The 230,686-nt window shown below is 44.4% G+C and carries 218 protein-coding genes and 3 riboswitches (2 of these 221 only partly in view); of the genes, 80 read left to right on the forward strand and 138 right to left on the reverse strand.

What is annotated here, in order from left to right; genetic code table 11:
• The 10 genes from cobD to H7968_RS01660 all read right to left on the reverse strand — a co-directional run.
• On the reverse strand, positions 1–849 hold the 5' portion of the coding sequence (gene cobD, locus H7968_RS01615; protein WP_227394507.1) for a threonine-phosphate decarboxylase CobD. Its footprint begins 243 nt before the window's first position; 849 of the gene's 1,092 nt are visible here — the first part of the coding sequence; its start codon is at positions 847–849; its stop codon lies off the left edge, out of view.
• Positions 824–1,780 (reverse strand): adenosylcobinamide-phosphate synthase CbiB, encoded by a 957-nt coding sequence (cbiB, locus tag H7968_RS01620; protein WP_227394508.1) that lies wholly within the window; start codon positions 1,778–1,780, stop codon positions 824–826. The genes cobD and cbiB overlap by 26 nt, the downstream gene beginning before the upstream one ends.
• A 1-nt stretch (position 1,781) precedes the next feature.
• Positions 1,782–3,245 carry an adenosylcobinamide amidohydrolase gene (locus H7968_RS01625; RefSeq protein WP_227394509.1) on the reverse strand — a complete coding sequence of 488 codons (1,464 nt, stop codon included), beginning with the start codon at positions 3,243–3,245 and terminating at the stop codon, positions 1,782–1,784.
• 2 nt (positions 3,246–3,247) lie between these two features.
• Positions 3,248–4,276, reverse strand: a complete 1,029-nt coding sequence (locus H7968_RS01630) for a FecCD family ABC transporter permease (protein WP_227395064.1) — start codon at positions 4,274–4,276, stop codon at positions 3,248–3,250.
• Positions 4,260–5,228 (reverse strand): ABC transporter substrate-binding protein, encoded by a 969-nt coding sequence (locus tag H7968_RS01635; RefSeq protein WP_227394510.1) that lies wholly within the window; start codon positions 5,226–5,228, stop codon positions 4,260–4,262. The genes H7968_RS01630 and H7968_RS01635 overlap by 17 nt, the downstream gene beginning before the upstream one ends.
• A 383-nt stretch (positions 5,229–5,611) precedes the next feature.
• A riboswitch (cobalamin riboswitch) is annotated at positions 5,612–5,798 on the reverse strand.
• A 271-nt stretch (positions 5,799–6,069) separates the two neighbouring features.
• Positions 6,070–7,044, reverse strand: a complete 975-nt coding sequence (locus H7968_RS01640) for a ring-cleaving dioxygenase (RefSeq protein WP_227394511.1) — start codon at positions 7,042–7,044, stop codon at positions 6,070–6,072.
• A gap of 494 nt (positions 7,045–7,538) precedes the next feature.
• Positions 7,539–8,678, reverse strand: coding sequence for a bifunctional cystathionine gamma-lyase/homocysteine desulfhydrase (locus H7968_RS01645; RefSeq protein WP_227394512.1), 1,140 nt, complete (start codon positions 8,676–8,678; stop codon positions 7,539–7,541).
• Between the two features lie 3 nt (positions 8,679–8,681).
• Positions 8,682–9,602 carry a PLP-dependent cysteine synthase family protein gene (locus H7968_RS01650; RefSeq protein WP_227394513.1) on the reverse strand — a complete coding sequence of 307 codons (921 nt, stop codon included), beginning with the start codon at positions 9,600–9,602 and terminating at the stop codon, positions 8,682–8,684.
• Entirely contained in the window at positions 9,603–10,076 is a 474-nt protein-coding gene (locus H7968_RS01655; protein ID WP_227394514.1) for an S-ribosylhomocysteine lyase, read from the reverse strand.
• 75 nt (positions 10,077–10,151) lie between these two features.
• Positions 10,152–10,790, reverse strand: a complete 639-nt coding sequence (locus H7968_RS01660; RefSeq protein ID WP_227394515.1) for a class I SAM-dependent methyltransferase — start codon at positions 10,788–10,790, stop codon at positions 10,152–10,154.
• 193 nt (positions 10,791–10,983) lie between these two features.
• On the opposite strand from H7968_RS01660, the gene H7968_RS01665 reads away from it, so the two are divergent.
• Positions 10,984–11,628: a peroxiredoxin-like family protein gene (locus H7968_RS01665; RefSeq protein WP_227394516.1), complete on the forward strand. Its 645-nt coding sequence runs from the start codon at positions 10,984–10,986 to the stop codon at positions 11,626–11,628.
• A 48-nt stretch (positions 11,629–11,676) separates the two neighbouring features.
• Here the strand turns inward: H7968_RS01665 and H7968_RS01670 are convergent, their stop codons facing one another.
• Together H7968_RS01670 and H7968_RS01675 are read right to left on the reverse strand one after the other, a co-directional pair.
• A complete protein-coding gene (locus tag H7968_RS01670; RefSeq protein ID WP_227394517.1) occupies positions 11,677–12,456 on the reverse strand; it encodes an AAA family ATPase in 780 nt (259 codons plus the stop codon).
• Between the two features lies 1 nt (position 12,457).
• Positions 12,458–13,384 carry a hypothetical protein gene (locus H7968_RS01675; protein ID WP_227394518.1) on the reverse strand — a complete coding sequence of 309 codons (927 nt, stop codon included), beginning with the start codon at positions 13,382–13,384 and terminating at the stop codon, positions 12,458–12,460.
• 164 nt (positions 13,385–13,548) lie between these two features.
• Here H7968_RS01675 and H7968_RS01680 point away from each other — a divergent pair, with 164 nt between their 5' ends.
• Positions 13,549–15,282, forward strand: a complete 1,734-nt coding sequence (locus H7968_RS01680; RefSeq protein ID WP_227394519.1) for a methyl-accepting chemotaxis protein — start codon at positions 13,549–13,551, stop codon at positions 15,280–15,282.
• A gap of 214 nt (positions 15,283–15,496) precedes the next feature.
• Here H7968_RS01680 and argS read toward each other — a convergent pair whose 3' ends face one another.
• The 4 genes from argS to speE all read right to left on the reverse strand — a co-directional run bounded on the left by argS (position 15,497) and on the right by speE (position 19,776).
• Positions 15,497–17,167, reverse strand: coding sequence for an arginine--tRNA ligase (gene argS, locus H7968_RS01685; protein ID WP_227394520.1), 1,671 nt, complete (start codon positions 17,165–17,167; stop codon positions 15,497–15,499).
• Complete coding sequence (locus H7968_RS01690) at positions 17,164–17,598, reverse strand: DUF1934 domain-containing protein (protein WP_227394521.1); 435 nt, start codon at positions 17,596–17,598, stop codon at positions 17,164–17,166. The genes argS and H7968_RS01690 overlap by 4 nt, the downstream gene beginning before the upstream one ends.
• Before the next feature lie 461 nt (positions 17,599–18,059).
• Positions 18,060–18,932, reverse strand: coding sequence for an agmatinase (speB, locus tag H7968_RS01695; protein ID WP_227394522.1), 873 nt, complete (start codon positions 18,930–18,932; stop codon positions 18,060–18,062).
• Positions 18,933–18,945: 13 nt separating this feature from the next.
• Positions 18,946–19,776 carry a spermidine synthase gene (gene speE / locus H7968_RS01700; protein ID WP_134376483.1) on the reverse strand — a complete coding sequence of 277 codons (831 nt, stop codon included), beginning with the start codon at positions 19,774–19,776 and terminating at the stop codon, positions 18,946–18,948.
• A gap of 756 nt (positions 19,777–20,532) precedes the next feature.
• On the opposite strand from speE, the gene H7968_RS01705 reads away from it, so the two are divergent.
• A complete protein-coding gene (locus tag H7968_RS01705) occupies positions 20,533–22,593 on the forward strand; it encodes a transglycosylase domain-containing protein (protein WP_227394523.1) in 2,061 nt (686 codons plus the stop codon).
• Between the two features lie 159 nt (positions 22,594–22,752).
• On the opposite strand, the gene H7968_RS01710 is transcribed toward H7968_RS01705, so the two are convergent.
• A complete protein-coding gene (locus H7968_RS01710; RefSeq protein ID WP_134376481.1) occupies positions 22,753–23,268 on the reverse strand; it encodes a YwhD family protein in 516 nt (171 codons plus the stop codon).
• Between the two features lie 159 nt (positions 23,269–23,427).
• On the opposite strand from H7968_RS01710, the gene H7968_RS01715 reads away from it, so the two are divergent.
• On the forward strand, positions 23,428–23,616 hold the full coding sequence (locus tag H7968_RS01715; RefSeq protein WP_134376480.1) for a 2-hydroxymuconate tautomerase: 189 nt from the start codon (positions 23,428–23,430) through the stop codon (positions 23,614–23,616).
• A 348-nt stretch (positions 23,617–23,964) separates the two neighbouring features.
• On the opposite strand, the gene H7968_RS01720 is transcribed toward H7968_RS01715, so the two are convergent.
• The 3 genes from H7968_RS01720 to H7968_RS01730 are packed head-to-tail and all read right to left on the reverse strand — an operon-like array spanning position 23,965 to position 27,490.
• Positions 23,965–25,827, reverse strand: a complete 1,863-nt coding sequence (locus H7968_RS01720) for a PTS fructose transporter subunit IIABC (protein WP_227394524.1) — start codon at positions 25,825–25,827, stop codon at positions 23,965–23,967.
• Entirely contained in the window at positions 25,824–26,744 is a 921-nt protein-coding gene (gene pfkB / locus H7968_RS01725; RefSeq protein ID WP_227394525.1) for a 1-phosphofructokinase, read from the reverse strand. The genes H7968_RS01720 and pfkB overlap by 4 nt, the downstream gene beginning before the upstream one ends.
• Positions 26,741–27,490 (reverse strand): DeoR/GlpR family DNA-binding transcription regulator, encoded by a 750-nt coding sequence (locus tag H7968_RS01730; protein WP_227394526.1) that lies wholly within the window; start codon positions 27,488–27,490, stop codon positions 26,741–26,743. The genes pfkB and H7968_RS01730 overlap by 4 nt, the downstream gene beginning before the upstream one ends.
• Positions 27,491–27,736: 246 nt before the next feature.
• Here H7968_RS01730 and H7968_RS01735 point away from each other — a divergent pair, with 246 nt between their 5' ends.
• The 3 genes from H7968_RS01735 to H7968_RS01745 all read left to right on the forward strand — a co-directional run bounded on the left by H7968_RS01735 (position 27,737) and on the right by H7968_RS01745 (position 31,455).
• Entirely contained in the window at positions 27,737–28,816 is a 1,080-nt protein-coding gene (locus H7968_RS01735; RefSeq protein ID WP_227394527.1) for a Fe(3+) ABC transporter substrate-binding protein, read from the forward strand.
• A gap of 334 nt (positions 28,817–29,150) precedes the next feature.
• Entirely contained in the window at positions 29,151–30,737 is a 1,587-nt protein-coding gene (locus H7968_RS01740; RefSeq protein WP_227395065.1) for an ABC transporter permease, read from the forward strand.
• A gap of 1 nt (position 30,738) precedes the next feature.
• Positions 30,739–31,455, forward strand: a complete 717-nt coding sequence (locus H7968_RS01745) for an ABC transporter ATP-binding protein (protein WP_227394528.1) — start codon at positions 30,739–30,741, stop codon at positions 31,453–31,455.
• Between the two features lie 250 nt (positions 31,456–31,705).
• Here H7968_RS01745 and H7968_RS01750 read toward each other — a convergent pair whose 3' ends face one another.
• The 3 genes from H7968_RS01750 to H7968_RS01760 all read right to left on the reverse strand — a co-directional run bounded on the left by H7968_RS01750 (position 31,706) and on the right by H7968_RS01760 (position 33,990).
• Positions 31,706–32,209, reverse strand: a complete 504-nt coding sequence (locus H7968_RS01750; protein ID WP_227394529.1) for a YwgA family protein — start codon at positions 32,207–32,209, stop codon at positions 31,706–31,708.
• A gap of 17 nt (positions 32,210–32,226) precedes the next feature.
• Positions 32,227–33,534 (reverse strand): HD domain-containing protein, encoded by a 1,308-nt coding sequence (locus H7968_RS01755; RefSeq protein WP_227394530.1) that lies wholly within the window; start codon positions 33,532–33,534, stop codon positions 32,227–32,229.
• 231 nt (positions 33,535–33,765) lie between these two features.
• A complete protein-coding gene (locus tag H7968_RS01760) occupies positions 33,766–33,990 on the reverse strand; it encodes a DUF1450 domain-containing protein (RefSeq protein WP_227394531.1) in 225 nt (74 codons plus the stop codon).
• A 94-nt stretch (positions 33,991–34,084) separates the two neighbouring features.
• Here H7968_RS01760 and H7968_RS01765 point away from each other — a divergent pair, with 94 nt between their 5' ends.
• Both H7968_RS01765 and H7968_RS01770 read left to right on the forward strand, forming a co-directional pair.
• The gene (locus H7968_RS01765) at positions 34,085–34,240 is read left to right on the forward strand and encodes a hypothetical protein (RefSeq protein WP_227394532.1); all 156 of its coding nucleotides are present in this window, start codon (positions 34,085–34,087) and stop codon (positions 34,238–34,240) included.
• Positions 34,241–34,445: 205 nt separating this feature from the next.
• Positions 34,446–35,156, forward strand: coding sequence for an RsfA family transcriptional regulator (locus H7968_RS01770; RefSeq protein ID WP_227394533.1), 711 nt, complete (start codon positions 34,446–34,448; stop codon positions 35,154–35,156).
• Positions 35,157–35,192: 36 nt separating this feature from the next.
• Here H7968_RS01770 and H7968_RS01775 read toward each other — a convergent pair whose 3' ends face one another.
• Positions 35,193–36,038: a lipoate--protein ligase family protein gene (locus H7968_RS01775; RefSeq protein WP_227394534.1), complete on the reverse strand. Its 846-nt coding sequence runs from the start codon at positions 36,036–36,038 to the stop codon at positions 35,193–35,195.
• A gap of 170 nt (positions 36,039–36,208) precedes the next feature.
• Positions 36,209–37,180, reverse strand: a complete 972-nt coding sequence (pta, locus tag H7968_RS01780) for a phosphate acetyltransferase (RefSeq protein WP_227394535.1) — start codon at positions 37,178–37,180, stop codon at positions 36,209–36,211.
• A gap of 220 nt (positions 37,181–37,400) precedes the next feature.
• Here pta and hemQ point away from each other — a divergent pair, with 220 nt between their 5' ends.
• Together hemQ and gerQ are read left to right on the forward strand one after the other, a co-directional pair.
• Positions 37,401–38,150, forward strand: a complete 750-nt coding sequence (gene hemQ, locus H7968_RS01785) for a hydrogen peroxide-dependent heme synthase (protein ID WP_227394536.1) — start codon at positions 37,401–37,403, stop codon at positions 38,148–38,150.
• Positions 38,151–38,464: 314 nt separating this feature from the next.
• Positions 38,465–38,818, forward strand: a complete 354-nt coding sequence (gene gerQ, locus H7968_RS01790; protein WP_371414492.1) for a spore coat protein GerQ — start codon at positions 38,465–38,467, stop codon at positions 38,816–38,818.
• A 293-nt stretch (positions 38,819–39,111) separates the two neighbouring features.
• Here the strand turns inward: gerQ and H7968_RS01795 are convergent, their stop codons facing one another.
• From H7968_RS01795 to H7968_RS01815, 5 genes are read right to left on the reverse strand one after another with little or no spacing between them, the layout of a single operon-like run.
• A complete protein-coding gene (locus H7968_RS01795; RefSeq protein WP_227394538.1) occupies positions 39,112–39,483 on the reverse strand; it encodes a DUF423 domain-containing protein in 372 nt (123 codons plus the stop codon).
• Between the two features lie 20 nt (positions 39,484–39,503).
• Positions 39,504–39,773, reverse strand: a complete 270-nt coding sequence (locus H7968_RS01800) for a YwdI family protein (RefSeq protein ID WP_227394539.1) — start codon at positions 39,771–39,773, stop codon at positions 39,504–39,506.
• Between the two features lies 1 nt (position 39,774).
• Positions 39,775–39,966 carry a uracil-DNA glycosylase gene (locus tag H7968_RS01805; RefSeq protein WP_227394540.1) on the reverse strand — a complete coding sequence of 64 codons (192 nt, stop codon included), beginning with the start codon at positions 39,964–39,966 and terminating at the stop codon, positions 39,775–39,777.
• Positions 39,967–39,981: 15 nt separating this feature from the next.
• The gene (locus H7968_RS01810; protein WP_227394541.1) at positions 39,982–40,653 is read right to left on the reverse strand and encodes a uracil-DNA glycosylase; all 672 of its coding nucleotides are present in this window, start codon (positions 40,651–40,653) and stop codon (positions 39,982–39,984) included.
• Positions 40,654–40,665: 12 nt separating this feature from the next.
• Entirely contained in the window at positions 40,666–41,295 is a 630-nt protein-coding gene (locus H7968_RS01815) for a DUF4230 domain-containing protein (protein WP_227394542.1), read from the reverse strand.
• Between the two features lie 213 nt (positions 41,296–41,508).
• On the opposite strand from H7968_RS01815, the gene pdxK reads away from it, so the two are divergent.
• The 4 genes from pdxK (at position 41,509) to bshB2 (ending at position 44,155) form a co-directional block, all read left to right on the forward strand.
• On the forward strand, positions 41,509–42,342 hold the full coding sequence (gene pdxK / locus H7968_RS01820) for a pyridoxine/pyridoxal/pyridoxamine kinase (RefSeq protein WP_227394543.1): 834 nt from the start codon (positions 41,509–41,511) through the stop codon (positions 42,340–42,342).
• An 83-nt stretch (positions 42,343–42,425) separates the two neighbouring features.
• Positions 42,426–42,701, forward strand: a complete 276-nt coding sequence (locus tag H7968_RS01825) for a hypothetical protein (protein ID WP_227394544.1) — start codon at positions 42,426–42,428, stop codon at positions 42,699–42,701.
• A gap of 401 nt (positions 42,702–43,102) precedes the next feature.
• Positions 43,103–43,453 (forward strand): YojF family protein, encoded by a 351-nt coding sequence (locus H7968_RS01830; RefSeq protein WP_227394545.1) that lies wholly within the window; start codon positions 43,103–43,105, stop codon positions 43,451–43,453.
• 18 nt (positions 43,454–43,471) lie between these two features.
• The gene (bshB2, locus tag H7968_RS01835; RefSeq protein ID WP_227394546.1) at positions 43,472–44,155 is read left to right on the forward strand and encodes a bacillithiol biosynthesis deacetylase BshB2; all 684 of its coding nucleotides are present in this window, start codon (positions 43,472–43,474) and stop codon (positions 44,153–44,155) included.
• Positions 44,156–44,203: 48 nt separating this feature from the next.
• Here the strand turns inward: bshB2 and H7968_RS01840 are convergent, their stop codons facing one another.
• From H7968_RS01840 to sda, 3 genes are all read right to left on the reverse strand, one after another.
• Positions 44,204–45,142: an aminoimidazole riboside kinase gene (locus H7968_RS01840; protein ID WP_227394547.1), complete on the reverse strand. Its 939-nt coding sequence runs from the start codon at positions 45,140–45,142 to the stop codon at positions 44,204–44,206.
• 343 nt (positions 45,143–45,485) lie between these two features.
• Positions 45,486–46,352, reverse strand: a complete 867-nt coding sequence (locus H7968_RS01845) for a Cof-type HAD-IIB family hydrolase (protein WP_227394548.1) — start codon at positions 46,350–46,352, stop codon at positions 45,486–45,488.
• A 157-nt stretch (positions 46,353–46,509) separates the two neighbouring features.
• A complete protein-coding gene (sda, locus tag H7968_RS01850) occupies positions 46,510–46,653 on the reverse strand; it encodes a sporulation histidine kinase inhibitor Sda (RefSeq protein WP_227394549.1) in 144 nt (47 codons plus the stop codon).
• A 272-nt stretch (positions 46,654–46,925) separates the two neighbouring features.
• On the opposite strand from sda, the gene H7968_RS01855 reads away from it, so the two are divergent.
• On the forward strand, positions 46,926–48,287 hold the full coding sequence (locus H7968_RS01855; protein WP_227394550.1) for a YjiH family protein: 1,362 nt from the start codon (positions 46,926–46,928) through the stop codon (positions 48,285–48,287).
• A 364-nt stretch (positions 48,288–48,651) separates the two neighbouring features.
• Here H7968_RS01855 and H7968_RS01860 read toward each other — a convergent pair whose 3' ends face one another.
• The 6 genes from H7968_RS01860 to H7968_RS01885 all read right to left on the reverse strand — a co-directional run bounded on the left by H7968_RS01860 (position 48,652) and on the right by H7968_RS01885 (position 55,369).
• Entirely contained in the window at positions 48,652–49,956 is a 1,305-nt protein-coding gene (locus tag H7968_RS01860; RefSeq protein WP_227394551.1) for an ATP-binding protein, read from the reverse strand.
• Positions 49,957–50,133: 177 nt separating this feature from the next.
• Positions 50,134–51,084 (reverse strand): L-threonine 3-dehydrogenase, encoded by a 951-nt coding sequence (locus tag H7968_RS01865; RefSeq protein ID WP_227394552.1) that lies wholly within the window; start codon positions 51,082–51,084, stop codon positions 50,134–50,136.
• 339 nt (positions 51,085–51,423) lie between these two features.
• Positions 51,424–52,476, reverse strand: a complete 1,053-nt coding sequence (locus tag H7968_RS01870) for an ABC transporter ATP-binding protein (protein ID WP_264476591.1) — start codon at positions 52,474–52,476, stop codon at positions 51,424–51,426.
• Complete coding sequence (locus H7968_RS01875; protein WP_227394553.1) at positions 52,448–53,479, reverse strand: ABC transporter ATP-binding protein; 1,032 nt, start codon at positions 53,477–53,479, stop codon at positions 52,448–52,450. Before H7968_RS01875 ends, H7968_RS01870 begins: the two co-directional genes overlap by 29 nt.
• 29 nt (positions 53,480–53,508) lie before the next feature.
• Entirely contained in the window at positions 53,509–54,459 is a 951-nt protein-coding gene (locus H7968_RS01880; RefSeq protein ID WP_134376447.1) for an ABC transporter permease, read from the reverse strand.
• 16 nt (positions 54,460–54,475) lie between these two features.
• Complete coding sequence (locus H7968_RS01885) at positions 54,476–55,369, reverse strand: ABC transporter permease (protein ID WP_227394554.1); 894 nt, start codon at positions 55,367–55,369, stop codon at positions 54,476–54,478.
• A gap of 468 nt (positions 55,370–55,837) precedes the next feature.
• Between H7968_RS01885 and H7968_RS01890 the strand changes: the two genes are divergently transcribed.
• Positions 55,838–57,457 carry a glutathione ABC transporter substrate-binding protein gene (locus H7968_RS01890; protein WP_319799474.1) on the forward strand — a complete coding sequence of 540 codons (1,620 nt, stop codon included), beginning with the start codon at positions 55,838–55,840 and terminating at the stop codon, positions 57,455–57,457.
• A gap of 309 nt (positions 57,458–57,766) precedes the next feature.
• On the opposite strand, the gene H7968_RS01895 is transcribed toward H7968_RS01890, so the two are convergent.
• Together H7968_RS01895 and H7968_RS01900 are read right to left on the reverse strand one after the other, a co-directional pair.
• Positions 57,767–58,957 (reverse strand): glycine C-acetyltransferase, encoded by a 1,191-nt coding sequence (locus H7968_RS01895; RefSeq protein ID WP_227394555.1) that lies wholly within the window; start codon positions 58,955–58,957, stop codon positions 57,767–57,769.
• 571 nt (positions 58,958–59,528) lie between these two features.
• The gene (locus H7968_RS01900) at positions 59,529–61,658 is read right to left on the reverse strand and encodes a choice-of-anchor J domain-containing protein (RefSeq protein WP_227394556.1); all 2,130 of its coding nucleotides are present in this window, start codon (positions 61,656–61,658) and stop codon (positions 59,529–59,531) included.
• A gap of 441 nt (positions 61,659–62,099) precedes the next feature.
• Between H7968_RS01900 and H7968_RS01905 the strand changes: the two genes are divergently transcribed.
• The 4 genes from H7968_RS01905 to H7968_RS01920 all read left to right on the forward strand — a co-directional run bounded on the left by H7968_RS01905 (position 62,100) and on the right by H7968_RS01920 (position 66,848).
• Positions 62,100–63,386 (forward strand): hypothetical protein, encoded by a 1,287-nt coding sequence (locus H7968_RS01905; RefSeq protein ID WP_227394557.1) that lies wholly within the window; start codon positions 62,100–62,102, stop codon positions 63,384–63,386.
• 23 nt (positions 63,387–63,409) lie between these two features.
• Positions 63,410–65,167: an ABC transporter ATP-binding protein gene (locus H7968_RS01910; protein ID WP_227394558.1), complete on the forward strand. Its 1,758-nt coding sequence runs from the start codon at positions 63,410–63,412 to the stop codon at positions 65,165–65,167.
• Positions 65,168–65,241: 74 nt separating this feature from the next.
• Positions 65,242–65,796 (forward strand): copper resistance CopC family protein, encoded by a 555-nt coding sequence (locus H7968_RS01915; protein WP_227394559.1) that lies wholly within the window; start codon positions 65,242–65,244, stop codon positions 65,794–65,796.
• Positions 65,793–66,848 carry a copper resistance D family protein gene (locus H7968_RS01920; RefSeq protein ID WP_227394560.1) on the forward strand — a complete coding sequence of 352 codons (1,056 nt, stop codon included), beginning with the start codon at positions 65,793–65,795 and terminating at the stop codon, positions 66,846–66,848. Before H7968_RS01915 ends, H7968_RS01920 begins: the two co-directional genes overlap by 4 nt.
• Here H7968_RS01920 and H7968_RS01925 read toward each other — a convergent pair.
• Positions 66,843–68,123, reverse strand: coding sequence for a DUF2254 domain-containing protein (locus H7968_RS01925; protein ID WP_227394561.1), 1,281 nt, complete (start codon positions 68,121–68,123; stop codon positions 66,843–66,845). The two genes, H7968_RS01920 and H7968_RS01925, sit on opposite strands and share 6 nt — an antisense overlap.
• Before the next feature lie 239 nt (positions 68,124–68,362).
• Between H7968_RS01925 and H7968_RS01930 the strand changes: the two genes are divergently transcribed.
• The 4 genes from H7968_RS01930 to H7968_RS01945 all read left to right on the forward strand — a co-directional run bounded on the left by H7968_RS01930 (position 68,363) and on the right by H7968_RS01945 (position 75,391).
• Positions 68,363–70,015, forward strand: coding sequence for a PTS transporter subunit IIBC (locus H7968_RS01930; protein WP_227394562.1), 1,653 nt, complete (start codon positions 68,363–68,365; stop codon positions 70,013–70,015).
• A 4-nt stretch (positions 70,016–70,019) separates the two neighbouring features.
• On the forward strand, positions 70,020–70,808 hold the full coding sequence (locus H7968_RS01935; RefSeq protein WP_227394563.1) for an endonuclease/exonuclease/phosphatase family protein: 789 nt from the start codon (positions 70,020–70,022) through the stop codon (positions 70,806–70,808).
• Between the two features lie 494 nt (positions 70,809–71,302).
• Positions 71,303–72,319 (forward strand): LacI family DNA-binding transcriptional regulator, encoded by a 1,017-nt coding sequence (locus H7968_RS01940; RefSeq protein ID WP_227394564.1) that lies wholly within the window; start codon positions 71,303–71,305, stop codon positions 72,317–72,319.
• 111 nt (positions 72,320–72,430) lie between these two features.
• Positions 72,431–75,391 carry a carbohydrate binding domain-containing protein gene (locus H7968_RS01945; protein ID WP_227394565.1) on the forward strand — a complete coding sequence of 987 codons (2,961 nt, stop codon included), beginning with the start codon at positions 72,431–72,433 and terminating at the stop codon, positions 75,389–75,391.
• Positions 75,392–75,702: 311 nt separating this feature from the next.
• Here the strand turns inward: H7968_RS01945 and H7968_RS01950 are convergent, their stop codons facing one another.
• The 4 genes from H7968_RS01950 to ybaK form a co-directional block, all read right to left on the reverse strand.
• Positions 75,703–76,854 carry an acyl-CoA dehydrogenase family protein gene (locus tag H7968_RS01950; protein WP_227394566.1) on the reverse strand — a complete coding sequence of 384 codons (1,152 nt, stop codon included), beginning with the start codon at positions 76,852–76,854 and terminating at the stop codon, positions 75,703–75,705.
• 81 nt (positions 76,855–76,935) lie between these two features.
• Entirely contained in the window at positions 76,936–77,571 is a 636-nt protein-coding gene (locus H7968_RS01955; RefSeq protein WP_227394567.1) for a YczE/YyaS/YitT family protein, read from the reverse strand.
• Between the two features lie 152 nt (positions 77,572–77,723).
• Positions 77,724–78,068 carry a general stress protein gene (locus tag H7968_RS01960; protein ID WP_134376432.1) on the reverse strand — a complete coding sequence of 115 codons (345 nt, stop codon included), beginning with the start codon at positions 78,066–78,068 and terminating at the stop codon, positions 77,724–77,726.
• 75 nt (positions 78,069–78,143) lie between these two features.
• A complete protein-coding gene (ybaK, locus tag H7968_RS01965; protein ID WP_227394568.1) occupies positions 78,144–78,617 on the reverse strand; it encodes a Cys-tRNA(Pro) deacylase in 474 nt (157 codons plus the stop codon).
• A 126-nt stretch (positions 78,618–78,743) separates the two neighbouring features.
• Between ybaK and H7968_RS01970 the strand changes: the two genes are divergently transcribed.
• Positions 78,744–80,120, forward strand: a complete 1,377-nt coding sequence (locus tag H7968_RS01970; RefSeq protein WP_227394569.1) for an MFS transporter — start codon at positions 78,744–78,746, stop codon at positions 80,118–80,120.
• A gap of 456 nt (positions 80,121–80,576) precedes the next feature.
• Here H7968_RS01970 and H7968_RS01975 read toward each other — a convergent pair whose 3' ends face one another.
• The 6 genes from H7968_RS01975 to H7968_RS02000 form a co-directional block, all read right to left on the reverse strand.
• Positions 80,577–82,739: a DNA topoisomerase III gene (locus H7968_RS01975; RefSeq protein ID WP_227394570.1), complete on the reverse strand. Its 2,163-nt coding sequence runs from the start codon at positions 82,737–82,739 to the stop codon at positions 80,577–80,579.
• A 142-nt stretch (positions 82,740–82,881) separates the two neighbouring features.
• A complete protein-coding gene (locus H7968_RS01980) occupies positions 82,882–84,717 on the reverse strand; it encodes a cation:proton antiporter (protein ID WP_227394571.1) in 1,836 nt (611 codons plus the stop codon).
• Positions 84,718–84,789: 72 nt separating this feature from the next.
• Entirely contained in the window at positions 84,790–85,440 is a 651-nt protein-coding gene (locus tag H7968_RS01985; protein WP_227394572.1) for a Rossmann-fold NAD(P)-binding domain-containing protein, read from the reverse strand.
• Between the two features lie 127 nt (positions 85,441–85,567).
• Positions 85,568–86,419, reverse strand: coding sequence for a transglutaminase family protein (locus tag H7968_RS01990; protein WP_227394573.1), 852 nt, complete (start codon positions 86,417–86,419; stop codon positions 85,568–85,570).
• 48 nt (positions 86,420–86,467) lie between these two features.
• Complete coding sequence (locus H7968_RS01995; RefSeq protein ID WP_227394574.1) at positions 86,468–87,436, reverse strand: alpha-E domain-containing protein; 969 nt, start codon at positions 87,434–87,436, stop codon at positions 86,468–86,470.
• Positions 87,417–88,883 carry a circularly permuted type 2 ATP-grasp protein gene (locus tag H7968_RS02000; protein ID WP_227394575.1) on the reverse strand — a complete coding sequence of 489 codons (1,467 nt, stop codon included), beginning with the start codon at positions 88,881–88,883 and terminating at the stop codon, positions 87,417–87,419. Before H7968_RS02000 ends, H7968_RS01995 begins: the two co-directional genes overlap by 20 nt.
• 199 nt (positions 88,884–89,082) lie before the next feature.
• On the opposite strand from H7968_RS02000, the gene H7968_RS02005 reads away from it, so the two are divergent.
• Both H7968_RS02005 and H7968_RS02010 read left to right on the forward strand, forming a co-directional pair.
• Positions 89,083–89,253 (forward strand): SE1832 family protein, encoded by a 171-nt coding sequence (locus H7968_RS02005; protein WP_227394576.1) that lies wholly within the window; start codon positions 89,083–89,085, stop codon positions 89,251–89,253.
• Positions 89,254–89,359: 106 nt separating this feature from the next.
• Entirely contained in the window at positions 89,360–91,426 is a 2,067-nt protein-coding gene (locus H7968_RS02010; RefSeq protein WP_227394577.1) for a cation:proton antiporter, read from the forward strand.
• Between the two features lie 165 nt (positions 91,427–91,591).
• Here the strand turns inward: H7968_RS02010 and H7968_RS02015 are convergent, their stop codons facing one another.
• Both H7968_RS02015 and H7968_RS02020 read right to left on the reverse strand, forming a co-directional pair.
• The gene (locus H7968_RS02015) at positions 91,592–92,974 is read right to left on the reverse strand and encodes an MATE family efflux transporter (protein WP_227394578.1); all 1,383 of its coding nucleotides are present in this window, start codon (positions 92,972–92,974) and stop codon (positions 91,592–91,594) included.
• Positions 92,943–93,431, reverse strand: coding sequence for a MarR family winged helix-turn-helix transcriptional regulator (locus tag H7968_RS02020; protein ID WP_227394579.1), 489 nt, complete (start codon positions 93,429–93,431; stop codon positions 92,943–92,945). Before H7968_RS02020 ends, H7968_RS02015 begins: the two co-directional genes overlap by 32 nt.
• 156 nt (positions 93,432–93,587) lie before the next feature.
• On the opposite strand from H7968_RS02020, the gene H7968_RS02025 reads away from it, so the two are divergent.
• Positions 93,588–95,144 (forward strand): ABC-F family ATP-binding cassette domain-containing protein, encoded by a 1,557-nt coding sequence (locus H7968_RS02025; RefSeq protein ID WP_227394580.1) that lies wholly within the window; start codon positions 93,588–93,590, stop codon positions 95,142–95,144.
• A 104-nt stretch (positions 95,145–95,248) separates the two neighbouring features.
• On the opposite strand, the gene H7968_RS02030 is transcribed toward H7968_RS02025, so the two are convergent.
• A complete protein-coding gene (locus tag H7968_RS02030; RefSeq protein ID WP_227394581.1) occupies positions 95,249–96,814 on the reverse strand; it encodes a GGDEF domain-containing protein in 1,566 nt (521 codons plus the stop codon).
• Between the two features lie 173 nt (positions 96,815–96,987).
• Positions 96,988–97,800, reverse strand: a complete 813-nt coding sequence (gene proC / locus H7968_RS02035; RefSeq protein WP_227394582.1) for a pyrroline-5-carboxylate reductase — start codon at positions 97,798–97,800, stop codon at positions 96,988–96,990.
• A 342-nt stretch (positions 97,801–98,142) separates the two neighbouring features.
• On the opposite strand from proC, the gene H7968_RS02040 reads away from it, so the two are divergent.
• The 4 genes from H7968_RS02040 to H7968_RS02055 all read left to right on the forward strand — a co-directional run bounded on the left by H7968_RS02040 (position 98,143) and on the right by H7968_RS02055 (position 100,635).
• Complete coding sequence (locus H7968_RS02040; protein WP_227394583.1) at positions 98,143–98,490, forward strand: ArsR/SmtB family transcription factor; 348 nt, start codon at positions 98,143–98,145, stop codon at positions 98,488–98,490.
• A gap of 18 nt (positions 98,491–98,508) precedes the next feature.
• Positions 98,509–99,804, forward strand: a complete 1,296-nt coding sequence (locus H7968_RS02045; RefSeq protein ID WP_264476593.1) for an arsenic transporter — start codon at positions 98,509–98,511, stop codon at positions 99,802–99,804.
• A 27-nt stretch (positions 99,805–99,831) separates the two neighbouring features.
• On the forward strand, positions 99,832–100,251 hold the full coding sequence (gene arsC / locus H7968_RS02050) for an arsenate reductase (thioredoxin) (RefSeq protein WP_227394584.1): 420 nt from the start codon (positions 99,832–99,834) through the stop codon (positions 100,249–100,251).
• Positions 100,252–100,359: 108 nt separating this feature from the next.
• Positions 100,360–100,635 (forward strand): iron-sulfur cluster assembly accessory protein, encoded by a 276-nt coding sequence (locus H7968_RS02055; protein WP_227394585.1) that lies wholly within the window; start codon positions 100,360–100,362, stop codon positions 100,633–100,635.
• A gap of 398 nt (positions 100,636–101,033) precedes the next feature.
• Here H7968_RS02055 and H7968_RS02060 read toward each other — a convergent pair whose 3' ends face one another.
• The 6 genes from H7968_RS02060 to H7968_RS02085 form a co-directional block, all read right to left on the reverse strand.
• Positions 101,034–101,897: a permease gene (locus tag H7968_RS02060; RefSeq protein WP_227394586.1), complete on the reverse strand. Its 864-nt coding sequence runs from the start codon at positions 101,895–101,897 to the stop codon at positions 101,034–101,036.
• Between the two features lie 63 nt (positions 101,898–101,960).
• Positions 101,961–102,278, reverse strand: coding sequence for an ArsR/SmtB family transcription factor (locus H7968_RS02065; protein ID WP_227395069.1), 318 nt, complete (start codon positions 102,276–102,278; stop codon positions 101,961–101,963).
• Between the two features lie 363 nt (positions 102,279–102,641).
• Positions 102,642–103,595, reverse strand: a complete 954-nt coding sequence (locus H7968_RS02070) for an ATP-grasp domain-containing protein (protein WP_227394587.1) — start codon at positions 103,593–103,595, stop codon at positions 102,642–102,644.
• A 20-nt stretch (positions 103,596–103,615) separates the two neighbouring features.
• On the reverse strand, positions 103,616–104,674 hold the full coding sequence (locus H7968_RS02075; RefSeq protein ID WP_134376411.1) for an LLM class flavin-dependent oxidoreductase: 1,059 nt from the start codon (positions 104,672–104,674) through the stop codon (positions 103,616–103,618).
• A gap of 90 nt (positions 104,675–104,764) precedes the next feature.
• Positions 104,765–104,872: riboswitch (SAM riboswitch) on the reverse strand.
• 111 nt (positions 104,873–104,983) lie between these two features.
• Complete coding sequence (locus H7968_RS02080; RefSeq protein WP_227394588.1) at positions 104,984–105,595, reverse strand: hypothetical protein; 612 nt, start codon at positions 105,593–105,595, stop codon at positions 104,984–104,986.
• Positions 105,596–105,749: 154 nt separating this feature from the next.
• Positions 105,750–107,012 carry a hemolysin family protein gene (locus tag H7968_RS02085; RefSeq protein ID WP_227394589.1) on the reverse strand — a complete coding sequence of 421 codons (1,263 nt, stop codon included), beginning with the start codon at positions 107,010–107,012 and terminating at the stop codon, positions 105,750–105,752.
• Between the two features lie 610 nt (positions 107,013–107,622).
• Here H7968_RS02085 and H7968_RS02090 point away from each other — a divergent pair.
• Positions 107,623–108,996 carry a dipeptidase gene (locus H7968_RS02090; RefSeq protein WP_227394590.1) on the forward strand — a complete coding sequence of 458 codons (1,374 nt, stop codon included), beginning with the start codon at positions 107,623–107,625 and terminating at the stop codon, positions 108,994–108,996.
• A gap of 1,067 nt (positions 108,997–110,063) precedes the next feature.
• Here H7968_RS02090 and H7968_RS02095 read toward each other — a convergent pair.
• The 6 genes from H7968_RS02095 to H7968_RS02120 all read right to left on the reverse strand — a co-directional run bounded on the left by H7968_RS02095 (position 110,064) and on the right by H7968_RS02120 (position 115,135).
• Positions 110,064–110,324, reverse strand: a complete 261-nt coding sequence (locus H7968_RS02095; protein ID WP_227394591.1) for a hypothetical protein — start codon at positions 110,322–110,324, stop codon at positions 110,064–110,066.
• A gap of 72 nt (positions 110,325–110,396) precedes the next feature.
• Positions 110,397–111,047, reverse strand: a complete 651-nt coding sequence (locus tag H7968_RS02100; protein WP_227394592.1) for a 3'-5' exonuclease — start codon at positions 111,045–111,047, stop codon at positions 110,397–110,399.
• 14 nt (positions 111,048–111,061) lie between these two features.
• Entirely contained in the window at positions 111,062–112,939 is a 1,878-nt protein-coding gene (locus tag H7968_RS02105; RefSeq protein WP_227394593.1) for a DUF294 nucleotidyltransferase-like domain-containing protein, read from the reverse strand.
• The gene (locus H7968_RS02110) at positions 112,908–114,584 is read right to left on the reverse strand and encodes a sodium:solute symporter family protein (RefSeq protein WP_227394594.1); all 1,677 of its coding nucleotides are present in this window, start codon (positions 114,582–114,584) and stop codon (positions 112,908–112,910) included. The genes H7968_RS02105 and H7968_RS02110 overlap by 32 nt, the downstream gene beginning before the upstream one ends.
• Before the next feature lie 36 nt (positions 114,585–114,620).
• The gene (locus tag H7968_RS02115) at positions 114,621–114,923 is read right to left on the reverse strand and encodes a DUF4212 domain-containing protein (protein ID WP_227394595.1); all 303 of its coding nucleotides are present in this window, start codon (positions 114,921–114,923) and stop codon (positions 114,621–114,623) included.
• Positions 114,924–114,949: 26 nt separating this feature from the next.
• Complete coding sequence (locus H7968_RS02120) at positions 114,950–115,135, reverse strand: hypothetical protein (RefSeq protein ID WP_227394596.1); 186 nt, start codon at positions 115,133–115,135, stop codon at positions 114,950–114,952.
• 398 nt (positions 115,136–115,533) lie between these two features.
• Between H7968_RS02120 and H7968_RS02125 the strand changes: the two genes are divergently transcribed.
• Positions 115,534–117,699 (forward strand): putative bifunctional diguanylate cyclase/phosphodiesterase, encoded by a 2,166-nt coding sequence (locus H7968_RS02125; RefSeq protein WP_227394597.1) that lies wholly within the window; start codon positions 115,534–115,536, stop codon positions 117,697–117,699.
• Between the two features lie 48 nt (positions 117,700–117,747).
• On the opposite strand, the gene H7968_RS02130 is transcribed toward H7968_RS02125, so the two are convergent.
• Both H7968_RS02130 and H7968_RS18090 read right to left on the reverse strand, forming a co-directional pair.
• On the reverse strand, positions 117,748–119,013 hold the full coding sequence (locus H7968_RS02130; protein ID WP_227394598.1) for an MFS transporter: 1,266 nt from the start codon (positions 119,011–119,013) through the stop codon (positions 117,748–117,750).
• Positions 119,014–119,086: 73 nt separating this feature from the next.
• Positions 119,087–120,178, reverse strand: coding sequence for an ArsR/SmtB family transcription factor (locus H7968_RS18090; RefSeq protein ID WP_227394599.1), 1,092 nt, complete (start codon positions 120,176–120,178; stop codon positions 119,087–119,089).
• Positions 120,179–120,325: 147 nt separating this feature from the next.
• On the opposite strand from H7968_RS18090, the gene H7968_RS02140 reads away from it, so the two are divergent.
• The 3 genes from H7968_RS02140 to H7968_RS02150 all read left to right on the forward strand — a co-directional run bounded on the left by H7968_RS02140 (position 120,326) and on the right by H7968_RS02150 (position 121,763).
• Positions 120,326–120,541, forward strand: a complete 216-nt coding sequence (locus tag H7968_RS02140; protein ID WP_227394600.1) for a YuzF family protein — start codon at positions 120,326–120,328, stop codon at positions 120,539–120,541.
• A gap of 60 nt (positions 120,542–120,601) precedes the next feature.
• Positions 120,602–121,492: a manganese catalase family protein gene (locus H7968_RS02145; RefSeq protein WP_134373689.1), complete on the forward strand. Its 891-nt coding sequence runs from the start codon at positions 120,602–120,604 to the stop codon at positions 121,490–121,492.
• A 76-nt stretch (positions 121,493–121,568) separates the two neighbouring features.
• Positions 121,569–121,763 (forward strand): YwbE family protein, encoded by a 195-nt coding sequence (locus H7968_RS02150; RefSeq protein ID WP_227394601.1) that lies wholly within the window; start codon positions 121,569–121,571, stop codon positions 121,761–121,763.
• Positions 121,764–122,333: 570 nt separating this feature from the next.
• Here H7968_RS02150 and H7968_RS02155 read toward each other — a convergent pair.
• Genes H7968_RS02155 through H7968_RS02165 form a run of 3 tightly spaced genes read right to left on the reverse strand, consistent with a single transcriptional unit; the run spans position 122,334 to position 126,237 of the window.
• Entirely contained in the window at positions 122,334–124,589 is a 2,256-nt protein-coding gene (locus tag H7968_RS02155; protein WP_227394602.1) for a helicase C-terminal domain-containing protein, read from the reverse strand.
• Positions 124,590–124,604: 15 nt separating this feature from the next.
• On the reverse strand, positions 124,605–125,789 hold the full coding sequence (locus tag H7968_RS02160; protein ID WP_227395070.1) for a class I SAM-dependent rRNA methyltransferase: 1,185 nt from the start codon (positions 125,787–125,789) through the stop codon (positions 124,605–124,607).
• Positions 125,764–126,237 carry an SRPBCC family protein gene (locus H7968_RS02165; RefSeq protein WP_227394603.1) on the reverse strand — a complete coding sequence of 158 codons (474 nt, stop codon included), beginning with the start codon at positions 126,235–126,237 and terminating at the stop codon, positions 125,764–125,766. The genes H7968_RS02160 and H7968_RS02165 overlap by 26 nt, the downstream gene beginning before the upstream one ends.
• A gap of 186 nt (positions 126,238–126,423) precedes the next feature.
• Here H7968_RS02165 and H7968_RS02170 point away from each other — a divergent pair, with 186 nt between their 5' ends.
• Positions 126,424–127,242, forward strand: coding sequence for an SGNH/GDSL hydrolase family protein (locus H7968_RS02170; RefSeq protein WP_227394604.1), 819 nt, complete (start codon positions 126,424–126,426; stop codon positions 127,240–127,242).
• A 93-nt stretch (positions 127,243–127,335) separates the two neighbouring features.
• Here H7968_RS02170 and H7968_RS02175 read toward each other — a convergent pair whose 3' ends face one another.
• The 7 genes from H7968_RS02175 to H7968_RS02205 all read right to left on the reverse strand — a co-directional run bounded on the left by H7968_RS02175 (position 127,336) and on the right by H7968_RS02205 (position 131,587).
• Positions 127,336–127,644, reverse strand: coding sequence for a hypothetical protein (locus H7968_RS02175; RefSeq protein WP_227394605.1), 309 nt, complete (start codon positions 127,642–127,644; stop codon positions 127,336–127,338).
• Positions 127,641–128,606 carry a peptide-methionine (R)-S-oxide reductase MsrB gene (gene msrB / locus H7968_RS02180; RefSeq protein WP_227394606.1) on the reverse strand — a complete coding sequence of 322 codons (966 nt, stop codon included), beginning with the start codon at positions 128,604–128,606 and terminating at the stop codon, positions 127,641–127,643. Before msrB ends, H7968_RS02175 begins: the two co-directional genes overlap by 4 nt.
• Before the next feature lie 66 nt (positions 128,607–128,672).
• Positions 128,673–129,464: a hypothetical protein gene (locus H7968_RS02185; RefSeq protein ID WP_227394607.1), complete on the reverse strand. Its 792-nt coding sequence runs from the start codon at positions 129,462–129,464 to the stop codon at positions 128,673–128,675.
• Positions 129,465–129,580: 116 nt separating this feature from the next.
• Positions 129,581–129,952, reverse strand: a complete 372-nt coding sequence (locus H7968_RS02190) for a response regulator (protein WP_134373707.1) — start codon at positions 129,950–129,952, stop codon at positions 129,581–129,583.
• A 200-nt stretch (positions 129,953–130,152) separates the two neighbouring features.
• Positions 130,153–130,524, reverse strand: a complete 372-nt coding sequence (locus tag H7968_RS02195; RefSeq protein ID WP_227394608.1) for a VOC family protein — start codon at positions 130,522–130,524, stop codon at positions 130,153–130,155.
• A complete protein-coding gene (locus H7968_RS02200; protein ID WP_227394609.1) occupies positions 130,521–130,784 on the reverse strand; it encodes a hypothetical protein in 264 nt (87 codons plus the stop codon). Before H7968_RS02200 ends, H7968_RS02195 begins: the two co-directional genes overlap by 4 nt.
• Before the next feature lie 44 nt (positions 130,785–130,828).
• A complete protein-coding gene (locus H7968_RS02205; protein ID WP_227394610.1) occupies positions 130,829–131,587 on the reverse strand; it encodes a helix-turn-helix domain-containing protein in 759 nt (252 codons plus the stop codon).
• Between the two features lie 734 nt (positions 131,588–132,321).
• Here H7968_RS02205 and argC point away from each other — a divergent pair.
• The 8 genes from argC (at position 132,322) to H7968_RS02245 (ending at position 142,757) form a co-directional block, all read left to right on the forward strand.
• Complete coding sequence (argC, locus tag H7968_RS02210; protein ID WP_227394611.1) at positions 132,322–133,353, forward strand: N-acetyl-gamma-glutamyl-phosphate reductase; 1,032 nt, start codon at positions 132,322–132,324, stop codon at positions 133,351–133,353.
• A gap of 12 nt (positions 133,354–133,365) precedes the next feature.
• Positions 133,366–134,592, forward strand: a complete 1,227-nt coding sequence (argJ, locus tag H7968_RS02215) for a bifunctional glutamate N-acetyltransferase/amino-acid acetyltransferase ArgJ (RefSeq protein ID WP_227394612.1) — start codon at positions 133,366–133,368, stop codon at positions 134,590–134,592.
• On the forward strand, positions 134,555–135,331 hold the full coding sequence (gene argB / locus H7968_RS02220; RefSeq protein ID WP_227394613.1) for an acetylglutamate kinase: 777 nt from the start codon (positions 134,555–134,557) through the stop codon (positions 135,329–135,331). Before argJ ends, argB begins: the two co-directional genes overlap by 38 nt.
• Positions 135,328–136,482 carry an acetylornithine transaminase gene (locus H7968_RS02225; protein WP_227394614.1) on the forward strand — a complete coding sequence of 385 codons (1,155 nt, stop codon included), beginning with the start codon at positions 135,328–135,330 and terminating at the stop codon, positions 136,480–136,482. The genes argB and H7968_RS02225 overlap by 4 nt, the downstream gene beginning before the upstream one ends.
• A gap of 124 nt (positions 136,483–136,606) precedes the next feature.
• Positions 136,607–137,668, forward strand: a complete 1,062-nt coding sequence (locus H7968_RS02230; protein WP_227394615.1) for a carbamoyl phosphate synthase small subunit — start codon at positions 136,607–136,609, stop codon at positions 137,666–137,668.
• Positions 137,661–140,738: a carbamoyl phosphate synthase large subunit gene (locus H7968_RS02235; RefSeq protein ID WP_227394616.1), complete on the forward strand. Its 3,078-nt coding sequence runs from the start codon at positions 137,661–137,663 to the stop codon at positions 140,736–140,738. The genes H7968_RS02230 and H7968_RS02235 overlap by 8 nt, the downstream gene beginning before the upstream one ends.
• Positions 140,735–141,676 (forward strand): ornithine carbamoyltransferase, encoded by a 942-nt coding sequence (gene argF, locus H7968_RS02240; protein WP_227394617.1) that lies wholly within the window; start codon positions 140,735–140,737, stop codon positions 141,674–141,676. The genes H7968_RS02235 and argF overlap by 4 nt, the downstream gene beginning before the upstream one ends.
• Positions 141,677–142,286: 610 nt before the next feature.
• Complete coding sequence (locus H7968_RS02245; RefSeq protein ID WP_134373727.1) at positions 142,287–142,757, forward strand: hypothetical protein; 471 nt, start codon at positions 142,287–142,289, stop codon at positions 142,755–142,757.
• A gap of 492 nt (positions 142,758–143,249) precedes the next feature.
• Here H7968_RS02245 and H7968_RS02250 read toward each other — a convergent pair whose 3' ends face one another.
• The 4 genes from H7968_RS02250 to H7968_RS02265 form a co-directional block, all read right to left on the reverse strand.
• Complete coding sequence (locus tag H7968_RS02250) at positions 143,250–144,242, reverse strand: general stress protein (RefSeq protein ID WP_227394618.1); 993 nt, start codon at positions 144,240–144,242, stop codon at positions 143,250–143,252.
• Between the two features lie 119 nt (positions 144,243–144,361).
• The gene (locus H7968_RS02255) at positions 144,362–144,826 is read right to left on the reverse strand and encodes a nucleoside deaminase (RefSeq protein ID WP_227394619.1); all 465 of its coding nucleotides are present in this window, start codon (positions 144,824–144,826) and stop codon (positions 144,362–144,364) included.
• 133 nt (positions 144,827–144,959) lie between these two features.
• Positions 144,960–145,787: an aldo/keto reductase gene (locus H7968_RS02260; RefSeq protein WP_227394620.1), complete on the reverse strand. Its 828-nt coding sequence runs from the start codon at positions 145,785–145,787 to the stop codon at positions 144,960–144,962.
• Positions 145,788–145,918: 131 nt separating this feature from the next.
• Positions 145,919–146,665, reverse strand: a complete 747-nt coding sequence (locus H7968_RS02265) for a Cof-type HAD-IIB family hydrolase (RefSeq protein ID WP_227394621.1) — start codon at positions 146,663–146,665, stop codon at positions 145,919–145,921.
• Positions 146,666–146,795: 130 nt separating this feature from the next.
• Here H7968_RS02265 and H7968_RS02270 point away from each other — a divergent pair, with 130 nt between their 5' ends.
• The 9 genes from H7968_RS02270 to H7968_RS02310 all read left to right on the forward strand — a co-directional run bounded on the left by H7968_RS02270 (position 146,796) and on the right by H7968_RS02310 (position 156,604).
• Complete coding sequence (locus H7968_RS02270) at positions 146,796–147,281, forward strand: hypothetical protein (protein WP_227394622.1); 486 nt, start codon at positions 146,796–146,798, stop codon at positions 147,279–147,281.
• A gap of 298 nt (positions 147,282–147,579) precedes the next feature.
• Positions 147,580–148,566 (forward strand): LacI family DNA-binding transcriptional regulator, encoded by a 987-nt coding sequence (locus H7968_RS02275; protein WP_227394623.1) that lies wholly within the window; start codon positions 147,580–147,582, stop codon positions 148,564–148,566.
• A gap of 22 nt (positions 148,567–148,588) precedes the next feature.
• Entirely contained in the window at positions 148,589–149,917 is a 1,329-nt protein-coding gene (locus tag H7968_RS02280; RefSeq protein WP_227394624.1) for an ABC transporter substrate-binding protein, read from the forward strand.
• Positions 149,918–150,524: 607 nt separating this feature from the next.
• Positions 150,525–151,802 carry a carbohydrate ABC transporter permease gene (locus H7968_RS02285; protein WP_406566355.1) on the forward strand — a complete coding sequence of 426 codons (1,278 nt, stop codon included), beginning with the start codon at positions 150,525–150,527 and terminating at the stop codon, positions 151,800–151,802.
• Between the two features lie 12 nt (positions 151,803–151,814).
• Complete coding sequence (locus tag H7968_RS02290) at positions 151,815–152,636, forward strand: carbohydrate ABC transporter permease (protein ID WP_227394626.1); 822 nt, start codon at positions 151,815–151,817, stop codon at positions 152,634–152,636.
• Between the two features lie 181 nt (positions 152,637–152,817).
• Complete coding sequence (locus tag H7968_RS02295; protein WP_134374345.1) at positions 152,818–153,546, forward strand: ThuA domain-containing protein; 729 nt, start codon at positions 152,818–152,820, stop codon at positions 153,544–153,546.
• Positions 153,547–153,549: 3 nt separating this feature from the next.
• The gene (locus H7968_RS02300; RefSeq protein ID WP_134373743.1) at positions 153,550–154,572 is read left to right on the forward strand and encodes a Gfo/Idh/MocA family protein; all 1,023 of its coding nucleotides are present in this window, start codon (positions 153,550–153,552) and stop codon (positions 154,570–154,572) included.
• Between the two features lie 9 nt (positions 154,573–154,581).
• Entirely contained in the window at positions 154,582–155,622 is a 1,041-nt protein-coding gene (locus H7968_RS02305) for a Gfo/Idh/MocA family protein (RefSeq protein ID WP_227394627.1), read from the forward strand.
• A gap of 13 nt (positions 155,623–155,635) precedes the next feature.
• A complete protein-coding gene (locus tag H7968_RS02310; protein ID WP_227394628.1) occupies positions 155,636–156,604 on the forward strand; it encodes a sugar phosphate isomerase/epimerase family protein in 969 nt (322 codons plus the stop codon).
• A gap of 122 nt (positions 156,605–156,726) precedes the next feature.
• Here the strand turns inward: H7968_RS02310 and H7968_RS02315 are convergent, their stop codons facing one another.
• A complete protein-coding gene (locus H7968_RS02315) occupies positions 156,727–157,515 on the reverse strand; it encodes a protein phosphatase 2C domain-containing protein (protein ID WP_227394629.1) in 789 nt (262 codons plus the stop codon).
• Entirely contained in the window at positions 157,508–157,867 is a 360-nt protein-coding gene (locus tag H7968_RS02320; protein WP_227394630.1) for a cupin domain-containing protein, read from the reverse strand. The genes H7968_RS02315 and H7968_RS02320 overlap by 8 nt, the downstream gene beginning before the upstream one ends.
• A gap of 265 nt (positions 157,868–158,132) precedes the next feature.
• Here H7968_RS02320 and amyS point away from each other — a divergent pair, with 265 nt between their 5' ends.
• Positions 158,133–159,665, forward strand: a complete 1,533-nt coding sequence (gene amyS / locus H7968_RS02325) for an alpha-amylase (protein WP_227394631.1) — start codon at positions 158,133–158,135, stop codon at positions 159,663–159,665.
• Between the two features lie 125 nt (positions 159,666–159,790).
• Positions 159,791–160,222, forward strand: a complete 432-nt coding sequence (locus tag H7968_RS02330) for a hypothetical protein (protein WP_227394632.1) — start codon at positions 159,791–159,793, stop codon at positions 160,220–160,222.
• A gap of 310 nt (positions 160,223–160,532) precedes the next feature.
• Here H7968_RS02330 and H7968_RS02335 read toward each other — a convergent pair whose 3' ends face one another.
• From H7968_RS02335 to H7968_RS02380, 10 genes are all read right to left on the reverse strand, one after another.
• Positions 160,533–161,054, reverse strand: a complete 522-nt coding sequence (locus H7968_RS02335) for an AAA family ATPase (RefSeq protein ID WP_227394633.1) — start codon at positions 161,052–161,054, stop codon at positions 160,533–160,535.
• Complete coding sequence (locus H7968_RS02340; protein ID WP_227394634.1) at positions 161,055–161,549, reverse strand: GNAT family N-acetyltransferase; 495 nt, start codon at positions 161,547–161,549, stop codon at positions 161,055–161,057. It abuts the gene before it with no gap.
• The gene (locus H7968_RS02345) at positions 161,546–162,583 is read right to left on the reverse strand and encodes a bifunctional transcriptional activator/DNA repair enzyme AdaA (protein WP_227394635.1); all 1,038 of its coding nucleotides are present in this window, start codon (positions 162,581–162,583) and stop codon (positions 161,546–161,548) included. Before H7968_RS02345 ends, H7968_RS02340 begins: the two co-directional genes overlap by 4 nt.
• Positions 162,584–162,829: 246 nt before the next feature.
• Complete coding sequence (locus H7968_RS02350) at positions 162,830–163,879, reverse strand: DNA alkylation repair protein (protein ID WP_227394636.1); 1,050 nt, start codon at positions 163,877–163,879, stop codon at positions 162,830–162,832.
• Positions 163,880–163,958: 79 nt separating this feature from the next.
• On the reverse strand, positions 163,959–164,456 hold the full coding sequence (locus tag H7968_RS02355) for a GNAT family N-acetyltransferase (RefSeq protein WP_227394637.1): 498 nt from the start codon (positions 164,454–164,456) through the stop codon (positions 163,959–163,961).
• A gap of 101 nt (positions 164,457–164,557) precedes the next feature.
• Positions 164,558–165,211, reverse strand: a complete 654-nt coding sequence (locus H7968_RS02360; protein ID WP_227394638.1) for a Pr6Pr family membrane protein — start codon at positions 165,209–165,211, stop codon at positions 164,558–164,560.
• Between the two features lie 98 nt (positions 165,212–165,309).
• Positions 165,310–165,630 (reverse strand): hypothetical protein, encoded by a 321-nt coding sequence (locus H7968_RS02365; protein WP_227394639.1) that lies wholly within the window; start codon positions 165,628–165,630, stop codon positions 165,310–165,312.
• The gene (locus H7968_RS02370; RefSeq protein ID WP_227394640.1) at positions 165,627–165,929 is read right to left on the reverse strand and encodes a TIGR04104 family putative zinc finger protein; all 303 of its coding nucleotides are present in this window, start codon (positions 165,927–165,929) and stop codon (positions 165,627–165,629) included. The genes H7968_RS02365 and H7968_RS02370 overlap by 4 nt, the downstream gene beginning before the upstream one ends.
• 3 nt (positions 165,930–165,932) lie before the next feature.
• Entirely contained in the window at positions 165,933–167,738 is a 1,806-nt protein-coding gene (locus tag H7968_RS02375; protein WP_227394641.1) for an ATP-binding protein, read from the reverse strand.
• Between the two features lie 4 nt (positions 167,739–167,742).
• Positions 167,743–168,897, reverse strand: coding sequence for a beta-ketoacyl-[acyl-carrier-protein] synthase family protein (locus tag H7968_RS02380; RefSeq protein WP_227394642.1), 1,155 nt, complete (start codon positions 168,895–168,897; stop codon positions 167,743–167,745).
• A 298-nt stretch (positions 168,898–169,195) separates the two neighbouring features.
• Between H7968_RS02380 and H7968_RS02385 the strand changes: the two genes are divergently transcribed.
• Positions 169,196–169,294 carry a YjcZ family sporulation protein gene (locus tag H7968_RS02385; RefSeq protein ID WP_134373773.1) on the forward strand — a complete coding sequence of 33 codons (99 nt, stop codon included), beginning with the start codon at positions 169,196–169,198 and terminating at the stop codon, positions 169,292–169,294.
• A 49-nt stretch (positions 169,295–169,343) separates the two neighbouring features.
• Here H7968_RS02385 and H7968_RS02390 read toward each other — a convergent pair whose 3' ends face one another.
• On the reverse strand, positions 169,344–170,036 hold the full coding sequence (locus H7968_RS02390) for a nucleotidyltransferase domain-containing protein (protein ID WP_227394643.1): 693 nt from the start codon (positions 170,034–170,036) through the stop codon (positions 169,344–169,346).
• Between the two features lie 226 nt (positions 170,037–170,262).
• On the opposite strand from H7968_RS02390, the gene H7968_RS02395 reads away from it, so the two are divergent.
• On the forward strand, positions 170,263–171,372 hold the full coding sequence (locus tag H7968_RS02395; RefSeq protein WP_227394644.1) for an endonuclease: 1,110 nt from the start codon (positions 170,263–170,265) through the stop codon (positions 171,370–171,372).
• Between the two features lie 63 nt (positions 171,373–171,435).
• Here H7968_RS02395 and H7968_RS02400 read toward each other — a convergent pair whose 3' ends face one another.
• On the reverse strand, positions 171,436–171,942 hold the full coding sequence (locus tag H7968_RS02400) for a hypothetical protein (RefSeq protein ID WP_227394645.1): 507 nt from the start codon (positions 171,940–171,942) through the stop codon (positions 171,436–171,438).
• Positions 171,943–172,129: 187 nt separating this feature from the next.
• Here H7968_RS02400 and H7968_RS02405 point away from each other — a divergent pair, with 187 nt between their 5' ends.
• Positions 172,130–172,636, forward strand: a complete 507-nt coding sequence (locus H7968_RS02405) for a GNAT family N-acetyltransferase (RefSeq protein WP_227394646.1) — start codon at positions 172,130–172,132, stop codon at positions 172,634–172,636.
• 31 nt (positions 172,637–172,667) lie between these two features.
• Here H7968_RS02405 and H7968_RS02410 read toward each other — a convergent pair whose 3' ends face one another.
• The 5 genes from H7968_RS02410 to H7968_RS02430 form a co-directional block, all read right to left on the reverse strand.
• Entirely contained in the window at positions 172,668–173,708 is a 1,041-nt protein-coding gene (locus tag H7968_RS02410; RefSeq protein ID WP_227394647.1) for an SDR family NAD(P)-dependent oxidoreductase, read from the reverse strand.
• Positions 173,709–173,820: 112 nt separating this feature from the next.
• Positions 173,821–174,456, reverse strand: coding sequence for a DUF1349 domain-containing protein (locus H7968_RS02415; RefSeq protein ID WP_227394648.1), 636 nt, complete (start codon positions 174,454–174,456; stop codon positions 173,821–173,823).
• 126 nt (positions 174,457–174,582) lie between these two features.
• Positions 174,583–174,897: a DMT family transporter gene (locus H7968_RS02420; protein ID WP_264476596.1), complete on the reverse strand. Its 315-nt coding sequence runs from the start codon at positions 174,895–174,897 to the stop codon at positions 174,583–174,585.
• Positions 174,897–175,232, reverse strand: coding sequence for a DMT family transporter (locus H7968_RS02425; protein ID WP_227394649.1), 336 nt, complete (start codon positions 175,230–175,232; stop codon positions 174,897–174,899). Before H7968_RS02425 ends, H7968_RS02420 begins: the two co-directional genes overlap by 1 nt.
• Before the next feature lie 61 nt (positions 175,233–175,293).
• Positions 175,294–175,399: riboswitch (guanidine-I (ykkC/yxkD leader) on the reverse strand.
• 32 nt (positions 175,400–175,431) lie between these two features.
• Positions 175,432–175,842, reverse strand: a complete 411-nt coding sequence (locus H7968_RS02430) for a hypothetical protein (protein WP_227394650.1) — start codon at positions 175,840–175,842, stop codon at positions 175,432–175,434.
• 253 nt (positions 175,843–176,095) lie between these two features.
• Between H7968_RS02430 and zupT the strand changes: the two genes are divergently transcribed.
• Positions 176,096–176,959 (forward strand): zinc transporter ZupT, encoded by an 864-nt coding sequence (gene zupT, locus H7968_RS02435; protein WP_227394651.1) that lies wholly within the window; start codon positions 176,096–176,098, stop codon positions 176,957–176,959.
• Positions 176,960–176,994: 35 nt separating this feature from the next.
• On the opposite strand, the gene H7968_RS02440 is transcribed toward zupT, so the two are convergent.
• The gene (locus H7968_RS02440; protein ID WP_227394652.1) at positions 176,995–177,741 is read right to left on the reverse strand and encodes a cupin domain-containing protein; all 747 of its coding nucleotides are present in this window, start codon (positions 177,739–177,741) and stop codon (positions 176,995–176,997) included.
• A gap of 158 nt (positions 177,742–177,899) precedes the next feature.
• On the opposite strand from H7968_RS02440, the gene nagA reads away from it, so the two are divergent.
• From nagA to H7968_RS02455, 3 genes are all read left to right on the forward strand, one after another.
• Positions 177,900–179,054, forward strand: a complete 1,155-nt coding sequence (nagA, locus tag H7968_RS02445) for an N-acetylglucosamine-6-phosphate deacetylase (protein WP_227394653.1) — start codon at positions 177,900–177,902, stop codon at positions 179,052–179,054.
• Between the two features lie 155 nt (positions 179,055–179,209).
• A complete protein-coding gene (locus H7968_RS02450; RefSeq protein ID WP_227394654.1) occupies positions 179,210–180,361 on the forward strand; it encodes a GGDEF domain-containing protein in 1,152 nt (383 codons plus the stop codon).
• 119 nt (positions 180,362–180,480) lie between these two features.
• Positions 180,481–180,768, forward strand: a complete 288-nt coding sequence (locus tag H7968_RS02455) for a putative quinol monooxygenase (RefSeq protein WP_227394655.1) — start codon at positions 180,481–180,483, stop codon at positions 180,766–180,768.
• Between the two features lie 253 nt (positions 180,769–181,021).
• Here H7968_RS02455 and H7968_RS02460 read toward each other — a convergent pair whose 3' ends face one another.
• Positions 181,022–182,290: a S8 family serine peptidase gene (locus H7968_RS02460; RefSeq protein WP_227394656.1), complete on the reverse strand. Its 1,269-nt coding sequence runs from the start codon at positions 182,288–182,290 to the stop codon at positions 181,022–181,024.
• Positions 182,291–182,610: 320 nt separating this feature from the next.
• Between H7968_RS02460 and H7968_RS02465 the strand changes: the two genes are divergently transcribed.
• Entirely contained in the window at positions 182,611–182,904 is a 294-nt protein-coding gene (locus tag H7968_RS02465) for a putative quinol monooxygenase (RefSeq protein ID WP_227394657.1), read from the forward strand.
• Between the two features lie 189 nt (positions 182,905–183,093).
• On the opposite strand, the gene H7968_RS02470 is transcribed toward H7968_RS02465, so the two are convergent.
• The 8 genes from H7968_RS02470 to H7968_RS02505 form a co-directional block, all read right to left on the reverse strand.
• Positions 183,094–183,507 carry a VOC family protein gene (locus H7968_RS02470; RefSeq protein ID WP_227394658.1) on the reverse strand — a complete coding sequence of 138 codons (414 nt, stop codon included), beginning with the start codon at positions 183,505–183,507 and terminating at the stop codon, positions 183,094–183,096.
• A 75-nt stretch (positions 183,508–183,582) separates the two neighbouring features.
• Complete coding sequence (locus H7968_RS02475) at positions 183,583–184,089, reverse strand: hypothetical protein (RefSeq protein WP_227394659.1); 507 nt, start codon at positions 184,087–184,089, stop codon at positions 183,583–183,585.
• A 75-nt stretch (positions 184,090–184,164) separates the two neighbouring features.
• Complete coding sequence (locus H7968_RS02480; protein WP_227394660.1) at positions 184,165–184,608, reverse strand: hypothetical protein; 444 nt, start codon at positions 184,606–184,608, stop codon at positions 184,165–184,167.
• Positions 184,601–184,879: a hypothetical protein gene (locus H7968_RS02485; protein ID WP_227394661.1), complete on the reverse strand. Its 279-nt coding sequence runs from the start codon at positions 184,877–184,879 to the stop codon at positions 184,601–184,603. Before H7968_RS02485 ends, H7968_RS02480 begins: the two co-directional genes overlap by 8 nt.
• A gap of 94 nt (positions 184,880–184,973) precedes the next feature.
• Positions 184,974–185,429, reverse strand: a complete 456-nt coding sequence (locus H7968_RS02490; protein WP_227394662.1) for a DinB family protein — start codon at positions 185,427–185,429, stop codon at positions 184,974–184,976.
• Positions 185,426–185,800 (reverse strand): hypothetical protein, encoded by a 375-nt coding sequence (locus H7968_RS02495; RefSeq protein WP_227394663.1) that lies wholly within the window; start codon positions 185,798–185,800, stop codon positions 185,426–185,428. The genes H7968_RS02490 and H7968_RS02495 overlap by 4 nt, the downstream gene beginning before the upstream one ends.
• A gap of 84 nt (positions 185,801–185,884) precedes the next feature.
• Complete coding sequence (locus tag H7968_RS02500; protein ID WP_227394664.1) at positions 185,885–186,286, reverse strand: NUDIX domain-containing protein; 402 nt, start codon at positions 186,284–186,286, stop codon at positions 185,885–185,887.
• 45 nt (positions 186,287–186,331) lie between these two features.
• The gene (locus tag H7968_RS02505) at positions 186,332–187,681 is read right to left on the reverse strand and encodes a dihydrolipoyl dehydrogenase family protein (protein WP_227395072.1); all 1,350 of its coding nucleotides are present in this window, start codon (positions 187,679–187,681) and stop codon (positions 186,332–186,334) included.
• 158 nt (positions 187,682–187,839) lie between these two features.
• Here H7968_RS02505 and H7968_RS02510 point away from each other — a divergent pair, with 158 nt between their 5' ends.
• A complete protein-coding gene (locus H7968_RS02510) occupies positions 187,840–188,280 on the forward strand; it encodes an OsmC family protein (protein ID WP_227394665.1) in 441 nt (146 codons plus the stop codon).
• Positions 188,281–188,330: 50 nt separating this feature from the next.
• On the opposite strand, the gene H7968_RS02515 is transcribed toward H7968_RS02510, so the two are convergent.
• Together H7968_RS02515 and H7968_RS02520 are read right to left on the reverse strand one after the other, a co-directional pair.
• A complete protein-coding gene (locus tag H7968_RS02515; protein WP_227394666.1) occupies positions 188,331–189,014 on the reverse strand; it encodes a Crp/Fnr family transcriptional regulator in 684 nt (227 codons plus the stop codon).
• 279 nt (positions 189,015–189,293) lie between these two features.
• Positions 189,294–189,956, reverse strand: coding sequence for a TVP38/TMEM64 family protein (locus H7968_RS02520; protein ID WP_227394667.1), 663 nt, complete (start codon positions 189,954–189,956; stop codon positions 189,294–189,296).
• Between the two features lie 146 nt (positions 189,957–190,102).
• Between H7968_RS02520 and H7968_RS02525 the strand changes: the two genes are divergently transcribed.
• From H7968_RS02525 to mntA, 3 genes are all read left to right on the forward strand, one after another.
• Positions 190,103–190,534, forward strand: a complete 432-nt coding sequence (locus H7968_RS02525; RefSeq protein ID WP_227394668.1) for a hypothetical protein — start codon at positions 190,103–190,105, stop codon at positions 190,532–190,534.
• A 207-nt stretch (positions 190,535–190,741) separates the two neighbouring features.
• Complete coding sequence (locus H7968_RS02530; protein ID WP_227394669.1) at positions 190,742–192,580, forward strand: methyl-accepting chemotaxis protein; 1,839 nt, start codon at positions 190,742–190,744, stop codon at positions 192,578–192,580.
• A 136-nt stretch (positions 192,581–192,716) separates the two neighbouring features.
• Positions 192,717–193,124, forward strand: coding sequence for a type VII toxin-antitoxin system MntA family adenylyltransferase antitoxin (gene mntA / locus H7968_RS02535; protein ID WP_227394670.1), 408 nt, complete (start codon positions 192,717–192,719; stop codon positions 193,122–193,124).
• Here mntA and H7968_RS18145 read toward each other — a convergent pair.
• From H7968_RS18145 to H7968_RS02560, 4 genes are all read right to left on the reverse strand, one after another.
• On the reverse strand, positions 193,121–194,137 hold the full coding sequence (locus tag H7968_RS18145; protein ID WP_406566341.1) for a GrpB family protein: 1,017 nt from the start codon (positions 194,135–194,137) through the stop codon (positions 193,121–193,123). The genes mntA and H7968_RS18145 overlap by 4 nt on opposite strands.
• A 394-nt stretch (positions 194,138–194,531) precedes the next feature.
• Positions 194,532–194,762: a hypothetical protein gene (locus tag H7968_RS02550; RefSeq protein WP_227394671.1), complete on the reverse strand. Its 231-nt coding sequence runs from the start codon at positions 194,760–194,762 to the stop codon at positions 194,532–194,534.
• A 138-nt stretch (positions 194,763–194,900) separates the two neighbouring features.
• Complete coding sequence (locus H7968_RS02555) at positions 194,901–195,344, reverse strand: threonine/serine exporter family protein (protein ID WP_134373832.1); 444 nt, start codon at positions 195,342–195,344, stop codon at positions 194,901–194,903.
• Positions 195,345–195,359: 15 nt separating this feature from the next.
• Positions 195,360–196,121 (reverse strand): threonine/serine exporter family protein, encoded by a 762-nt coding sequence (locus tag H7968_RS02560; protein WP_406566356.1) that lies wholly within the window; start codon positions 196,119–196,121, stop codon positions 195,360–195,362.
• Between the two features lie 304 nt (positions 196,122–196,425).
• Here H7968_RS02560 and H7968_RS02565 point away from each other — a divergent pair, with 304 nt between their 5' ends.
• The 3 genes from H7968_RS02565 (at position 196,426) to H7968_RS02575 (ending at position 200,987) form a co-directional block, all read left to right on the forward strand.
• Entirely contained in the window at positions 196,426–196,875 is a 450-nt protein-coding gene (locus H7968_RS02565; protein ID WP_227394673.1) for a helix-turn-helix domain-containing protein, read from the forward strand.
• A gap of 12 nt (positions 196,876–196,887) precedes the next feature.
• Positions 196,888–198,042, forward strand: a complete 1,155-nt coding sequence (locus tag H7968_RS02570) for a PstS family phosphate ABC transporter substrate-binding protein (protein ID WP_227394674.1) — start codon at positions 196,888–196,890, stop codon at positions 198,040–198,042.
• A gap of 551 nt (positions 198,043–198,593) precedes the next feature.
• Positions 198,594–200,987, forward strand: a complete 2,394-nt coding sequence (locus tag H7968_RS02575) for a bifunctional diguanylate cyclase/phosphodiesterase (RefSeq protein ID WP_227394675.1) — start codon at positions 198,594–198,596, stop codon at positions 200,985–200,987.
• Positions 200,988–201,057: 70 nt separating this feature from the next.
• On the opposite strand, the gene H7968_RS02580 is transcribed toward H7968_RS02575, so the two are convergent.
• The 17 genes from H7968_RS02580 to H7968_RS02665 form a co-directional block, all read right to left on the reverse strand.
• Complete coding sequence (locus H7968_RS02580; protein WP_227394676.1) at positions 201,058–202,059, reverse strand: acrylyl-CoA reductase family protein; 1,002 nt, start codon at positions 202,057–202,059, stop codon at positions 201,058–201,060.
• Between the two features lie 16 nt (positions 202,060–202,075).
• Positions 202,076–202,672, reverse strand: coding sequence for a DNA-3-methyladenine glycosylase (locus H7968_RS02585; RefSeq protein WP_227394677.1), 597 nt, complete (start codon positions 202,670–202,672; stop codon positions 202,076–202,078).
• An 800-nt stretch (positions 202,673–203,472) separates the two neighbouring features.
• Positions 203,473–203,673 (reverse strand): cold-shock protein, encoded by a 201-nt coding sequence (locus H7968_RS02590; RefSeq protein WP_134373846.1) that lies wholly within the window; start codon positions 203,671–203,673, stop codon positions 203,473–203,475.
• A 502-nt stretch (positions 203,674–204,175) separates the two neighbouring features.
• Complete coding sequence (locus tag H7968_RS02600; protein ID WP_227394679.1) at positions 204,176–205,135, reverse strand: ABC transporter ATP-binding protein; 960 nt, start codon at positions 205,133–205,135, stop codon at positions 204,176–204,178.
• A 10-nt stretch (positions 205,136–205,145) separates the two neighbouring features.
• The gene (locus tag H7968_RS02605) at positions 205,146–206,057 is read right to left on the reverse strand and encodes a C40 family peptidase (protein WP_227394680.1); all 912 of its coding nucleotides are present in this window, start codon (positions 206,055–206,057) and stop codon (positions 205,146–205,148) included.
• Positions 206,058–206,069: 12 nt separating this feature from the next.
• Positions 206,070–207,158: a dipeptide epimerase gene (locus H7968_RS02610; RefSeq protein WP_227394681.1), complete on the reverse strand. Its 1,089-nt coding sequence runs from the start codon at positions 207,156–207,158 to the stop codon at positions 206,070–206,072.
• A complete protein-coding gene (locus H7968_RS02615; protein WP_227394682.1) occupies positions 207,155–208,075 on the reverse strand; it encodes a S66 peptidase family protein in 921 nt (306 codons plus the stop codon). Before H7968_RS02615 ends, H7968_RS02610 begins: the two co-directional genes overlap by 4 nt.
• Before the next feature lie 280 nt (positions 208,076–208,355).
• Entirely contained in the window at positions 208,356–209,993 is a 1,638-nt protein-coding gene (locus H7968_RS02620) for a peptide ABC transporter substrate-binding protein (RefSeq protein ID WP_227394683.1), read from the reverse strand.
• 76 nt (positions 209,994–210,069) lie between these two features.
• Positions 210,070–211,101, reverse strand: a complete 1,032-nt coding sequence (locus H7968_RS02625) for an ABC transporter ATP-binding protein (RefSeq protein WP_227394684.1) — start codon at positions 211,099–211,101, stop codon at positions 210,070–210,072.
• A gap of 15 nt (positions 211,102–211,116) precedes the next feature.
• Positions 211,117–212,067, reverse strand: coding sequence for an ABC transporter permease (locus tag H7968_RS02630; protein ID WP_227394685.1), 951 nt, complete (start codon positions 212,065–212,067; stop codon positions 211,117–211,119).
• Between the two features lie 2 nt (positions 212,068–212,069).
• Positions 212,070–213,002: an ABC transporter permease gene (locus H7968_RS02635; protein WP_227394686.1), complete on the reverse strand. Its 933-nt coding sequence runs from the start codon at positions 213,000–213,002 to the stop codon at positions 212,070–212,072.
• A 12-nt stretch (positions 213,003–213,014) separates the two neighbouring features.
• Positions 213,015–213,839: a M55 family metallopeptidase gene (locus H7968_RS02640; RefSeq protein ID WP_227394687.1), complete on the reverse strand. Its 825-nt coding sequence runs from the start codon at positions 213,837–213,839 to the stop codon at positions 213,015–213,017.
• 310 nt (positions 213,840–214,149) lie between these two features.
• Positions 214,150–215,151 (reverse strand): sodium:calcium antiporter, encoded by a 1,002-nt coding sequence (locus tag H7968_RS02645; protein ID WP_227394688.1) that lies wholly within the window; start codon positions 215,149–215,151, stop codon positions 214,150–214,152.
• Between the two features lie 112 nt (positions 215,152–215,263).
• Positions 215,264–216,595: a hemolysin family protein gene (locus tag H7968_RS02650; protein WP_227394689.1), complete on the reverse strand. Its 1,332-nt coding sequence runs from the start codon at positions 216,593–216,595 to the stop codon at positions 215,264–215,266.
• A 40-nt stretch (positions 216,596–216,635) separates the two neighbouring features.
• A complete protein-coding gene (locus H7968_RS02655; protein ID WP_227394690.1) occupies positions 216,636–217,946 on the reverse strand; it encodes a hemolysin family protein in 1,311 nt (436 codons plus the stop codon).
• Positions 217,947–217,985: 39 nt separating this feature from the next.
• Positions 217,986–218,378, reverse strand: a complete 393-nt coding sequence (locus H7968_RS02660; RefSeq protein ID WP_227395074.1) for a MerR family transcriptional regulator — start codon at positions 218,376–218,378, stop codon at positions 217,986–217,988.
• Positions 218,379–218,516: 138 nt separating this feature from the next.
• On the reverse strand, positions 218,517–219,263 hold the full coding sequence (locus H7968_RS02665; protein ID WP_227394691.1) for a sugar phosphate isomerase/epimerase family protein: 747 nt from the start codon (positions 219,261–219,263) through the stop codon (positions 218,517–218,519).
• A gap of 121 nt (positions 219,264–219,384) precedes the next feature.
• On the opposite strand from H7968_RS02665, the gene H7968_RS02670 reads away from it, so the two are divergent.
• From H7968_RS02670 to H7968_RS02700, 7 genes are all read left to right on the forward strand, one after another.
• On the forward strand, positions 219,385–221,556 hold the full coding sequence (locus tag H7968_RS02670; protein WP_227394692.1) for a beta-propeller domain-containing protein: 2,172 nt from the start codon (positions 219,385–219,387) through the stop codon (positions 221,554–221,556).
• A gap of 976 nt (positions 221,557–222,532) precedes the next feature.
• A complete protein-coding gene (locus H7968_RS02675) occupies positions 222,533–223,336 on the forward strand; it encodes a Cof-type HAD-IIB family hydrolase (protein WP_227394693.1) in 804 nt (267 codons plus the stop codon).
• Positions 223,337–223,349: 13 nt separating this feature from the next.
• A complete protein-coding gene (locus H7968_RS02680) occupies positions 223,350–224,030 on the forward strand; it encodes a pseudouridine synthase (protein ID WP_227394694.1) in 681 nt (226 codons plus the stop codon).
• Positions 224,031–224,318: 288 nt separating this feature from the next.
• Positions 224,319–226,181: a mechanosensitive ion channel gene (locus H7968_RS02685; RefSeq protein WP_227394695.1), complete on the forward strand. Its 1,863-nt coding sequence runs from the start codon at positions 224,319–224,321 to the stop codon at positions 226,179–226,181.
• Between the two features lie 132 nt (positions 226,182–226,313).
• Positions 226,314–226,688 (forward strand): GntR family transcriptional regulator, encoded by a 375-nt coding sequence (locus H7968_RS02690; RefSeq protein WP_134373888.1) that lies wholly within the window; start codon positions 226,314–226,316, stop codon positions 226,686–226,688.
• The gene (locus H7968_RS02695) at positions 226,651–227,550 is read left to right on the forward strand and encodes an ABC transporter ATP-binding protein (RefSeq protein ID WP_227394696.1); all 900 of its coding nucleotides are present in this window, start codon (positions 226,651–226,653) and stop codon (positions 227,548–227,550) included. The genes H7968_RS02690 and H7968_RS02695 overlap by 38 nt, the downstream gene beginning before the upstream one ends.
• The gene (locus H7968_RS02700) at positions 227,543–228,259 is read left to right on the forward strand and encodes a hypothetical protein (protein WP_227394697.1); all 717 of its coding nucleotides are present in this window, start codon (positions 227,543–227,545) and stop codon (positions 228,257–228,259) included. The genes H7968_RS02695 and H7968_RS02700 overlap by 8 nt, the downstream gene beginning before the upstream one ends.
• A 37-nt stretch (positions 228,260–228,296) precedes the next feature.
• Here H7968_RS02700 and H7968_RS02705 read toward each other — a convergent pair whose 3' ends face one another.
• Both H7968_RS02705 and H7968_RS02710 read right to left on the reverse strand, forming a co-directional pair.
• Complete coding sequence (locus H7968_RS02705) at positions 228,297–229,325, reverse strand: ABC transporter permease (protein WP_134373892.1); 1,029 nt, start codon at positions 229,323–229,325, stop codon at positions 228,297–228,299.
• Positions 229,276–230,686 carry the 3' portion of a sugar ABC transporter ATP-binding protein gene (locus H7968_RS02710; RefSeq protein ID WP_227394698.1) on the reverse strand. The gene runs 131 nt beyond the window's last position, so the window shows 1,411 of its 1,542 coding nt (coding positions 132–1,542); the start codon falls outside the window, past its right edge — the gene reads right to left on this strand; its stop codon occupies positions 229,276–229,278. Before H7968_RS02710 ends, H7968_RS02705 begins: the two co-directional genes overlap by 50 nt.

The raw sequence follows: 230,686 nt of genomic DNA on the forward strand, positions 1-230,686 counted from the left end.
CCTCAATGCCTGTTGCAATCTATGCCGCTCAGCCCTGGTCTCTTCTCTTACTTTTCCTGTATACTCTTCGTCCTTCAGCACCTCTTCCCCTGCTAAAAGCGCGATCGCATTGACATTCCAATGAGGCACCCAGTCACTGACTTTCTGAATAACCGCTTCTTCCGCTAAAAGATAACCAAGTCTGAGCCCCGCCAGACTATACATCTTTGTCATAGAGCGAAAGATGATCAGCGCAGCATTGCCTGTCTGATCCGAAAGGGAAAATTCCTCACCTGCCATATCAATAAACGCTTCATCAAGCAGAATGGTGCTGCCAGATTTTTCAGCCGTTTCAAGCCAGTCCAGCAGCAGTCTCTCCGGAATTCTGACGCCGGTAGGGTTATTCGGATTACAAATGAATATCGCACGGTCCGGCTTTGATAAAAACGCATGAATATCAGTTGAATCAGGCAGCCAGCCATTTTCCTGACTTGTGTAGAATGGAACAGCCTCGGCTCCATTCGCCATAATTACCCGTTCATACTCACTGAAAGCAGGATGAATCACACCCACTTCCCGGTTTCTGAACAGACGAAGCACGGTCATCATCAGCTCTGCCGCGCCATTTCCGAGCAGAATCTGATTCTCCCGGACGTGATGTTTTTCAACAATCAGTTTCTTAAGACGAACCCCATTCGGATCCGGATAATGAGAGGCAGCGGTCAGCCAGGAAAGCCAGTTTTCTTTCACGCCATCCGGTGGTCCTCCTGCATAGCTGTTTTCACTGAAATCAATTACCTGCTCAGGCATGCTGATTCCGAGCTTCTCATATAAAATATGCGGGTTAGCGCCATGTGAAGGTAAGGTCAAAAAGAACGCCTCCTATCCAGCAGACGGCTAAAAAGAGCCAGGCCGTCCGTATCATGATCGTGATGGATTGTCCAATATCCCTGACGTTCAGCGGCGTTGACCCCTGACCAATCACCGGTCTCTCGGAAATCACGCCCTGATACGTATTCGTTCCGCCAAGCTTAATATGTAAAAGTAATGCCGTAGCTGCTTCTCCCCAGCCGCTATTCGGACTCGGGTGTTTTTTCGCTTCTACAGGCAGCTGCTTCAATAAATCAATGGTTGTTCCCGCTACAGGTCTTTTCACTAACATCATCATTACTCCTGTGACCCTCGCCGGAATCCAGTTCGCCAGATCATCCAGCCGCGCACTCGCCCAGCCGTATTCCCGGTAGCGCTCGTTTTTGTACCCCACGATTGAATCACCCGTATTAATCGCTTTATACATCCAGATCCCGGGTGCACCGAACAATAGTCCCCAAAATATTGGCGCCGTTACACCATCACTCGTATTTTCAGCTACCGTTTCGATCGCGCCTCTGGCGATTTCACCTTCATCTAAATTCGCAGTGTCGCGCCCGACAATCCAGGAAAGTTTTGTTCGGGCTTCAGTCAGATCACCATTTAAAAGAGGCTCCTCCACCTCTTTGGCTGCATCACCTAAGCTTTTAGAGGCCAGAGCTGAGGTCATGAGGATCACTTCGACGAGAAACCCCGTACTCCAGTGAATCTTCCAGGCCATCACAACGAGACTGAAGGTGATCAGCAAAGTGACTGCCAGTACAATCAATAGCGCAATGACGCCACCTGATTTTTTATTTTTATTGAACCGTTTTTCGAGCCATATAATGAAAGATCCGATCCACCTGACCGGATGTGGCCAGGCGGGCGGATCTCCCACTAGACGATCGAGAAACAGCGCAACGGTTAAGGCTGCTGCATGTACGATCATATTATCGACTCTTTCGTTCACGGTAAATGTGGATCGCTTCTGACGTGCATTCCACGATACCTTTACCGATCATTTTTCCAAGCGTTGTAATGGAACCTGCATACTGAACAAAAGGTCCCGTCTGCGTTGCCGCTACTAGCGCGCTGTCAGTGGAGGTTCCGGTCGCAAGTGTCCCAGTCAGCGGATCCGTCACATCGGCATTTTGCAGCGCTTTTACCTTCGCTTCGGTGGCGGTCATCATCGCCTGGATAAACGCTTCATCAGACAGCTTGCCATTAATGAAAATCCAGCTGTTAATCGTTCCAATCGTTGCCTGGCGCTCCCGCTCATACGATAGAGACACGTCGACCGCATTGCCGACTCCAGCTGTGACAGCAATCACAACAGACAGCCCGTTGTCTTCATATTCCCGAATGACGACATCCTCCACTTTCACTGCGGTCATCATGCCGACTGTATCAGCAGGGTTCCAGCCATGTCGTCCGGCATAGCGAACCATATCCTCATAGCTGTCATCACATTCATAATCCATCGGCACATGCCGGTTTACAAAATGGTGATACCAGCCAAGTCCTGCTCCGATCACTGCTGAAGACAGTGTTTTCAGTGACTGTGGTGCTTTTACATAGACATGATCCTGCGTAATGTGAAACAAGTCCTTCGTGATCAGGCCTGCGTTGTCAAAACCATGATTCGGCAGCAGTGTCACCTGAGGCTTTGGCAGCTCAGGATGAGACTGCGTATGAACGCGCGCATGATACACACGCTCGACCGTTTCCTTGTTCATCACATCCCCCGGCTCCGCCAGCTGCACCGTTTCTCCGTGATGCAACAGCAGCAGACGGTCGCAGTAAAGGGAGGCAATATTCAGATCATGAAAGATGGAGATCACAGTTAATTCATGCGTTTCCGTCCATTCTTTTAATAGATCCAATAGCTGCTTTTGATACGACAGATCCAGATGATTTGTCGGCTCATCAAGCAATAGCAGCTTAGGTTCCTGTGCCAGTGCCTGCGCTAAAAATACGCGCTGACGCTCGCCACCTGAGAGATCCTGAATGGACTGATGCTCGAAACCTTCCACACCGGTCTGCTTCATCGCATCCATGACTGCTTTTTCATCATGCTCGGTCCAAGGAGCAAACATCCCTTTTTGATGCGGATAGCGCCCCATCGCGACCGTTTCTCTCACAGTATAATCAAAAGCATGCTGATGCAGCTGCGGAAGAACCGCCACTTCCCGAGCCAGCTGCTTGGCAGAATAAGCGCTCAGCGGTTTTTCCTTATAGTGTACGGACCCTTCTCTGCAAGGGAGAAGACCGCTGATCATTTTCATCAGGGTTGTTTTCCCGCTTCCATTTGGACCGAGAATACCGAGTATCTCCTGTTTTTGCAGCTCAAAAGAAACGTTTTTCACCACGTCGTGCTCTCCGTATCCTCCGCTTACTCCTGTTGCCTTCAGCATGGCTATCCTCTTCTTTCTTTGCGTTTTTGCAGTAAAATCAGTCCAAATACCGGAGCACCAAGCAGTGCTGTAATCACGCCGATCGGCAGCTCTGTCGGTGCCACAACCGTTCTCGCGATCAAATCACATAAGATCAAAAGACTGGCCCCATTTAAAATGGATAACGGCAGCACATGACGGTGATCCGAGCCGGCTGCCATCCGCACCATATGCGGGACCACGAGTCCGACAAAGCCGATCGTTCCGGATACCGCAACGGCTGCCCCGGTTAAAATCGACCCTGACGCCAGCACTACATACTTTCTAACCTGTACATTGACGCCTAAATGATGGGCCCGGTCCTCACCAAACGCCATCGCATTTAACTCACGGGCATTCCACATAAGTAAAAGGGAGCCGATGATAAAAAATGGCGCAATCAATTGGATATAGTCCCAGCCCCTCATCGATACGCTGCCAAGGAGCCACGTAATAATCTGCCGCAGTTCGTCACCTGTCAATGCGATCATGAGTGATAAAATCGAGCCGAGAAACGAGCTGAAAATAATGCCGGTCAGAATGATCGTCTCCATTTTCATCGATTTCTCGACAAACCGGGCAAATCCGAGCACTGCAATAAGGGTTAAAAGTGCTGCGGCAACACTGACAACCGGCAGGGTAAAGCCGCCTAAACCCGGAATCGTGATCCCGAGGAAAATGACGGCTACCGCTCCGACTGATGCGCCTGAGGAAACCCCAAGCGTATAAGGATCAGCCAATGGATTTTTGAGCAGTCCCTGAAATGATGCCCCCGCAATCGCAAGGGACGCGCCAACAAGTCCCGCCAGCACCACACGTGGAAATCGGATATCCAGCACAATCGAGCTGAACATCGGATCCAGGCTCCCCCGATCGCCAGCACCTGCAAAAATCCTGAACATTTCATTAAAAGGGACCTGGACAGACCCGACTGTAATCGCAAGGGTAAAGGCGACTATCAGAAGAACGATTGACAGGATGTAGCCGAGCGCGATCTTACTCTGCGAAAACATCAGGGTAAATCGCTTCTGCAAGCGCCTGCGTTCCTTCAACTAATCTTGGGCCTGAACGGTTCACCGGATCAGATGGCACAACATGAAGATCCTCATTTTGCACAGCAGCTACTTCACTGAAACCTCCGTGACCCATCCATTGACCAATCGGATCCTCAACAAATTCACCATATGTTAACACAACTGTTTCAGGATTTCGGCTGACAATTTCCTCTTCAGACAGCATCACAAACCCTTCCTGATCAGCTGCCACATTATCCGCATTAATCAGATCGAGCATTTCCTGCATAAACGTGTTGTTACCTGCTACATAAACCTCAGGCAGACCTGATACATCAACCAGCACCTGCTTGCGGTCTTCTTCAGAAATCGCTGATGCCTTTTCAGCAATTTCGTCAAAACCTGCCTGCATATCAGCCACAATCTGCTCAGCTTCGTCCGTCGTTCCAGTAACCTGACCAATCATTTCAATCGTGTCATACACCTGCTCAAAATCCGTTGCGTTTTCAATCACCACAACCGGAATGCCTGCATCCTTAATCTGCTGGAGTCCTTCTGCCGCTCCTGCATTTGAATCGTGCGCTAACACTACGTCCGGCTGCAGTGAAATGATCTTCTCTACATTAAATTCAAGACCGCCGATTTTCTCCACTTCAAGCGCTGCTTCCGGATAATTATCGTAATCGGACACGCCGACAATTTCTTCATCTAAACCAAGTGCAAAGGCGATTTCTGTGTTACTTGGGATCATGGATACGATCGCGTCCGGCTGTTCTTCAATGGTGATGTCTTCACCGGTTGCGTCTGTCACCGTGACAGGGAATGCTGATTCCTCTCCTGCCGTTTCTTCCTGAGGTTCTTCATTTGTCTCAGGCTGTGTTTCGTCTTGTGTTTCCTGTGAGCAGGCGGCTAAAAGTCCTGCTGCGAGTAAAATACTGAACCATTTCTTCATTGCTTTTTCCCCCGAATCTTTTTATGTACGGACAACTCAGCAGTTTATCTAAGAACCGTGCCGGAAATCCACTCGCTTTCCGCGGGGGAGGCGGTGAGCCTCTTCAAGCCTCCGGCTTTTCAGAGTCTCACCAGCCTGCCCACTCCCGCAGGAGTCTCGCAGATTTCCGGCACTAATGATTTGAGTCACTGCTACAATTATCCAGAAGTATTTCTCTGTTTACCGCAGAAGCTGATTCTTGACTAAGCACAAATCAAACAGGAGCGGATTTCAAAGAAAATAAAAAAACATCTCACCAGGAGATGCAGGGTTGCAGGAAATGCCGTTTGCTGCAAAGGAGTCAAACGGGAGCCGCAACACCAACCTATCCTCGTAGGTATACATGGTGTAATGGAATCAAGGCAGGTCTCCTGGCTCATGACTATTGCACTTTGCCCCTTCCCATAGCGTCTAGGCTACAGTGGTATTGGCAAATCGCAGTCATTTACAGTGGCGGGACCGCGCTGGAGTTGCACCAGCTTCCCTTTTAACTGATCATTGATGATCAGCACCTTTATCCGTCCATATCGAAATGTTTTTCCAAGACCTATTATAGCATTGAAGGATTGTGAGATTGCAAGAAGTTTTTGGGAGAGGAAGGGCGGGCGGGGGGATTTGACCACTTTTTAGGGTTATTCGACCACTCTTTTAGGTTATTTGACCACTCTTTCGGATGATTTAACCACTTTTTTCAATGATTCAACCACTTTCTCCACTTATTTAACCACTCTCTCCGCAAAAGCTGTCACTTTTGCGGAAAGAAAAAACGCTAAACGGAGTCAGGCTCCATTTAGCGTATAAATTATTGTTTAATTTCAAGCGGGCGAAGACGGGCTTCGATTTGTTCGCGGCGTGGCTCAAGGAATGGTGGCAGTGCAAGTCCTTCACCAAGATGCTCCATATCCTCGTCTGTTGCAAAGCCCGGCTCGTCGGTTGCAAGCTCAAACAGAATACCGTTTGGTTCACGGAAGTAAATGCTGCGGAAGTAATAGCGATCCACTTCGCCTGACGTTACAAGGTTGAAGCTGCGGATGCGCTCATCCCACTTCTCATATTCTTCATAAGTCGGAATGCGGAATGCCACGTGGTGCACACTGCCGCGACCCGGGCGCTCTGGCGGAAGATCCGGACGCTCTTCAATGTGGACCTCTGCCCCCGTACCACCTTCAGCAACAGACATGACCTGAATAGCCGGAAGCTCTGCACCTGTGCGGTTTGGATATTCCCCTACCTTTTTAAAGCCGAGCACTTTCTCTAACACATCAATCGTTTTCTGCGATTTGCGGACTGTCAGCGTAACCGGCCCAAGCCCGACAATGGCGTGCTCTTCCGGAATGCCAGCACCTGTCCATGGTACTCCCGCTGCCACACCTTGTTCCCCGTTATCAGCGACAAGCATCAGGCGGGAGCCTTCCTCATCTTCAAAATAAAGCGTATCGCGCCCTGCACGCTTTTCAATCTCATCATGCTTAACGTGAAGCTCCTCAAAACGATTTTTCCAGTAATGAAGAGAGTCCGTTGTCGGTACGCGGAAGGCGGTGTTTGAAATGCTTGAAACACCTGGATACGTGCGGCTCGCCATTGGGATATCAAAATACGTCATATCCGTCCCAGGACTGCCTACTGCATCCGCATAAAATAAGTGGTAAGAAGATGTATCATCCTGATTAACAGTGCGCTTTACAAGGCGCATACCTAATACATTTGTGAAAAAGTGATGGTTCTTTTCAGCAGATCCGGTGATCGCTGAAACGTGATGAATTCCTGTTACATTCATGTCGTCCACTCCTTTTATCTCGAAACTGAGATATTTCTTATTTTCATTGTAAATCATCTGGATCGGATTAGCAATGATAATATCTCGAATTCGAGATATTTTACGTTGAGCATTGCTATAGTAAGGTTTATGGGCTTTTTTAATGCAGCATCAGGATGACGCGGAGACGTACGAATTGGTTGTGACAGGACAGAATTCGCGGCAAACAGGGGTTTAATGGAGTGACGGAAATATATACTGGAGTGATTGAATTAAAGTCTGGAGTGAGGGAATCTGCATGCCCTATTGAAGGAATCTTTGGCGATTAAGAGGTGATTGATGGAGTGATTTTTTCAAAAGAAGGAATTCCAAAATGGAACCATTGAATTAATTTTTGAAACGAATGAATAACCAACGGAAGTGATGGAATCAATCCCACCGCTCCTACCATTCTCCCAAGCTCCACCTAAACTCAACACACAAAAAGCCGGAGCACCAGGCCCCGACTCTCTTTATTAATCTTCCAATGCCTGCTCCAGGTCAGCCAGAAGGTCTTCTATATCTTCAATTCCTACTGAAATACGTACGAGCCCATCTGTAATGCCAAGCTCTGCGCGGCGTTCTGCGGGGATGGATGCATGTGTCATGCGTGCAGGTACAGAGATGAGACTCTCTACTGCCCCAAGACTTTCAGCAAGCGTGAAGTATTTTACTTTTTCAAGCACACGCGCTGCTTTTTCACCACTGCCTACGTCAAATGAGATCATCCCACCGAAGCCGCGTGACTGTTTTGCTGCTGTCTCATGGCCCGGATGTGATTTGATTCCCGGATAATGAATCGTTGATACACCTTCGTGACGTTCAAGGAACGAAACGATTTCTTTCGCATTCACTTCATGCTCTTCCATACGAAGTCCAAGTGTCTTAATTCCGCGGATCAATAGCCATGAATCCTGTGGTCCGAGGATCGCACCAACTGAGTTTTGTACAAAGTGCACGCGCTCAGCAAGCTCAAGCGAATTTACCACAACTAATCCTGCTACCACATCACTGTGTCCGCCAAGATATTTTGTTGCGCTGTGAAGCACAATATCTGCACCGTGGTCAATCGGCGTCTGCCAGTATGGTGTTGTAAAAGTATTATCTACAATGGTCAGCAGACCGTGCTCTTTTGCCACTGCTGAAACAGCTGCGATATCCGTTACCTTTAACAGCGGGTTTGTAGGTGTTTCGATAAATACTGCTTTTGTATTTTCCTGAATTGCATTTTTTACATTCTCAGGGTTGCTCGTATCAACAAACGTCGAGTCAATGCCCATTCGGTTCAGCACTTTGGTCATAACGCGGTATGTTCCGCCGTAAACGTCGTCTGTTAACACAACGTGTGAGCCTGAATCAAATAGCATCATGACAGAGCTGATCGCAGCCATTCCTGAGCCGAATGCAAATCCTGCATAGCCGTTTTCAAGATCCTTGATTAGTTCTTCAAGTGCGTGACGGGTCGGGTTGCCTGTACGGGAATATTCGTACCCTTGACGAAGTCCGCCAATACCGTCCTGCTTATACGTACTTACCTGATAAATCGGTGTTGATACTGCGCCAGTTGCCTGGTCTCCGACGATACCGCCGTGAATTAATTTCGTTTTTGGTTTCATGTTTTAATCACCCTTATAAATATTCTGGCTGAGATAACGCTCACTGCTGTCTGCAAAAATTGTGACGATATGACTTCCCTCTTTAGCGGTTTCAGCTTCTTTCAGGGCAGCATAAAACGCGGCGCCTGCTGAGCTTCCGACTAAAAGACCTTCTTTGGCAGCAAGCTCCTTCACCCAGTAAAATGCATTTGTATCATAAACCGTATGTACCGCATCAAAATAGGCACGGTCCATGTAATCCGGTAAAAATTCCATTCCAATTCCTTCTGTCCGGTGAGGTCCGGCTTCCCCACCGTTGATCGTAGAGCCCTCAGGTTCAACAATCACCGTTTTCACATCAGGGTTCTGATCCTTTAAATAGCGCGCGTTCCCCATAAAAGTTCCGCCTGTTCCTGCGCCGGCGACAAAAATATCGACCTGACCATCCAGATCGCGCCAGATTTCAGGTCCCATCGTTTTGTAATACGTGTCAGGGTTTGCAGGATTGCCAAATTGGGCCGGTGAAAATGCACCATCGATTTCACGAACGAGCTCCTCCGCTTTGGCAATAGCGCCTTTCATGCCTTCTGCTGTCGGGGTATTGACGACTTCTGCGCCAAGTGCACGCATCAGCGTCTGCTTTTCCACACTGAACTTTTCAGGCACAACAAACATTACCCGGTACCCACGGCCAACTGCTGCGAGCGCAAGGCCGATTCCGGTGTTGCCGGCTGTCGGTTCAATAATCGTTCCGCCCGGCTTGAGCTCGCCGCGCGCAATGGCGTCAGCGAGCAGCTCCATGCCAAGACGGTCCTTTACACTGCCACCTGGATTAAAATATTCCAGCTTGGCAAAGATCCGGCATTGGTTTGGAATCGGAATGCCGGATATTTCAACGATTGGCGTGTTGCCAATCAGTTCCTGAACATTTTTCGCGACCTTCATTTACTGATCCTCGCCAAATACATCTTTCCACTCATCGCGTTTTGCCAGCATGTCAGTTGCGATTTCCTTCGCTCCTTCAAGGCTGTGGTTTGCAGCCCATCCGCACTGAACTTCGTTGCAGGCTGGTACTTCGTCTGCTTTCAGCACATCGTTAAGTGTTGCTTCAAGCACCGTTAAGATCTCATCGTAGTTATCATGGTTAATGACAGACAGATAGAATCCAGTCTGGCAGCCCATTGGTCCAATGTCGATGACGTTTGACATATGGTTGCGGATATTTTCAGCCATTAAGTGCTCAAGTGAATGAAGGCCATCCATCACCATATGTTCTTTATTCGGCTGCTTAAAACGGATATCATACTTGTGGATTTCATCGCCATTGTGACCTGTTGTAATTCCTACAAGTCTTACATATGGAGCCTTTACCTTTGTATGGTCCAGATTAAAGCTTTCTACGTTCATTTTCTTAGACATTTAGAATCTCTCCTTTGGATGCGTTATTTCCTCTATCTTACATGGTTTCAACCGCTCCTGTACAGGAATACCGGCTCACGCTTTAATCGCGTGGATCAGCCATGCGTATTCGTTCAGCTGTTTAAATGTAACGGCAAACCCTGCATCTGTGAAGAGTTTTTCCATCACAGGGACGGTTGTATAATACTCACGCTTTAAATCCTCAAGCAGATTATGATAGCCCTGCTCTTCAACCTTTTTCCACTGGGCAAACTTTGCTTCTTCATCTTTAAAGATTGTATCTGCAAATACGACCTGCCCGCCTTGCTGTAAAAGAGAGCCGTAAAGTGCAGCCGCTTTCGCTTTTTCGTCATCGGTTAAATGATGAAAAGCATATGTGCTCACAAAGGTGTCAACCGGCTTACCGTCCAGCGGAAATTCCATAAAGTCTCCATCTGCCAGATCAAGCTGCGGAAAGCGCTCCTGCGTTCTTGCACGCATCGCACCATTCGGCTCAATCCCCAGCACATCAAGTCCTCTGACTAACAGTTTCTCCGTCAGATTTCCGGTACCCGTTCCAAATTCTACCGTCCGGCCTTTTGCAAGAGAGGCCACCTCATCTAAAATTGTATCGTAACCGGCAAAGACTGCCTGGTATTCTTCGTCTTTACCACTCACGGAATCATCGTATGTCTCGACCCACTCATCAAAAATTTCAACAAATTCACGTCCCATTTAAGCACGCTCCATTCAAATATTATTATTCTTATCAATATACTCGGAATTAAACGGGTCGGTGATTATCTTATCAAAAAATCGGTTGATTGTCACGCAGTTGAAATTCTTTGCATGAGCAAAATTCATGATTTATTCCGACAAGGCTGATAAGATTTAAATTGTTCAGATTTTTTACAGGGAGGGCTTTAACATGGCAACGTTACTCGAGGAAATTAAATCGTATAAGGAAACGTTTAAACAAAAAGCACCTGAAGAAAAACAGAGAATCATGGCACAGGCGACAAAAGAGCTTGAGGAATCCGGGATCGCTAAAGGACTGAAAACAGGAGATCAAGTTCCGGATTTCACGCTGTCGGACGCAACCGGTCAGTCTGTATCTTTAAAAGAGGAGCTTTCTAAAGGCCCTGTCATCATCACTTTTTACCGTGGTGGCTGGTGCCCATACTGTAATCTTGAGTTAAAAGCTTATCAGGCAAAGCTGCCGGACATTCAGGATGCCGGAGCACAGCTGATTGCCATCAGCCCTGAAACGCCGGACTCTTCTCTATCAACCAAGGAGAAAAACAACCTTCAATACAAAGTATTAAGCGATGAGAAAAACCGTGTTGCTGAGCAGTTTGACCTTGTGTTCAAAATGCCGGATTACCTGATTGACGTTTATAAGGATTCCGGGCTTGACGTACCGGGACATAACGGAAATGAGGATTGGGAATTGCCTAAGCCCGCAACATTTATAGTTGCTCAATCAGGCGAAATCATTTTTGCAGACGTTGATTCAGACTATACAAAACGCACTGCACCTGAAAAAGTAATTGACATTCTGAAAAACCATTAATAACAAAAACAGGACACTCGGGCTCGGGTGTCCTGTTTTTACATTGTTCTATAAATGCCTCAAGTACTGCTCCGGATTTTGAAGAAATGATCTGGTCAGATTCACATGTTCCAAGTCGTTATAATCCACACTGACCAGCTTTCCATCCTGGATTTCCAATAGCTCTGCTTCCGGACAGGCCATCAGGATGGGAGAATGCGTTGCAATAATAAACTGCGCATCCTTTTTAATCATCTCTTTGATCATTGAAATGAGTGTGAGCTGTTTGAGTGGAGAAAGCGGTGCTTCAGGCTCATCCATCAGATAAAGTCCTCCGGGACGAAGCCTCGACTGGAACAAATCCAGAAACCCCTCTCCGTGTGACCTTACATCAAGACCATCCCCGTAAAGCTGTTTTAATTCATAGAGTGTTCTTGCATAAGGTAATGCTTCAAGGCTGTTTGGATTCCGCTGCTTAATTTCTTTTAACGATGCAGTGTATTCATCTCTGATTTGTGCCTGCTTTTTCGTGAAATTGATGAAGTCATCCGCTCTGAGGAAAAACCCTTCCCGTGTTCTGACTTTCCAGATCAGCTTCAGCTGTTCTCCGAGTCTTCTGGCATCAGCGAGAGACGGATCATCATCAATCGACAGCTCTCCAAGAAGACGGCTTCCAATATTAGCGGCAATCCCTTCAAGCAATGTTGACTTTCCTGTCCCATTCTCACCCACGAGAATTGTTACAGGTTTTGAAAAGGTCAATTCATTAAAATGCCTGATAACGGGAAGCGAAAACGGAAATTCTTGTTGATTATGTTCTTTAAGGCTGATACTGAGTAAATGTGGCATATTATTCTCCTAACAAATAATGTGGCGGGTGACACGCATTCACCGTCAGATAGCTTCTCCAGTCCTTTTTTGCCCGCTCCCACTCAACCGGATATTGTCCCCATTCCCATGACGGGTTCCAGTAGCCTTCTTTTGTCAGCCGGTCTGCATACCAGCGGGCGTTTTCCTCCACGAGATCTTCCATGACGGAATATAGAGGCGACTGCGTTCTCTGGACGATTTTTAAAGGCTGCAGTCCATACCCTTCCCACTCTTCAGACGTTTTAGTAAGAGCTGTATGCGCCTGATCAGCGATCTTTTGTATGATCTGATCCCGCAGCTCCCCTTTATGCGTGAGCTCAGCCAAACGGTAATAGCACTGAATTTCATGCATATCCCACTGGTCGATTTCATGAAGCCGCTTTGTCATGGCCACTTCAAGATCCGCAGTTATTTCATCTGACATGTGACTTCTGCAACGATGAAGGTAGCCTAGAATTTCAGCCCCCGGATTACCAGGGATCTTCTCAAATCCGGTCTCACCGGTTTCCTCATTGACATTCCACCATGGCGCCCTAGGAACGTGATTTACTGTTGCAGGCACAATTGGAAACAGCTTTTTACCCCGGTCATATTGAGCAATTAAATAATGCATGGCTTTTACAACCATTGGATGATCTGCTTCAATCGGCAGCTGCATTAAATATTGAAGGGCGACGGTCGTATCCAGAACAGTCGAGTCAATCAGCCGGCTGTCTGCCTCAAGCGCGTGGCCAAATCCACCATCCTCGTTCTGATAGGATTCAAGTGCATGAATCACGGCTTCGTGTGACCCTTCCCCCTGCCTGAACTGATGAAACGCACGCTCCACAGGTCTTGCATAACGCTGTATGTATAAGTTTATCGCGATTTTCTGATCTTTTGATAAATGCTTCGTTAAAATATTCATGAGCTCACCTCCTATGTTTTAATTCTTCTTCCTCTATGATCAAAAAACCTTTCCATCCCAAAAAATATTTATTAGAGGAACTAAATAATTTTACATTTTAGTAGTTAAAAAGTCACGATTTCAACCGATATTAGAATCAGATTATATAAAAGGAGCGTTATTGCATGAGGAGTGTCAGGGGCAAGTTATTAAGTATTTCATTTATCTTATTGGTGATTCCAGGACTCGTGATCGGTTCCATCAGCTATTTTTCAGCAAAAAACAGTCTGGATGCTTCGGGTCAGACGATGATTAAAAACGCTGTAACGATGGCGATTCAAATGATTGACGGCTATCAGCAGCAGGTTGATGCAGGAGAAATCACATTAGAAGAAGCTCAGGAACAGGTCAAAACATATTTACTTGGGGAAATGCAGACAGACGGAACTAGACCAAATACGAACCCGGTTGACCTTGGTGAAAACGGATATTTTGTCGTTCTCGATGAACAGGGAAATGAGATTGCCCACCCTTCACTTGAAGGTGAAAACGTATTAGATGTTCAGGATGTTGACGGCAGCTACTTCGTTCAAGAGCAAATTGAAACAGCTCAAAATGGTGGCGGCTTTGTTACTTATTCATGGGCATTCCCTGATTCAGACCGCATCGGCGAAAAAATTATGTACAATGAGCTTGATCCGAACTGGGGATGGGTTGTGACTGCCGGTTCTTATATGGAGGATTTCAATGCAGAATCCAACAGCATCCTGTGGATGATCGGCTGGACGATTGGAGCCTCACTGATCATTGGTGCAGTATTAATCATTTTGTTATCTAATCATTTATCTAAACCGATTGTTGCTGTTAAAAATCAACTGAACCGTTTAAGTGAAAATGATCTGACCGGATCCTTTGCAGCATTTAACCGCAAGGATGAAATCGGAGAACTTGGTGCAAGCCTTGTTAAAATGAAGGATAACCTGAACGCAATGATTCAGCGGATCCAGCAGGTTTCCCATACACTTGCTGCTTCATCTGAGGAATTGTCTGCAAGTGCAGAAGAAACAAACCGGGCAACCGAGCAGATCGCCGGATCAATTCAGCTGATTTCCGAAAACGCTGAAACACAAACAGAACAGGCGGCATCCTCTCAGGAAACGGTATATGGCATTTCTGAAGGAATCAGCACCATTAAAAATCACCTCGTGTCAGCAGGAGAATCGACTGAAACCACTGCAGCGAAGGTCGCAGAAGGTAAAGAACGTGTGTTAAATACAGAAGAAAAAATGAACGATATTCAGGAAACATCAAAGAGAGCATCAGGCGCTATTCAGCAACTCGGCGGAAAGTCCGAACAAATCGGAAATATTGTATCACTCATTACAGCAGTCGCCGAGCAGACGAACCTGCTTGCGCTGAATGCAGCCATTGAAGCAGCACGGGCCGGAGAACACGGAAAAGGCTTTGCCGTTGTAGCAGATGAAATCAGAAAGCTTGCCGAACAATCCAGCCGTTCCGCTTCTCAAATTCAAGATCTGATCTTTGAAATCCAAACCGGCATTCAGGAATCCGTGAAATACATGAACGAAGGAGAATTCTCCGTTTCAGCGGGTATGGACGCCATGAATTTAACTGGCGAAAGCTTCAACGAAATCGAAAAAGCATCTGCGGTGATTTCAGAAGCAGCAAGAAATGTACTGAAATCCGTAACTGAGCTGGACCAACGCACAGCTCTAATGGTTGAAACAGCAGCGAAAACAACTGAAATGATTGAACACTCTTCGGCTGAATCTCAATCCATTGCAGCAGCATCAGAAGAACAAAGCGCCTCCATGGAAGAAGTTGCAGCGAGTTCAGCAGCACTCTCTCACATGGCAGAAGAACTGAGCGAAATCGTAGCAGAGTTTAAAATTGCTTAAAGAAAACGGCGTCGCGTAAGCCAGTCTCAGTTGCAAAAATGAGCTGAGAAGTAAATCGAGCCACGTACAATCTTTTGTGAAATGAAAGACTAGTTATATTAAAGCCGAAGTACTAGCCTTAACCCCTTGTAACGAAAGAGAATACGGCCCGGTATTAACAGGGCAAAAAAGACTGGATAAACGCATATGCGTTTATCCAGTCTTTTTGGATTGATTACATTTTCTCAGGAGCCGCTACCCCAATCAGCTTTAATGCATTGCTGATCGTCTGACGCACTGACTGAATGAGGTTCAGACGCGCTTTTGTCAGCTCAGGTGCTTCAGGATCAAGCACTTTATTCGCATTGTAGAAGCTGTGGAACGCAGAAGCAAGTTCGTTAATATACGTTGCCACACGGTGCGGTGTACGCATTTCGGCAGCTGAACCGACAACCTGCGGGAATTCCCCAAGCTTTTTCAGAAGATCGATTTCTTTTTCCGTGCCAATCAGTGATACGTCTGCCTCATCTGCAAAGCTGAAGCCATTCTCCTCTGCCTGACGCAGAATGCTGCAAATACGGGCATGCGCATATTGAGCATAGTAAACCGGATTTTCGTTTGACTGGGAAACAGCAAGATCAAGGTCAAAGTCCATGTGTGAATCGCCGCTTCTCATCGCAAAGAAATAGCGCACTGCATCAAGACCAACCTCGTCAACCAGCTCACGCATCGTCACGGCTTTACCCGTACGCTTACTCATCTTCATCTTTTCGCCGTCTTTGTAAAGCTGAACCATCTGGATGACTTCCACTTCTAGGTCATCGCGGTTGTAGCCAAGCGCCTCAACAGCCGCCTTCATACGCGGAATGTATCCGTGGTGATCCGCTCCCCAGATGTTGATGACTTTCTTAAAACCACGCTCAAACTTATCACGGTGATAAGCAAGGTCAGGTGTCAGATATGTGTAAGATCCGTCATTTTTAATCAGCACGCGATCCTTATCGTCACCAAGCTCAGTAGAACGGAACCACGTTGCACCGTCCTCTTCATAAACGTGTCCATTCGCCTTTAACACTTTAAGCGCGTCATCGATTTTACCGCTCGTATAAAGAGACGTTTCTGAGTACCATACATCAAAAGGAACGCGGAATGCTTCAAGATCATCCTGCAGTTTTTTGAGCTCGTATTTTAAACCGTATTCACGGAAAAATTCGTAGCGCTCTTCTTCTGATGCCTGAACGTATTTGTCACCGAACTCTTCAGCCAGCGTATTGGCAATACCGATAATATCAGCACCGTGATAGCCGTCCTCAGGCATTTCCATATCCTTGCCGAGCGCCTGGAAATAGCGGGCTTCCACTGATTTTGCCAGGTTGTGAATCTGATTGCCGGCGTCATTAATATAATATTCACGCGTAACATCGTAGCCTGCTTTTGAAAGCACGTTACATAATGAATCGCCAACAGATGCCCCACGTGCGTGTCCAAGATGAAGATCGCCTGTCGGGTTCGCTGATACAAACTCAACCTGAACCTTTTCACCTTTTCCTGTATTTGTTTCACCGTAAGCGTCCCCTGCTGTCAGGATTGCTGGAATCAAGTCAGTCAGGTACGAATTATCCATGTAAAAGTTGATAAAACCAGGTCCGGCAATATCGACCTTTTGAATCGACGCCTTAGACTGGTCAAAGTTTTCAACGAGTTCTGAAGCAATCTGACGGGGTGCTTTTTTCGCAACACGCGCAAGCTGCATCGCCATATTTGTAGAGAAATCTCCGTTCGCTTTATCCTTAGGCGTTTCTAAAATCACCTCGGGAAGCTGATCCTCTGTTGCCAATCCCGCTTTTAAAACGGCATCCTTAATTTCCTGCTTTAACTTCTCCTGAATTTCAATTGCAATGGTCATCCTTGTGCTGCCTCCTTGTAATCAATCGTCATATCATAAGAACCGACGCTGCTGCCCTGCATTTCGAGTCCGTAGCGAATATGAAAACGGCCCTTTTCTGAGCCTGGTGTTGTATGGGTGTAGATTTTTGTATCTGTGATCATCGATAGCGTGCCGTACTCGCTTTCATAGGAGCTCATCATTTTATCGCCCCGTCTGAAGGCAAGGCGCATTTTCAAAGCACCGCTTCTCAGGATGACGGCGCTGTCCTCTTCCATTTTCACAATGGTACGGACAGTTCCGGTTTCCTGCGTTTCATCGTATTTCAAATAGTGAATATCGTTTTTTTGAATCCATTCGCCTTCTGAGCGGAAGGATAGTGCTTCTTTTGAGCCGTCCGGCTGGGTAATCACCGTGGTGAGGTGAATGGATACGGGTGTCGAGTTTTCCACTGGTCTCACTCCGTTTCGTCCGAATTATTAACCTTACTATTATAGAAAGGAATGCGTGAAAATGCAATGTGAAGTGGAGGAAAGGTAGGGATGGATTTTTCAGGGAAAACGTTGAATTTGATATAACCGTGCCGGAACCGTCCTTCGCTTTCCGCGGCCGCGCGGTGAGCCAGCTAATGCTCCGCATTACGCTGTCTCACCTGTCGCTTCTCTGCCGCAGGAGTCTACGGACGGTCCCGGCACTTTGGTTTTGATATTTACATCCATAACTTTTTTAGATGGAAATCGAGTTTAAAACCCAAAAGAAAAGTACACTTTGTTTTATTTATAATTTTGAGTGTCTTTCTCAAGCGGCTTGGTAATAATCAAAGATTCCCATTCTTTATTGAACAAAATCTAAATCCTTCACTTGGTTTATAACGCAGAAAAAACTGCCCTGGTGATCAGGACAGTTTAGTGTTTTATTTTACAAACCCGAGCAGCATTTCTCTTAGGAGTTTGCTGGCTGTGTTGGCTGTTTGTTCTGAGTTGTCGTAGACGGGTGCGACTTCTACGAGGTCGGCTCCGATGACGTTGACGTCTGATCCTGCAATGGCGTGGATGGATGCAAGGAGTTCACGTGATGTGATTCCGCCGGCGTCCACTGTGCCGGTACCGGGTGCGTGTGCCGGGTCAAGTACGTCGATGTCGATTGTGACATAAACCGGACGTCCTGCAAGGGTTGGCAGGATTTCTTTTAATGGCTCAAGCACGTCAAATTTTGAAATGTGCATGGCGTTTTCTTTTGCCCACTCGAATTCTTCCTTCATGCCTGAGCGGATGCCGAATGAATAGACGTTGTTCGGTCCGATATGCTCAGCAATTTTACGGATTGGTGTGGAGTGTGACAGCTCCTCCCCTTCATAATCCGTGCGAAGGTCGGTGTGGGCATCCATGTGAATAATCGCGAGGTCCTTGTATTTTTTTGCCGCAGCCTTCATCACAGGCCACGATACAAGGTGCTCTCCGCCCATGCCTAATGGGAATTTCCCATCTTTAAACAGGGTGTCGAGATACTCTTCGATTAAGTCAATACTCTTATAAGGGTTTCCGAATGGCAGTGGGATATCCCCCGCATCGAAATACTTAACATCGTCAAGTTCACGGTCAAGGTACGGGCTGTATTCCTCGAGTCCGATTGAGACTTCGCGGATACGTGCCGGGCCAAAACGGGAGCCTGGACGGTAGCTGACGGTCCAGTCCATCGGCATACCATAGATGACCGCCTGGCTCTCTTCATAACTCGGGTGACTTTTAATAAATACGTTACCTGAATACTGCTCATCAAATTTCACAGCAGGTGCCTCCTTATTCCGTTAAATCCTTCACGAATTTCGGCAGCACGAATGAAGCATTGTGAAGCTCTTTCGTGTAGTATTTCGTGTCGATTTCGTGGAAACGCTCTTCCGCCACTTTTAACGGGTCATGCTTTTTAGAGCCAAGTGTAAACGCCCATAGACCGCTTGGGTACGTTGGGATATTCGCTGTGTAAAGGCGTGTGATCGGGAAGATTTCCTTCACATCGCTCATAACCTGCTTAATAAGATCCGCTTTAAACCAAGGGTTATCAGACTGTGCAACAAAAATGCCGTCTTCCTTCAGCGCTTTTGAAATGCCTGAATAGAATCCTTTTGTAAACAGGTTAACAGCCGGTCCAACAGGCTCAGTAGAATCAACCATGATGACGTCATACACGTTTTCACTTTCAGCAATGTGCATAAAGCCGTCTCCTACGATCACTTCAACACGCTCATTTTCAAGATCCCCTGCAATCTCAGGAAGGTATTTCTTCGAATACTCGATGACCTTGCCATCAATTTCAACAAGTGTCGCTTTCTTTACAGATGGGTGCTTCAGCACTTCGCGGATCACACCGCCGTCTCCACCGCCAACAACGAGTACATTTTCAGGGTTCGGGTGCGTAAATAATGGAACGTGCGCGACCATTTCGTGATAAACGAACTCATCCTTCTGCGAAGTCATGACCATTCCGTCAAGAAACAGCATATTTCCCCACTCTTCTGTTTCAGCCATTTCAAGCAGTTGGAAGTCAGTCTGTTCAGTATGAAGCGTCTGCTTCACCTTCATCGTAATTCCGAAATTCTCTGTTTGCTTTTCTGTAAACCAGAATCCAGCCATTTTGCATATCTCCTTTATGATCCATATCATTTGCCCTGCCAGTAAGCAGCGCCTTTATTTCAATCGTTTTCCGAGTCCATTAGCAACATCGTTTCGTGTTTTCCACAACACGAAAATTTAAAACACACATGAGAAAAAGTATAGAGAAAAATACACAGAATTCAAGCTATTTTTTGAGGATGTTTAAAAACAAGTAAACGTGCTCATACTACGAGGAAAAGCGGAGGCGGGCGTTTAGCGGCGTATGCGGTGGACTGAAGCGATTAAGATAAAGGAAACACAGTGAACAAAGTGAGCTGATGTTGACTTATCGAAATGAGCTGAGGGAAGCGCACTAGCCGCTGCGAATCGGAGCTGGACATCGGGAAAAGCGGAGGCGGGCGTTTGTTCACTTCCAAGGGAAGTTTGGACACTTTTGGTCGATACTTGGTCACTTAAAGAGTATGTTTGGTCACTTAAAGAGTATGTTTGGTCACTTTCCAACTAAACTTGGACACTTTATGCCTCAGCTTGGTCACTTTCGTGAAATTCAACGGCAAATCGGAACTGGGAATGAAAAACTGGTGATGCACAAGCAAGTCATTTTGCATTAGACCACTTTTCTTGATTATTTGACCACTTTTTATGGTTATTTGACTACTCTTTGAGGTTATTTGACCACTCTTTAAGGTTTTTTGACCACTCTTTGCTCTTATTTAACTACTCTCAAAATAATCACTCAATAAAAGCACTTTAAAATCGCCAGGAGGTGGGCTAATGGGTCGTATATCGAGAAGGAGGCGCAGGAAGCGTTTCAGGATTTTGCAGTTGGCTGTTCTGACGCTGTTTGTGTTCAGTTTTTTATGGGGTGGCACGATTCTTGCGCTCTATTTTTATGCCAAAACGACCGGTCCGCCTTCGATTGCGGTTTCACAATCGACGCTGATTCTGGATACGAATGATGAGATCATTGGTGAGCGGACTTCAGGCGAGAAGCGTTACTGGATGCCGCTTGAGGATATTTCTCCTCATGTTGTCAAGGCGACGCTTGCTGTTGAGGACCGGAAATTTTATGACCATAAAGGGTTTGATTTCACCCGGATTGCCGGCGCAGCGATTGCTGATATTAAAGCGATGGCAAAGGTGCAGGGTGCGAGTACGATTACGCAACAGTATGCACGGAATCTTTATTTAACGCATGATAAAACGTGGACCAGAAAGCTGAATGAGGCCTTGTACACGATTCGTCTGGAGTGGAATTATGAGAAGGAAGATATTCTGGAGGGGTATTTGAATACGATTTATTACGGTCACGGGATGTATGGAATTGAGGCCGCGAGCCGCTATTATTTCGGGGTGTCTTCTGAGGATTTGACGCTCGCCCAGGCTGCGATGCTTGCCGGGGTTCCGAAATCTCCTTACGGCTATTCCCCACTTGAGAATTTCGACGAGGCCAAGGAACGCCAGGAGCTTGTGCTTTCTGTGATGCAGGAAAATGGTGATCTGTCAGTTGACGAAGCAAAAAAGGCGAAGAAAGAGGAGCTTGTCGTAGCCGTGACCGCTGCTGCTGAAATGCTCGGGACTGCGCCTTATTTTCAGGAGGCCGTCTGGCAGCAGCTCGAACAAATCGAGGGACTGGAGCCTTACTATTTAAAGTTTGGCGGTCTTAAAATTTATACGACACTGGATTCAACACTGCAAAAAACCGCTGAAGAAACGGTAGCTGAAAGAATGCCGGCTGAGACTGAGCTCGAAGTTGCTTTTGCCGCGATTGATCCTTCAAACGGTTATGTAAAAGCGATGGTGGGTGGACGCAATTATGAAAACAGTCCATTTAACCGTCTCACTCAGGCAAAAAGACAGCCGGGATCAACCATCAAGCCCATTTTATATACCGGTGCACTTGAACGGGGATTTACGCCTGCTACGACGATGAAAAGCGAGCCGACGACCTTTTATTACGATGAAGGCCGGAGTGAATATGCGCCGCTGAATTTTAATCATAAGTTTGCCAATGATGCGATAACGCTCGCTCAGGCGATTGCGATCTCGGATAACATTTACGCGGTCAAGGCGCACCAATTTTTAGGCGGAGAAGTTTTGCAAAAAGAAGCTAAGAGATTTGGACTGTCCACCCCAGTATCTGAGCTGCCTTCTGCGGCACTCGGCACATCCGAAGTTGTGCCGCTTGAAATGATTCATGCCTATTCAGTGTTTGCCAATGACGGCAAAAGAACGGAGCCTGTTTTAATCCGGAAGATCGAGGATGCGGATGGTAAAGTCATTTACGAGCACAAGCAGAAAGACAAGCAGGCACTTGATCAAAAAACCGCGTTTGTCATGACGCATATGCTGACCGGCACGTTTGACCCTGTGCTAAACGATTATTCAACGGTTACCGGGATTACCCTTTTGGATCAGAAAACCCGTGAATACGCAGCAAAATCAGGTACAACCAATACTGATCAGTGGATGATCGGCTACTCCCCTACCTTAACTGCTGGCATATGGACCGGATATGATGATGCGCGTGAGCTGACATTGTCTGAGGATAAGGCTGCAGCAAAGTCGATCTGGATTGACTTTATGGAAAAAGCGCATGCGAAGCAGCCGGAGAAATTTTTTGTTCCTCCTGCGGGTGTCCGTGCCGTTCAGATGGATCCTCACACAGGTCTTTTAAATGCTGCATCATGCGGCAACGAACCGCGCACGGCTTATTTCCTCGAATCAACTGAGCCCGTGGAGGATTGTGAAGGAAATACAGTCGCGCCACCCGGGGAACCGGTGATTGAGCAGGAGGAAAATGAAAACTGGCTCGGCCGATTGTTTGGTGAGTAATAAAAAAGGACACAAAAAATCCCGAGGTGTGCGGCCTCGGGTTTTTTCGTGTCCTAGCTACATAGTTATGCAACTGTAAGTAAAGTTTACTCCCTTTCACGATGTCAGGCAATACGCGATGGCAGTTTTACGGAATCCGTCACAATTTGTTCAATAATGTCAGGTTTCGATTGACAAGAGCGCCTGATGAAGTTCAGGTTCTGATGCATGCCAGAACGCTTCATTGTGATTCTTTAAAAAGTCAGCCAGCACCTTTTTAGACGGTTCATCCATGTGATCCACGATGATCTTACGTTTCATCGACTTATCCATCCGGTTCACATGGTCAGCCAGAATTTTATAACCTCTGCGCTTCTCACGATTGACCACCATTTCACACGCTGTAACGCCCGCGTAGTATGGTCCTTCCGGCTTCCGGTCGATCGTCACCCAGACAAGCCAGTAATCCTTGCCGCCTTCTGAATCCTCACGATTCACGGTAAATTTGATGCCTTTTTCCACCTTTGATCGCGCGTGCATCGCACCAATATCAACCTCTGCCTCCCGCTCGGCTACATCAATAATGACCGGTGAGACATTATCAAGGCTGAGCGCGCCGACACCAAAGCCTCCGTGGCCGTCTGTCGGATCATTTTTAATGATGTTAAATCCAATATTCTTCTTTTTCTCTGACATCCCGTCCACTCCTTTTATAAAACTAACTGATTGTTCAGTTAAATGATTTGTTTTTCGTGCTGATGCGTTTACAATAATAAAAGATCGTATCCGATTCGATTGTATCATATTTTCAAATGCCGATACGATGCTGACACTTTTAAAGGAGATGACCAATATATGCCGTATGTAACTGTTAAAATGCTTGAAGGCCGTAACGAAGAGCAGAAAAAAGCGCTTGTGGAAAAAGTCACTGACGCTGTGGTTGAAACAACCGGCGCGTCGAAGGATAAGGTTGTTGTGTTTATTGAAGAGATGAGCAAAAATCATTATGGTGTTGCGGGTAAACGTTTGAGTGACAGCGAATAATTGGATGGAAAAAGCCTTTATGCGGTGAAAGCATAAAGGCTTTTTTCAGGTTAATGGATTTCTAAATCGCGCCAGGCGGACGCTTTCCGCGGCCGGAGTCGTCAGAATGATTCGGGCTAATGAAATGTGAATTTGCCGATAGCAAGGTACTTTGTGTCGACACCTCCATCTTTTCTGTTGATAGAGAGATCATTCATGTCGTTAAACAACTGAATAACATTCGTTTTGTTGTTAGCCGACGAAATTCTGTTAATGGGCATCGAAAATACGTCGATAGCAGCTCGCTTTCTGTTGATCGCGGCGAACTTTCTGTTGATCACTACCATCATTCCGTCCAGGAGCTCACCATCAAGCCTGAACCGGCTTTTTCAACAATCCAACGGTGACAGCTGTTACGACTGTTCCGATCAGGATTGCCAGTGCATACAGACCAATGTTTGTGAAGGCACCCTCGAGAGTTCCAAAGACAAAAATTCCGCCGTGTGGTGCGCGCAGTGCTAAATCGAACCACAGTGTCAATCCGCCTGCTACTGCAGAGCCAAGGACGGCTGATGGAATGACACGAAGCGGATCTGATGCCGCGAACGGTAATGCACCTTCTGTGATAAAGAAAGCACCAAGGAAATAGGCTGAGACGCCTGTTTTTCTCTCCTGCTCATTAAACTTTTTACGGAATAGCGTTGTCGCCAGCGCCATGCCGAGTGGAGGCACCATCCCTCCGGCCATAACCGCCGCCTGCGGTCCAAATTGGCTGTCCGCCGCTACAGCAAGTGCAAAGGCATACGCTGCTTTATTAATCGGACCACCCATATCAACTGCCATCATACCGCCTAACAACAGCCCTAAAAGAGCAAGGTTTCCGGTTCCAAGACCACCAAGCCAGTTCATTACTCCCTGATTGATCCCGCTTAAAGGCTGTACCGCCCAATACATGATCAGGCCCGTTATCAAAATACCGAAAAACGGATAAATTAACACAGGTTTCAAACCATTAAAGACTTGTGGCAAACCTGCAAAGACCTTTTTCAGCCCAACTACAAGATATCCAGCCAGGAATCCGGCAATGATTCCACCAAGAAAACCCGCTTCACTTGTAGAAGCCATCAATCCCCCGACCATTCCCGGCGCAAAACCTGGGCGATCTGCAATACTCATGGCGATAAATCCTGCAAGGACTGGAATAATGAGCGCAAAGGCATTACCACCACCGATAAAGTTTAAAATATCTCCAATCGCCGAACGCTCACCCGTGATCTGATCTTCAAACAGGAAGGACAGCGCGATTAAAATTCCTCCACCTACGATAAACGGAAGCATGTTGGAAACCCCGTTCATCAGGTGCTTGTAAACACCTGTCCGGCCCTTTGCCTGGCCCTCTTCTTTCTTTTCCGTACTGCCGCTTCCCTGATAAACAGGTGCATCCTGATTGACAGCGCGCGTGATCAGCTGCTCTGTTTTGCGGATTCCGTCTGTGACCGGTACTTCAATAACGCGCTTCCCTTTAAATCGCTCCATTTCAACCTTTGTATCAGCTGCTACAATGATCGCGACAGCGTTTTCAATTTCTTCTGCCGTCAGCACATTTTTCGCACCGTCAGAGCCGTTTGTTTCGACTTTAATAGAAACATTCATCTCTTTGGCTTTATTTTTCAGGGCATCTGCTGCCATATACGTATGGGCGATCCCCGTAGGACATCCTGTTACAGCAAGGATTTGACCCTGCGATGGAGAAGACACCTGCTCCTCTTCAGCCTCTTCCTCTTCAAAGCGTGAAATTAAACTGATCACGTCATCTGGTGTTTTAGCATCTAACAGCCCCTGCTTCACTTCTTCTTTTAAAAGCAGAACCGACAAGCGGCTGAGCGCCTGAAGATGAGTGTCGTTAGCCCCTTCTGTAGCTGCAATCATGAAGACGAGGTGTGCAGGCTGTCCGTCAAGTGATTCATAATCAAGCCCTGACACTGAGCGGCCAAAGGCAATCGCCGGCTCCTTTACTGCTTTTGTTTTCGCGTGAGGAATCGCTACTCCTTCACCAATACCGGTTGTTGTCTGATCCTCCCTCGCCTGAATCGCTTCACGATAAGCCTTCGCATCATTCAGTTTTCCAGCGCGGTCTAGCAGACTGACCATTTCATCGATGGTTCCCTGCTTCTCAGTTGACGCGAGTGACAGCTGAATCGTTTGTTTCGTTAATAGATCGGTTATTTTCATGATTCTGACCCCCTTATGTTTACCAGTGGCTGATAGTGTTCGATATCATTTATTGTGGCAAGTCCTTCTGAAAATGCAGTAGCCGCTCCGCACGCCATGCTGAGTGCGAATGCTTCTTTGATGGTTAACCCTCTTTTCAAACCGGCTAAAAACCCTGCGACGGATGAGTCACCTGCTCCGACACTGTTTACGAGTTTGCCGGCAGGCGGTTCAGCTAAATAAACATCATCTTTATGAATCAATACGGCCCCTTTTTCAGCCATCGAAATCATCAAATACTCAATATCATGATGGCTGTAAAATTGACGGCCGTGCTCGACTGCTTCCTCAATGGTATTGATATCCTCACCAACGTAGCCGGAGAGTTCCTTATGGTTGGGTTTGATGAAATGCAGCGATGTCTTAAGCGCTGGCTCCAGCAGAGCTTTCTCCGCATCAATGACAACCTTCATCCCAAGACCGTGTGCCTTTTCGGCAAGCAGACCGTAAAGATTTTTCGGGACACTTCCCGGAATGCTGCCGGCGAGCACGAGAATATCTCCTTCTCCGTAGCGGCCAATGAGTTCAAATAGAGCCTCAATATTGCTTTCGCTAATGGCCGGACCTGAAGCATTAATTTCCGTTTCCTCATCTGTTTTCAGCTTAATGTTGATGCGGGAAGGCTCTTCTACCTGAATAAAGTCCGCCGTAATCTTTTTTTCACTAAGCGACTGCTCAATAAATTGTCCGCTGAAACCGCCAGTGAATCCGGTTGCTGTACTGTGCACCCCGAGCTCCTTCAATACCTGGGATACGTTAATGCCTTTTCCCCCTGCAAAAAAAGCAGTATCTTCCGTTCGGTTTAATCCCCCCTGGCGAAGGCTGTCCAACCTCACGACGTAATCTACTGAAGGATTTAATGTGACGGTTAAAATCATGATCTCACCTCTTTTACAGTCGTTTGCTTATGGTACAGCGAGGCATTTTCCTCAATCTCTTCTGTGATCAGTGTCGAATCCTGCAGCTCTCCGAATCTGGCAAAAGCAATCTCTCCGATTTTTTCAGCATCGGCCAGCACGTACACTTCCCTTGAAAGGCTCATTGCTTCTGCTTTCACCTGCGCTTCTTCCGGATCCGGTGTCGTATAGCCTGACTCATAATGAACACCGTTCGTCCCCATAAATGCTTTGTCGAACCGGTAAGCTCTTAACGAATCAATCGCTCCTCTTCCGATCAGCGCGTTCGTTTTCGGTTTAATCACACCACCCGTCAAATAAGTTCGAATCCCTTTTTGCATGAGCGCTTCAACATGCATCAGCCCATTTGTCACAACAATGAGATCGTCTTCAGGTAAAAACTCAACCAGCTGCCTTGTCGTTGTTCCTGCGTCAAGAAAAATACAGTCACCTTTTTCAATAAAAGATGCCGCTAAACGCGCAATTTCTTTTTTCTGATGAAGGTTTTTGGCTGATTTTTCATCCATGCTCGGTTCGTCCGTCATACGTTCCATCAGCCTTGCACCACCGTGGATCCGCTTAATAAACTTCTTTTTCTCGAGCTCTGTCAGATCACGCCTGATCGTTGATTCAGAGGCTCCAGTCGCCTCGATCAGATCCTGGATCTTTACCGTTTCCCGTGACTTCACTTTATCTAAAATGATGGAATACCGTTCTTCAGTCAGCATATCCATCCTCCTTTTCCTGTTATCTTTGAATTCATTATAAAGAGAACGCTTACAAAAATCAATCAAAAATAATCAAAAACATCCAAAAACGGTCAAACTATTATTTTCTCTTTAAAAAAATTGCCCTATGTAAATTTTCAAAAAAGAAATATGCAATTACCTATTGACCTGAGAATGATTATCATTATAATTTGAATAGTGCTGATAATTATTTTCAATTAAATTTCGACATAAGGAGTGCACAACATGAAAAAAGTTTTTTACTTATTCGGTTTAACGTTGATCCTTGCGATCCTGACTGCATGTGGCAATTCAGGTGAAGAAGAATCGACTTCAAATGAAAGCGGTTCTTCAAACGAATCTGAAGAATCAGCTGGCGAAGTAAATCTTTACACTGGTCGTCATTATGATACTGATCAGGCGCTATATGATCAATTTACAGAAGAAACTGGCATTAAAGTAAACGTTATTCAAGGGAAAGATGATGAGCTGATCGCCCGTCTTGAAAGAGAAGGTCAAGCTTCTGAAGCTGATGTATTTATGACAGCAGATGCAGGACGCCTGCACCGCGCAAAAGAGCTTGAGTTACTTCAATCTGTTGAGAGTGATGTTTTAAATGAAAATATCCCTGAGAAACTTCGTGATACGGACAATAAGTGGTTTGGTCTTACAAAACGCGCACGCGTCATCGCTTATGATCCGGAGCGTGTAAATCCTGAAGAAATCCAGAACTACTCTGACCTTGCAAGTGAAAATATGGAAGGGCGCGTATTAATCCGCTCTTCAGATAACATTTATAACCAGTCACTTGTTGCGTCTATGATTGCTCTTGAAGGTGAAGAAGCAGCTAAAGAATGGGCTCAGGGAATTGTCAACAATATGGCCCGCGATCCTGAAGGTGGAGACCGCGACCAGGCAAAAGGCATTGCTTCAGGTGAAGGTGATGTAGCTGTTATGAACACATACTACCTTGGTCAAATGCTAAACTCAGAAGATGAAGAAGAAGTGAAGGTAGCGGAAAACCTTGAAGTCATGTTCCCTAACCAGGACACAACAGGTACACACATTAACATTAGTGGTGCCGGCATTACAGCAAGCAGCAAAAACGTTGAAAATGCTCAGAAATTCATTGAGTTCCTTTCATCTGAATCTGCACAGGAGCAATTTGCAGAAACAAACTACGAATACCCAGCAAACCCTAACGTAGAAGCATCTGAGCTTCTTCAAAGCTGGGGCGAGTTCAAAGAGCAGGACCTGAACCTGACTGAACTTGGCGAAAACAACAACCGTGCCATCCAGATCATGAACGAAGTTGGCTGGAAGTAATATTTCCCCAAAAGGTACTTGCACTCTTAACGGCGCAAGTACCTTTTTCTTATGTATTCGTTAAAGCGAAGGAATCTTCCTCACGTCCCTTTTTGTCACATGATGTTCAAATAAACTCCTAATTCGGCTAAAAACCTGCCCAATTTTACATATTCCACCTCGTAAACCACCATGATTAAAGCCTTTTCATCTATACAAAACAAATGAGAACTGTTATCATTATCAGGGACGGTTTATGTGTTAAACCGGAGATTTGAATTGTTTTAAGGACGTGTCCCTTTTGAAGCTGTTTCGTAAATTGCCTGGCTATTTAAATATCTGGACCGTTCTCAGTATGATCATTGTGATCCTGATTCTGCTTCCGAACTTGACGATTCTCGTTAATTTCTTTACGGAGCGAGCAGAAAACTGGGAGCACATCCAGGAATTTATCCTGCCAGATCTGCTTAAAAATACTAGTTTAATCATGATATTCACTGGATTATTTGCCATTATCATCGGTACAAGTCTTGCCTGGCTTGTGTCAGCGTATGATTTTCCGATGAAGCGTTTTTTCAAATGGGCATTAATTCTGCCACTTGCGATACCGCCCTATATTGCAGGTTACACGTATAACGGAATCCTGGACTATACCGGTGTGATCCAGACCACCTTGCGAAACAACTGGGATATTACCGTGAATCAGTCTTACTTCAATATCCTGAATATGCCGGGTGCGATTTTTATTTTCACATTGTTTTTATTTCCTTATGTATACACGATTACACGGGCATTTTTATCCCATCAGTCCGCTGCACTCGTTGAAAATGCAAGGCTGCTTGGACGAAATGCATGGGAGATTTATTTCCGCGTCGTGCTTCCGATTTCCCGCGGAGCCATTGTTGGCGGTGTCAGTCTCGTACTGCTTGAGGTGTTAAATGATTATGGACTCGTTTCATATTTTGGGGTCCCAACCTTCACCACAGCGATTTTCCAGACTTGGTTTGGTATGAATGACCTGAATTCCGCTATTAAGCTTTCTGCAACATTAATGTTTATCGTTTTTGCCATTTTAATTTTGGAAAAAGTACTGCGCGGTCGTAAAAAGTACAGTACGACAACAGCGAAAGTCCGGCCTCTCACACCGATTAAGCTTCAGGGTGCAAAAGCCTGGACAGCATTCGGCTATTGTTTGTTCATTTTTATGCTCGGATTTTTAATCCCGTTTATCCAGATGATTGATTGGACGATTCTGACGTTTGAAAAAATCGCATCTCCTGTATTTACACAGCTGATGATGAACTCACTGCTGGTCTCTTTTGTTGGAGCTGCACTCGTGATGGTGTTTGCGGTTATTATCGCGAACTTCTCGCGGATGCACCAGAGCGTATTTTCAAAATCAGCAGCCCGTGTGACGATTCTCGGTTATTCGATTCCCGGAGCCGTCATTGCTGTAGGAATCAGTACAGTGTTTATCGATATCGATAACTTCCTGTTTAACTTTTATGAATCGATGGGGATGGAAGCTTCCCTATTCCTAAGTACAAGCCTGTTTATCTTAATTTCCGCCTATATTATCCGATTCCTCGCGATCGGCTACAACTCTGTTGAGGCCGGATTTGATAAAATCGGGAACAAATATACGGAAGCTTCGAGAATGCTTGGGATGAACTTAACAAAGACTTTTTTTAGAGTCGATCTGAAAATGATTAAAGTACCGATTATCAGCGGGTTTATTCTCGCATTTATAGATATTTTAAAAGAACTGCCGCTCACCTTGATTTTACGACCATTTAACTTTGACACCTTAGCCACAAAAGCATATCAGTATGCAAATGATGAACAAATACAGGAAGCTTCATTAGCTTCGATCATCATCGTTGTCATCAGCGCCATTGCGATCTATGTATTTCATCAAGTTTTAGAAAAGGAGCCGAAATAATATGTTCGTACAAATCAAAGACTTATGCTTCTGTTACGGAAACACAAAACAAAACACAATTAATCAGTTTCACCTCGAAATTCAGCAAGGTGAGATTATTTCAATACAGGGAGACAGCGGAAGTGGTAAAAGTACAGTTCTTCGGCTTCTTTGCGGACTTGAGGTCCCTTCTAAAGGTATGATTACGATTGATGGAGAAGTGATGACAGACGACCGCCGCTTCGTATTACCGGAAAAGCGCGGAATCGGCATGGTATTCCAGGATTACGCACTGTTTCCTCACATGACAGTGCTTGAAAACATTCAATTCGGCCTGAAAAAATACAGCCGTAAAGCGAAAAAACAGCGTGCCGAGGAAGTACTCGAACTTGTGAACATGACGTCCTTTGCAAAACGCTATCCACATGAACTCAGCGGCGGACAGCAGCAGCGTATTGCCCTTGCACGCGCACTTGCTCCAAAGCCTTCGCTCTTACTGCTGGACGAGCCATTCAGTAACCTGGATGCCGGGTTGCAAATCAAAATCCGCAGTGAGCTTAGAGAAATCATCAAAAAAACAGGCATTACTTCCATTTTCGTGTCCCACGACCTGGAGGATTCCAAAGCCATCGCCGACCGGATCGTCACCATGCGCGATGGAGCAGCCCACAACTGGGAATCCATCTGCACGACAACAAGAAAAGAAAAGCCGGAACTTCACCTGGTTGAATCTAAATAGAAGATTTTTTAAGGATGATTTGATCTTTCCTGAATATAAGAGTTGTTCTGATAGAATCAAAACCAAAAGGTGCGAGGGGCATCCGCAGACTCCTGTGGCGGAAAGGGACAGGTGAAACCATTGTGCGAAGCACAAGGGGTTCACCGCCCGGCCACGGAAAGCGGAGGATGCCCCTCGCACCGGTATTTTGATAATCAACCATAGTAAAAAGACATGGCGCCTCTGCCATGTCTTTTTACTTGGTCATGCATCAAACAAGCTGATTCAACTGCTCTATGTACGCCAAAGCTTCTGCTATTTCTTCATCCGTATAATTCTGCTTTGCTTTTACCTTCTGCACCTTTTCAATACGCTGATCTATCTCAAGCGTATCGAAATAAAGCAGCGTAGAGACAAGCTCCAGGAAACGGGACGACTGTTCGTTCAGGTTTTTCAGGAACGGTGTAAGATTCTCAGCGGCCAGTTCATTCTGCGCCTCTAAAAACGCCTGTCCTTCTTCTGTCACTTCATAACGGTACTGATAATAGCCGCTTTTCTTCTCATTAAATTCTTTAATGAACCCCATATTGCAGAGCTCCTCCACGCGCAGTGTAAGCTCCTCTGAATACGGTCCGAAAAAATGAAACTGATATTTTTCATGAAAAGCATAATTATGCTTTTTAGCAATAAAGATGATCTTCTGCAGCTTTTTTCTGCCGACAATCTCCCCTAGGGCAGAAAACGCCTGCATCAGTCTGGCGTGATCCTTCATCATGGCTGGCTCTCTCCTTTTTAATGCTCACTAACCCCTAAAATGGCCCGGATTTTTTCCTTCGTTTCTTTATGACTGGAATCATCCATCAGGTAATCCTTTGGATAATAAAGTTTATGGTCTGTTCTTCTTTTCCCTGAAATTGCGTCTACAATCTCAGATTGGCGGGATAATTCGCGAAGCTCTCCATTTGGCATCAGCAGGTGAATCGGCACCCGCTCCTCTTCTTCGCCGGGACGGTAAAAATCGTACGGCAGATCAGACGAAGAATCCACAACGAGATAGTAGTCCGGATCAAGGTCCGCTTCCCTGAAAAGCTGCTCAAGTTTATTCAGCTTTTTGTATTCCTTCGATGGATCAAATTCAACATATTTAAACAGGCGCCGCTGCATAAAACGGTGACAGAGGTCACTTAAAATCGGATCCTTCTCCTCTTCCCACATTTGAAAATAGTACATGACAATGGATTCATCGAGATTCAGATAATCTTTTAACGTCACGTTCCCTGAGAACATGGACATAAAGTGTCTCGGTTCATAGGCAAACTCATAACCCTTCTCGCTCAGCTCTTTTGCCCGGTGAAGAATCTTGGTCAAAATCACCTCAGAGCTTCTCGTTACAGGGTGAAAATAAACCTGCCAGTACATCTGATATCGGCTCATAATGTAATCTTCAACGGCATGCATCCCGCTTGATTTGATGACAACCTGATCCTCTTTTGGACGAAGCACGCGCAAAATCCGCTCCATATCAAAATGACCGTAGCTGACCCCTGTAAAATAAGCGTCACGCTGCAGATAATCCATCCGGTCCGCATCAATCTGACTGGAAATCAGGCTGATCACACGCTTATTATCGTAGGTTTTCGCAATGACATCTGCGACATGCTGCGGGAACGCTGACGATACTCTTTTTAACACAGCATTTACTTCTGTATCCCCTAAAATAATGGCCTGAGTGAACGCCTCATGATCTAATTCAAACACTTTTTCAAAAGAATGTGAGAATGGACCGTGGCCCAGGTCATGTAAAAGCGCAGCACAAAGGCATAATAACCGCTCGCTGTTATCCCATTCCGGACGCGGTGCAAAGACATCATCCACGATACGGCGAATAATTTCATACACACCAAGAGAATGGTTAAACCGGCTGTGTTCTGCACCATGAAACGTCAGATAGGTCGTGCCAAGCTGACGGATTCTTCTGAGACGCTGGAACTCACGTGTCCCAATTAAGTCCCATACAACTTGATCGCGCACGTGAATATAGCGGTGAACCGGATCCTTAAACACTTTCTCTTCCGCAAGCTTTTGCATCGCATACGTCATCGCTGTCCCTCTTCTCTCTATCTTCTTTTTATTATATCGGGTAATTTTTTCTCTTCACGTCTTGACAAATTCAGACGTCTTTCGAACGCCGGCGTCTCAATTTTTGAGACAGAAAATAAATTTTTCACTTATAAAGTAAGTTTTCTTCAAACATCACTTTAGTTTAAAAAGAAAACAGCCGTCTGCCTCAAAAGTCAGTTGATTGACAGTGACGCAGCGGCCGGGATGTGATTATTTCTTCAATTTTGCTTGAACCTTGTCCATCAGTTCATCTTCAGTCAATGCCGCGACTGGGCGATTATTGACAAAGGCAAAGGTCTTTTTACGGCCTGGACCGCAGTATGACTGGCACCCTATATCAAAGGAAGCATCGGGATCCAACTCTTTCAGCTTCGGAATCAATGTTTTTACATCAACGGCTTGACAATCATCGCAAACCCGAAATTCGTTTGCCATTTGCCGACAACCCTTTCCTGTTGAAACTTTTTTTCACTACCTGTCATTGTACCGATTCAGAGGGCTGATTTCAAGATAAGTGAGGAGGAGTTCGGTGATTGTTCATGGAAACGCTGATGATCCGAATGCACTCCTTACGCGAAGATTTATCTGGGTTGTAATCCGGCTATGTCCGCGCATGCAGAGGATATTCTCTTATCGTGATGCGCTCTATCTGGAAAACAGCCTGAGATGTGCAGTGGCGGCGTAGTCCATTTATCACTGAACTCACGAACTTTTTTCTAAGCTCACAAATCCGCTGACGGAACTCACGAACTCTTAGGCTAACCTCACGAACTTCATCCCTGACCTCACAAATTTCCCGCTCAACCTCACATTCCCCCACCCGATGTATAAAAAAGGAGAATGCCGGAAAGAATGACTCATAGAAAGATTAAAAGATTGGAGTGTTGAGGATGAAAAATCGTCAGGATGCGTGGATGGAAGAGGATGATCTGTTATTGGCGGACACAGTTTTACGTCACGTAAGAGAAGGCAGTACGCAGCTGAATGCGTTCGAGGAGGTTGGAGATAAGCTTGATCGCACCTCTGCAGCCTGTGGATTCAGGTGGAATGCAGTGGTCAGGCAGCAGTATGAGCAGGCATTAAGCCTTGCTAAGCGTCAGCGCAAGCAGCGCAGCCGTCTTCTTGGACAGGATCATTCAGGAAAAAAGAAAATCCTTTATCAGCCACAGGTTGAAATCTCAGAAACGCCAGCACTTCCATTTACAGATGAGTCTATATTTGAAAAACCGGAAGAGACACATGAGATGGAAACTGCTGCTGAAATGTTCATAGCCGAAGATAAACCTGTTTCTTCCCTGTCCCTTGAAACGGTCATTGCATATCTGCAGCAGCTTGCCCGCTCCAACACAGCGTCGTCCATCGGGAAATGGCAGTCCGAAAGATTGTCAAAGGAACTGAAAGTGTGGCAGGATAAATGCCGCGAGCTCGAGCAGAAAGTCCGTCAGCTTGAAGCTAACGAATCCACCATGAAGGAGGATTATGAAACGCTGATGCAGATTATGAACCGCGCAAGAAAGCTGGTTGCATTCAGTGATCAGGAATCCTCTAATACATTTAAAATGGACCGCAACGGTAATCTCGAAAAAGTCGCAGAGCATTAAAAAGAAGCACCGGATGAAGTTGATCCGGTGCTTCTTTTACTTCGTCAACACACTCTCATTCCGCTTCACAACACGATCATAATAGCCGTCATAAAGCGATCGTTCATATCCGTTTAACTCCCCGGACTGAATCGTTCCGCTGATCTTCTTTAGCGCAGTTAAGAAACGCAGCATCCCATCCTGCACCGTCAATTCAACGCCATAAAGTTCTGATAAGGAGGCCATGACATCAGGCTTAATCTGCGGGTAGGAGAACTTTGTTTCCTCACCCTGAATCGCCTTTTCGTAAAAACGGCGGATCAGTTCTGCACGTTCGGCTCCGCTTCCGTTCATACAGAGATAAATCTGCACCGCAATGCCGCCTCTTATCCTACGCTGAGAAATACCTGCGAATTTCTTTCCATCTATGCTGAGATCATAGCTTCCCGGGCAGTAGGAATTCACGATTTCATACGCTTCAATCTTCTTGTCAAAATCGCTGAACATTTCTTTTACGAGTGCCACCATCGCATCGTAACCACGGTTTATATCAATACCCTTTTCGCTTTCTGAAAAGATGAGTGAGATGTTTAGCACACCCTCATCCAGTACAACAGCAAGTCCGCCTGAATTGCGGACAATATAGCGGTAGCCTGCTTGCTCGAGCACCTTCAGCCCTTCATTTAAAAAGGGGGTTCTTGAATCCTGGGTGCCGAGCACAATCGTATCGTGATGAACCCAGGAGCGGGCTGTCGCAGGGGCTTCACCACTGCCCACTGACGTACAGAGTGTATCATCCATCGCAAACGATTGGAGTGCTTCAAACATTGGCCCAAGGCTGGACTGGTCAATGATCCGCCAAACCGGCTGCTGAAGGAGCGCCCATCCTTTATCCTCATTCATGATTCTTCATTCTCCTTTAATAAACTGTAGAGATTATAGCATATTTGAGCGATTCAGGTGCTTACACTGTCGTGAGGCTGTCAAGGAAGTGTCCAAACGGTTCTCGAGATTAACCAAATCCTCCCCACATCACATAAAAATGCAGCCCCCGCAAGGACTGCATCTGTTCATTATAGTGATTGACCTGCTGTAATTAACGCGAGCTTATAAACATCTTCCTCGTTACATCCACGGGAAAGGTCATTTACAGGTGCATTTAATCCCTGAAGGATCGGGCCAACTGCTTCAAAGTTTCCGAGTCTCTGAGCAATTTTGTAGCCGATGTTTCCGGCTTCAAGGCTTGGGAATACAAATACGTTTGCATCACCCTGGATCTCTGAGTCAGGTGCTTTGCTTTTCGCTACAGAAGGAACGAATGCTGCATCAAACTGGAATTCGCCGTCTAAAGTCAGGTTTGGAGCCGCTTCTTTTGCCAGCTTAACCGCTTCTGCCACCTTTTCAGTCTCCGGTGATTTTGCAGAGCCTTTTGTTGAGAAGCTCAGCATGGCCACGCGTGGATCAATATCAAACATTCCAGCTGTTTTCGCGCTTTCTACTGCAATCTCTGCAAGGTCGCTGCTGTCAGGTGAAATGTTGATCGCACAGTCTGCAAATACATACTTTTCGTCACCGCGTACCATGATAAACACGCCGGAAGTCTTCTTGATGCCTTCCTTCGTTTTAATGATCTGAAGTGCCGGGCGAACCGTATCTGCTGTTGAGTGAGCCGCACCACTTACGAGCCCATCAGCACGGTTTGTGTACACAAGCATCGTGCCGAAATAGTTTTCGTCCTGAAGAATCTTGCGGGCATCCTCTTCAGTGGCCTTGCCTTTGCGGCGCTCAACGAATGAAGCAACAAGCTCTTCGAATTCACTGTAATCTGAAGGGTCCAGGATCTCGCAGCCCTCCAGTACAACATTCATCTCCTGAGCTTTTTCTTCAACAGCTGATGTTGAGCCTACTAAAATTGGTGTCATGATGCCTTCTGCTGCCAGACGGCTTGCTGCACGAAGAATGCGCTCATCCGTGCCTTCCGGGAATACAATACGACGATTCTGCCCTTTGACTTTTTCCGTTAAACCAGTAAATAAATCACTCATGATTCGGCCTCCTAAAAACGTCTTTACCGTAAGCATACCCCATCTATACGGGAATTCAACCGATACCCTTTATGGGAGCGGTTACACATAAAAAGTTTTTCTTTTCAAACAATTCTTGATGCATTTTCTCTGTAAACACGCCCGATTAGATGAAGACGCTCTATTTATGATAAGATAAAAGAAGTGTTGAAAAAGTACAATTTACTGGGAGTGACATAGCATGAGTGAAGCTGCAACAACCCTTGACGGCTGGTATGGCCTTCATGATTTCCGTAGAATCGACTGGACGTCCTGGAAGCGTCTTTCAAGTGAGGAACGCACTGCTGCGATCCATGAATTCCAGCAGTTTTTAAAGAAGCTGCATGAGGTTCAGGATGAGGATCAGGGAAGCCATTCTTTTTATACAATTGTTGGCCAGAAGGCTGATTTCGTTCTGTTTATTCTGCGTCCAACAATGGAAGAGCTGAACGAGCTTGAAAATGAATTTAACAAGCTGACAATCGCTGATTATACCATTCCAACGTATTCTTATGTGTCTGTAGTAGAGCTTGGAAGCTACGGCTCAAAGGAATCGGACGAAGACCCGTATCAAAACCCATATGTGCGTTCACGTCTTTATCCTAAGCTTCCTAAATCTAAGCACATCTGCTTCTATCCAATGGATAAAAAGCGTGAAGGTGACGACAACTGGTACATGCTTTCTATGGAACAGCGCAAAAAGCTGATGTACGATCACGGCATGATTGGCCGTCAGTACGCCGGTAAAATCAAGCAGATCATCTCAGGCTCTGTCGGCTTTGATGACTGGGAGTGGGGCGTAACACTATACGCAGATGACGTACTGCAGTTCAAAAAAATCGTTTACGAAATGCGCTTTGACGAAACAAGCGCGCGCTACGGTGAGTTTGGTGCCTTCTATGTAGGAAACCTCCTCGAAGACGAAGATTTACCGAAGTTTTTGCATGTATGACGAATGTATCAAGGACAACTTTAACCGGTTGTCCTTTTCTTTTTAAAGAGCACTCATGTGAAAATGTTTATTGCTTTTATATTTACAGAGATGAGCGGAGCAGAAGGCGGCGACTCCTGCGGCAGAGAAGGGCAGGTGAAACTCTGCTGGCGCGGAGCGGCAAAGAGGTTCACCGCCCGGCCGCGGAAAGCGTCCGCCTGGCGCGGAGCTCATCGGACGTCTCAGGGAAATTTAATTGGTTCTAAGAATGCTCCCTGCTCATATGATTAAATGACAAAATGGTTCAGGGAGGAATTTTATTGAATCCATCAAGTATGCAGGGGCAGACGCCTCCCCCTACGTATTATCCTTACTATCAGCAGACGTATCCTCAGCAGCAACAGCAGCAGATGCCAGCTGTCTTTCCAAGAGAAGAATCATACATCGAGAATATTTTCAGGCTAAATCGCGGGAAAATGACGACAGTTTATATGACATTTGAAAATAACCGTGAGTGGAATGCAAAGATTTTTAAAGGTGTGATTGAAGCTGCAGGACGTGATCATCTCATTTTGAGTGACCCAAAAACAAATCAGCGTTATTTATTGCCGCTTCTGTATATGGATTACGCAACGTTTGATGGGGAGATAAACTATGCTTATCCTTATAACGGTGTGACGAACCGGTAAGTTGGTTTTCTGATGTAATAAATAAATCAATATTTGTGGTTTGAAATCGGGCAAGACTCATCTTTTGCAGTCATATAAATACGGAAGTGGGCATTCAATCAGCATTGATTCGACCACTTTTTCGGGTTATTTAACTACTCTTTCAGGTTATTTGACCACTCTTTTGCTTGATTAGACCACTTTTTTCCGTTATTTGACCACTCTTTACCGTTATTAAACAACTCATAGAAAAAATCACGGTTTTCCACCTTGAATAAACGCAAAAAAGATGCCCGCCACAGCGGACATCTTTTTTACATGAGTTTTACTGCTGCAATGACCAGGCATACCCAGCCTGCGAGGAATGCTACGCCGCCGATTGGTGTGATGGCGCCAAGCACGCTGATACCTGTCAGACTTAAAATATACAGGCTGCCTGAGAAGAAAATAATGCCCACGAGGAACAGCCATCCTGCTGCATTTAACAGGCCGGATGCCTGCAGGTTGCCTGCAAGAATACCGATGATTAGAATACCTGTTGCATGAAACATCTGATATTGTACGGCTGTATTCCATGTGTCGAGATATTTCGGCTCTACTCTGCCTTCAAGTGCGTGTGCCCCGAATGCGCCTAGTGCGACTGATAAGAAAGCATTAATGGCTCCGATTATAATAAATAATTTCATTTCAAGTTACGTCCCTTCTGTTAAAAATCGAAAAGTGAATCACCGTTTGAGCCGTCTTCTGTTTCAAGCGGCTTGTCCTGAAGACTGAGCTGAGCGGGTTTTGATGGAGCCTGATAGGAAGCCGTCTGAACAACAGGCTCACTGACAGGATTCACACCTTCCTCTAATGCCAAATCACAGAGCGTACGAATGGAGTGCAAATATTCACGCTGCCTTGCTCCGCTTGTCCCTCTTGCCTTTTTTGCTTCCTGTTCGATCTTCTGGAGAAGCCGGTCATAGGAAATTGACATCTTATCCTCTCCCTTTTTCTTTTAAAATTTTCTTTTCAAATGCATAACATGGCTGTCCGGATGCCCGGAACACTTCAAGCGATGGCAGATGCTTTGTTTTAAAGCCATGCGCTTTGCATCCCTTTGGAAAACGGGGGTCCCATGTTACATAGTAATACTTGCAGGCACTGCAGTTAATACGCTTTGATTCCATGCGGGTGCCTCCTCTTTAGGATAAAGTCCAGTCAACTGGTTCAATATCATTCTCTTTCAGGAATTCATTGGCCTTCGAAAACGGTCTGCTGCCAAAAAATCCGCGATGCGCCGATAGTGGACTTGGATGTGGAGCCTTAATGACAAAATGCTTCATTTCATTAATGAGACCCTCTTTTTGCTGGGCCGGTTTCCCCCACAAAATAAACACCATGGGCTCATCCCTCTCACCCAGCAATTCAATGGCTTTATCCGTTATCCGCTCCCAGCCCTGATTCCGGTGAGAATGCGCCTGTCCTTCACGCACGGTTAAAACCGTATTTAATAATAACACACCTTCTTCCGCCCATTTCGTGAGATCACCATGACGGGGAGGTTGAATCCCAAGATCCTCTTCCAGCTCTTTATAAATGTTCTGAAGTGACGGCGGAATTCTGACACCTTTTTGCACAGAGAAGCTCAGCCCGTGCGCCTGACCCTGTCCATGATAAGGATCCTGTCCAAGAATGACCACCTTTACTTTATGAAAAGGCGTTCGTTGAAACGCTTCAAATATGTGATTCATTGGAGGGAAAATCGTTTCCGATCCATATTCTTTTTTCAAAAATGCCCGGAGCTCTTTATAATACGGTTGTTCAAATTCGTCCTGCAGCAGTTCCTGCCAGTCATTATTGATCTTAACCGCCATTCTTCTCAACTCCTATTCTTCGAAAATAATCGTTGCTTCATACCCTGTATAATCGAAAAACTCCGTGAGTGCCCGCTCGGCATTTTCTTCAGCCTGCGTTAAAAGCCCCTGTTCAATCGCTTCCTCTTCCATCATCGCCTGTGCCTCTGCAGCAATTTCAAAGCCTTCTTCCCAGTTCACATTACTGCGGAAAATACCTTCAACCGAAAATGCTTCAACCTTATCCATTTGAAGGGCCGGCTCCTGAAGCAGCTGAGCTTTCGGAAGGGTCAGCTCAACCGTTTTGTTTTCCTCGTTTACAACAAGGTCGTCTTCCGTCACCTGATCCAGATTAACACCTGCTAATACGGTACCCGGCACAACAAGAAGCAAACGGCGCTGTGTTCCCGGAAAATTAATATTAATATCCTGACCAAACAGCTGATTGTCTGTCTGTTCAACTACTGCCTTAATAAAAGCCTGAGAAGTAGCGAGGGCATTCATATCCCGTACCTGCTCAACAAAAACCTCTGAGTTCTCCTCTTCGTTATCTCCTGTAATCCACATATATGAAGCGATCGAAACCACTGAAACAATGACGATAACTGCGAGAAGAAATAAAATATTTCTTAAACGCCATACTGCAAATAAAAATCCTCTCATTCCATCACCTGCTACCGTTTTTTTGAAACCATTCTTTTATTATACGGAAAACCGCGAACCATTGAAATATAGACCGCTTTTTCAGCAAAAAACCATTTAGAGACTGCCACATTTCTGTCAAAAGAAGACGATATTTCCCGGGAAATGTCCGATTGTTTCAAACTTCCATTTCCCATGATATGATAGGGGAAATCAATTTTGGAGGGACAAGCAATGAGTTTAAAGAAAACATTAACAATCGCAGGTTCAGATACAAGTGGCGGCGCAGGCATTCAAGCTGACCTTAAAACATTCCAGGAACACGGCACTTACGGTATGACTGCGCTCACAACAGTCGTAACGATGGACCCTGCCAATCACTGGCACCACAACGTTCACCCGCTTCCAATCGAGACCTTGAAAGCGCAAATCGACACAGCCCTTTCTACTGGTGTAGATGCTGTGAAAACAGGAATGCTCGGATCGGTTGAAATTATTGAAACAGCAGCGGCTGCCATTGACCGTTCTGGCACATCTAACGTGGTCATTGACCCGGTTATGGTATGTAAAGGGGAGGATGAAGTGCTTCATCCTGAAACCGTTGGGGCAATGCAGGAACATCTTCTGCCACGTGCTACGGTTGTAACTCCAAACCTATTTGAAGCAGGCCAATTAGCCGGTAACGGTCCTCTTCGCTCTATTGAGGATATGAAAGAAGCTGCCCATAAAATCGTGGAGCTTGGTGCAAAATCCGTTGTTATTAAAGGTGGAAAGCAACTGAATCACGATAAGGCTGTCGACCTTTTTTATGATGGACAGGAATTTATTTTACTTGAGGCTGAAAAAGCAGATACAACTTACAACCACGGGGCGGGCTGTACCTTTGCCGCAGCTGTTACGGCAAATCTCGCAAATGGACTTGAGCTGAAAGAAGCCGTTTCAAATGCTAAGGAATTTGTTACAAGTGCGATCCACCACGGCTGGAAACTGAACGAATACGTTGGACCGGTTATGCATGGCGCGCACAGCCGCTTTGATTCAGTTGCAGTCAAGACGGAAACACTCTGAACAAACTGAAGCGGCTCTGAAACGTTTAATCCCCTCAGATTAAGGAATACAGGAAGTAAATGGATTCCAAATGAGGTGGGTAAATGTTTAATTTTATCATTACAATTGCTGTACTGATTGGCGTATTTGTCGGCTTTTACCTGATCACAGGGTCAATCGGCATCTCGATTGCAGCTGCTATTATCGGAGCTGTCATTTCCTTTTTTGCTGTTGGTGCTTATGCGGGACAGCGTAAAGAAGAAATCAAGTACGGCAATGAAGCACCGCTGGATAAAGACCGGACTCCCGAGAAGGAAAACCGTCATACGTATCAACCAAAACCTGAAAATGAAAGCAGAATTCAGGATCCGACGAAATAAACCGTGCTGATGCACGGTTTTTTTTATTTAGTCACATTCATGAAGTGCTCCCGATTTACGCCGGACTATTTTCACAAAAGTGTCCAAGATTTAAACGAATGTGACCAAGCTGAGGCTGAAAGTGTCCAAGCTGGAGCAAATTGCGTCCAAACGCCTGCCTCCGCTTTTCCCGATGTCTAGCTCCGCCGGGCAGGGACTAGCAAACTTCCCGTCCTCTCGTTCGATAAGTCAACATCGGTTCACTTCGTTCACCGTGTTTCCTTTATCTTCGTCGAGGCCGGTCCAGTTTGTACGTCCCTCAACGCCCGCCTCCGCTTTTCTTCACAAACAGGCTTTTCGCATTCTTGTTGATTTTGCAGTAGAATAAGAAAAGAGATTTTGTTGTGAGAAGGAGGGGCAATATGGAGCCTGTCAATTTGAAAGAGGTCCAGAACCTGATTGATCGCTTTGCGCAAAAAGAAGTTTATATACATTTAGAGACAACGAATGGTTCGTATGCTTCTCATGTGGATGAGAATTTTTTTAATGCCGGCGCTTTTATCCGCAATGCAAAAGTGGAGTATGAGTTAGGTAAAATCATCGGTGATGTTCCTTCACGTGTCGGGCTGAAGCTTGGCAACCTTGGCTGGATTTATGCACAGGGAATTACACATTATGAGCTTGATGATAAAGGGCGTCTACTGATGGCCGGCCATGATCACCAGGGAAAGCTTGCTGTGTCCCTGCAGATTAGCGAAACACCTTTTGAGTAGCAGGAAGGAGCAGGACAGATGATAGAAAAAGAAAGACATGTATTAGTTGTATTTCCGCATCCTGATGACGAGGCATTTGGCGTTTCGGGAACGATTGCCAGTCACTTAAAGATGGGAACCGGCGTCACCTATGCCTGCCTGACACTCGGCGAAATGGGACGTAATCTCGGCAATCCACCATTTGCAACACGTGAATCCCTGCCGCAGATCCGTAAAAAAGAATTGCAGGCGGCTGCTGATGCAATGGGTTTAAAGGATTTAAGGATGATGGGGCTGCGTGATAAAACGGTTGAATTTGAAGACGATGAGAAAATGGTTGATATGATGAACGCATTGATCGAAGACGTTCAGCCATCACTCGTCATTACCTTTTATCCTGATTACTGTGTGCATCCCGACCATGAGGCTACAGCACGGGCTGTTGTAAGAGCCGTCAGCAGAATGGATGAAGCGTCTCGTCCAAAGCTTCACTGTGTGGCTTTTGCGAACCATACAGCTGATGAGCTTGGCGAACCTGATGTCATTAATGATGTTTCAGAAGTGCAGGATCTGAAGCTAAATACGATGAGAGCACATATATCTCAGACAGCCTGGATGCTTGAGGACCTCGAAAAGCGTCTTGCTGAGAAGGACCCTGATGCTATCCAGTGGGTTTCCCAGGAGCGCTTCTTTAACTACCGTTATAATCAGGGCTATAACTAATGAAAAATCCCGTGTCGGCTGACACGGGATTTTTTTGTGGTTGAATTTTTAAGCGTTCTTTACTTCTTCAATCGTCGGAAGTGCGGTCATGGCACCTTTTACAGATGCAGCAAGGGCGCCTGATTTGCTTGCGAGCTCAACCATGCTTTTCGCCTCTTCAAGTGTCAGGCTTTCGATATCCCCTTGGTATTCATGCAATGAGTAGAGAATACCTGATACAAATGCGTCTCCGGCACCGGTTGTATCAACGGCATGCACTTTTCTTGCAGGAACGTGGAGAGCGCCGTCTTTCGTAAATACCCAACTGCCTTCACTGCCCATTGTGATCAAAAGTAATGGAATATCGAATTGCTGCATGGCTTCGGCACCTTTTTGAATATCTGCGGTACCTGTTAAAAATTCAAGCTCCTCTTCGGAGATTTTCACAACATCCGCTTTATCAAGCATGCTGACAATCTTTTGGCGTGCTTCTTCTTCACTGCTCCATAAGGACAAGCGCAGATTCGGGTCATAGGAAACGATCATGCCGTTTTCTCTTGCCATTTCGACCGCGCGGATTGTAGCACTTTTTGAAGGTTCGCTGATCATTGAAATAGAGCCGAAGTGAAACACTTTTGCCTGGCCGAATAAGCTTTCCTGAAGTTCTTCTGATTTCAGAAAACGGTCAGCACTTGGATCAATATAGAAGTCAAAGCTGCGTTCGCCGCCCTCACCGAGTGTGACAAAAACAACACCTGTGCGGTTTTGCTGGTCAAACAGCATGCCTTCTGTATGTACACCATAGTCTTTTAATGTTTTTTCAAGGAAGCGGCCGAGTACATCGTCCCCTACTTTTCCTGCAAAATAAGATGGGATGCCGAGACGTGCCACTCCAACTGCAACATTTGCCGGAGCACCGCCAGGACTTTTATGGTAGCTTGCGTTTGTTTCATCTAATGGAATAAAGTCTATTAAAGCTTCTCCCAGGGAAATGACGCCATTTTTCATTGTATATTCCTCCTGCACTGCATTTTGATGATTAGAGTGTATCACATGATTGAGAAAAAGTTCACATGAAACGTAGAAAGAGCCGGGCTGGAGCTATCCTGCGCTTTCCGTGGCCGGGCGGTGAACCCCTTGTGCTTCGCACAATGGTTTCACCTGTCCCTTTCCGCCACAGGAGTCTCCGGATAGTTCCAGCCCTATTGCATGTTTACAATTCATACTACTAATAAAACCTCATTACAGTAAGGTCGTTCGTTAAATGATGACAGCTGACCTGTTCTAAGAACGATTTTTAATTAAAGAAACCGCTTCCCTCATATAGAAGAAAACGGTTTTGCAGGTTTTATTATACGGTTTGTCCAATCACGTGTTCCTGAATGGCTTTGGCTACGCCTTCTTCACGGTTTGTGACTGTTGTAAATCGGCAGATGTCTTTAATGTCCTGAGGTGCATTGCCCATTGCTACTGACCAGCCTGCTTTTTTCATCATTGATACGTCATTATAGTTGTCGCCGATCGCCATGACATCGGCGAGGTTGATTCCATGCTGAGCTGCATACCATTCGAGTGCGAGTCCTTTTTGTGCATCAATACTTGTAATTTCAAGGTTTTCTTTACCAGATGAACTGACGGCTAGGCCATTCATCTCTGATAAAACAGTACGTGCTTCCTGCAACTTATCAGGATCAGATGAAAATGCAAGGAATTTATAAATGACCTGTGAAGAGTTGAAAATCTCATCGTAGTTTTCAACAATATGAATGTTTCCTTCTTCATAGCGGTTACTTGCTTCTTCTCTTACATGAGGAAGAGGAGTATCCGGATTAGAAGTAAGGAAGATATCAATTAACAGTTCAATTCCCTGCTCCTTATGGTTCGTATACGTTCCCTGATCTGTATATAACTCGAAATAAATGCCAAGTCTTTCAAGCTCAGCGGCTGATTTTTTGGCCATTGCTGAATCAATGCCCTTTACATAGATCTGTTTTCCATTTTCATCGCGTATTTCAGCTCCGTTTACGACAATTAGTGGCAATGATAAACCTGCATCTTTTAGTGGTTCAGATGCTTCTTTATAAGAACGGCCGGTCGCAATGATCACTTTCGCACCGGATTTTTGTGCTTCCCTAATCGCAGTGGCTGTTTCTTCTCCAACAGCATGTTGTCCATTGAGAAGAGTGCCATCCATATCTGATGCAATCATTTTAATCATGGTATTCACCCTTTTCTTTTGATTGTTATAGTGTAACACGGCATCAAAATTGTAAACCTTTTCAATGCTTAGTATTTACAAATATTTAAAAATGCGTTCATATCAGGACAAAATGAACGCGAAAAAGACCAAAATAAAAACAGCAGGCCAGCTGCTGTTAAGCTTCAATATGGCAACGGATATTCCGTTCGATCATCTCGTTTTCCAAAAGAAGAATGAAATCTGATGATAGATTTCTTTCTTTCGCTGTTTTAAACGCTTCGATTAATTTTGAATCTGTCAGCTGATTCAGTGAATTCATCCTGTCTCACCTCTTTAAATAGGATTGCATGTTGTGAGTATTCCCTATTTTACCCTTTTTAATCATCAAATGAGAAATTTAAATGTTTTTTCTTAATTGAAAAGGGTACATAACAATGGTTAAATTAAATCAGATATAATGAAAGCGCTATCTTATTAACTTTTAGTGAAAATGATTGATTTGAAAGGTGGTGTGCATTAAAATTAGATTCGTCTCATTTTTATTCACTTAATACATAATAAAAATGACAGTTTATAAAAAGGAGAAACTGAATGAAAAACCCAACTGCTATTGATTACTTACGTTTTATTATCCCTTCATTAATCGGGATTTTCTTATTTATGACGCCTCTACCTTCTGATGAGGCAGTGACGATTCCAATTGCGATTATGTCAAACTGGCTACAAGGCTTAATCGGCCCTTCTATTCCTGGTATTATGACGATCCTGATTGTGGTGGCCGCACTGTTGTCACTTGTCGCACGTATTGTTAAACCTTCATTTATCACTAACAGTGATTTCCTGACGAACCTGTTTGCTGTTGGATGGTTCTGGGTGATTGTCCGGGTCATCGCCGCTGTATTTGCCATCATTACTTTTTATCAGTTAGGCGGCAGTTCGACAGAATTAATCTGGTCAGAATACACAGGCGGGCTTCTGCTTGGTGAAGAAGGTTTAATCACGCTGTTATTTACGATCTTCTTTTTTGCTGGTTTATTTTTACCACTTTTATTAAACTTTGGTCTTCTCGAATGGTTCGGGGCATTAATGGCAAAAATTATGCGCCCATTATTCCGTCTGCCTGGGCGTTCTTCCATTGATGCGCTTGCTTCATGGCTTGGTGATGGAACGATCGGCGTTATGCTGACGAACAAGCAGTATGAAGAAGGCTATTATTCAAAGCGTGAAGCTGCCGTTATTGGAACGACCTTCTCTGTTGTATCTATTACATTCAGTATTGTCGTGATTGAGACGATCGGACTTGCGCAGTACTTCGTTCCGTTTTACGCAACGGTCGCTCTTGCAGGATTTGTCGCAGCCATTATTATGCCGCGAATTCCACCACTATCTCTAAAGAAAAAAACCTACGTAACAGAAGCTGAGGAGGATGACGAGCTTGAGGACATCCCTGAAGGCAAAACGCGAATTCAGCACGGCACAGAAATGGCACTTGCTGCTGCTAAAAAGAACAACAGCGTAGGCGGATTCTTTAAAAGCGGATTTAAAAACGTTCTGGATATGTGGATTGGTGTTGCTCCGGTTGTTATGGCTTTCGGTACGATTGCCCTGATTCTCGCTGAAAACACAAACTTCTTTGTGATCTTAGGAACACCTTTTGTTCCAATTCTTGAGCTTCTTCAAATCCCTGAGGCTGCAGATGCGGCACAGACAATGGTTGTCGGCTTTGCAGATATGTTCCTGCCAGCCATTATCGGTGAAAGCATCAATTCAGAATTAACGAGATTTGTGATTGCAGCCGTTTCTGTGACTCAGCTGATTTACATGTCTGAAGTTGGCGGCGTACTGTTAGGATCAAAGGTGCCGGTGAACTTCCTTGATCTTGTCCTGATCTTCCTGCTTCGTACCATCATCACACTGCCAATCATCGCAGGCGTGGCGCATTTGTTGTTCTAATGATAAAACCGTAACGGAATTCCCCCTTCGCTTTCCTTTGTCTAGCTGCGACGGTCAGGGACTAGCAAACTTCCCGTCCCCTCGTCCGATAAGTCAACATCAGCTCACTGCGTTCGCTGTGTTTCCTTTATCTCCGTCGGGGCCAGTCCAGTTTGTACGTCCCTTAACGCCCGCCTCCGCTTTTCCAGGGCCGCGCGGTGAGCCAGCTAGTGCTTCGCACTAAGCTGTCTCACCTGTCGCTTCTCCGCTGTAGGAGTCTTCGGGGGAATTCCGTTACTCAGTCAGTGCTTTTCTTCAACCATAAGTATGAAACGCAAAAATCATTAGAATCTATTTTTATATTTCTACTAAAAAGCACTTCCCATCACGAGACGGGAAGTGCTTTTTTGCGGATTGTGACAGGCAGGGTAATCGTAGCAGTGGTTCCTTTTCCGGGTTCACTGCGAAACGAAAGCTCACCATCATGTGCCTGAATGATTTTATGACAGATCGTTAATCCCAGCCCCATTCCTTTTTCTTTCGTTGTATAAAAAGGTTCACTGACTTTCTCGATTATTTCCTGTGGGATGCCTTGCCCGGTATCTTCGATTTCAAGATGAACTTCTTTTTCATTTACACGTGGACGTATTTTAATTTCACCGCCATGATCCATTGCTTCAATGCTGTTTTTAATCAGATTAATGAACACCTGAATGACCTGATTACGATCACCATGAACAAATTTTTCTGAGTCGTCCACTTTTTCCACCAGAATGCGGATGTCTTTTTGAGCAGCCTGATGCTTCATAAAGTTAATCACGTAACCCACACAATCGCACAATGAAAAGAACTCTTTTTTCCTCAGCTCAGGTTTCGACAAAACAAGTAATTCATCAACAATTGCATAAATACGGTCAATTTCAGATGACATAATATCAATGTTTTCTTTAGGCAGTGAGGGCTGTTCTTTCATTAACTGTACAAATCCTTTTAAGCTTGTCAGAGGGTTCTTAATTTCATGGGCAATTCCTGATGCAAGTTCACCCGCCACTGCTAATTTTTCTCTTCTTAAAAGCTGTTCTTCGGCACTTTTTTGCTGTGAAATGTCTCTTCCAAGCGTAATCAATGCTTTTCGTGTACCGTCCTCATAAAAAATAGGAACCTTTATCACATCAAACGACTTATATTCACCAGTCTCAATAAAGAAAGATTCCTCAGTCCGGACTGTTTCACCTTTTTGCCATGTTTCTTCGTCTGTGTCCATACAGTAGTCGAAAGCTTCCTGAAAAAAGGGATTAATCTTCCCGAGCTCATGATCTGTCTTACCAATGTATGGCTCGCCTTTTAATCCATAAAGCTCAAGCCCAAAATCATTCGTGCGGATCCATCTGCCTTGTCCATCTTTAAAGCAGACAAAATCAGGCATGGACTGAATCAGCGCCACCATTTTAAACTCTTCCTCTTCCATTTCCTTAAACAGGTTTCTGAGTGCGTTTGAGCGTTGATAAATCAAATATCCAATCACGAGTGTGACAATCGCTACAACAGCTTCAATAATAATATAGGCTTCAGCAGGAAGCCATTCATAAATACCTGACAAAATTAAAACAATTTGTACGAGGAATAAACCGGCAATCGCCGCCAGCAGTCCCTTAATTTGCGAAAACGTATAGGATTGAAGCAATTTCATCACCTGCCATCCTTAAAAAGAATTAACATATGCATCTATCATACCATGTCGAAGATTGTAACAAAAGGTCGAAAGAATGACACATGTCCAAGACTCTTTTCAAGCGTATAATAAGGTTACTTTTTAAACGTGAAAAAGGCTGAGAACTTTTTAGTCTCAGCCTCTACACATTTTTAGTTATTGCGGGATACCCGTCTTTAATTTCTGTAGCATATCAGCTGTCATCGTAGCAAGATCATATTCAGCTTTGAATCCCCACTCTGCTTTTGCTGCCGAAGCGTCAATTGCATCAGGCCAGCTGTCAGCAATCGACTGACGGACAGGATCCGGCTGGTAAGAGATTTCAAACGAAGGAATATGCTTTTTAATTTCAGCAGCCACCATTTCCGGTTCGATGCTCATTGCCGTTACGTTAAACGCGTTGCGGTGTTTCAGCTTGGCAGGATCTGCCTCCATCAGGTCAACGATCGCCTGCAGCGCATCCGGCATATACATCATATCCATATACGTTCCTTTATCAATGTAAGAATTGTACTTTCCTGATTTCAATGCCTCATAATAGATTTCGACTGCATAATCTGTTGTACCGCCACCCGGAGGCGTTACGTAAGATATCAGACCCGGGAAACGCACGCCGCGTGTATCCACACCAAAACGTGTGAAATAGTAATCACACAGCAGTTCACCAGAAACTTTGTTCACCCCATACATCGTCGTCGGACGTTGAATCGTATCCTGAGGCGTTCCATGCTTTGGTGTATCCGGACCAAACGCACCGATCGAACTTGGCGTGAAGAATTGCAGATGGTGTTCACGTGCAGCTTCCAGACCGTTCACCAGACCACCCATATTTAAATGCCACGCAAGCTGTGGATTTTCCTCCGCTCGTGCTGAAAGCAGTGCCGCCATATGCATCATAGTATCAACCTTATACTTTGACACAAGCTCGTTCATCTTAGCGGCATCCGTTACATCCAGTATTTCAAAAGGACCTCCATGAACAACCTCTGAATCAGCCGTCCGGATATCCGTCGCAATCACATGATCTGCACCGTATTCCTTCCGCAGCTTCGTAATTAACTCTGATCCGATCTGACCAAGCGCACCTGTTACCAGTATTCGTTTCATCGCATTTCCCTCCGTTGATTCCTATGATAAAAACAAATGTCCACACAAGAAGGACAAATAATTAATATAAATGTTATTAACACTTATAATTTATCATACTTTAATCAAAATGTTTATACCGGAAGGACAAAAAACTTTGACATCACCTACTCATTTCCATGGATATTATTCTTTACCAGGAGGCTGTATTAACAGCAATATCCATCTTCATTATTGTATATGGAGTTATCGTTATGTAATGAATACATATCTAAAAAGATTAAGATACTTAAGATTAAAAGGTCCCGAATTTTTTTCATAAAACATAAAAAATCCGGCCCTCAGCAGGCCGGATTTTCATTATACTTCCTGTCCTTTACCGACAATCGCTTCAGCAGAGTAGTCCTTTGGCTTGTGCTCACCTGATTGAATTTGCTCAATATAGTGACATGCAGCCTGGTGACCTTCTTTAATGAAGTCAGTTGTACGAAGTTCAGGTGTATCCGTTTTACATTTATCAGTCGCAAACGGGCAACGCGTATGGAAGCGGCAGCCTGTTGGCGGATTGATTGGTGAAGGAACGTCTCCCTTAAGTGCAATACGCTCTTTCTTACGATCAGGATCCGGAACCGGAATCGCTGATAAAAGTGCTTTTGTATATGGATGCTGCGGGTTGTCAAATAGAGAGTGCTTATCTCCAATTTCAACAATCTTGCCGAGATACATAACGATGATACGGTCAGAGATATGACGTACAACCCCTAGATCGTGGGAAATGAACAGGTATGTCAGACCAAACTCTTCCTGAAGCTCTTCAAGAAGATTCAGTACCTGTGCCTGAATCGATACATCAAGCGCTGATACTGCCTCGTCACAAATGATCAGCTTAGGATCAACCGACAGGGCACGGGCAATCCCGATACGCTGACGCTGACCGCCCGAGAATTCGTGAGGATACTTATCTGCCTGGAACGGCTGTAATCCTACTGTCTGAAGAAGATCTTCAATCTTCTTACGACGATCTTTCTTAGGAACCGTATTTTGAATATCCATCGCCTCTTCAATTACTGCAGATACAATCTGACGTGGATTGATCGATGCGTACGGATCCTGGAAGATGATTTGCATATCTTTACGCATAGCGCGCATTTCTTTTTTAGATAAAGTAGTCAGGTCTTTTCCTTCGAACGAAACAACACCTTCAGTCGGCTCATCCAGACGAAGAATCGCACGGCCTGTAGTAGATTTACCACAACCGGATTCCCCTACAATACTGACAGTTTCCCCTTCATAAACGGTAAAGCTGATATCATCTACGGCTTTAACGTGATTGACCGTTCTGCCTAAGAATCCGCCTTTAATCGGGAAATACTGTTTTAAGCCCTCAACCTTTAGCAGTTCTTTCTTGGCCATAGATATTCACCTCCGGATCGCCGTCCCACTCATCTGAGTAAATCCAACAGCGAATCTGATTTTTGTTTTCATCTGTTTCAAGTTCAGGAAGCTTTGTTCTGCAAAGCTCAGTTGCAGCCGGGCAACGTGGTGCAAAACGGCAGCCTGTCGGCATATTAAATGGACTTGGTACTGTTCCTTTAATAGGCGTTAATTTATCCTGGTCAATATCATGACGCGGAAGAGAGTTTAATAATCCAACCGTATACGGATGTCTAGGCTTTCTGAACAGCGTACGAACATCTGCATATTCAACAACCTGACCAGCATACATAACCGCTACATAGTCACATGTTTCAGCAACAACACCAAGATCGTGCGTAATCATGATCACAGACATATGAAGCTTGTTCTGCAGTTCACGGATCAGGTCAAGAATCTGTGCCTGAATCGTTACGTCAAGTGCTGTTGTCGGCTCATCGGCAATCAGCATATCAGGATTACAAGATAGTGCGATCGCGATCATGACACGCTGACGCATACCACCAGACAGTTCAAATGGATACTGATCTACACGCTTTTCCGGTGATGGAATTCCTACCAGTTTCAGCATTTCGATTGCTTTTAATTTTGCTTCACGTTTCCCGAGACCCTGGTGAATCTGAATCGACTCCATAATCTGCTTTCCTACTGTATAAGTAGGGTTCAGTGAGGTCATTGGCTCCTGGAAGATCATTGAGATATCATTACCACGAATGGCGCGCATCTGCTTTTCAGAATACTGAACGATATTTTCGCCTTTAAAACGGATTTCTCCGCCCTTTATTTTACCCGGTTTCGTTAAAAGATTCAGAATAGATAAGGCTGTGATACTTTTACCTGATCCTGATTCTCCTACTACACCAAGCGTTTTTCCACGGGGCAGTTCAAAGCTTACGCCGTCAACCGCTTTTACTTCACCTTCATCAGTAAAAAACGATGTCTGAAGTTCGCGGATTTCTAAAATGTTTTCTGATGAGCTCATTATGTTCACCCCTCATTTCAAAAAATTTATCAGTTAAGATCAATTCGCTTATTAAGGAATCGATAAGAAATATCAACAAGTAAGTTAACAAATACGAACAGGAAGGCAAGAATTAATACTGTTCCCTGTACAACCGGGAAGTCACGTGTATTAATAGCCTGGATTGTTAAACGGCCCATACCATTAATGGCAAAGATCGTTTCAGTTAAAACAGTACCTCCAAGTAGTGCACCAAATTCAAGACCTACTACTGTAACGACAGGAATCAAGGCATTTTTTAAAGCGTGCTGATAAATTACAACACGTTCCTTCACACCTTTTGCACGAGCCGTACGGATATAATCCTGACTGATAACTTCAAGCATACTGGATCTGGTCATACGGGCAATAATCGCTGCCCCGGCTGTACCAAGCGTAAATACCGGAAGAACAACCTGTCTCCAGTCGTCACCCCAACCGGATGCACGCATCTGAAGAAATGGCTGAAGCGATTCAGGTATCCAATTCCCAATGGCAAACCATTGGATTAACATGAGTCCGAGCCAGAAGTTCGGCATTGAAAGTCCGAACAGTGCAACAATCATGATCACAACGTCTGTGACTGTGTAATGACGAACCGCAGAAACGATTCCTGCAATCAGTCCCATGAATACACTTAAAATGGTACTGTATACCGCTAATTCAACGGTAACCCAAAAACGCGTGCCAATTTCATCAACTACAGGGCGGCTGCTTCGGATAGAAGTACCAAAATCTCCTGTTAATACATTTCCAACAAACGTTCCATATTGAACATGTAGTGGTTCGTTCAAACCTAATCTTTCACGAATCTGTTCAACCTGTGTTTCCGGTGCAGACTCTCCGGCAATAATCTGAGCCGGATCTCCGGGAATCAGGTGAATTAATGAGAAAACGAGGATCGATACCCCGAATAAAACAGGAATCGTCTGTAAAAGACGTCGAATAATAAATTTCGTCATGCGTTACACCTCCTATTTATTGTTTCATTTTCGGATCGAGTGCGTCACGAAGTCCATCTCCGAAAATATTAAATGCCAATACCACAATGACGATCATAATGCCCGGGAAGAAAGCAACGTGCCATGCATCATACATATAAGCACGACCATCCGAAAGCATTGCCCCCCATTCAGGAGTCGGTGGCTGTGCACCAAGTCCAAGGAATGACAGACCCGCCGCTGTTAAGACCGCTGTTGCGATACGAAGTGTTGATTGAACAATAATTGGAGACATAACGTTCGGCATAATATGTCGAAAGATTATTCTGAAATCGGATGCACCAAGTGCACGAACAGCATCAACATACTCCAGTTTTTTAACTGACAGTGTAGATCCACGTACGATACGGGCAAATGCCGGCACCGAGAAGATACCTACTGCAAGAATTACGTTTTGAAGACTTCCTCCAAGTACACTTACGATCGCAAGTGCCAGAAGAATACCCGGGAACGCAAGAAGAATATCCATGATCCGCATAATGATGCTATCAATGATACCTCCGTAATAACCTGCAATAACACCTAATGGTACTCCTAATACAATTCCGATAATAACTGACAGGAAACCTACGTAAAGGGTAATCCACATTCCGTGAATGATCCTTGTAAAGATATCCCGGCCGAAATCATCTGTACCAAACCAGTTATCCGCAGATGGCGGGGCCAGTTTGTTAGTAATGTCTGTCGCATTCGGAGACATTGTTGTAAACATTGGTCCGACTATTGCGACAATAATGAAGAAAAGAATTAAATAACCGCCGACAAGAGCCGCCTTATTTTTACGCAGTCTTTTCCAAATGATTTTATAGTTTTCAAGTCTTGGATTGACCCGTTTTGCTGTAACCGGCTCGTTAACCGTGTTTTCGCTCATACTTTACACCCTCTCTTTACTTTAAATCTTGTAACATATCCTATTTAAAGAATGTTACACACCTAAACAATATTAACGTATTTTAGACAAAAATGAAACTATTCTAATATCTTTTATTATGAACTTTTTTGTATAAAAATATCACAATTTGCTTTTCTGAGGATAATATTGGAACGAATCAGATACTAATATAGTACACTTCATCACTTCACACTAATAGAGAATGATTGACTTGAAAGCTTAGAAAGTCTAAGGATTAGGATAATAGGTTCAATCATAAATTATGCTGATATATCTATCACAAGATCCATTTTTTGCATTTCTATACTTAAATTTTATCTTTTTTGAACGTAACTTTTTTTACACACTTGTAATATTCAAAAATTTACGATATATTATTTTTTGAATATTGCGCTTAATAGGGCGTGAATTTCGATTCAAACATATTAAATATGGGGGGTAATTTTTTTGACAAGTAAAAAAACGCTTTGGGCATTTTTACTGACGCTTGTACTGGCAATGTTCCTCGCAGCATGTGCCGGCGGAAGCGAAGATGAGGGCGGCGGCGCTGACGAAGGCGGCGGTTCTGACGAAGGTACCGGCGAAGAAGCTGCAGCTGGCGGCGACTTGATGCTGAACGTCCTATCTGATGTATCATCTCTTGATCCACACGGTTCAAACGATGTTCCTTCATCTAACGTACAAGCTAACATTTATGAAACACTCATTTTCCAGGATGAAAATAACGAGCTACAGCCAATGCTTGCTGAGTCTTGGGAGCCAGTTGATGACCTTACTTGGGAATTCAAACTTCGCGAAGGAGTTAAGTTCCACGACGGTTCTGACTTCACAGCTGAAGTAGTAAAAGCTAACCTTGACCGCGTTCTTGATCCAGCTGTTGCATCACCACGTGGTTTCCTTTATGAAATGATCACTGAAGTAACAGTTGTAGATGACTACACTGTTCAAATTACGACTGAATATCCATTCGCTCCACTTCTTGCTCACCTTACACACAGCGGTGGTGCAATGATTTCTCTAGATGCTATTGAAGCTGATTATGCTGCAATGGAAGAAGGTTCTGAGCCAGGATCTGTAATTGCTCAAAACCCTGTTGGAACTGGATTCATGCAGTTTGACTCTTGGACTCCAGGTGAAGAAGTTGTCCTTACTAAGTTCGATGAGTATTGGGGAGAGCCTGCAGGAATTGATTCTGCAACATTCCGCGTAGTTCCTGAATCAGCAACTCGTCTTGCTGAGCTTGAAACTGGAAATGCTCACATTATTGATCCTGTTCAGCCAAATGAAGTTTCTCGTGTAGACAACCTTGATGGCGCGAGCATGAACATCCAAAGTTCAACAAGCTTAGCTTATCTAGGTTTCAACATGGATAAAGAACCATTCAATGATGTACGTGTACGTCAGGCGATTTCTATGGCAATTGACAAGCAGTCTATCATTGAAGGTATTTATGAAGGATACGGAATCGAAGCAATCGGCCCAATTCCTCCAGGTGTATTCGGATTTAACGAAAGCGTAGAACCACTTCAGTACGATATGGATCAGGCAAGAGCTCTTCTTGAAGAAGCAGGACTTGCTGATGGTTTTGAAACATCTATCTGGACAAACGATAACCCACAGCGTGAGGCGATCGCAATTCTTGTTCAGGAAGCTCTAGCTGAGCTTAACATTACAGTTGATATCCAAATTCTTGAGTTTGGTGCATTCCTTGAGCAGACTGCTGCTGGTCAGCATGATATGTTCATTCTTGGCTGGTCAACTCCAACAGGAGACGCTGACTATGCTACTTACGCTCTATTCCACTCTTCACAAGTTGGAGATCCGGGTAACCGTTCATTCCTTCGTGATGATGAAGTAGATCAGCTTCTGGAAGCAGGACGTCAGGAAACTGACCAGGATGCTCGTGCAGACATCTACCTTCAGCTTCAGGAACGTCTGGTTGAACTTGCTCCAATGGCATACATCAACCACACTGAGTACCTGACTGGTGTAAGTGATAACGTTCAAGGATTCTCAATCCTTCCAAACGGACTTTACCAGCTTAAAGATGTAACAATCTCTGAGTAATCATTTAAAAATCCCTCATTCGTTTAATCGGATGAGGGATTTTTTTATCTTTGGTTACATCATATAAACCATTCAGGGCCATTCCCTCACTTTACACGACTAAGCAGCGAAACAGCCATGCTTCACTACTGTCTCACCTTTCACTTTACAGCTAAAGAATCTTAAAAATGATCAGGCCCTACTTGCTTGATATTTGCACTCTTTAAAAAGAATAAACATGACCATATGAATCTGTGTAACCACCCTATACTTTAGGCATGAAAAAAACTGGCTCAGAATATAACTGAACCAGCCTTTTTGTTTACATTATTATTTGATAATCCCGAGCTCTTTACCAACTTTTTCGTATACGGCAATCGCCTCATCCAGCATTTCTTTCGTGTGTGCTGCTGTTGGCATATTTCTTACTCGTCCTGTGCCGCGTGGAACGGTTGGGAATACGATTGATTTTGCATAGACGCCTTCTTCAAACAGACGTTTACTGAACTGCTGCGTGAGTTTTTCGTCTCCAATGATACAAGGTGTAATTGGTGTTTCACTGTCTCCAATATCGAAACCAAGCTTTTTCAGACCTGCTTTTAAATAATCTCCGTTTTCCCACAGCTTGTCATGAAGCTCAGTGCTGTCCATCAGCATTTGAAGCGCTTCAGTGATCGCTACAGTATCCCCTGGTGTCAATGCTGTTGAGAACAGGAACGGACGTGAACGGACTTTTAACAGATCAATCAGATCCTGTGAACCGGCAACGTAACCGCCTACTACACCGATTGCTTTAGATAACGTACCGATCTGGAAGTCGATTTCTTTTTCAAGGCCAAAATGTTTGACTGTACCTTTCCCCTTGCCCATTACACCTGAACCGTGCGCATCATCCACATAAGTAATCAGGTCAAATTCCTTTGCGATTTCAACGATCTCAGGAAGCTTTGCAACGTCCCCATCCATTGAAAATACACCGTCTGTGATGACCATTACTTTATTATAAAGACCTGACTCAGTCGCCTCTTTTGCTTTGGCGCGGAGATCCTCCATGTCTGAGTGGTTGACCCGGATGATTTTTGCTTTTGACAGACGGCAGCCATCAATAATCGATGCATGGTTCAGTTCATCAGATAGAATCGCATCGTTTTTATCCATGACTGCTGAGATCGCAGCCATATTACAGTTAAAACCGGACTGATAAGCAATTGCTGCTTCTGTTCCTTTAAACTCAGCAAGCTTTTCTTCAAGCTTCACGTGAACATCAAGCGTTCCGTTGATCGTACGAACGGCTCCGGCTCCTACTCCGTAGTGATCAATGGCTTTTTTAGCCGCTTCTTTTAAATGGTCATTTGTTGCAAGACCGAGGTAGTTATTAGATGAAAGGTTGATCAGCTCTTTACCGCCAATCGTGATGATGGCACCATTCGGGCCTTCTACGGGGTCGATTTCGTTATAGAGGCCTCGTTCTTTCAAGTCGTTAAGGTTTTCCTGTAAAAACTGGTCCAATACCTTTGCCATGTTCATTTCCTCCTGATTTACATTTGTCTTTTCCACACAAACACTATTGACTGAAATGAATTGTTTTAATCGAGTTTTTGTACGGTTTTATTTTATCATGTTTGTTGGTTGTGGACAAATGGATTGGGTGTTATGTGGCATAAGCCGGTCCTGGCCCCTCCTGCGCTTTCCTTTGTGTCTAGCTGCGGCCGGGCGGTGTGCCAGCTAGTGCTTCTCTACCTCAGTGGTCTTCGGATACGCCACCGTCTTTTGAATCAGAAATCATTAAAATTTTTTATAATTCAGGGATACATTTTCAAGCGTTTTGTTGATAAGAATATAGTAAATGTTGATAGCTATAGAATATATGTCGATAGGTCCTTGGTTTCTGTTGATAGACTTCCCTGAGGCCATTCTTTTGTGGATAGAGCAGGGAAAATTGTTGATAGCTGGTTTAAAAATGTTGATAGCTGTGCATTTTCTGTCGGTAGTGATCCACAATATGTCGATAACCACCTCTCGTTATCCACAATTTTCAAACTACAAAAAACCGGAGCAGGTCAACGACCTCTGCTCCGGTTTTCATAGAATATTATCGTTTATTCTTTTTACCCTTGCCTTTGTCTTCTTTAAAAAGCAATTCGTATGTGAATTCTACCGGGTTTTTAACGCCGTCCGGTGCTGCATATGATGTGATCATTTTAACATTTCCATCTTTGAACAGCTGGTTAAGTTGTAGAGCCTGTGTATCTGTTATGTTGAAAGGATCCACTTGAATCACTTTTGGTGGCGCGTTTCCTTTACCGCGTTCCTGGATAAATGTCACAGTGTAATTTACGAAGTTACCCTGAATTTCATCCAGTGATTTGAATGCGTCTACACTAGAGCCATCTGACTCGAAACCTGCTGCTTCAAGAGATACATTATCGATGAACCAGCCGCTTTCACTTGTGCCCCAGTCTTCCATGTAGCGGAATGCAACGAGAATTTCCTGACCTGCGTATGCGCTCAGATCAAATGATTCAGATGTCCATTCACCGTTTGTACCAGTAAATCCAGGAAGGTTTTCCTTAATGGTTGGATAGCCTTCCGCTACGATGTCTGTACGTGTGTTTTCATTTCCTAGTGATGTCCATGTCTCACCATTGTCTGTTGAAACCTGAACTGTTCCGAAATCCCACTGCTCTTCAATTTCATAGAAATGATCAAAAGCCAGTGATGCTTCAGTAACGCCAGTCAGATCAGCACCAAAGATGAGGCGATTATCACTTTCCGCTCCAACATTACCCCAAAGAACCTGGTTATCTGCATTCAACGGGTCTGCAACAGACTGCCATTGCTGTGGCAGGAAATCTGCTCCGTTAAAGGTAAATCCTTTTACTTCTTTTGTGAAATCAATGGATTTAAAATCTCCGCCCCATGCAGGAACGCCTTCTTTTTCAACTTCAAGTGCATTTTCGTAATTGATTGTTTTGCCACGTTTCGTGCCTTCAGCATCTACAGGAAGGTCACGAAGGTTAATGCTGTCAAATTTATAAACGCCGTCATTTCCTTTACTACTATCTAAAGCCAGAGCCGTAATAAAGTTTTGGTAGACACCTTCGAATGTCTGGTCAATACCGTTTGATTCAAACACTTCGTTTACTGAAGAGATTCCCTGTGAAGAAGAAGTAGCCAGTTCACGAATAAATTCCTGTCCATATTTGTCATACAAGTATAGTGTGAACAGGTACACCTGACCGTAATCAGCGATTGTCTCCGGGCCGGTTGGGGCGCTGCGGTGCTCGTCCCAGTTAACCAGAGAATTTTCCGGATGATCTAAATAGAAGTTGATCGATCCCTCTCCGTGTCCATATCCACCAAGGAATTCAGAGAATGTAGACATCCCTTCATTCAGCCATGTTTCCTCAGAAGAGTCGTTGTCCGCATGAATTAAGTGCTGAAGCTCGTGAATCGTTGTTGCATAAAACGTTGACTCAAGACGCTCTTCCCAGTTATTTGTATCAATCGTAATCATATTGCGGTCTGTATAATTCTCAAGCGTCTGCCAGAAGAATCCTGCTACAAAGAATGGATAGTCCGGATTGTAGTACGCATCATCTTTCACGTTATCAATCATCATCAAAACTTTATCGCTGCCTTCATAATATCCTTCCGGAAGGCCGACCATTTCAGGTAATGGAGAGTTGGATCCGTCCAGCTGATCTGGAGTACCGAAGAAATCAGTCGCAACAGGGTACATATTAGAGTCAAATTCAGCCGTCAGCTTGTCCACTTGTTCCTGTGTAACGACATCAGCACCCCGTGGATCTCCTTCAGGATAACTTAAGTCATTTGCTACCCAGACTTCTACGTTTTCACCTACACTACGAAGCGTGTACTCTCTAAATTGAAGGTTATAATCAAGGAAAAGCTTCGTTCCCCCATCATATGTAAAGTTTTCATCACCTTCTTCAGATTCTGTTACCTCTTCCGCATCGAGCTGGGCTGCCTGCTCTTTCATTTTTCTTTCTGCCTGCTTTAAATAAGTTTGGTCCTCAGACAAATTCTGCAGATACGTATCAACGTCCAGACGGTCCCCATACCGTTCTGTGTTCCAGTTGCTGATATCTGTATTTGCAGGAGCTGCCTCTGCTTTCTGAGGTACAAGAGCTGCCGGAGCGAATAGTGACAGTACGAGCGCACTCGACGATAGGACTTTTACTACCGAAGACTTTTTCATTTTATTTCTCCTTTCGTACTAAATAGTTGTCATGCTTTTACAGTCTACCATGCTAAATTTTCAGAAAAAAGTGAATAATCACACGTGTAATTTTTACTAATTGAAGGACTTTTTGCCTTCGTTATACTATTTCGAGTCTCAAAAGAACAAAAGTCCTAGTTCATTAGAATCATAATACCTATGCGTAAAATCGACTTTACAGATTACTTTTCACTTTTATTAAGCCTATTTCAGCTGATCGGAGTGGAAGGCGGCGACTCCTGCGGCATAGAAGGGTCAGGTGAGACACCATAATGCGAAGCATTAGGTGGCTCACCGCCCGGCCACGGAAAGCGTCCGCCTGGAACGGAGATCAGCGGTTTGTTTTCATAACTGGTAATCTTCCATAACTTCAGCATGAGAATATGGTATGATAAAGAAGACCCGAGAGGAGGAGCGAGAATGAATCCACAGCGATTTTATTTGAAGGAAAAGGATCAGACTGTTCATACGATGACGCCTGTTCGACTTGCCATTCACGTTCCATGTTCGATCATCGAAGCGACTAACGATGATGGACAGCTTTATCATTTATATTTTGACGACCGACAATTCCTTGCCGCTAAGAAGGTGAGCCGCTCCAGATTGGGCAGCTACACTGAAAAAGCGTTCACGCAGGGAATTGTTTTTTTGTACCCTCATCCGATTTCAGATATGTTTGTACACCCCGAGAGCACTGTTTTAAACCGTTCCTTCACTTCCCTTCTGCAGGTTCTGCAGCATCAGAAGGATCCAGTAAAAACGGCTGAGTTGTTCAGCTGCTTTGACGGGTTGATTAAGGAGGAAAAACTGTTCAAAGTGATTCGGGATTGTTTTTATGAATGTAAACGGGAAGGACAATTTAAGAAAGCGGATATGATCCTTCACCTGATGAAGGATGTGTTCCCTGAACATGAGTGGGTGATCGCGCTGCGCGCACAAAAGCTCGATGTATCTGAAACAAGAATTTATCAATGGAAGCGGCGTGATACAGCTTCCTTCAGTATTCCTTACATTCTCGCGATAAAAGAGGAGTCTTACCGGTCACACCCTTCTCCTGAAACGTTCAATACACTTTTAACGTATTGTAAGCTGTCACTGACTGCTGATCAGCAGCAGCAGATGTTTGATTCCCTTCTCCATGCCGGATTTGAAGAGCCTGCTAAGGAGTTATACAGGCAGTATGTAAAATCTGAAAAGTATACTGAAGCATTCCATACGCTCATTATGCACCCCTTTACACCTTCGGGAGCTGACAGGCGGGTTTTACAGATGATGCTTAAGGATCAGCATGTGATGAAAAACATTCCAATCGATAAAATTTGTGCACGGCTTGTTCCACTCTTCCATCAGCAGCCGGATGAATTAAACCTTCTGTTGATTTCCTGTCTTTCACTTCATTATGAAAAGGATTTTCAAAAAGTTCTTCAGGATTTGGAGCCTGTCAAACTGAGCGGTCTTTCACTTCCTGTCTATCAGGATATTGAACGGTTATCGATGATTGCCGAGGATCCTGAGCAGCAGGCGCTTGCCGGAGAGTTGTATGAGCGGATCGGTTACTATCAGGATGCGCTTGAATGCTATAGTTATGAAATGGAGCTGAATCCTGAATCACGGGGTCCTATTGAAAAGATATCTAATATGTACCTTATTATGGGTCAGGCAGAAGAAGCGAAGGTCTACCGACAGCTTCTTGATTCCATGCCTTAAAATCAGTCAGAGGAGACATTTTTATGAAAGTAAAAGAGACGAAAAAGCCTGTCCAGTGGCAGGCTTTTCTTGGGCTGTTAAAGCAGTTAAAGTGGCCAAAATGGATCACCGTTTTCGCCCTGCTGTTTGCCTTAATTGAAACAGTCGTGAGTTTAATTATTCCACTTGTAACAAGAGATCTCGTCAACACGGTCACAGGTGCTGCGATCAGCTGGTCTACGCTTGGATTATTAATCGGCGTCTTTCTTGTGCAGGGAATTACAGGCGGGGTGTCTTACTACATGCTTGCCTACATAGGGGAAACGATTGTAGCGGACCTGCGGGAGAAACTGTGGCGACACATTATCCGCCTCCCTATTCCTTATTTCGATCAGCACGAGTCCGGCGAAACGATGAGCCGGATCACGCAGGATACGTCAACGGTGAAGCAGTTGATCACCGGGCACCTCGTTACGTTTGTATCCGGCATCATTTCCGTGATTGGTTCGGTCCTGCTTCTTTTATATATTGACTGGCGCATGACGCTGATTTTGTTAATTTCCGTCCCCGTCACATTACTGATCATTATGCCTCTCGGCCGAATGATGTACAGGATCTCCAAGTCCGTGCAGGATGAAATGGCGTCTTTTTCCGGCTTGCTTGGACGTGTTCTGTCAGAAGTCCGGCTTGTAAAAGCGTATGCTGCGGAGGAAAAAGAAGCAGCTAAAGGATCAGAGGGGATTCAGACATTATTTCGTTTTGGTTTGAAGGAAGCGAAAGTCCAGGCTGTCATTTCACCAGTGATGACCTTTGTCATGATGGCGCTTCTCGTGGTGATCCTTGGATACGGTGGAAGTCAGGTATCCTCCGGGGCTTTATCCGCAGGTGACCTCGTCGCGATTATTTTTTATTTATTCCAGATTGTTGTCCCGTTTACGCAGATGGCTAATTTCTTTACTGCCTTTCAAAAAGCGGTCGGTGCAACGGAGAGAATTCAGGCGATTCTAGAAATTACGCCTGAACCTTCGATAAAAAGTAAACAGACTGCCGGGGCGTATGATCATTTAACCTTCAGCGATGTATCGTTCCGTTACAATGAAAAGAAATCGATTCTCTCTTCCCTTTCCTTTACAGTTCCTGCAGGTAAAATGACAGCCTTCGTTGGACCAAGTGGTGTAGGAAAGACAACCATTTTCTCTTTGGTTGAACGTTTTTATACGCCGGTTAATGGAGCCATCACCTACGGGGAACAAAGCATCGATCAATTTCCGCTGGAGGACTGGCGACGCAGAATCGGCTATGTATCCCAGGAAAGTCCACTCATGTCAGGTACGATTAAAGAAAATATAACGTATGGGCTGAAAAATGACGTACCGGATGACGTCATTAAGGTTGCAGCGGTGGCTGCTAATGCATCAGACTTCATTGAAGCACTTCCGGACCAGTATGATACGGAGGTTGGTGAACGCGGGATCAGACTTTCAGGCGGTCAGAGACAGCGGATCGCCATTGCCCGCGCTTTAATTCTTGACCCTGAAATCCTGTTATTAGATGAAGCCACCTCCAATTTGGACAGTTCTTCAGAAATCCTGGTACAGGAAGCATTGCAGCGGCTGATGGAAGGTCGTACGACATTAGTGATCGCCCACCGGCTTTCAACGGTTCTTCACGCTGATCAGATCATCTTTATTGAAAATGGTCAGGCTACCGGATCCGGTACTCACCATGAACTTTATACAACGCATGACCTGTACCGTAAGTTTGCAGATGGACAGTCATTAATCCCTTCTGCAGCGGATTAATTTTCTTATAAAAGTGATCCTTTTCCAGACAGGCTCCGTTTCTCATATAACGAACCTGTTTGGAGGAGATTATGATGAAAAAATACTTAATGGCTGTAGGAATCGGCTTACTTTTATCGGCACAATCCGCGTTTGCGCATACGCATATGACCGGGTCTTCACCGGAAGACAGCGCTGTTATTGATACAGAAACGACTGAGGTATCCGTTCAGTTTGATACACCAATCGAAGAATCAGGTGTGATCACATTAACGGATGCAAATGGACAGGATGTTCCTGTTGAAGAGATCACAACGGGCGACGGTGAATTGATCGCCACGTTAGCTGCACCACTTGAAAATGGTGATTACGTTGCCGAATGGAATATCATCGGGGAAGATGGTCATGAAATGGAAGGCAGCTTCTCTTTTACGATAGAGATGGCCGAAGAAACTGTTGATGAGAACACCGAAGCTTCTTCTGAAGAGACAGTAATGGAAGAGGAACCTGAAGAAGTGGCTACTCAGACTATTGACACTGAAACTCAGGAAGAAAGTCAGAGAAATCCGATTGTGGTCCCGGCATCAATTGGACTCCTGACGCTTGCAGCTGCAGGCGGCGCGATTTTCTTCATGCGACGTAAGAAATGATGATGTATGTGGCAGAGACGCTCTTATATGTGTCTCTGTCTTTTTTAACCGGCCTATTCATTCTTGAAGCCGTTCCTCCTTCAAGAAAGCCGGTGATCCCAGTCAAACGGGAATGGATCATTGGATCAACTGCGGCAGTCATGATTTTGTCCTTTATTCCGTTAGTCCCTCTGATCATCAGATTGAGTGATACAGCGGGATTTTCCTCTGCGATCACAACCGTATTGCTTGATTTTACAGCCGGACAGTCATGGGTTGCCGTCTGGATCAGTGCATTACTCATCGTTGTCATCACAGCGGTTTCACGTAATAGGGCTGAAAGGGTCTGGCCCAATTTCTTTTTGCTGACTGCACTGTTTTTTTCCTTTAGCTGGGGCAGTCATCCTGAAGCGGTGTCCCCATTGATCGGAGCGGTCTACCATTTATTTCACCTGGCTGCCCTTCACAGTTGGACAGGGATTCTGCTTGTTGTGGCGTTTTTCAGCAGCTCGAGGGAAAATTGGAGCCGTTTTTTGTCATGGTTCACACCCGTCGCGATGCTGTGTGTTGTAACTGCCGGTGTTACAGGATATTTAATGGCGGATATGATGACTGGCGATTTTTCAGCTGCTAATGCAGCAACGACTAGTTACGGGCATTTATTACTGCTCAAGCTCGTTTTCTTTATTCCTGTTTTTTATTTTGCTTTCGCTAATGCTTTTTTGATAAAGAGAAAGTTAAAGGATCACCGCTATTCTCCATTTACGATGATCCGTGTTGAAGCAATTTTTTTATCAGTCGTTTTTGCCGTTACTTCGGTTTTATCTAAAACAGCTCCACCAGACCCTTCCCGGCCGATGATGGATGAAATGGTACAAAACCTTACTGGTATTAACGGCTTTGTTGTGTTTTCAGCCCAGACAGAGATGCTGGTATTCATCGTGTCGTTTTTGATGTTCAGCCTATTATTACTAATGTCTTTTTACAGGTCGTTTCCTGCTTTTTCATCCTTCATTTTTGGGATGGGCGTAACCGCCTCACTGTATTTCAGCGTTTTATTCAGTCTGTCATAGTCTCGTCATCCGCTCAACCGCCTGGATTTTCTGATTCAGCCAGTGATGGTCAAGGTCCGGCATGGCGCCGAGTTCAGCCTGCTCAACCACGTATTGGGCGATTTCACCGAGCGCTTCTAAGTGATGCTTAGGAGCGCTTTCTGCTGCAAATGCAATGGCCTCAAGCAGAGCAGACAAAACGGATACATCCTCTTTCCCATAATGACGAAGCTGATAAAACGTTCTATATAAAATATCTTTGTAGGATGGCAGTGTGAATTTGACGACACCCTGATTGTCTTTGTTGACGACGAGGATTGACCGGATTGGGAGCTGTGATAAATTCCCCAGCAGTCGTCCAATATGACGGATGCTGTCATTTGCTGTGTTTGGATCATTGATCCCGGGAGATATGGCGCGCAGGGCAACCTCAACCATTTTTTGAAGCGCAAAAATAGGATCCTGTCTGACATCACGCTCATTGCCGATTAAAAAGCAGTCGCCAAGATTCACGCCCCTGACTTCCGGAAGCCGTTCAGAAGTCACATACACGGTCAGCAGAGGTGTTGCCTTATGAACAAACTCCCCGATTGGTACATTCACTTCAATTTTTAAACCATGTTCCATCGCCTTTTTCGCAAGCTTATCAAAATCAATAAATTGTAAATAACCATAATCCATCGCCTGGATATCAAAACTCGAAGGTTCAGGATCCCAATTCTCCCCTTCATGTTCAAGGGAGATGCCTTTTTGCTGAAGAAGTTCGAAATAATAATCGGTCACACCGTCTGCATCTTTTGCAAGGCGTTCAATCAGACGACTCGCCTGGATATGACTAGCCACATGATGAATGAATACCGCAAAGAAAATCAGACAGATGATCGCAATGATGACACCAACCGTACCTGAAATAACGGGCTGATCGGAACCCCTCAGGAATAGCAGCGATAACGTCGAATAGATAAACCCACCCATAAACACCCCTAAAACTCTAAGTGTGAAGGAATCGGTAATAAAATTTTTAATCGTTTTTGGTGAATACTGGGAGGCATAAGTTGAAAGCACGACCATTATGGTTGAGAAGGTGAACGTTGTCATGGTCAATAATGCCGTCAATAATGCCGTCAAAATGGATTGTGCCAAAGCATTTTCAGTATAGAAAATTTCCGGCAGACTTTCTATGTTGAGCTGAGAGTCAACGACTCCGGCTGCAGCAGCTATGATCAAGCCTAAAATACTGTAAATGGAAGGAATCAACCATACCTTTTTTCTCAATTCCACATACCATTTTTCCATTACGCATCTTCCTTTTTAAGTGAATTCTTTCTCTTGCATGAAGCTCCTGATCTTAACCTTGCTCCCCTTCTTCATCTTTTCCCCGTTCCTTTCAATTTGATGTCAGAAATTATAAGATATTTGATCTAATTTCTAATAAAACGCTTGCAAGATCGCTTTCTTGTATATACAATATGAAAAGTAAAGATTAGTGCAAACGCTTGCACTTGCTTATAGACGTTACATTTAGGAGGAACATCATGAAGAAGATCTTCGGTTCATTTGATTTCTGGCAGAAGTTCGGTAAAGCACTGCTCGTTGTTGTTGCAGTTATGCCGGCTGCCGGGATTATGATTTCATTAGGTAAATTGCTGGCAATGCTGACTGGGGACATTATGTTTATGCAAACGGTTGCGCGTGTCATGGAAGACATCGGCTGGGCGATTATTACGAATTTACATATCCTATTTGCTGTGGCGATTGGTGGTTCGTGGGCTAAGGATCGAGCTGGCGGTGCCTTTGCAGCATTAATTGCATTTGTTTTAATTAACCGCATTACAGGAGCGATCTTTGGTGTTAGTGGAGATATGCTGGCTGATCCGGAAGCAACGGTTACCTCCCTTTTAGGTGCAGAATTAGTCGTTGCAGATTACTTTATTTCCGTGCTTGGCGCACCAGCTCTGAATATGGGTGTCTTCGTTGGAATCATCTCCGGTTTCCTTGGAGCAGCCCTGTACAACAAGTATTACAATTACAGCAAGCTGCCACAGGCGCTGTCTTTCTTTAACGGAAAACGATTTGTTCCGTTTGTCGTGATCGGCGGTTCCGTCATCGTAGCGATTGTCATGTCTCTTGTATGGCCATTTATTCAGGGACTGTTAAATGATTTTGGACAGTGGATTGCGAACTCCCGTAACTCCGCTCCAATTATTGCCCCATTCATTTTCGGTACACTTGAACGGCTGCTTTTACCGTTTGGCCTTCACCATATGCTGACGGTGCCAATCAACTATACAGAACTCGGTGGAACATATGTGATCCAGACGGGTGCCAGTGCAGGAAGCATGGTTTCCGGACAAGATCCATTATGGCTTGCCTGGGTAACAGACCTTTATAACATGCTTCAACAGGGCAATACAGCAGGCTATAATCAGCTGACTGAAGAAGTTGTACCTGCCCGCTTTAAAGTAGGTCAGTTCATTGCTTCATCTGCTGCCCTGATCGGGATGGCACTTGCGATGTATCTGAATGTCGATAAAGATAAGCGTAAAAAATACAAGTCCATGTTCTTATCTGCCGGTCTTGCTGTATTCCTGACTGGTGTAACAGAGCCGATTGAATTTATGTTTATGTTCGCTGCACCACTTCTTTATGTTGTGTATGCGATTTTGACAGGGGTCTCATTCGCCCTTGCTGACGTGCTGGACCTTCGTATCCACGCATTCGGTTTCATTGAGTTTTTAACAAGAACACCACTGATTATTAATGCAGGACTCGTTGGTGACCTGATTAACCTTGTTATCGTTGGTATAGTGATGTTCGGTGTGAACTTCGGTGCCGCTTACTTCCTGATCAAACGCTTCAACTTCCCTACTCCAGGACGTGCAGGAAATTATATTGAAGAAGGTACTGACGAGAAAACGCCTGCTAAATCAGGCGCTAAAAAAGACGAAGATTCACAGGCTGTAGCCATTATCGGACTGCTTGGCGGAGAAGAAAACATTGAAGATGTTGATGCATGTATGACAAGACTTCGCGTAACGGTAAAACAAATCGATCTTGTAGCGGATGAAAAAACATGGAAGCAGAACGGCGCATTGGGCCTTGTTGTCCGTGACCGCGGCGTCCAGGCAATCTACGGACCAAAAGCTGACGTGTTAAAATCTGATATTCAGGATCAACTGGGAGCCTGATCACATGAAATTACTCACGTTAAACTGTCACTCCTGGCAGGAGGAACAGCAGCTTGAAAAGCTTGATATACTGGCTCAAACGATTGCAGAACGCGATTACGACATCATCGCGCTGCAGGAAGTCAGCCAGCTGACTGATGCAGAGCCGGATGGCCCCTTTAAAAAAGGCCATTTCGGGCTGGAGCTGCTGAAAAGATTGAAGGCTGCCGGCAGAAACAATGATCAGATGCACTGGGCATTTTGCCATTATGGCTACGACATTTATGAGGAAGGTGTGGCGATTCTGACCCGCCTTCCGATTGTGGAAACAGACAGCTTTTTCATTTCCCAGTCTCTGGATCCGGACCATTGGAAAACGCGTGCCGTTCCGAAAGTAACTGTGCAATACGGAGAGAAATTGATTGATGTCTTTTCCTGTCACCTTGGCTGGTGGGGCGATGAAGAAGAGCCTTATGAACACCAGGTCCGTCAGCTGATGGCTCAGAAACATCCTGACCGCCTGTCATTTTTTATGGGGGATTTCAATAATCACGCAGGCTTGTCAAGCGAAGGTTATGATTTACTTCAGGAAAACGGACTAGTTGATACGTATCTACTGGCCGATGAAAAAGACAGCGGCGTCACTGTATTTGGTACGATTGCCGGCTGGGAAGGCAATGATCAGCCGCTGCGGATTGATTATATTTTTGCTTCTGAAGCACTTAAAGTTCGCTCATCACGCGTGATTTTTAACGGGGATCACTACCCTGTTGTATCAGATCACTTTGGTGTGGAAGTGGATATTGAGATGTAAAGATGACCGGGACTCTGATGGGTTCCGGTTTTTTAGATGTATATGCGTGCAGGGCTGAGAGGTCGTTCGGGATGTGCTGGCAGGCTATATGTCACTGAACTCACGAATTCCCGCGGAAGCTCACGAACTTGCCCTGGAACCTCACAAACTTCGCGGCTAACCTTACGAACTTGCAGCCGGAACTCACAAACTCCTCAAAGAAACTGACGAACCGGTTCCACACACACGCACTGCCAGACTTAACATCGTGACTCATAAAATGCCTCTTCAACATAGGTCAAATTACACGAAACTCACGAATTCCCGCGGAAGCTCACGAACTTACCACGGAACCTCACGAACTTCGCGGCTAACCTCACGAACTTGCAGCCGGAACTCACAAACTCCTCAGAGAAACTGACGAACCGGTTCCACACACACCACCTCCCCATGCACATCCCACATTCTTCCGTTATAATCAGACTTAACAAGCATTTGAACACAGGAGGATCTTCATGGACACTTTTGATATCGCGAGACTCGCTGGCGTATCCCGGAAAACGGTACAGCGCGTTTTAAATAACTCCGCGCAGGTTAAGGCTGAAACACGTGAGCGGATTTTAGCCATTATGAATGAACATAATTACCACCCAAACGTTTCTGCCCGCCGTTTAACAAAACAGAAAACCCACACCCTTGGGCTTTTTATCATACAGGATCCGGCTAAGCATAATATTTATGCAGATGACCAGTTTTACAGCGTGGTGATCGGGAGCATGATCAGTGCTTCTACTGAAAAGGGATATAACGTGCTCGTCACAACTGCTGATGTTCACGATCCGGCACCGGTTTTAAAGCTTTACCGGGAAAAAAGCATTGATGCGGGTATGATCATCAGCTGGTCGAACGTTCAGAATACCGTGGACGCCATTACGGCAGCAGGATTTCTGGTCGGCGTCTTTGATCAGAATAACCTCACCCATCTGACAGACGACGTACCTGTTCCTCTTTTGTTAAATGAGGAAGCTGCCTATTCTGCGACCCGTTATCTGATTGAATCAGGGCACCATGCTCTCGGGATGATTACGGGAGAATCTGAAAATAGGGCTTCTCAGGAACGCCTTAGCGGATTTCAGAAAGCGATGAAGGAATCGGAACTTTCCGGAGAGCAGATTTATCACGGATATTTTATTGAACAATCCGGTTATGAAGCCATTCGTGAATGGGTGAAAACAGATTCCCTTCCCTCAGCGATTGTGTGCTCCAATGATCTGATTGCGATCGGTGCTTTGAAAGCTCTGCACGAACATCACATTCAGGTTCCGCAGGACGTTTCGCTGATTGGATTTGATAATATCAGACTGACAGAATACACCAGCCCGGCACTGACGACGATGCATATCCCAAGAATTGAAATGGCTACTTATCTCGTTCACACATTAATTGACATGATTGAAGAATCAGCCACTGCCCCTTCACAATCCTTTCATGCTGTTCTGACAGAACGTCAGTCGTGTGCGTCCCGTTCATAATTTTTAAAATAAAGCATTCATTATTGTAAAAAAATGTTGTCAAACATAGTGAATGCTTTTATAGTTATATACAAATGTCTCACGTAGGACAAAATTGAAGGAGGGAATACAATGTTAAAAAAGACAGGCGTCTGTCTGCTTGCCATGTCACTCGCAGTACCTGGCGTTGCAGGCACCGGTAATGCCCAAAAAGACTCATCTTTTCAACTGAAGAATGCTGTACTGAGCAACCAGGTCATTGAAGGAGATCTTGTCATTACACCTGCCGCCGGAAAAAACATCACACTTAAAAATGTTACGGTGAAAGGGTCAACGTACATAAAAGGAAAGGCTCCTGAAAGCCTGACGATCACAGACTCTTCTCTGCAAAAGCTTTCCTTTAACAACTCACCACACGATACAGAAGTTACGGTGTCCGGAGATACATTCATCTCGCTGACAGAGCTTGAATCCGGCGCTTCGTTAACAGAAACAGAACTGACAAACGAAGGCTTTGAAGCGATCACCCTTTTAAACGGAACAAACGCTGAACTGAGCGGAGAATTTACAGACGTAACAGTGAAAGGTAAAAATAAAGGCCTTTCCAAAAAGGTAAATGATTTAGAAATTAACGGTATTGCCGACCGCTTATTTTTGAATGCGCTTACAGATGTTGAACTTCCTCTGGATAGCCTTGTCAAAGAACTTACAGTATCATCTTTAGGCGGCAAATCAAACATCTCCGGTGAAGGTTTGATTCAAGAAGCGAACCTTGAAAAGGCGATTTCGTTTAACGGGACGGCTACTGACAACCCGGATGATTTCATCACACCTTGGTCTCTCGTTTGGCACGATGAATTCAACAGCACTGAAATCGACCGTTCTAAATGGGATTTTGAGATCGGAAACGGCTTTACAGATGCCAACGGCGAATTCATTTCAGGCTGGGGCAATAATGAAAAGCAATACTATACAGACCGTCCTGAAAATGCAAAAACAGAGGATGGAAAGCTTTCTATTACAGCTCTTAAAGAGGAATATGAAGGATTCGATTATACGTCCGCACGTTTAAGAACGAAGGGTCTTTTCTCCAAAACGTACGGTAAATTCGAAATGAAAGCTTCTCTGCCAGTTGGTCAGGGAATGTGGCCTGCTTTCTGGATGCTGCCTGAAGAGGATCGCTACGGCGGCTGGGCTGCATCAGGTGAGATTGATATTTTAGAAGCAAAAGGAAGCCGTCCGCACGAAGCGATCGGAACAATTCATTACGGTGAAACATGGCCAAACAATAAGTATACAGGGGCAGAATATACCTTCCCTGATGGCTCAACGATTGCTGATGAGCACATTTATTCTGTTGAGTGGGAGCCTGGCGAAATCCGCTGGTATGTAGATGGTGTCCTTTATCAGACACAGGATAACTGGTACAGCAAAGAGCGAAATGCATCTGCTAATCACGCATACCCTGCTCCATTCGACCAGCCGTTCCATATGCTGTTGAACCTTGCTGTGGGCGGAAACTTTGACGGAGAACCAACAGAGGATACGGTATTCCCGCAGTCCATGGACGTTGAATATGTACGTGTTTATGATCTGACAGGGCGGGATTACAAAACGCCTGAACTGCCTGTTGTAGAAGCAGAGCCACTTCCTGAGGATGCAAAACTTCCTTTAGAGGACGGCAACCTTGTTTACAACAGTGAATTTAATCAGGATTCACCTGATGTTGCAGGTATTAATGGTGTTGCTAATACGGATCACTGGTACTTCCTGACGGTACCTGATTTCGGCGGACAGGCATCTGTTTCACTTGAAGACCTTAATGGTCAAACATTCGCCCGAACAGACATTCAAAATGGCGGAAGTCAGCCTTATTCCGTGCAATTAATTCAGGATGTAACGATTGGTAAAGGCCGCTATTACAAAGTAAGCTTTGATGCAAAATCAACACAATCCCGCAATATCAACGTGAAGGTCAGCGGCGATGCAGACCGGGATTATGCGACTTACTCAAGCAGCGAATCATTCGCGCTGTCAAGTGACCTTCAGACATATGAAATGACGTTCCAGATGACAGAGGAAACGGATGTTGCTGCACGTCTTGAATTTAACCTTGGTCTTTCTACACTTCCTGTCTGGATCGGCAATGTAAGAGTCGAGGAAACAGAAGCACCGGATTTAGATGAAGATGCTTCAAAGGATCCATTAAACAATGGAAATCTCGTTTACAACGGAACATTTGATCAGGGCTTCCCTGACCGTCTGCTGTTCTGGAATATCGAAAAGACGGATGAAAATGCCGTTGTACAGGTTGATGCAGACCGTCGTGTATTTACATCACAGTCCGGTCAGGATCAGGAACCAAATGCGGTTCAGCTGACTCAAAAAGGGATTCAGCTTGAGAGCGAAGGTGACTACGAGCTGACGTTTGATCTGAAATCTGACGAATCAAACGAAGTGCTAGTTGAGTTTTTAAGTGAGGAAGGTTCAGAAGTATATCATTCTGAGACGCTATCTGTTACTGACGACTGGTCTACACAGACATCGGCTTTCACGATGTCCGGCCTTGATGATCTAAATGCTCAGCTTGTGCTGTCTGTCGGTGGCGGACTCATTGAAGCCGACAATGTATTTTTAAAGAAAAAAGGAAGTCCGGTTGACCTTGTTCCAATCAAAAATGGGGAATTTGAGTCAAGTCTTGAAAGCTGGAACTCCTACATTCACTTTGACGCTCAGGCAGCGATTACTCAAGCTGATGGAAAAGCATCAATCAGCATTCCACAGCAGGGCCAGGAAGCATGGAGCGTACAATTTTTCCAGGACGGGCTTACTTTAGAGCCTGGTAAAACCTACACCTTAAGCTTTGATGCAGCCTCTACTTTAGCCAGAAACATCGAAGTGACAGTAGAAAACGCAGCTTATACACGCTACCTGTCAGAAATCGTTTCCATTGCAGAAGGCGAGCAGGCTTATGAGTTTACCTTTACCGTGCCTGAAAAAGGACCACTCAGCCTGAAGTTCCTACTCGGCGCGACAGAAGGTGCTTCTTTTGACGCGCATACACTGACGCTTGATAATGTGGTGTTGAAGTAACGGGATATATTGTTTTGGAATGATGTTGTTGGGGTCGGTTAGCTGAAGAGAACTACCTTTCAACAATTTAACGGAAGGTAAGAACAATTTCTGACGGGGATTCGACAGCTTTCAAGCGTCTAACGACAGAAGTTGACTTACTAACGACAATATCAGCCTCTTAAGTAAGTCTATCGACAGAAATTGTGATGCTAACGACAGAAGTTGGCCTGCTATTAACATCAGAACCTGTTCTATCGACATTATTAAATGATTGTAAAATAATTGATAAAATAGAAAAACCTGATCCGGTCGGATCAGGTTTTTCTAGTTCACGATTCCTCCACAAGCCGCTTCCCAAAAGTCGCTTTCACCATATCCTCCATCGGCGGATTGTGCAGCCCCATACGGACATCGCGATAGTAACGCTGCATCGGATTGGAGGCTGACATACTCTGTGGCCCAACTATTCTCATTGCTTTCTCCACAATGTCTACCGCTGCATTGGTCACCGTGACTTTTGCAGACTGAAGCAGTGCCCGCACGTCTTCTTTGTCTGAAGCTTCTTCATAAGCACTTGCTGTATGATAAAGCACCTGTCTGGCACTCATTAGCTTTATTTGCAGATCGCCAAGCTTTTCCTGAACGGTCGGCAGACTTCCGACTGGTTTTCCTAAAGAAGCCGGCTCATAGTCAGAGACAAAATGCGAAGCTTCTTCCAGTGCAGCTCCTGCAATCCCGATGTAACATGCCGGAATATGAAGGAGCCAGCCTGGAGGCAGCGGTTTTTGACTATCTGATTTTCCATCTTTCAGCATGGCTTCAGCTGGAATACGCACATTCTCAAGTACAAGATCATGACTCGCAGTACCATGCATCCCAATGCTGTCCCACGTTTGACGAATAGAAACACCCTCAACATTTGATGGAACAATAAAAGTGGCCACTTCTTCCGTTCCCTCAATCACTGCGGTAATAAAGAAATAATCGATCATTGGTGCAAGGGATGTGTATGATTTCTCCCCTGTAATGCGCCAGCCATCCTGACCCTGAAAAGCTGTCGTCTTCGGAAGCGCCCCCCTCATCGGACTGCCGGCTCCTTTTTCAGTCGCCGCTGTATTGATCAGCGCCCCATCTTTGATTTTAGGTAAGATAAAATCAGATGCTTCTTTTTTCCAGTGACGCTTTTCACTATATTCAAGCAGGGCCCCAGTGTGCCAGCCCATTGAAAGTGCGGTGGCACCACTGCCCTTTGCGATCGCTTCCTGACCGAGCACGTAATCATACAAGCCTTTTCCCTGCCCGCCAAACTCTTCAGGCAGCGTCAGAATCGAGTATCCCATTTTGATCAGGTCTTTCATATTTTCCTCAGGATAGGCACCCTGCTGATCAAGTTGAGGTTCTCTTTCTCTAAATGCTTTAGTTAATGACTGCAGCTCAGCAAGCAGTTTTTTTTGATCTTCTGTTTTGGCAAAATCGTACACAAAACCACTCCTGCCCTGTGTTGGTTATTTTAGTTTACAGGATCCGGCCTTTATAACCAACCAATCTGCCCGGAAAAGAGGCTATGATGCATGAACCGCTTTCGAGCCTCTTTCAATCAGCTTATTCAGAAGAATGGTGCTTTGTGGCAGCGAAACATTTACGATCGTCCCCGTAAATAAGGCGATGATCACCGTTCCAATCCCTACAGGTCCTCCAAGGAACCAACCGCCAGCCAGCACGATCAGTTCGATCCCGCGTCTCACGGTGGAAATCTTCCAGCCTGTTTTTTCATGAATAATCATCATAACGGTATCCCGCGGACCTGCACCAAGGTTTGCCGACACATAAATTCCCACTCCATATCCCATTACCACAACGCCAAGCAATAATAAGAGAACGGCGCCTGCGAATGTTTCGGGATTTGGAAGCAGCCAGTTAAAAATATCAATAAAAACACCAACAAGCAGCATATTTAAAATCGCGCCGATTTTCGGCCACTGCTTCAACACCATGGCGGTTCCAGCGATAATCAGTGCACCTACAATAATGGCCCATGTCCCGATCGTCAGACCCAGCTGGTAAAACAGCCCGACATGCAGGACATCCCACGGCGCTATACCAAGCACCTGTGCCTTAATGGATAATGTAGCACCCAGCGCCAAAATCACCAGTCCAACCAGAAAGAAACTCCAGCGAAAAATAAGACTTCTCAACACTCTCTTCCTTCTTTCTCTCATTCTTTATTGCTTTACTGTAACATACTTAAAGAGAGATAGCGGTAAAGGTTGTTTGAAATTTAGAGCCTTTTCATGTAAAAGCGGGTCAGCCTTTGAATAGGCTGACCCGCTTTTACTGGTTTATTCTTCTGTTAAATGACAAATCCGGCTGGTGCGTCCTTCACTACGACGAACACTTTGCCTTCATCGAGTTTTTCTTCCATTGTTTCTGCTTCCGCTTCTGTGAACCCAAGCTCCTGAAACTGAGAGCGAAGCTTATCCCCATCTTTTCGGAATACATTTTTAGCTGCTGTACCAAAGCCTGTTTCTGCAGCGCCTACTGTGTTGGCATCTGCATTATCAGCGATCCGGTTTGTTCGGTCATCATCATGTGTAATGACATAAATCGTATCTTCGTTTACACCTTTTGCTTTAATGGAGCTAACTGCGTTTACTACCTCTTCATCATTTGTAAACTCTTTGTAAAATAAACTCATTTGTTATCTCCTCCTAAATAGGTCTACAGAGGAAATATTACCCTTCTCTATAAAAGCTAAACTTGCAGAAACATATTATACGAGGTCCGCGATCTCACCGCCAGTGACCTGACAAAGGTCGGCGGGTTTTATTTCAATTTGTTTACCGATTTGTCCGGCACTGACAATCACGGTATCTCTCGTTCTTGCGGATTCATGCAAAAAAGTAGGGAACTTCTTTTTCATCCCGATTGGAGAACAGCCGCCTTTTATGTAACCCGTCAGTGGCTGAAGTGTTTTCATCGGGATCATCTCAACCTTCTTTTCTTTAGCTGCCGCAGCCGCTTTTTTGAGATTTAATTCCTGGTCAACGGGAATAACAAAGACGTAGTGCTGTTTTGATGTCCCCTGTGTCACCAGCGTTTTATACACTTCCTCACGGCTGCGTCCGATTTTTTCGGCAGCTGAAATGCCATCGGTTAATCCGTCCTTTGTATCGTATTCAAATGTCTGATAAGAAATATCTGCTGCATCAAGCAGGCGCATTGCATTCGTTTTCCCTTTTGCCATGACAATTGCCCTCCTATTCTGATTATTTTTATTTTACATGATAACGCTTTAAGTGTTTTACATTCCTGCCTCACGGGACTATGATTAGTTTGGAGATCGAAATAAATATAGATTTGAGGCGATAATATGACTCCGGTAGAAGTTCCTGATAGTCAGAAAAAAAAGCTGACTTTTTTAATATGTTTAATTTTATCCTTTACGGTTATGAACGGCACGATGTTTAACGTGGCTGTTCCTGATATATCGGCAGACTTTGATCTGTCACCGTCCCAGGTCAGCTGGGTACTGACAGGATATATTCTGGTATTTGCAATCGGTTCATTAATGTATGGAAAATTGGCTGATCTGTTTGCGATCCGGACGCTCTTTACAGTCGGCATTGCGCTTTTTGCATTCGGTTCACTGCTCGGATTTCTCTCTCCGAACTACACAACCCTCATTATCGCACGTATATTCCAGGCGATGGGCGGCGCAAGTATCCCGGCACTTTCCTTTATTATTCCGGCGAGGTTCATGCCCTCAAGCCGTGGAAAGGTTTTTGGCTATGTTGCCTCAACCGTTGCATTCGCTTCCGGAATCGGACCGATTTTAGGCGGTTTTATTGGCGGCGTTCTGGATTGGCGATTCCTGTTCATTCTGTCGATGATGTCTGCCTTATCGATTCCTCTTTTCAGAAAATGGCTTCCTGAAGAGGAACGCAGACCGGGCAGCGTAGACATCCCGGGTGCATTTTTGATTGCTGTGACGGTAGCCAGTCTGCTGATGTTTATCACGTCCCTGACAACGTGGATTCTCGCCATTACTGTTGTGGCCGGCGGTTTATTTGTCTGGTGGACGATGAAAGCAAAAAATCCGTTTATTCAGCCATCTATTCTAAAAAACAAGCGTTACACCATCACGGTATTCACCAGCTTTTTCGGGACGTCCTGCCTGTTCGGACTGATTTTTATCATTCCGATCATGCTGCGTGATCTCAATGCGATCTCGACGATTGGCATTGGTCTCGTATTGTTTCCCGGTGCCATTATTTCAGGGATTTTAGGTCAGTATGGCGGACGCGTCATTGATCAGCGCGGCGGCGTACCCGTTGTGATCACTGCCTTGCTGTTGATTGCCTCTGGGTGTTTCCTGATTTCAACGTTCGCAGGGAATGCTGCCTGGATCATCTCGATCTGCATGCTTGTCGCTTACCTTGGCTTCCCTCTTGTGCAAAGCTCGACGGCGGATATTCTGTCATCTGTTTTGACACCTGAGCAAAATGGTGTTGGGATTGGGTTGTTTAATCTGCTGAACTTTATGGGCGGGGCCTTTTCGAGTGCGATTTTCGGTGCTGTTCTGGAGATTGAGGGTGTGACACTTCAGCTGAATCCATTATCAGGTGAAGGAACGAATTTGATTTACAGTAATGTGTTTATTACGCTGACTGTGTTGGCGGCTGGTGCTGTGACGTTTTTTGCGATTTATTATAAGAAAGCGTCGGCGGAGTTTGATGCTGCTAATTGATTGTTTGTTGATAAATTAAAAAACCGTGCCGGGACATTCCTTTCCCGGCAGCATGTACCTGATATAAATTATTTTATTTGATGAGCCGGTGAGCTCCGCTCCAGTCGGACGCTTTCCGCGGCCGGACGGTGAACCTCCAAGCCGCTACGCGTCTTCGGAGTTTCACCTGTCCTTCTCTGCCGCAGGAGTCGCCGCCTTCCGCTCCACTCACCTGGTTTGTCATTTCAATCGGGATCGAGGCGTAGTGAAAATGGATAGTCCATTTGTCACAATCCCATGAAACTTGCACAATATCCTGCGAACCAATCATGATATTCTGCGAACAACCAAGCATATTCTTCCAAACTGACCTCATATTCTTTGAACCTCACCTGAAATTCTGCGAACCTCACCCATCCTCCACCCCACGCAGCTTCCCAGTAAAAAAGACTGCCCGCTGGCAGTCTTTTTTCAACATTACAATTTAAGGTTTTTCAATGCATCAGCGAGTGCTGAGTTGATTGGTTCTTCTTCTTTGTTTTGCTTTTTCATGTAGTTTGCAACGTCGCGTTTTCCGGCTTTGTTTTGGGTGTTTTGTTTGCGGCGTTTATGGAAGGCGTCCATTTTTTCGCGGTAGCCGCAGACGCAGCTAAAGGTTTGTGCTTCTCCTTCTCCTCGCAGGTCCATTTTCTTTTTACAGTTCGGGCAGCGGGCGTTGGTTTTCTTTGCGACGTTTTTACGGTGTCCGCATTCACGGTCCTGGCAGACGAGCATTTTACCTTTTTTCCCGTTGACCTCAAGCATGAGTTTGCCGCAGTCCGGACAGTGGGTTCCTGTCATGTTGTCGTGCTTATATTGCGCTTTGCTGTTTTTAATCGAGCGCACAACATCCTTGGAAAACTGAGTCATTTCTTTCATGAATTCCTGCTGCTTAAGCTTGCCATCTGCAATGGCTGAAAGCTTCTGCTCCCATTGTGCAGTCAGGGCTGGTGAACGGAGCTCATCCGGCACAAGATCCAGCAGCTGACGGCCTTTTGACGTCAGGAAAATATCGTTGCCACGCTTTTCAATTAAAAAGCTGTTGAAGAGCTTTTCAATAATGTCTGCGCGAGTTGCTACAGTTCCGAGGCCGCCTGTTTCACCAAGTGTCTGGACGAGTTCCTTTTTTTCACCGGACATGAAAGCTTTTGGATTTTCCATTGCTGAAAGCAGGGTTGCCTCGTTAAAGCGGGCAGGCGGCTGGGTTTCGCCCGTTGTTTTCGCTAGATTCTGCACCGTCCATTTACTACCTTTTTCGACTGGTGGAAGTGCTCCTGCAACCCCTTCTTCCTCACGTTGATCCAATTCCTTAAAACCGAGGGAGATTGGGATATTGCCTTTTGCAATAAAGGTTTCGCCTGCGATATCTGCTGTAATGACTGTCTGCTCGTATTCATACGCAGGCATCAGGACGGATAAAAAGCGCTCTGCAATCAGGTCATAGATTTTCCATTCCTTATCGTTCAGCTTTTCAGGGCGCAATGTTTCTTCAGTTGGGATGATCGCATGGTGATCTGACACCTTTGCATCGTTAATGAAACGGCTGTTTGCCTTGATCGGCTTCCGCAACAGCTTCACTACGTGTTGGGCGTATGGATTTACTTTCATTCCTTTTAAACGGTCAGCAAGTGTTTCTGTCAGATCCGATGATAAATAGCGCGAATCAGTACGTGGATACGTCACGAGCTTGTGCTGTTCATACAGCTTTTGCAGCGTTGACAGCGTTTCTTTTGCTGAGAATCCATAGCGTTTGTGCGCATCACGCTGCAGCTCTGTCAAATCATATAAAGGTTTTGCATACATTTTTTTCGGTGTTTTCTTTACGTCCTTAATCAGGGCTGCGCTGTCTTTCAGCTTCGCTAAAAGAGCATCCACTTTATGTTCGTCGAAGGTGGATGATTGTCCCTTCTCATCTGCCCATTTCAGCTGAAAACCATCAAGCCGTGCCTGTAATCCGTAATACGTCTTCGGTTTAAATTGGCGGATTTCTTCTTCTCTCATAGCAATCATTGCGATTGTTGGTGTTTGCACACGGCCGGATGACAGCTGTGCATTAAATTTCGTTGTGAGCGCGCGGGTTGCATTAATCCCAACGATCCAGTCCGCTTCTGCGCGGGCAACGGCAGACGCATATAATGATTCGTATTGTTTTCCATCCTTCAGGTTTTTAAAGCCTTCACGGATCGCTTTATCTGTTACAGATGATATCCAGAGACGCTTCACCGGCTTGTTCACCCTTGCTTTTTCAATAATCCATCGTGCAACAAGCTCCCCTTCGCGCCCGGCATCCGTTGCAATGACGATCTGACCAACGTCTCCTCGGGTTAACTGGCTTTTAACGGCCTGAAATTGCTTGCCTGTCTTTTTAATCACGACGAGCTTCATTGGATCCGGTAAAATTGGCAGGTCTTCCAGTTTCCACGATTGATACTGATCTCCGTAGTTCTCGGGATCAGCGTGTGTCACTAAATGACCGAGCGCCCATGTGACGATATATTGATCACCTTCGAGATAGCCGTTGCCTTTTTTGTGACAATTCAGCACGCGTGCAATATCACGGCCAACGGAAGGTTTTTCTGCTAACACCACTGTTTTTTTCATGTTTTTCAGTCCTTTTTCCGTTCATCCTGTTAGTGAGTATAACATAGATTGGCCGCAGGTATTTAACAACTCTGTCCCCGTTCGAATGCACCTCATAAAAACGCCCCCTGTTCTCTAAAATAGAGGTTCAGGGGGCTGTTATTTATTTTTCACCATTCAGCTTTTGTTTTACCTTTTCAACATCTTTAGACGCGGAGCTTAAGCGGATGAGTGTGTCCCCAGCATTGATGGCAACATCCCAATCCTTTACAAACGGTTCAAAATGACCTGATTTATTTAAGACACCGATCAGTAAATCATCCTCACTGATGTCTTCTTTATATTTTTCGTACGTATACTGTTCTGTAATCTGTGTCTTTCTGAATACATGTCCACTTTCAACACGGCGATTAAGCTCCTGCAGAGTTGCTTCCTCTCTGAACAGGATTCGGCCGCCCACTGTGTATTTGAGACCTGCGAGATCTGCATCATGGTTCTGTTCCATCGAAACCTGAAACAGGTGCTTACGACCAATTGATGGTGTGAACGTTGAGCAGACAAGAGCATTGTAAGAGTCCAGTTGTGTCGCTGCAATAATGGACTCGTATGGCGTCATATCCAGGCTGTATTCTGTCTGCTCTGACAAAATTTCACCGTGGAATGTCGGAACACCTCTTTGTCTGGCTGCTGACAGATTACGCCAGGTGGAATCCACGAGCATCACCGGTACTTTCATTTCGTGCAATGCTTCTGCTAATCCCCTTGTAAAAGCATTTCCACCGACCACGATGACGCCAGGGCCATCGTCATTAGACAACTTAAGCTTTCTTGCAACAAACCCAATCGAAAAGCCGTGTGCGCATACTGTTGCAAATACGAGCGCAAACGTCAGGGCCGTTAAAATCTCTGCATCCTCAAACCCCGTTTCCAATAAGACAGAAGCAAAGTAGCCTGATACAGTCAAGGCAACAATTCCCCTAGGGGCAATCCAGCCAACGAGCAGCCGCTCCTGAATAGATAAATCGGTCCCTATTGTTGAGAGCCAGATCGAGAGCGGTCGCACGACAAAGAGCATTAACAGCACGTACCCGATAATCGCCGGGTTAAAAATCTCCAGCAGCGTTTCCACCTGCAAAGAGGCTGTCAGCATAATAAAGATTGTCGAAATTAATAGGACAGAAATATTTTCTTTGAAATGACGCATATCTCCGATGGAGGAAATATGCATATTCGCCATTGTCATACCCATTGCTGTAACAGAAAGCAGCCCCGTTTCATGCATGACTTCATCTGCTACAGAGAAACAGAGTAACACAACTGCGAAAAGGACAGGTGATTTAAGAAACTCGGGTATATACCCTTTTTCAAACATCGTTCCCATCCCTTTACCGAGTCCCCATCCAAGAACAGTGGCAAAGGCTGCTGCACCAAAGAAGAGAAGCAGATTGATCAGTGTAAAGGACTCTTCAATGAAGTATTGAATGATTTGAAAGGCAAAAAGGGCAACCAGAACACCAAACGGATCAACGATAATTCCTTCCCATTTCAGTATTTTAGCTGGCCTCGGTTTGAGCTTTGCCTGTCTTAATAAAGGAAGGATAACAGTAGGACCTGTTACAATGAAAAGTCCGCCAATAACAAAAGCGACCGGCAAAGATAAGCCTGCTATGTAATGCGCGGTCAGCGATCCTAGAATCCAGGCGATCAGTGCCCCGAACGTGACGATTCTGAAAACCGGTTTTCCAAGATCCTTTATTTCACGAAAATCCAGCTGCAGGCTTCCTTCAAAAAGGATTATTGCAACGGCCATTGAAATAATCGGTCCATATAAATCTCCAAATTCCTGCTCAGGGTTAATGAACCCGAGAACCGGTCCAACAATAATTCCTGCTACCGACATAACAACGATGGCCGGGAGACGAATTCTCCATGACAACCATTGAGAAAGGATTCCCAAAAAGATCACGAGCATGGCTGTAAACAATAATGAATTAAACAATCCGTGACACCTTCTTTCAACACGTTGATTTTCTGACTACACTTTACCAGTTATTTTGATTCAAAAGAAGGATTAAGTCTTATTTTCACCACGCTTTGTATTTTCGATAGCGCCTGACTTATAGATTTTAAATACTGGATATTCTCCATTTAATGCTTTTTCAGCCATAGCCAGTGCTACCTGCGAAGCTCTTATTCCTTTATAGGATTTCAACGGTCCCTGCATAGCCCAGCCTGCGAAGCCCGATAACCTGGCTGAAGGTACTTCTGATGTTTGATACTCTTCCGGATCTGTTAACAGAATAGACGGTCTGAAGATGTGTAAAGAAGGCAAATTGAGCTGTTTCAATTGTTCCTCCATGATCCCGTGCATACGGCCGGACTTGAACATTGAATAAGGATTGGCTCCCATTGAAGATAGAACAATGAACTGCTGGATATTGCTTTTTTTAGATGCCACCGCAGCCCGCAAAGGATCATAATCTCCATTTTTCCAGTCACTCGACTGCACACAGAAAAATACATCCTCTACCAATCCGATATGGTTCGCCTCCAGGTATCTGAAATCAATCAAACGCTTACTTAATTTTGGATGTTCAACAAGGATTCGTTGTTGTAATAGAACAATGACCTCTACATATTCCTCCCGGGAGCAAAGTTCCTTCACCAGTTCCCTGCCCACAGCAGTTTCAGCGCCGATTATGACAGCTGTTCGCTTTCTCATGACGCATTCCGCCTTTTTCTATCTATATCGGTTTTGTTTTTATTTTTCAAAGAAGAGGAGACAAAAAGGGTGGGACACTCCAATGAGAGTGGTTCCACCCTTTCAGTTCCTTACTTATAACCCTGAATTATTGGTCCAGAAGCTTAACACTCACCTTTACATCAAGCGACTGTTCGCCTCCGCGATAGACTCCCTGCAAAGGACTGACATCTGCATAATCACGTCCTACTCCAACCCGGATATGATTCTCGAGCGCTTCTACATTATTGGTAGGATCCAAGCCAACCCAGCCGATTCCCGGGACCATGACCTCAACCCAGGCATGCGTGGCAGCATCTCCTATAAGTGCAGAATTCTCTCCTACATATAAATAACCGCTGATATAACGGGCAGGTACGCCGTGGGCTCTCAGCACGCCGATCATGACGTGTGCGTAATCCTGACAGACACCTTTAAAGGTTTCGATAGACTCGCGGGCCTGTGTGTTTACGTTTGTTACGCCAGGTGAATACTCGAACTTTCCATGGAGATATTTCATTAAATCCAGTGAGAACTTAACAGGATTTTCTGTATCTCCGATTTCATTGACAATGTTAGCGACCTGATCTGCTTCGAGATACGTATAAGCAGTCTGATTTAAAAAAGCCAAATAATGTTTTCTGAACAGCTCGGAATGAAAAATGGATCTCATTTCCGGAGAATAGTCAATTCTTTCAATAAAGGGACTTCGCTGAATGCTCACGGTCGAAATGGTTTTTACCTCGAGAGATTCATGCATCTCCGCGATAAAAAAGGATTCCACATGATTTCCCCAGATATCACTGTATTCTTTCGTGAGTGAAGCAGGCGTCAGTTCCGCCCGGTAATGAAGCAGGCGCTGACATTCGTCCGATCTCGGCTTCAGGCGGATCTCGTTCATACTTTGATCAACCCTTGTTGAATATTTAAATGTGTTCGTATGCGTAATTTCGTATTTCATTCCGTCTACTCTCCTTCTGGATGACTGTTCATTAAGTACAGGATTCTTTCAAGGGACAACAGCCGGGTCAACAAGGTAATACGTTTCAGAGAAAATCTGGCTGATGTCGTTACAGCGGTTTTGAAAATCGTCAAGAAACGCGCTGATTCCATCTTCTTTTAATGAGCGGATTTTGTGCTCATCAAACTCATCGATTAACGAGTCAAGCGCTGCGTAGATCCTCCACGAATAATGGGACACCTTACCGCCTTCAAGCGAAATAATGGATTCCCTTATGTGATCCATACAATACTGGATCGATCTCGGAAAGGCATAGTCTGAGATCATAAACGTTAAAACATCTTTTTCATTCATACGTGGCGGATATTTTTTCAGATATTCCTCATATCCGTTAACCAGCTGCAAAGCCGATCTCCAATAATAATAATTCGTTCCCTCTGCTTTGTTCATATCTTCTGCTGAGCGTTCATTTAGTATATTCAAAATCCGTGCCGTTTTCTCAGCACGCTCCAGCCATTTAGCAATATTAAAAAACCGGTATGGAACACCTCTTGTCATCATCGAATCAACGATCCCCTGAGAGGTCAGTGACGCGACTTTTACCCGCTCAAGAAACGTTTTCACATCCCTCAGTGATCCTTCCCTGATGTTCATTTCCTGTGTATCAAGGTAAAGATTATTCCATACTTCAAATAAATCATTCGGAATGATATCACGTGTTGTACGGGCATTTTCCCGTGCATAACGGATGCAATTCAAAATAGAATTAGCGTTGTTCTCTGAAAAAGCCAGATATTCAATCAGATGATTTGTACTCATATTCGGGTACAGCTCATTGAACTGATCATTGGATCCGCAGATTTCAAGGACCGTCTCCCAATCGTGACGGGCCAGCGTCTCTTCAGATGAGGCTTCAAGCATTTGAATCAGCTGGACACCGAGCACGCGTGCATTGTTTTCAGCCCGCTCAATGTTTCTCGACATCCAGTAAAGCGAATCAGCGACTCTGCTGAGCATACTGTTCATCCCCTTTCTTAAGCACCCACGTATCCTTCCCGCCGCCACCCTGAGAGGAGTTCACGACAAGAGATCCTTCCTTCAGTGCTACACGCGACAATCCACCCGGAAGCACATGCGTCTGCTTTCCTCTCATGACAAATACACGAAGGTCAACATGGCAAGGATAAAAACGGCCGTCCTGGAAAGATGGGGCGCGTGAAAGCTGAATCGTTGGCTGGGCGATATACTGATGTGGTTCTTCTTCAATTTTTTTCTTAAAACGGGCGATCTCTTCATTCGTTGCATGCGGTCCGATCAGCATATCATAACCACCGGATGCCCCCACGTTTTTCACAACAAGCTGATCAAGATTCTCAAGCGCCCATTTCCGCTGCTCAATGTTTCTCATAAAATACGTATCAACATTTGGAATAATCGGTTCTTCATTTAAATAATAACGGATCATTTCCGGAACAAAGGCATACATGGCTTTGTCGTCCGCTACCCCGTTTCCAATCCCATTCAGGATCGCAACATTCCCTTTGCGGTAAGCTTCCAGCAGGCCTGGCACTCCAAGCGCTGAATCTTTTCTGAACACTTTCGGATCAAGGAAATCATCATCAATCCGGCGGTAAATGATATCGACACGCTGCATGCCGCGGATCGTCTTCATATACACCACGTCGTCCCTCACATGAAGATCCCGACCTTCAACAAGCTCAATCCCCATCTGCTGGGCAAGAAACAAGTGGTCATAGTATGCAGAGTTATACATACCAGGTGTCAGAAGAACTGCTCTTGGAGGATGTTCGCAATTCACCGGGCAGTGATCAAGGACAGCTTCATGCATGTTGGACAACTGGTGCTCAAGCGAATGAATACTATGTCGATTGAAAAATTCAGGATACACCTGTCTCATTACGTAGCGATTCTGATAAACATAAGACATGCCGGAAGGGTTACGCAGATTATCTTCAAGCACTCTGTATGTTCCTTGCTGATCACGGATTAAATCAATACCGGCAAGAAAAATATGATTATGAAGCGGAATTTTCACCCCGCCGATTTCCTTTTTAAAATAATTCGGGTTTTGTTCGATCAATTCACGCGGTATGACCCCATCCCGGATAATCGCACCATCGTTATAAATATCTTCTAAAAAAATATTCAAAGCCTCTACCCGCTGCTTCATACCCTTTTCAATCATGTTCCACGTCTCAGGCGGCATAATGATCGGAATAAAATCAAACGGCATCGTCCGTTCCGTTCCGACATTGTCGCTGTAAACCGTAAAGGTAATCCCTTGACGCAGAAAGCTTAACTGGGCCGTTTCATGTTTCTCACGGAGTTCCTCTTCCGTAAATTGATTCATGATGGAGTGAAATCCCTGATAATGGCTGCGCGTTGTACCATCCTGTTCTAACATTTCATCAAAAAAATGATTTGACTGATACGGTTTGAACATTGCTTTTCCTCCCTGATCAATGAATTTATGTAGTACATTCAACAAATTATGACTTAAATCCTCTTAATTTTCTGAAAACACTTTATCCTATACCCTTAATCCGATTGACCTACTCTATACTTTTGATTCATCTCGGTTTATTTTGGTAAACTGGGGTTAATGCAACGACAAAATTTGATGGGGCTGGAGGATTTCTGTTATGACTAATTCTGATATAAGTAACCGGATTGCTGAGTTGAAAATGGAATATATCCGGGCGCAGGATGATCTTGAAAAACTTGAGTCTGTGGGCCGTGATGTAACTTCTGCAGAAAAAAGGTTAACAGCCATTGAAGAAGAGCTTTCTGAATTAAGAAAGCTGGAGGATTAAACGCTTTACCCGCCATTTACATAGGCGGGTTTTTTCATTCACACTTGTCTTTACAAGCTGTGATATAGTAAATCTTATTACACCTAACAGAAAGCAGGATAAAACGATGACTCTTCCATTTCAGGAGCCCGTTCTTGTCTTTGGACTGGCTGTTTTAATCTTTCTTATTTCACCATTTATTATGAGTAAGCTGAGGATTCCGGGAATTATTGGACCCATCCTCGCCGGCGTCATTGTCGGTCCAAGCGGAATCGGCCTGCTTGAAAGAGGAGAAACCATTCAGCTACTCGGTTCTGTTGGATTACTCTTTATCATTTTCATTGCCGGTCTTGAACTCGATATTGACGGGTTTAAAAAGTACAGGACGCGAAGTATTGGCTTCGGCCTGATGTCCTTTTTCATTCCGATGGTTTTCGGGACCGCACTTGCCCTGTACCTTGATTTCAGTCTGAGTGCTGCGATTCTATTAGGATCCATTGTCGGTTCCCATACACTGCTCGCCTACCCGATTGCTTCAAGACTTGGTATTGCCAAAAACAAAGCGGTCACAACAGCTATTGGCGGAACGCTGATGACGGATACATTCGCCATGCTGATCCTAGCCGGAGTCGTTGGTCTTGCAGGCGGAGATACGAGCGCTGAGTTCTGGATGAGGCTGATCATTTCCACGGTCATTTTCGCGTTGATTGTTATGGTTGGTGCGCCACTGATGGCAAAATGGTTCTTCCGCAACTCCAGCAACGACGGACAAATGGAATTTAACTTCGTCTTAACAGTCATGTTTGTCGCCGGTGCTCTTGCGCTTCTTGCCGGACTGGAACCAATCATCGGGGCCTTCCTCGCAGGTCTTGCCCTGAACCGCTACATTTACGATCACGGTACTTTAATGAACCGGATCCGTTTTACAGGAAATGCCTTATTCATCCCGTTCTTCCTGTTATCGGTCGGGATGCTGATGGATGTATCTGTGCTATTTTCAAGTGCAGAAGCCTGGGTGATGCTTGCAGTCGTATTGGGTTCTGTTTTAATCGGTAAATCGATCGCAAGTATGATCACAAGTAAGATCTACGGTTACAACCGTAACGAAAATCTCGTGATCATCGGCCTGACCATTCCACAGGCAGCTGCCACACTTGCTGCCACACTTGTTGGATTCGACCTCGGCCTGCTGAATGTTGCAACAGTGAACGCCGTGATCGTCATGATTTTATTAACGTGTATTGCCGGCCCTTATTTCACTGAAAAATTCGGTCGGAAGCTAGCAGAAACGGAGGAAATGGGTGAGGCTTCTGTTCAGGATGACCGTCCGGAACGGATCCTGATCCCTGTTGCCAATCCGAAAACAACGAACACACTGCTTGATCTGAGCTTTGTCGTGAGAAAAGCAAAAGCGTCCGAAGAACCGATCTATCCACTCAGTGTCGTACAGCGTGATGTTAAATCGGTCGAAAACGCAGTTGCCGGTGCTGAAAAAATGCTCACTCAAGCCATCGGTTATGCAGCCGGTGCTGAAATTCCTGCCCGCTCACTGATTAAAGTGGACCGGAATCCCGGAAGAGGTATTGAGCGTGCCGTAGCAGAGGAACGTATCACAACCGTGATCGCCGGATGGAACGGCCAGAAATCAACCAAGACGAAGCTGTTTGGAAGCGTCATTGATAACTTTCTTGACCATACGAACGAGCGCGCCATGATCGTCAAGCTTGGTCATCCGCTTAATACAACCGATCGAATCGTACTGTTAATCCCGAATGGCTCAGACCGTAAACCAGGTTTCACGGATGCGATCAGAATCGTAAAAGGGATGGCATCTTTATTAAATACAGTGCTTGAAGTCTTGATCATCCGTGACCAGACTGAACCTTATGAAAAGATCCTGAGCTCTATTAAGCCGGATGTGAACACTTATATTCACCGCCTGAAATCCTGGCAGGAACTGTACAACCAGCCTGTCGAATCGTTACGCAAAAATGACCTCGTCATCGTCATGAGCGCACGAAAAGGAACGATCGCCTGGCACCCAGAGCTCGATCAACTCCCAGGCCGTCTTGCTGTGGCCAATCCGGAAAGCTTTATTATCTTTTATCCGACAGAAACCGGAGAAACCGATGTACGCGGCGCCCGCGGGACAGATGTTCCAAAAGAGGTACTGCTGAGAAGGGATTATGATTGAGGAATAGATAAATAAAGGCGCTTTATTACAATGTGCCGGGAACATCCGTAGACTCCATGCGACCCTTAAAAAAACGTTTTCGGCACGGTTTTAAAGCTAATTCTTTTGAAAAAATGACAACAAAAAGCTGACCACAAAGGTACGCTTTTTGTTGTCATTCAATGATTATCCATTCACGCCAGCTTCCCTCATTTTCACTGAACCCGGCGTCTTCTGAAATAACTCTTTCCGGTCGCGCATCACGAAATACATGGATAATATGAATGCGAGCAGGTCCGCAATCGGAAACGCAAGCCATACACCTGTTAATCCGAAAAAGGTTGGCAGAATCAGCACAAGGGGGATCAGGAAAATAAGCTGTCTCGCCATTGAAAGGATGAACGATATTTTAGCTTTACCCAGTGCCTGATACAAGCCGCCTGTTACCATCTGAAATCCGATAATCGGTACAATCAGGAAGATAAAACGCATCGCTTCCTCCCCACCTCTGATCACTTCAGGATCTGTTGAGAATACACTCATCAGCACACCCGGGAACAGCATCGTGACCACCCATACCATAATGGCAAGGACGGTTGATACAGCAATCCCTAACTTTAGCGTATCACTGACACGGTGATACAGCTTCGCCCCATAGTTAAATCCAATAATCGGCTGCATTCCCTGAACAATGCCAAACATCGGCATGATCGCAAACATCATAATCCGGTTGATAATTCCGAAGATCGCAACCGCTGATTCACCGCCGTAAATGACGAGCATCCAGTTCACCGCGATAAACATTAAGCTCCCGGCAGTCTGCCTGACAAATGTAGCAGATCCGATCTGCGCAATCTCCTTCACAATCCGCCAGTCCGGAAGCAGGCCAATCCACTTAAACTCAAGAGAGCTTTTCCCAGCACGGAAGTACAGATAAATCCAGACCGCACCGACTGCCTGAGAAATAACCGTCGCAATGGCAGCACCGGCCATGCCCATATCAAGTGCAAAGATAAAAATCGGGTCGAGAATAATATTGAGTCCTGCTGAAATAATCATGGTCAGCATCGCCATCTTTGCATTACCTTCCGAGCGGACCACATTATTCATCGACATCGCAAATGCCTGAAAAATCGCGCCGTACAAAATGATCGACATATATTCAGACGCATACGGAAGAATGTCAGCCGTTGCCCCGAACGTAATCAGAATCGGTTCAAGGAAAGCAAGTGCGGCAACGACCATTAACACACTCAGGAACCCGACCAGCCAGATCACATTCCCGAAAATTTTATTCGCCTCACCCAGCCTGTTTTCGCCTAGCCTTCTTGAAATAATGGAAGAACCGCCAATCCCGATTGCCGCAGCAAAAGCGGTGATGATCAGCTGAAGTGGAAAAGCAATCGACAGCGCGGCAACTCCGGAAGTCCCCACACCCCTTGCAATAAAAAACGTATCGGCAATATTATAAAAAGCCATCACAAACATTCCGATAAATGCCGGAATCGAGAACCTGACCATTAACGAAGAAATTTTCTCAGTTCCGAGTCTTGCACTTTGCTGTTTCATGTTCTTTTCCTCCTTCCATTCGCTCTACACGCTCAATCGCGTTTTCAGCCATCCGTTTGAGTAAATCAATCGCGACTAATTGCTCCTGTTCACTGAATCCGTTTGATAATGTCTCTGTCCAGTGATCAAGCTCTTTTTTCACGGTGGACTCTAGAGCTTTTGCCTTCTCTGTCAAATAGACGCGATTTGATCTTCTGTCCGATTCATGAGGTTCGCGTCTAACATAGCCTTCACCCTCAAGCTTTTGAATCGCGCGGGCAACCGTTGCCTTATCAATTGTAAATTCCCTGGCCATCGCTTCCTGCGTCAGCCCCTCTTTCTCAAACAACATCATCAGAAACTTAATTTGCCCCTGATTAATCCCGTAATCATGAAATGTTTTACTCAAAAAAATATAGCTGTACCGGTGGACCGTTGAAAGCCAGCGGCCAGCTGTATTGTAAAGTTTTTCTGTCATCACTGCACACTCTTTTCATTTTAGCACTGCTTTTCATTATAATGACAAGTAGTTGCATACACAACTTTTCTGTCTTCGAATATTTTTTCTCCTAGCGGGAATCGCTCCCATCCTTTATGATGGAGTGAGATTAACTTTCGGAGGATTGAACACTACATGAGTTTATTAACAGTAAGCAAGCTTGGTCATTCATTTGGTGACCGTACGCTTTTTAAAGACGTGTCGTTTCGGCTTTTAGCTGGTGAACATATTGGATTGGTCGGTGCAAACGGAGTGGGGAAATCCACTCTTATGAATATTTTGACTGGAGAGCTGATTCACGATGAAGGAAAAGTAGAATGGCTCCCTGGCACACATTTTGGTTATCTGGATCAGCACACGAAACTCGAATCCGGACGTACGATGAGGGATACACTTCGCGATGCGTATCTTCCTTTATTTAAAAAAGAGGAAGAACTGAATGAAATCACCGGTAAAATGGCTGATGCCACACCGGAAGAGCTGGAGACGCTGCTTGAGGATATGGCGGAAATTCAGGACGCGCTGGATGCAGGAGATTTTTATACGCTGGATATTAAAATCGAAGAGGTTGCGCGCGGTCTGGGTCTCGATGCCATCGGACTTGACCGCGACGTATCAGCATTGAGCGGTGGTCAGCGTACGAAGGTGCTTTTGGCTAAGCTATTGCTTGAAAAGCCAAAGGTGCTCTTACTGGATGAGCCGACAAACTACCTTGATGTTGAGCATATCCGCTGGTTATCGATGTATCTGAAGGACTATCCGCACGCATTTATTTTAATCTCGCACGATACAAACTTCATGAATGATGTAACAGACATCATTCTGCATCTCGAATTTGCTAAAATGAACCGCTACACTGCCACATATGAAAAATTTGTAGAGCTTGCGGAACTGCATAAAAATCAGCACCTGCAGGCTTATGAGAAACAGCAGGATTTTATTAAGAAGCAGGAAGAGTTTATTGCGAAAAACAAAGCGCGCTATTCCACAACAGGACGTGCGAAAAGCCGTCAGAAGCAGCTTGACCGGATTGAGCGTATTGATCGCCCTGAAACTGCTGTGAAGCCAACGTTTGAATTTAAAGAGTCACGCGGAAGCAGCCGCTATGTCATCGAGGCTGAAAATCTGGAGATCGGCTACGACCAGCCGCTTCTGCCAAAGCTGAATGTCACGATTGAGCGTGGAGAGAAGATTGCCGTAGTCGGATGTAACGGCGTTGGAAAATCAACACTATTGAAAACGATTATGGGTAAACTTGAGCCGCTTGGCGGAAAAGTTGTCCACGGTGACTTCCTTTTCCCTTCTTATTTTGAACAGGAAATGAAAGCAAAAAACATCACGCCGATCGAAGACGTCTGGACTGAATTCCCGGGTATGGATCAGCATCAGGTACGCGCTGCACTCGCACGCTGCGGACTGAAAAATGAACACATCTCCCGCCCGATGAACCAGCTGAGCGGTGGCGAACAGGCGAAAGTCCGCCTGTGCAAACTGATGATGCACGAGAGTAACTGGCTGCTATTCGACGAGCCAACCAACCACCTCGACATCACAGCAAAAGAAGAATTAAAAAAAGCGATGAAAGCCTATAAAGGAACCATCGTCCTCGTCTGCCACGAGCCCGACTTCTACGAAGACTGGGCAACCACCACATGGAACGTGGAAGAGTGGAGCGAAAAAGTAAACGCATAAAAAAAACGTGCCTGGATTCATATCGAATCCAGGCATGTTTTTATTTGTCCAAACATTACTCTCGCCACGGAGCGGAGGATGGTCTCACCACGGTTTTATATACCTTAAGCTTTCTTATCCACTACCTTCTTCGCTTCCTTAAACTCCAGCGTCATCCGGTCACGCCCATTGTTCTTAGACTCATACAAATTCCGGTCACACATCTGATAAAGCTGATCAATATTCGATATCGAATTTGTCACCACTCCACCAATACTAACCGTACAATAAAAAATCCGCCCCTTTTCATCCTCAAACGGCTTCTCCCGCATTTCTTTCATAATGTGATCCCCGATCCGGCCACCAGAAGACGCTGCAGCATCCGGAATAAATACGGCAAACTCTTCTCCGCCAATCCTTCCGGCAAATCCTTCCGATCCGGCAGTTGTTCTCATCAATTCCGCAAAGCCCTCAAGAACACGGTCCCCGGTAAAATGACCATACTGATCATTTACCTTTTTGAAAAAATCGATATCCAGCAGGAGGAGACAATATTGGTCTAATTCAGCTGATGCGATCTTTTCCTCCACCTGTTCAAAAAAGAACTGGCGGTTATAAAGTCCGGTCAAAGAATCTTCTGTTGCTTTTTTCCATAAAAATTCTTCCTTCAAAAACTGATCTGTAATATCTTTAACAATCCAAAGATATCCAAGCTTGTCATTTCGCTCAATGATCGGAAGCTTCTCTACTGTCAGATGGTGATGATCATCAGACTCAATTTGTTCCGAAGCCCGTTCTCCAGCATCCAGCATCCTGTTCAGCGTATGATCACGGCTGAAATATCTCATGATTTCATCACCTGAAGAGGCTTGTTTCATATCCGTTATAAAAGGCGTAAGATATCTTTTCATCCGCTGATTCACTTGAATAATTTCACCATTTCCGTCAGTCACTAATATTCCATCATTCAAGTGTTCATAAAGAAGATGACTTGCAGCCGGCCAGATTTCCATCAGCCGGTAACGAAAGAGCCCATAAAATAAGGCAAGTGCACCACCTGAAAAAGAGACTGCATATGGTGTATTATCAAACGCATCCATAAAAATCGTTCCAATTCCATGAATCAACGGGAGAACAATTGCAGTAAAAATCAGCCAGTGCTGAACCTTTGTCGATCTTCTCGCCTGTATAGATTTAAACAGCATGGTTAAGGCAAGATAAAAAGTAAGCAGCGTCAAACCGGATGAGAATAATCTGTTCAGCTCAGTAGCATCTACACCAACCCTCATCAGTTCTCCAGTTTCAACTAAGTACACATCGTGTCTCATCAACTGATGGACAGGATCTGTTAAAATCAACAGAACGTAAACTGAAGCAAAAACAGAAAATAGCGTTACAAGCCTGATTGTTTTTTTAGGGTCCCGTTTCAGAAATGCTGACATAATATAAAATAGCGTAATCGGAACAAAATAAAGGGGAATTTGCTGTATATTCCTCCAGAAGAGCTTATCGGTTAAGTTATTTGCTAACAATTCAGCGATAGAGGTGATCGATAAAATTGAAATCAGGATCGTCATTATGGCAAATGCCCGGCCACCCCTTACTTTAAAATGCTGATAAGACAGCAGAAAGAGAGCAATAACGAAAAACAGTGATAATATTAAAGCGAGTCTGTACTCGGATTCGACCATGTCATTCACTCCCGGACACCACAAGTGTAGTTCTTTATTCATGTATTTTAGCATAAAATAATAAGTACATTCTCAATCATTTGATTTCTATTTCTATTATCGGTCACTTTTCTCCTGAATCGAGTGAAAAACCAAGAAAAAAGGCATACCTAATGGCATACCTGTTGAAAATTTTATTTATCTTTTCCCAACTCGATTACCCTCGCTGTACAGCTTTCCATTGCTTCGAGTACAGCACCTCTGAACCTTCCTCTTTCCAGCGTTTCGACTGCTGCAACGGTTGCTCCACCTGGTGATGTTACCTGATCCTTTAATTCACCCGGATGCTTTCCGGTTTCAAGGACCATTTTGGCTGCACCGAGGACTGCCTGTGCAGCTAAACGATACGCCTGATCGCGCTTTAATCCCTGACGCACCCCTCCATCAGCCATCGCTTCAATCATCATATACACATAGGCCGGAGATGAACCGCTGATTGCAGGGATGGAGTCCATCAATTCTTCAGAGATCACTTCCGTTTTACCAAACGAATGAAATAAATCCTGTACCTGCTTCAGTTCATGATCTTCAACAAGTCCGTTCACACTGATAGCTGTCATTCCTTCACCGGCAAGTGACGGCGTGTTTGGCATCGTCCGGATTACTTTTAAAGGTTTGCCTGCAAATGAAACAGTATCCTCCGTTGTTAACCCTGCTGCCATTGTAATGACTAGCGTATGTGCTTTTAAACTGTCTGTTACTTCTGTCAGAACGGCTTTGTGAAGGTTAGGCGCAACCCCTAAAAACAGTACATCTGCTCTTTCTGCTACCTCTTTATTAGAATCCGTGACTTCTATGCCAAATAAATTCGATACTTTCGCACGCGTTTCATGCGTAAGAGCACTTGCTAAAATATTTGTTGCGGATATCGTGTTGGATCTGATCATCCCGCCAATCATTGCCTGAGCCATTTTACCGCAACCGATAAAACCAATTGTCTGATTCACCTATTTATGCCTCCTGTTACTTCTTTGCTTTTGATGCAATATACATGATACCTGTTACAAGCACGGCAATCGAAATTACACTTATGAAAAGGGACGTACTAAAAAGCGGAAAACCTTCCATCTGTCATCTTCCTCTCCTGTCTATCATTGGTATTACTATCGCACATTCAATTAAAAAAAGAAACGGATTGTCCGTTACGATGACGCAACCCTCATCTGATATGACTAAAAATCGGTGATCATTAACTTTTTGTAAAAAATCAATTTTTGCGGTTGCGCATATAAGCATATGCCTATATACTAATCACCGGAAACAAAGAATAATGGATTGAGGTGATGAGTATGCTTGCACAGGATGCAATTTCGATCGAAAAGGCTTCGGCCGCTTTAAAACTGATGGGTGATAAAACCCGATTAACGATGCTGCGAATCCTGGCTGATCATGATTGCTGCGTATGTGAGTTCGTTGAAATCTTTCAAATGAGTCAGCCTTCTGTCAGTCAGCATGTGCGCAAAATGAAAGATATCGGAATGATTAAGGAACAGCGACGGGGTCAGTGGATTGTTTATTCGCTGAATGAGCAATTTGAAGGCTATTCCATCATTCAAAGTGTTTTAGCACAGCTTCCTGATCAGGATCATCATTTAGATGAATTGATTCAAAAAGGAAAACGTGTATCCTGTAACTAAATTGAAGGAGTTTAATTCATGGATATTTTTTTAGCAATTCTTATTTTCCTGATCACCCTGACGCTTGTCATCTGGCAGCCTAAGGGACTTGGTATCGGATGGTCTGCCTGCGGAGGCGCCATTATCGCTTTACTGATTGGGGTCGTTTCCATGCAGGATGTCGTTGATGTGACCTCTATCGTTTGGAATGCCACCCTGACATTCGTTGCCCTTATTATTATCTCTCTCATATTAGATGAGATTGGATTTTTCGAATGGTCTGCTCTTCATATGGCCCGTTTCGCAAAGGGCAGCGGGATCAAAATGTTTATTTACGTGACCCTTCTTGGTGCAGTCGTTGCAGCATTTTTCGCCAATGACGGAGCGGCTTTGATTTTAACACCGATTGTTCTTGCAATGGTGCGTAACCTGAATTTCAAAGAGGCCATGATCCTTCCATTCATTATGGCCAGCGGATTTATTGCGGATACAGCTTCCCTGCCGCTGATCGTCAGTAACCTTGTGAATATCGTATCAGCTGACGTGTTTGGCATTGGATTTGCTGAGTATGCGAGCCGTATGATTATCCCTAACTTCTTCAGTATCGGCGCAAGCTTACTCGTTCTCTGGCTGTTTTTCCGTAAAAGCATCCCGGAAAATTATAATATGAGCCAGCTTCGACAGCCACACGAAGCACTGAAAGATCCAAAGATGTTCCGTCTTTCATGGGTTGTGCTTGCTGTCCTTTTGATTGGTTATTTCGCAAGTGAATTTACCGGCATTCCGGTTTCTATAATCGCGGGAATCATCGCGATTATTTTCCTGCTGATTGCACGGAAGAGCCCAGCCGTTCATACAAAAACAGTTGTCAAGGATGCACCATGGGCCATCGTCTTTTTCTCTATTGGGATGTATGTCGTTGTGTATGGTCTTCGAAATGCCGGCCTGACTACACTGCTCGCTGATGTGCTGGATGCAACTGCGGATCACGGACTGCTGGCAGCCACGATGGGAATGGGTTTTATTGCAGCCTTTCTTTCATCGATTATGAATAACATGCCGACCGTTATGATTGATGCGCTGGCTATTCAGGAAACCGCTACAACCGGAGCCATTCGTGAAGCACTTATTTATGCGAACGTGATTGGATCAGATCTTGGCCCAAAAATTACACCAATCGGTTCACTCGCTACCTTATTATGGTTGCATGTATTAAGTAAAAAAGGCTTTACGATCAGCTGGGGATACTATTTTAAAGTCGGCATCATTCTGACAATCCCAACGCTATTCATTACTCTTTTCGGCCTTTATGTATGGTTATTAATTATTCTGTAAAAAAAATTTATTTAAGGAGAGATTGATATGTCTAAAAAAACACTATATTTTCTTTGTACTGGAAACTCCTGCAGAAGCCAGATGGCTGAAGGTTGGGGAAAGAAATTTTTAAGTGATGAGTGGAACGTACTGAGTGCAGGACTTGAAGCACACGGGCTGAACCCTAATGCAGTAAAAGCGATGAAAGAAGCCGATATTGATATTTCTAATCAGACTTCTGATACCATCGATCCTGAAATTCTGAATAACGCAGATTTAGTCGTTACGTTATGCGGCCATGCTGCAGACCACTGTCCGGTTACACCTCCCCATGTAAAACGTGAGCACTGGGGCTTCGATGATCCTGCGAAAGCAGAGGGTACTGAAGAGGAAAAATGGGCATTCTTCCAGCGCGTACGTGATGAAATCGGTGAACGTATCAAGACATTTGCTGAAACAGGTAGATAAGCAGCTGCAAAGCATTTGACCTTTACGGAATGTTCGTGCAGGATTATGATGGTGAAGAAGGTGTGAACCGCCTCCTTGTGGAATTGAATAAAAAAGGAGTGAATATAGATGGTGATTACCGATACAGCCAAACAAGCGCTGCTCGAACTATTCGACCGGTACGATAACGATAATGTCCGTATTTATTTTGCGGGACAGGGGGACGGTACCCCTGATCTCGGTCTCGGGATCGACCCTCCTGAGGAAAACGATATCGTCTGGGAAATCAACAGCATCAAAGTAGCGATTGACCCTCAGATCCTTTTCGTAGCCGAAAATATCACACTCGATGTCCAGGACACGCCGGACGGCAGAGGAGTCGTGATCACAAGCAATACACATTAATATAAAAAAGACGTCCTCATTTAATAATTTGCGGACGTCTTTTTTATATTAATTGACCTTTATTTCTCTCATCTCCAGCACCTTCAATTGTCTGGATGATTTATCCTGATCTTTTTTCTTTTTTAATAACCATTTTTTGAACATGTTGTCTCACCTCATCACTATCATGACCCCGTTCATTAGCAATTTATACCCGGCAATTCCGCAATATAATCCTCGAAATCGTTTACGGATGTGTTACGGAGATTGAGATTTTGTAAATGAGACAAATGGTTGTATCTTTTACTTTTTCACTTCAACGATTTTCACTTCGCAACACGTTTGTTTTTTCTCTGTTTTAAATAATGAAAGCAGTTTTTTCAGCATGTACGTTCACCTCCTTATTAAGATATCACTGTTCAAATCAGGTAAAAAATAAAACCTGATAAAGAAGCCATAGATAAAACAGATAAGATAAAAACAGCGACCAGTTGTATTCGGAATATAGATTTAAGCAATACAACCTCAGGCAGGCTTGCACCGGCAGAACTGATCAATAATGCCATAATGGGGCCCAATGCCATCCCTTTTAACAGAAGAACCTGTGAAATTGGGATCATACTGGAAAGACGGATATAGAGTGGGATTCCGAGCACTGCCGCAGCCGGAATCAACCACCATGCCCCGTGTCCAAAATTAGCTGCAATCCAATCCGCTGGAACAAGTCCATGTATCCCTGCTCCAATGGCAGCACCGATTATCAAGAATGGAAATACCGATTTCATCATTTTTCCTGTTTCCGCCAACGCACCTATAACGTTCCACCCTGCCTTTACGTTTGGACTATATCCTTCAAGAATCACCGGCTTTACATATTTTTCGAAACCGAATTTCTCAAGTGCAAAACCAAGGATGACAGAAAATACTGCCGTGATCACTGTATAAACAACGGTAACTTCCCACCCCAGGATGACACCCATGACCGTAAGAATGGTTGGATCAAGCAGCGGTGATGAAAACAAAAACACCATCGTCAAACCAAATGGCACCCGGTTTTTCAGCATGTTTACGACGACTGGGATCGTTGAACAGGAACAGAAAGGCGTAATAAATGCAAAAATGAGTGCAAAACCCCCAGCCTTCCATTTTGATCGAATTTTTAAATAACGCTCTATCCTCTCATACGGAATCCAGCTCTGCAAAATGGATAATAGGAAAGATAGAAAGACAAACAAAACCGTTAACTCAAGAGCAATCCATAAGAACGTTTCAAACACAACCATACACCCCTTAAATCAAATTTTTTTGATATATTAACGAAATGAGGAGCCTCCCGTTCAGAGAGGCTAACACGCTGAATCTTCATTTCGGAACAAACAGCATAATGCCGGCGATAAAACTTCATTTACTCCCTCATTCCGAATCGAATAATAGTTCCACGTTCCCTTCTTCTCAACATTCAAAAAACCGGCATCCAGCAGTTGTTTTAAATGATAAGACAATTTAGATTGAGGCATTGCAATGTGTTCAGCCAGATCACATACGCACAACGATTGATGCTTTTGAATTAAATGCATGATCTCCAGACGCTTGTGATCAGAAAGCGCTTTGAATTTTTTTTCATATAATTTAAAAGTATCCGTAGTTGGTAACAATTCGACCATGGTCATGATCAGCAGCTCCTTTAATCAAATTTACTTGATATATAAAGCATACCCTTCCTAAAACAAATCGTCAATTATTAAATCAAAAAAAATTGATTTAATATTTTTTATTCTTGCGAAATCATACCACTAATTGAACTTATTTATATTCGAGCATGGCACGCACTTGAACATTGTGAGGTTGTAATGGGAGTTCGTGAGGTTATTCGCTGAATTCGTCAGCTTACCACCGCAATTCGTGAGCTCACACCACAAGTTTGTCAGCTTCTCACGGAATTTGTCAGTTCAGTGATATTTGGCCTACACCGCCACAACCGCTCGCAATAAGAAAACCCCCATCCAAAGGACAGGGGTCTCTATTTATTATGCATTTACAACCGGAGCAACCTTTGCAAGCTCCTGCTTCAGATGATTCGCAAGCTCAAGCATACCGAACTTACCATGCTTCGCCTCAGCATCAGCATTGTAATTCGTGTTTGTGTTGATATCATATACATAAATCTGTCCATTCTTATCCTTGATAAACTCGATGCCTGCCACGGCAATGTCGTTTTTCTCAAGGAATGTTTCAAGCTGAAGGATAAGTGGATCCTCAAAATTCTCCACAACCTGAAACTTAGGTTTTTCTTCAACTTCTTCCCCTACCGGACAGAATAAATCCCCGATCTGGCAGGCGTCAGCCGGGCAAAGCTCAAAGCCTTCTGACGTATCCACTCTGACAGCGTAGATAAATTTCCCGCCGACAAACTCACAGCGCGTGATATACGGCTCAGGTGCTTCAATATACTCTTGAATCAGTGTAATGCCGTCTACCGGAAGCTCAAAATCATCACCATTCACATATTCCTTTAAACCTTCAATGGAATGAAACAGCTGGACACCAAGACCTTTCCCTGCCCGGTTGTGCTTTGTGATAAAAGAGGATTCACCAAGCTTTTCTGCAGCCTGGATAATCTGCTCTTTTCCAACTGCGGCAATCGTTTTTGGCGTCTTGATACCATGAGATTGCAACGCTGTATACTGATTCACTTTACTGACTTCAAGACGAAGAGCACGCGATCCATTGAGAACGCGACGGCCATGCTGCTCAAGCCAGGCTAGGACCGACTCTGTTAATTCGGGTGCGAAACGGTGTCCGCGCGTATGAGATGAGGCACTCATTCTGCTGTAAAATACACCTTCAGGCGGCTCTTCTGTTAAATCCACAATTCCCTCGTCTAAATGCCAGACTTCATAAGGAACCTCTAATTCTTCAAGACGCTTCGTTAAATGAACCGTCCACTCATCATTTTCATGTAATACATATACTTTACTCATGCTGTCACTCCTTCAAGTTGTTACGCATTGACCTGCTTTAGCAGTTTACGCTTTTCTTCAACCAGTGGCATAACCTTCTTTGAGAAACGCTCCATCTCTTCAAGCTGCGGAGAGAATTGAAGCAGTAACAGGTCAAGACCTGCATTTTCATAAGCAACAATCCGGTCAGCAATCTGCTCAGGTGTCCCAATTAAATTAGGACGCAGTCCGCGGTTGGAAACCGAATAATCCATTAGCTTTACCTGCTGCTCTAGCTGGGATTTGCTGACGAAATCATTATACCCGGCATATCCGCTTACATCTTTCACGTCTGTGATGCGCTCAAGCTCAGCCTGAACCTCTTCCTCCGTATCACGGCAAATGATAAACGCGGCCATTCCGAATGAACCGAACGGATCTTTTCCTGCTGCAGCGCGGCGTGTCTTCATGTCGGCAATTTTCGTTTCGATTTCTTCAAGCGTTCCACCGTGCATCACATACGAGTCACAGTGCTCAACAATCGATTGCTTACCACGGGGGCTCTCACCGCCTGCATATAGAATCGGATTCGGACGCTGAACCGGTTTAGGCTCAAGCTTCGTATTTTCAATGTCATAGAATTTTCCTTTGAAGCTGAATGTATCTTCTGTCCAAAGTCCTTTTAAAATCTGAAGGAACTCATCCGTACGCTCATAGCGCTCATCATGCTCTGTAAATGCGCCGCCGTACTGCTTTGCTTCCTCAGCCCACCATGCAGACACGACATTCAGCGTAAAACGGCCGTTGGAAATATGGTCAATATTTGACGCCATTTTAGCAGCTACAGCCGGATTATGAAAGCCCGGACGGATCGCCGTCATGATCTCAATTTTTTCTGTTACAGCTGCAAGTGCAGCAGCAGTAGACCACGCTTCAATCGAATCACGCTCAGGTCCCTTTATATCATTTAAATATAATTCAGCAATCAGTGTCGTATCATATCCCCAGTTTTCAGCGGACTGAATGACCTTTTTTGCATAATCAAAGGTTGGCGGCATGTTTTCATCTTCTACGTTACGCAGCCATCCCCCGAAAATCGGAAGCCAAAATCCATATTTCATCTTTTCCACTCTCCTTTAAAAACGGTCGCACGTGATTTTGGGTACAAAAAAACTTCTTCTGAGACAGAAGAAGATACTCGCAATACTTCTGTCTTATCTTCCAGGCAGCATTCGCCTGATGGATGTAGCACCTTTCTGACATAGTCAGCGGTTGCCGGGTTTCACAGGGCCATATCCCTCCACCACTCTCGATAAGAGCTTATTCACTTTAATACGTTAATCCTATAACAATGCTTGGTATTCGTCAACACATAAAGTTTGGATTTTCAGAAAATTGTGTTCTGATTCTTATCGTCTATACGATTCTATTTAAAACGGCACATCCTCCTCTGTCCCGAACACATCATTCAGTTCCCAGCCGTATGAATCGACCACAAAGCCGATTGCACGAACGGTTTCTCTGTCTGTAGGATCATAGGGAATCGTCACTTCCCCGGTATCAGAAGAAAATGTATAGGAATATACCCGGAGTGACTCCTCATCCACAATACGCGTAACCTCCTCTACCTCTTCCCAGGCAATGCTTTGTTCACTAAGACTCCAGAAAGAGTTCGCCTGTGCCCCGTCCTCATTTAAATAGGCATAGTGATAAACTGAAAACACAAACAAAGGCAATGTCAAAACAATAAGGAGAATATGTACACCTGTTAGCCTATACGTTTTACGCTTCTTTTCCGCATAAAGCTTTGTAAATAAAAACGATATCAGCGTAAGACCGATTATGACCATTCCTGTACCGAATGCTAAAAACGCATCCATTGGTCTGATAAATGACCAATGATCAGCAGAAAAAAACAATAGATCCTGAATCAAGATCACGACAAATCCCGGTATAAAAAATGCCATGATGATCATCAGAAGTCCTGCAGTCAATAAATACTTCATCATCGAATCAGCATCAAAATTTCTTCGCTTCTTCATCCCCATCCCCCCGCAAACATTATTTTACTTCTATACGCTTAGCAGCGCGAAAGAGTTTCAGGATCGCTAAAAATTCTGACACTTTTTCAGTCATTATCTTATCAACAAATAAAAACGGGGCATATGGTCTGAAACCACATGCCCCGCGCTTTATTTATTGAATATCCTCATCATCCTTCACGCCATCAATCATGCGCTTTTCAATGCGGACCTTCGTAATTTTATTTTTTTCCATTTCGAGAACAGTAAAGCGTAAGTGCTGGTAATCAAACTCATCGCCCTCTTCAGGCAGGTGACCGACTTCCTTCAGCACGAAGCCTGCAAGAACGTCCTGTTCTTCCGGAATTTTCGTCTTAAACACTTCATTTAAACGATGGATGTTCAATTTACCGTGACAAATAATCGTTCTCTCCGTCAGCTCATCAATCCATACTTCTTCTTCATCATCATTTTCATCGGCAATTTCCTGGCCGATCATCGCTTCAATGATATCTTCATGGGTGATGATGCCGAGTGTCCCGCCGTATTCATCGAGAACAATTGCAAAATGCTTTTTAGCCTGAAGCATCCGTTTGAAAATGCGTTCAATAGATGTTGATTCCACAGTGAACAAAGGATCGTCATCCATAAAGTCTGAAAATGGACGGTCCGGTTCCAGTGACCATTCGATCACCTGTTTCGAGTGGAAAACCCCTACAATGTTATCCATATTTTCTTTATAAACAGGATATCGCGTGTACGGATTATCAATCACATAATCACGCGCTTCCTCATATGTCGTTTCAAGCGGCATACCGATGATATCTACACGCGGCGTCTTCATCGCGTCACCGACGTCTTTATGCTGGAAATCGAGTACACCTTTAATGCGAAGTGATTCATCATCTAAAAATGTACCTTCCGTTGAAGCAATATCAACCATTGTTCTAAGCTCTTCCTTCGTAATCGTTGCTTCTTTAATATCGCCTTTGGATAAAATACGGATCACGATATTCGTAAATTGAGAAAGCAACCATGTAACCGGGCGAAGTAATTTCATTAAAACCCGTATAACCGGTCCCACAATATAAGCAATCCGGTCAGCAAAAGTCGCAGCGATTGTCTTTGGCAATACCTCAGCAAAGATAATCAGCGTCACGGTTAATACTCCCGTTGCCAGGGCCACTTCAATGTCATAATTAATCGCAATGATCGTGACAAGTGTCGGAAGCAGAATGTTCGCAATGTTATTCCCGATCAGAATCGTTGTGATCATCTGATCCGGCTTTGATACTTGATGTAACAGTTTTTCAGCAGCCCGGTCTCCTTGTTCTGCACGGGTTTTTACCTTCATTTTGTTAACAGCAGTCAGCGCTGTTTCACTTCCGGATAAAAAGAACGAGACGAAAAGCAAGACAGCTATGGCTATAAATTCCAACGATATTCCTCCTGATAATAAACAGTATGTAAAATGTTTAAAACTAGCGTATACTAATCCGTTTCAGATTTCCACTATCATCGTCTGAAAAAACAATCTTTTTAAGATGGGTAAATTGAAATTTGAGGATAATCGGAGTAAAGTTAAGAGGATTGGTGATCTGCCTTACGGGACGGCATTACATAATACCTAAAACAACGAAAGCCCTAACCTCTCTTTCGTCCTTGCGGCTCCGAGACCGCGCCAGTGTGAATCAGATACTACTTTAAAATGGATGTTCCATTCATTAAAGTGTACTGGAATTTTTGGTCTGAAAGGGTTCGGTGAGATAGAACCATAGAAGTGAACAGTCATTTGATGCGTAGATCAAGTGCAGACTTCGGGCAACGTACCCGAAAATAGAGGGTAAATGCTTAAATCGGTGTCAAACGATACTAACTGCTTAAGCATGCTCTTGTTGAGATGCTTCATTCAGGCCTTGAAACTCCAGACCTTTTTATTCAATTGTTGCGGCTGGCGATGCCGCTTCTTACAACCGTCCCGTAAAACGATCAACGATAAGCATAACAAACGCAACCGGGCATGTCAATATTTTTTAGGAGGATGTATCATGACGACATATGATCAGTATTTTAAAGAAAATCGCGAACGCCATCTGGCTGAATTAACAGATTGGCTTTCCATCCCAAGTGTCAGCTCACTTTCTGAGCATAAGCAGGATACACTCAGAGGGGCAGAATGGATTGCAGACAATTTCAAAAAAATCGGCCTGGAAAACGTCCAGCTGATTCCAACAGCAGGCCATCCGGTCGTTTACGCTGACTGGCTGCACGCAGAGAATGCACCAACCGTTCTTGTATACGGCCATTACGATGTTCAGCCTGTTGACCCGCTGCACCTTTGGGAGACAGAGCCATTCCAGCCATCCATCCGCGATAACAAGATTTATGCGCGCGGTGCAACGGATGATAAAGGTCAGTCCTTTATGCACGTAAAAGCAGTAGAGGCTTTACTGAAGGAAAACGGATCCCTTCCAGTCAATATCAAGTTTTTAATTGAGGGTGAAGAGGAGATCGGCAGCGTAAACCTTCCCGATTTTGTAGAAAAGAATCAGGAGCTTCTGGCTTCTGACGTGATTGTGATTTCTGACACAGGCATGCAGGAAAAAGGACAGCCTGCGATCTGTTACGGGCTTCGCGGGCTCGCGGGTATCCAGATTAATGTCAAAGGGGCAAAAGGCGATCTTCACTCAGGTCTCTATGGAGGCGCAGTCCAGAACGCCCTTCACGCACTCGTCAAACTGCTTGACTCCTTCCGTGATGAAAACGGAATGATTCAGGTAGACCGCTTTTACGATAAAGTAGAGCCGCTGACCGATGAGGAAAAGAAAGAATACGAAGCGCTGAATTTTTCAGATGAAGCATTAATGAAAGAACTAGAAGTAAATGAGCTGTTTGGAGAAGAAGGTTACTCTACCCTAGAGCGGATGTGGACGCGTCCGACGCTTGAAATTAACGGTATGTGGGGCGGCTTTGAGGGAGAGGGAATTAAAACCGTTCTGCCAAACGAAGCTCATGCCAAAATCACCTGCCGTCTCGTCCCTCACCAGGATCCGGATGAAATCGTTGAGCTGCTCACTAAACACGTTGAAGCACATACGCCACCTGGTGTAACGGTGAAAGTAACGCCGTTTGATAAAGGTATGCCATATGTGACACCTTACGATCACCCTGCTATTCAGGCAGCCGGTCAGTCTTATGAGCGTGTTTATGGTGTCCCGACTCAATACGTTCGCGGTGGCGGGTCTATTCCGATTGTAGCGACGTTTGATCAGATCCTGCAGAAGCCGATTGTTTTGATGGGGTTTGGGCTTCCGGGTGAGAATTTCCATGCGCCAAATGAGCATTTTCATTTAGAGAATTTTGATCAGGGGCTGCGTGTCATTGCTGATTATTACAGTACGCTTGGTGATGTGTTGAAGTAGGATGTTTATTTAATAAACCGGGCTGGATCCATCCTTCGCTTTCCTTTGTCTAGCTATGTCGGGCAGGGACTAGCAAACTTCCCGTCCCCTCGTCCGATAAGTCAACATCAGCTCACTCTGTTCGCTGTGTTTCCTTTATCTCCGTCGGGGCCAGTCCAGTTTGTACGTCCCTGAGCGCCCACCTCCGCTTTTCCAAGACCGGGCGGTGAACCACCACGTGCTGCGCACGCTGGTGTTTCACCTGTCCCTTCCTGTCACAGGAGTCTTCGGATGGATCCAGCCCTTAATAATAAATTCTCAACTTAATTTTCGTGGAGGAGAAATAGGAATGAAGCCGCGCAATCAGACTGCTGTGTATCGCGCAACAGTTTCACCTGACCCTTTCCGCAACAGGAGTCTGCGGATGCGCTTCGGCCCTTAGGATAAGTCTAGAATCTCTTCTTTCTATAGAATTAAAAAACAATAAAATCCAGACCCACTCAATATCAGATCTCACCACAAGAGTCTATGGAATGACAAGGCATTTTTATATTTTCTGTCTCAAATAATTTTAGAACACACTATCTTTATCAGACCTCAATTTGACGCGGAATTTAAGAGGATAAAAGCGGGGATATTATCCGCGTCAAAGATCACTGGAGAATCGTTGAATGTGATGGTTCATTTGTCACTATTTTATGAAGGTCCGCTTACATTTTACGAACATGACTCAATATCTTGTGAATCTGATCATTTATCTTGCGAACATAGCTATTAATCTTACGAACCTTGGCCGAAATTCCGCGTACGAACCTCAATTTGACGCGGAATTTAAGAGGATAAAAGCGGGGATATTATCCGCGTCAAAGATCCCTGGAGACGCGTTGAATGTGATGGGTAATTTGTCACTATTTTATGAAGGTCCGCTTACATTTTACGAACATGACTCAATATCTTGTGAACCTGATCATTTATCTTGCGAACATAGCGATTAATCTTACGAACCTCGACCAAAATGCTGCGAACGAATCCCCTCTTCTATTCACACACAAAAAACAACCCCCATCTCCATTGAGACAGGGGTTATTTCAGGTGTCCATCAAACGGCTGCTGGCGATTAATCGATACACCGTGCTAACGGGTTTATTTTTTTCTTCCCACTCATTCGTAATGACGTCGGGTATTTTATAAGTTTGTTCCATTTCAATCATTAACTCGGCGTATTTTTCATCAAGCATGTCGACTGGCATGGTTTCACTTTTTAATTGCTTAAACTCAGTTAAGATGCTGTTAAGTGACATGGTACATGAACCTCTCTCTATTTGGAAATGGGCAATTGTTTCGCCCACCTTACTATTCCCAAATAGTGAAAACATCCAAACCATTTCCAGCACACTAAAATAAAAAATGCATCTTTCAGCTTATAATACTCTGGACGATTTTAATTGAAGTAACTCTCCCCAGGTGGTGATTCCACGGTCCATTACGCGTTCACACAGTTCACAGAACAAGTAAGCTGTTGTCAGGGCATCCCCCAAAGCACTGTGCCGGTCATAGATTCTCGTTTCGAAAACGGATGCATAGTAGGCAAGGTCCTTCATTTCCCAGGTTGGGACGAGAAAACTGAGTAAATCGAGCGTATCGATGAAGGGTGGTTCCTGAAATTTGCGGCCTGATCTGCGCAGCTCATGTTTGAAAACCTGCATATCAAATGCCACGTAATGACCGACTAACCCATGAAAAGGATGGTTCCTCTCCTGAGAAAAAAGGGATTCTATTGCTTCGAATGCCTTTGGAGCGTGTTTAACGTCATTTTGACTGATGGACGTCAAAGCTGTAATGTTTTCAGGAATATCCCTCAATGGATCAACATACGTCTGATAAGTCTCGTGATCCTGCACCTTTAAACCGGTAATGGGTACAGCACCGATTTCAATCAGCCGGTCATCCTTTCCCACGGCAAAACCCGTTGTTTCTGTATCAACCACGAGCAGGTTCAATTCGCTGAGCGGGGTTGAAAGGGGAATGTCCTGGTCGATCCGGTCATTGAATTTCTTATCCCAAATGGCCATTCATTCCACTCCTTTCATACGCCCATTTCCCGTACCGCAGACTGCTGGAACTGTCTCAAAACGTGTAAAGATCTTGATAAGAGCGCCTTTTCACGTGAAGTAAGCTGGTCCGGGACAATAACAGATGTACCTTCATGATGCTTTTTTTGTAGACTGAGGGACAATATAAAATCGATACTTTCCTTCAGTTCTTCTATCTCGATGATTTTGCCCATTTCGGTTAATTTCTGAATCCGCTCCGCTGTTGAGCCTTCCAGTATACCTGCTCTCAAGGAACTGATTTGAAGGGCGTGATGAAAAGGAAACAGCACCTGTTTTTTCAGATCAATCACTTTTCCTTCCCGTAAAATCAGGTTGCGCAAACGATGATCAATGGAAGGAATCGGCATTCTTTTGATCTCCTCTGCCATCTGTCTCAGCAATACGCCCGAATGCGCCAGCTCCTTTTGCAGCCCCTGCATAAATGCATGATGAACTTCTGCATCTCCAGCCAGCCATCTCATGGCAAAGAAATTATAGGCATATAGAATATTTTGCGGCGTTGAACGGAGCGCCCATCTCCTGATTTTTTGCTCCCAATCACTAACGGAACCTCTCCAGATTGCGTTTGATGTCATCATATTCCCGTCACATCGTCTAAAACCGGCTGCCTCCAGCAACTGAACGACTTTTTCTCCAAAAGCCTCAAAATACTTTTCCTCTGCTGGCCCATTTTTTTCAAAGACGAGAAAATGATCCTGATCCGTCATTTGAAACTGTTCTCCTCTCCCTGCACTGCCCATTTGGTAAAAGGCAAATTTACAGGGCGGATCCCCTAAGTCGCTTAAGACTTCACTGATTATTTTACGTGTCAGCTGATCGAATAATGGCGTGACAGTTGCTGAAAGCATCCTGATCGTTTCTCTTTCCTCAATCAGCTGCGCAGACATCGTCCGTAAATCAGCTGATACGGAAGGAAGACTCGCTTCGTTCAGTTGGTTAATCTCTTTCATTAAAGCCTGAATCGATCGGTGCTTCTGCTTTAAGACATCGGATAACGTCAGCATACCAACTGGATGATCGCTTCCATCTACGACGACAATATGCCGCAGTCCACTTTCACGCTGAAAGGTGGCCAAAGCGTCATAATAGTAAGCATTTCTATGAATGATCACCGCTTCGCGACTGACAGATTGCAGTGGTTCAGAGAGCTGTCTGTTTTCAGCAATCGCCCGCATCACTTCTCTCATTGAAACGACAAAAGGCTGTTGATCACTAATATACACAGCTGCACTCAGATGATGCTCCGCCATAAATGCAATGGCTTCCTGAAGCGTACTATCCTGTGAAACGGTAAGCAGCGGGGAGGACATCATGTCCTGCACCCGCTGAAATACCTTGTTTTGCTGCTCCATCCATCCAGCCTGCTGAAGCTGCTCAGTTAATGACTGATAGACATCTCTCAAACGGAAAATTGACTTTTCAAGAAAATAGGCCTGTACATCCGGTTCCCCCCACAGGACCTTCAGTACGGAATATGGGATGAATAACCCCAATGTTGTTTCAAGCGCCAGAATTTCAACCGTATTGATCTCTTCATCTGTTGGCGTGAGCATCGAACTGATACTTGCAAGCCCGACGATTTCTCCGGGCCCTGCAAGCTCAAGCACTTCTCTTTCATTACGGAATCCGGCGGCGTATACTTCAGCAAGCCCTGAGGTAATAAGCAGGATTCCTTCTCTTTTTTTCTTTGTGTCCGCTATTAAAACACCCTGATCGTATTGCCGCTCCTGACAAGAGGCATACAATTCCTGAAATTCATTTTCAGACCTATTTTGAAACAGCGGCGTTTTTCTTATAAACATCCTAATTGATTCATTATTATCTGGACGGCGGTACGTCGTTTCCGTCATCGATCCACACCTCTCCATCACGGTAGGTCATCTGTTCAGGATAACGAAGGTCAATCACTTCCTCCTGAATCTTTTTAGACGGCGGCTTTGTAGCCAGTGACACAATCACGTTTGTCAAAATAGCGGCTGTTGCCCCAAACACGCCGGCTCCGGTATCGATAATACCAAGTATCGTAAAGCCCCCGTATTTGGCTGCAAAGATATAGCCAAGCGTCACGGATAAACCAACGAGCATACCCGCGATGACGCCCTGTGCGTTGGAACGCTTCCACCAGACACCAAGCAGGAGTGCCGGGAAGAAGGATCCGGAAGCCAGTGCAAAGGCCCAGGCAACAATCTGTGTAATCGCACCAGGTGGATTTAACGCAATTAAACCTGCTGCGAGTGACGCAATAACAATCGACCATCGTCCAACTGCCAGACGTTTTTTGTCTGAAGCATTTGGATTAATGGAACGGAAGTAAATATCATGTGACAGTGACGCAGAGATGGCGATCATCAGTCCGCCGGCTGTTGACAGTGCTGCAGCCATCGCACCGGCAGCCATTAAACCAATAACAAAAACGCCAAGATTAGCAATTTCCGGTGTAGCCATCACGACGATATCATTGGCAATCTGAAGCTCCTGCCATTGTAAAATACCGTCTCCATCCGTATCTGCCACCTGAAGCATCCCTGTATCCACCCATGACGTTGTCCAGGCAGGCAGCTGATCAATCGGTGATCCGGCTACCTGAGTCATTAGAATAAATCGTGAAAATGCTGCATAGGCAGGTGCAGATAAGTAAAGCAGTCCGATAAACAACAGCGCCCAAGCCCCACTCCATCGTGCCGCTTTCATTGTTGATACTGTGTAGAAGCGGACAATTACGTGTGGAAGACCTGCTGTTCCTGCCATCAGCGTAAACATCAGGGCAAGGAACTGCCACTTCGTTCCTTCTGTAAATGGCACAACGTATTCAGATATACCAAACTCCCGGTCGAGCGCCCTCATTTCTTCGATGACTGTGCCGTATGACAGCCACGGAGCCGGATTATTGGTTAATTGAAGTGACATAAAAATAACCGGAACGAGATAAGCAACGATCAGCACGATATACTGGGCAACCTGTGTCCAGGTAATCCCCTTCATCCCGCCAAGTGCGGCATAAAAAGCGATTAAACAGGCACCAATGATAGTACCGATTCGGTAATCCACCTCAAGTAAACGCCCGATGACGACTCCTGAACCGGACATTTGTCCAATTGAATACGTAAAACTGATAATAATCGTGGCACCTGCTGCGATTAATCGTGCCGTACTGCTTCCATAACGGTCACCTATGAATTCAGGTACCGTATAGCGTCCATATTTACGAAGCTGCGGAGCCATCAGGAAGGTTAAGAGCAAATATCCTCCAGTCCAGCCCATAATATAACCGAGTCCGTCATACCCCATCACCATGACGGTTCCGGCCATACCAATGAATGAAGCTGCACTCATCCAATCCGCTCCGATTGCCATCCCGTTGTAAATCGGTGGTACTCCGCGGCCTGCGACATAGAAATCGGATGTTGCTTTAGCCTGATTATAAATGGCAATTCCTATGTATAACCCAAACGTCCCCAATATAAATGCCAGTGATACGAGAAATTGAGTATCCATGATCTTCCCCCTTTGTTTGACTGAACGCTGCCGTTATTAGTGGTCGACCGTTTTCCCCGATCCGATCGATTCATTGCGCGCTTCATCAATACCGTATTTCCGGTCAACCCTGTCGCTGACAACAGCATTGATAAATAGTAAAATAATGAATGTCAGAACAGCCCCCTGTGCCCCCATGTAATAGTGGAGCGGAAATCCGTTAAACGTGATGTTCGATAATGGCTCTGCAAAAAGCACGCAGCCATATGAGACAACAAATCCGATCGCCAGATAAATCATAATCAGCGTCGTTCTCGTTTTGAAATAGCTGTCCGCCACTTTTTTATCAATTTTCCTCATGCGCTCATCCCCTTTGTTCGTAAAAATTATCCCCTGAGATCAAAAATAAATGTGACAGTGTCCCAAAATGGCATCGGCACCTGAATAATCTTAATCAGTGCGAACACACCGATTGCCAGAATAGGGGTTAACAAAAGTCTTTTCTTCTTCAGCTTCAATGCTGCTGCCACTGAAATAATGGTGATGAATCCAAATAAAAGTACGGTCGACATTTCACCCCTCCAATCTTGTAAGCGTTATCATTTTCATTCATAAAAAAGAATGAAAATTCGATCTTTTTCCATTATTCCTTCAATTGCCACCTGATGTCAAGAATTGTTCACATTCCCCTGATGGGTATTTAAACCTAAATTATTTTGATGAGAAATAGTTCTATTGATTCGATAAACCTTTAAAAAAGCGATTGTTTCAATAATTATCTTCAATCCATATTTTTAGCTTTACGTAAGGAAAAAATATTTTTTACTGTAAGTTATGTTCAAACATTTTGCTATGTCACGTCTCACCCTTCCTCATTATTTTTAATATAAATCCGGAAAAATGTATGTAATATTCAAATAATTCGTTATAATAAATTTACGTTTGATTCCACTTTAAGGAGAGTTAGCCGATGAGACACAGCCGAACATTTTCTTTATCAAGCTCTCTGACGGATGAAGATCTCCTGATCGATAAACGTCCGGTTGAGATTCTTGAATCTGCTTTTTTACATTATCCCGGGCTGATCGCGACCATCAATATTTCAGGTGATATCGTTGATCTAAAAGGAAACACGGTCACTCTTCTTGGATATGAGCAGCATGATATGATCGGTACAAAAGCAACGAACTATCTCTCCATGCATGCACCTGGACTGACGGATGAGATTTTTTTGACTGCACTCCAGCATGGTCAGACGTTGAATATCAACTTAAATGTCATTCATCAAAACGGGTCAGCCGTTCCGATGTACGTCAAATGCCTTCCTGTTATTAAAAATGAGGAAGTTAAGGGAATGATCATCATTGGAAATATGGTGGTAGACGAAGAAGTAGTCAAGGAACTCCGCACTCAGCTGACAGAATTAGCTGAGGAAGGCCGAATCGCAAAATCCATTCATGAAAGACTGGACGTCGGGATCTGGTCTCTTGATATGAAAAATTACAAATTTACATATTTATCTAAATCAATCGAAAACATTACCGGTGCCACGGCTGCTGAATTTGATCAGGACCCAAAGCTTTGGCGTTCACTTCTCCACCCTGAAGATGTACATATTATCGATGATTATCAGGAGCTTCTTCGTAAAGGAGAGGCCGTTAAAGTTGAATATCGTCTGATTTATAAGGATAAGCAACTGCGATGGATCGAACATCAGGCGATGCCGTACCTGAACCAAATTGGCGAACTCACACGGGTAGACGGTTTTATCATGGATATTACCGAGCGCAAGAAGCTTGAAGAAAGCATTCACCATTTCGAAAATCACGACTATTTAACAGGCCTGATGAATCGCAAACAATTTACAAAGCGACTTGGAAAGGTGATTAAATCTTTCTCTATGTTTGATGAGCAGCCTTCCTTATGGGTTTTTTACATTGACATTGATCAATTCAAATCAATTAATGATTTATACAGTCATTCTGTAGGAGACCAGGTTCTTGCCTCTTTTGCGAGCCGTCTTGTCCGGTTTGTCGGGGATAAGGGATTTTGCGCCCGTGTAAGTGGTGACGAGTTCCTGATCGCTGTTACCAATATTGGATCAGACGATCACATTGAACATTTCGCAGCTGACCTTTTAGATGAAATGGAATCACCTGTCATTGTTGAAGAAGAAGAACTGTATTTAACTGTTTCAATCGGAGCGAGCGTATATGATCTGCATGCCAAACAGCCCCACACATTGATCAAATACGCTGACCTCGCTCTTCACCGCGTTAAAATGAGCGGGCGCAACGACTGGATGATCTTCAATGAATCCATTGAACAGGAAGAAAAAGAAATTGATCAGATTGCACATGATCTCCGGTTTGCCATTGAACGGGAGCAGTTTTTTATCCTGTATCAGCCGAAAGTGAATGCACAGACGAGAACCATTACCGGCGCGGAAGCACTGATCAGGTGGAATCATCCCGATGCAGGGTTGATCAGACCCTCTACTTTTATTCCTTTAGCAGAAAAACACGGTATGATTTCATTAATTGACAGCTGGGTTTTCAGAGAGGTGTGCAAGGACCTTGATACGTGGCGTAAATCATCACACCCCCTGCTTCCGGTGTCTATTAATGTGTCACCAAACCGTCTGCTGAAAAGCGATTTTGTTGAACAGACGCTTCGTCAGATCAAAGAGTTTGATTTACCTCCATCACTGATTGAATTTGAGTTGACGGAAACGTCCATTATTATGAACCCTGTGAAAGTAAAAAGTGTGATGAGTGAGCTTCAGAACGCGGGCATCCGCTTTTCACTTGATGATTTCGGGACAGGCTATTCATCTCTTTCGTATCTGCAAATGTTTGATATTAATACGTTAAAAGTCGATCGCAGTCTCATTCAGGACGTGCAGAAAACCACAAAAAATCAGATCATTGCCAAAAACCTGTTCAGGATGGCTCAGGAAATGGAGATTGATATCATCGCTGAAGGAGTGGAAACACAGGAGGAAATGGAGTTTCTGGTTTCCCAAAACTGCTCCATCATACAAGGCTATTTCTTCAGCAGACCGCTGACACTTGAGTCCCTGATGGTGTACTCTGATGTGCTGGCTGAAACGAGAAGAAAAAGCGGTGGTCAATAAAAGTCCACTCAAAAAAGGCAGAACCGCCTCCATAGCGGTCCTGCTTTTTTAGATTGCGGATATTGATTTTACTTTAAACAGGCTGACCGTCAGTAAAATAAACAGACCTGTCGTCACCAATAGAACGGTTGTCATATTAAACAGGTCTGTTACAACTCCCCCTGCCACCAGACCAATTGGAACAGAGATCATCACTAATGTCTGGATGAGTGATGAGAGTCTGCCCAACAGGTGATTGGGCAGCTTTTGAACAGCCACGTTGACCGGAATAAAGATAAAGGCTTCACTAAATCCGACGACGACTGCCGCTACAATAAAGAAAGTAACTACAGATGACGCTTCCATAATCCCTGAGGAATAAGAGATCATCAGACATAAAATAAAGACAAAAATCATACTGAGAAGAAACAAACCAAGTTTAATTTTTCTATGAATAGCACCGGATGTTTTCAAGGCAGATAACACCCCTGCCCCAATCAAAAAGCCGACCGCAGCTGCAACGCCCACAAACGAATATTGCAGAGGATCCGTTTTTAATACCTGATTAAAAATGTAAGGTGTGTAAACCGCAAAAACCGGGGTAATCAGTAAATTGATTAAACCAAAGACCAGAATTAAAGGATAAAAACCTTCCTTCTGTTTTAAATAACTCATGCTTTCACCAAAATCTCTGATGACAGATGACCGCTGTGGTTTTTCATTGTTATTTGATTGTACATCTTCAATAAACATCTCCGAAATTCCGCTTAATGTGTAAGATAGAGCATTTAACAGCAATACACCCACAACCCCAAGCATTGTGTATAACACCCCTCCAGCAATCAATCCAAAGATATTGGTCACACTCTGAATGGAGGCAGACATCGAATTTGCTTTTGTAAGCTGCTCCTCTTTGACCAACAGCGGGATCAATGCATTCGACGCCGGAACAAAAAGTGCTCCGCAAACACTTAAAATAATAGCAAGTATATAAAAAATCCAAATGGATTCAATGCCTATAAACATGATCAGACAGGCTATTCCCATCACACCACCCCTGATCAGATCTGTCATCACCATCAGCCATTTCCGGCTCACCTTATCCGCCATGACGCCTCCATAAGGGGCCGCCACTAAATACACAACAGCGCCTAAAGCCATGAAAACAGCTGTTTCAATTGCTGATGCCGTGACTGATAAAATGTACCAGCCGACTGCGATGTTATAGATAACATCCCCTAATTGAGAAACAAGCTTTCCATAAAAAAGAAGCATAAAATTTTTATTTCGAAGTAAAGGAATCTGACCTTGATGATGAAGAGCTAAAGCATCCATTTAAAACACCTCCGTTTTTTTCTAATTTTATAAGTTAGATAAATATCTAATGTTCGTTTTTTAAAAAATGCTTCTAAATTTCATTTAGAAGCACTTTTCCACTTGCATCCATCATATCTTTAAACCGCTGCTTATCCAGAAGATAATATACTTTATTATCCTGCCGTTCTAATGTCACGATACCTGTTTCAAACATAAGGTTCATATGATAACTGACTGTAGCTGGTGTCAGTTTTAATAAGCTGGCAATTTCGTAACCATAATAGGGTTTCTGTGCAAGCATCTTAATAATATTGATTCTTTTTTTATCTGAAATCGCCTTCAGAAAATCGTCTACTAGATCCCGCAATTCTTTTTGGGAATGATGTTCTTTTGAACGTATGCCGAGTGCAACCCAACCGGCCTTTTCACGATAATCATGAATACTCATGGACCAGAAGCCCACCTGTTGAAAAAAGCTTAGATGAATATGGATTTTATATGGCCATTGATTTTCTTCCGGTTGAAACAATTGAAAAAAGTATTGATTCAGAAACTGTACCGGATGATTCTCAAATTGCTGCTGATACATTTTCAGCTCATTCTCTATCTCTTTAAACACTTGATCCTCGATGTTTTTGTAGGCTTTTTCGTAAAATTGACGATACAAAAAGGCAATTCGCTGCTTCGTCTCTTCCGGATTTCTCAGGCACTCAAGCACGCGTTGCTTTGCCAGTTCACCTTCAACCTCTGACTCTTCAATGAATTGAATCATGCCACTCACGTTTCGATTCATCTCTTCCCACATATCTTCCGTTGCAGGAATCAGGTTTGATATAAATATAGATCCAAGATAATGACAAATCTCATCTTCATCAGCTGAAGAGATAAGCGACAGCAAGGCTTTGACATCATCTGACTGATCGTAGTCCAGAGCAAAAGCGGTGCCCAGCACCCCAATATCACAGATGCTGAAAAAGTATTCAAGCTCCTGCCTGAGGAATTGCGAAACAGATCCGTCCAATTGCTCAATTAACGCTTCGTCTTCTTTTCTCACATTGAAGCCCATCTCACTCGCAATCTTTAACAGCTTCTCTTTTTCACCAATTACTTTTAAAGCAATCGAAAACTCAACACATTCATTCCGTTTAAACGATACGGATGAAAGAATGTTTTCACGTAGCACAATCGTCATCTCCTTGGACACATTAGAATTTCATCTAACATAAGGTTAAAGTAAGTTTAGATAGACGTCAATCTATTTTTGTAATGGTCCCATTTTAAAAAAACAATCATACACTACATCATTCCGAAAAATTAAGGGGGATTTTTTATGAATGGTCAGCAAACTGTCTTTACCTCTCTGTATGATCCGTACGTATTTCAGGCGTTGAATACACTTATCGGAAAGCCTATTACGGTTCAGACAACTAAAAACCCGGTGCAGGGTATGTTAAAAAGCGTAGCGCCCGATCATTTCGTTGTCGAGATCAACCAGACGCCGTTTTTTATTCGTACACAGGAAGTTGTCTGGATTTCCCCTGCCTGACATAATGATCCCTCCTCCCGCATAAATATAGCAGGAATGCCACTCTGAGGGAGGAACCTTATGTTTAAACGAGTGAATAAGCTTTTGATTGATCTTCCCGCTCCTGAATACGGCGATGCCAACGCGGCTGCAGCCGTACAGGAGCTTCTTGGCGGTAAATTTGGTGAAATGTCCACATTGAACAACTACATGTATCAGTCCTTTAATTTCAGACAAAAAGGGAAACTTAAGCCCTTTTATGATCTTGTCGCCAGTATAACGGCTGAGGAATTTGGTCACGTTGAGCTCGTCAGCAATACGATTAACCTGGTTAACAAAGGGACTTCTTTTACTGCAGAACCTGATTTAACACCTCTGCATAATGCAAAAGATAAACGAAATACTTATTCTTTTATCGCAACTGCACAAACGTCGCTTGCCGGAGATTCCATGGGAAATGCTTGGCGCGGGGATTATGTTTTTTCAAGCGGCAATCTGATTCTCGATCTGCTTCACAACTTCTTTTTGGAAATTGGGGCACGAACGCATAAAATGCGCGTATATGAAATGACGGATCATCCGACTGCCCGTGAAATGATCGGTTACCTGCTTGTACGTGGTGGCGTTCATATTCTTGCTTATGCCAAAGCAATTGAAATCGCAACCGGTACCGATTTGACAAAAATGCTGCCGGTGCCAAATCTCGATAACCGCGTGTTTGACCATGCCCGTAAATACGAGGACCAGGGTGTCGGAAATGTTCTGTTTACCTGGAGTGATGGGGATTATCAGGACATTCGCCAGATCTGGAAAGGAACGAATCCTGCGAACGGTCAGCCTCTGGTCGTGCAGGAAGGCATTCCTGAAGGTGCGCCGATCCCTGATCTGAATGATCTTCCGGAAGAATTCGCACCGGGCATTGACCGCGATTTGTACCAGCAGATTGCCAAACGTCTGTTAGCTGATATGTAATCAGGGGGCTTCACCTTAAACAATTGATCTGTTCATGCTATGATAAGGGAAATTCGGAAAAGAGGATCTTATTATCATGAATGGACAAAAACGGGCAGATATTTCACCAGGCAAGCAGGTGGATATCGTGTTAAAAAAAGATCAGCGATCAGGCAATCTGACAAACGGTGTCGTAAAGGACATTTTAACGAACTCTCCTTCCCACCCACATGGTATTAAAGTGCGGCTGGAGGATGGCCAGGTTGGTAGAGTGAAAAAGGTATATGAGTAAAATAAAAAAGGACCTGTTTGGGTCCTTTTTTATTGTTATTTATATAAGAATCGTGCCCGACCATTCCTTCGCTTTCCGCGGCCGCGCGGTGAGCCAGCTAATGCTCCGCATTACGCTGTCTCACCTGTCGCTTCTCTGCCGCAGGAGTCTACGGAATGATCGGGCACTTTTTGTGTGAAATCACAATTCACCTTTATTTCTAATTAGTACAAAGAAACGATCTAAGAAATAAAACAAAAAGCACCTCAGAAAGTTTATCTGCAATAATAATAAAAGGTCCGTTGACTTTTCATAATTCCATCACTATGTTGACTTATTCAATCGTTTGAAAAAATAATTAAGTCTTTCCAGAAAATATTTCCTTCTAATCAGAAATTAATTCCTTCACAAGGTGTTTGCCCCTCACTTTTCCCTTCAAACCGGAACTTTATTCCTTCTTTCCACCCACACGATTCCTTCATTTCAGCGAAGGATTCCCTCAATTCACTTTCCTGCACTTTCAACAAACACAAAACAGTTTGACGCGGACACATCCTACAGTATCCACACATCCATAACCGCGTCATCCATTCACTTCCACTCCTCAGGCAGCAATTTTTGATATTGCGGGGTCAGATAGCGGTCGTCAATCAGCAGCAGGACGCCTGAATCGGATTCTGTCCGGATCAGTCTTCCGCCTGCCTGCTGGACCTTGTTCATGCCAGGAAATACGTAAGCATACTGATATCCGTTTAACCCGCGGGCCTGGAAGTACTTTTTCAGTTCGTCCCGTTCCGGGTTCATTTGAGGCAAGCCCACGCCGACTACCGCAACGCCCGTCAGCTGATCGCCGGGAAGATCCACACCTTCTGAAAAGACTCCACCCATGACCGCAAATCCGACTGTCTGCCGATCTGAATGGCGAAATGCAGCTAAAAATTCATCCCGTTCTTCTTCTGTCATTCGCGAAGACTGCTTTAACACATGCAGGTCCTCCCATTCATCCTCAAGCATAAATTCATCATAGCCCATCTCCATATACTGATAGGACGGGAAGAAAATAAGAAAATTCCCTTTGTGCTGGCGGATCGCTTCTGTCAGTGCGGCACTAATCTCAGTAACGGTCACTTCACGATCCCTGTATTTAGTGGAAACCGGCAGGAGTCTGACATCAATCTGTTCTTTGGAAAACGGAGATGGCAATACCAACCCATAGTCCTCCGGCACACCGCCGAGCATGGTCCGCATATAGGAAACAGGGGAGAGTGTTGCACTGAAAAAGACAGACGCTCTGTATCCCTTAGCTGATCCGGCAATAAAATCAGACGGGTCCATACAGACGATTTTCAGCATTACATCGTTCCGCTGCTTTTGAATGTAAATGTAAAATCGTTCATCCATCTGTTCGGTTACAGCAATCAGCTGGCGAACGGCGAAGTAAAGCTCAAGCACGCCATCTTCCCTGATTCCGCTGTGCACCGCACGCTCAGCCTCTTCGTAAAACTCACGAACCGCCTCAAGCCATTCTTCAGGACATGTGTCCGTCATAACATAAGTGCTTTCGAGTTCTTTTTTTATCGCTAAAAAAGCTTTGTTTACACGTTTAGCGGCATCACGCAAAGTTTTACCGGCTGACTCCACACGGCTGAGCGCCAGAAACGGAGCCTTCATGAGTGCAGCTGAATACATCGCGCTTGCCCGATCCGGCAGATTGTGTGCTTCATCCACTAATAGAACAGAGGAACGCTTCTGCTCACCTGCCATTCTTTTTCGTGAGACTCTTGGGTCAAACACGTAATTATAATCACCAATCATCGCATCCGTTACATAGGACAGATCCATGGAAAATTCAAACGGACAAACCCGGTGCTTCATCGCATATTGCTCAATCACGTCACGTGTCATCAGGTCCTCGTTCTCTAAAATATCCATGACAGCCCCATTGATCCGGTCAAAGTGGCCGTCAGCAAATTCACAGTATTCCTTCTGACAGATCGTCTTTTCCTTGAAGCAGATTTTATCCTTCGCTGTCATGGAAACGGCGGACATCTCAAGCCCGCTGTTTTTCATCAACCTGAACGCTTCCTCTGCTGTTGTGCGAGTGGTTGTTTTCGCAGTAGCATACACAATCTGATTCACTTTACCTTCCCCAGCCGCTTTCACTGCTGGAAAAAGGGTCGAGATCGTTTTTCCAATGCCTGTCGGAGCCTGTGCAAAGAGCTTCCCTTTTTCCTCAATCGTTCGGTAAACAGTACCTGCTAACTGACGCTGTCCAGGTCGGAATTCGCCAAAAGGGAACGTCAGCGCTGCAATCGAATCATCCCGTTTTTTACGACGGTTATGCATCAGTAACGCAAACGGTTCATAAATCGCCACCATGTTTTCAACCTGCTCAAACAGAAACGATTTCTGGTAAGCGTTCATAAACCGCTTTTCCTCACGGCTGGATGATTGGACATACGTCATCTGAATCCGGATCTCTTCAAGTTCATGCTCCTCTGCAATGATCCATGCATATACCATGGCCTGCGCTTCGTGGACAGGAACAGGTGATTCAATGTCGTCCAAAGAGCGTGACGTGGATTTAATTTCATCCACAATCACCTGATCTCCACGAAATAAAAGACCGTCGCAACGGCCTTCCAACACAAACTGAATCCCGTCCCGCTCAAGTGAACGGGACAGGAATTTTTCTTTTTCATCCCCGTCTTCATACGTTTTCTGAACGGCTTGATGGATGCGGGTTCCCTCCATCATTGCATTTGCGCTGCCAATCGTCGCATCAATGCTGCCGCCGCGATACACGTATTCAGCCAGTCTGCGCGCAGACAGTGAAACAGTCTCCATCCGCAACTCCCCCTTTTAACCGGCTTTAATGATACATACTTTCAAATAATCCCCTTCCGGAAAAGCCGATGACGTCCTGAAATCATCCGGGAGAGAGAACGTTTCAATGATTTTGTAACGTCGCTCTTTTTCTTTAAAAGCTTTATCGATAAAAGAACGGAACTTTTTCATATCAAAGGAAGCCGCATTTGTTGAAGCGACCATTACACCGTTTTTCTCGGTCAGATCAATCGCCTGTTTAATCAGATTTTTATAGTCCTTTGCAGCGCTGAATGTATGCTTTTTAGACCGCGCAAAGCTTGGTGGGTCCATGATAACAAGGTCATACGTGACGTTATTTTTAACGGCATAATCAAAATATCTGAACACATCTCTTACCAGAATATCCTGCGCCTCATAGTCAATGGCATTCATACTGAACTGCTCAATCGTTTTCGGCAGACTGCGGTTTGCCAGATCCACATTCGTTGTTTTCACTGCACCGCCAAGGGCTGCAAATACCGAAAAAGCCCCTGTATAAGAAAAGGTGTTCAACACGTTTTTTCCTTCTGCATACTGATTTCTGATCGCCTGTCTGACATTACGCTGATCAAGAAAAATCCCTGTCATCGCACCATCATTCAGATAAACCGCAAAGTGGGCACTGTTTTCCTTCACCACGATCGGGAAGGTTGGCCGTTCCCCGCGGACAAAATCATCATCCTCCACATACTGCCCCTTTGAATCAAAACGCTTTTTCTCATAAATGCTGTCATACGGCAGAACAGCTTCAAATGCATCCAGAATCATATCCCTGAACGCATAAATCCCTTTACTGTACCAAGTGAATAAATAATGCCCGGCATAATGATCAATCGTCAAGCCGCCTACGCCATCACCTTCTCCATTGAATAACCTGAAAGCAGTCGTCTCCGTATCTTCAAAAAACGGCTTGCGATAGGCAACAGCTTCTGTTATTTTCGAGGTAAAAAATTCCTGATCGATTCCTTCTTGCTGGTTCCAGCTTAACAGCCAGCCTGAACCTTTGTTCTGTTTCCCGATGTATCCCGTTGCCAAAAAACTTCCGCGCATATCTTCTACCTGTACAACCGAACCCTCCTCCGGAATATCCCCTTCAATCATCTCAGTAAGTAACAGAGGATAGCCTTTGCGGATTTTATCGGTAAATTTATTCTTAATTCTGACTTTCTTCAACCTGATCGCTCCCTGTATCCTGCTTCTCGATGTATTTTTTCAATCGCTGTAAGTGAAATAATTCTTCCTTGGAAATCATTCGCACAATCATCCCTTTAAACATAGAACGCGCTAATCCCTTCGTCTGAATATCACCGTCAAAGGTAATAAACGTGCCATCTCCTTCAGGACGAAATGTATAGCGGAACGTGATCTGCACGCCATTTTGTTCACTGGAAACGGCGTAGGAACGATTCGGTTCGTACTCCGTGACGATCAGCTCTGATCTGACACGGCGCCCACCAAGATTTCTGATCTCTTCATAACGAGTCCCTTTTGAAACCGGACCTTCCGTTAATTTAGTGACTTCTTCCACCTGGTCCATAATTTGAGGTGAATTTTCCATACGCACGGTCTTTGCAAACACTTCTTCAACCGGGCGATCAATCACCATTGTTTGATTCAATGCTCCCACAGCTATTCCTCCTGACCGATCCATAATTGGTTCTATTATAACGTTTTTGGACAAAAACTGCTGAATCAGGCGTTCTTTCGAACAAATCTTAATCTGCCTGTCGACCTATTGAGACATTATTACATTTATGTTACAATTATAATTAGATGATTTCACAAGCTTTTGACTTAGAAAGGAATGAATTTTTTGCCAAAGCGATTATTGAAAGCCGCCGTCATTCTCTCTGTCTTTGTGCTACTCCTCGGAATGGTGAGAGGAGAATACCGTTCTAAGCAAGGAGCTGTTGCTCAACAGCTTGAAAAACTGAATCCTGCTATTAATAAAGATATTTCCTATATAGATTTCCTGACATACCGCGTTCTTAAAAATGGTTCTGCACGAGTAGCAACCCTCGGAAGCAGCGTGACAAAAGGAGTCGGAGCAAGTGCACCATCCAACACCTGGCGCGCCCTTCTTCAAAGTGAAATCAGAGGCGAATCCCGTCCATTACAGCATGTGACGATTTCAAATCATGGCCATTCCGGCTACACATCAGAGAAATTACTCCGACCGGAAGTCATCAACCGCGTTGTGGACAGCCGTCCTGATCTGCTGATTCTCGAGACATCCGTCATTAATAATTATCGTCAGAACGTAACCCTTGAGAATACGGAAGCCTCTCTCGAAGAGCTGTACCGCACGTTTAAGGAACGGATCCCTGGTATTGAAATTCTGTTTATTTCACCAAATCCAATCTTAAAAACAAACCTGACAGAATCAGGTTTAAACGCTCTTGATCTGAACTTCAACGATTACAACCAGTTCACTAAGGAGCTTGCTGCTAAAAACGACTGGAACTATTTTGATACAAATATGCATATCTCAGAAGAAATCACCCAGCGCGAGCTTGCCCTGGAGGATACGCTAAACGATAAAATTCATCCAAACGATCTCGGCTATGATATCTGGTTTAACCAGCTCTATCACAAAGGACTGACACAGCCGAATTTTGGGCAGAATAAATAATCAAAAAGAGAGCAGATCAAAATGGTCTGCTCTCTTTTCTATTGAACAACCGGTGAACTCGACCCACCTTAAGACTTCTATCAAGATTGTGTTTTATCCCGCAAATACTGTCGCAATAATAATCATAAATAAAATGGGTGCGATATAAATGATCGGCACGCCATTAACGAGGAGCATTTTCTTCCACTGGTAGCGGTGGTAAGACATCCAGGCAATTACGATACTGGCAATCATGACAATCGGATAAGATCCAACCAGATACAACAGAATTCTTCCTGCAAATGATCCGTCCTGCTCCATATTGACGATTGTTACCCCGTAAAAGGTAAACCAGATCGGAATAAACAACACATAAAAAAACTGACTGCCAAACAGCAGCAATGCGACTTTTGTATTTTTCACCCTGATGATCCTCCCTGCCTGATCGCAAACAATAGTTTAAAATCTCCGTAGCCTTCTTCTTCTAGCTTTTCTTTCGGAATAAACCGCAATGCTGCTGAATTAATACAATATCTCAATCCACCCTTATCTGCCGGTCCATCTTCAAATACGTGCCCTAAGTGCGAATCTGCTTCACGGCTCCGCACTTCTTTTCGTGTGTTTTTTGTGGAAACGTCCCACTTTTCCTCGACCATTGAATCAGTAATCGGCTTTGTAAAGGACGGCCACCCGCAGCCTGCATCATACTGATCACGCGAGCTGAAAAGCGGCTCACCGGACACGATATCCACATAAATACCTTCTCGTTCATTATTCCAATACTCATTTTTATAAGGAGGCTCTGTGCCGTTTTCCTGCGTCACAAAATATTGCATGTCCGTCAGCTGCTCTTTCAGATGAGTCCGGTCCTTTGGCCAGTATTCCCGCTGAAACGCTTCACGACCGGAACCGCGGTAATATAACGCGTAACGGAAGCTGTTTTTCAAATCAAAATTCTGATGGAACGCTTCAGCCGGATAGAACGGCTGAGCCTGTTTAATTTCAGTGACAACCGGTTTTTTAAACCGTCCGCTTGCTTCCAGTGCTGCTCTGGACTTTTCAGCGGCCTGCCTCTGAAGGTCGTCATACACAAAAATAATCGAGCGGTACGCGTCACCACGATCCGCAAACTGCCCCTCATTGTCAGTCGGATCCGTTAATGGCCAGTAAATATCGAGCAGTTCATTGTATGAAATGATTTCAGGATCATAGTCAATCTGCACTGCCTCGACATGACCGGTCCCGCCTGCCTTCACTTTTGAGTAAACCGCGGTTTCTGCGGATCCGCCTGTGTAACCTGACACAACCTTGACAATGCCTTCCCGCTCGGCCAATGGACGGACAAGGCACCAGAAGCATCCCCCGGCAAACATTGCTTTTTTCATAAAAAATCCCCTCTTCGTTTTTCCTTAACACAAGTGTACCGGACAACAGAGGGGCATTCCACCTATTTACCTTCCGCGAAGCAGGTAGCTCATCCAGTAGCTGATGACCGCCGCAACGAGCACTTTCTCATGATCAGTCAGATTTTCATTCACTTTCACCAGATCATATCCCGGCGTGTGATGTTTAAAAGGCTCCTTCAGTGCATAATCAAAATATCCATGCCTGTAGGAAGCGATAAAGCGCCCGGATTGGTCAGCAAGGGTGAAATCCCCGACCATTGAGGAGGATTTCGCCTGAAACCACGTTGAGCCGTCTGCCAGTTGAAAAGTTCCTGCCATTTTGATCATTTGCAAACGGGCTTCTTTAAAAAACCCAATCGTTTCAGCCTGCTGATCCCGAACCTCAAGAATCGTATGCCCATCTTCTTTTCGTTTCTGAAAACCTAATACAGGTTTTCCGTGAGAATCGAACACACCTGCCGTAAAAGAATAATAAGCATCTGCGCCAGAAAAAATAAGAGATGCTACCTTTTTTAACGGAGCATTATTTACAAGTCGATAACAGCCTATGTATTGTCCTTCTTTGTTTAAAATGGTGAGCTGAGACGTTACCGTTGATTCCCGCTGAAAAATCCATTCGGACTCACTCATCACAGACTTCCCATCAGACTCAGAAGCCTCTGAAATCAGCAACTTCTGCTTCTCCTTTGAATTCACAATTAAATACGGAGACAGCGCAACCATCGTCACAGGAACAGCCATTCTCAATGCCCAGTCTAAATCAATCAGGCTTACTGAGATAAATAAAGCGATCGCCGCCGTCATACCGCCTGCCAGCGCCTTTTTTGCTTTCGTCATCTTTAACACCACTTTTGTTATTTTTATCTACTTTACGGGTTATTCGTGAAATGGTTTCAAAGTATTTACAAATACAAATAACCCCCTTGCCGTTCAATCAGGCAAGGGGGAATCTATTATTTTTTAAAACGCTCCTGCAATTGTTTCTTTAATGTGGCTGTCAGCATCTCTGACGTCAGTGGCAGTACATCTGAAACATTGCGGCGTCCTTCTCTTGCGACTTGTAACCCTCGAGTTGCATCCTCGTGATGCCACAGATAGACAATCGGACACGTGGAATACTCTCTGATTTGACGGTACCAGTAGAAACCGTCGAAAAAAGGCAGTTTTACATCCAGAAGCACTAAATCGGGCTTTTCTTCGATAAAATGCTCGATGATCCGTTCAAAATCTGTGACCGGTATGGATTGATACCCCAGATCAGAGACCTGCTCCGTGAGATCCAAGCGAAGGTCAGCGTTCTCCTCAATAATCATGATACGCTGCATGTGGAATTCCTCCTAACCTTCTCCATAAACAAAACGGTCACTTACTTCTCACTGAATGAACGAAAACTTCCTGATACCCAATTCGGCATATTAAAACTTGACGGAATAGCGAATATCCGTTCTCGTCTATCATCTCGTACTTAGACCTGTTTGTCAAAGGTTGTTGAAAAAAATTCCATACCTTCTTTTTATATCACGGGTTACACATCATACTCGAGAAATTCTATCTTATTTCCGAAAGGATCTCTTACAAAAAAGCGGGTTCTCCCTGGAATAGGCGCTTCCTCTTGGATCGGGTACGGCATTTCTTCTAAATGTGTTCTTAAACCCTGAAGATTCTTCACAATAAATGCAGGATGCACTTTTCGTGGCGCTTCAAATGGTTCAAGGATTCCAATGTGAACCTCTTGCCGGCCAAATTGAAACCAGCACCCACCATTATTCTGAAATACTTCCGGTTTGGGGATCTCAGTCATCCCTAAAAGATCTCCATAAAACCGGCGTGCTTCATCTTCAGCGCCTTTAGGAGCTGTAATATGGATATGATCAATTCCCTCGATACGAAATGTCATTTTTTCCACTCCTTAAGATGTCCTTCTACCTTTTCAATAAAGGAAGCAGGATGCTCTCTCACCTTGTAGGGATACAACCCTTTTGTCGTGTGCACATACAGCAATCCGAAATTTCTGGAGCCTTCCCTGTACGAAAGGTCGAGTATTTCATGAAGAAAAAAATCATTGATTTCATCTGATAGTTTATCATCATATAATTGAAGAAATTTTTCATGTTCAATGATTTTCTGCTCTTCCCACTCAATTTTTCTCGTGATCATAATATAGCGGTGCGAGGCGATTTGATTGATGTCTCATCACTCCTTTATGCTCCAGTCATCCTTCTTTCCTGCATCTGGCGGCGATACTGCAAAGGGGTCATGCCCGTCTGCTCTTTAAATACTTTCGTAAAATAACTCTGATTACAAAACGAAAAACGCTCCGAGATATCTGATATCGGAACAAATGAGTAATGAAGATAATACTTTGCCTCAGCCACTTTTCTGCTGTGACAGAATTGCTTTAACGTCATCCCTGCTTCCTGCCTGAATACCTTGGCCAAATGACTCGGACTGACAGAAAGTTCACGTGCGATCGATTCAACTTCAACAACATCCTCCAGTCGCTGGTTAACAACCTTTACAGCCTGTCTGATCAGCGGATGCTCATAAGTCGGATGAAAACGTTCTTCGATATGACGGATCAGGGTTTGAATGAACCATTCGCCACCCTTAATCAAATCCTCTTTCTCCGTCCATGAATAAATCATATCAATACAAGCAGAGCTGAAACAAAATATCTTCATCGGAGAAATCCCCATTTGCTTCATTTCATCCGCAATTAACACCATTTGCGATAAATAAAAACGCTGCAAAGCATTTACATAATCACCGGAAGCGCGGTTGAGCAAAATAGACTGAAGCTGTTTCAGATGTTCGAGCGCTTCAGACAAATCTTTATTTAAAACAGACGTTCTCAATTCATCCTGAAGCCTAAAATAATCCATAATCCCTTTATGCGGTTCAGACAACTCCAAATCACGCATATAAAACGAGGCAAACTGCTGGTCATAGTGTTCATTCAAAACAATGCCCCTCCTTTCCCTAATCGTACCGAACTTATCACCTAAAGAAAACTAAATTTTATCAATTTACGGGTAATTTATGATAGAAATGTGGAGGCGGGCGTTAAGGGACGTACAAACTGGACCGGCCTCGGCGAAGATAAAGGAAACACAGCGAACGCAGTGAGCTGATGTTGACTTATCGAACGAGAGGACGGGAAGTTTGCTAGTCCCTGCCCGCCGGAACTGGACACAGAAATGTGTAGGCGGGTGTTGGGTTTGGACACTTCTGGAGCAAACTTGGTCACATTTCAGCTGAACTTGGACACTTTCAGCTGCTACTTGGTCACTTCCCCCCTCAACTTGGACACATCCATTCTCAACTTGGTCACCTTCAAGAACAATCCCGGCGAAGACCGGGGGCTCTTCAAGATCTCAGGTACCTAAATGCATTCCACTGGGACGCTGACGCTTGTGAGAAAGAAAAATCTTGCATTTGACAACCTACTCTTCTGATTTAACAACTTTTTATCATTATTCGACAACTCTTCTATGGTATTTGACAACTTGAAGCGCTTATTACACAACTTTCCCTCTCCATTTAACACCTCGACCTGCCACACATCCCCCAAACAATTAACCTCAACTTGTAAGCGTTATCATTTTTCGAATTAATAATTATTTATAAAAATACTGTTGCATTTATTTTTATACATACATATAATATGTCTATCAATTTTTTTGGAGTGATGGATGTGAAAGTTGGAATTATTGGAGCAACCGGATATGGCGGACTTGAGCTAATACGGCTTTTGCATCGTCACACGGAAATTTCGTCAATCGACCTATTTACATCATCTGATGCCGGCACACCGTTTTCTCATAAATATTCACATTTGCTGAATATTTATGATATGCCGCTGCATCGGATTGAGATCGAATATTTAGCTAAACTGGATGTTTTGTTTACGAGTACGCCAAGCGGGGTGACGAGCCGGCTTCTTCCGCCGATTATCGGAAAAGGCCCCCGGATTATTGATCTATCAGGCGATTACCGGCTGACTGCCGATGAATACCGGGACTGGTACGGGAAGGAGCCTGCCCCTGAAACAGCATTAGACAAGGCGGTGTATGGGTTAACGGAGTGGAATCGGGATGCGATTAAGGAGTCAAAGCTGATTGCCAATCCGGGCTGTTATCCCACTGCTGTTCTGCTGAGCCTGCTGCCGGCCGTTAAAAATGGACTCATTGATTCATCGCAGCTCATTATTGATGCGAAAAGTGGTGTGTCAGGCGCTGGTAATCAGCCTAATCAGATGACTCATTTCAGCGAAACAAATGAAAGCCTGTCTATTTATAAAGTAAACAGGCACCAGCATATACCTGAGATTGAACGCGGACTCTCTGCGTTTGCGGGTGGTACACGACCCATCACCTTCAGCACCCACCTCGTGCCAATGACACGGGGAATCCTGTCCGCAGCATACGCACCGCTTGCTGACGGTGTCACGGAAAAACAGCTGCAGGAATGTTATCAGGACATTTATCAGAATGAAGCCTTTGTGCGGCTCATTCCGCCAGGCCCGAAATTTGGTACGAATCAGGTGTACGGATCAAACTACTGCGATCTTCAGCTTCACGTGGATCAGCGGACGAACCGCGTCACGATCGTATCAGTGATCGACAACCTGGTGAAGGGCGCAGCCGGACAGGCTGTTCAGAACATGAATGTACAATTCGGAATTGAGGAATCTGTGGGACTTGATCTTGTCCCTTCGTTTATCTAAAGGAGGAGTATCATGACGACCGTGTATCCATCCATCAAATATATTTCAGGAAACAATATTGCATCACCAATCGGCTTTAAAGCAGCCGGACTTCATTGCGGTATTAAACATAAAAAAAATGACCTGGCCATTTTAGTGAGCGAGGTTCCTGCCAATGCAGCAGGCGTTTATACGACGAATGCTGTTCAGGCCGCTCCTTTAAAAGTAACAAAGGAATCACTTGCGATTGAAAATAAAATGCAGGCGATCATCGTCAATTCAGGAAACGCCAATGCCTGTACAGGGAAACAGGGCTATCTCGATGCCCAGACGATGCAGGCGTTGACTGCAGAGCTGCTTGATATCAAACCTCACCTGGTTGGAGTGGCATCCACTGGCGTCATTGGCGAAAAGCTGCCAATGGAGTGCTTAAAAACGGGCATTCCAAAGCTTGAGCCAACTGCCGGACTAAAAGGGTCCATCGATTTCTCCCAGTCTATTTTGACCACTGATACCGTTTCTAAAAATACAGCGTATCAGGTTGAAATTGACGGCAAAATCGTGACCGTTGCCGGAACAGCCAAGGGTTCAGGGATGATTCATCCTAACATGGCCACCATGCTCGGGTTTATCTCCACAGATGCAGCTATCGAATCAGACCACCTGCATCATGCACTTAAATCTGTCGTGGACCGATCGTTTAACTCCATTACCGTGGATGGTGACACGTCAACGAATGATATGGTGCTTGTGATGGCCAATGGATTGGCAGAAAACAACACGCTTTCTCCAGCACATCCTGACTGGGCTGTCTTCGTTCAAACCCTGCTTCATGTCTGTGAGGATCTGGGGAAAATGATCGCCAAAGACGGGGAAGGCGCGACCAAGCTGATTGAAGTGGAAGTAAACGGAGCCGTTTCTGATGAAGAAGCCCGTAAAATTGCGAAAACTGTTGTCGGCTCTCCACTTGTTAAAACAGCCGCATTTGGCTGTGATGCCAACTGGGGCCGTATTTTAGCAGCAGTCGGATACAGCGGCATGACGATTGATCCGGACGAAATCGAGATCCTGATCGGTTCAGTACCGGTTGTGAGTGAAGGTGAGCCACTTGCTTTTTCAGAGGATGAACTCACTGAATACTTAAAACAGCCGGAAATTAAACTGAAGGTCAACGTCAATCAGGGCAGTGGAAAAGGACTTGCATGGGGGTGTGATCTCACGTATGACTACGTCCAAATCAATGCAAGCTACCGAACGTAATCACACGACCGTGATCAAGCTTGGAGGCAGCCTGCTTGAGCGGCTGACCCCCTCCTTTTTTAATGGCATCCGTACGATGATTGACCAAGGCCATCGCGTTGTCATTGTTCATGGAGGCGGCCCGGCGATTAACCGGGCTTTAAAGGCGGCGCAGATTGATACACCGATTGTGAACGGCCTTCGGATCACGCCTGAAAATGCGATTGGGATTGTACAGTCCGTGCTGATCGGATCCGTTAACCCATGGATCGTGCATCAGCTTCATGCTGCAGGAATTCAGGCCATTGGATTGAACGGCTTTGACGGCGGAATGATTGAGGCCACGTATCTTGATCAAGACGTTTACGGCTTCGTCGGTAAGATTGAAACGATCCGCCCATCACTGCTTGAGCTTTTAAAAGAAACCGTTCCCGTCATTTCCTGTATCGGCAGAACAGCTGACGGGCAGGCACTGAATATCAATGCAGATACGGCAGCCGAGAAGATTGCCTCAGCGATTAAAGCGGATGAGCTTTTATTTATTACAGATACAGCCGGCATTAAAGTGAACGACAGTCCAGTATCCGAAACCACACCGTCTGAAATTACAACGTGGATTGGGGACGGTACGATATACGGAGGAATGATTCCAAAGGTTCAGGCCGCTGCTGGCTGTCTGGAAACCGGCATTCCTTCTGTCAAAATAGTCAATGAAGCATTAAAGGGTACCACAATTCGAAAGGAGGCAGTTGTCCGATGAGTGCACTTTTCCAAAACTACGCACGGCGTTCCATCCATATTACCGAAGGAAAAGGAACCGTTGTGAAGGATGAAAACGGCAAGTCCTATCTGGATTTCACGAGCGGAATTGCGGTGGTCAGTCTCGGACACGCCCACCCTTCCATCGTGAAAACATTACAGGTGCAGAGTGAAAAGCTTTGGCACATTTCAAACCTATTTGAGAGTCCTGCCCAGGAAAAGCTTGCTGAAACTTTAACGGCTGACACCCCTCTAGACTGTGCCTTTTTCTGCAACAGTGGGGCAGAAGCGAATGAAGCCGCCATTAAGCTCGCCCGTAAAGCAACCGGCAAACATGTCATTGTCACATTTGAACAATCGTTTCACGGCCGGACAACCGGTGCGATGGCAGCGACCGGTCAGGATAAAGTCAAACAGGGCTTCGGGCCATTAATGCCTGAGTTTAGAACCGTTCCTTTTAATGATACTGAAGCATTAAAACATGCAGTTAAAGAAGATACCGCTGCCATCATGCTTGAGGTCATTCAGGGTGAGGGCGGCGTCAATGTGATTCAGGAATCCTTTGCCAGAGACATTCAGGAATTGTGTGATTCAATGGGTGTATTGCTCATCATTGATGAGGTCCAAACAGGCATCGGACGCACAGGCACAAGGTATGCATTCGAACAGACACCTCTTGTTCCTGATATCGTGACGTTAGCAAAAGGACTTGGCGGCGGTTTTCCAATCGGTTCCATGCTCGGTACAGAGCGTCTGTCAACGCATTTCGGACCTGGGACACACGGCACAACGTTTGGCGGTAATCCGCTTGCCGTTGCGGTTGCTCAGACGGTAGTGGATCATGTTTTTGACGCAGTATTCTTACAGGAAGTTAAAGAGAAAGAACGTGTATTGCGCGAACAGCTGGCCCCTCTCCTTGACCTTCCTGAAGTCAAAGGGCTGACCGGAAAAGGTCTGATGCTTGGCGTTGTCCTGCATGACGAGGCTGCGCCGATCGTGCAGCAGGCTGAAGAAAACGGCCTGCTTCTTGTACCGGCAGGACCAAACGTCATCAGAATGCTGCCTCCGCTGACTGTGACTGAACAGGAACTGAAGGAAGCAGCAGCCATTTTAAAGCAAACGATTCTCGGGCACTCCAAAGTGAAGTCATAAACTCGTCTGCAGCCTGTCAAAAGGCAGGCTGCAGATCACGATATAAAATGCATACTCTTATTTTTTTGATTAAAAATGAATAAAATTACACAATAATTTATATTTATACAAGGAGGAGAAACCGATGAAAGGTACACTGTCACTTTCAAACGGACAGTCATTTCAAGGCATCTGGAAGGGTGCAGCTAAAGATGTACAGGGAGAAATCGTATTTTTCACGGGTATGACAGGATACGAAGAGGTATTAACAGACCCTTCCTATCACGGGCAGATCATCGTTTTTTCCTATCCGTTAATGGGACAGTACGGCATTCAGACTGCCCATTTGGAATCAGAAGTCATTCAGCCGGCCGGCATTATCGTAACCGAATTGTATGAAGGCGCACTTGAAAAAGGGATTTCACTCTTTGACTTTGCTCTTCAGCACAATGTGCCGATCATGTCAGGAGTGGATACACGTTCCGTCATCCAAACCATTCGTGAGGACGGAACGATGCAGGCGGTCATGCAGCTTGAAGGTAAACCGTTACCTGCATGGAAGCCGATCCGAACGTTTCTTGTACCACATGTGACAGCAAAAACGATCACCACGCATGGTGAAGGGTTTCCGCATATCGGACTGATTGATTTCGGCTATAAAAAATCGATCTTACAGGCACTGCTTGACCGCGGGTGTAAAGTAACCGTTTTTCCTTACACCGTAACGACTGATGTTCTGTCAGCTTATCAACTGGACGGTCTCCTCTTTTCAAATGGTCCCGGGGATCCCGCTTCACTTGAGCATAAACTCGCAGACTATAAAGAATGGGCAACGAACTATCCTTCCCTTGGTATCTGCCTTGGTCATCAGCTCCTTGCTTCGGCGTTTGGGGCCTCAACGGAAAAGCTGCCATTCGGTCACCGCGGAGCGAACCATCCGGTCATGAATATGAAAACAAATCGTGTAAGCATGAGTTCACAAAACCACAGCTATGTCGTTAAAAAAGATTCTTTGCCTGACAGTCTGTCTGTTCTTTATCTGAATGTAAATGATAACAGCATTGAAGGAGTTCAGCATAACGAACTACCTTTTATAACGGTTCAATTCCATCCGGAGGCTTCACCGGGCCCGGCTGAGCACCATGAAGTATTTGATACGTTTTTTGATTTAATCCCATTTGAAAAGAAGGTGTCCACCCATGCCTAAGCATCAGGAAATAAAGAAAGTATTAGTCATCGGCTCCGGTGCGATCGTCATCGGACAGGCGGCGGAATTTGATTATTCAGGTACACAAGCCTGTACGGCACTCCGCGAAGAAGGCATAGAGGTCATTTTAATTAATAATAACCCGGCTACGATCATGACCGATGAAACAACGGCAGATCGCGTTTATTTCGAGCCGCTGACGGTTGAAAGTGTGAAAGCCATTCTGGAAAAAGAAAAGCCGGACGGTCTGCTCGCAACAGTAGGCGGGCAAACCGGACTCAACCTTGCCATGGCCTTAACAGATCAGGGCATTCTTGAAGAATACGGTGTGAAGCTGCTTGGAACAGAAATCGAATCGATCAAAATGGCTGAGGACCGTGACGCCTTTCGCTCGCTCATGAAAAAACTGAATGAACCTGTTCCTGACAGCGAAATCATCTATACAGTGGAAGAAGCACTGGCTTTTGCGAACACAGCAGGATACCCGGTCATCGTCCGTCCTGCCTATACACTTGGCGGCTTTGGTGGAGGAATTGCTTCAACAGAAGAAGCGTTCATCTCGCTGGTTGAACAGGGACTTTCAGCAAGCCCGATTCATCAGTGCCTCGTCGAAAAAAGTATCGCAGGCTATAAGGAAGTTGAGTATGAAGTGATGCGTGATGCATCCGGTACGTGTATCACGATCTGTAACATGGAAAACCTTGATCCGGTTGGTGTTCATACAGGGGACTCCATCGTCGTTGCGCCGAGTCAGACGCTGCATGATAAGGAATATCATATGCTGCGCACCGCTTCAATCAACATTATTGAAGCATTGGGCATCGTCGGCGGCTGTAACATCCAGTTCGCCCTTCACCCTGAGACATCGGAATACTTCCTGATCGAGGTGAATCCGCGTGTCAGCCGCTCCTCTGCCCTAGCATCAAAAGCCACCGGCTATCCGATTGCGCGACTTGCTGCAAAGCTTGCGGTTGGCTATTCACTGCATGAGTTGAAAAATCCGGTGACAGGGACGACATTCGCAAGCTTCGAGCCTGCCCTTGACTATGTCACGGTCAAAATCCCGCGCTGGCCATTTGACCAGTTCAGCGAGGCCAACCGCAAGCTAGGCACACAGATGAAAGCAACAGGTGAAGTCATGGCGATCGAACGCTCCATGGAGTCCGCTTTCCAAAAAGCGATCCGCTCGCTTGATATGAAACTCGATGGACTTTTCCTGCCAGCCTTTTCATTATGGGAGGATCAGGCTTTAAAAGAGATTCTCACGGAGCCGGATGACAGACGTCTTTTTGCGATGCTTGAGCTTTTAAAAAGAGGAACGACAGCTGAAGAAATCGTGGATTTAACAGGCATTTCACCTTATTTTTTGCACGTACTGGCCAAATTAATTCACACGCATCAGGACCTTGGCGAAATGACCTGGACAGAAATCACACAGGATCGCCTGTCTCACGCAAAAAAGCTTGGCTTTACCGATCAGCAGCTGTCTTCCCTCTGGAACGTGCCCGCAACACTGATCAGAACCCAGCGTAAAAAGTGGGGAATCACACCGGCCTATCGCATGGTTGATACATGTGCAGCCGAATTTGAAGCAAAAACGAACTATTTTTATTCGACATGGAGCGGCACAACCGATCACCGCGAATCTGTGAAACCTAAGGTCGCTGTCATCGGCTCAGGTCCGATCCGTATCGGTCAGGGAATTGAATTTGATTACTGCTGTGTACACAGTGTCATCGCACTTCAGAAGCTCGGATATGAGGCTGTTCTCATCAACAACAACCCTGAAACCGTCAGCACCGATTATGAAACAGCAGATGCCCTGTATTTTGAACCTTTAACAGCAGAAGATATTTTAAACGTACTGGAAGCTGAAGGCATTGATCAGGTCATTGTCCAGTTTGGCGGACAGACTTCCATTAATGTAGCGAAAGAGCTTGAGGAATCCGGCATCACCCTTCTTGGATCCACCTCTGAGCTGCTCGATCAAATGGAGGATCGCGACCGTTTTTATACGTTTCTTGAATCAGTTGGACTTCCTGTTATCCCGGGCTTTTCCGCTAACCAGCCCGCTGAAATCTGGCAGGCCGCTGATGATCTCAGCTATCCCATCCTGCTGCGCCCCTCTTATGTCATCGGGGGAAGCGGCATGATCAAGCTGAACAGCGATGAAGAATTAGAAACGTATCTGGCTTCAGCACAAATTGAATATCCCGTACTTGTTGATAAATTTATCGAAGGCAAGGAAGTTGAGGTTGATGTGCTGTCGGATGGCAAAAACGCCTGGATCTCTGCTGTTTTTGAACATATCGAGGGAACCGGCGTCCATTCAGGAGACAGTATTTCCATCACGCCGCCATTAAATCTTCCGGCTAAAATGCTGGATCATGTATGTGAAGTCTCGATGCACATTGCAAAAAACCTTGCATTCACCGGACTGTTCAACATTCAATTCGTGTGTCAAAAAGACACGTTATATGTGATTGAAATCAACCCGCGTGCTTCACGTACTGTTCCAATCAGCAGCAAGGTCACAAACGTTCCACTCGTACAGCACGCAACAGCTTTGATGCTCGGAACGGACTTTAATGACCTAGGTATTCATAAGAATTTCAACGGTCAGCGAGGATTCACTGTCAAAGCACCAGTCTTCTCGCATATCAAACTGCCAGACCTCTCCCCTGCCCTGACGCCAGTCATGACGTCAACCGGGGAAGTCATCGGCTCTGACACAAACCCTGATATCGCGATTCAAAAAGCACTGACCGGCGCCAGCCAGCAGCTTGCAGATCTCTGGTCAGAAAAAGGAAGCATCTATATGACCGCAGAAACAGCCACTGAATCCCTGATCAGCGAATGGACGGATAAAGGCATGCACGTCTTTACACCTGCAGAGCTTGCATTTGATGAGTGGATGAAACGTGCAGATAAAAAAGCCTTACTATCATTTGAATCAGACACACCTCTGATCAAAAAAGCGGCCATACACAGACTTCACGTCTGGACACGTCCGGAAACGGCTCAGGCATTTCTCGGCACGCTATCACCAAGAAAGGGAGCGTTCGTATGAACACATTAATTCCGACTCTTCAGCACAAAGATCTTCTAACGCTGAGAGATTACACATCTAACGAAATTCTGGAACTGATTGAGCTCGCAGCTGAGCTGAAAAAACCCGAAAACAAGCACCTTCCCCTTTTACAGGGAAAGGTGCTCGGGATGATTTTTGAAAAGTCATCCACCCGTACACGTGTCTCCTTTGAAGCCGGCATGCTGCAGCTCGGCGGACACGCAATGTATTTAAGCACACGCGATATTCAGATGGGACGCGGGGAAACGATCGCGGATACAGCACGCGTTCTGTCAGGTTATCTCGATGGCATTATGATCCGTACATTTGGCCAGTCCATCGTGGAGGAACTCGCTGAACACAGTACCATTCCCGTCATCAACGGACTGACGGATGACTATCACCCGTGCCAGACACTCGCCGATCTGTTAACGATTCACGAAACATTCGGATCCTTTAAGCATAAAAAACTCGCTTATATCGGAGACGGCAATAACGTCGCCCACTCCCTGATGATCGGCGCGGCAAAAGTCGGCATGCATTTTACCATTGCCTGTCCGGAAGGCTACGAGCCAAATGCTGAAATATTGGCCTATGCACAAGGGGTCGGTCAGCAAACAGGCGCTGTCATCACATTAACCCACGATCCTGTCCAAGCCGTTGCCGGAGCTCACGCAGTCTACACAGATGTATGGGCAAGCATGGGGCAGGAAGAAGAAGCAAATGAACGATTAAAAGCATTCGAAGGCTTTCAGGTCAACGAGGCGCTCACAGCCCACGCAGACCCCGACTATATATTCATGCACTGCCTCCCCGCACACCGCGAAGAGGAAGTCAGCACAGCCGTTTTAGAAGGCCCACACTCCGTCGTCTTCCGCGAAGCAGAAAACCGACTCCACGCCCAAAAAGCCCTGCTCGTGGCACTGATGGGAAAATAAGTATCAATCATTCTCCGTTCGGACATTCAAATCCGGACGGAGAATTTTCATTCATGCATTATCTGAGAGACTCATAAAATAAAGAGATGAACTGTCATTTTAGTGTGTATCAAAGTATACCCTCCGGCCCAGCTTTACTAAGAGAGTGGTTAAATCATTGGATAGAGTGGTTAAATAATCGAAAAAAGTGGTTAAATAACCTAAAAGAGTGGTCGAATAACCCGAACAAGTGGTTAAATAACCCCTAATAGTTGTCAAATAAATTCAATCACAGCGAAATATTTTCATCCTATTTGTTGTCATACAATATAAAACAAACATTATAAGCTGCACCCCGATTCAGTTTATTTAAAACAAAAATAAGAAGGACAATTATGGAACTTAGGGCCGGGGCGCATCCGAAGACTCCTGTGGCGGAAAGCGACAGGTGAGACAGATGTGCGCAGCACAGCTGGCTCACCGCGCGGCCACGGAAAGCGCAGGATGCGCCCCGGCCCGGTTTTATGAAGCAAACCAGGACATTCACCAAATCAACAAAACCACGTTCATGTCGTTCCGAAACAGATGTGCTATAATAAGCGACACGAATAGAAAATCGGAGGCAAACAGTATGCTGACATTTGAAGAAAAACTAAAGGTAATCGAATCATTCGACCGCCTGACCCGACATAACGTATCCCTCGGCCGCGTGAACTTTCACTTCGAAGAAAGCATTCGCGAGAAGAAAACAGTCGTTTATCATCTCCATCCAAACGGCAATGGCTTTGTCTTTACTGCGCACTTGAACGACTTTGATTCAGACGCAAAAGGCATGACAAATATCCGTGATTTCTCTGAAGAGGAGCTCCGCTCGATTATTCAGGCATCAATGGATTCTTTACTAACTGAAGAACTTGCTGATTTCGAGCCGTTTACAGATGAGCCGTGGGTGAATGAGAACGGACAGGAACTCGTGCTTACACGTGAAGATGCGGATACGTGGAGTGTGTATGCGGATGAGATGCTTGATGGAATTTTCACGACTTATGAGGAGGCTGCTTCTTATCTTGATCAGGAGGGCTTTTCGAAAAAAACACGCTGATGTGCGTGTTTTTTTGTTTAATTTTGATTAAGAGTGCCGGACGGTCCTCACCCTGCGCTTTCCGTGGCCGCGCGGTGAGCCAGCTAGTGCTTCGCACTACGCTGTCTCACCTGTCGTTTCTCCGCCACAGGAGTCTTCGGGTGAGGACCGTCCTTTCTATGATTAATCAATCTCTCAAAAATCAATCCACCACACCTTAACAATGTCTTCTATCTATTCAATTACTGCTTATTTGGTTTGAAAGAAAGTTTGTCGCGGAAGAGCTATGGATGAATAGTTTGAATGATTCCGCGTCCAACAGTTTTATTGTGGAGGTATAGGCCATAAGTTACTGAACTGACGAATTGGTGCTGTAAGCTCACGAACCTTGGCTTGATCCTGACGAATTTTTCTTACAAACTCACGAATCTGTCTTCTATCCTCACAAACTCCCTCCTCAAACTCACGTCACATAAAAAAGACTGGAACATGGAGTCCCAGTCTTCGTTTCTATTATAGTGGACGGCGCCCTTCCATGTTGGCGCGGGTTTCTGCTGCTTTGCTGCGTGCGTCGCGGGCGTATTTTCTATTTTCTTCGTCCTGGTGATGGTATTCATTCGGGTTGTCATCTGATACAGGCTGGCCGCCATACAGCCGATTCTTATCATCAGTTTCTGCCTCAACGTGACGATTCGAATTCTCCTGCGCACGGTCTACCCAGACAGATTCCTGACCGTCCACCACTTTACGGTTACTGCCACCGGAAACATCTTTGGGTTCTACTTCTTTGTGTCTGTAAGGTTCAGATGGGTCGCCCATATAATTTGGCTGGTCCGGTCTGACGGCACTTCTCGGTGTACCGGCATCTACAGCTTTTGAAGAGAGGATCTCATCGTGTCCACCACCGTACTGCTGCTTATCATGTTCAGATGGCTCAAGAATTTTACCTCTGTCTCCTTCTGCACGATATTCACGGTCATCGTTTTCAATTTCGTTCGGTACAGCAGCCGTCTTTTCGTGATGATCATGAACAGGACGATTCGGCTCCGGATTGTCGAGATTAGGATCAACATAACGATCATTTTCTGCTGTAAAATTTGTACCGGTCACTTTATGATCCGCGTTGCGATCTTCGAGCGGATGACCATTTCCGGAACGGATATAGCGGTCATCCGAATCAGCATATTCATTATCTGCATATAATAAAAACGCACCGTTTCTTACTTCATCATAGTAACGCTCTGAATCTTCTTTTTCCATCCCCATCCGGTCAAAAGCTTCCCGGACAGACGAATCACCTGAAACAAATGCTTTAAATTTGTCCCACCAATTACCTTCAACAGCCTCTACGTCTGCATCAGTTCTGCCGCGTACAAGAGACAGTTCATCTTTGTCTCTCGCCACCACATACATATCTTCTTCTTTGTAGCCCTGTAACTTTAAATCCTCGATTTTACGCAATACATCCTGCTCTGAATGAAATGTTTCAATATAACCTTTTGACATTTTCATTTCCTCCTTAATGGGTCGTGCAAGTATTTGCGATCACATAGTTAGGAAATACCCTGCCTGTAAAAGGTTAAAACAATTTCGGGTGTCTATATGTGGAAATTCATGCTAAGGGACTAGTTGCGTTTACCGGTTAAGATCATAGATGCCATTGCCGGAGAATATTTTTCTAGTAAAGAAATGGACTCCTCTTTTAAAACATCAGGTTCGTATGTATACAATCTTTCTTTCATGTAGGGCATGGCTTCAATCATCTGATCAATATTCATATATTTATCTTTCACAGCAAATACAACGTGACGTATATTTGCCATTACAATAGTTGAAAGGCACATAATACAGGGCTCGACTGTCGTATAAAGTATACACTCCCGTGAAAATTCATTAAGATATGGAATACATTGATTAATTGCATTGATCTCAGCATGAGCCAGGTTATTCTTGTTAGTATGTCTCTGATTTCTTCCTTTGGCGATAATCGTTCCATTGTGCACGATGACACTTCCTATTGGTAAATTACCTTGTTCTCCTGCTGATCTTGCTTCCTTTAAAGCTTCCAGCATAAACATTTTATGGCTCAAAACAAACACCTCCTTTATGCAATTATACCTACATTCGGAATTTTACGTGTGAAAATTAAGACTCCTGCACTGTAGAACACTTATAAACATTAAAAAATCCGGAAACCATTCAAGGCTTCCGGATTTATCTTTCTTATTCGTGGTGCATATCGTTTGGATGTGGCCCTTTTCGCTCGCCGCGATCAAGGTCGTTGATGCTCTTCATTTCATCCTCAGTCAGTTCGAAATCAAATACATCGAAGTTCGATTCGATGCGTGATGGTGTCACGGATTTCGGGATGACAATTGAGTTACTTTGCAAATGCCAGCGGATGACTACCTGTGCCGGGCTTTTGCCGTATTTCTCTGCAATGTTGCGGATGATGTCGTCTTCAAGAACGGCTCCACCCTGCATCAGCGGGCTCCATGCTTCTACGAAAATATCATGCTTCGCACAGAATTCCTTGAGTTCATTTTGGGCAAGGTACGGATGGCACTCTACCTGATTTAACACAGGTTTTACTGTACACTCGTCCATTAAGCGCTGGAGATGCTCAATTTCAAAGTTGCACACGCCAATCGCTTTCACTTTGCCCTCTTCATATAACTTTTCCATTGCTTTATACGTATCTACATAACGGTCTTTTTCAGGCATTGGCCAGTGCACAAGATATAGATCCACATAATCAAGTCCAAGCTTTTCAAGACTTGTATTGAAGGCTTCGATCGTGCTGTCATAGCCCTGGTCAGCGTTCCAGACCTTTGTTGTAATGAAAAGATCTTCACGCGGAACCCCTGCAGCGCGAATCCCTTCGCCTACCGCTTCTTCGTTTTTGTAAATCATGGCTGTGTCGATTGAACGATAGCCGGTTTCGATTGCTTTTTTCACTGAATCTACACCAGTCTGGTGATCTTCCACCTGCCAGACACCAAGTCCGATTTGAGGCATTTTCAGCCCGTTGTTTAAAGTAACGTAGTCCATGTTAAAAGCTCCTTTCGAAATTCGAAATATGTACCTGCATAGTATATACAGGCGATTCCCAAAAATCTAGCACAATGACTTCCACTTTTTGAACATGCCCGATTTTCCAGCACATAAAACATGTCAATCGGTCAACTGTTCAGAACAAACTTCCGGATTGCCTTTGCCACACCATCCCGTTCATTCGTATCCGTCACCCAGTCAGCCTCATTCTTCACAGCTTCCTGCGCATTTCCCATCGCAACACCAATGCCGGATTCTCTGATCATCGCGAGATCATTTAAGCTGTCACCGACTGCCATGACCGAATCCATCGTGATATTGAGACGATCGCATACTTTACGGATCGCTGCCGCTTTGTTAATACCCGCTGCATTGACCTCGAGATTGGTTGGACTGGAGTTCGTGATTTCGAGCACTTTTCGACCTTCAAGCTCTTTTCTAATGGTTTCACGAATTTCGTCATCCTCCACGTTAAACCCGAACTTCAGCCACTGATAGTCATGAATGTTTTCCGGGAAGCTCGTGCGTTTATTCCAAACACCTTCGACCGTTGAAGACCAGTAGTTCGTATTATGTTTTTGAGCAAGGTTGTACATAAATTCAATATGGGAAGAGCCAATTTTAGTACGGTCAATGAGGTTCAGATGCTCATCCCAGATTTCACTGCCGTTTACCGTAATTAAGTAGGTTGCAAGACCAAGTGATTCCACGATTTCCTGACAGTAAACGAGTGGCCGTCCCGTACTGATCATGACGCCGACTCCCTGATCCTGGGCAGATTTTATCGCCGCCCGATTTTCATCGGAAACGGAATGATCATTACGCAAAAGCGTGCCGTCCATATCTAGTGCAATGAGTTTTATGGTTGATGTCATAGCCGTTCTCCCTTCAATTACTGCTTTCAGTATAACTTGATGAAAAAATAATTTCGAACCCTTAAAGGAATTCAACTGCAACATCACGAATCTTTCATGTAAAAGTTTGGCAGATCGGAGTTGAACAATCATGAAGCTGAAAAAATCAGCGAAGCGCGGTCTATGGGTGATCGGAACAACATTACTGGTTATTATTGCGTTGCATACATTTGTCGGGAACCCTTCCTTCAATCATGCCGTGGCGGAAGAATATCTGGAAAATGAGATTGCCTGGACAAACGAAGGTGGTGTTGTGACGGATGCTTTTAAAGTTTACGGGGGCAATGAGGAGGAAGTTTATATCTGGTATGCTTTTGAAGAATTTATTACAGAGAAAAACGATATTGGCGGCGGTGCTTCCATTGCAGTAAAACTGATTGTTGAAGATGGAATCGTGACTGATCATCAGATTCCGGAGGATGGTTCACTTTATATGGAAAGTATGAAGGAGCTTTTTCCTTTTCACATAAGATGGAGAATGCCACAAGCCATTCCCTTATCTCTGGAGAAAGCCATTGAACTCGAGCAGTCTGCACTTTTAGCTGCGTTTGAAGAAGAACAAAACCAGAATGAATAAACATACATCACACCCTTTGTGAATAACTGCCGGCTTCAGGCGTTATATCCACGAAGGGTGTTTTTCATCCTTTTAACGAACTCACTCCTCCTCGACTGTCACCCTATATTCACCCATTCAGAAAATTCATTGCCCGTCAGATGATTGAATACTCATTCATTTATCTAAATTTTAAAAATATTATGAAATTTTTAAAATAGGGTTGCATTCGTCATAATTCTGTAATATAGTCTAAGTGTGAAAACGATTTCATATCATTTCATGACAAATGGGGGTGTTCCTATAGGAGGGCTAGCGCGTGTACACCATTAAAGATGTTGCGTTGAAAGCTGGGTTGTCACAGGCTACCGTTTCGAGAGTGATTAATAATCATCCGTATGTCAGTGAAGACAAGAAACGAGCTGTTAAAAAAGCGATGGATGAGCTTGGGTTTGTCCCTAATTCATCAGCGCAAAGGCTGCGAAACATAAAGACAAAAAAGATCGCGGTTCTCATTTCAAGAATTGTAAACCCTTTCTTTAGCCAGCTCGTTGATGCCATGGAACAGAAAGCGGCAAGACACGGTTATCAGCTGATTTTATGCAACACACGAATCAGCCGGGAGAAGGAGCTTGAATATTTTCAGCTTCTGAAGTCAAAGCAGGTCGATGGCATTATTATGGCGTCGGTTGAAAATGATTGGAGTGTTATTGAGCCTTATACGAAATACGGCCCGATCATTTACTGCAATGAATATGATCCCAACGCTTCCTTAACCCGGGTCAGACTTGACCAGGTTGAGGGCGGCTATATTGGTACAAAGCACTTACTCGACAAAGGACACCGGAAAATCGGGTATTGTCAGGGCAATGACAGCAGCGTTTCTGTGAACCGTCGTAAAGGATATTTGAAAGCGGTTACAGAAGCCGGAATCGAACCAAATCCTGATTGGATGTTTAAGAATATTTTTACGATTGACGATGGACGTGCCATTTTCAGAAGAATTGCGGATATGAATGATGCACCTACAGCTCTCTTTACGGGGAGTGATGAGGTGGCAGCAGGCGTCATCAAGGAAGCCCAGACTCACGGGTGGAAGGTTCCGGATGATTTAGCGGTCATCGGATTTGATGATCAGCCGATTGCGTCTCTTCTTGATCCACAGATTACAACGATTAACCAATTTACTTCTGATATTGGGGAAACAGCAATGAAAGTCATGCTTGAGATCGTTCAGGGCAAACGCAAAAATAATTCAACTGATATCTTACTCCCGATTCAATTAATTGAAAGACAATCAACTTAAAACAATTAGGGGGGCTTCATTAATGAAACTTTGGAACAAGAAAGTTGCAGGAGCAACAGTACTGACACTAAGTATGCTATTAGCTGCTTGTAGTGGAGACGACGAAGCGACAGATACTGGAGGAGACACTGGTGGTGACACAGGCGGCGATGCAGGTGGCGAAGAGGAACAGGTAACCATCACGTATGCAGCCGGTGTTGACGTAACTGGTGCAACAGAAGCGCTAATTGCAGCATTTGAAGAACAAAACCCGAATATTAACGTAGAATACCGTGAGATGCCTGCAGATACAGGTGCTTCTCATGACCAATATGTAACGATGTTTTCTTCTCAGAGTGCTGAGGTTGACGTATTTGATGCCGACGTAATCTGGCCAGCTGAATTTGCACAGGGACAATACGCACTTGAGCTTGACCGCTATATTGAAGCAGACGGAATTGATATGGAGCAGTACTTCCCTGGAACGGTTGCTTCAGGAAACTTTAACGGCCGTCAGTATGCAATGCCGAAATTTACGGATGCGGGACTTCTTTACTACCGTACAGACATCGTGAGTGAAGATCAGGTTCCGACAACTTGGGATGAGCTTTTTGAAGCAGCAGGTACGCTTCAGGGTGAAGGCGGTACAGAATTCGGTTACCTGATGCAGGCTAACCAGTATGAAGGTATGATCACAAATGCAATCGAGTTCATCGCTTCTCACGGTGGACAGGTTGTAGATGAAAATAACGAGGTTGTTGTTAACAGCCCTGAAACGATTGCCGGAATCCAGAAAATGATTGATTTCGTTAACTCTGATTTCGTACCAAGCAATATCTTAAGCTTCCAGGAAACTGAAACAAACAACGCATGGGTTGGCGGACAGGCTGTATTTGCCCGTAACTGGCCTTACATGCAGTCTACTTCAAATGACGAAGAAGCATCTGAAGTAGCAGGTAACGTAGGATTCGCGGTTCTTCCGGCTGGTGAAGGCGGAACAAACGCAGCAACACTTGGCGGATGGATGTCAATGATCAACCGCTACAGTGAGCATCCGGACGAAGCTTGGGAATTTGTGAAGTTCATGACTGGTGAAGAAGGACAAAAGATCAGTGCAGTTGAAGGTGGACGTGCTCCAACAATTGCAGCACTATATGAAGACAGTGAAGTTCAGGATGCAGCGGCTCTATTTGCTAACGAGCAGTTCGTAGAAACACTTCAAAACGCAGTACCAAGACCAGTATCACCAATCTATCCACGTATCTCTGATATCATGCAGGTTCAGCTGTCACAAGCATTGGCTGGAGAAATCACAGCTGAAGAAGCAGCGGCCAACATGGAAGCAGAAATTATGGCGGCAATGGAAGAATAATCAGCGTTTGACGGTTTATGGGGATGGACCGTTTAACGTGTAACATTAAACGGTTTATAAGCAAGTGCAAGGCTCGGGATCGGCTGGTTTGAGTGATTCAAATCAGCTGTTTCTCTGCCCTGCTTCTTTAGAGAATTCTATAAAGATCATGCATTTGCACTCATAACCAGCGTTTTACAGCACGCCAATAGCTGTTCTATGATAATTGACTGCTAAAGGGGGGTGGCGTGATCACCTCCCTTTCTTTGTATAAAAGGAAAAGCGGAGGCGACTCGTCCAGCCCCGACAAGCATAAGGCGAAGATTAAAAGAGGGCTGACCTTCGCCCTCGTTCAGCTTTGACTTATGACCTCGAGGGGCTAGTCGCCGCAGCTGGACACCAGAAAAAGCGGAAGCGAGCGTTTGGCCACTTTCGATAGGAACTTGGACACTTTCCCTGCCAACTTGGTCACTTTTGGGCTCAACTTGGACACTTTTGATCGCGATCTGGTCACTTTCTCCAAAAATATTTATTAATCTCTTTAACTCTAGCAATCTCAACCCAACCTTATAAAAAGTAGGTGAACCCATTGAAGTTTCAGTTGAATGAAAAACAGCTGGGTTATGTGATGGTTGCACCGGCATTGATTCTTGTATTACTCGTTACGCTTTGGCCGGTTGCCCAATCATTTTATAACAGTCTGTTTGATTACCGTCTGAATGACCCTTCAAGGTCCGAGCGTTTCCTTTCATCTAACGTCGACCTTGAGCGTTATGCAAATGAATACTTTTACTTATCACGTGATCTGGAGCTGCTCGAAAGTCAGGCCCCAGATGGTGAGACAGCTGATGCAGCCGCTTCTATCAGGACTGAAATTGAAAATTATCATGACTCTTTGATTACAGAAAACGCACTTGAGGATCAGTATGCAGAAGTAGAGGAAATGCTTGCTTCCTTTACGGCGATTTCTGATAGTGAATTGAAATATGCAGACATTGATAACGATCTTGCTGATGACTACAAAAACTATCTTGATGAGGCGCAGGCTGAACTGACAGCCTTAGCTGACTCGACAGACAGTGAAGAATTTGCGACTACTGCAGGCAACATCAGCGGTACGCTCGGCACAGTCGATACAACGCTGATCGAGTCGAATTTTATTGGCTTCAGCAACTATCAGCGCTATCTGACAGACGGCCGGATGTGGCAGTCGATGTGGAATACCCTTCTCTTCACCATTGTTTCTGTTGGAGCGGAGCTTGTTCTCGGTCTAATGATTGCCCTGTTAATTAACCGGGCATTTATCGGTCGCGGAATTGTGCGTGCATCTGTACTGATTCCGTGGGCAATTCCGACAGCGGTAGCCGCGATGATGTGGGGCTTCCTGTATGACGGACAAACTGGTATTGTCGCTCATTATTTTGAGCAGTTCGGACTGATTGATGACGCCTCTGTTCTCCTGTCAACAGGAGCAGGCGGAATGTTCTCTGTTATTTTTGCCGATGTGTGGAAAACCACACCTTATATGGCTTTACTTTTACTTGCGGGACTTCAGACCATTCCAGGTTCTTTATATGAAGCAGCTGAAGTGGACGGCGCCGGTAAATGGCAGCAGTTCTGGCAGATTACGTTGCCATTGCTGAAGTCAGCCATCCTTGTTGCCCTTTTATTCCGTACACTGGATGCTTTCCGTGTATTTGACCTGATTTATGTATTAACAGGCGGTGGACCTGCGAACTCAACGGAGTCGATTTCCATCTATGCGTACATTACCCTCTTCTCTCAATCAAACTTTGGTGCGGGTTCTGTACTGTCAGTAATCGTATTTATTTCGGTAGCGATTATTTCCGTTCTATTTATCAAATTCATCGGTTCAGATCTTTTTGCAGGCAGATCGGGTCGATAAGGAGGAATCAAGATGAACAAACGTGCAGGAATTGGTTTTTATATCTTTCTCGTCGTGTTTGTATTTTTCGTGATGTTCCCTTTCATCTGGGTTTTCCTCACGTCGATCAAACCGCCGGGCGAAATTTTCAACAATTTTAATTGGTTTACGGCTGACCCGTCCCTTGCGTCTTATGAAAATGCGATCAGGAACCGTCCACTGCTTCGATATATGTGGAACAGCTTTGTTGTATCGACGTTGACAACGTTAATTGCGATTGGATTTGCTTCGATTGCAGCTTACGCACTAACGCGTCTGCCAATTAAATTTAAAGGATTAATTCTCGGGATCATTCTGGCTGCATCCATGTTCCCGCAAATTGCGATTATCTCACCGATCTTCAACTTTATTACGGCTGTAGGTCTTCGTAACAGCTATATGGGTCTTGTGATTCCGTATATCACAGTTTCCCTGCCGCTGGCGATCTGGATTCTGTCGACATTCTTCCAGAAGATTCCTTGGGAGCTTGAAGAATCAGCGAAGCTTGATGGAGCAACTCCATTCCAGACATTCAGAAAAATTATTTTCCCGCTTGCGGCACCAGGGGTTTTCACAACAGGAATCCTCGTGTTTATCGCCGCATGGAATGAATACCTGTTTGCATTAACGATTAATACTGAGGACGTTTGGCGCACAGTACCAGTAGGAATTTCCCTGTACCAGAGTCAGTTCACCATTCCTTGGGGGGATATTTCAGCTGCGACTGTTCTTGTGACCATTCCTATTGTTATACTCGTATTGATTTTCCAAAGAAGAATTGTTGCCGGACTGACTTCCGGTTCTGTAAAAGAATAATCATCAGCGTGCCGGGTCCTTTCAGGGTCCCCGGCCCTCTTTTATGATTCAAGTTGAAGGAAACAGTACAAATATTTTCTTCTTGGATGATAAATCTGTTAAAGTAGAGGAAGCGGTTGCATATACAACCTGCCCTATTTTAAGAGCGCTTACAGTGATAAATAAAGGAGTGTTACTTGGCATGAACGTTACAGTTTGGAATGAATTCAGACACGAAAAAAAGCATGACGCAGTAAAGGAAATTTACCCGGATGGCATTCACCGCGTCCTTGCAGATGCCCTTGCTGAGCACGGGTACGACGTGAAAACGGCTACATTAGATGAGCCTGAACACGGTTTGACAGACGAGGTACTTAATAACACAGATGTTCTTTTATGGTGGGGACACCTTGCACATGATGAAGTAGATGACGCGATTGTGGAAAAAGTCCAGAAACGCGTTTGGGAAGGCATGGGACTGATCGTTCTTCACTCTGCCCACTTTTCAAAAATCTTTAAAAAACTGATGGGTACAGGCTGTGATTTAAAATGGCGTGAAGCAAATGAGCGTGAGCGCTTATGGGTTGTAGATCCAAGCCACCCGATCGCAGACGGCATCGGTGAATATATCGAGCTTGATGAAGAAGAAATGTACGGCGAGCACTTTGATATTCCGGCACCGGATGAGCTGATTTTCCTGAGCTGGTTCCAAGGCGGAGAAGTATTCCGCAGCGGCGCTACCTTTAAACGTGGTAACGGAAAGATCTTCTACTTCCGTCCGGGTCACGAAACACACCCGACATATCATAACAAACAAATTCAACAGGTTATTGCAAACGGTGTCAAATGGGCAGCTCCAACTAAGCGTGACTACCCGGTATACGGAAACGCAAAACCAATCGAAAAACTGGAAGGCTATAAGGAGGACTAATTCATGGCAAAATTAAAAGTTGGTGTCGTAGGTGCAGGAAGTATCGCTAAGCACCGTCACCTTGTTGAATATGCAAACAATGAAAACGTTGAACTCGTTGCCATTTGTGATATTAATGAAAAGCGCGCAAAAGAAATGGCCAAGAAATTCGGTGCTAAAAAGACGTTTACAGATTACAATGAACTTTTAAAGGAAGACCTTGATGCAGTAAGTGTCTGCACACCAAACTATCTTCATGCACCTGTATCGATTGCAGCGCTTGAAGCTGGAAAGCACGTATTATGTGAAAAACCGATGGCTACAAGTGCCAAAGAAGCCGATGATATGATCGCAGCTGCTGAAAAAGCGGGAAAACTTCTGATGATCGGACATAACCAGCGTTTTGTTGCCTCACATCAAAAAGCGCAGGAGCTTGTGGCATCAGGAGAATTAGGTAAGATCTTCAGCTTCCGTACTGCATTTGGACACCCTGGACCTGAAGGCTGGAGTGCTGACGGCAAGGACAGCTGGTTCTTCAAAAAAGATGAGGCGTTTATTGGTGCCATGGGTGATCTTGGCGTTCATAAAACAGACCTGATCCGCTACATACTTGGTGAAGAAATGACAGAAGTAGCGGCTATGGTCGAGACAAGCTCGAAAAAAGACGCAACAGTGGATGATACAGCAGCATTAATTCTTAAAACAGAAAGCGGTATTATCGGTACTTTAGCAGCAAGCTGGTCTTACAATGCTGAGGATAACTCTACGGTTATTTACGCAGAAAACGGTGTTCTTCGCCTGGAAGACGATGAGGATTACTCTGTGATCTATCATAAAACAGACGGAACAAAAGAAGAGCTCGCTCTTGGTAAAATCCAGTCTAATGATGAAGGCGGACAAAGCTCATCCGGCGTCATTGATCATTTTGTTGATTCAATCCTGTCAGGCAAACAGCCTTTGATTGATGGACATGAAGGGAAAAAATCACTGCAGGTTATTCTTGGTGCCCTTGAGTCGAACGAAACGAAAAAAATCGTGAAACTATAGGTGATAAACATGGAAAAACTTCGCGTAGGCATAATTGGCGTTGGAGGTATTGCCGTTTCCAGGCATATCCCCTCCTTTCTCGCTTTAGGAAATGATGTGGAAGTCACGGCTGTGTGTGACGTAAATGCAGAACGTGCGGAAACGGTTGCACAGGACTACCAGATTCCTTTCCATACAAATGAATACAAAGAGATTTTTGAACACGTAGACGCAGTGACAATCTGTACACCAAATAAATTCCACGCTGACATTGCGATCGCCGCTCTTCAGGCAGGCAAACACGTACTGTGCGAAAAGCCGATGGCGATGTCCACTGAAGAATGCGAAGCGATGATTAAGGCAGCGGATGAAGCAGGTAAGATCCTGATGATTGCTTACCACTACCGTCACACAAAAGAAGCGCGTGCAGCAAAACGCTTCATTGACGGTGGCGAAATCGGTCGCCCTCTTGTGTCCCGTGCACAGGCGATCCGCCGCCGCAAGGTTCCGGGCTGGGGTGTTTTTACAAATAAAGATCTTCAGGGTGGCGGCAGTCTGATTGACTTCGGCTGTCATTTCCTTGATCTGGCCTTGCACCTCATGGACTTCCCTGAAATCGCAGAGGTCTCAGGCGCTACTTATAATGAACTGAGCCGTCAAAATGACATCGTTAACCAGTGGGGCACATTTGACCCATCAACGTTCGAAGTAGATGATCATGCAACCGCCTATATTAAGTTCAAAGACGGTGCTACCCTGTTGTTTGAAACATCATGGGCAGCCAATCTGGCAGATGATCAGGAAACCGTATCTGTTTCAGGTACAAAGGGTGGACTTGATGTGTATCCACTCAAGCTTTATCAGGCAAAATACGGAATGCTTCTTGACCAGGAGGCTTACTGGATTTCCGATGATGAAAACCCGGGTATCCCTCAAGCCATCAACTTCGTGGAAAGCTGCCGCGGTAACCAGCAGCCGCTTGTGAAGCCACAGGAAGCACTCATCGTTTCAAAGGTCATCGAGGCCATTTACGAAAGCAGCGAAACCGGACAAGCCGTCCGATTCTCATAAGGAGGCAATACTCATGAAATTAGGCGTATTTACGGTCTTATTTGCACAAAAATCATTTGAAGACATGCTTGATTATGTCGCAGAATCCGGCCTTGATGCCGTGGAAATCGGTACAGGCGGATATCCTGGCAACAACCACTGTCCAATTGACGAACTGTTAGAGGATGAGGGCAAGCGTAAGGAATACCTTGAAAAAGTAACATCACGCGGACTGACCATCAGTGCATTCAGCTGTCACGGAAACCCTGTCAGCCCTGATGCTGCATTTGCAAAAGAAAGTGATGAGGCGCTTCGCAAAACAATCCGTCTGGCTCAGCTGCTCGACGTGCCGGTTGTGAACACATTCTCAGGTACACCTGGCGCTGACGCTGAAGCGAAGCATCCAAACTGGCCGGTTGCACCATGGCCAAATGAATACGGCGATATTCTGAAGTGGCAGTGGGAACACAAGCTGATTCCTTACTGGAAAGAGATCGCAGAAATCGCTAAAGAAGCCAATGTAAAAATCGGTCTTGAGCTGCATGGTGGATTCTCTGTTCATACACCATACACCATGCTGAAGCTGCGCGAGGCAACAAACGAATACATCGGCGCAAACCTTGATCCAAGTCACCTCTGGTGGCAGGGAATCGATCCGGTCGGTGCGATCAAAATCCTTGGAAAAGCCGGTGCAATCCACCACTTCCACGCCAAGGACACATACATTGATCAGGACAACGTCAACATGTACGGCCTGACAGACATGCAGACCTATGACAACATTCAAACACGTGCATGGAGCTTCCGTTCAGTCGGAATGGGACACCCGGCAGACGAATGGGGCCGCATTATCAGCGCCCTGCGCACATACGGCTACGACCACGTCGTCAGCATCGAGCACGAAGACCCAATCATGAGCATCGAAGAAGGCTTCCAGCGTGCCGTCCAAACGCTGAAATCAGTCAACATTAAAGAACAGCCAACAGATATGTGGTGGCTGTAAGATCATGAAAAAATGCCGGGAGCCTTGCTTCCCGGCATTTTTTTGGGAACGGAGCGGGTGATCGTTTTGATGGGGACGGAGCGCCCGTTCTTTTTCCTAAAAAGGAACGGGCGCTCCGTCCCCTATGCTCCTGAAGGCATACTCCCCTGCTCCATTACCTCAACATCCCAGCTGACCATCGTGACGCTATCTCTGACCTTTAACTGCTGGCTGTCATGCAGAAGTTTTACGAGTGGTGCCGGATTCCGTTTAAATACCTCATACAGCTTCTCCGGATTATGATACCCAGCCTCCAGACACTCAACCAGCCCGTCTGTTGTGATGAAGATGGTGTTGGTTCCTTTCCTCAGCTCGCGCCTGCCTGTTGTATAACAGGGAACCTGTTGATCAAATGTGTTCACTCTTCCGATCCATTCAAAAAACTGACGCTGGTTCAGCTGAAATTGGCCAAGCTTTTTAAGATCATCATGCAGCAGGAAAAGCATGCAGTCCCCTACTGAAAACCACCAAATGAACCGGCCTTTGCGAACGGTGACCAGACAGGAGGTTTCCCCTTCGATCTTTCTGCATTTCTCTCTGAATGCTTCATCAGTAAAAAGAGTCAGAATCTCTTTTTCAAGTTTTTCAAACAGATCTTTCCCGTCTTCACCGCGTATGATCGTTGTCAGTTCACTTTCATGCTCCACAAACGTCTTTACTATCAGTTCAGCACTCTCTGCTGTTTGATGCGCATCCAGTATCATCGCAAATTCCCATTCACCATTTGTCCATACAATACAGCCATCCTCATTTTTCGTCTGGCCTGCAGCAGTACTCCCTCCGAATCGTGCCAGTTTCACGTCTCCGATTTGCTGAATGTCCGGCTGATCAAGATAAGGCTGCTCACTGCCAACCCAACTCACCTTATTCATACTTTTTTTCCTTCAGAGCTGAAACCTTAAGCACCGGACCCTCTATCACAATCGCAGTCAGCCCTTCTTCTGATCTTGTTTCGTGCCATTCCCCCTTTTCCCAAAAAGCCGCTTCGTGTGTCTTTATTTCCACATATGTATTTTCAGCACCACGCACTTCACCCCGTCCGGATACAACCATCAGCAACTGTGGCATAGAAGCCTGATGATATCCGATCACACCACCTTCTTCTAAATGCATTATGCTGATTTGCACCGGGTCATTCGTTCTTAAAATTGAAGTCAGAATAAAATTTGAATCGTACGCTTCAACCACGCGTCCATTTTCCTTCGATACATGATAATGCTTCAACATCACCACTCCCTTTCTCTTTCATTTCGATTCATTTCTTTCACAATCCTCTTTTTGGGGGACGGAGCGCCCGTTCTTTTTCCTAAAAAGGAACGGGCGCTCCGTCCCCCAGTTCCCATCCAAATTTGATAAATAAGTAAAAAATGATATGACATATTACCTCTTTTTGTAAAAACGCTTTTCTTTTACATCGAATTATCTGATAATTATTTTGTGCAAACGCTTTCATAACCATTGCACAAATTTAGAACAAGGGGATGAACGAATGAAAAAGGTACGTATTTTTCTTGTCGCACTTGTCGCTTTTATGCTTCTTCCGTTTCAACCGGCAACTCAGGCTGCCACACCGCAAAATGGCACGATGATGCAATATTTTGAGTGGTATCTGCCTAATGACGGGGCTCACTGGAATCGTTTGAATACGGATGCTACAAATTTAAAAAACCTTGGTATTACCACGGTCTGGATTCCGCCTGCCTATAAGGGGACATCACAAAATGATGTGGGCTATGGCGCATATGACCTGTATGATCTTGGTGAATTTAACCAGAAAGGCACTACGCGGACCAAATACGGTACACGCGCACAGCTTCAGTCCGCCATTACTTCACTGAAAAATCAGGGCATCGGCGTCTACGGTGATGTGGTGATGAATCACAAAGGTGGCGCTGATTACACTGAGCAGGTTCAGGCTGTTGAAGTGAACCCGAATAACCGTAATCAGGAGACGTCCGGTGCTTATACGATTTCTGCATGGACAGGCTTTAATTTCCCGGGTCGTAACAATACCCATTCTTCTTTTAAATGGAGATGGTATCACTTTGACGGAACCGACTGGGATCAGTCACGCAGCCTAAGCCGTATTTATAAATTCCGCGGCGACGGTAAAGCATGGGACAACGAGGTTTCCGGTGAATTTGGAAACTATGATTATTTAATGTATGCAGATGTTGATTTTGAACACCCGGAAGTAAAGCAGGAAATGAAAAACTGGGGTAAATGGTATGTAAATACACTGAACCTTGATGGCTTCCGCCTGGATGCGGTTAAGCATATCAAGCATGATTATATTCAAGAGTGGCTGACGGATGTAAGGCGTACAACTGGCAAACAGCTGTTTACAGTGGCTGAATACTGGCAGAATGATCTTGGCGCCATTAATAACTATTTAGCGAAAACAGGTTACACACATTCTGTATTTGATGTCCCGCTTCACTATAACTTCCAGCAGGCAGGAAACAGTGGCGGTTACTACGATATGTCAAAGATTTTTGATAATACGGTTGTGAAACAGCACCCAACACTTGCCGTGACGATTGTTGATAACCATGACTCCCAGCCGGGACAGTCTCTGGAATCAACCGTTGCACCATGGTTTAAGCCACTCGCTTACGCTATGATTATGACGCGACAGCAGGGTTATCCAACACTGTTTTACGGAGATTTCTATGGAACGAAAGGCAACAGCGGCCGTGAAATTCCGAACCTTTCAACCAAACTTGATCCGATTTTAAAAGCGCGTAAAGATTTGGCTTATGGTACACAGCACGACTACCTGAACCACCAGGACGTCATCGGCTGGACACGCGAAGGCGTAACAGACCGGGCTAAATCAGGACTTGCAAGCATCCTTTCAGACGGCCCGGGCGGCAGCAAATGGATGTATGTCGGCACACGCAACGCCGGCGAAGTCTGGAGAGACAAAACAGGTAACTCCACACGCACCGTCACGATCAACAACGACGGCTGGGGAGAATTCTTTGTAAATGGTGGATCTGTTTCGATTTATGGTGAATAAATGAGAAGACACCTGTTCCGGGGACGGAGCGGGTGTTCTTTTTTCGAAAGACCGTTTCATAAATGTAATTTTTTAGTATTTTAAACATCAATAATTGGTATAATAAAAACTGGAGGTGGTTATATATGAGAAAATTTTTGTTTATAATATTATCAGTATGTCTATTAATACTTTCTGCTTGCGTAGATACAAATGAAAAAAACGAAAATATCAAAATTACTGGAAAAACTCAATCCTTAGAGCAATTTTATAAGGATTCAAATATTCAGAATATTGATAAAATTATAATTCGAGATGGTTCTACAGGTTTTTCAAAAACTGTAACCGCAGAAAAACAAATTGATGACTTTATAACACTTATTAAAGGTATTATTTTCACACCATTAGAAAATCAAGAACAAAGAGAAGGTTGGTTATATGAGATTACATTATATGACGGTGATAACCAATTTTTATTTTACTTAAATTCTATCGGCACTGTTTATTATGAATCAAACCCAGATATTTTCCCATTTGTAGATAACTATTATAAGGAATTAAACATTATAGAAGATTAGATTGTTTGATCTCGCATCTCTTCCAACAGGGTCATTTTTTATACACCTTTTAGAAATTCAACTATTAAAGAATTCGATTTTTGATAAGCTGAAATAAGCATTTGCTCAACTTTTTTCAAGTGTTAAATCCTTTCATAATTCAAGCAAATAAAACCTATACAAATATTTGTGGAAATACTTTGTTGCTCCTCCATGAAAACACTCCTTAGCCCCGTTATATAAACTCTTGTGGCCAAGAAAGCAACAATCTATACGAGAACAGCCTTTTGAAAAAGTTACGCGCGCTCAGTCCCCCCTGTTCCCCACAACCTCACATCCCCCATTTGAACCTGTCACCCAACAATACCTCATCCACGATCAGCTCTGTATTGATCTTCGGCCTGTCTCCTGTTTCCAGAATCGCTTTCCACAAAAGTTCTTTATTTTTAAAATCGTTTAATAATTCTAGGCTCCTCTCACCCATCTGATGGTCAGGCTGCCTCATTTTATCCCGCTCTATTAATGTTTTTTCATCTGTCCACAGAACAATGTAAGAAAAATTGACGTTCTCTCCAAGCTTCTTTTTTAACCAGGCTGCTTCATTGGGAAAAGCGATATAATCAATGACGACATCGCAGCCAGCTTCTAGAAAGTTTAAGGTCAGACTAAGAATGTGTTGCCAGGTCAGCTGTGTCCCCTGTTCATCCCAGGGAGCCTGCTTACCGTTGATATGCATGTGATAAAGGTCATCTCCTGAAATATAGGCACTGTTTTCCAAGCGCTTTGAAAGAGCCTTTGAAACCGTTGATTTCCCTACTCCGGCAGGGCCTGTTATGACATATACGTTATTCATTCAGATCAGCTTCGCCATATAATATTCATCCGTCAACATGCCATCAATCATCAGTGATCCCTCTTTTACGCCTTCTACCTTGAAACCTTGTTTACGATATAAATGATAGGCTGCATCATTATGTTTGATCACTGTTAATTCCAGTCGCTTTAAGCCTTTATGTTTCGCCCATTCTGACAGATGGTCAAACAGCTTTGTGCCCACTCCCTGCCCGCGATAGTCCGCATCAACCCCTACTACCACCATCGCAGCATGCTGTTTCCGTTTCACACTATTGCCAATCACCGCTAAAAATCCTGCCAGCTGCCCGTCAATCTCAGACACAAAAAAGCTGGAGTCCTCATCTTTGGAAATACGCTCAATCATTTTTTCCTGCTGCTCAACCGTCATTTGTTTTTCACCAGGCTCAAACAGCATCATACCCGATTCCTCTATTCTTTTACTTAATGCTAAAAATGCCTCTGCATCCTTTATTTCAAGCTCACGAATCATCATTGTTCTCCCTTCTCATGTTTTAACAGCCATTCTTTTCTTGCGAGTCCTCCTGCATAACCACCTAATCCGCCGTCCCGCTGAATGACGCGGTGACATGGAATGATTAAAGCGAGCTGATTGGCACCATTGGCCCTCGCAACAGCCCGGACAGCTGCCGGATTTCCTGCATGGATGGCCAATTCTGTGTAGGATATGGTTTCACCACATGGTATTTGCATCAACTGATCCCAGACCTTTAGCTGAAAAGCTGTGCCTACGAGTTTTACAGGTGTTTTAAATTGAGACAGTATCCCCTCAAAATACTCAGTCAACTCACGCTGAATTTGACTGGTTATATGGTTCTCTCCAGGTAAAATCGCACGGCTTGTTTTCAATCTCAACCGTTCCACTTCCTTTTCAAGTCCTCGGCGATCTGTAAATTCAAGCAGCCATAATGCCGAATCATCAGCAATGGCTAGCATGGCCCCTAAAGGTGTGTCCAACCACGCTGCATATAACGGTTCCTGACCTGACTTGGCAGGAGGCGCACCCATGATGCGGCTAAATGCGTCGCGAAAGCCGCTTCCAGATTCATAGCCGGCAGACAGCTGTGCATCAATAATCTTTTTACCTGAACGTATGTCACCAAGCGCGAGGCCCATTCTTCTGGATCTGGCATATTCGACAAAAGTCATCCCATACCGCTTTTTAAACTGTCTTCTCGCCGTTGAAGAATCGATCCCAAGCTCTTTGAGGTCTGCTTCCTTCCAGCGCTTTTCCGGCTGTTCCTCCACCGCTTTAATCAGTTTTTCAATTACATCGGTTGTCTGGTCAGGAAGAGAAAGCGGCTTGCACCTCAGACATGGACGGTAAGAGGCAAGTAACGCCGACTTGGCATCCGGGAAAAACTCGCACGACTCAAACTTCGGCTTCCTCGCTGGACACGTAGGCCGGCAAAAAATCCCCGTCGACTTAATCCCTGCGAAGAAAATCCCCTCATATTCACGATTCCGCTCCACCAGTGCCTGATAATACTCACGTTCACGATTCTCCATGTTCAACACCCCTGATTTACGTTTGATACCTCTATCATAATGAACCTGATCTGGATGTGCCGCCGAAAATCAGGCATGGAAGTGGGGACGGAGCGGGTGTTCTTTTTTGGAAAAAGGAACGTCCGCTCCGTCCCCCTGTTCCTGAGTCGTTTGTCACTAAACTCACAAACCCTTCTTCTAAGCTCACGAGCTCAGTTCTTAAGCTGATAAACATGGTGCCTGACCTCACAAACTCACTCTCTAACCTCACATCACTTCAAAATCAGCACTCGCTGCTTCCACACCATTGATCAAAATGGTTATCGTATGAGTGCCGGGATAGTGTGTACGCGTGGTAAGATTGGCAAATGATAGTTTCCGCTCGAAATCTTTTTTCCCTGCCTTTGTCTCACCTTCACTCAGCTTAAAAACTTTGCGGTTACGGGTTCCTCTTTTTTTAACATAGTCTACCGCAAAATCTATTCTGAGTTTTTGTGGATCAGATGTCGTTAATGTTAATTGAAAGGTAAGCGTCTCCCCTATTTCAACAGATTCAGGGACATGAAAAGACTCCACCTTCACGTCATCACTTTTATTAAATCCAAACAGCTCCAATGCCTCCGGATGCCCCTTTTTCAAAAGGGTTCTGCAGGCATGTCTCAGGATCCACTCTGTATGCGGATGCTGCCCCTGATAAAATCTAACGAGACCCAGCACAAGTTCCGGGTGCGTTTTGGAAATGTCATTCAGATGATTGGCTACGCTTTTTCGCACATACAATGAGGGGTCCTGTATTAATGCTTTTAAAATCGGAAGAGATGGAGAAGGATCCTGAATGAGTGCGGGGATCGCCTGCCCCCACGGCAGTTTTGGTCTCGTACCCTCAGAAGCAAGCCGTCTGACATGATCATTTTCACTCCTTGCCCACCTTTCAATATAAGTAAAACACCGCTCCTGATCCTTTATTAAAAAAGAACGAATGGCGAATTCTGATGTCGAAAATGAAGTCAGTTTCTCAAGAGCAGTTAATGACCTCTCCCAATTCTCCTGCCCGTAGACTTCTATGTAATCTGGAAAAACGATTCCCGGCAGCCCATTAAAATCAGGTGCGATCCTCTCAAGCCAGTCAGCCGCCTGTTCAAAAGAATCCGGCAGAAAATCATGCATCGTGACAGCCAGCCTGCGAACCCTTTCCTTAAAAGAAAGATCGGCCCAGTCAGACGAATAAGCCTTCCCCCGAAATTCATCCGCTGAACCGAGGCGTTGACCAAGATTAGATACCCATTCATCTGTAAAAACATCTTTGATTAATGTCATGGTGTCCCTGCTTTCTTTTTTGATGGGGACGGAGCGCCCGTTCTTTTTCGGAAAAAGGAACGACCGCTCCGTCCCCCAGTCAAAAACTCCATTTATAAACCAGCAGCTTCAAAGGCTTGCCGCCGATTTGAATATCTTCTTCACGAACGAAAACAGCGCCGGAGGATTCATAAAAATATTTAGAGCCGTTGTCATCCAATACTTCAACAAACGCAGAGCCATAGCCCTGTTCTTTAAAGTAGAGAAACAATCTTTGCTGAAGAGCCTGTCCGATTCCCTGACGCTGGTATTCTTTCAGTAAATAAATAGCCGTAAGATCTGCAGTCCGTTCCGTTTTATTTTCCGGTCTTTTTCCTCCGTCAGCGAAACCGACAATTTCTCCATGTGCGTTTTCTGCAACGAGGGTAAGCTGATTTTGTTGTTTTAGATTTTTCTCCCACAGCTTTTCGCGCTGATCATACGATAATTTTTCAAGAAATGAATCGGGTACAATCCCTTTATAGGTCGTGCGCCAGCTGTCCACGTGCACCTTGGCGATTTTTGGAACGTCCTTGTTTGTAGCTGCTCTGATGATCATTGGACATAAGCCTCCCATCGTTTTTTGTAAATAATAAGAAAAGCACAGGAAGGTCTCCTGTGCTCTCTTTATTCTATATTGAAATAAAAATTCCTTTATTATTACTTCGCTTCCCTCAGTTTTTCAGGTGAGAAATGTCTTTTCGACTTTCTGAAACGCATATTTCTAATCAGCATGACAAGCATGGCAATAGTAAAGATTAAGAGAGTGAGAAATAAAGAACTGATGATCACCGGGATGTATCCTTCCGGACGAGGGTCGACAAATGGATAAGGATACCAGTCCGCAAATGGTCCGCGAACCAGTGTATAAATCAAATAAATAAGCGGATAGGATAGCCAGATTAATGTATGTTTAAAAGCAATTTTCACTTTTGAAAAAGCCCATACCCAATCAATCAGGGCGATGAGAGGCAAAATATAATGAAGCGTCGTATTTACCCATGGAACCGGTGTTTGAAGAGATTCTTCAAGCCCTCTCAAAAAGAGAAAATACACTACACCCGTTGTCATAATGAATGCAGTAGCTGCACCACGTAAAAGCTGGAACTTTACTGATTGAAAAACGTGACCTGGAACAACAGCACCTGCGAGTAAAACCAGGGCAATCAAAATATTGCTCTGGATGGTGAAGTAGCTGAAAAAATTAAGTACGATAAAATCAGCACGCGTGATCCCTTCAGCAAACTGAGCAACGATCGCAGCAAATCCCAGTATTGCAAAGAACAATCGAACAGTACGTTGAGCTGCATTCACAAAAAAACCTCCCTTTGCACCTTTTCTTAAACATAAGCGAGCAGGAGGTTTTTGACAAGAACATTTTGGTATTCACAATCAGGCCATACTTCTTACGATCACTTACCATTTCCAGCCTTTCGTTCTAAAGATTCCAGCTTTTCTTCGATACGATTCAGCTGCCTTCTTCTTCCCAGCAGCGATTTAACTACCATTGTTACCGTTATAACACTAAGAATCAGCAATAACATCATAATTATTTGATAAACTGCATCTCCCGTACTGAACCCTGCCATTCTTTTCACCTCGACTTTATTCTTACAATATGTATAAGATGATCCGCCTATTCTACGTGATTTGGAAGAAAAAGTTTCATGGGGACGGAGCGGGTGTGCCTTTTTCCTAAAAGGAACACCCGCTCCGTCCCCATGCGTCTTCACCACAAAGGCTCTTTCTCATTTGATAGTTCAATCGAAAATGGCACGATGACCATGACGATGATGATAACCGGAATGGCCAGCATCAGGTATGGAAAGCCGGCCAGGTCGAATAAAGGCCGGCCGAGCACAACGCCTAATAGAGCGATTACGTATATAAGGTTTGTCCGTTTTCCGGATCTCGTGGATAAATACTGGGGCGTTCCGCAGTAAAAACATTTCGTCCCTTTGGAATACAGCAGTGCTTTTTTTATCGATTGTGTAAATGTCCACCGTTTTCCACACGTATTGCAAGTTGGCATGGGTTATCTCCTTTTGTAACGGTTCTCTAGAGCGGGAACAGGCGCACCGCCTCCCTGTTTCTGTTCCTTATCTGCTGACTGATCTTCACTTTTGGGGAGAAGTACCGTTACTGTGGTCCCCCATCCCTGTTTACTTTTTACAGTCATTTTCCCTGCATAATCCTTGATCAGCTTAAAACAGATTGCCAGACCAATGCCGGTGCCTTTCTCTTTGTTCGTAAAGTACGGTTCTCCAATACGGGACATCCGTTTTCTGGATATACCTTTTCCATTATCGATTATGCGAATACGCACACATTCTTCAAATTCATCGATTTTAATTTTAATACTTCCATTGGTGGATAAGGCTTCGAGACTGTTTTTGATTGTGTTGATCATAACTTGTTTAAAGTGGGATTTTTGCATTTTCGTATAAATGCTGTTTGGCAGCTTGTTTGTGATGGAAATTCGCTTGTTTTGCTCCAGCGCAACAGGCTCAAACAGTAGTTTGACATTTCCGATTTCCTGCATCACATCTATTCTTGAATCCTCGGGATAATTTTGTGACACGACGGCTTCCGGCTTTGCCAATAAGAGAAGTTCTTTGAGCACCTCATCAATCCGGTCTATTTCATCAAGGATAATTTGTTCGTGCTCACCGTTCATATTCCTCTCACTCAACAGCTGAATAAAACCTCTGACAGTTGTTAACGGATTTCTGATTTCGTGTGCAATGCTTGCTGCCAATTCTCCGACAACCTTTGTCTTTTCAGTAGACAAAAGCAGTTCCTCGTTTTGCTTCTGATTAGTAAAATCGACTCCATAAAATAAAGTGTAGTTTTCTTCATCATTGAGTTCAAGATCTCTGAATCCCCATTGAATAAAGTGAACCTCTCCCGTTGGACGCATAATCCGGTGGAGGGTCTCATCCTTAGTCGTCAAACCGTATTCTTTTTGAAGCAGACTGAAATCCTGACAGAGCATGGCTTCTTTCTTAATGGAAAGGAGCTTACATATTGAATCATTGAGGCGAATCATTTGATTGTCTTTGTTTAATACCACAAGATAATTTGGATTAATATTCATGATGGTTTCAAGGAGGCTACTCTGTTTGTATAACCGGGTATTAGCATCATTCAGCTTATTTGATTGCATTTCAAAGAATCCTAAAAACAATAAAATAGCTACAAGGATGGAATTGAAGCTTGAAAAATATAGTGGAAGAACGCCAAATCCACTAAAAATACCGTTTAGAAAAACAAAAACAGCACCAAAAGCAAGTTTTGTATAAAATACCTTAAAGTAGTAATCATTAAGTTTTACGGTTACATTTAACAGAAAGAAGGTATTAATAAACACCATTAAAACATTGATTAAAAAGGTTGAATTAAGCGTCCCATAAACGGGAATTAAATGTTGTGGAGCAATATCTGTCTCGGGAACAACAGTATATCCAGACACTCCAAAACCGGTGAAATTGACCAGGTAAACCACGATACTGAAGCTTAGGAAGAGATAAAAGCCGTAGCGGTTAAAAAACCATCTGTAGCCTTTTACTTCCTGATTATTTTTCACCAGATAATAGCCGAAATAATACATTAAAGGCATAATCATGATGGGACCAATACGAAATATACGAAAAACAGTTCCGATAAAAGCTTCACTGAAAAATTCATCCGCGTACAAAAAAGCAATATCAATTTGCCACAAGCACAAGAACATGAGAAATAATGATAATGCTTTTGTAACCTCAGTTTTTGAATAGAAAGGTAAGGATGCTGCCACAATGGCCGGAATCAGCGAAATGGCGATCAACAATATAAATTCCAAGTTCTCACTCCCTTTTTATCACCATGCTGCTATTCGATCCTCCGTATCCCTGGGAAGTGATTAATACATGATTGATAGATTGATTGATTCGTTCAGTTACTATATTCATTGGTTTTATAACCTGTTTATCACAGTTTACAGTTGGCGGAATAAATTGTTCATTGATGCTGATCAGTGTCGATACAGCCTGAAACATGCCTGATGCTCCCATCGAGTGACCGACCATTCCTTTAATGGACGTGATAGGAATATCTCTTTCAGCAAATCGCTGCTGATAAATGCTTTCTTCAATTGAATCAATCTGTGTTATTCCTAATGCCTGACTGTTTATATAATTAGGATATCCTTCTGCCAGACACCGGTCAACTGCATATAACAATTGATTTCCATTTTTATCAGACTTATACGGAGATTTTGCGTCCTGACTTGAAAAACAGGCACTTACTTTCCCATATACCCGGGCTCCTCGTTTTATTGAGAACTCTTCACTTTCTAAAATCAGTACACCTGCACCCTCGGACATTGAAAAGCCGGTTCCTTTGAATGGACCTGGTGGTAAGACTGAACCCCGATGTAACACATTCAGCTTTGAAAAGCTTTCAAGAATTAAGGATTCAAGTGTTGAATCCGTTGCCCCGGCAATCACACGATCAACCTGTCCGGATTCGATCATCATTTTCCCAAGCTCAATAGACTGCAAACCAGAGGGACAGCTGTTGGTGAGACAATAGGAAGGTCCATTCGCCTTAAACGCTGCACTGACTGCTGAGGCTAACGAATAGCTGTTCATATTCCCGATATGAAAAATAGACGTCTCCTGCTCCTGATTTCGAGCGAGCTGAATCGTCTCGTCAATCGCTCCACCCGACGTTCCGATGATCACAGCAGTTCGGCCGTCCTGAACGTCAAAGCTTGCCATATTAACGGCTTCATGACAGGCATGAAGTAAGAGTCTTGCTGCTTTTGGAAGCTTTTTAAACACGGCTGGAAACAGGCTCATAGATATCTCTTCATCTTTGACTCTTCCTGTATAAATAAACGATTGCCCTAACTTTTCCTGTTTTAAAACGACCGTACCACTTTTTAAAATTGATGATAATTGACTAACACTGTTAAACCCCGGTCCAATAATACCGTATCCCGTTACGACTGTTGTCATCATGATCCCCCTGCAAATAAACATTTAATAGACCTATTTTACTATTAAATTTGCATAATAAATACATATTTTACAAAAAGGTATCGTAAATTATCACTTTCTGAGATTTTAACGAAAAAAAAGCCTTTCCTGTACAAAAAGGAAAGGTTTTTCGACAATCTTTTCCCGGGAAATAACTTGGCTATATTGTAACTGTGTTTTGATTTCGTTCTAATTCCTGCGGGATAAAGTTGAATCTCAAATCCGCCCTGCCAAAATCACTCACTGAACATATCCTGTTATAAAGGTGGTGATATCAGTGAGCTACGGACATGGATATGGGTACGGCGGCGGTTTTGCGTTGATCGTTGTTTTGTTTATTCTGTTGATTATTGTTGGAGCAGCCTATTTCAAATAAGAGTAAAAAGGTCAAACATCCGGCACATGTCCGGATGTTTGACCTTTTCTTATCCTGTATAACCATCAAACAGTCTGCCACCATACGGCGCAAGCTGCTGGTCAATAAACTGAATCAGGCTGTATTTATTTTGTTTTTTATAATAGTCATTTAAACATGCGTTTAATGATTCACAGATTTCAGGATCGAAGGTTTTGAGGGATCGGTAGACCCATTTCCCTGTCCCGGTCCAGCAGCGGTTCATTCGGAGTATAAAAAAGTGCAGTACCTCAATCAGGGAACAGACTGTAAAATCATTCTCTTCTTTATGTGAAGATGCTTCTAAATCGGTCAGCATATCTGATATCACATAGCGCAATTCGTCAACCCTGTAGGAAGGAAGCTCATCCGGTCCCTCTATCAGCAACTGCTTTCCTTTATCAATCATGTCCTGAGCAGCTTTGCCTCCGCGAAGTATGAATCCTTCAGCGCACATTCTAATAATAAGCGGGATTCCTTGCTGTTTTTCTATATAAAACGTATAGGGGAGGGATTCACTTGAATAAATAAAACTCTCTACAGGTTTCCCTTCATAAAAAGCAGATTTCCTGTAGGATTGTTTTGAATCAAGAATAAATAGATCGAGGTCTGAGGATGCCGTATGATCTCCTCTGGCAAAGCTTCCGGATAATAAAGCCACTTCACAATCAGGAAAATGCGTCTCTACATATTTTTCAGCAATGGACAGTACTTGTGTCTCCAACGATGACTCCCCTCTCTATTTCAGCATCACTCATAATGTATGCGAGAGGACACAATGATAGAACCGGATCCGCTAGCTTTTAACAATTAGAAATAAAAGTAAATAACACATTAGTATTTTATTATTTATTTGTAAATTCACTTTTTAAGGAAGGAGTTTAGCGTAAGATGGTGAAGAATGTCAGTGCCTGCTGGCAATCAAAATCATCTAAGGAGTTGTTCAACAAATGAAAAAAGCAGTCTTGCTCGTGCTTAGTCTTGTGCTTTTGATCGGAGGTCCCGTCGTTTCAGCGGCAACCTTCATAAGCGTTCAAGAAGCGTTAACAAAGGCAAACGGAACAAATGTATCAGTAGGAGGATACATTGTCGGGGTTCCGGTATCTACATCAATGGTCCAGCAATCCGGGTTCACCAGCGATTACGCATTAGCTTTAGCTGATGATCCAAATGAAAAACAAATAGCAGATATGATTTTTGTAAAATTGGATTCCCAGTACCGAAGTGAGTTTGGATTAATGAGCAATCCATCAAATATGGGCGATTTTATTCAAGTTGATGGTACACGGGACGACTACTTTGCACATGAAGGAATTGAATTTGTCACATCCATTTCACGATCTACAGCAGATGAACCCGCTCCAGAGCCCGGTACTGGCGGAAGCGGCTATTATGCTGACGCGAACGGATTATCAGGAACAGCTTTAAAACAGGCATTACATAATATTATTGATGATCATACTGAAATTTCTTATAGTAACGCGTGGGATGCCCTCCGAAATACAGACGAAGATCCTGCAAATCGAAATAACGTGATTCTCCTGTACACTGGTAAATCCATTTCTAAATTTGATAATGGCGGGCTGGTAGATGAGTGGAACCGCGAGCACGTTTGGCCACAGTCAAAAGGTGATTTCGGTACATCAATGGGAACTGGCACAGACCTCCATGCTTTGCGTCCCACAGATGTGACAGTTAACTCTTCAAGAGGAAACCTTGATTTTGATTTCGGAGGAAGCATCCATCCGGAAGCGCCGGACACTTTTTATGATTCAAATTCATGGGAGCCGCGCGATGAAGTAAAAGGTGACATTGCCCGTATGGTATTTTACATGGCTGTCCGCTATGAAGGCGATGCTGGCGAAGTAGACCTTGAAGTACTTGACACTGTCAACGTTGCAGGCCCGTACCTGGGTAAACTGTCCACATTGAAACAATGGCACGAGCAGGACCCGGTTGACGCATTTGAGCGCAATCGTAATGAAACCATCTTCAATGACTATCAGGGAAATCGCAATCCTTTTATTGATCATCCGGAGTATGTAGAAGCAATCTGGTAAGAAACAGGGGGACGGAGCGGGTGTTCATTTTTCCAAAATGGATCACCCGCTCCGTCCCCTATTTTAAAGATTTTTCAGTTTTCGCACCGAAGTATGCAAGTCATCCTGCAGCGCCGTCAGCCTGTCTTTAAGTTCTCCTCTTGTTTTCCAGGAATGGTCAAGAATTTCGTTCAATTCTGTTTCGTACACGAGAAAGTCTTCCTGCATAAAGGTAATCAGCTGACTTTCAGCTGCATTTTGCTCAACGATCATGGTTGATTCTTCATTTAGCTGTTCGCGCACCCTTGCGATTTCATCCCGAAGATTTTCCAGTTCTCCCCTGTTCACGGTTGTTTCTTTTTCAGTAATCCATTTCTTTTCAAGCGCACTTGCGATTTGAGTTTTATAATCTGTATCAGCCAGTTTTTTCACTTCCGTCAGGTCCTCCGTAAATTCTTCAAGCTCCTGTTCCTCCGTCTGCAGGGAAACCTGCTTGTTCATACTGAAAACAGAGTAAGGATACATAAATTGAATAAACGAAAAGCTGACAATCAACACGGCACTGGCTACTCTCTTTTTTCTCAGCCTCATATGAACCCTCTCAGCTGTTTTTTTCGTAAGTCTAACAGGGAGAAAGCTTTTTCTCCAACCCAAACAGGCGATTCAGATGAGAATCGTGCTATGGTAGGAACTCCTTCTGTCAAACGATTTAGAAAATCAGCACTGTGTAAACCAACCAAACGTCCCGTCACTATTTCATTACAAAGGAGAAATTAATATGAAATCATTACTCACAAACAGACTCACTATTCGCAAATTAACCGTAGAGGATGCTTCTTTTATTTTCACTTTGCTAAACGACCCATCCTGGATTGAGTACATAGGAGACCGCAATATAAGAACTGTTGAAGATGCAGCAAGCTATATTCTAAATGGCCCTGCTGCTATGTATGACCAGTTTGGTGTCGGTCTTTGTTTGGTTTCACTGAAAGAAAGTGGTATCCCCGTTGGTTTATGTGGTCTGATCAAACGTGACTATCTGGATGATTTCGATCTCGGCTTTGCATTTACACAGGAGCATCAGGGTAAGGGCTACGGTTTTGAAGCCGCTAAAGCTGTGCTGGACTATGGTTTGGATGAACTGCACCTTTCTAAAATTGTTGCGTTCACAACAATGGATAACCACGGCTCCTCGGCACTTCTTAAAAAGCTTGGCATGACTGAATCGGGTACGATCACCATTCCTGGAGATGATGAGAAATTAAAACTCTTCATTACTGCATGAAAAAACAGAGTCCACTCCCGGACTCTGTTTTTTATTCAAAGTATTTCCCTATCATCATACTATACTGGTCGTCTGTCAGCTTAAACGCCGGGTATCCGGCATCTTTCAGCAGCTGCTGTGTATTGCGGTTATGAAAAGTGACCGTTCTGGAAAGGTAGGTGTGAAAGACGCTCATTGGCGCGTTGATCACTTCATCCTTCTCCGAAAGCTCAGCAGGATTACCCGTTATATCAAGGTTTTGCACGCCACTCTTTTCTTTAATCCACTCTACCACCTGTTTATTTTCAGGCGCATGATTGTTTGAAATGTGATAAATGGTTCCTGCCTTAGCATGCAAGGCTGCGGCTGTCAGAACGTCCACCACGTGATTGACCGGCACGACATTATTCGATGCCCCCGGATCACTGAACAGGCGAATCGTGTCTGACGCATTCACTCGGCCACGGCGGATTAATTTCTTCAATAGAGCAACTGCTTTTAATAAACCATATAAAGCAAACGTTGTATTTGCTTCCCCCGTTTCAGAATCGCCTACAATAATAGCCGGACGGAAAATGCTGACCTTCAGTTCGTCTTTCTTGTCCATTACGAGGTGTTCGGCATGATTTTTACTTTCTTCATAATCATTGACGAATTCACGGTTTTTAACATGCAATTTTTCATCTGCTTCATTTTCAAGTCCTGCAGTATAGGCAGTGCTGACATGATAGAAACGCGGAATCGCAAGCTTTTTGGCAACATCAAGCGCATGCCTAGTTCCTTCAACATTAACAAAAAACGTTTTTTCCCGGTCATCCGGATCAAACGACAAATAAGCTGCTGTATGATAAAGAATATCCACTTTGCTATTCAGTTCACTTACTTCTTCTTCAGACAGCCCGAACATTGGCTGTGTGATATCTCCAAAAACCGGACGAATCCGGTCTTTCTTTTCTTTCTCAAGCACTGTTAAAAAATCACTGAGTTTCTTCTCATTCCGAACAACCGGAAAAAGGTTATGCCCCTTTTCAAGTAATGAATGCATTAGCTTTGTGCCTACAAAACCAGTGGCACCTGTGATCATGATGTTCATGGCAAACTCCTTTGAAATCTTGTATAAACACAGTATAACAAAAGGTTGACGGAAGCTCTCCTCAAAAAAGAACCGGCTGCTTCATCTTCGAAGGCAAACCGGTTCCTCTCGCTTATAAATACGCCTCAGATGGATCATCCGACAGCTTCTCAATCTTTAAATAGTCAAATTGAACAAGCTGGTTCTTACCCTGAGGACTGCACGCGTACAAGCCAGCCTTTAATGCAGCACCTTCCGGCAAATCCAGATGAGCAATCCTGATCTGATTCCATGTCTCGCCGTCCCACGAAAAATCGGCATAAGCGTTTAGTCCAATTCGGGATAGCCTGAAATAAAGTTCTACTTTTTCAATATCTACAAACTGCGTTGACCAGTCAGAAAAGCCCCTGTTCGTCACGACTGCCCCGAGCTTGCTTTGACCATCAGGGATGTATTCAAGTGAGGTTTTCAACCAGACATCCTCTGAAAAACGAAGCATTAATCCAGCCTGGTCATATTTTGACTGCGGCACTGCTCTTACCTTAGTTGTCATACGGAAGTTTTCATTGGTCTCAAAAGCTAAAAAATGTCCGTTATCCGCCTGAAAACCGTAATGAGTCCGCTGCCAGTAATCCGTATTTTCATCCGTCTTAAACTCAAGCTGACCCCTTTCCTGATCAACCTTCCACTCAGCCGGTTCATTCTCCCATTTCAAATCAGAATGAAGCTCTGACCGATCAAACTGCTCATTTAACAAAACTTCTACCATGATGATTCCTCCAACTTTGTCTTGATTTTTTTATTTTAATCAAATGGAGTGTATTTGGCGAGTTTGAGCGGGGACGGAGCGGGTGTTCTTTTTTCAAAAAAGGAACACCCGCTCCGTCCACTTTAATCAGGAAACAAGCTTCAACCCAATCGCAGCTGCAAGGATTAAGGCAATGAAAAAAATTCGTTTTACTTCCTTCGGTTCACCATAAAAAATCATACCAAGTATCGCTCCGCCTGATGCACCGATACCTGTCCAAATCGCATAGGCAGTTCCCATCGGCAATGTCTTCATCGCTTCTGAAAGCAGCAGAAAGCTTCCTGCAAATGCGCCTGCCAGATACAGAAAGGCACGGATCGTTTTTTCCTGATTTAATTTGTTCATCATCAGAACACCTGTCATTTCAAATAATCCTGCTAATATTAAATAAATCCAAGCCATTATGCCCTGCTCCCTTCTGATTCATGACTGTCTGAAACTAATTTCAAACCGATTACCCCAATTAATAAAACCCCAATCAGCCCTACTTTTAACCATTGGAACGGCTCGTTAAATAGTAAAATATCAACGACCACTGTTCCGGCTGTCCCAAGTCCGACGAATACTGCATACACCGTACCAACAGGGAGATCCTTACTTGCATTGATCAGTAAATAGAAGCTGATCGCAATAGCTAAAAGCGTTCCGCTCCATTCCCATAAACCCTCTGCATACTTTAGACCAATCACCCAGCACACTTCAAAAACCGCAGCAATTAACACTTTAATCCATGTCACTTTCTATTCATCCTTTCTTATATTCAAAATAAAAAAGCCCGGGAGATCCTGTTTGTCAGTGATCTCCCGGGCTTTTGTCCCTCCGTGGCACAAAGGCAGAGTCCGCCTTCGTGAGCCTTCTCTCGGACCAGACCAGTAAATGCTGCGGAACCCTAGAAAGCATATATTATTTAGCATTATAGCAAATTTCACATCAATTTCAACCGGGGGACGGAGCGGGTGTTCCTTTAAAAGAGTTCCGGGTCATCAACTGATGCAAAACTGTGATCATAACCGGTATTCCAATGACATATAATCCAACATTCCAGATGTTCATATGTTGTGTAACGGTTACCTCTCCCCATTCGAGTATGGCTCTTCCTGCAGTTCCTCCTATTGCTCCAGACAAACTCAGCAGCAAGACGCGGCCACTTTCTTTTTCATTGTAAATCATGCTTAATATCCAAATCGAGATACCTAGAAAGGATAATGTCATGTAAAGAGATGCCCAGTTGGAAAAGGGTAGATGGTAATCAGCTGTAAACATAGTCGTATTTACGACCATTAAAAACACAATGATCCGTAATGATTTTTTCTTTTGCCGAAACACTTCGCGGTCTGAATCTTTCACTAACATTCCTCCCTCATTAAACTGATCTATTGTACGCACTCCACTCATTATAATCCATAAATAACCATCCTTCTATTGCATAATCGAAAGAACTTATCATGAACATCCTGAATATCATGAATTCACAGATCTTTTTCTACAGGCACAAGTGTTTAACCTAAACATGTTTATTACACACAAACAAAAAAGTTGCCTTAGGTCAAAAATATGATATAGTATCATTAGAATTATTTTAATCTAAAGGAGAATGACCATGGATAATGCGATCTTATATGCTTTTCTGTTAACGCTTTTTGCCGGATTAGCTACCGGGGTCGGAAGTTTGCTTGCCCTGTTTGCCAAGCGGACCAATACAGCCTTTTTATCTGTAGCACTCGGATTTTCAGCTGGGGTGATGATTTATGTCTCCTTTGTTGAGATTTTCCCAAAAGCACTGGATGAGCTCGTCGCTGTTCATGGAGAGCAATCCGGAACACTTTATACAGTCATTGCTTTTTTTGCCGGAATGCTATTGATCGGGCTGATCGATAAGCTCATTCCTACGGCGGGAAATCCACATGAAAGTAAGTATGTTGAAACGGGGTCTGCGACTGGGAGCGCGGCAGCAGAATCGGCTGTAGCAAATGCGGACGTTCAAAAAACAGGTCTTTCTCACAAAGCAACAAACAGACTGAAAAAAATGGGTGTCTTTATGGCGCTTGCCATCGGCATCCATAACTTTCCTGAAGGGTTGGCCACCTTTATTTCAGCGATGGATGATCCGGCCATTGGCCTTGCCATTGCGATAGCTGTAGCGCTTCACAATATTCCGGAGGGGATCGCCGTATCTGTTCCTATCTATTACGCAACAGGTTCTAAACGAAAAGCATTCAGGCTATCGTTTCTGTCAGGCCTTGCAGAACCTGCCGGCGCACTGATTGGGTTCTTGATCTTAATGCCGTTTTTAAATGATACAATTCTTGGACTTGTTTTTGCCGCAGTTGGAGGCATCATGGTCTTTATTTCACTCGACGGCCTCCTTCCAGCTGCACGTGAATACGGAAAGGCGCACCACGGAATGTACGGAATGGTTGCCGGTATGATTGTAATGGCATCAAGTTTGATATTGCTTATGTAGAAAAAACCACCGTGTGCGCTGGCACACGGTGGTTTTCACATCTTCTTGCTTTGCTGAAGCAGCTTCGACTTTCCAGTCCGCTCCCAATCCTCCACTGTTTTATAAGCATCCTCAGGCGTATATCCTTTTCCGACTAATACACCCATGAGGATAAATTCCTGAAGGATATGCAGGGCATTCACGCCTCTTTTTACATCCTCAAGCCCCTCTTCTACAAGATAGGACGTGTGCATGACCCACTCATCAGGCGTTTTGCCGAAAACAGAATCCTGCTTGTGGTGGTGAGCAGCTTCTGCGTCTGCTTTCGTCTGATGAACCGTTCCCGGTGGATGATTCGGTGGCGCATAGATGGAATACAGCTTCAGTGGAATGGTCCCAGTATTGACAAGGTTATGCCATGTTCCGGCTGGAATCAGGATCGCACTGTCGTCCATCACCATTCTCCTGAAAGGCAGCTGATCTTTTGATTTCCCCATCATCACCATTCCCTGTCCCTGCTCTATTCGCAGAAACTGATCCACGTCAGGGTGCATCTCAAGCCCGATATCCTCACCCGGGTTCAGACACATCAGCGTTACCTGAAGATGAGTTCCTGTCCATAAGGTCCGACGGAAAGCCGTATTTTGGAGCGTAGCCTGTGTGATGTTTATGGTGAATGGGTTTGGGCCCTGGTCAGAGAGTGGCGGGTTTGGAATAGGTGATGGCTGATGCTGATAAAAAGAACCTGTGTTCATACTGTTTGACGGGTAGGGAACCTGATACATATAATTCTGGCTATACATATTAAACTCAATCCCTTCAGGCGTGATGAGCTTAGTTTATGCGTGATGAGTTCAAAAGGTCATTCTTTATCCCATTTCCTCAGTTAACTTATCTGTAAGTCTGTATGGTTTTTATAGTAGTTAATTCAGATGAATAAAATAAAAACAAGGAGCTTCCCATGACTCGACCATTCATGATCCAGACTAAGAAAAATAAGAAAGATTGGTTTATTCAGATTGAAAGTGGAATGATTTCCAAGGTTAGTTTCAGCGAGGATGATTGGGATGGCGAGATGCTGCGTTTGCCTGATGGATACCACCTTCTTCCTGGCTTTATTGATCCACACATCCATGGTGCTTTTGGAGCGGATGTCATGGACGCAACTCCGGAGACGCTTCAGACGATAGCTGATGGTTTGTTAAAGGAAGGTGTAACAGGCTTTCTCGCTACGACGATGACGCAAAGTAAGGAAGCAATACGCGATGCTGTAAGGAATGCCGGGACTTTTATGAAGCAGCAAATCTCTGGCGCGTCACTTCTCGGTGTTCATTTAGAAGGACCCTTTTTATCACGCGAGAAAGCAGGCGCACAGGATCCTGAACTCATGTCAGAGCCGGATGAAAGCTGGTTCGATCACCTTCTTGAAGTGTCGGATCACTCGATCAAAGTCGTCACGGCTGCTCCTGAGATTGCTGGTGGACTGTCGTTTTTCAGTAAATATTCTCATAAACTTGTGATGTCAATCGGTCACTCCAATGCTACCTACAATCAAGCACTGGATGCGCTTGAAGCAGGCGCTTCACAGGTCACACACCTGTATAATCAGATGAGCGCTTTTCATCACCGGGATCCGGGTGTAACCGGAGCCGCCCTTCTTCATCCTGAATTGAAAGCAGAGCTGATTGTGGACCTGATCCACTCTCACCCGGAGGCTGTTCGTTTAGCCTGGTTACAAAAAGGAGCGGACGGACTGATTCTGATAACCGATTCAATGCGGGCAAAGGGATTGACGGATGGTCGATACGAACTTGGCGGGAATCCGATCGAGGTTCAGGGAATGCAAGCACGACTTGAGGATGGAACACTAGCCGGAAGTGTTTTGACAATGGAAAAAGCAGTCCAGCATATCATGGCACTCGTTGAACCCTCAGAGGAAGAGTTGATTAAAATAACGTCGCAAAACGCAGCGAAACAGCTGGGAATTTTTCATCACAAAGGGAGCATCGAAACAGGAAAAGATGCTGATTTGGTCGTGCTGGATGAACGCTATCAAGTAGCCATGACCATTCAACGAGGCGATATTGTTTATCAAAAAAGTAACCTGCGAGAATAGAATGATACAGCCTTATCCAAAATAAAAAACCGGAGCACACCGGTTTTTTATTTTTTCCCATATATATAGTATATTTAACCTATAACTTTTATACTATTTAAGTTATAATAAGAGTAAGGTTATTTGTAAAAATTTACGATAAAGGTGTGATACTTATGGTCAGCCTTGATACGATTACCCTGGCACTTGTCATCAGCATGCTGGCTCTTGTTTCAGCAGTGGTGATGACAATTACATGGAGAATGAACTCTGATGAGAGAGGGCTTGGTTTTTGGGCATGGGGAGCCATCATCGGAGGTCTTGGATTTATGATCATGTTGATCATGCCGACAATCGGAGCTTATGCGATCGTCATTAACAACGTGGCATCTATTACCGCTCCCATGCTGATACTTGAAGGTATTATGAGATTCCGTAACTACGGCAAGGAAAAATGGAGAGTCGTAATCTTGGTTACTGTTATTTTGTACGCAGTGACGATTGCTTTTATTAATAAAGACAACACGACAGTTCGTTACCTGTTTCATGATTCACTTGCTCTTATTATTTTCTTCTCGTCAGCATATGTTTTAATCTGGCGGACCAGTGGTATTGAGCGCAAAATTTATGGACTTTCATCAATAGTCTTTACGATTATTGGCGCTTTTTTTATAGGAAGAATGATTTTAGCCAGTCAGGGTGTTTTTAACAATGGCGTTGATCACGTTTATAACACCTACTTATTCATGGTCATTATACTGTGGATTATTGGCTGGACTTACGGACTCAGCCTGGCCGTTAACTATCGCGCTCACCAGCGGATGATGAGGATTGCGAGTCACGATTATTTGACCGGTCTTCCAAACCGGAAGTATTTAAACGAATTTTTACATTCAAAAATTGATCAGTCGCTTTCCTCCAAAACACCATTCACACTTTTTCTGCTGGATTTAAATGGCTTTAAGCAGATCAATGACACATTCGGGCATGGATTCGGAGACCGGGTACTTATCATGATGGCCGATGCAATCCAGGAAACGCTGGGTGAAGAGGATTTTGCTGCACGCCTTGGCGGTGATGAATTTGTTATAGTCCTGCATGATATCAGTACACCTGAACAGATTAAGTCCGCTAAAGAAAAGATCAGGATAACGATTGAACGTGAACGCCCGGTCGCCGGAAGACTGATTGAACTCCGGACATCTATTGGCCATGCAGGATTCCCTTCAAACGGAAGTGGAATCGATGAAATTCTTCATCAGGCTGATTATTTTATGTACAAAGAGAAGATGATCGATCGGGAGTGCTCTGTTGTTAAAGAAGCATAATCATGATTGATTTTCTTATTATTAAATGAAAAGATTGGAGCATATTATCATTGTTTTAAAGGAGCAGGAACTGAATCCGCGATTGGCTTTGTTATTCTGACAGTAATGAGGTGACGAAAATGAATCAATTTGTCTTATTCGGAAAGCTGACTGCCATACAGGGGCAGCGGCACCAGTTATTAAAGATTTTAAAAAAGGCTTCTGAGGAAATGGTGAAGCTTGAAGAGTGTGAGATATACAGTGTGAGTTTTACTGAAAAAGAGCCGGATGCTGTTTTTGTGTACGAGGTTTGGGAAAATGAAGCTGCTCATCAGGCATCTCTTCAACTGGATATTACACAAAAGATGATACAGCAGGCACGGCCGGTCATTGCGAAGATGGAACGGCTATATACACTGGAAAGTTGAATACGATTGTCAGATCAGACCGGAAACGTGTGTTTTCCGGTTTTTGTTTGTTAAACGGTACATTTATCAAAACCTAACGAAGTGACCGGAGTATTGAACGAACCAAAGCAATGATTGATGGGAACCTCTTTAAAACCGCATGAACTAAATACATTACTATGAACTTTAACCAGAACTACATGAAATTTCCGATGGTATTTAATCCGTAAAACGTCAAAAAGCCCGGAGTTTTCACCCCAGGCCTGTCCATTATTTAGTTTACTTTTGCAAATCCGAATCCTGATGCTAAATCATCGCCAACAGCTGCACTGCGTCCGCCGAGGATGTCATTCGCTTTTGCACGGTTTTGAAGCTCTGTACGAAGTTGAACGTTTGAGAACCCAGGGTTTTCAGCCCATACTTTTGCTGCAAGTCCTGCAACGTGTGGTGATGCCATTGATGTACCACTGATTGTGTTATAACCACCATTTGGCCACGTTGAGAAGATTGCTGCACCAGGAGCCGAGATTTCAACGTCTCCTTCCTGGATTACATAGTCACCGTCTCCTCCACGAACACCGCGTGATGAAAAGTCCGCTACACGATACGTGCCATTTTCAAAGCGGTTTTCAAGCGCTGCTACCGCAATTGCATTTTGCAGTCCACCCGGATAACCAATTGATCCTACGCGGAATCCTGAGTTACCGGCAGCTGCTACAACTAAAACACCTTTACCATATGCATAGTCAACTGCATCTGCAATCAGGCTGTTTTTCACAGACGATCCAAGAGACATGTTGATCACTGTTTTCGTTCCAGTTGCCACTGCCTGATCAGCAGTATGGCGGATGGCTGCAGCGATATCGTCCGAGTAACCTGAGCCATCATCACCGAGGACCTTATATGCCCATAGATCAGCATCCGGCGCTACGCCATAAACACCTGTGCCGTCACTGCCACCATCCGCAAGTACTGAACCTGCTACGTGTGTTCCGTGACCGTCTACGTCGTTACAAGATCCGTTAACAAGCGGCGTTGCCTGTGTGAAATCCTTACACTGTTCGACAGTTCCTGCAAGGTCATGGTGCCCTGTGAATACACCAGTATCCAGAACGGCTACATTGATTCCTGATCCACCTGAAGTTGAAGCTACATTTGCATCGTTATAGATTGCCTGAATCCCCCAAGGTGTCTGGTCAGCAGGTGCTGAAAATGCTGCCGTTACATTTTCTTTATTTCTATAAGTATCAAGTTGAACTTCTTCGACTTTTGTTAATGTAAGATTTTTATTGTTTTGAAGGGCATTAAATTGTGCCGCGTTCATGTCGGTTGAAAAACCATTCGCGCTTAATTCCCAGCGTGAGTCATATTGTTTTTGAAGTGCTGCCTTTGTTTGCTGAGCAGAACCTCCTGTTACTTCTACGTAGACACGGAATTTCTCACTATTGCTTACCTGAACGTCCTGTGCTGCGCTTGCCCCCGCTGGCGCTGCCAAACTTGCAGCCAATAATAAACTCATTACAATACTTCTTGATTTCTTCATTTCCCCGACTCCTTTTGTCAAAATATTTTGTGATTAGTATCATCCTAACAGAGGTTAAGTCTGTTGTTTATCGGGAAATTTAGCGCGTTTGGAATAGGGTGAAGGGGTATAAATCCCTTTAAATGTAACTGTTTTCCCGAACTATCTGGATTTACAAAACTATTATGTTGGGAAAATTCTGATAATATATTGCATTCGATTGACTACTGCTTTATGATTTTTATGATCGAATCTCCTGATTTTTTAACAAAAACTTATCAATTTTACTGTTTTCACTCATTGGTAAAAAGTGTATGATGATACTAAAAGGGGTAAACTAGATGACACTTTACGGTGGGTACGGCAAGATCGTTGCTGAAAAAGGAAAGAGAGAAGAATTAGCCAACCTTCTAACAGAAGCCTCCAGGGAAATGGTAAAGAAAAAAGAATGTGAAATCTTCAGCGTCAGTACCTCAGATGAAGATCCCGACGCGGTTTTTATATATGAAGTGTGGACAAGTGAGGACGCACACAAGAGGTCGCTGAATCAGGACGTTACACGTACACTCGTATCGAAAACACTACCGATCATTACAGGGATGGAAAGGCTGTATACATTAGATGCAAGAAAGTAAATATGAAAACGGACAGCCGCTGTTATTTAGCGGCTGTCCATTTTTTATGTTATTTGTACTAAATGATTTATAGAAAAAGATGATAATGCCCCTAGTAACAAAACAAATAACACGATCAAAATCATTTTCTTTCAAATTCTTCTTTCCACCTTACCTAATCGACTTAAGATATAGACAGAGTCATCCTATTTACTTTACTTGCATTTTCCTCACATTTTCTCTGTGAAAAGGTGAATCTTTCACTTCATCAACTACACTGAACGGATTTCCATCCAAATCAAAGAAATCGAAAAACTTCATCCCTCCGAACTCTCGAATGTCAGACGTACATATCCCCTTGTTATTAAATGATGCGTATGCTTCATGAATATCCTCAACGACAAAGTTAAAATACCCATTTTTTTGACCTTGTCCAGCTGTGAATTCCGATATCTGTGGAGAATCAACACTAACAAGCCCCAGTTGTGTATCGCTCTCTGGAAAATAAAACCCCGCTCCACCATCCCATTGATCAATCTTTTTCACACCAAGATTTTCTTCATACCACTTCGATGATTGTTCCAGATTTGCAACTGGAATAAAGACACTTCCTACTCTGAACACAAGCTCTCCCCCTTTTAAATTGCTAAAACCAAATAAAAAGAAGAGCTCCTATTAAACTCTTCTCAACATTACATTCTACAAAAACCTTTTTATTCCTTTACAGTTAACTAATTCAACAATCTTTCCTGTTATTAGAACGGGGGCAGACTGTACTACACGTATCGCAAAGGTGAATCCACCACTCCCCTCTTCCCATTCAGCATGAATATGATAAATATATATTCCGGGTTCATCAGGAGCAATGATATCAGAACCATTCCATTCCGGCTGCTGCACTACATATCTACTTATCCACTGGTCCACTGAGAACATTTTCTCACCTTTCACATTAATATAAATCCGCTCCCCAGATTTTACCTCTACAGGTGCTGATCGTAAGCCAATATCGTAAATTGAGGTCAAAGGCGATGATACACAGGCAACATTCGTCAGGTTTTTCCAGCAGTATGGTCCCTGCATAACACTAATCTCGTATTTGCCAGCCATGACTGTTGGCAAGGGTGGCTTTCCCATGACACCAATTACGAGAACGAATACCAGCAGAATAGCCGTAATAATAAAAAATGCGCCTTTTAAAATCAATGCGGCCACCACCCTTTTTCTTTTTAGACGGGTGAAAGAGACCGCTCGTTTCATAATAAAGATCATTTGAACATTTTATGGCAAAACCTGTATGGTGAAGAGATAACTGGCGCTCCCTTTCTCCCAGTAGCCAGCCATCCTGTATTGATAGGTGCCTGGTTGATCAGGCGCTTTAAAAGTGGATGAATCAAGCACCATACTTTTATAAGTTTTATCTTCAGCGAATTGTTCAACCGAAAAAGAGTTTGCCTGCTTCTGATTAATATGAATCTCTTCTCCAGGCTCTACAGTCATCCTGTAGGATGCTTTTGCAGGCTCAGTTCCCAGAGAAGGATCAGCTGTCACACATTCCGCTGATATGAGACCCTCCCAGCAATAAGATCCGCTAATCGGGACGGCACTTTCAAGACCCGCATGAACAGTTATAGAAGGTGGATGATTAACAGACTCTAAACAGATCACGCCAAAAAGAATTAAACTGATAAAAGCGAAGAGTATCCACCTCACATAACTAAGCATGACGGCCGGTCCTCATATTAACTAAAATGGTCACCGCTACTAAAATTCCCGTTATGCTGAACAGTCCGCCAATAGATAAGAAAGACTTTGCGTAGACAGGAATGTCTTTTTCCATTACACGGTCATTGATCTCAAATATCCCCAGATAAATTCCGATCCCTGACCCATCAACATCTGTCCCCAGTGACTGAAGCTCAAGTCCTTTTAAAAATAAGATACTGCCGATCAGAATGAAAGCTACTGCCATGACCCATTTCGTCCATTTATTCATCAGAATCTCCCCTTTATGAATTAGTCGATTATTCATCAAAAAAGATTCATTGATCCAAAAATAGCAGATCATGATTAACGATCTGCCAGATGCGCTATACTCCTAATCCGCGATGTATATAATTTGCCCTTACCGGCTTCTTCCCGAGCGCTCTTGACCAGATAGACAACTGACCTGAATGATGAATCTCATGAACGATGATGTGATTCAACACTTCTCCTTCAGTAAAGGTTTCGCCTTCTATGTCAATACGGAGATCTTCACGATCTGTTGTCCAGCTTTCTATGTAATCTTTGATTTCATGATGATACTGATCATTCAGATGCTTTACTTTTTCAAGGGTTATATAACCGGTAAGATCATCATCAAACAGCTCTCCTTTTAAATCCTTCAGCCAACCGATTTCTACCACCACAATATGTAACAGCGTCTCAAGAATATTTCCTACTCCACCTGTACGGTTCAGCAGCAGGTCTTCTTCTGGAAGCTCAAAAGCCCATTCAAACCATTCCTGTCTCTTTTGCCAGTTATAATAAAACAATTTTTTCATGAACGTGCTTCCTCTCTGTTTTTATAACCGGAGGCTTTTATTGCCCGAATCAACCTTTGTATCAGTAACGTTCCCCATAGCAGCAGACCCATATAGAACATCGTGAAGAAGTTAGGTGTAAAGGTAACAGTTAAAAACCCGATAAATCCTAATCCCCGAAAAACGGAAAGTCCACTTCCCTCATCCCATTGCTCAATGCCGGGAAACCCTCCCTCTGTTAAAAAGAAAAATCCCACATTTGACAGCACATATCCCAGAAAAGCTCCAATCGGCAAACTCCATATCTTCGATTTAAGCAGTGAGCCAATGATGATTCCTAAGATAAAAAACCCAGCAGGATAGAAAATGAGCAGCACCGTATAGGTTGTCATTCGATTCAGCTCCCTTTGTCTATTCTATCTATTACATTCTTCGGGTCTGCTCATCATTCCTGCTTTTTGGATGTGTTTTTCCATCTATATCTTACTCACCTGTTCAACCGCCCATTTATGATGCTCCAAAAGGAGTTTCTCCTTCGCCATTTCCTTTGTCATCCATGTCAGATCGTAACCATCAGTCATCCTTTTTCTTCCCTTTAATGAAACTGCATAAAAGGAGGCCTCATGCTGAATGTTCTCTCCATCCTGATCATAGTGGTGTTCGGCTCGGCCAATACACGAATTTAAAAACGCCTGATATCCCGTTTCTATTTCAAACTCTCTCAAAAGACACTGGTCTTCCTTATCATGCTCTGCCATCTCCCCGCCCGGTAAAAAATACTCCCCTTTATAGTTTCGAACCAGCAATATGTGCTGATCTTTAAAACAAACACCATATACCATTCTTGCGTACCGGTAATTTGCATCTTGCCGCTTCATACCAAACCTCATCATAAAGAACACCACCTTATAAAATTTTTAGGGTCAAATCATATATTGCAGATCAGATGCAGCAGTCGGGTATCCAAATATCACCTGCTTCAACTCAGATACCGGCAATTGAAAATGGATAGCTGTTGTAAAATGATTGATCAGCTCATCTGCCTGCATACTAATCAAGTGTGCACCGAGCAAACGGTCATTTTCCACGTCAATAATCAGCTTTGCTGACGCCGCTTTTTCATTGGCTTTCCTGTACGTGTACCAGTCTTTCATATCAAGATCACTTACCTTAATTTCATATCCTTTTTCTTTAGCTTCCTCTTCTGTCATACCGACAGAAGCAAGCTTTGGAAGAGTAAAGACAATCGTCGGTGTAATTGGATGTTTCATCTTTTTCACGTTGCCATTTAACAGGTTCTCTGCAACAATGTTTGATTCAAAACCCGCCAGAGGGGTAAGAGGACGATTTCCGCTGGCTGACACATCACCCGCTGCATAAACATGAGGGTTGGATATACTTTGTAGAAATTCATTTACCTGAATGCCCTTTTCGTCTGCCAAAATACCTGCTTCAGTCAGATTCAGTTTACGAATGGCAGGCGTTCTCCCAGCACCGTGAATGACGATGTCTGCCTGCCATTCTATTTCCTTACCATTCTGATTTCCTTTCAATGTATAAACGTCCCCCTGATTCATCAGACTCGTCACATCTGTATTCAAATGAAACTGAATGCCCACTTCTTCAGATCGTTTCATTAGAAGCTGAACATGATCCGCATCAAATCCTTTTAATATCTGATCACTTCTGTGAATAAGATGAACCTCCGAGCCTGCTCTTGCTGCAATGTGGGCAAACTCCATTGAGATATAGCCGCCTCCTATAAAAATGATCCGCTTTGGTAATTCCCCTAGCGCCAGAAAATCATCACTATGCTTTAACAGTTCTGCGCCCTGAAATGGAAGCTCGGCAGGCTCTGCACCTGATGCAATTAAAAACTTATCAGCCTCCAGCAGTTCTCCACTCACATTGATCGTGTGATCAGAAACAAAGGCGGCTTCTCCATGGAAAACGTCTATGCCCGCTTCTTTAAATGCTCTGACTTTTCCATCAGGAACCGGTTCAGTAAAAGTTTTTTTAAACGTCATTAACGCCTGCCAGTCAATCGCCTGATCCTCCGCAATCCCTTTCCCTTTCATTCTGTGAGAAGCGTCTACTATTTCTGCCGCTCCTACAAGCACCTTTTTAGGATCACAACCTCTCAATGCGCACGTCCCTCCAAATGGTCTGGCATCAACCACCGCCACTCTCCAGCCTTCTTTTCTACATGCCTGTGCTGCCACACTTCCAGCTGAGCCACTACCAATCACAATCAAGTCATACTTTTTCACTATCAATCACCTTCCGATGAGTATTTTTACCCCTATACCTGTAAAAGATGAATAATAAACCGATTTTTACTTTTGAAGGTGCTCAATGTTAGCCAGCTAACTTTTTGTCATACCCGGGATTGCTACAATTCAGGTGTAATACAGAAAAGGAGATGTTAATTGTGTCGAACAAAATGTCTTTTAAAGTAGATGGATTTACTGAAAATATGAAGACGGAACTCACAAGTGGACAGCACCTCATTATCATTGATGAGCCACCGAATATGGGTGGACAGGATGAAGGTCCGGATCCGCTGACAAATATGCTTGCATCATTGGCTGGATGCGAAAATGTTATTGCAAATATGGTGGCAAAAGAAATGGATTTCTCTCTTGATAAGATTGAATTTAATATAGAAGCTGAATTGGATCCCCGCGGATTGATGGGAGACCCTGAGGTAAAGCCGTATTTTGAAACAGTAACTGTTAAAGCCACCGTGCATACAGACGAAACACAGGATCGTATAAACGAGCTGAAAGAAAAAACAGATGCACGCTGCCCTGTTTTTACAACACTTAAAGCGGCCGGGGTCGACATGCAGGCTGAATGGCTGAAGGCCTGAAACATTGAAAAACCGCTCTTATACTACAGAGCGGTTTTTCTTCTATCCTATTAGCCTTTTTCTAGGATTTTCTGAATGTCATCAGCTTTTATCGCGTATCCGCGAATCGTCTTTTTAACAAATCCCTCTTTTTTCAGACTGCTCATCAGCAGTGAAATGGATTCCCGGGAAGATCCAACCATCGTAGCAATGTCTTCATGCGTCAGCTTCATCTGGATGGATTGCCATTCTTTTTCCCGCTTACCGCTTTTTTCACTCATTTTCAACAATAGAAAGAGGGTACGATAGCGAACATCCGCCAGTGCAATTTTTTCACTCAGATCATAAGTTTCTTTTAACCGGTTAGAAAGAATCTGAATCAACTTCAGTGAAACATCCGGCGATGATCTGATAAATTGCTCAAATTTCTCTTTATTCATCGTGCAAATATAGGAATCCGTCATCGCTTCAGCGTAAGTTTCCTGATCTGTCAGCGTAAAAGAGTCCGTTTCACCAAAAACATTTCCATCTACAAGAATATCTGTAGTGAATTGTTTACCATTTGGGGTCATCCGGTACAATCGGACCTGACCCTTCTTTAAAATAAACAAAATATCCAGGGATTGCCCTGGAATCAGCAGCTGTGTTCCTTTTTTAACAGGTGTCATCGTACTGCTCTGATCGATTTTTTTCAGCTCATCCATTGGTAGTTCATCAAATAAATTTATATGGGAGAGGAGTGTCAGTTTATCCATGAGATCCCCTTCTTTCTTTCATTCTGAATTGGCTCAATTATATACCATACCCGGCTGTCATGAATGTCAAAATGCACGTGATATTCTTTATCAAAGCCGGGTTCCTTTCAATCAGTTTTCAGTATTTGATTATCGTAATGAGGTACTGTCAATTCCATATGAGATTAGACGAAACGGCTTTCCGATATTGTTTTATAACCAACAATATTATTCCGGAGCCAAACTTTTCTCATTTCTTCAAATGATGGAATAAAAAAAGCTGTCCAAAGACAGCTTTTTTTATGGCGCTTCCCCCTCATTTGAGCGTCCCTGTAAATATGCTTTTATTTTTTTTCTGAAAAGCATCGGAATAATAAATATGACTGCAAAAATGGATACTGCTAAAACGATCGTGCCTGCGCTGTCTGAACCAGTGCTGAATCCAAGAAAAGTGTAAGCGAATGTTCCCGGAATGATACCGATAAGCGTTGCTAACGTAAAGGGTAAAAGTCTGATTTTCGAAGCTCCGGCTGCATAACTGATTAAATCAAAGTTAAACAACGGTACCAGCCTTAGCAGTAAAACGATAAAAAAGCCGTTGTGTTCCAATTGGTCCTGAAGCTTCTTCCCTCTCTCTCCCAGCTTTTCCTCCACTCTTTTAGCTCCAGCTTTTTTAGCAAAGATAAAGGCAAGAATCGCTCCCGCAGTAGCACCTGTCATGGTCAAAAGAGTCCCGTATACAGGACCAAATGCCAATCCTCCTGCAAGAGAAAGAACTGAAGCTGGAAACAGAATAAACGGCCTTGCTGAATAAAGTAATACGTATAATAGTGGTGCAAGCATACCAACAGACAAAATCCAGTTTCGTATCACCTCAGGAGATAGATCCAGTACAGTCTGATTTAATACAATCAGACCTGCGATCAGGATCAAAACAACAATGATCCATCCCCATCTTTTCATATTCAATCACCTCTTTGACCAGATTAATATACTTTCATCTTTAAAAACTGTAATTCAACTCACAATTAAATTTTCAGAATTGTTAGTTATCTTACTTTTTATTCGTGTACCAGACGTTAAGATAAACAAAAAGGAGTGATGACTTTATGGTAACGGCAAAACAGCGTCCTGTCATATTTCCAGTGTCCAGAACAGTCACAGTTTCACTCGTTGCCAGTACAGTTGCAGGAATTGTTTTTGGTCTTTATATGCAGACAATCGGTATGATACCAATGATTGCTTCACTGGCCGGTTCTGAAAGTCTGTTTGCAGGATGGACGCTCCATATGATTATCAGCTGGACATTCGGTCTTGGATATGGTGCCATGACCCGTTTCTCAAACCGTTATATCATTCTTGGCGCAGTGCATGGTTTACTTATTTGGCTGATTGGCCCCATCATTGTGATGCCACTTATGATGGGGATGGGCACAATGTTCGCAGAAATACTGACGGGCGCACAGCTGACGAACCTGATCACCCATCTTGGATTCTCCCTTATTACTGCTTTTATCTTTACAATTTTGATGAGACGTTAAACGGTCATAAATAGCATGATTCCCGTTATCTGATGAGATAGCGGGAATTTTTATTGAATCAATTACTTAGGTCAGTACTTTTTAAATGGGGGTCATATCAATCAAACATTTATTTCCGGCTCTCCGTTTACACTGTACCACCTTGGGTATTTATCACTTATAAAGAACTATAACTTTTTAACTATTTAGGAAAGCGAGGGATTTTTGTTGAGCATTCAAAAGAAAAGCTGGATCATGACGGGGCTGCTGGTGGCAAATATTATTGCGATCGCTTTATTTTCGTTTTTTTCTTCACAAAACAATGCACAAATTGCGGAAAGTAACGAAAACCGCTATCAGTCCTATTTGTTAGCGGATGAGTTACGGCAAAGTTCGGATGATCTCACCAGATTAGCACGTACATATGTCATCACGGGAGATCCATTTTATGAAGAAATGTATTTTAATGTTTTAGCTATTCGAAACGGTGAAGTGCCACGTCCGGAAAACTATGAGCGTATATATTGGGATTTCTACGCTGCCTCAGGTGAAGCACCACGGCCGGACAGTGATGTTCAACGCTCTCTTAATCAGCTGATGATTGATGCGGGCTTTACAGAAGAGGAAATGGCGAAGCTTGCAGAGGCAGAGGCAAACTCCAATACACTTGTGAACACTGAAGTCATTGCCATGAATGCTGTAAAAGACATTGTCCCTCCCGAAGCAGAAGCTTTGAAGGAAGCAGAGGAATCAAATAGTGAGTTTGCTGCGCGTATCATGCATGATACCGCTTATCACGTTGAAAAAGCGACGATTATGTCGTCTATCGACGAATTTTTTGCCATGCTTGATGCCAGAACATCTGCTGAAGTAACAGCAGCTACGGATCGGCAGGCTGTATTAAACACGATACTGATTGTACTGATTCTTCTTTTGGTTGGCTCAGTCGTTTATAATGCGATCAGCCTCAGATCCATCGTTAAGCCAATCAGACGTTTATCCGGAACGGTGGAAGAGCTTGCAGGTTACGACTTAACGACAAAGACGAATGACGCAGCTCAGGATTACGCTCATCGCAAGGATGAAATTGGTGTCATTGCTGCATCCATTTTAAATATGCGGACTCAATTTACAGCGATGATTCAGCTCATAAGTCAAACCGCCGTGGATACGAATCAGACAGCTCAGTCTTTAGCAGCAGCAGCGACGGAAACAGGCATGACATCTGAGCAGATTGCGATATCCATTCAGGAAGTAGCGACAGGCTCAACAACTCAGGCAGACCGGTCCAATACCATTCTGGAATCCAGCACAGAAGTGCATCAAATAGCAGCAGACGGACACTCAAGCATTATCAGTACAATCGATAATCTGAGTGATACCGGACGTCTGGCCCGAAGCGGCAATGATGTGATTAATGAATCCGTCACCCATTTAGAGATAATAACGGACAGCGTTCATCAGTCCTCTCAGGCAGTTCAGCAGCTTGGAGCACGTTCGGGCGAAATTAACAGCATCATTACGACTATCACAGATATTGCCGGTCAGACAAACCTTCTTGCATTAAATGCAGCGATCGAAGCAGCGAGAGCAGGTGAAAGTGGTAAAGGATTTGCTGTTGTCGCATCGGAAGTACGAAAACTGGCAGAGCAATCAAGCGATTCCGCAGCAAAAATTGCAGATCTTATTCACACGATTCAGACTGAAACGCATGAAACCGTCAGTATGATGGAACATAACGTGAAGCTCGTTGAACAACAGGCTGACATGATGTCTTCAGCATCCGGCGCACTGCGGGCCATTCTTGAAGCGGCAGAACGTGGTGAAAAGGATACTGAGGTTATCAATGAACTGTTTGACAGGCTTCAAAAAAGTGCAGCAGAATCCCTTGAGAATGTACAGGAGATTGCCAGCGTGATCGAGCAGACAGCAGCGGCTGCCGAAGAAGTTGCTGCCGCAGCCGAAGAACAGACAGCCACTGTTGGTGACATTTCTAACCAGGCTCAGGAATTGCGCGAAAAAGCACAGACACTTGAAGAGCAGATCAAACGCTTTAAGGTGGATTAAATGGAAGGAAGGTGTGAATCTCCTGTGAGGTTCACACTTTTTGGTTTTTAATTTTCGATATCTCAGTACACATTGGATTATTTATCCGTTAATTCATACAATATAGTAAAGAAAACGTTTCGAGGAGGGACATATGATGGACATAGCAAGCAAGGTGACTGACATTCTAATTAAACATTTAGACCCAGCATTTATCATTTTATTCGGCTCACAGGCAACCGGAAATATTCACAGTACCAGTGATATTGACTTGGCTTATATAAGTGACAAGGATCTCCCTCCCTTTGATATGTTACACATTAAAAGTGAGCTTGCTGAAAAACTGCATCATGAAGTTGATTTAATCGATATTAAAAAAACCAATACTGTTTTTGCAGCTCAAATTTTTTATTATGGCAAAGTGATTTATAGCCGGGATGATAATCGCTACACAAAAGAATCAATGAAAGCACTATCTATGTATGCATCATTTATTGAGAGAAGAGACTTTATCATAAAGGATATTGTGAAACGAGGTTATGTGATTAATAATGATTCCGACTAAGAAAAATGAATACTATTCACCCTCCACCCCAAATACTCCTCCCGCTCACTTTCAAAAACACCTGTCTGAACCCATCTACACGCCTTGGATACAAGTGGTGAAGAATTTTCAGCAGTTAAATCCTCCATTGCCATCCAGACAGCTCCTCCAGAATCCTGTCCTTCAAATGTTTCAGGCACCACGATATCTCCACCTGTGCTGATCTCATAAAATACAGCAATATGATGGATCCAATCGAATTCCTGCCAGTGTGAAGGAAGCAAAAAGTCTGCCGTGCCAATCTGATTCGCCGAAAGGATACTCAGGCCCGTCTCCTCCGCCATTTCTCTATGGAGCGCTTTCGTTAAGGCTTCTCCCTCTTCAAGACTGCCACCCGGCAAATCAAACCGGTTTTGATAAGGTCCCCTGCTTTTTCGTATCACAAGCATTTTCCCATTTTCCACATTGACCCCGTACACACCAAACGGCTTATTCACCTTCCCTGCTCCCGGTCTCAGTTGATAAATGCTTTGTACAAAATCTGTTTTGGCTTCGGTGTAACCCTCGATCCCCGTTGTATGCTCACTCACATAGTCGTTTTTAATCGCTCCATATTGATCCCTGGCATTTTTGTTTTCATTTAAATAATCGCGAAAAAAGATCAGGTTGCGCCATAAAGGTCGGTCATACTCAGTTAAATGAAGGTAATGCGTTTTAATTTTATAGTCAGGATCGGCAAAACGGGCAAAAACGATTTCGCCAGGTTTTTCAACTCTCAATCGTAAGAAACCCGCCTTCTTCAATGAATTAAATATATACGGTTCAACGTCATCCAGATTATCTACACCCATTAGCAGATCAATAATCGGTTTAGCTTTAATTCCAGGAATCGCTGTGCTCCCAATATGTTCAATCGGCAACTCTACACCTTCCAACTCTTCTAAAATAGAAGTTTTCACTGTTTCAAATTCAGCTTTCCACGCGTATGTATGTGGTACAATCCGCACCTCATCTCTTAATAATCCAAGTTCCATTCAGACACTCCCTTTCCTTTTTTCATCTTACCCGGCAGATCAAAACAAAAACAGGCTTAAAATGGATTTATTTGTATGTTATAATAGACTTATAAAGATGGTCATTTTACATTCAAATCAAAACCACCAGTGAGAACTGGTGGTTTTGATTTAGACGTTCACAGAATTTCGTGTGAGGTTCGCAGAATTATGCGGGAAGTTCACAAGAAATGGATGTCCGTTCACAGTATATGAGATATGTTTCGCAGGATTTTCACGTTGTTTCACAGGTTCATGTCCATATACCTAGTACCCAACCCGACAAAATCAAAAAGCTCCCCCCATTTGGAGAGTGGTTTTTCAAACACAATTAAAAAGGCTGCTGATTCACATTCATCAGCAGCCTTTCATTTATCTATTTCTGTAAATTCCTAAGCCTGACACCAGCACCAAAAAGAAGTACCCCAGTCATGACTAAACTGCTGTAAAATGCGAGTTGGAAAGGTCCTCCACCGAGATGACTAAAAGGGAACGGGCCATTTAAAAAAGTCATTCTAATACCTGGGTTTGCATTCATCGTACTCCATAAAATCAGCGGCAGCATAACAAAAAGACAAGCCATGTAAAAAACAATTTTATGCTTCATGTCGACTCTCCTTTATGCAGAATCTCTCTTGATGTCCTATCAGGATGATATTAACATAAAATCACTTTATTTACCAAAAATTCTTAAAATTCCATTTGAAATATAAAAATGAGACTGCCTTCTCAGACAATCTCACTTCTATCCAATTCTCTTCAGCCTGCTCTGCTTTAACAGCTGATTAATTACCTCAGATAACACGATCCCCATCGCGATAGAACCTGAAATCAAAAAAGCTTTAGCTGCAAATTGGACCGCTGTATTGTAATCATTTGTTGCAAAAGCACGCATCGCATTATAGGCTGTCCCACCAGGTACAAGCGGAATAATCCCGGATACAATATAAATAATAATGGGCGCCTTATATACTCTTGCATAAAACTGACTGATCACAGCAATTAGAAAAGCGGCTGTAACTGTTGCAGGTATCTCTCCTATCCCAAACGTAAAGAGGAGAAAATAAGTCATCCAGCCAATCATTCCGACAAAACCGCATTTCCACAAAGATTCCTTCGGCGCATTAAAAATAATGCCAAAGCCTGCCGCTGCAATAAAGCTCGTGATGATTTGAATCAAAATATCCATCCTTTTCTCCCCTCCTTACAGGAACGTCACGATCACAGCGATTCCGGAGCCAATGGCAAAAGCCGTTAAAAATGCCTCTGCTCCCTTTGACAGTCCCGATATAAAATGACCGGCGATCAGATCACGAACCGCATTTGTAATTAACAATCCCGGCACCAGTGGCATAACAGAGCCAATAATAATTTTATCCAGCTCCTGTCCAATTCCCGTCAACACACTGATGGCAGCAAGTAAACCAATGATTAATGAAGCCATAAATTCAGAGAAAAACTTAAGCAGAATTAAATCATGAAAATAGACAACACTGGCAAAACCGACTCCTCCAATCACCATGGCAGGAAGAAAATCTGCCCATGAGCCGTCAAACATCATTAAAAAACAGCCACTTGAAATCGAAGCCGCAGCAATACGGATTTTCAATGGGTACGTTTCCTCTGCTACCTGAATCCGTTTTAAAATCCGGTAAGCCTGCTGAACATCCAGTTCCCCGTTGGCAATTCTCCTTGAGATACTGTTAACCTGCATGACTTTTTTCAAATCAGTCGTTCTGTCTGAGATTCTGATCAGCTTCGTCTTCGTCGGCTCTTCCGTTTCAATGGAAAACATAATGCCTGTCGGTGTCACATAGCTATGAGATTCCTTGATTCCGTAATTTTTCGCAATCCTCATCATCGTGTCCTCAACCCGGTACGTCTCCGCTCCGCTTTCGAGCATAATTTTCCCGGCCAGCAGACTCACATCCATAATGTCATATTGTTCTTCCAAATATTGTTCCATGTTATCGATTTCCATACGATCGCTCCAGTCTTGCCATTTCGTTCGTAAATTGTGGTACTAGTGTATCATGATTGTTTGTCAGAATGGTCATTAAATCATTGTAAAGATAGCTTTTATTTACGTTTAATCATGTCCTTCGATTCAATCATCACTGGCACACTTTCATGTAATTTTTCAAAATCGTTGGACTTGAACGCAATAGATTCCAAATTAACATTTTTTCCAAAAAGAGATTGATCAACATGATTTTTAGTGTAAAATTACACTATAAGTATACTTTAACCCTAATTAGGTGGTCATGAAAATGGAAAAAGAACAGGTTGTACAGGAAATTGCAAAAAAAATGAAACTGATCAGAACAGAGCAGTCACTCTCTCAGGATCGTATGGCTGAAATTCTCGGCATTTCTAAAAAAACACTCGTCCAAATTGAAAAAGAACGAACGCTTCCCGGATGGAATGTTGTGGTGAGCTTTACAGCGCTTTTCGAAAACAGTGAGATTCTGCAGAATACGCTTGGTAACGAACCGCTTGAAGTGATTCGCCTTGTTACGTTTGGGACACCGGAAGAGCCCTATGGAAAAACGATGGGCGGTAAGGTGTGGTGGCGGGAAATTGATTCACAAAGCGGCTACACATTGCAGCAAAACCTGATCAGCCAGCATTACCGCATTATTGACCAGCAAAACTTCCGCTGGTACAGCACGTTTGATCAAAACGAAGCATTGGAACGTTTTAAGCAGTTAATACACTAAAGGAGGACATTTATGATCTGGAAGACGTTTGTATCAATTATTTTAGCCATGGGCCTGCTGTTTTTCACCGTATTTTTGAGTTTTACTGTTTATTTTAATTTTGGTTCCCCTGGCGTTACATTCGTATGGATTGCCTCTTTCGTGTTTTATGTCATTTTAGTGATGGGGATATTCGAAAAGCTTAAAGGGAAGACATTCAGAATCACATTGAGCGCTTTTGTGGGTTTGTGCATAATTGTGTTAATAAGTCGTTACGGCTATGACCTTTATATTGAACGGATTACGAATTCAGCTGAGGTAGACTTGACCGAATATGAACCTTTCGGATCAGGAACAAAAGCTGTCTCATTAGAGCAGGATGCCTCACTTCAGCTCTCTGGCGATCTCCCGGAGCTGGATGGAGCCACTGCACTATATCCTGTGTATTCCGCTTTTGCCCAGGCAGTTTATCCTGAAGGACATTATCCACATGTGAATAACAGTGATGGCATTGTCTTATCCACAAAAACAGACAGTGCTTATACACGTCTAATTAAAGAAGAAACGGATATTATTTTCGTTGCCGGACCGTCTGAGCGCCAGATTATAGCAGCTGAAGAGGCAGGACATACTTTTGAAATGACGCCAATTGGCCGTGAAGCATTTGTCTTTTTCGTCAATGCCAAAAATCCGGTTGACTCTCTAACGATGGAACAGGTACAGAAGATCTACTCCGGGGAAATAACAAACTGGAGTGAAGTTGGTGGGGAAAATGAAGACATTCAGGCGTTTCAGCGTCCTGATGATAGTGGAAGTCAGACAGCACTTGAAAACCTGATGGGGGATATTCCTTTAATGGAAGCCCCTGCTAAAGAAATTGTTTCCGGTATGGGCGGGATCATTCGTGAAACCTCTGATTATCGCAACCATGGAAATGCCATTGGTTATTCATTCCGCTTCTTCTCTACAGAAATGCATCGTGATGGAGATATCAAACTGCTTGCCATTGATGGCGTGCCTCCTTCAGAAGAATCAATTCGCGACGGATCTTACCCTATTGCGTCAGAATTTTATGCAATCACGGTGGGAGACCGTACCGAAAACGAAACAAAGCTCATCGACTGGATTGTTTCCGAAGAAGGACAGTGGATTGTTGAAGAAACGGGATATGTTGGTGTAAAGGAATGATCAACAGCATAGACCCTTTTCTCTGGCAATTAGTGATTGTACCAAGCATTGTCATCAGTGCCGGATGCCTTAGTTCCTGGTACTTCAGAAAGCTTTGGGTTGGTCCTGTGATTACATTATTTATGAACATGATTTTTGAAGCTTGGTATTCACTGATATATTTCCAATTAGAATCAGTAAGTTTTTCATCATGGAATTTCTTTTTTCCCTTTACAACCTTCATCCTGGTCACGCTTGCCTATTTTATTTTTCGAGAATGGAAACCTGAGGACTCATCTTCTTAGACTAGATCTTTTTAACATTGAGGGATATAAATTAGAAAAACCAAAAGTGCCTGGTTATTCCGTAAGCGCCAGCGGCTTGTGAGCCGCAATGAGCGCAGGAATGATCGGGCACGTTTTTATCTCAAATCCAAAAATTTCTAAGAATAAAATAACTTGTCTATAAGAGAATAATGAACTATTATTTTATTACGTATAAAGGACTATTTCTTAATATTTTCCCGTTTTACACTCGAACACAGCCAAGCCCCACAGACTGGAGGATTTTTCATGGGAGAATACAATCTGTTTCTCGTTACAGGCTCATTGCTTATCGCGATCTTTTCCTCATATGCCGCCTTACTCCTTGTGAAAAAAATGATTCAGGAAAACAAAAGAAGTCGAAAAGGATTGTGGCTGACATCAGGAAGCCTCATTTTCGGGGCTGGCATCTGGTGTATGCACTTTGTGGCGATGCTTGCGTATCATTTGATTATGCCTGTCTCCTACCATCCGGGTCTTCTGTTCCTCAGTATTGTTTTTGCCGCTATTTCCAGCTTTACCGCTTTTCTACTGTTAAATAAGAAAGTCATCACGTCAAGAGTGATTATTTTTGGATCCGTCTTCATTTCCATCAGTATTTTATCTATGCATTACATAGGAATGGAAGCCATGAGAATGCAGGCTGATATTGTGTATAACCTGTGGATTGTTGCATTATCTGCTCTGATCGCGGTCGTTGCTTCCTATGCAGCACTGAGAATTTTCATCTATTTTTCGTTTCAGAAAAACAGCAGTGCCTTTATTGGTCCTGCTATCAGTGCGGTGATCATGGGAATCGCTATCTCAGGTATGCATTATACCGGAATGGCTTCAGCTACTTTTGATCACTCCGCTCATCACGCTGTCCAGGACGTGACCGGACTGGATCAAAATACGATTGGTTCTATTATTGCCATCGCCATGCTGATCATTTTATCTTTTGTTTTTATCGTCATTTTTTATGATAAAAAAATGGCGCTGGCAAACCAGAGGCTGACAATGACTGATCAGCTATACCGCTCAATTATGGATGCTGCCAATGATGCCGTCATCACCACTGATGGTAACGGAGCTGTACTTTCCTGGAATAAGGCTGCAGAAACGATTTTTGGATATGGAAAATCTGAGATGATGGATCAACCCTTATCCGTCATTTTGCCTGGTTACGAACTTTCATCGGACAACGACAAACAGACTCTTGTTCTTAAAGGAAAACATAAGAATAATAAGACTTTTCCCATTGAACTGTCGTTTTCATCTGTAAAAAATGAAAGTCAGCTTTACTACACAGGGATAATCAGAAACATTTCCGAGAGAGTCAAACAGCAAAAAAAGATTGAAGAGCTTGTCTATAAGGATCCACTGACGAACCTTCCTAATAGGCGCATGTTGAATGAAGAGCTCGGGAAGATGATCCACTCAGCAAGTAACACAGGTCAGGAAGTCGCCGCAGCATTTATCGATATGGACCGCTTTAAACAGGTGAATGACGTTTATGGACATCAGACCGGTGATCTGCTGCTGAAGGCTATGGCGGATCGCATGAGTCATTTACTTAAATATGAAGATCTGATTGGAAGACAAAGTGGAGATGAATTTATCATCCTCTCTCCTGCCAGTTCCCCTTTTCAGATCAGCACAAAGGCTAATGCCGTATTAACAGCTTTTAAAGATCCTTTTTTAATCGGAAATACAGAGATTTTTATGTCTCCCTCTATCGGGATCAGCCTTTATCCACAGGATGGGATCACTGCTGATGAGCTGATTAAGCATGCCGACATGGCTATGTACAAAGCAAAAGAGCTCGGTGGGGCACATTTTCAATTTTTCACCAGTGAAATTAATGACGAAATTTCAAGCAAAATGAAGATGGAGTCAGGATTAAGAAAAGCCATTATGAATGAAGAACTGGAGGTTTATTATCAGCCGCTTGTCTCTATTCATGATAATCAGATTAATGGAGTCGAAGCGCTCATCCGTTGGCACAGCAAAGAATTGGGTACAGTATCTCCCGCAGATTTTATTCCTTTAGCTGAAGAAACGAACTTGATTTTACCGATCGGCGAATGGGTCCTGCGAAAAGCCTGTACGCAATTTACTGAGTGGAAAAAATCAAATTACATGCCCGGTCATCTTGCTGTGAATATTTCGTCTATCCAGTTTAAGCAGGAGGATTTCCCACAGCTCGTACGCAAAGTCTTAGAAGAAACAGGTATGCCTCCCCACTGCCTTGTTCTTGAAGTGACAGAAACCGTTATTCAGGATGTGGAAAAGTCCCTTCCAACCTTACACAGCTTAAAGGAAATGGGCATTAAGCTTTCGCTTGATGATTTTGGGACAGGCTATTCATCCCTGCAATACTTAAAGGATTTCCCGCTGGATATTATTAAAATTGATAAATCATTTGTACAGTCCCTCTTAATCAGTCCTAAAAACCAGGCCGTTGTGGATATGATCATCAATATGGCGGAGCAGCTGGAAATGGAGGTCATTGCTGAGGGAGTGGAATCCGAGGACCAGAGAAAATATCTCGCCACGAGAGAATCTATTTTTTATCAGGGCTACCTGTATAGTCCTCCTTTAACATTTGAAGAACTGACTTCCCAGCTTGTCAGTCAGTCCGTTCAACGACTTGCTGAATAGCCGTTATAAAAACAGTGGATTCCTGATGGAGTCCACTGTTTTTCTGTCTTATAACCTGAGACTTTCGGATTTATTCCTCAACCTTCACGAGCACACGACCTCGAATTTTACTCTCAATAATATCCTCCATCGCCTGCGGAACTTCTTTCAAAGAAACCTCACGATTGACCAGCAGCTCCAAATCATCAGGCTTCAAATCCTGACCGAGACGCGCCCAAATCTCACTGCGAAGAGGCATGGCACAATAAGCAGAATCAACGCCGAGCAAACTGACCCCTCGCAGGATAAACGGATGCACCGTTGTCGGGATTTTGGTTCCGCCAGTCAGACCGCTTACAGCTACTGCGCCATTCTGCTTCATTTCACTCAACACCGCAGCCAGGCTGTCTCCGCCAACCGGATCCACTGCCGCCATCCATTTCCCTTTACTTAACGGCCGGATTTTTCCGCCATCATACACTTCATCGCGTGACAGCACTTCTTTAGCACCCAGAACTTTTAAAAATTCATGCTCTGACTGTTTTCCTGTACTTGCAGAAACATCATAACCCCGTTTAGCGAGCATCGCCACAGCCATACTGCCGACACCGCCTGTGGCTCCAGTAACGAGAACCTTGCCGGATTCAGGGGTAATACCTGCCTGCTCAAGTCTATGTACAGATAATGCAGCCGTAAAGCCTGCTGTTCCAAAAATCATCGCATCACGCAATGAAAGACCTTCCGGCAACGGCACCACCCAGTCAGCAGGTATTTTCGCATACTCACTATACCCGCCAAAGTGTGTGACACCAATATCATAACTTGTGGCAATCACCCGGTCTCCCTCACTGAAACGGTCGTTCTCTGAGGAAACAACCGTCCCTGACAAATCAATCCCTGGTATAAACGGGTACGACTGAACAATTTTCCCGTCCTTCAATCCCGCAAGCCCATCCTTAAAATTCACGCTTGAGTATGCAACCTTAATCAGCACTTCCCCTTTTGGAAGATCTTCTTCAGATAGCTCTCTTACCTGCGCCTCTACCTGATCATCTTTTAAATCCACCATCACTGCCTGAAATGTTAACGACATGTTTTTCTCCCCTTTACTATTTTGATATATATGCATTGTCTTTCACCCAGAAACGATAAGGATAATCGCGCGCTTCGCCTGTGTTATCAATCCCTATCCTTGGTCCTGACACCACTTCAAAAGCACCCTCCGGCCAGCCCTCACAGATCTGAAGCGGCCTCCTTGTAAAATGAGTTCCGTAATCGGACATCGCAATCCCTAACGCTTTCGTCAGCTTTCCCGGACCACTCGTCCATTCAAGCTGCTTTCGCCCCTTTCTGCGCTGCTCCATTAAATGCAGTCCATCAACAGGTTCGACCGCCCTGATCAGCACAGCCTGAGGTGTATCTATCTCAGCTGCCACAACATTCACCAAAGTATGTGTATGCATCTGATACGTATAAACAGAGCCCGCTTTTCCAAACATGATCTCTGTTCTTCGCGTCCTCCGGTTACCAAAGCTATGGGCTGCACGATCCTCAGCTCCCATGTATGCCTCCGTTTCCACAATAATACCGGACGCCATTCCATCAGCTGTTTCTTTCACCAGCAGCTTACCTAAAAGGGCAGGTGCAAGCTCCAGCGCACTTTTTTCATAAAAAGACTGATTCAAAGGAATCCGTTCCATCCACATCCCCACTTTCCATGCCTGTACTCTTCTGCTTTTCCCTTTGTAAGTCCTGTTTGAAACGGGATATATGTGTGAAAGTGTGTGGATATTCATTATGGGACAAGGGTTGTGAGGTTAAGTGGTGAATTCGTGAGGATACGGGATGAGTTCGTGAGGTTAGCCTACGAGTTTGTCAGGTTAGAGACTGAATTCGCCAGCTTACAAAAAAGTTCGTGAGTTCAGTGAGGTTTGATCTACTCCGGTTACCCTCTGCTTACGCGAAACCAGTCTACATTAACAACCGGATCTGCTTCCGCGCATGCAGACAGCATACCTGTATAGACTTTGTGAGGTTACAGACTAAGTTCGTGAGGATGCATCCGGAATTCGTCAGCTTATCCGGCAAGTTCGTCAGCTTCTTCATTGAATTCGCCAGCTTACAAAAAAGTTCGTGAGTTCAGTGAGGTTTGATCTACTCCGGTTACCCTCTGCTTACGCGAAACCAGTCTACATTAACAACCGGATCTACTTCCGCGCATGCAGACAGCATACCTGTATAGACTTTGTGAGGTTACAGACTAAGTTCGTGAGGATGCATCCGGAATTCGTCAGCTTATCCGGCAAGTTTGTGAGCTTCTTCATTGAATTCGCCAGCTTACAAAAAAGTTCGTGAGTTCAGTGAGTTTTTACCTACTCCGGTTACCCTCTGCTTACGCGAAACCAGTCTACATTAACAACCGGATCTACTTCCGCGCATGTAGACAGCAAAACATAAAAAAACACCTGCATCTCCTAAGAGAAACAGGTGTTTGAAATTGTAAAAATTATAATTTTACAACGTTAGCAGCTTGGTCGCCACGGTTGCCTTGAGTGATGTCAAAGCTAACTTTTTGACCTTCTTCAAGAGTTTTGAATCCGTCGCCAGTGATAGCTGAGAAGTGTACGAATACGTCTTCGCCGCCGTCAACTTCGATAAATCCAAATCCTTTTTCTGCGTTAAACCATTTTACTGTACCTTCGTTCATGGGTAATTCCTCCACTTTGTTCTTGGTTTTACTTAATAGCTGAGTAAAAACAAAGAATTCACATGCTAGCACGAATTTTACATGATCGGAAATGTAAAATCCCTGATAACATGTGAATTAGATGGTTGTTACGTATTAAGCATGTGTTAATACTAGCACGCACTCGTATAAATAGCAAATTATTCTTTACTATATTTTCCGACAGGTTTCGCAATACGGGCTCAAAGCCTATATATACTAACGGTTCAGAGGGAAATAAACTCATTTCTTTCAGGTTCATTCCCCTCTAAGAAACCGTCGAATTTATATCTGGCTTTAAGTCGGATGAAAATGATTTAATAGCGTCCGGCTTTCCGCTTGTTCATCAGCTTACGGATAATTGGATACACAATCGGACCATATTTAATTGCTTTTTTAATTAAATTCTTCATGGGAAATCTCCTCCTGAAAACGGGATATAGTTATAGGTATTCCCTGCTTTCAGTATACACAAACATGAGGATCAGGCGTAGTGACAGGCGGCGAAGTGACCTGTTTTGACTTCCCGCCACTCCGGTTTCTCTGCTGCACAGCGCTCATCGGCAAGCGGACAGCGGGTTCTGAACACACACCCGCTTGGCGGATCAATAGGACTTGGCAATTCTCCTTTAAGTAGAATTCGTTCTCTGTTTTCCTCGATATCCGGGTCAGGAATCGGAATGGCTGACAGCAGCGCCTTTGTGTAAGGATGCTGCGGATCCTCGTACAGCTTTTCACTCGTTGTGAGCTCTACCATGTGACCAAGATACATGACCCCGATCCGGTCTGAAATGTGCTTGACCATGGATAGATCATGCGCAATAAACAAATAGGTAAGTCCCTTTTCGTCCTGAAGAGACTTGAGCAGATTGACGACCTGTGCCTGCACCGATACGTCCAGTGCTGAAATAGGTTCGTCTGCGATAATGAAATCCGGATCGAGTGCAAGAGCACGTGCAATACCAATACGCTGACGCTGACCACCTGAGAATTCATGGGGATAACGGTTGGCGTGATCGCGGTTCAGACCAACATCCTCCAGAAGCTGATAAACCTTTTCCTTCATTTCTTTAGCATTTTTGTAAAGACCATGCACTTCCATCGGTTCCGCAATAATTTCAAGAACCGTGGACCTGGGATTCAGTGATGCATACGGATCCTGAAAAATCATCTGCATATTCCGCAAAAAAGAAAAACGCTCTTTTTCATTCATTTGATGGACGTTCTGTCCGTCAAAGTGAACTTCCCCATCTGTCCGGTTGTATAGACCCATGACCGTTCTGCCTGTCGTGGATTTCCCGCATCCTGACTCTCCAACAAGCCCGAGCGTCTCACCTTTATATACGTCAAAGCTGACGCCATCCACTGCTTTTAACAGCTGGTTTTTCCCTAAATCAAAGTGTTTTTTTAAGCCCTTCACCTCGAGCAGCTTCTGCTGTGTCATGATGTTCCCCTCATTTCTTCCAATATCGACGTGTTTCGCACCATTCTTTTTCGTAAAAAGAGCCTTTGATTTCCTGAATCATGATCCGTTTACCCGGTGTTGGGGAATGAATCATTTTCCCGTCTCCATGATAGATTCCGACATGATGGAGTCGCCCCTTGCCTTCTTCATAAGCGAAAAACAGGAGATCACCAGGCTGCACGTCTTCTTTTTTAACCTTTACTCCGGCAGCTGCCTGATCTGAGGCATCACGTGGAATGATATAGCCGTTTGCTTTATGTATGGAATAACTGAAGCCTGAGCAATCATAGCCGTAAGGCGTCATGCCTCCCCAAAGATACAGCAGATCGATAAAGCGTTCCCCTTCAGTCGCAAGCCCCAGGCCGCTGCGCTGCTCCTTTTGACCACGGTAAAGCTCTACGTCATCCGGTTTTAAAAACCCGCTGCCATGCGGTGTATGTACTTCAATCCGTTCTCCTTCGTCCAGTACAGGTAGAATGGTTGTATAAACGAGTGGAAGGAGCTGTTCTCCGTTTTCATTTTTCAGATCAGCAAATTCTGCTGTTACCATGGCAAGCAACTGATCCGGCTCTCTCTCGGCATCCTCCTCTGAAACGTCAGTTAACTGCACAGAAGGAATCCAGCCCGGATAGCCTGCCTCATTCTTTTTACTCGCCTGGGAAGGGACAAGGACATGGGACCACCCATCCTTTTCCTCGAGCACATATACGGTCTCTCCATAAAGCACCTGTGACTGTATTTTATTATCATCAAGCAGCTGCTTTCGTTCCTCAGGGGACATCCCATTTAACCATTTTTCAATCTGAACCGGATATTCAATCGCCTCCTGATCCAGATCTCTCGGGGAGTCAGGACCTGTCCATAAAGTCGCGACTGTCACGTTAATGTGAGCTGTTTTCATGATGTTTTCCTCCTAAATGACGGCATGATTCTGAATCGTCAGGATACCGAGTCCCGGCGTATTGGCAAGCTTCATTTCAGACTGATGATAACTGACGCCTCCAACCACGATATCCTCAGCAAGCAATAGCGGCGCGTCAAAGTCAAAGCGTGTAATGTTCCGCTGACTTGCGGCAAAATGGGCAGCCGCTGTGATGCCGACCTTTGTTTCAATCATGCTCCCTGTCATACATTCAATGCCATAGCTTTCAGCCAGCTTGGCGATCGTCAGCGCCTGATGAATACCGCCTGCTTTCATGAGTTTAATATTGATCAGGTCAGCCGCCCGCATTTGTAAAACCCGTATCGCATCTTTCGGTGAGAACACACTTTCATCTGCCATAACAGGGGTGTAAGTGTGATCAGTCACCTGTTTTAATCCTTCTATATCATGCGCTTTGACCGGCTGTTCAACGAGTTCAATATTCAGTCCCTCGTCTTCCATCTTACGGATCGCATAAATCGCCTCTTTCGCCGTCCAGCCCTGATTCGCATCCAGACGCAGTACACAGTCCGGGGCTTTTTCACGAATGGCACGAATACGCTTCAGATCTTCTTCGATCGCCCCGATCCCGACTTTTATTTTCAAAATAGAGAAACCGTCCTGGATAAACTGTAAAGCATCCGAAGCCATTTCCTCAGGTGCATTGACACTCACGGTATAATCCGTTTCAAGCGTATCCCGGCTTCCACCGAGAAACTGATAGAGCGGCAGTCCCGCGTGCTGGGCAAGCAGGTCATGAACGGCACAATCAAGCGCAGCTTTTGCACTTGTATTACCCACCATGGATGTGTGGATCGTATGTAAAAGATTTTCCCGTGCGAGTACGGATTGACCGATACATTTCGGACCGATCACTTCGTTAATTGCTGCCTCAATGCCTGACAGCGAATCTCCTGTGATGACATGTGTTGGCGGTGCTTCTCCGTAACCGGCCCGGCCCTCTGAATCTATGATTTTCACGACGACGGATTCAGCAGTCGTTAACGTTCTTAAAGCTGTTTTAAATGGCTTTTTTAAAGGGACTTTTACCCTGAACGTTTCAATCGAGCGGATCATCACTCCACCCCCGGCAGCAGTGTCAGTGATTTTCTTGAAGAGGATAGTCTTGCTTTTACACCAAGCGGCACGGCAAAATGCGGCTCGCAATGTCCAATGTTAAATCCGGATATCACCGGAATACCAAGGTCAGCCAGGTAATGATCCAGCACTTCTTCCAGTGATAAAGAAGGCTTTCCATTCGTCGGCACAGCGTTTTTAAAATCACCGATCACAATACCGGACAGCTGATCAAGCTTTCCTGCCATCCGCAGCTGATTCAGCATGCCATCCACACGATAAGGTTCCTCATCAATATCTTCAATAAGCAGCATTTTATTTTTCAGGTCGATTTCAAATGGCGTACCCAGTGTGCTTGTAATCAGAGTCAGGTTTCCCCCGGTCAGCTCACCGACAGACTCTCCTCCAGATAAAACGGTAAGCGGAGAAATCGCTTCTGTATAATGTAATTCCTTCGGTTCAAAAAGCTGGTCAAACATGCGTTTAGATAAATCAGAGAACGATTCTTTTCCTATATCAGACGCGGGCATCGGTCCATGAAATGTGACAAGCCCTGTTTGCTGTCTGATTGCCGTATGTAAAAATGTAATATCGCTATATCCCCAGAAAATCTTTGGGTTGTTTTGAATCAGTTCGTAATCAATCCGCGCAGCAAGTCTGGCTGTACCGTATCCGCCACCTGCACAGATCACCGCGTCAATTTCAGGATCAGCAAACATATCATGAAGGTCCTGAAGACGGTCTTCATCTTTTCCACCGAGGTAACCATACACATCTCTCACATGTTTTCCTTCTTTTACCTTAAGTCCAAGTGAAGTGAAAAACGCAATCGACTTTTCCATCTGCTCAATATTCGGTGGACTGGCCGGGGCAATAAAGCCAACGGTATCTCCCGGTTTCAATGCTTTTGGTGTGATCATATTTATTGCTCCTTTCTTAACTCTGGAAAAGAGGACGGAATAATCTTTTCCACAATCAAGAAAAGTGTATGATTTTTCGTGTCAAACTTGCCGATTAACATCCATTTTTTATAGTGAATAAAATGAGGTGAGCGGAGCAGAAGGCGGCGACTCCTGCGGCATCAAAGGGTCAGGTGAGACACCGTAGTGCGAAGCACTAGGTGGCTCACCGCCCGGCCGCGGAAAGCGTCCGCCTGGCGCGCAGCTCACCGGTTATATTATCTTAATCACGAAATAAATCTTACTCCGTCTTATCCGCCCACTTCAATTCCACATAACCTACCGGGTGACGGACAACGTCTTTTACATTGTCAGCATATAGATACACCTGGTTGTAATAGTGAAGCGTGAAGATCGGTGCTTCGTCCATCAAGAGTTTTTCTGCCTGGTACAGAAGCTCATAACGTGCTGCTTCATCTGTTTCAGCTTTTGCATCGGCAATCAGCTGATCAAATTCTGCGTTGGACCATCCTGTACGGTTCATGGATGAATCCGTTACAAAGCTTTCAAGTGCATTGATTGGGTCTGCATAGTCATGCAGGAATGAACTGCGTGAAAGCTGATGCTGAAGTCCACGCTGCTCATCAAGGAATACATTACTCTCAACGGCTGAAAGTTCCATCTCCACACCGAGGTTCTGGCTGATCATCTGCTGGATCGCTTCTGCCACAACACGGTTTGACTCTGTGTTGCTGTAAGAAAGTGTGATCGCAGGAAGTTCATCATAGCCTTCTTCTTCCATACCTTCTGCTAAAAGCGCTTTTGCTTCTTCTGCATCAAACACTTGAAGGTCTCCGTTTGTTTCACGGAAGTCATTGCCGCTTGCATCTTCAAATCCTGGTGACACAAATCCGGTTGCCGGCACTTCACCCATTTTCGTTACGAAATCAACCAGTTCCTGTTGATTAACTGCTTTTGCAATCGCCTGGCGGATCTTTTTGTTCTGGAATGGCTCTTCATTTACGTTAAAACGATAGAAAGCAAGTCCTGCCTGATCTTCAATCACAACATTTTCGCTATCAATCAGTTGATCGGCACTGTCGGCAGGAATTTCAGACATATCAAGATCTCCACTCTCGAACATCTGATATTCTGTATTCGTGTCACTTACCATTGCCCAGTGAACCTGATCAAGCTTGACATTGTCAGCATCCCAGTACTCTTCGTTTTTCGTCATGACAAGCTCGCTGTCATGTGCCCATGATTCCACTTTAAACGGTCCGTTTGCAACAAATGTATCTGCTTCTGCGTACCACTCAGGGTTTTCCTCTGCAGTTGCTTTATGAATCGGGAAGAATGACGGGTTTGAGATAATGTTCAGGAATGCGCCTGTTGGTGCCGTCAGTTTTACTTCCAGTGTTTTTTCGTCCACAGCTGTGATACCAAGAGATGATGAATCTCCTTCACCTGCGTTAAACTCCTCTGCCCCTTCGATGAAGTAAGCAAGGAATGCTGCAGGTGAAGCTGTATTTGGATCCAGCATATACGTCCATGCATAGACAAAATCCTCTGCTGTTACAGGCTCTCCATTTGACCAGTTCGCATCTTCGCGGATGTTAAACGTGTAAGTTAAGCCATCCTCAGAGATGTCCCATGACTCAGCCATTGCTTCCTGCGGCTGATCATCCTGACCAAGACGTGTTAAGCCTTCCATCACGTTATTCAGAATATTCCATGATGAAGCGTCGAAACCGATAGACGGATCCATTGATGTCGGCTCTACACCATTGTTCATGCGCAGAACTTTTTCTCCGCTTTCGCTCTCTGTACCTTCTACATCCTGCTCAGGTGATTCATCACCGGCATTTTCATTCGCTGTACATGCTGCCAGTACAAGCACCATGACGATTGAAAATAAAAAGATTCCCCATTTCTTCATGCTGTTTTCCCCCTTTTATGATTATGTATGGTTCCGGCCTGAAAGCCTGCCTGTCATCTAATCAGACACGTCTCTTTCAGGCCGGATTTGCGCGCTCATCCAGCAGCCAGCAGCTTGCTTTATGCGTGAATGTGAGCTGCTCTGTCTCAGGCATAAGTTTGTCACACACGACCATGGCATGCGGACATCGTGCAGCAAACGGACAGCCCTCCGGCGGTAAAAATAAATCAGGCGGCGTTCCCTCAATCGGTTCAAGCGCCTTACCCTTTAAATCCAGCCGCGGAACGGAATTCAACAGCCCTTTCGTATAAGGGTGTTGAGGCTGATAAAAGATTTCTCTTTTCGTGCCTGTCTCTGCAATCTTTCCTGCATACATGACTGCAATGCGGTGGGCAATTTTCGCCACAACACCCAGATCATGTGTAATTAAAATGATGGATACACCTGTCTTTTCCTGAATCTCCTGAAACAGCTCCAGAATCTGCGCCTGAATCGTCACATCCAGCGCGGTCGTCGGCTCATCGGCAATCAGCAGCTCCGGCTCACACATAAGGGCAATCGCAATCACGATTCTCTGTCTCATCCCGCCACTGAACTGATGAGGATACTGTTTAAGCCGTTCTTCAGGATTTGGAATGCCCACCAGCTTCATCATCTCAACCGCTTTTTTCTTCGCCTCAGCTCCGGAGATTTTCTGGTGCTGACGGATTCCTTCTGTCAGCTGATCCCCTATTTTTAATGTAGGGTTAAGAGCTGTCATCGGATCCTGAAAGATCATAGAGATATCAACACCCCGGATTTCCCGCATTTCCTTTTTTGAAAGTGATGTAAGATCCTTTCCTTTGAACACCACCTGTCCACCCGTGATTTCACCGGGTGGCGATGGAATCAGTCCCATAATCGCGCTGGACGTCACACTTTTACCACAGCCGGATTCGCCTACAATCGCAAGCGTTTCTCCGCGAAATACATCGAAGCTCACACCGCGGACCGCCTGAACAGTTCCTCCATACGTTTTAAACGTGACCTGCAAATCCTTCACACTTAATACAGGTAAGTCTGCTTTCGCGGGTCCGGATTGCTTCTTTTGTTCCTTGATTAATGTCATCATGTCACCTCCGTTTTATTTTCTCAGCTTCGGATCAAGCGCATCCTGTAAGCCGTCACCTAATACGTTAAATGCAAACATGGTGACTGAAATAAAGAATGCCGGGAAGAATAAACGCCACCAGTGTCCTGAAATAATGACCCCTAATGCATCATTAGCCATCACACCCCAGCTGGCATGCGGTGCCTGAATGCCAAGTCCAAGAAAGCTCAGAAACGCTTCGGCGAAAATAGCGGTTGGCACCGTTAATGTCATCTGTACAATGATCGGCCCCATCGTATTCGGCAGAAGATTTTTTCTGATAATACGGGACGTTTTTGCTCCAAACGACTGTGAAGCTGTGACAAACTCATAGTTTTTAATCTGCATGACCTGACCGCGGACAATCCGGGCCATTCCAATCCATCCGGTAACCGTCAGCGCAACAATAATCGTGGCAAGGCTCGGCCCCATCACAACAAGCAGCAGAATCACAACGAGCAGGTAAGGAAGTCCATACAGGATCTCGACAATACGCATCATGACATTGTCCGTTCTACCACCTTTATAACCCGCAATGCCTCCGTAAATGATGCCAATAAAGAAATCAATTAATGCGGCCATCAGACCAACGAACAAGGAAATCCGCGCTCCGTACCAGGTTCTGGCGAAGACATCGCGGCCGAGGTTGTCTGTGCCAAACCAGTGTGTGCTGCTCGGCGCCATGTTCTGATTCGGTAATACTTGTGTGGTAGGGGAATGAGGCGTCATCATCGGTCCAAAAATCGCCATAAACGCGAGTCCGATTAAAAAGACCAGTCCGCCCATTGCCAGCTTATTTTTCAACAGACGCCTCCAGGCATCCTTCCAGTAAGAAAGTGAAGGCCGAACAACCTCCTCGGCTTTCTCACGATCCTTCCCGACCGGCTTAAACCAGTCGTCCGGAATTTGTTTTTTATGTGTGTCCTGAGAAGATACTTGTCTCATTCCTACTCTCCTCCCTTCTTCGCCAGCTTGATTCGAGGATCAAGCAGCGTATATGCTACGTCAACAAGGAAGAGCATAAAGACCAGAATGGAACTGTAAAACACTGTCGTGCCCATAATGACCGGATAGTCACGATTATTAATGCTGTCAACGAAATACTTGCCCATGCCCGGTATTGCAAAAATCTTTTCAATGACAAAGGTTCCTGTTAAAATTCCTGCAAGTAATGTACCTAAAATCGTTACGACAGGGAGCATGGCATTTTTCAGTGCATGCTTGACGACAATCTTAAATGGTGTCAACCCTTTGGCACGCGCCATTTTTATGTAATCCTGCGTTAAGACCTCGAGCATGCTGGAACGCGTCAGACGGGCAATAATCGCCATTGGTCCCGTAGCCAGGGCAATGACCGGTAGAACCATATGCATCGGACTGGACCACGTGGCAGCCGGGAGTATCTGCCAGTTTACTGCAAACTGCTGAATCACAAGTGTTGCCAGTACAAAGTTCGGGATGGAGATACCCAGCACAGCGAGCGTCATCGCCATATAATCGACAATGCCGTTGTGCTTTAGTGCGGCAATGATCCCTAACGTAATACCTGACACAAGCGCAACCAGCACCGTCACGATCCCGAGTTCAAATGAAATTGGAAAGCCGCGTCCAAGCAGATCATTGACCGTCTGATCAGGGTTCTTGATAGATGGTCCGAAATCAAAGGTTGCGATACTCTTCAGGTAAACGCCGTATTGTACATACCAGGGCTGATCAAGACCAAAATGAGCCTCCAGGTTCGCCTGAACCGCTTCACTCGTTCCACGGTCCTGATTAAACGGTGAACCCGGAATGCCTTTCATGAGGAAGAAGGTCAGCGTTGCAATCACCAGCACCGTGATGATCATGATAAAAAACCGTTTAACAATATATGTAGTCAATGACTGATCCCCCTAACAAAATGTTGTACGCATCGCAAGCTCTGTCATGACCAGCATCGCCTGATACGCTTCTAAGATGTTTTTCGCTTCGTATGACACGATGCAGGTCCCCGGCTCAAGCACGGTCCCAGGCATTAAAGCTGCCCATTCCGCCTCACCATAATTGGTAAACTCAATTTTCAGCACCGGAGCATCTGACGCAGTGACAGGCTGAACGGATTGGCGTGCTGATAACGCCTCCCCCGTTGCGAGCTTTAACTTTTCCCGAGCCTTTGCCGGCGTCAGGCTTTTAACAGATGACCTTGAGATTGTTTCTTTTACTGCGACCGTTTTAACGTTCTTAATCAGCTTATGCGCCTCTTCAGCTGCACAGTCATCCCCTGCTACCATCACAACCGGAACTCCATAATGACCGGCTACCATCGCATTAAACCCAAGCTCTCCAATCAGGTGGTTATCAATCCACATATTGCGCACACCCCAGGTCATCGCGTGCGACATCACACCCTTTTGCCCCGCTCGTGCATGATAGCCAACAAAAATAGCCGCATCGAAGTCCGCGGTAAGTCCCTGGACCATTGAAAACGGCTTAACATCTCCGGTGATCAGCTGCGCTTCCTGGTGTAGTTCCTCAATGATGATGTTATTCATTTTTGAGTGAGAATCGTTAACAACTACCTCAGTGGCTCCCGCTTCAAAAGCTGCTTCAATGACGGCATTTGCTTCGCGCGTCATGATCATTCGTCCACGTTCATAGTTTTTTTCATTTGAACTCACGTATGTATAATCTGGAAGGCCTGTGATTCCTTCCATGTCCACAGACAAATAAACCTTCATCCCCATAATCCCCTTTTCTTCTCTCTCTTTCTAATAAACAGGACAACTATCATAATTTTCAAACTACTATAGCAAAATAATCATGATCTATCAAATGAAGGAAGGACTGTTTTTAGTTGGTACAGATGGGTTCTGAAGGAATGGATGATGGCTCGAAACAGCGATAAATCAACTATTTCGGGTAGGAAAATAGTTTGGTAAATGAATGCAGAAAAAATTTATTTTTATGTTGAATGAGAGGATATTTATTCATCTGATTTTATACAAAAAGCCGAACAACCCAATAAGAACATAGGGTGTCCGGCTTTCCTCAACTGTTAATGAAAATCAGGTATGAAGTTGTAAAGTAAACAATGACGATCAGGATGGACGGGAGCATATATTTAAGCGAGGACGTTGCCTTCTTCATCAGAACAGCCCATATTGCAATGACTGACAGAATCGTCACACCCACAGCAGTCAGCAGATGCGAGTCGGATACAGAAGCAATGATCGCACCTTCGCGGTAAATCACGTCCGAACCGGCAAGGATGAGCATGTTAAAAATATTACTTCCGAGAATGGAGCCCATGGCAAGATTGATATTTTTCAGTCTTAGCGCTACGAACACAGACACTGCCTCTGGAAGTGAGGTTGTTGCCGCTACAAGAAAGCTTCCGATAAAACTTGAACCCAGTCCGGTGATCACGGCGATCTGATCACCCATAATCGATAACACAGTTCCCGCACCCATGATCACGATCGCAGCGATAATAAAACCGATCACAGCATGCCTTACAGTCATCGTGAAATTAGAGGCAGTCTTATCAATCGGCTCGTGTGACTCAACCGCTTCAACTGTCTGATTGCTTTTTGAAATGCGGCCGATGACCACAATCCCAACAACGTAAATAATGGCAATCAGCAGCGAATCAAGGCCGATGCCCAGAATCGTAAAATCAAGACGCAGAATTAAGGCGGCCATGACCAGCAAGGTTAACAGTAAACCGAGACCCGCTGTATATAAGTGATCGTTACTTGCCTGCAGGAAAAGCTTTCTCTTCCGGTAATACAAGTCAAAGCAGGCAAGGATAAAGACGTTAAATAAGTTTGAACCAAGTACATTTCCAATCGCAATATCATTATTTCCGATCAGCACCGCTGAAAGGCTCGTCGTCACCTCAGGCAGCGATGTTGCCCCGGCAAGCAGAAGCGTACCGACAAGCAGCCCGCCCATTGCGGTTTTCGTGCTAATCACATCAGCGTAGGAAGAAAGCTTCATCGCCGCATAAACCGTTACAACAGCCGCCAGCAAAAACCAGACGAATACCATTATGTATTCACTCCCTCAAAGAGATTAAGAATAAACCCGTATGATTTATTCTCCCCAATATCTTTTACTTCGAAACCAAATCAGACTGCCTGACGAATCGGCAGTCTGATTTTTACACTTCTTCAGAAGCAGCGTCATGTTCTTCTTTTTCAACTTTGATGTGAACTCTTTCGATACGGTTCTCTGAAACCTCAAGCACCTTGAAAACTGTGTTTTTGTATTTAAATATCGGCTTCTCATGGTCAGCAGGAATATAACCCAGCTCATGAATCATAAATCCGCTGATTGTATCGAGATCCTTTGATGGAAGACTGACATGAATGATCTCCTCCAGCTCCCAAAGGCGGAAGGTTCCTTCAGCCTCGTATTCACCAGGTGCCAGCTCAGTAATTTCCTGTTCAGAAAAACCAGGTTCAAGGCTCTCACTGAGAATTTCTCCAACAATCTCTTCAATGACATCCTCAATCGTGATTAAGCCCTCCGTACCGCCATATTCATCAATCACGATGGCGATATGTGTGTTACTTTTTTGCATAGAAGCAAATAATACGTCAATCGGCTGGGATTCTAAAACGAAAAATGGCTTACGGATGACATTTTTTAAATGAAACGGTTCGTCACGGCCCACATACTGAAAAAGATCCTTCGCGTGTAGCACTCCGACAATTTTATCAATTTCCCCCTCATATATAGGGAAACGCGTGTAACGCTCTTTATTAACAAGAGTCAGCACGTCTTCAAACGACGCATCAATCGGCAGTGCAGACATATCCCGGCGGTGCGTAATAATATCTGAAGCAATTTTATCGTTAAATTCGAAGATATTATTGATCATTGTTTTTTCTTCGGGATTGATAGTGCCTCTTTCACGTCCCACATCTACAAGCATCCGGATATCTTCTTCTGTAGCTTCTTCATTTTTAGCATTCGGATCCACCCCGAACAGGCGGACTACCGTGTTAGTAGACCATGTCAAAATCTTTACTACCGGTGCACTCACCTTTGCTAAAAAGGATAAAGGGCCGGCTGCAACATTAGAAATCGCTTCTGCTTTTTGCAGTGCCAGATGTTTTGGAACCAGCTCCCCAAACACCAGCGTGAAATAAGATAGGATAATCGTGATCGCTACGACTGAGATCGTATTTAATACACCGAGTGATAACGGAACACCGAGATCCACAAGACTTTCAGCTAACGGCCCCGCAAAAAAATCAGCAGCAAAGGCACTCGATAAAAATCCGGCCAGTGTAATACCGATCTGAATCGTACTTAGGAAAAGACTCGGCTGAGAAATCAAATTGTAGAGTGTTTTTGCTTTTGCATCTCCATTATCAGCTGCTCTTTTTACCTTGTTATCATTCAGGTTAACAAGCGCCAGCTCAGATGCAGCAAAAAAGGCATTAATAATAATCAGAACGACGAGTGTAATCAAGGCGACGGTCAATGCTTAACTCCTCCATGAATATCATTTTGATGAATCACTTTTACTGTGCCTGCTTCAAAACTTGCAATTCGACAACGAGAATCTGATGGTTATCCATTTCTTTTACCGTCCACTTATGTTCTTCATCATTCAGCACGGTCGTTCCTTCCGTAATATCATCCTGATGATGCTGAAGCCAGCCAGCAATGGTATCCACTTCTTCTCCGTTCTCAAACTCAATGCCAAATCTTTCTTCCAGGTCCTCAAGTAATACGCGTCCATTAATCGCATAAGTCAGCTCGGCGGTTTCTTCGATATCTGAACGTTCATCTTCATCGAATTCATCGCGAATCTCACCGACGATTTCTTCCAAAATGTCTTCAAGTGTTAATAGTCCGGAGGTTCCGCCATATTCATCAATCACCAGTGCCATATGGACTCTCTCAAGCTGCATTTTGAGCATCGCATCCTGAAGAGAAGTCTGTTCATTGATCAGTACAATATTGTGGAGCCCATTTTCGAGTTTGTATTGACGGTCTTTTACCACACTCGTCAGCAACTCTTTTACATTAACAAACCCGACGATGTGATCTTTATCGTAGTCCTGTGTCACAGGAAATCTCGTATATTGATGCTCATCAATCAGGCTTAAAATCTCATCTACACCCATGGAAAGATCAAGTGTCTCCATTTGTACACGTGGAACCATAATGTCCTTTGCTACTCTTTCATCAAAAGCAAAGATATTTTCCATAAATGAGAGCTCTGTCTCATTTATCTCCCCGCTCTGAAAGCTTTGCGTCATAATAATTTTCAATTCTTCTTCCGAATGGGCCTGCTCATGTCCTGCAGGCTGCACGCCAAATGCGCGAAGCAAAAGTCTGGCAGAACCATTCAAAGTCCAAATGGCAGGAAACATGATTTTTCCGAACCAGTATAGCGGTCTCGCTAAAAGCAGTGTCATCTTCTCAGCAAATTGAATCGCCAGTGTCTTTGGTGCAAGCTCACCAATCACAACGTGTAAAAACGTCACCAATGCAAAAGCTACTGCAAAGCTGACAATCGTTGAAAGAGAGTCCGGAAAACCAAAACTGTCAAACACGGGATGCAATATCTTTTCAACAGTTGGTTCACCTAACCACCCGAGACCAAGTGCTGTCACCGTAATACCGAGCTGACAGGCTGATAAATAATAGTCCAGATCCGTGACCAGTCTTTTAACGATTGGTGCTGTTTTATTTCCTTCCGCAATCAGCTGATCGACACGGGACATTCTCACTTTGACAACCGCAAATTCCGAGCCCACAAAAAAGGCCGTTAATCCTATCAATACTGCCACTAGAACAAGGTTAAGAATCAATATACTGTCCAATAAGTTCCCCTGAAAAAGGGGATTCACCTCCGAAATTTTTCAACTTAACAGAGTCGTGATCATTTGCAAAACAGGGACCATCTTCAACTGGATTTCCTGCGCAGCATAGCGTCTCTCTTCTGGAGATGCATGCTCTAGCTCAGATTGAAGTGATGCCAGTTTTGATTGCAAATGCTCAAGCTCTTCATTCACTTCGTTTAACTTTGGAGCTGTTGCCTTCTCTTCTTTGCAAGCCATGATTTTTTTAATTTCCTGTAAAGTCATTCTGGCCTCTTTCAGCTTCTGTATGTGTTCAATTTTATCCAGAACGGATTCCGGATATAATCTGTAGTTTGCTTCAGAGCGCGAATAAGATAAGAGCCCCATCTGTGTATAGTAATCAATCGTCCGGGTTGAAAGTCCACTGCGCTTTGCAACCGTTCCGATTCGTATTAGCTCCTTCCCATCGAACCATCTTCCTCTCTTTTATCAAATTAAGAAAACTATACAGTATAACGTGCTGCTTTACAATCGAATTGTTTGTAAACATTAAAAAACTGCAGGAGATATAACCCTGCAGTTTTCCATCAATTATAACCAGCCCTTCACAACCGCAGCACTTGGCTGCACTTCATCAACCGGTTCTCCGTCAAAATGCTCCTGCTCAACGACAAGCCAGTCTAATTGCACGGCACCTGCATACGATTGAAGAGGCAGTGAGCCTTTACCGACTGCCGCAGTCCGCGTTTCCCCTTCTCTTTTTTCAAGATCTTTCAGGTGAATAGAGAAAATCCGGCCGCGCAGGCGTTCGAGTAAATCATATGTATTCACACCCGAATACTCCGTCCAATACACATCGATCTCGAAATAAACAGGATGGTCAGTGGTATGCTTCTCAAGGATCTCCCATCCGGTACGTCCATCTTCAAGCTTCGCAAACTCGAAATCATGGTGATGATAACCAACTCTGATGCCTTCTTTTTCAGCTGCCTGTGAAGCCTCGTTTAACAGCCTGGCTGCCTCTTCATACTTGTCGGCAGTGCGCCAGTCTTCATCTAAATATGGCATGATTAGTTTCGTATTTCCAATCTCCTTGGAGAACGTAATCCATTTCTTAAATTTTTCAGGGTCCTGGAAGTTTTCCACAGGAACATGAATACCGGCAGGCTTCAGGTTATTTTCATAGAATAATTCATTCCACCGGTTACTCGTTAATCCATAGTCACCTGCAAGCTGCACACCTTCGTACCCTGCTTTGCTAAGCTGTTTTAACGTCCCTTCAAGATTCTCTTCCATCGCTTCTTTAACAGACCATAATTGAATCGCCACTTTTGACATAAAAATCCGCCTCCTTTTCCACAAGCGTACGCTGAAAACCTTTTCAAATCAATTGTGTAACTTTATCTGTTACTTGTTCGTCATATTTATAACAAATCATTCCAACAGGAGGATCTTAATAATGGCTTATAAAAAATGGCTGTTTGCTGCAGCGGTGTTGCTGATCGCCGGCGGAGGAATTACTGCTTTTTTTCTTACATCAAAACCCGAACTGACAGGAACTGCATCAAGTGCTTCTTCTAAAATGGTATTCCCCGATCATACGTGGACATTCTATTTCACTGAGAAGATGAACAGTGACTCGATTAATCAAGATACGGTGTTCATTGAAGATTCAGAAGGAAACAAGGTTGAGGTCTCCCTGACGCTGATCAATGAGAATCGATCGTTGAGAGTGGCTCCTCCTGAAGAAGGCTACACAGTCGGAGAGACCTATACGATGAGCTTTTCAGATGAATTGAAATCCTCTCTAGGGCTGAAGCTGAAGGAATCATCTTTCACCTTCACAATTGTCGATGATCTCCCTTCCTTTCAGTCTGAAGAGGAAGTGAAGAATTACTTTGCTGCTGCGATGGAGAAACAAAGAGTGTTTATGGAATCAGATATGATGGTTGAAGAGTCTTCTGCCGAGAGCTCAAACAGCTCCGCTGACATGGCTTCCAGCGGCGGCGAAGGAAGCGGAGGATACTCTGAAACGAACAATCAGGTGGAAGGGGTGAATGAAGCAGATATTGTCAAAACAGATGGTTCCTACATTTATCACCTGAACCAGAATCAGGATCTTTTAATTCACCGTATTCTGGAGTCTGGTGAGACAGAAAGAATTCAGGTGTTGTCATTTGAGCAGGCAAATTTCTACGGCAATCAGCTCTTCTTACATGAAAATACGTTAGTTGTTCTTGGAGATGCATGGAGTGAAGTTGCAAAGAATGGACTCCCGGCGCATTCCGGAGTTACAAGTGCCTATATTTACGATGTCAGCGACCCTGCCAATCCTCAGCTACAGAGAGAGGTTGCCGCACAGGGACATATGATGAACGCACGAATGATTGGTGACAATCTCTATTTCATTACCGGTCATTACCCTGATGTGTGGCTTATGCAGGAGGAGCCTGAGAAGGTTGAAGTACTGCCATTCTTTAAGGATTCTACTGTATCAGAGGAGTACCAGAAGACGGCGGCTGAATCGATTAAGGTGTTCCCTGAATCCGAGGAGATAAATTACTCCACGATCACTTCCGTCAATGTTGCGGATCTGACCTTACCCGCTAAAACACAATCTTACCTTGGCGGCAGTGGAGAACTTTATATGTCGCAAAGTCACCTGTATATGGCTGCTTATTCATATGATATTCCTGAAAACACAGAAGCCTCCGATACTGCTGACACTTCGATGGATATCATGCCTGCAGGACGCTTTAACGCCAACACGAAGATTTATAAATTTGCGATTAACGATCTCGATGTTCAATTCGTGGCAGAAGGAACGGTTCGCGGGACAATTTTAAACCAGTTTTCAATGGATGAGCATGAAGGCTACTTCCGCATCGTGACCACTGATGGTTCCACGTTTGGTGAGAACCGGGATTCAACGAATAACCTGTTTATTTTAGATGAGGGTATGAACATCACAGGCTCCGTTGAGGATCTGGCAATCGGTGAAAGAATCTATTCCGCACGGTTTATGGGTGATAAAGCGTATATGGTCACCTTCCGGGAAACGGATCCGCTATTTGTCATCGATACAGCCGATCCAGCCAATCCTGAAGTACTCGGCGAATTGAAAATCCCGGGTTTCAGCAACTACCTGCATCCACTTGATGAAAATCATCTGATCGGGTTCGGTAATGAAACGTCCCTTTCGGCGACTAAACCGGGTGAACCACCACTCGTTTTACAGGAAGGAATGAAGATTTCTCTCTTTGATGTAACGGACTTCTCCAATCCTGTTGAAAAAGACGTTGAAGTCATTGGCGGCCGTGGTACGTATTCACCTATTATGCACGACCACAAAGCACTGTTTCAGCATAAAGAAAGAAATCTGTACGGCTTTCCGATTAATCTGTATAACCAGGAAGACCTGAATAGTGAAATGGAATTTGTCGGTCAGGGTGCCATGGTGTATAAGATTACAACAGATGGAATCGAGCTTGCTGAAGAATATATTCAGGAAAAAGAGCCGAACCAGATGTATGAGGAGTACGAATCAATGGTTCAGAGAATGATTTATGTTGATGACACGCTTTACACCATCAGCATGAAAGGCATTAATCATTATCCGCTGCCTGAATAAATCACCCATTTAACAAGCCCGGATCGAGTTGAAGATCCGGGCTTTTATCAATTGATATCAACAGATTCCAGATTTGCAATGCGCGTTCTTTGGTGTAAGAGGATCAAATTAATTAGTCACGAAATAAGATGGTTCATTGGGGAGCCCATACATTGAACGCGCATCGACAGATTCCTGGATGGGATTGACAGTTTCTCCGGCGTTTGCGACAAAAATGAAACAGCTAACAACAGAAAAGCAGGCTCAATCGACAAATTAGACTCACGCTGCAAGTGCTAACGACAGATTCAATCAGGCTAACGACAGAAAAGTGCATGCTAGCGACAGAAAGTTTTAACGGAGTTTGCTCTTTCACAAAAAGAGACAATCTTTGACTCGAGAAGCGGACTGGACGGAAACGCCATGAGCGCATCGACAGATTCCTGGATCCGGTCAACAGTTTCTCCGGCATTTACGACAAAAACGAAACAGCTAACAACAGAAAAGCAGGCTCAATCGACAAATTAGACTCACGCTGCAAGTGCTAACGACAGATTCAATCAGGCTAACGACAGAAAAGTGCATGCTAGCGACAGAAATTTTTAAGGGAGGAGTTTTCTCTTTCACAAAAGCAGACAATCTTTGACTCGAGAAGCGGACTGGACGGAAACGCCATGAGCGCATCGACAGATTCCCGGATCCGGTCAACAGTTTCTCCGGCATTTACGACAAAAATGAAACAGCTAACAACAGAAAAGCAGGCTCAATCGACAAATTAGGCTCACGCTACAGGTGCTAACGACAGATTCAAACCGGCTAACAACAGAAAAGTGCATGGTTGCGACAGAAATCACAGCTATTGATCAGCTCGCCGTGTGGTCTCATCCTTCTTCTGAAGTCCCCATAAACCCACACGAATCCGGGCTTCTCTCTTGTCCTCTCTCCCCCTTTTGCCTTACAATATAGAGATTGTATAGACAAGAAGGAGCTACTTACTATGACATATAAAATGATTGTTTTAGATATGGATGACACTTTACTGCAGGATGATCACACGATTTCCGACCGCACAAAACAGGCCCTTTTACAGGCACAGAAGCAGGGTGTAAAGGTCGTACTTGCCTCCGGGCGCCCGACTTATGCGATGTGGGATACCGCGCGTGAGCTGGAGCTTGCTGATTATGGAAGCTATATTTTATCGTTCAACGGGGCAAATATTTATAATGCAAAAACAAAAGAGCTTTTGTTTAAAAGTACACTCTCTCCTGAAACGGTTCACCGTCTGTACGACCTGAGCAAACGTGAAAACGTGGGGATTCAGACGTACGTTGGGGATGCCATCGTGACGGAACAGGATAATCCTTATACGCAGATCGAAGCCGATATCACCGGGCTTCCTGTTGAGATTGTTGAAGACTTCAAAGCAGCGGTTCAGGAGCCGGTTGTAAAGGTGCTCATGCTTGAAGAAGGTCCGTTCCTGGCTGAGGTTGAAAAAACGCTGAAAAAAGAACTTGAGGGTGAGCTTGCGGTTTACCGTTCAAAGCCTTATTTCCTTGAGTTCACAGAAGACGGCGTCACAAAAGGCTCCAGCCTGTCTCAGCTGATCGAAAAGCTGGGAATCAAACGTGAGGAAGTGATTGCTTGCGGTGACAGCTATAATGATCTTGAGATGATCAAGTTCGCAGGCCTTGGTGTTGCCATGGGCAATGCACCTGAGGATATTCGTGCGGCCGCTGATTTTGTTACAGAAAGCAACATGAATCACGGTGTAGCTCATGTAGTCGAAAAATTCATCCTGTAACGGAGGTCAGGCTGTGCACATTCAATCGTACTTAAGTCAGTGTGGCGCTTTTTCACGAAGAGAAACGGCACGTCTTTTAAAAGCGGGGCGCGTGACAATTAACGGCGAAACCGGTCATGAGCGGAGCACTGTGGCGGAGTCCGACCTTGTTCTTGTAGATGGGACGCCCCTGCCTTCTCCCGCTGAACCTGTCTATCTCGCTTTTCACAAGCCGCGCGGTATTACATGCACAGCACAGTCCTCTGTTGAAGGAAATTTATCTGATTACCTAAACTGGCCGACCAGGATTTTCCCAGTAGGCCGGCTCGATAAGGATTCAGACGGGCTTCTGCTGCTGACCAATGATGGCACAATCGTTAACCAGTTGATGAAGGAAGAACAGCAGAAGCAGAAGGAATATCTCGTAACCGTTAAGAGGCCGATTACAGATGACATGCTTGAACGTATGCGTGCCGGCGGCATCTTGATCAAAGGACGTGCCGCCTCGGCCGCAACCGTCGAAAAATTGGATGACTTCAGCTTCCGCATCGTATTAATGCAGGGGCTGAACCGGCAGATCCGGCGAATGTGCCGAGCTTGCGGAAATGAGGTTTTGACCTTAACGCGCGTGAGAATTGAGCATATTGAGCTCGGGAGCCTCCCATCAGGTGAGTGGCGCGCATTAACTGAATCAGAGATTACACTTTTGACATAACCGGTGCCTGGTGCACCGGTTTTTTTTGCGGTGTAAGTTCTTTCAGATGGCCGTTCACAGGATTAAGGGGATGTTTCACAAAATTTGAATGACGGTTCTAATAATACGACGTTGGTTTCGCAAGATTTTGCTCAAGCTTCGCAGCATTTCACACCGCTTTCGTAAAATCGTGACAAAAGACCCCCTCAATATCGCGATCAAAATTTATAAAATTCTATCAATTTTTGTTTCTATTTGTCAGCACTAGGGAATTAAAAAGGTGATTACTCACTTTCAAGGAGGGATAGAATGAACAACCTGTTTTACGATGGCGGATTTAATACAAGTGCTTTTTTAAATTCACTTGGAAACCTTTTGCTGGCTGTCATTGTTCTGATTATTGGTTATTTTATCGCGAAAGCCATTGGAACTGCAGTCGAAAAGCTTCTCAAAAAAACGGGTGTCATCCGTAAATACGGGTCTCCACGCAGCTCCACACGGATGAGCACTGCGACAAGAGAAGGAAAAGAGGGTGAGTCAAAAAACAAGTGGCCGCCCGAAAAGATTGCCGGAAAGATTGTATTCTGGATTCTGATGGTCTTTGTCTTTATCTTATTCTTCAATATACTTAACCTGAATATTATCGCTTCTCCACTTGTCGATATGATGAGTACCATTCTTGCCTTTATTCCAAATGTCCTGACTGCTGCGCTGGTTCTTCTTTTAGCGTATGTCATCGCGCTTGTACTGAAGTTCCTGGTCGTTAAAGTCGGGTCCCGTCTTGTTAAAAACCGCAAAGTCCAGGAAAGCAACTATGTAAAAGACAGATCCAATCTTCAAGGCTATGTCGAAAATGCCGGCACGATTGTGTTCTATATCGTTCTATTAATGTTCCTGCCTGGCATTCTCGGTGCACTTGGTATTGAAGCAGTATCAGGTCCTTTCAGCGGCATGCTGGAAAGCTTCCTGGCATTTATTCCAAGGCTCGTTGCCGCTGCACTGATCTTTGTCGTCGGCTGGATTGTCGCTAAAATCGTCCGCGATATTGTCACTAATTTTCTTCATGCAATTGGTACAGATAAATTAGGAAGCAAATTAGGATTAAGTAATTTCCTGAAGGATACGTCTATTTCTTCAATCGTCGGGACGGTTGTCTTTATTCTAATTATGATTCCTGTTACCGTTTCAGCTTTGGATCAGCTCCAGATTGCCGGCATTACTGAACCGGCCATTAACATGCTGAATGATGCCATGGCGATGATTCCGAACATTATTATCGCGATTATCCTGATCCTTGTAGGTTTGTGGATCGGAAAATGGGCTCGCCGTTTTGTGTCAGATTTGCTCGCAAGACTCAGCTTTAATAACGTCACGAGTCACCTTCGTGTAGGGGGCTGGAAAGCATCAGGCACAAGTATGACCCCTGCTGACATTGTTGGATATCTTGTTCAAATTGTGATTGTGATTCTATTTATTGTAGAGGCTTTCAACGTTGTAGGCCTGAGTTTCCTTGTAGACCTTGGAACTGCTGTACTTGCCTTCCTTCCAAGCGTCATCACAGCGATTGTGATTCTGGGGCTCGGCATTATTTTAGGCAACATCGTCAAGCGTGTGCTGGACAGTTTGTTCAGCGGATCAGAGCTTTCCATGCTCAGCTCTGTTGCCAAATATGCGATTATGGCGCTGGCACTTTTCATGGCACTCGATCAGCTGGGTGTAGCAGACACAATCGTTAACTCTGCGTTCATTCTGATTCTTGGAGCTGTTGCGCTGGCGTTCGGCCTTGCCTTTGGACTTGGCGGACGTGACAATGCATCACGCTATCTCGATAAGCTTGAGCGTAAAGCAGCCAACACAGAAATAAATACTGAAAAAGCAAAGCAGACACGGGAGGATATCAAACGTGAAACACGTGAAGAATCCGCTCGTTATGAAAACAAATCCACATCGGATCATAACAACCGTCCTGTTGTAAATGACTGGTCACAGGATGAAAAAGTAAATGAAGATCTCTCAAATGATACGTCAGCCTGGGAAAATTCAAACGAAGATCTCTCAAACGACACATCGGCCTGGGATGACGTAAACAGTGCAGATGATTTCCCGGAAGAAGACAAACGGAATGAAAACCCGTTCGCCCCGGATGATTTTGACGACGATCGCAGAAGTTAATGAAGTAAGGCGCTCCTATTGGGGCGTCTTTTTTCATGTGCAAAAATAATTTTTTCCAAATGTATTGACTTTTCAGCCGTATGGTTTTATGGTTAATTACATAAGTAACTAACCAAAGAGGCAGGCGGGATTATGGACGAAAAATTACGAGATGATATACCTATTTTTCAACAGATCGCCGAAACGATTGAGTCAGGCATCCTGGAGGGTTCATACAGCATCGGAGATCGTGTTCCATCCACAAACGAATTTGCAAAGTTTTATCAGATCAACCCGGCAACAGCAGCCAAGGGCATTAATCAGCTGGTGGAGCAGGAAATTCTTTTTAAGAAAAGAGGAATTGGAATGTTTGTAGGGGATAACGCACGAAACATTATTTTGTCTAAACGGAAAGAACGCTTCTATCATGATTATGTTGTTCCGTTAAGAACAGAAGCTGCACGTCTAGGCATTTCAGAGGATGAACTAAATGACTGGATCAGAAAGGGTGATCGTGATGAAAATTGAGCTGTTGGAAACCTCAAAGTCATATGGATCCAAGCAGGCGTTAAAGTCCGTCAGCACGACAATTGAACCAAACAAAATTGTTGGTTTACTTGGAAGAAACGGTGCCGGAAAAACAACCATGCTTCAGATCTTAGCCGGACATATCAAGCCATCAGACGGCCGTGTTCTAATCAACGGTCTGGAACCTTTTAATAACCGGAAAGCACTTCAGCATATATGTCTGATCAGCGAAGCAAATAACTTCAAGCGAAAGCTGAAAATTCGTGAAGTGTTAAAAACGGTCAGCCGTTTCTACCTGAATTGGTCCCAGGAGACAACTGAACGGCTATTGAAGACGTTTAATCTTGATCCGGGTATGAGTGCAAAAGGGTTATCTAAAGGAATGGAGTCTGCATTAAGTATTACGATTGGTCTTGCGAGCCATACTTCCATTACGATCTTTGATGAGCCTTATATCGGAATGGATGCCAGTGCACGCTATAAGTTCTATGATGTGCTTCTCGAAGAGTATGAATCCTATCCAAGAACGTTTATCATATCTACTCATTTAATCGATGAAGTGAGCAGCCTTTTTGAAGAGATCATCCTAATGAAGGAAGGAAAAATTCTAACGCATGAATCTGCAGAAGAGTTAAAGCTTAAAAGCTTGCAGATCAGCGGTCCTAGAGCAAAAGTAGATGATTTCATTGAAGGCAGACAGGTTATTCACGCTGCAGAAATCATGGGACAGAAAACTGCCCTCTTATACGGTGAGGGACTTGACCTTAATAAAGCAAAAGCAATGGGGCTTTTGACAGAACGAAGCTCTATTCAGGAATTGATGGTTCATTTAACGGAAAAGGAGGAAAAATTGTATGTTTAAACAAATGATGGCGCTCATTCGTTTTTTCTTGATTGATATGCGTTTTTCGATTTTGCTATTCTGGTCAATTTACATGATAAGCCTCATTCCGGTAAGTGTTTTATCTGCTGCGGCTGATGGAAATGTTTATATTTCCTCTACCATTGCTATTCTTATATTCTGCGGCATTTCAGGTTTTATTTTACTGAAAGAAACATTCTCCTACACCATTAGGTTAGGGGTAACACGTCTAGAATATGCGATCTCCGGAGTTATTTTCGCAGCTGTTTTAGCATTTATTATGAGCAGCACAGGGATCATCATTAACATGATTTTTTCTGCTTTAATGGAGTGGGTTGGGTGGTCACATGTTCAGCTGATCAATATTTCCGATATGATCGGGACTCAAAGTACGATGCTTGCTGAATTTGGTTTACTAATGTTGTTTAGTTTTATCACCCTGATTGCCAGCTTCTTTCTTAGCACAGTATTTCACAGGTTCGGCCTGGTTGGCGGACTGAGTGTTGTAGCTCTCCTATTTATTACTATTCTTATTGAATCTCTTCGCACAGAAGTAATTGATTGGTTTGTAAAGGATATGGAGCTTGGTATGATGCCTATCCATATCACACTTAATTATCTCAGCCTTTCTATACTGGCTGCCTCTTTTCTGACTCTGAGCATGCTCGTATTATGGAAAGCGTCAATCCATCCTGGAGCAGCCAGATAAAAAACCGTGCCGGCTCTCTCTGACCCGGCACGGTTTTTCAATCCTTCTTCCTGAAATAAGTCAGCGCCAGCGCACCAACAAGAATACCACCTTTAATAATATCCTGTGCATAATACGGCACATTCATCATCGTTAACCCGTTTAACAGGATACCGATAATAATCGCCCCGATAAACGTACCAATGACATTCGGCTTCCCTGCGCCAAACACAGAATAACCGATCAATGCAGCAGCCACTCCGTCCATGAGCAGCGGATCACCTGCTGAAACCTGCCCCGTTCCGATACGGGCAGCAAGCACAATGCCGGCCAATGCAGCAAACACACCACTGATCACGTATGCATAAGTACGGTAACGGTTTACCGGAACACCGGAAAGTCGCGCTGCCTCCTTGTTGCCTCCCGTAATATAGAACAGACGGCCGGCACGGGTATACTGCAGGAATAAATGAACAAGTGCCACAATCACGACCATCAGAATAACCGGAAACGGGATATTAAAAATTTCACCCTGCCCGATAAACTGAAAAGCGGGAATAAAAATACCCGGTGCCGTCCCGCTGCCATCCGGAAGCGGCATATTGCTGTAAATGGAGTAACCCTTTGTATACGTTAAATGGACGCCGTTAATGATATACATGACGGCAAGCGTCCCGATTAAATCAGGAATTCTGATTTTTACAGTAATGAAAGCATTCAGCAGCCCAATTAATGCGCCTAAAATCAAGGGCACAATGAGGACGACCAACAGCTCCTGGCTGTACCAGACGAGCAGTGCACCACTCGCTACTGTTGCCAGACTGACTGTTGAACCTACCGATAAATCAAATCCACCTACAATCATCGAAAAAGTGACCCCGATCGCAACAAGCGTCACGATCGAAATCGACCTTAAAATCTCAGTAATGTTGCCATAAGTTAAAAACTGTTCATTCGTTAAGCTGAAAATAAGGATTATCAGCGCCAGTGCAAGGATGGTGCCGAATTTCATAAAGAAGTTGACGATCCGCTCCTTTTTACTGATGGTGTCCTGCTGCGGATAATCGCTGATATTTAGCTGTTTCATCGGCATTCCCTCCTGTTGCTGCGGTCATCAGGCGCTCCTGAGTCGCCTCCTGATTTGTTACTTCATCGACGATTTCCCCATCTGCCATCACCAGAATCCGGTCAGCAATTTGCAAAAGCTCGTCAAATTCACTTGTAAAATAAATAATGCCTTTTCCCTGATCTGCCAGTGATGTGATCAGGCGGAACACATCATTTTTTGCCCCTACATCAATTCCCTTTGTCGGCTCATCAAAAATAAAAACGTCACTGTCTCTATTCAGCCATTTGCCGATTGAGACTTTTTGCTGATTCCCGCCGCTCAAATGCTTAAGAAGGGCTTTGGGTGAGGAAGCAACGATGCCAAGGTCTTTGATCTGGTCAAGCGCAGTCGTTTTCTCTTTGGAACGGCTGATCCATCCAGCTTTTGTATAAGATTCGAGAGCCGGGAGTGACAGGTTCTCCTGAACAGAAAAGTCAATTAAAATACCACTTTTGCGGCGCTCTTCAGGGATAAAGGAAATACCGGCCTTTACAGCATGTCGGGGATTTTTGATTGCTTGCTTCTTCCCATTTACGCTCCAATCACCCTTCGCACCGGATGCACCAAACAGAGCGTTCGCGGTTTCTGACTTTCCTGCTCCCACCAGTCCTGCGATGCCTAAAATTTCACCTGATCTTACTGAAAGATCGATGGTCTTGTCCGTCTCCGGCACCTCAAGTCCTTTGACCTCAAGCGCTATTTTACTGCTGAAGCCGCGCTGCTGATAGTCCGCTTTGTGCAGCTGTCTGCCGAGCATCGTCTGAATAATTTCTTCAGTGGATACTGCACCTGTTTGATGAACAGCTACCACTTTCCCGTCACGCATAATCGTCATCCGATCAGCAATCTGATGAATTTCATTCATACGGTGAGAAATATAGATCATTGCAATGCCCTGTTTCTTCAATTCACTAATCACGTGAAACAATTTAGCTGTTTCGTTTTCACTTAGAGGAGCAGTTGGTTCATCGAAAATGATCAGCTTTGCATTGGAGGCAATCGCTCTCGCCAGCAAAATCATCTGTTTTTCAGATAAGCTGCAGTTCTCGACAAGTCTGTTTAATGGGATTTTTGTTTGCACTTTTTCAAGACGCTCTTCCGCCAGCTGCTTCCTTTTGCGCCAGCTGATTGGCTTCAGGTTTTTGCCTTCTACCGTTACATCCAATGTGACATTCTCAGCGACTGACAGGTTTTGAATCAGTGCCGTATCTACCTCCTGAACGACAATCGCAATGCCTTTTCTCTGCGAATCGGCAGGCTCTGTAAAATGAACATCCTCACCGTTTACGAGAATGGCTCCCCCATCCTTTTCATAATCACCGGATAAAATTTTGACCAAG

Origin of the sequence: Jeotgalibacillus aurantiacus, from assembly GCF_020595125.1 — a bacterium.
Lineage (GTDB): Bacteria > Bacillota > Bacilli > Bacillales > Jeotgalibacillaceae > Jeotgalibacillus > Jeotgalibacillus aurantiacus.

Coding starts and splice junctions, on each gene's coding strand:
- cbiB (WP_227394508.1), bottom strand. CDS start 1,780: ATGATCGTACATGCAGCAGCCTTAACCGTTGCGCTGTTTCTCGATCGT.
- H7968_RS01625 (WP_227394509.1), bottom strand. CDS start 3,245: ATGCTGAAGGCAACAGGAGTAAGCGGAGGATACGGAGAGCACGACGTG.
- H7968_RS01630 (WP_227395064.1), bottom strand. CDS start 4,276: ATGTTTTCGCAGAGTAAGATCGCGCTCGGCTACATCCTGTCAATCGTT.
- H7968_RS01635 (WP_227394510.1), bottom strand. CDS start 5,228: ATGAAGAAATGGTTCAGTATTTTACTCGCAGCAGGACTTTTAGCCGCC.
- H7968_RS01640 (WP_227394511.1), bottom strand. CDS start 7,044: ATGAATGTAACAGGAATTCATCACGTTTCAGCGATCACCGGATCTGCT.
- H7968_RS01645 (WP_227394512.1), bottom strand. CDS start 8,678: ATGAAACCAAAAACGAAATTAATTCACGGCGGTATCGTCGGAGACCAG.
- H7968_RS01650 (WP_227394513.1), bottom strand. CDS start 9,602: ATGAAGGTCGCGAAAAATGTTCAGGAACTGATTGGCAACACGCCAATC.
- H7968_RS01655 (WP_227394514.1), bottom strand. CDS start 10,076: ATGTCTAAGAAAATGAACGTAGAAAGCTTTAATCTGGACCATACAAAG.
- H7968_RS01660 (WP_227394515.1), bottom strand. CDS start 10,790: ATGGGACGTGAATTTGTTGAAATTTTTGATGAGTGGGTCGAGACATAC.
- H7968_RS01665 (WP_227394516.1), top strand. CDS start 10,984: ATGGCAACGTTACTCGAGGAAATTAAATCGTATAAGGAAACGTTTAAA.
- H7968_RS01670 (WP_227394517.1), bottom strand. CDS start 12,456: ATGCCACATTTACTCAGTATCAGCCTTAAAGAACATAATCAACAAGAA.
- H7968_RS01675 (WP_227394518.1), bottom strand. CDS start 13,384: ATGAATATTTTAACGAAGCATTTATCAAAAGATCAGAAAATCGCGATA.
- H7968_RS01680 (WP_227394519.1), top strand. CDS start 13,549: ATGAGGAGTGTCAGGGGCAAGTTATTAAGTATTTCATTTATCTTATTG.
- argS (WP_227394520.1), bottom strand. CDS start 17,167: ATGACCATTGCAATTGAAATTCAGGAGAAGTTAAAGCAGGAAATTAAG.
- speE (WP_134376483.1), bottom strand. CDS start 19,776: ATGGCTGGATTCTGGTTTACAGAAAAGCAAACAGAGAATTTCGGAATT.
- H7968_RS01705 (WP_227394523.1), top strand. CDS start 20,533: ATGGGTCGTATATCGAGAAGGAGGCGCAGGAAGCGTTTCAGGATTTTG.
- H7968_RS01710 (WP_134376481.1), bottom strand. CDS start 23,268: ATGTCAGAGAAAAAGAAGAATATTGGATTTAACATCATTAAAAATGAT.
- H7968_RS01715 (WP_134376480.1), top strand. CDS start 23,428: ATGCCGTATGTAACTGTTAAAATGCTTGAAGGCCGTAACGAAGAGCAG.
- H7968_RS01720 (WP_227394524.1), bottom strand. CDS start 25,827: ATGAAAATAACCGATCTATTAACGAAACAAACGATTCAGCTGTCACTC.
- pfkB (WP_227394525.1), bottom strand. CDS start 26,744: ATGATTTTAACCGTCACATTAAATCCTTCAGTAGATTACGTCGTGAGG.
- H7968_RS01730 (WP_227394526.1), bottom strand. CDS start 27,490: ATGCTGACTGAAGAACGGTATTCCATCATTTTAGATAAAGTGAAGTCA.
- H7968_RS01735 (WP_227394527.1), top strand. CDS start 27,737: ATGAAAAAAGTTTTTTACTTATTCGGTTTAACGTTGATCCTTGCGATC.
- H7968_RS01740 (WP_227395065.1), top strand. CDS start 29,151: ATGATCATTGTGATCCTGATTCTGCTTCCGAACTTGACGATTCTCGTT.
- H7968_RS01745 (WP_227394528.1), top strand. CDS start 30,739: ATGTTCGTACAAATCAAAGACTTATGCTTCTGTTACGGAAACACAAAA.
- H7968_RS01750 (WP_227394529.1), bottom strand. CDS start 32,209: ATGATGAAGGATCACGCCAGACTGATGCAGGCGTTTTCTGCCCTAGGG.
- H7968_RS01755 (WP_227394530.1), bottom strand. CDS start 33,534: ATGACGTATGCGATGCAAAAGCTTGCGGAAGAGAAAGTGTTTAAGGAT.
- H7968_RS01760 (WP_227394531.1), bottom strand. CDS start 33,990: ATGGCAAACGAATTTCGGGTTTGCGATGATTGTCAAGCCGTTGATGTA.
- H7968_RS01770 (WP_227394533.1), top strand. CDS start 34,446: ATGAAAAATCGTCAGGATGCGTGGATGGAAGAGGATGATCTGTTATTG.
- H7968_RS01775 (WP_227394534.1), bottom strand. CDS start 36,038: ATGAATGAGGATAAAGGATGGGCGCTCCTTCAGCAGCCGGTTTGGCGG.
- pta (WP_227394535.1), bottom strand. CDS start 37,180: ATGAGTGATTTATTTACTGGTTTAACGGAAAAAGTCAAAGGGCAGAAT.
- hemQ (WP_227394536.1), top strand. CDS start 37,401: ATGAGTGAAGCTGCAACAACCCTTGACGGCTGGTATGGCCTTCATGAT.
- gerQ (WP_371414492.1), top strand. CDS start 38,465: ATGCAGGGGCAGACGCCTCCCCCTACGTATTATCCTTACTATCAGCAG.
- H7968_RS01795 (WP_227394538.1), bottom strand. CDS start 39,483: ATGAAATTATTTATTATAATCGGAGCCATTAATGCTTTCTTATCAGTC.
- H7968_RS01800 (WP_227394539.1), bottom strand. CDS start 39,773: ATGTCAATTTCCTATGACCGGCTTCTCCAGAAGATCGAACAGGAAGCA.
- H7968_RS01805 (WP_227394540.1), bottom strand. CDS start 39,966: ATGGAATCAAAGCGTATTAACTGCAGTGCCTGCAAGTATTACTATGTA.
- H7968_RS01810 (WP_227394541.1), bottom strand. CDS start 40,653: ATGGCGGTTAAGATCAATAATGACTGGCAGGAACTGCTGCAGGACGAA.
- H7968_RS01815 (WP_227394542.1), bottom strand. CDS start 41,295: ATGAGAGGATTTTTATTTGCAGTATGGCGTTTAAGAAATATTTTATTT.
- pdxK (WP_227394543.1), top strand. CDS start 41,509: ATGAGTTTAAAGAAAACATTAACAATCGCAGGTTCAGATACAAGTGGC.
- H7968_RS01825 (WP_227394544.1), top strand. CDS start 42,426: ATGTTTAATTTTATCATTACAATTGCTGTACTGATTGGCGTATTTGTC.
- H7968_RS01830 (WP_227394545.1), top strand. CDS start 43,103: ATGGAGCCTGTCAATTTGAAAGAGGTCCAGAACCTGATTGATCGCTTT.
- bshB2 (WP_227394546.1), top strand. CDS start 43,472: ATGATAGAAAAAGAAAGACATGTATTAGTTGTATTTCCGCATCCTGAT.
- H7968_RS01840 (WP_227394547.1), bottom strand. CDS start 45,142: ATGAAAAATGGCGTCATTTCCCTGGGAGAAGCTTTAATAGACTTTATT.
- H7968_RS01845 (WP_227394548.1), bottom strand. CDS start 46,352: ATGATTAAAATGATTGCATCAGATATGGATGGCACTCTTCTCAATGGA.
- sda (WP_227394549.1), bottom strand. CDS start 46,653: ATGAATTCACTGAATCAGCTGACAGATTCAAAATTAATCGAAGCGTTT.
- H7968_RS01855 (WP_227394550.1), top strand. CDS start 46,926: ATGAAAAACCCAACTGCTATTGATTACTTACGTTTTATTATCCCTTCA.
- H7968_RS01860 (WP_227394551.1), bottom strand. CDS start 49,956: ATGAAATTGCTTCAATCCTATACGTTTTCGCAAATTAAGGGACTGCTG.
- H7968_RS01865 (WP_227394552.1), bottom strand. CDS start 51,084: ATGAAACGAATACTGGTAACAGGTGCGCTTGGTCAGATCGGATCAGAG.
- H7968_RS01870 (WP_264476591.1), bottom strand. CDS start 52,476: ATGGCCAAGAAAGAACTGCTAAAGGTTGAGGGCTTAAAACAGTATTTC.
- H7968_RS01875 (WP_227394553.1), bottom strand. CDS start 53,479: ATGAGCTCATCAGAAAACATTTTAGAAATCCGCGAACTTCAGACATCG.
- H7968_RS01880 (WP_134376447.1), bottom strand. CDS start 54,459: ATGACGAAATTTATTATTCGACGTCTTTTACAGACGATTCCTGTTTTA.
- H7968_RS01885 (WP_227394554.1), bottom strand. CDS start 55,369: ATGAGCGAAAACACGGTTAACGAGCCGGTTACAGCAAAACGGGTCAAT.
- H7968_RS01895 (WP_227394555.1), bottom strand. CDS start 58,957: ATGGCAAAGGTATTGGACCAGTTTTTACAGGAAAACCTTAACGACTTG.
- H7968_RS01900 (WP_227394556.1), bottom strand. CDS start 61,658: ATGAAAAAGTCTTCGGTAGTAAAAGTCCTATCGTCGAGTGCGCTCGTA.
- H7968_RS01905 (WP_227394557.1), top strand. CDS start 62,100: ATGAATCCACAGCGATTTTATTTGAAGGAAAAGGATCAGACTGTTCAT.
- H7968_RS01910 (WP_227394558.1), top strand. CDS start 63,410: ATGAAAGTAAAAGAGACGAAAAAGCCTGTCCAGTGGCAGGCTTTTCTT.
- H7968_RS01915 (WP_227394559.1), top strand. CDS start 65,242: ATGAAAAAATACTTAATGGCTGTAGGAATCGGCTTACTTTTATCGGCA.
- H7968_RS01920 (WP_227394560.1), top strand. CDS start 65,793: ATGATGATGTATGTGGCAGAGACGCTCTTATATGTGTCTCTGTCTTTT.
- H7968_RS01925 (WP_227394561.1), bottom strand. CDS start 68,123: ATGGAAAAATGGTATGTGGAATTGAGAAAAAAGGTATGGTTGATTCCT.
- H7968_RS01930 (WP_227394562.1), top strand. CDS start 68,363: ATGAAGAAGATCTTCGGTTCATTTGATTTCTGGCAGAAGTTCGGTAAA.
- H7968_RS01935 (WP_227394563.1), top strand. CDS start 70,020: ATGAAATTACTCACGTTAAACTGTCACTCCTGGCAGGAGGAACAGCAG.
- H7968_RS01940 (WP_227394564.1), top strand. CDS start 71,303: ATGGACACTTTTGATATCGCGAGACTCGCTGGCGTATCCCGGAAAACG.
- H7968_RS01945 (WP_227394565.1), top strand. CDS start 72,431: ATGTTAAAAAAGACAGGCGTCTGTCTGCTTGCCATGTCACTCGCAGTA.
- H7968_RS01960 (WP_134376432.1), bottom strand. CDS start 78,068: ATGAGTTTATTTTACAAAGAGTTTACAAATGATGAAGAGGTAGTAAAC.
- ybaK (WP_227394568.1), bottom strand. CDS start 78,617: ATGGCAAAAGGGAAAACGAATGCAATGCGCCTGCTTGATGCAGCAGAT.
- H7968_RS01970 (WP_227394569.1), top strand. CDS start 78,744: ATGACTCCGGTAGAAGTTCCTGATAGTCAGAAAAAAAAGCTGACTTTT.
- H7968_RS01975 (WP_227394570.1), bottom strand. CDS start 82,739: ATGAAAAAAACAGTGGTGTTAGCAGAAAAACCTTCCGTTGGCCGTGAT.
- H7968_RS01985 (WP_227394572.1), bottom strand. CDS start 85,440: ATGAGAAAGCGAACAGCTGTCATAATCGGCGCTGAAACTGCTGTGGGC.
- H7968_RS01990 (WP_227394573.1), bottom strand. CDS start 86,419: ATGAAATACGAAATTACGCATACGAACACATTTAAATATTCAACAAGG.
- H7968_RS01995 (WP_227394574.1), bottom strand. CDS start 87,436: ATGCTCAGCAGAGTCGCTGATTCGCTTTACTGGATGTCGAGAAACATT.
- H7968_RS02000 (WP_227394575.1), bottom strand. CDS start 88,883: ATGTTCAAACCGTATCAGTCAAATCATTTTTTTGATGAAATGTTAGAA.
- H7968_RS02005 (WP_227394576.1), top strand. CDS start 89,083: ATGACTAATTCTGATATAAGTAACCGGATTGCTGAGTTGAAAATGGAA.
- H7968_RS02010 (WP_227394577.1), top strand. CDS start 89,360: ATGACTCTTCCATTTCAGGAGCCCGTTCTTGTCTTTGGACTGGCTGTT.
- H7968_RS02015 (WP_227394578.1), bottom strand. CDS start 92,974: ATGAAACAGCAAAGTGCAAGACTCGGAACTGAGAAAATTTCTTCGTTA.
- H7968_RS02020 (WP_227394579.1), bottom strand. CDS start 93,431: ATGACAGAAAAACTTTACAATACAGCTGGCCGCTGGCTTTCAACGGTC.
- H7968_RS02025 (WP_227394580.1), top strand. CDS start 93,588: ATGAGTTTATTAACAGTAAGCAAGCTTGGTCATTCATTTGGTGACCGT.
- H7968_RS02030 (WP_227394581.1), bottom strand. CDS start 96,814: ATGGTCGAATCCGAGTACAGACTCGCTTTAATATTATCACTGTTTTTC.
- H7968_RS02040 (WP_227394583.1), top strand. CDS start 98,143: ATGCTTGCACAGGATGCAATTTCGATCGAAAAGGCTTCGGCCGCTTTA.
- H7968_RS02045 (WP_264476593.1), top strand. CDS start 98,509: ATGGATATTTTTTTAGCAATTCTTATTTTCCTGATCACCCTGACGCTT.
- arsC (WP_227394584.1), top strand. CDS start 99,832: ATGTCTAAAAAAACACTATATTTTCTTTGTACTGGAAACTCCTGCAGA.
- H7968_RS02055 (WP_227394585.1), top strand. CDS start 100,360: ATGGTGATTACCGATACAGCCAAACAAGCGCTGCTCGAACTATTCGAC.
- H7968_RS02060 (WP_227394586.1), bottom strand. CDS start 101,897: ATGGTTGTGTTTGAAACGTTCTTATGGATTGCTCTTGAGTTAACGGTT.
- H7968_RS02065 (WP_227395069.1), bottom strand. CDS start 102,278: ATGGTCGAATTGTTACCAACTACGGATACTTTTAAATTATATGAAAAA.
- H7968_RS02070 (WP_227394587.1), bottom strand. CDS start 103,595: ATGAGTAAAGTATATGTATTACATGAAAATGATGAGTGGACGGTTCAT.
- H7968_RS02075 (WP_134376411.1), bottom strand. CDS start 104,674: ATGAAATATGGATTTTGGCTTCCGATTTTCGGGGGATGGCTGCGTAAC.
- H7968_RS02080 (WP_227394588.1), bottom strand. CDS start 105,595: ATGAAGAAGCGAAGAAATTTTGATGCTGATTCGATGATGAAGTATTTA.
- H7968_RS02090 (WP_227394590.1), top strand. CDS start 107,623: ATGACGACATATGATCAGTATTTTAAAGAAAATCGCGAACGCCATCTG.
- H7968_RS02100 (WP_227394592.1), bottom strand. CDS start 111,047: ATGGCCATTTGGGATAAGAAATTCAATGACCGGATCGACCAGGACATT.
- H7968_RS02105 (WP_227394593.1), bottom strand. CDS start 112,939: ATGACGGAAACGACGTACCGCCGTCCAGATAATAATGAATCAATTAGG.
- H7968_RS02110 (WP_227394594.1), bottom strand. CDS start 114,584: ATGGATACTCAATTTCTCGTATCACTGGCATTTATATTGGGGACGTTT.
- H7968_RS02115 (WP_227394595.1), bottom strand. CDS start 114,923: ATGAGGAAAATTGATAAAAAAGTGGCGGACAGCTATTTCAAAACGAGA.
- H7968_RS02120 (WP_227394596.1), bottom strand. CDS start 115,135: ATGTCGACCGTACTTTTATTTGGATTCATCACCATTATTTCAGTGGCA.
- H7968_RS02125 (WP_227394597.1), top strand. CDS start 115,534: ATGAGACACAGCCGAACATTTTCTTTATCAAGCTCTCTGACGGATGAA.
- H7968_RS02130 (WP_227394598.1), bottom strand. CDS start 119,013: ATGGATGCTTTAGCTCTTCATCATCAAGGTCAGATTCCTTTACTTCGA.
- H7968_RS02140 (WP_227394600.1), top strand. CDS start 120,326: ATGAATGGTCAGCAAACTGTCTTTACCTCTCTGTATGATCCGTACGTA.
- H7968_RS02145 (WP_134373689.1), top strand. CDS start 120,602: ATGTTTAAACGAGTGAATAAGCTTTTGATTGATCTTCCCGCTCCTGAA.
- H7968_RS02150 (WP_227394601.1), top strand. CDS start 121,569: ATGAATGGACAAAAACGGGCAGATATTTCACCAGGCAAGCAGGTGGAT.
- H7968_RS02155 (WP_227394602.1), bottom strand. CDS start 124,589: ATGGAGACTGTTTCACTGTCTGCGCGCAGACTGGCTGAATACGTGTAT.
- msrB (WP_227394606.1), bottom strand. CDS start 128,606: ATGAAAAAAGCAATGTTTGCCGGGGGATGCTTCTGGTGCCTTGTCCGT.
- H7968_RS02185 (WP_227394607.1), bottom strand. CDS start 129,464: ATGACGAAAGCAAAAAAGGCGCTGGCAGGCGGTATGACGGCGGCGATC.
- H7968_RS02190 (WP_134373707.1), bottom strand. CDS start 129,952: ATGCAGCGTATCATGATTATTGAGGAGAACGCTGACCTTCGCTTGGAT.
- H7968_RS02195 (WP_227394608.1), bottom strand. CDS start 130,524: ATGACATTTCGTATCGAGGGAATTGATCATATCCATATTACAGCTCCT.
- H7968_RS02200 (WP_227394609.1), bottom strand. CDS start 130,784: ATGATCACGAGAAAAATTGAGTGGGAAGAGCAGAAAATCATTGAACAT.
- argJ (WP_227394612.1), top strand. CDS start 133,366: ATGACGACCGTGTATCCATCCATCAAATATATTTCAGGAAACAATATT.
- argB (WP_227394613.1), top strand. CDS start 134,555: ATGACTACGTCCAAATCAATGCAAGCTACCGAACGTAATCACACGACC.
- H7968_RS02225 (WP_227394614.1), top strand. CDS start 135,328: ATGAGTGCACTTTTCCAAAACTACGCACGGCGTTCCATCCATATTACC.
- H7968_RS02230 (WP_227394615.1), top strand. CDS start 136,607: ATGAAAGGTACACTGTCACTTTCAAACGGACAGTCATTTCAAGGCATC.
- H7968_RS02235 (WP_227394616.1), top strand. CDS start 137,661: ATGCCTAAGCATCAGGAAATAAAGAAAGTATTAGTCATCGGCTCCGGT.
- argF (WP_227394617.1), top strand. CDS start 140,735: ATGAACACATTAATTCCGACTCTTCAGCACAAAGATCTTCTAACGCTG.
- H7968_RS02245 (WP_134373727.1), top strand. CDS start 142,287: ATGCTGACATTTGAAGAAAAACTAAAGGTAATCGAATCATTCGACCGC.
- H7968_RS02250 (WP_227394618.1), bottom strand. CDS start 144,242: ATGTCAAAAGGTTATATTGAAACATTTCATTCAGAGCAGGATGTATTG.
- H7968_RS02260 (WP_227394620.1), bottom strand. CDS start 145,787: ATGGACTACGTTACTTTAAACAACGGGCTGAAAATGCCTCAAATCGGA.
- H7968_RS02265 (WP_227394621.1), bottom strand. CDS start 146,665: ATGACATCAACCATAAAACTCATTGCACTAGATATGGACGGCACGCTT.
- H7968_RS02270 (WP_227394622.1), top strand. CDS start 146,796: ATGAAGCTGAAAAAATCAGCGAAGCGCGGTCTATGGGTGATCGGAACA.
- H7968_RS02280 (WP_227394624.1), top strand. CDS start 148,589: ATGAAACTTTGGAACAAGAAAGTTGCAGGAGCAACAGTACTGACACTA.
- H7968_RS02285 (WP_406566355.1), top strand. CDS start 150,525: ATGGTTGCACCGGCATTGATTCTTGTATTACTCGTTACGCTTTGGCCG.
- H7968_RS02290 (WP_227394626.1), top strand. CDS start 151,815: ATGAACAAACGTGCAGGAATTGGTTTTTATATCTTTCTCGTCGTGTTT.
- H7968_RS02295 (WP_134374345.1), top strand. CDS start 152,818: ATGAACGTTACAGTTTGGAATGAATTCAGACACGAAAAAAAGCATGAC.
- H7968_RS02300 (WP_134373743.1), top strand. CDS start 153,550: ATGGCAAAATTAAAAGTTGGTGTCGTAGGTGCAGGAAGTATCGCTAAG.
- H7968_RS02305 (WP_227394627.1), top strand. CDS start 154,582: ATGGAAAAACTTCGCGTAGGCATAATTGGCGTTGGAGGTATTGCCGTT.
- H7968_RS02310 (WP_227394628.1), top strand. CDS start 155,636: ATGAAATTAGGCGTATTTACGGTCTTATTTGCACAAAAATCATTTGAA.
- H7968_RS02315 (WP_227394629.1), bottom strand. CDS start 157,515: ATGAATAAGGTGAGTTGGGTTGGCAGTGAGCAGCCTTATCTTGATCAG.
- amyS (WP_227394631.1), top strand. CDS start 158,133: ATGAAAAAGGTACGTATTTTTCTTGTCGCACTTGTCGCTTTTATGCTT.
- H7968_RS02330 (WP_227394632.1), top strand. CDS start 159,791: ATGAGAAAATTTTTGTTTATAATATTATCAGTATGTCTATTAATACTT.
- H7968_RS02335 (WP_227394633.1), bottom strand. CDS start 161,054: ATGAATAACGTATATGTCATAACAGGCCCTGCCGGAGTAGGGAAATCA.
- H7968_RS02340 (WP_227394634.1), bottom strand. CDS start 161,549: ATGATGATTCGTGAGCTTGAAATAAAGGATGCAGAGGCATTTTTAGCA.
- H7968_RS02345 (WP_227394635.1), bottom strand. CDS start 162,583: ATGGAGAATCGTGAACGTGAGTATTATCAGGCACTGGTGGAGCGGAAT.
- H7968_RS02350 (WP_227394636.1), bottom strand. CDS start 163,879: ATGACATTAATCAAAGATGTTTTTACAGATGAATGGGTATCTAATCTT.
- H7968_RS02355 (WP_227394637.1), bottom strand. CDS start 164,456: ATGATCATCAGAGCAGCTACAAACAAGGACGTTCCAAAAATCGCCAAG.
- H7968_RS02370 (WP_227394640.1), bottom strand. CDS start 165,929: ATGCCAACTTGCAATACGTGTGGAAAACGGTGGACATTTACACAATCG.
- H7968_RS02380 (WP_227394642.1), bottom strand. CDS start 168,897: ATGACAACAGTCGTAACGGGATACGGTATTATTGGACCGGGGTTTAAC.
- H7968_RS02395 (WP_227394644.1), top strand. CDS start 170,263: ATGAAAAAAGCAGTCTTGCTCGTGCTTAGTCTTGTGCTTTTGATCGGA.
- H7968_RS02400 (WP_227394645.1), bottom strand. CDS start 171,942: ATGAGGCTGAGAAAAAAGAGAGTAGCCAGTGCCGTGTTGATTGTCAGC.
- H7968_RS02405 (WP_227394646.1), top strand. CDS start 172,130: ATGAAATCATTACTCACAAACAGACTCACTATTCGCAAATTAACCGTA.
- H7968_RS02410 (WP_227394647.1), bottom strand. CDS start 173,708: ATGAACATCATGATCACAGGTGCCACTGGTTTTGTAGGCACAAAGCTA.
- H7968_RS02415 (WP_227394648.1), bottom strand. CDS start 174,456: ATGGTAGAAGTTTTGTTAAATGAGCAGTTTGATCGGTCAGAGCTTCAT.
- H7968_RS02420 (WP_264476596.1), bottom strand. CDS start 174,897: ATGGCTTGGATTTATTTAATATTAGCAGGATTATTTGAAATGACAGGT.
- zupT (WP_227394651.1), top strand. CDS start 176,096: ATGGATAATGCGATCTTATATGCTTTTCTGTTAACGCTTTTTGCCGGA.
- H7968_RS02440 (WP_227394652.1), bottom strand. CDS start 177,741: ATGTATAGCCAGAATTATATGTATCAGGTTCCCTACCCGTCAAACAGT.
- nagA (WP_227394653.1), top strand. CDS start 177,900: ATGACTCGACCATTCATGATCCAGACTAAGAAAAATAAGAAAGATTGG.
- H7968_RS02450 (WP_227394654.1), top strand. CDS start 179,210: ATGGTCAGCCTTGATACGATTACCCTGGCACTTGTCATCAGCATGCTG.
- H7968_RS02455 (WP_227394655.1), top strand. CDS start 180,481: ATGAATCAATTTGTCTTATTCGGAAAGCTGACTGCCATACAGGGGCAG.
- H7968_RS02460 (WP_227394656.1), bottom strand. CDS start 182,290: ATGAAGAAATCAAGAAGTATTGTAATGAGTTTATTATTGGCTGCAAGT.
- H7968_RS02465 (WP_227394657.1), top strand. CDS start 182,611: ATGACACTTTACGGTGGGTACGGCAAGATCGTTGCTGAAAAAGGAAAG.
- H7968_RS02480 (WP_227394660.1), bottom strand. CDS start 184,608: ATGCTTAGTTATGTGAGGTGGATACTCTTCGCTTTTATCAGTTTAATT.
- H7968_RS02485 (WP_227394661.1), bottom strand. CDS start 184,879: ATGAATAAATGGACGAAATGGGTCATGGCAGTAGCTTTCATTCTGATC.
- H7968_RS02490 (WP_227394662.1), bottom strand. CDS start 185,429: ATGAAAAAATTGTTTTATTATAACTGGCAAAAGAGACAGGAATGGTTT.
- H7968_RS02495 (WP_227394663.1), bottom strand. CDS start 185,800: ATGACAACCTATACGGTGCTGCTCATTTTCTATCCTGCTGGGTTTTTT.
- H7968_RS02500 (WP_227394664.1), bottom strand. CDS start 186,286: ATGAAGCGGCAAGATGCAAATTACCGGTACGCAAGAATGGTATATGGT.
- H7968_RS02515 (WP_227394666.1), bottom strand. CDS start 189,014: ATGGATAAACTGACACTCCTCTCCCATATAAATTTATTTGATGAACTA.
- H7968_RS02520 (WP_227394667.1), bottom strand. CDS start 189,956: ATGAAAAGATGGGGATGGATCATTGTTGTTTTGATCCTGATCGCAGGT.
- H7968_RS02525 (WP_227394668.1), top strand. CDS start 190,103: ATGGTAACGGCAAAACAGCGTCCTGTCATATTTCCAGTGTCCAGAACA.
- mntA (WP_227394670.1), top strand. CDS start 192,717: ATGGACATAGCAAGCAAGGTGACTGACATTCTAATTAAACATTTAGAC.
- H7968_RS18145 (WP_406566341.1), bottom strand. CDS start 194,137: ATGGAACTTGGATTATTAAGAGATGAGGTGCGGATTGTACCACATACA.
- H7968_RS02550 (WP_227394671.1), bottom strand. CDS start 194,762: ATGAAGCATAAAATTGTTTTTTACATGGCTTGTCTTTTTGTTATGCTG.
- H7968_RS02555 (WP_134373832.1), bottom strand. CDS start 195,344: ATGGATATTTTGATTCAAATCATCACGAGCTTTATTGCAGCGGCAGGC.
- H7968_RS02560 (WP_406566356.1), bottom strand. CDS start 196,121: ATGGAACAATATTTGGAAGAACAATATGACATTATGGATGTGAGTCTG.
- H7968_RS02565 (WP_227394673.1), top strand. CDS start 196,426: ATGGAAAAAGAACAGGTTGTACAGGAAATTGCAAAAAAAATGAAACTG.
- H7968_RS02570 (WP_227394674.1), top strand. CDS start 196,888: ATGATCTGGAAGACGTTTGTATCAATTATTTTAGCCATGGGCCTGCTG.
- H7968_RS02575 (WP_227394675.1), top strand. CDS start 198,594: ATGGGAGAATACAATCTGTTTCTCGTTACAGGCTCATTGCTTATCGCG.
- H7968_RS02580 (WP_227394676.1), bottom strand. CDS start 202,059: ATGTCGTTAACATTTCAGGCAGTGATGGTGGATTTAAAAGATGATCAG.
- H7968_RS02585 (WP_227394677.1), bottom strand. CDS start 202,672: ATGTGGATGGAACGGATTCCTTTGAATCAGTCTTTTTATGAAAAAAGT.
- H7968_RS02590 (WP_134373846.1), bottom strand. CDS start 203,673: ATGAACGAAGGTACAGTAAAATGGTTTAACGCAGAAAAAGGATTTGGA.
- H7968_RS02600 (WP_227394679.1), bottom strand. CDS start 205,135: ATGACACAGCAGAAGCTGCTCGAGGTGAAGGGCTTAAAAAAACACTTT.
- H7968_RS02605 (WP_227394680.1), bottom strand. CDS start 206,057: ATGAAAACAGCTCACATTAACGTGACAGTCGCGACTTTATGGACAGGT.
- H7968_RS02615 (WP_227394682.1), bottom strand. CDS start 208,075: ATGATCACACCAAAAGCATTGAAACCGGGAGATACCGTTGGCTTTATT.
- H7968_RS02620 (WP_227394683.1), bottom strand. CDS start 209,993: ATGAAGAAATGGGGAATCTTTTTATTTTCAATCGTCATGGTGCTTGTA.
- H7968_RS02625 (WP_227394684.1), bottom strand. CDS start 211,101: ATGACATTAATCAAGGAACAAAAGAAGCAATCCGGACCCGCGAAAGCA.
- H7968_RS02630 (WP_227394685.1), bottom strand. CDS start 212,067: ATGAGACAAGTATCTTCTCAGGACACACATAAAAAACAAATTCCGGAC.
- H7968_RS02640 (WP_227394687.1), bottom strand. CDS start 213,839: ATGAAGGTTTATTTGTCTGTGGACATGGAAGGAATCACAGGCCTTCCA.
- H7968_RS02645 (WP_227394688.1), bottom strand. CDS start 215,151: ATGGTATTCGTCTGGTTTTTGCTGGCGGCTGTTGTAACGGTTTATGCG.
- H7968_RS02665 (WP_227394691.1), bottom strand. CDS start 219,263: ATGTCAAAAGTGGCGATTCAATTATGGTCTGTTAAAGAAGCGATGGAA.
- H7968_RS02670 (WP_227394692.1), top strand. CDS start 219,385: ATGGCTTATAAAAAATGGCTGTTTGCTGCAGCGGTGTTGCTGATCGCC.
- H7968_RS02675 (WP_227394693.1), top strand. CDS start 222,533: ATGACATATAAAATGATTGTTTTAGATATGGATGACACTTTACTGCAG.
- H7968_RS02685 (WP_227394695.1), top strand. CDS start 224,319: ATGAACAACCTGTTTTACGATGGCGGATTTAATACAAGTGCTTTTTTA.
- H7968_RS02690 (WP_134373888.1), top strand. CDS start 226,314: ATGGACGAAAAATTACGAGATGATATACCTATTTTTCAACAGATCGCC.
- H7968_RS02695 (WP_227394696.1), top strand. CDS start 226,651: ATGACTGGATCAGAAAGGGTGATCGTGATGAAAATTGAGCTGTTGGAA.
- H7968_RS02700 (WP_227394697.1), top strand. CDS start 227,543: ATGTTTAAACAAATGATGGCGCTCATTCGTTTTTTCTTGATTGATATG.
- H7968_RS02705 (WP_134373892.1), bottom strand. CDS start 229,325: ATGAAACAGCTAAATATCAGCGATTATCCGCAGCAGGACACCATCAGT.